This is a genomic window from Burkholderia sp. 9775_39, assembly GCF_015712225.1.
GTDB lineage: Bacteria > Pseudomonadota > Gammaproteobacteria > Burkholderiales > Burkholderiaceae > Burkholderia > Burkholderia cenocepacia.
Map to the genome: position 1 here is coordinate 113,469 of NZ_JACCQC010000006.1, position 203,066 is coordinate 316,534.

190 protein-coding genes, 3 tRNA genes, 1 other RNA gene and 1 riboswitch (1 of these 195 only partly in view) are annotated in these 203,066 nt (G+C 67.7%); of the genes, 97 read left to right on the forward strand and 97 right to left on the reverse strand.

The genetic code is table 11. The annotated features are described in order from the left end of the window. Positions 1-1,007 carry the 5' portion of a lactonase family protein gene (locus H0X90_RS10355; protein WP_085964353.1) on the reverse strand. The gene continues 238 nt to the left of window position 1, outside the view, so 1,007 of the gene's 1,245 nt are visible here — the first part of the coding sequence; it begins with the start codon at positions 1,005-1,007; the stop codon falls past the left edge of the window. A gap of 166 nt (positions 1,008-1,173) precedes the next feature. Here H0X90_RS10355 and H0X90_RS10360 point away from each other — a divergent pair, with 166 nt between their 5' ends. Together H0X90_RS10360 and H0X90_RS10365 are read left to right on the forward strand one after the other, a co-directional pair. Further along, a complete protein-coding gene (locus H0X90_RS10360) occupies positions 1,174-3,003 on the forward strand; it encodes a glycoside hydrolase family 15 protein (protein ID WP_006486779.1) in 1,830 nt (609 codons plus the stop codon). 212 nt (positions 3,004-3,215) lie between these two features. Further along, a complete protein-coding gene (locus H0X90_RS10365; RefSeq protein ID WP_006493406.1) occupies positions 3,216-4,706 on the forward strand; it encodes a polyhydroxyalkanoate depolymerase in 1,491 nt (496 codons plus the stop codon). A 102-nt stretch (positions 4,707-4,808) separates the two neighbouring features. Here H0X90_RS10365 and H0X90_RS10370 read toward each other — a convergent pair whose 3' ends face one another. Continuing rightward, positions 4,809-5,441: a TetR family transcriptional regulator gene (locus tag H0X90_RS10370; RefSeq protein ID WP_006485466.1), complete on the reverse strand. Its 633-nt coding sequence runs from the start codon at positions 5,439-5,441 to the stop codon at positions 4,809-4,811. A 156-nt stretch (positions 5,442-5,597) separates the two neighbouring features. Here H0X90_RS10370 and rsxB point away from each other — a divergent pair, with 156 nt between their 5' ends. Both rsxB and nth read left to right on the forward strand, forming a co-directional pair. Beyond that, positions 5,598-6,605, forward strand: coding sequence for an electron transport complex subunit RsxB (gene rsxB, locus H0X90_RS10375; protein WP_077188894.1), 1,008 nt, complete (start codon positions 5,598-5,600; stop codon positions 6,603-6,605). Next, positions 6,602-7,246 carry an endonuclease III gene (nth, locus tag H0X90_RS10380; RefSeq protein ID WP_006478196.1) on the forward strand — a complete coding sequence of 215 codons (645 nt, stop codon included), beginning with the start codon at positions 6,602-6,604 and terminating at the stop codon, positions 7,244-7,246. The genes rsxB and nth overlap by 4 nt, the downstream gene beginning before the upstream one ends. Positions 7,247-7,304: 58 nt before the next feature. On the opposite strand, the gene H0X90_RS10385 is transcribed toward nth, so the two are convergent. Continuing rightward, entirely contained in the window at positions 7,305-8,234 is a 930-nt protein-coding gene (locus H0X90_RS10385; protein ID WP_034201487.1) for a DMT family transporter, read from the reverse strand. A 207-nt stretch (positions 8,235-8,441) separates the two neighbouring features. On the opposite strand from H0X90_RS10385, the gene H0X90_RS10390 reads away from it, so the two are divergent. Continuing rightward, positions 8,442-8,876 (forward strand): DUF1841 family protein, encoded by a 435-nt coding sequence (locus H0X90_RS10390; RefSeq protein ID WP_006490655.1) that lies wholly within the window; start codon positions 8,442-8,444, stop codon positions 8,874-8,876. A 102-nt stretch (positions 8,877-8,978) separates the two neighbouring features. On the opposite strand, the gene H0X90_RS10395 is transcribed toward H0X90_RS10390, so the two are convergent. Both H0X90_RS10395 and H0X90_RS10400 read right to left on the reverse strand, forming a co-directional pair. Continuing rightward, positions 8,979-9,338, reverse strand: a complete 360-nt coding sequence (locus H0X90_RS10395; RefSeq protein WP_006490657.1) for a cytochrome c — start codon at positions 9,336-9,338, stop codon at positions 8,979-8,981. 40 nt (positions 9,339-9,378) lie between these two features. Next, a complete protein-coding gene (locus tag H0X90_RS10400) occupies positions 9,379-9,738 on the reverse strand; it encodes a cytochrome c (RefSeq protein WP_006478192.1) in 360 nt (119 codons plus the stop codon). A 244-nt stretch (positions 9,739-9,982) separates the two neighbouring features. On the opposite strand from H0X90_RS10400, the gene H0X90_RS10405 reads away from it, so the two are divergent. From H0X90_RS10405 to H0X90_RS10425, 5 genes are all read left to right on the forward strand, one after another. Then, a complete protein-coding gene (locus H0X90_RS10405) occupies positions 9,983-10,825 on the forward strand; it encodes a MoxR family ATPase (protein ID WP_021033334.1) in 843 nt (280 codons plus the stop codon). Positions 10,826-10,850: 25 nt separating this feature from the next. Continuing rightward, positions 10,851-12,026: a VWA domain-containing protein gene (locus H0X90_RS10410; protein WP_006497060.1), complete on the forward strand. Its 1,176-nt coding sequence runs from the start codon at positions 10,851-10,853 to the stop codon at positions 12,024-12,026. Between the two features lie 55 nt (positions 12,027-12,081). Further along, positions 12,082-13,293: a benzoate/H(+) symporter BenE family transporter gene (locus H0X90_RS10415; RefSeq protein WP_077188893.1), complete on the forward strand. Its 1,212-nt coding sequence runs from the start codon at positions 12,082-12,084 to the stop codon at positions 13,291-13,293. 168 nt (positions 13,294-13,461) lie between these two features. Further along, positions 13,462-14,415 (forward strand): transaldolase, encoded by a 954-nt coding sequence (gene tal, locus H0X90_RS10420; RefSeq protein WP_012492750.1) that lies wholly within the window; start codon positions 13,462-13,464, stop codon positions 14,413-14,415. Between the two features lie 241 nt (positions 14,416-14,656). Next, entirely contained in the window at positions 14,657-15,112 is a 456-nt protein-coding gene (locus tag H0X90_RS10425) for a VOC family protein (protein ID WP_077188892.1), read from the forward strand. Between the two features lie 99 nt (positions 15,113-15,211). Here the strand turns inward: H0X90_RS10425 and mctP are convergent, their stop codons facing one another. The 3 genes from mctP to H0X90_RS10440 form a co-directional block, all read right to left on the reverse strand. Then, on the reverse strand, positions 15,212-16,762 hold the full coding sequence (gene mctP, locus H0X90_RS10430) for a monocarboxylate uptake permease MctP (RefSeq protein WP_006490666.1): 1,551 nt from the start codon (positions 16,760-16,762) through the stop codon (positions 15,212-15,214). Further along, positions 16,759-17,001, reverse strand: coding sequence for a DUF3311 domain-containing protein (locus H0X90_RS10435; protein WP_006490660.1), 243 nt, complete (start codon positions 16,999-17,001; stop codon positions 16,759-16,761). The genes mctP and H0X90_RS10435 overlap by 4 nt, the downstream gene beginning before the upstream one ends. 198 nt (positions 17,002-17,199) lie before the next feature. Further along, the gene (locus H0X90_RS10440; protein ID WP_034201486.1) at positions 17,200-18,117 is read right to left on the reverse strand and encodes a spermidine synthase; all 918 of its coding nucleotides are present in this window, start codon (positions 18,115-18,117) and stop codon (positions 17,200-17,202) included. Between the two features lie 145 nt (positions 18,118-18,262). On the opposite strand from H0X90_RS10440, the gene H0X90_RS10445 reads away from it, so the two are divergent. Then, entirely contained in the window at positions 18,263-18,517 is a 255-nt protein-coding gene (locus tag H0X90_RS10445) for a hypothetical protein (RefSeq protein ID WP_077188915.1), read from the forward strand. A gap of 291 nt (positions 18,518-18,808) precedes the next feature. Continuing rightward, complete coding sequence (locus tag H0X90_RS10450) at positions 18,809-20,005, forward strand: glycosyltransferase family 87 protein (RefSeq protein WP_077188891.1); 1,197 nt, start codon at positions 18,809-18,811, stop codon at positions 20,003-20,005. 23 nt (positions 20,006-20,028) lie between these two features. Here H0X90_RS10450 and H0X90_RS10455 read toward each other — a convergent pair whose 3' ends face one another. From H0X90_RS10455 to H0X90_RS10470, 4 genes are all read right to left on the reverse strand, one after another. Next, a complete protein-coding gene (locus H0X90_RS10455; protein ID WP_006490664.1) occupies positions 20,029-20,508 on the reverse strand; it encodes a DNA-deoxyinosine glycosylase in 480 nt (159 codons plus the stop codon). Next, positions 20,508-21,104 (reverse strand): chorismate lyase, encoded by a 597-nt coding sequence (locus H0X90_RS10460; RefSeq protein ID WP_006497067.1) that lies wholly within the window; start codon positions 21,102-21,104, stop codon positions 20,508-20,510. The genes H0X90_RS10455 and H0X90_RS10460 overlap by 1 nt, the downstream gene beginning before the upstream one ends. 8 nt (positions 21,105-21,112) lie before the next feature. Continuing rightward, positions 21,113-23,011: a molecular chaperone HtpG gene (htpG, locus tag H0X90_RS10465; protein ID WP_006497068.1), complete on the reverse strand. Its 1,899-nt coding sequence runs from the start codon at positions 23,009-23,011 to the stop codon at positions 21,113-21,115. Between the two features lie 192 nt (positions 23,012-23,203). Then, the gene (locus H0X90_RS10470; protein ID WP_006483766.1) at positions 23,204-24,664 is read right to left on the reverse strand and encodes a PLP-dependent aminotransferase family protein; all 1,461 of its coding nucleotides are present in this window, start codon (positions 24,662-24,664) and stop codon (positions 23,204-23,206) included. 230 nt (positions 24,665-24,894) lie between these two features. Here H0X90_RS10470 and H0X90_RS10475 point away from each other — a divergent pair, with 230 nt between their 5' ends. The 7 genes from H0X90_RS10475 (at position 24,895) to H0X90_RS10505 (ending at position 33,251) form a co-directional block, all read left to right on the forward strand. Continuing rightward, positions 24,895-25,587 (forward strand): VOC family protein, encoded by a 693-nt coding sequence (locus tag H0X90_RS10475; RefSeq protein ID WP_060266993.1) that lies wholly within the window; start codon positions 24,895-24,897, stop codon positions 25,585-25,587. A 54-nt stretch (positions 25,588-25,641) separates the two neighbouring features. Beyond that, positions 25,642-26,550: a DMT family transporter gene (locus tag H0X90_RS10480; RefSeq protein ID WP_006497072.1), complete on the forward strand. Its 909-nt coding sequence runs from the start codon at positions 25,642-25,644 to the stop codon at positions 26,548-26,550. Between the two features lie 151 nt (positions 26,551-26,701). After that, on the forward strand, positions 26,702-27,883 hold the full coding sequence (locus H0X90_RS10485) for a PLP-dependent aminotransferase family protein (protein ID WP_006497073.1): 1,182 nt from the start codon (positions 26,702-26,704) through the stop codon (positions 27,881-27,883). 42 nt (positions 27,884-27,925) lie between these two features. Continuing rightward, complete coding sequence (locus H0X90_RS10490) at positions 27,926-28,384, forward strand: RidA family protein (RefSeq protein ID WP_006478174.1); 459 nt, start codon at positions 27,926-27,928, stop codon at positions 28,382-28,384. Positions 28,385-28,397: 13 nt separating this feature from the next. Then, positions 28,398-29,282, forward strand: coding sequence for a PhzF family phenazine biosynthesis protein (locus H0X90_RS10495; RefSeq protein WP_077188890.1), 885 nt, complete (start codon positions 28,398-28,400; stop codon positions 29,280-29,282). A 216-nt stretch (positions 29,283-29,498) separates the two neighbouring features. Then, positions 29,499-31,838, forward strand: a complete 2,340-nt coding sequence (locus H0X90_RS10500) for an EAL domain-containing protein (protein ID WP_006487653.1) — start codon at positions 29,499-29,501, stop codon at positions 31,836-31,838. Positions 31,839-32,042: 204 nt separating this feature from the next. Beyond that, complete coding sequence (locus tag H0X90_RS10505) at positions 32,043-33,251, forward strand: chromate transporter (protein ID WP_077188888.1); 1,209 nt, start codon at positions 32,043-32,045, stop codon at positions 33,249-33,251. A 45-nt stretch (positions 33,252-33,296) separates the two neighbouring features. On the opposite strand, the gene H0X90_RS10510 is transcribed toward H0X90_RS10505, so the two are convergent. Continuing rightward, entirely contained in the window at positions 33,297-33,743 is a 447-nt protein-coding gene (locus H0X90_RS10510; RefSeq protein WP_034201481.1) for a multidrug/biocide efflux PACE transporter, read from the reverse strand. Positions 33,744-33,855: 112 nt separating this feature from the next. On the opposite strand from H0X90_RS10510, the gene H0X90_RS10515 reads away from it, so the two are divergent. Beyond that, positions 33,856-34,740: a LysR family transcriptional regulator gene (locus tag H0X90_RS10515; protein WP_006487670.1), complete on the forward strand. Its 885-nt coding sequence runs from the start codon at positions 33,856-33,858 to the stop codon at positions 34,738-34,740. A 53-nt stretch (positions 34,741-34,793) separates the two neighbouring features. Here the strand turns inward: H0X90_RS10515 and H0X90_RS10520 are convergent, their stop codons facing one another. From H0X90_RS10520 to H0X90_RS10540, 5 genes are all read right to left on the reverse strand, one after another. Then, positions 34,794-35,252 (reverse strand): CopD family protein, encoded by a 459-nt coding sequence (locus tag H0X90_RS10520; protein ID WP_006487629.1) that lies wholly within the window; start codon positions 35,250-35,252, stop codon positions 34,794-34,796. A gap of 261 nt (positions 35,253-35,513) precedes the next feature. Then, positions 35,514-37,835 carry a DNA topoisomerase IV subunit A gene (parC, locus tag H0X90_RS10525; protein ID WP_006487625.1) on the reverse strand — a complete coding sequence of 774 codons (2,322 nt, stop codon included), beginning with the start codon at positions 37,833-37,835 and terminating at the stop codon, positions 35,514-35,516. Positions 37,836-37,904: 69 nt separating this feature from the next. Continuing rightward, complete coding sequence (gene parE / locus H0X90_RS10530; protein ID WP_077188887.1) at positions 37,905-39,887, reverse strand: DNA topoisomerase IV subunit B; 1,983 nt, start codon at positions 39,885-39,887, stop codon at positions 37,905-37,907. A gap of 220 nt (positions 39,888-40,107) precedes the next feature. Further along, complete coding sequence (locus H0X90_RS10535) at positions 40,108-42,093, reverse strand: ATP-binding cassette domain-containing protein (RefSeq protein ID WP_171984060.1); 1,986 nt, start codon at positions 42,091-42,093, stop codon at positions 40,108-40,110. Positions 42,094-42,323: 230 nt separating this feature from the next. Continuing rightward, a complete protein-coding gene (locus tag H0X90_RS10540; protein WP_011694346.1) occupies positions 42,324-42,728 on the reverse strand; it encodes a DUF4399 domain-containing protein in 405 nt (134 codons plus the stop codon). Positions 42,729-42,926: 198 nt separating this feature from the next. Between H0X90_RS10540 and H0X90_RS10545 the strand changes: the two genes are divergently transcribed. Further along, the gene (locus H0X90_RS10545) at positions 42,927-43,109 is read left to right on the forward strand and encodes a rubredoxin (RefSeq protein WP_006478164.1); all 183 of its coding nucleotides are present in this window, start codon (positions 42,927-42,929) and stop codon (positions 43,107-43,109) included. Positions 43,110-43,257: 148 nt separating this feature from the next. After that, a tRNA-Arg gene (locus H0X90_RS10550) sits at positions 43,258-43,332 on the forward strand. A 41-nt stretch (positions 43,333-43,373) separates the two neighbouring features. On the opposite strand, the gene H0X90_RS10555 is transcribed toward H0X90_RS10550, so the two are convergent. The 4 genes from H0X90_RS10555 to H0X90_RS10570 form a co-directional block, all read right to left on the reverse strand. After that, positions 43,374-44,090, reverse strand: a complete 717-nt coding sequence (locus H0X90_RS10555) for an O-methyltransferase (RefSeq protein ID WP_034201480.1) — start codon at positions 44,088-44,090, stop codon at positions 43,374-43,376. A gap of 106 nt (positions 44,091-44,196) precedes the next feature. Beyond that, entirely contained in the window at positions 44,197-44,493 is a 297-nt protein-coding gene (locus H0X90_RS10560) for a 4Fe-4S dicluster domain-containing protein (protein WP_006487655.1), read from the reverse strand. Positions 44,494-44,495: 2 nt separating this feature from the next. After that, complete coding sequence (locus H0X90_RS10565; RefSeq protein WP_006487637.1) at positions 44,496-44,804, reverse strand: hypothetical protein; 309 nt, start codon at positions 44,802-44,804, stop codon at positions 44,496-44,498. Positions 44,805-44,816: 12 nt separating this feature from the next. Beyond that, the gene (locus tag H0X90_RS10570; RefSeq protein WP_006487651.1) at positions 44,817-45,398 is read right to left on the reverse strand and encodes an RNA polymerase sigma factor; all 582 of its coding nucleotides are present in this window, start codon (positions 45,396-45,398) and stop codon (positions 44,817-44,819) included. 174 nt (positions 45,399-45,572) lie between these two features. Here H0X90_RS10570 and H0X90_RS10575 point away from each other — a divergent pair. Both H0X90_RS10575 and H0X90_RS10580 read left to right on the forward strand, forming a co-directional pair. Next, a tRNA-Met gene (locus H0X90_RS10575) sits at positions 45,573-45,649 on the forward strand. Between the two features lie 224 nt (positions 45,650-45,873). Next, complete coding sequence (locus H0X90_RS10580) at positions 45,874-46,206, forward strand: hypothetical protein (protein ID WP_077188835.1); 333 nt, start codon at positions 45,874-45,876, stop codon at positions 46,204-46,206. Positions 46,207-46,258: 52 nt separating this feature from the next. Here the strand turns inward: H0X90_RS10580 and H0X90_RS10585 are convergent, their stop codons facing one another. Next, positions 46,259-46,999 (reverse strand): SDR family NAD(P)-dependent oxidoreductase, encoded by a 741-nt coding sequence (locus H0X90_RS10585; RefSeq protein WP_048985630.1) that lies wholly within the window; start codon positions 46,997-46,999, stop codon positions 46,259-46,261. A gap of 115 nt (positions 47,000-47,114) precedes the next feature. Here H0X90_RS10585 and H0X90_RS10590 point away from each other — a divergent pair, with 115 nt between their 5' ends. Beyond that, positions 47,115-47,738, forward strand: a complete 624-nt coding sequence (locus H0X90_RS10590; protein ID WP_006487662.1) for a TetR/AcrR family transcriptional regulator — start codon at positions 47,115-47,117, stop codon at positions 47,736-47,738. Positions 47,739-47,759: 21 nt separating this feature from the next. Here H0X90_RS10590 and eco read toward each other — a convergent pair whose 3' ends face one another. Further along, positions 47,760-48,260, reverse strand: a complete 501-nt coding sequence (gene eco / locus H0X90_RS10595) for a serine protease inhibitor ecotin (protein ID WP_006497142.1) — start codon at positions 48,258-48,260, stop codon at positions 47,760-47,762. Positions 48,261-48,403: 143 nt separating this feature from the next. Here eco and H0X90_RS10600 point away from each other — a divergent pair, with 143 nt between their 5' ends. Further along, the gene (locus H0X90_RS10600) at positions 48,404-48,730 is read left to right on the forward strand and encodes a hypothetical protein (RefSeq protein ID WP_006478153.1); all 327 of its coding nucleotides are present in this window, start codon (positions 48,404-48,406) and stop codon (positions 48,728-48,730) included. Between the two features lie 198 nt (positions 48,731-48,928). Here H0X90_RS10600 and H0X90_RS10605 read toward each other — a convergent pair whose 3' ends face one another. Next, on the reverse strand, positions 48,929-49,333 hold the full coding sequence (locus tag H0X90_RS10605; protein WP_077188834.1) for a hypothetical protein: 405 nt from the start codon (positions 49,331-49,333) through the stop codon (positions 48,929-48,931). Between the two features lie 117 nt (positions 49,334-49,450). Here H0X90_RS10605 and H0X90_RS10610 point away from each other — a divergent pair, with 117 nt between their 5' ends. Next, positions 49,451-49,831: a DUF5594 family protein gene (locus H0X90_RS10610; RefSeq protein WP_006487642.1), complete on the forward strand. Its 381-nt coding sequence runs from the start codon at positions 49,451-49,453 to the stop codon at positions 49,829-49,831. 185 nt (positions 49,832-50,016) lie between these two features. Further along, the gene (locus H0X90_RS10615; protein ID WP_006497144.1) at positions 50,017-51,384 is read left to right on the forward strand and encodes an MFS transporter; all 1,368 of its coding nucleotides are present in this window, start codon (positions 50,017-50,019) and stop codon (positions 51,382-51,384) included. Between the two features lie 30 nt (positions 51,385-51,414). On the opposite strand, the gene H0X90_RS10620 is transcribed toward H0X90_RS10615, so the two are convergent. The 3 genes from H0X90_RS10620 to H0X90_RS10630 all read right to left on the reverse strand — a co-directional run bounded on the left by H0X90_RS10620 (position 51,415) and on the right by H0X90_RS10630 (position 53,770). Beyond that, positions 51,415-52,008, reverse strand: coding sequence for an AAA family ATPase (locus H0X90_RS10620; protein WP_077188833.1), 594 nt, complete (start codon positions 52,006-52,008; stop codon positions 51,415-51,417). Continuing rightward, positions 52,001-53,422, reverse strand: coding sequence for an alpha,alpha-trehalose-phosphate synthase (UDP-forming) (gene otsA / locus H0X90_RS10625; RefSeq protein ID WP_006497145.1), 1,422 nt, complete (start codon positions 53,420-53,422; stop codon positions 52,001-52,003). The genes H0X90_RS10620 and otsA overlap by 8 nt, the downstream gene beginning before the upstream one ends. Before the next feature lie 138 nt (positions 53,423-53,560). After that, positions 53,561-53,770 carry a hypothetical protein gene (locus H0X90_RS10630; protein WP_006487640.1) on the reverse strand — a complete coding sequence of 70 codons (210 nt, stop codon included), beginning with the start codon at positions 53,768-53,770 and terminating at the stop codon, positions 53,561-53,563. 288 nt (positions 53,771-54,058) lie between these two features. Here H0X90_RS10630 and H0X90_RS10635 point away from each other — a divergent pair, with 288 nt between their 5' ends. After that, entirely contained in the window at positions 54,059-54,610 is a 552-nt protein-coding gene (locus H0X90_RS10635) for a hypothetical protein (RefSeq protein ID WP_006497146.1), read from the forward strand. Beyond that, entirely contained in the window at positions 54,607-55,101 is a 495-nt protein-coding gene (locus tag H0X90_RS10640) for a hypothetical protein (RefSeq protein WP_006497148.1), read from the forward strand. The genes H0X90_RS10635 and H0X90_RS10640 overlap by 4 nt, the downstream gene beginning before the upstream one ends. A 64-nt stretch (positions 55,102-55,165) precedes the next feature. Here the strand turns inward: H0X90_RS10640 and H0X90_RS10645 are convergent, their stop codons facing one another. Both H0X90_RS10645 and H0X90_RS10650 read right to left on the reverse strand, forming a co-directional pair. Further along, entirely contained in the window at positions 55,166-56,503 is a 1,338-nt protein-coding gene (locus tag H0X90_RS10645; protein WP_006497149.1) for an AAA-associated domain-containing protein, read from the reverse strand. 22 nt (positions 56,504-56,525) lie between these two features. Further along, positions 56,526-58,283, reverse strand: a complete 1,758-nt coding sequence (locus H0X90_RS10650) for an ABC transporter permease subunit (RefSeq protein ID WP_006497150.1) — start codon at positions 58,281-58,283, stop codon at positions 56,526-56,528. Between the two features lie 502 nt (positions 58,284-58,785). Here H0X90_RS10650 and H0X90_RS10655 point away from each other — a divergent pair. Beyond that, positions 58,786-59,052 (forward strand): hypothetical protein, encoded by a 267-nt coding sequence (locus H0X90_RS10655; protein WP_011545926.1) that lies wholly within the window; start codon positions 58,786-58,788, stop codon positions 59,050-59,052. A 42-nt stretch (positions 59,053-59,094) separates the two neighbouring features. On the opposite strand, the gene H0X90_RS10660 is transcribed toward H0X90_RS10655, so the two are convergent. After that, positions 59,095-60,411, reverse strand: a complete 1,317-nt coding sequence (locus H0X90_RS10660; protein WP_006497151.1) for an ATP-binding protein — start codon at positions 60,409-60,411, stop codon at positions 59,095-59,097. Then, on the reverse strand, positions 60,395-61,120 hold the full coding sequence (locus H0X90_RS10665; protein WP_006493394.1) for a response regulator: 726 nt from the start codon (positions 61,118-61,120) through the stop codon (positions 60,395-60,397). The genes H0X90_RS10660 and H0X90_RS10665 overlap by 17 nt, the downstream gene beginning before the upstream one ends. Positions 61,121-61,344: 224 nt before the next feature. Here H0X90_RS10665 and H0X90_RS10670 point away from each other — a divergent pair, with 224 nt between their 5' ends. Continuing rightward, a complete protein-coding gene (locus H0X90_RS10670) occupies positions 61,345-61,899 on the forward strand; it encodes a periplasmic heavy metal sensor (RefSeq protein ID WP_058901693.1) in 555 nt (184 codons plus the stop codon). A gap of 69 nt (positions 61,900-61,968) precedes the next feature. Here the strand turns inward: H0X90_RS10670 and H0X90_RS10675 are convergent, their stop codons facing one another. Further along, a complete protein-coding gene (locus tag H0X90_RS10675) occupies positions 61,969-62,673 on the reverse strand; it encodes a pirin family protein (RefSeq protein ID WP_012492808.1) in 705 nt (234 codons plus the stop codon). A 366-nt stretch (positions 62,674-63,039) separates the two neighbouring features. Between H0X90_RS10675 and H0X90_RS10680 the strand changes: the two genes are divergently transcribed. From H0X90_RS10680 to H0X90_RS10695, 4 genes are all read left to right on the forward strand, one after another. Beyond that, positions 63,040-63,822: an ABC transporter substrate-binding protein gene (locus tag H0X90_RS10680; protein WP_012492809.1), complete on the forward strand. Its 783-nt coding sequence runs from the start codon at positions 63,040-63,042 to the stop codon at positions 63,820-63,822. A 229-nt stretch (positions 63,823-64,051) separates the two neighbouring features. Beyond that, a complete protein-coding gene (locus H0X90_RS10685) occupies positions 64,052-64,741 on the forward strand; it encodes an ABC transporter permease (protein WP_034201477.1) in 690 nt (229 codons plus the stop codon). Then, positions 64,738-65,451, forward strand: a complete 714-nt coding sequence (locus H0X90_RS10690; RefSeq protein WP_006489646.1) for an ABC transporter permease — start codon at positions 64,738-64,740, stop codon at positions 65,449-65,451. The genes H0X90_RS10685 and H0X90_RS10690 overlap by 4 nt, the downstream gene beginning before the upstream one ends. Positions 65,452-65,469: 18 nt before the next feature. Continuing rightward, positions 65,470-66,249, forward strand: coding sequence for an ABC transporter ATP-binding protein (locus H0X90_RS10695; protein ID WP_006489654.1), 780 nt, complete (start codon positions 65,470-65,472; stop codon positions 66,247-66,249). A 66-nt stretch (positions 66,250-66,315) separates the two neighbouring features. Here H0X90_RS10695 and H0X90_RS10700 read toward each other — a convergent pair whose 3' ends face one another. Beyond that, positions 66,316-66,813, reverse strand: a complete 498-nt coding sequence (locus H0X90_RS10700) for a GNAT family N-acetyltransferase (RefSeq protein WP_077188831.1) — start codon at positions 66,811-66,813, stop codon at positions 66,316-66,318. A 134-nt stretch (positions 66,814-66,947) separates the two neighbouring features. On the opposite strand from H0X90_RS10700, the gene H0X90_RS10705 reads away from it, so the two are divergent. Next, entirely contained in the window at positions 66,948-67,874 is a 927-nt protein-coding gene (locus tag H0X90_RS10705) for a LysR family transcriptional regulator (protein ID WP_012492810.1), read from the forward strand. A gap of 547 nt (positions 67,875-68,421) precedes the next feature. Continuing rightward, positions 68,422-69,498 (forward strand): porin, encoded by a 1,077-nt coding sequence (locus tag H0X90_RS10710; RefSeq protein ID WP_006491862.1) that lies wholly within the window; start codon positions 68,422-68,424, stop codon positions 69,496-69,498. A 145-nt stretch (positions 69,499-69,643) separates the two neighbouring features. On the opposite strand, the gene H0X90_RS10715 is transcribed toward H0X90_RS10710, so the two are convergent. Together H0X90_RS10715 and H0X90_RS10720 are read right to left on the reverse strand one after the other, a co-directional pair. Then, the gene (locus H0X90_RS10715) at positions 69,644-69,982 is read right to left on the reverse strand and encodes a P-II family nitrogen regulator (RefSeq protein WP_006398637.1); all 339 of its coding nucleotides are present in this window, start codon (positions 69,980-69,982) and stop codon (positions 69,644-69,646) included. An 83-nt stretch (positions 69,983-70,065) separates the two neighbouring features. Then, positions 70,066-71,784, reverse strand: a complete 1,719-nt coding sequence (locus H0X90_RS10720; RefSeq protein ID WP_077188830.1) for an NAD+ synthase — start codon at positions 71,782-71,784, stop codon at positions 70,066-70,068. Between the two features lie 109 nt (positions 71,785-71,893). On the opposite strand from H0X90_RS10720, the gene H0X90_RS10725 reads away from it, so the two are divergent. Then, on the forward strand, positions 71,894-73,072 hold the full coding sequence (locus H0X90_RS10725; RefSeq protein ID WP_048985782.1) for a GNAT family N-acetyltransferase: 1,179 nt from the start codon (positions 71,894-71,896) through the stop codon (positions 73,070-73,072). 71 nt (positions 73,073-73,143) lie between these two features. On the opposite strand, the gene H0X90_RS10730 is transcribed toward H0X90_RS10725, so the two are convergent. Further along, positions 73,144-75,390, reverse strand: coding sequence for a glycoside hydrolase family 3 C-terminal domain-containing protein (locus H0X90_RS10730; protein WP_077188829.1), 2,247 nt, complete (start codon positions 75,388-75,390; stop codon positions 73,144-73,146). A gap of 151 nt (positions 75,391-75,541) precedes the next feature. Between H0X90_RS10730 and H0X90_RS10735 the strand changes: the two genes are divergently transcribed. Together H0X90_RS10735 and H0X90_RS10740 are read left to right on the forward strand one after the other, a co-directional pair. Then, on the forward strand, positions 75,542-76,576 hold the full coding sequence (locus H0X90_RS10735) for an AraC family transcriptional regulator (protein ID WP_006497160.1): 1,035 nt from the start codon (positions 75,542-75,544) through the stop codon (positions 76,574-76,576). 49 nt (positions 76,577-76,625) lie between these two features. After that, positions 76,626-77,483 (forward strand): GIY-YIG nuclease family protein, encoded by an 858-nt coding sequence (locus H0X90_RS10740; RefSeq protein ID WP_059721377.1) that lies wholly within the window; start codon positions 76,626-76,628, stop codon positions 77,481-77,483. A 54-nt stretch (positions 77,484-77,537) separates the two neighbouring features. On the opposite strand, the gene ppa is transcribed toward H0X90_RS10740, so the two are convergent. Further along, on the reverse strand, positions 77,538-78,065 hold the full coding sequence (gene ppa / locus H0X90_RS10745) for an inorganic diphosphatase (RefSeq protein ID WP_006489643.1): 528 nt from the start codon (positions 78,063-78,065) through the stop codon (positions 77,538-77,540). A 335-nt stretch (positions 78,066-78,400) separates the two neighbouring features. Between ppa and H0X90_RS10750 the strand changes: the two genes are divergently transcribed. The 5 genes from H0X90_RS10750 to H0X90_RS10770 all read left to right on the forward strand — a co-directional run bounded on the left by H0X90_RS10750 (position 78,401) and on the right by H0X90_RS10770 (position 84,026). Then, entirely contained in the window at positions 78,401-79,840 is a 1,440-nt protein-coding gene (locus tag H0X90_RS10750; RefSeq protein ID WP_006497163.1) for an aldehyde dehydrogenase family protein, read from the forward strand. Positions 79,841-79,925: 85 nt separating this feature from the next. Beyond that, positions 79,926-80,684, forward strand: coding sequence for an SDR family oxidoreductase (locus tag H0X90_RS10755; RefSeq protein WP_048985777.1), 759 nt, complete (start codon positions 79,926-79,928; stop codon positions 80,682-80,684). 145 nt (positions 80,685-80,829) lie between these two features. Further along, positions 80,830-82,134: an MFS transporter gene (locus H0X90_RS10760; protein ID WP_006489648.1), complete on the forward strand. Its 1,305-nt coding sequence runs from the start codon at positions 80,830-80,832 to the stop codon at positions 82,132-82,134. Positions 82,135-82,389: 255 nt separating this feature from the next. Next, positions 82,390-82,803 (forward strand): helix-turn-helix domain-containing protein, encoded by a 414-nt coding sequence (locus H0X90_RS10765; RefSeq protein WP_006489657.1) that lies wholly within the window; start codon positions 82,390-82,392, stop codon positions 82,801-82,803. Continuing rightward, positions 82,800-84,026 (forward strand): alpha/beta fold hydrolase, encoded by a 1,227-nt coding sequence (locus tag H0X90_RS10770; RefSeq protein WP_006497166.1) that lies wholly within the window; start codon positions 82,800-82,802, stop codon positions 84,024-84,026. Before H0X90_RS10765 ends, H0X90_RS10770 begins: the two co-directional genes overlap by 4 nt. Positions 84,027-84,123: 97 nt before the next feature. On the opposite strand, the gene H0X90_RS10775 is transcribed toward H0X90_RS10770, so the two are convergent. From H0X90_RS10775 to hemC, 3 genes are read right to left on the reverse strand one after another with little or no spacing between them, the layout of a single operon-like run. After that, positions 84,124-85,311, reverse strand: a complete 1,188-nt coding sequence (locus tag H0X90_RS10775) for a heme biosynthesis protein HemY (RefSeq protein ID WP_077188828.1) — start codon at positions 85,309-85,311, stop codon at positions 84,124-84,126. A gap of 2 nt (positions 85,312-85,313) precedes the next feature. Continuing rightward, positions 85,314-87,284, reverse strand: a complete 1,971-nt coding sequence (hemDX, locus tag H0X90_RS10780; RefSeq protein ID WP_077188827.1) for a fused uroporphyrinogen-III synthase HemD/membrane protein HemX — start codon at positions 87,282-87,284, stop codon at positions 85,314-85,316. After that, positions 87,284-88,288: a hydroxymethylbilane synthase gene (gene hemC / locus H0X90_RS10785; RefSeq protein ID WP_043205620.1), complete on the reverse strand. Its 1,005-nt coding sequence runs from the start codon at positions 88,286-88,288 to the stop codon at positions 87,284-87,286. The genes hemDX and hemC overlap by 1 nt, the downstream gene beginning before the upstream one ends. A gap of 208 nt (positions 88,289-88,496) precedes the next feature. Here hemC and ppc point away from each other — a divergent pair, with 208 nt between their 5' ends. Next, complete coding sequence (ppc, locus tag H0X90_RS10790; RefSeq protein ID WP_077188826.1) at positions 88,497-91,511, forward strand: phosphoenolpyruvate carboxylase; 3,015 nt, start codon at positions 88,497-88,499, stop codon at positions 91,509-91,511. Positions 91,512-91,634: 123 nt separating this feature from the next. On the opposite strand, the gene H0X90_RS10795 is transcribed toward ppc, so the two are convergent. Then, on the reverse strand, positions 91,635-92,387 hold the full coding sequence (locus tag H0X90_RS10795) for a class I SAM-dependent methyltransferase (protein ID WP_006497169.1): 753 nt from the start codon (positions 92,385-92,387) through the stop codon (positions 91,635-91,637). Positions 92,388-92,605: 218 nt separating this feature from the next. On the opposite strand from H0X90_RS10795, the gene H0X90_RS10800 reads away from it, so the two are divergent. The 3 genes from H0X90_RS10800 (at position 92,606) to H0X90_RS10810 (ending at position 95,711) form a co-directional block, all read left to right on the forward strand. Further along, on the forward strand, positions 92,606-93,415 hold the full coding sequence (locus H0X90_RS10800; RefSeq protein ID WP_006492931.1) for a helix-turn-helix transcriptional regulator: 810 nt from the start codon (positions 92,606-92,608) through the stop codon (positions 93,413-93,415). 106 nt (positions 93,416-93,521) lie between these two features. After that, complete coding sequence (gene argH, locus H0X90_RS10805) at positions 93,522-94,931, forward strand: argininosuccinate lyase (RefSeq protein WP_006484010.1); 1,410 nt, start codon at positions 93,522-93,524, stop codon at positions 94,929-94,931. 96 nt (positions 94,932-95,027) lie between these two features. Then, positions 95,028-95,711, forward strand: a complete 684-nt coding sequence (locus H0X90_RS10810; protein WP_077188825.1) for an HAD family phosphatase — start codon at positions 95,028-95,030, stop codon at positions 95,709-95,711. A gap of 79 nt (positions 95,712-95,790) precedes the next feature. On the opposite strand, the gene H0X90_RS10815 is transcribed toward H0X90_RS10810, so the two are convergent. The 5 genes from H0X90_RS10815 to apbC all read right to left on the reverse strand — a co-directional run bounded on the left by H0X90_RS10815 (position 95,791) and on the right by apbC (position 101,499). Next, positions 95,791-96,612: a lysozyme inhibitor LprI family protein gene (locus H0X90_RS10815; protein WP_077188824.1), complete on the reverse strand. Its 822-nt coding sequence runs from the start codon at positions 96,610-96,612 to the stop codon at positions 95,791-95,793. Further along, entirely contained in the window at positions 96,612-98,891 is a 2,280-nt protein-coding gene (locus H0X90_RS10820) for an arginine/lysine/ornithine decarboxylase (RefSeq protein ID WP_006497175.1), read from the reverse strand. The genes H0X90_RS10815 and H0X90_RS10820 overlap by 1 nt, the downstream gene beginning before the upstream one ends. 81 nt (positions 98,892-98,972) lie before the next feature. Then, positions 98,973-99,542 (reverse strand): dCTP deaminase, encoded by a 570-nt coding sequence (dcd, locus tag H0X90_RS10825; protein WP_006398615.1) that lies wholly within the window; start codon positions 99,540-99,542, stop codon positions 98,973-98,975. Positions 99,543-99,737: 195 nt separating this feature from the next. Continuing rightward, positions 99,738-100,274, reverse strand: a complete 537-nt coding sequence (gene sodC / locus H0X90_RS10830) for a superoxide dismutase [Cu-Zn] (RefSeq protein ID WP_077188823.1) — start codon at positions 100,272-100,274, stop codon at positions 99,738-99,740. 133 nt (positions 100,275-100,407) lie between these two features. After that, complete coding sequence (gene apbC / locus H0X90_RS10835) at positions 100,408-101,499, reverse strand: iron-sulfur cluster carrier protein ApbC (RefSeq protein WP_006485416.1); 1,092 nt, start codon at positions 101,497-101,499, stop codon at positions 100,408-100,410. A gap of 351 nt (positions 101,500-101,850) precedes the next feature. Between apbC and H0X90_RS10840 the strand changes: the two genes are divergently transcribed. Together H0X90_RS10840 and metG are read left to right on the forward strand one after the other, a co-directional pair. Next, a complete protein-coding gene (locus H0X90_RS10840; RefSeq protein WP_006485420.1) occupies positions 101,851-102,498 on the forward strand; it encodes an OmpA family protein in 648 nt (215 codons plus the stop codon). Positions 102,499-102,877: 379 nt separating this feature from the next. Continuing rightward, positions 102,878-105,034, forward strand: a complete 2,157-nt coding sequence (gene metG / locus H0X90_RS10845; RefSeq protein ID WP_006493649.1) for a methionine--tRNA ligase — start codon at positions 102,878-102,880, stop codon at positions 105,032-105,034. A gap of 91 nt (positions 105,035-105,125) precedes the next feature. On the opposite strand, the gene H0X90_RS10850 is transcribed toward metG, so the two are convergent. Both H0X90_RS10850 and H0X90_RS10855 read right to left on the reverse strand, forming a co-directional pair. Continuing rightward, positions 105,126-109,169 (reverse strand): translocation/assembly module TamB domain-containing protein, encoded by a 4,044-nt coding sequence (locus H0X90_RS10850; RefSeq protein WP_077188822.1) that lies wholly within the window; start codon positions 109,167-109,169, stop codon positions 105,126-105,128. Positions 109,170-109,214: 45 nt separating this feature from the next. Continuing rightward, the gene (locus tag H0X90_RS10855; RefSeq protein WP_077188821.1) at positions 109,215-111,029 is read right to left on the reverse strand and encodes an autotransporter assembly complex family protein; all 1,815 of its coding nucleotides are present in this window, start codon (positions 111,027-111,029) and stop codon (positions 109,215-109,217) included. 216 nt (positions 111,030-111,245) lie between these two features. Here H0X90_RS10855 and H0X90_RS10860 point away from each other — a divergent pair, with 216 nt between their 5' ends. The 4 genes from H0X90_RS10860 to panD all read left to right on the forward strand — a co-directional run bounded on the left by H0X90_RS10860 (position 111,246) and on the right by panD (position 113,852). Continuing rightward, complete coding sequence (locus H0X90_RS10860; RefSeq protein WP_006484044.1) at positions 111,246-111,434, forward strand: DUF3460 family protein; 189 nt, start codon at positions 111,246-111,248, stop codon at positions 111,432-111,434. 4 nt (positions 111,435-111,438) lie between these two features. Continuing rightward, positions 111,439-112,311 carry a ScpA family protein gene (locus H0X90_RS10865; protein ID WP_006478106.1) on the forward strand — a complete coding sequence of 291 codons (873 nt, stop codon included), beginning with the start codon at positions 111,439-111,441 and terminating at the stop codon, positions 112,309-112,311. Positions 112,312-112,581: 270 nt separating this feature from the next. Then, a complete protein-coding gene (gene panC, locus H0X90_RS10870) occupies positions 112,582-113,421 on the forward strand; it encodes a pantoate--beta-alanine ligase (RefSeq protein WP_077188820.1) in 840 nt (279 codons plus the stop codon). Positions 113,422-113,465: 44 nt separating this feature from the next. Further along, positions 113,466-113,852 carry an aspartate 1-decarboxylase gene (gene panD, locus H0X90_RS10875; protein ID WP_006484038.1) on the forward strand — a complete coding sequence of 129 codons (387 nt, stop codon included), beginning with the start codon at positions 113,466-113,468 and terminating at the stop codon, positions 113,850-113,852. Between the two features lie 131 nt (positions 113,853-113,983). Here panD and H0X90_RS10880 read toward each other — a convergent pair whose 3' ends face one another. From H0X90_RS10880 to H0X90_RS10890, 3 genes are all read right to left on the reverse strand, one after another. Next, positions 113,984-114,646, reverse strand: coding sequence for a ParA family protein (locus H0X90_RS10880; protein ID WP_058901709.1), 663 nt, complete (start codon positions 114,644-114,646; stop codon positions 113,984-113,986). A gap of 147 nt (positions 114,647-114,793) precedes the next feature. Beyond that, positions 114,794-115,207 carry a DoxX family protein gene (locus H0X90_RS10885; RefSeq protein WP_058901710.1) on the reverse strand — a complete coding sequence of 138 codons (414 nt, stop codon included), beginning with the start codon at positions 115,205-115,207 and terminating at the stop codon, positions 114,794-114,796. 359 nt (positions 115,208-115,566) lie between these two features. After that, a complete protein-coding gene (locus H0X90_RS10890) occupies positions 115,567-117,081 on the reverse strand; it encodes a cobyric acid synthase (protein ID WP_077188819.1) in 1,515 nt (504 codons plus the stop codon). A 75-nt stretch (positions 117,082-117,156) separates the two neighbouring features. Between H0X90_RS10890 and cobU the strand changes: the two genes are divergently transcribed. From cobU to H0X90_RS10910, 4 genes are read left to right on the forward strand one after another with little or no spacing between them, the layout of a single operon-like run. Continuing rightward, complete coding sequence (gene cobU / locus H0X90_RS10895; RefSeq protein ID WP_196438139.1) at positions 117,157-117,723, forward strand: bifunctional adenosylcobinamide kinase/adenosylcobinamide-phosphate guanylyltransferase; 567 nt, start codon at positions 117,157-117,159, stop codon at positions 117,721-117,723. Beyond that, positions 117,717-118,661, forward strand: a complete 945-nt coding sequence (cbiB, locus tag H0X90_RS10900; RefSeq protein WP_077188818.1) for an adenosylcobinamide-phosphate synthase CbiB — start codon at positions 117,717-117,719, stop codon at positions 118,659-118,661. The genes cobU and cbiB overlap by 7 nt, the downstream gene beginning before the upstream one ends. Then, entirely contained in the window at positions 118,654-119,670 is a 1,017-nt protein-coding gene (gene cobD, locus H0X90_RS10905; RefSeq protein WP_077188817.1) for a threonine-phosphate decarboxylase CobD, read from the forward strand. Before cbiB ends, cobD begins: the two co-directional genes overlap by 8 nt. Next, complete coding sequence (locus tag H0X90_RS10910) at positions 119,667-120,584, forward strand: cobalamin-binding protein (RefSeq protein ID WP_077188816.1); 918 nt, start codon at positions 119,667-119,669, stop codon at positions 120,582-120,584. The genes cobD and H0X90_RS10910 overlap by 4 nt, the downstream gene beginning before the upstream one ends. A 104-nt stretch (positions 120,585-120,688) precedes the next feature. Here the strand turns inward: H0X90_RS10910 and cobC are convergent, their stop codons facing one another. The 5 genes from cobC to H0X90_RS10935 all read right to left on the reverse strand — a co-directional run bounded on the left by cobC (position 120,689) and on the right by H0X90_RS10935 (position 124,951). Next, positions 120,689-121,273, reverse strand: a complete 585-nt coding sequence (gene cobC, locus H0X90_RS10915) for an alpha-ribazole phosphatase (protein ID WP_006496110.1) — start codon at positions 121,271-121,273, stop codon at positions 120,689-120,691. Then, a complete protein-coding gene (locus tag H0X90_RS10920; RefSeq protein WP_006496111.1) occupies positions 121,258-122,010 on the reverse strand; it encodes an adenosylcobinamide-GDP ribazoletransferase in 753 nt (250 codons plus the stop codon). Before H0X90_RS10920 ends, cobC begins: the two co-directional genes overlap by 16 nt. 13 nt (positions 122,011-122,023) lie before the next feature. Continuing rightward, a complete protein-coding gene (gene cobT / locus H0X90_RS10925; protein ID WP_077188815.1) occupies positions 122,024-123,079 on the reverse strand; it encodes a nicotinate-nucleotide--dimethylbenzimidazole phosphoribosyltransferase in 1,056 nt (351 codons plus the stop codon). Between the two features lie 61 nt (positions 123,080-123,140). Next, positions 123,141-123,956 carry an ABC transporter ATP-binding protein gene (locus H0X90_RS10930; protein ID WP_077188814.1) on the reverse strand — a complete coding sequence of 272 codons (816 nt, stop codon included), beginning with the start codon at positions 123,954-123,956 and terminating at the stop codon, positions 123,141-123,143. Further along, on the reverse strand, positions 123,953-124,951 hold the full coding sequence (locus tag H0X90_RS10935) for an iron ABC transporter permease (protein ID WP_227739781.1): 999 nt from the start codon (positions 124,949-124,951) through the stop codon (positions 123,953-123,955). Before H0X90_RS10935 ends, H0X90_RS10930 begins: the two co-directional genes overlap by 4 nt. 158 nt (positions 124,952-125,109) lie before the next feature. Further along, positions 125,110-125,359: riboswitch (cobalamin riboswitch) on the reverse strand. Between the two features lie 154 nt (positions 125,360-125,513). Here H0X90_RS10935 and H0X90_RS10940 point away from each other — a divergent pair. The 5 genes from H0X90_RS10940 (at position 125,514) to H0X90_RS10960 (ending at position 128,134) form a co-directional block, all read left to right on the forward strand. Beyond that, a complete protein-coding gene (locus tag H0X90_RS10940; RefSeq protein WP_006478092.1) occupies positions 125,514-125,864 on the forward strand; it encodes an ATPase in 351 nt (116 codons plus the stop codon). Next, positions 125,861-126,175 carry a cell division protein ZapA gene (locus H0X90_RS10945; RefSeq protein WP_006478091.1) on the forward strand — a complete coding sequence of 105 codons (315 nt, stop codon included), beginning with the start codon at positions 125,861-125,863 and terminating at the stop codon, positions 126,173-126,175. Before H0X90_RS10940 ends, H0X90_RS10945 begins: the two co-directional genes overlap by 4 nt. Positions 126,176-126,256: 81 nt before the next feature. Next, positions 126,257-126,438: non-coding RNA, 6S RNA (gene ssrS, locus H0X90_RS10950), on the forward strand. Positions 126,439-126,749: 311 nt separating this feature from the next. After that, positions 126,750-127,211, forward strand: coding sequence for an EVE domain-containing protein (locus H0X90_RS10955; RefSeq protein WP_006478090.1), 462 nt, complete (start codon positions 126,750-126,752; stop codon positions 127,209-127,211). Between the two features lie 182 nt (positions 127,212-127,393). Continuing rightward, positions 127,394-128,134 (forward strand): SIMPL domain-containing protein, encoded by a 741-nt coding sequence (locus H0X90_RS10960; protein ID WP_006484449.1) that lies wholly within the window; start codon positions 127,394-127,396, stop codon positions 128,132-128,134. 123 nt (positions 128,135-128,257) lie between these two features. Here H0X90_RS10960 and lgt read toward each other — a convergent pair whose 3' ends face one another. Both lgt and H0X90_RS10970 read right to left on the reverse strand, forming a co-directional pair. Next, positions 128,258-129,154 carry a prolipoprotein diacylglyceryl transferase gene (gene lgt, locus H0X90_RS10965; protein WP_034201458.1) on the reverse strand — a complete coding sequence of 299 codons (897 nt, stop codon included), beginning with the start codon at positions 129,152-129,154 and terminating at the stop codon, positions 128,258-128,260. A gap of 87 nt (positions 129,155-129,241) precedes the next feature. Continuing rightward, positions 129,242-130,156, reverse strand: a complete 915-nt coding sequence (locus H0X90_RS10970) for a LysR substrate-binding domain-containing protein (protein ID WP_048989039.1) — start codon at positions 130,154-130,156, stop codon at positions 129,242-129,244. A gap of 134 nt (positions 130,157-130,290) precedes the next feature. Between H0X90_RS10970 and ilvD the strand changes: the two genes are divergently transcribed. Continuing rightward, complete coding sequence (ilvD, locus tag H0X90_RS10975; RefSeq protein WP_077188813.1) at positions 130,291-131,964, forward strand: dihydroxy-acid dehydratase; 1,674 nt, start codon at positions 130,291-130,293, stop codon at positions 131,962-131,964. Positions 131,965-132,092: 128 nt separating this feature from the next. After that, positions 132,093-132,419 carry a c-type cytochrome gene (locus tag H0X90_RS10980; protein ID WP_006496118.1) on the forward strand — a complete coding sequence of 109 codons (327 nt, stop codon included), beginning with the start codon at positions 132,093-132,095 and terminating at the stop codon, positions 132,417-132,419. Between the two features lie 126 nt (positions 132,420-132,545). Here the strand turns inward: H0X90_RS10980 and H0X90_RS10985 are convergent, their stop codons facing one another. Genes H0X90_RS10985 through H0X90_RS10995 form a run of 3 tightly spaced genes read right to left on the reverse strand, consistent with a single transcriptional unit; the run spans position 132,546 to position 135,289 of the window. Further along, positions 132,546-133,301 (reverse strand): DUF2486 family protein, encoded by a 756-nt coding sequence (locus H0X90_RS10985; protein WP_077188812.1) that lies wholly within the window; start codon positions 133,299-133,301, stop codon positions 132,546-132,548. Between the two features lie 25 nt (positions 133,302-133,326). Beyond that, on the reverse strand, positions 133,327-133,743 hold the full coding sequence (locus tag H0X90_RS10990; RefSeq protein WP_006496120.1) for a DNA polymerase III subunit chi: 417 nt from the start codon (positions 133,741-133,743) through the stop codon (positions 133,327-133,329). Between the two features lie 34 nt (positions 133,744-133,777). Next, positions 133,778-135,289, reverse strand: a complete 1,512-nt coding sequence (locus H0X90_RS10995) for a leucyl aminopeptidase (RefSeq protein ID WP_006484797.1) — start codon at positions 135,287-135,289, stop codon at positions 133,778-133,780. Between the two features lie 122 nt (positions 135,290-135,411). Here H0X90_RS10995 and lptF point away from each other — a divergent pair, with 122 nt between their 5' ends. The 3 genes from lptF to H0X90_RS11010 are packed head-to-tail and all read left to right on the forward strand — an operon-like array spanning position 135,412 to position 138,069. Continuing rightward, a complete protein-coding gene (gene lptF / locus H0X90_RS11000; protein WP_006484800.1) occupies positions 135,412-136,506 on the forward strand; it encodes an LPS export ABC transporter permease LptF in 1,095 nt (364 codons plus the stop codon). A gap of 3 nt (positions 136,507-136,509) precedes the next feature. After that, positions 136,510-137,658, forward strand: a complete 1,149-nt coding sequence (gene lptG, locus H0X90_RS11005; protein ID WP_006496121.1) for an LPS export ABC transporter permease LptG — start codon at positions 136,510-136,512, stop codon at positions 137,656-137,658. A 27-nt stretch (positions 137,659-137,685) separates the two neighbouring features. Continuing rightward, complete coding sequence (locus tag H0X90_RS11010) at positions 137,686-138,069, forward strand: sirohydrochlorin chelatase (RefSeq protein ID WP_006484798.1); 384 nt, start codon at positions 137,686-137,688, stop codon at positions 138,067-138,069. A gap of 81 nt (positions 138,070-138,150) precedes the next feature. Here the strand turns inward: H0X90_RS11010 and cobA are convergent, their stop codons facing one another. From cobA to H0X90_RS11040, 6 genes are all read right to left on the reverse strand, one after another. Then, on the reverse strand, positions 138,151-138,900 hold the full coding sequence (gene cobA, locus H0X90_RS11015) for a uroporphyrinogen-III C-methyltransferase (protein ID WP_006484807.1): 750 nt from the start codon (positions 138,898-138,900) through the stop codon (positions 138,151-138,153). A gap of 60 nt (positions 138,901-138,960) precedes the next feature. Further along, positions 138,961-140,277 carry a sulfate adenylyltransferase subunit 1 gene (locus H0X90_RS11020; protein WP_006484806.1) on the reverse strand — a complete coding sequence of 439 codons (1,317 nt, stop codon included), beginning with the start codon at positions 140,275-140,277 and terminating at the stop codon, positions 138,961-138,963. A 22-nt stretch (positions 140,278-140,299) separates the two neighbouring features. Beyond that, positions 140,300-141,262, reverse strand: a complete 963-nt coding sequence (cysD, locus tag H0X90_RS11025; RefSeq protein ID WP_006478076.1) for a sulfate adenylyltransferase subunit CysD — start codon at positions 141,260-141,262, stop codon at positions 140,300-140,302. Between the two features lie 75 nt (positions 141,263-141,337). Further along, a complete protein-coding gene (locus tag H0X90_RS11030) occupies positions 141,338-142,090 on the reverse strand; it encodes a phosphoadenylyl-sulfate reductase (RefSeq protein WP_006484803.1) in 753 nt (250 codons plus the stop codon). Next, positions 142,087-142,629, reverse strand: a complete 543-nt coding sequence (locus H0X90_RS11035; protein WP_059721387.1) for a DUF934 domain-containing protein — start codon at positions 142,627-142,629, stop codon at positions 142,087-142,089. The genes H0X90_RS11030 and H0X90_RS11035 overlap by 4 nt, the downstream gene beginning before the upstream one ends. Before the next feature lie 25 nt (positions 142,630-142,654). Continuing rightward, positions 142,655-144,334, reverse strand: a complete 1,680-nt coding sequence (locus H0X90_RS11040) for a nitrite/sulfite reductase (protein ID WP_006484802.1) — start codon at positions 144,332-144,334, stop codon at positions 142,655-142,657. Positions 144,335-144,546: 212 nt separating this feature from the next. Between H0X90_RS11040 and H0X90_RS11045 the strand changes: the two genes are divergently transcribed. From H0X90_RS11045 to H0X90_RS11055, 3 genes are all read left to right on the forward strand, one after another. Beyond that, positions 144,547-145,488, forward strand: a complete 942-nt coding sequence (locus tag H0X90_RS11045; RefSeq protein WP_006478072.1) for a CysB family HTH-type transcriptional regulator — start codon at positions 144,547-144,549, stop codon at positions 145,486-145,488. Between the two features lie 70 nt (positions 145,489-145,558). Then, the gene (locus H0X90_RS11050) at positions 145,559-146,725 is read left to right on the forward strand and encodes an ABC transporter substrate-binding protein (RefSeq protein WP_048989032.1); all 1,167 of its coding nucleotides are present in this window, start codon (positions 145,559-145,561) and stop codon (positions 146,723-146,725) included. Positions 146,726-146,821: 96 nt separating this feature from the next. Then, positions 146,822-146,906 (forward strand) — tRNA-Leu (locus tag H0X90_RS11055). A 138-nt stretch (positions 146,907-147,044) separates the two neighbouring features. On the opposite strand, the gene H0X90_RS11060 is transcribed toward H0X90_RS11055, so the two are convergent. Beyond that, positions 147,045-147,947, reverse strand: coding sequence for a LysR family transcriptional regulator (locus tag H0X90_RS11060; protein ID WP_077188810.1), 903 nt, complete (start codon positions 147,945-147,947; stop codon positions 147,045-147,047). Between the two features lie 121 nt (positions 147,948-148,068). Here H0X90_RS11060 and H0X90_RS11065 point away from each other — a divergent pair, with 121 nt between their 5' ends. Then, positions 148,069-148,806 carry an SDR family oxidoreductase gene (locus tag H0X90_RS11065; protein ID WP_006482981.1) on the forward strand — a complete coding sequence of 246 codons (738 nt, stop codon included), beginning with the start codon at positions 148,069-148,071 and terminating at the stop codon, positions 148,804-148,806. Positions 148,807-148,849: 43 nt separating this feature from the next. Further along, a complete protein-coding gene (locus H0X90_RS11070) occupies positions 148,850-149,749 on the forward strand; it encodes an SDR family oxidoreductase (protein ID WP_077188809.1) in 900 nt (299 codons plus the stop codon). Between the two features lie 30 nt (positions 149,750-149,779). On the opposite strand, the gene H0X90_RS11075 is transcribed toward H0X90_RS11070, so the two are convergent. Beyond that, positions 149,780-150,670: an alpha/beta fold hydrolase gene (locus H0X90_RS11075; RefSeq protein ID WP_034201447.1), complete on the reverse strand. Its 891-nt coding sequence runs from the start codon at positions 150,668-150,670 to the stop codon at positions 149,780-149,782. Positions 150,671-150,776: 106 nt separating this feature from the next. Between H0X90_RS11075 and H0X90_RS11080 the strand changes: the two genes are divergently transcribed. Then, positions 150,777-151,673: a LysR family transcriptional regulator gene (locus H0X90_RS11080; protein WP_034178368.1), complete on the forward strand. Its 897-nt coding sequence runs from the start codon at positions 150,777-150,779 to the stop codon at positions 151,671-151,673. Positions 151,674-151,698: 25 nt separating this feature from the next. On the opposite strand, the gene H0X90_RS11085 is transcribed toward H0X90_RS11080, so the two are convergent. The 4 genes from H0X90_RS11085 to copC all read right to left on the reverse strand — a co-directional run bounded on the left by H0X90_RS11085 (position 151,699) and on the right by copC (position 154,696). Beyond that, positions 151,699-152,634 carry a LysR family transcriptional regulator gene (locus tag H0X90_RS11085; protein WP_006482774.1) on the reverse strand — a complete coding sequence of 312 codons (936 nt, stop codon included), beginning with the start codon at positions 152,632-152,634 and terminating at the stop codon, positions 151,699-151,701. 166 nt (positions 152,635-152,800) lie between these two features. Beyond that, on the reverse strand, positions 152,801-153,574 hold the full coding sequence (locus H0X90_RS11090; RefSeq protein ID WP_006478064.1) for an SDR family oxidoreductase: 774 nt from the start codon (positions 153,572-153,574) through the stop codon (positions 152,801-152,803). 180 nt (positions 153,575-153,754) lie between these two features. Then, positions 153,755-154,255, reverse strand: a complete 501-nt coding sequence (locus H0X90_RS11095; RefSeq protein WP_077188808.1) for a DinB family protein — start codon at positions 154,253-154,255, stop codon at positions 153,755-153,757. Between the two features lie 66 nt (positions 154,256-154,321). After that, entirely contained in the window at positions 154,322-154,696 is a 375-nt protein-coding gene (copC, locus tag H0X90_RS11100) for a copper homeostasis periplasmic binding protein CopC (protein WP_058901744.1), read from the reverse strand. Between the two features lie 115 nt (positions 154,697-154,811). Here copC and H0X90_RS11105 point away from each other — a divergent pair, with 115 nt between their 5' ends. Both H0X90_RS11105 and H0X90_RS11110 read left to right on the forward strand, forming a co-directional pair. Further along, the gene (locus H0X90_RS11105; protein WP_006482773.1) at positions 154,812-155,528 is read left to right on the forward strand and encodes a 16S rRNA pseudouridine(516) synthase; all 717 of its coding nucleotides are present in this window, start codon (positions 154,812-154,814) and stop codon (positions 155,526-155,528) included. A 105-nt stretch (positions 155,529-155,633) separates the two neighbouring features. Then, positions 155,634-155,822 carry a hypothetical protein gene (locus H0X90_RS11110; protein ID WP_006496133.1) on the forward strand — a complete coding sequence of 63 codons (189 nt, stop codon included), beginning with the start codon at positions 155,634-155,636 and terminating at the stop codon, positions 155,820-155,822. On the opposite strand, the gene H0X90_RS11115 is transcribed toward H0X90_RS11110, so the two are convergent. Beyond that, positions 155,805-156,842, reverse strand: a complete 1,038-nt coding sequence (locus tag H0X90_RS11115; RefSeq protein ID WP_060210764.1) for an NAD-dependent epimerase/dehydratase family protein — start codon at positions 156,840-156,842, stop codon at positions 155,805-155,807. The genes H0X90_RS11110 and H0X90_RS11115 overlap by 18 nt on opposite strands. A gap of 107 nt (positions 156,843-156,949) precedes the next feature. Between H0X90_RS11115 and H0X90_RS11120 the strand changes: the two genes are divergently transcribed. The 3 genes from H0X90_RS11120 to H0X90_RS11130 all read left to right on the forward strand — a co-directional run bounded on the left by H0X90_RS11120 (position 156,950) and on the right by H0X90_RS11130 (position 159,927). Continuing rightward, a complete protein-coding gene (locus H0X90_RS11120) occupies positions 156,950-157,981 on the forward strand; it encodes a CDP-6-deoxy-delta-3,4-glucoseen reductase (RefSeq protein WP_006478058.1) in 1,032 nt (343 codons plus the stop codon). A 292-nt stretch (positions 157,982-158,273) separates the two neighbouring features. Next, on the forward strand, positions 158,274-159,458 hold the full coding sequence (locus tag H0X90_RS11125) for an acetylornithine transaminase (protein ID WP_059721393.1): 1,185 nt from the start codon (positions 158,274-158,276) through the stop codon (positions 159,456-159,458). A 13-nt stretch (positions 159,459-159,471) separates the two neighbouring features. Further along, on the forward strand, positions 159,472-159,927 hold the full coding sequence (locus H0X90_RS11130; protein ID WP_006488959.1) for a GNAT family acetyltransferase: 456 nt from the start codon (positions 159,472-159,474) through the stop codon (positions 159,925-159,927). 17 nt (positions 159,928-159,944) lie between these two features. Here H0X90_RS11130 and H0X90_RS11135 read toward each other — a convergent pair whose 3' ends face one another. The 8 genes from H0X90_RS11135 to H0X90_RS11170 form a co-directional block, all read right to left on the reverse strand. Then, on the reverse strand, positions 159,945-160,616 hold the full coding sequence (locus H0X90_RS11135) for a DUF2278 family protein (protein WP_077188807.1): 672 nt from the start codon (positions 160,614-160,616) through the stop codon (positions 159,945-159,947). Positions 160,617-160,862: 246 nt separating this feature from the next. After that, positions 160,863-161,579 carry an ABC transporter ATP-binding protein gene (locus H0X90_RS11140; RefSeq protein WP_012492822.1) on the reverse strand — a complete coding sequence of 239 codons (717 nt, stop codon included), beginning with the start codon at positions 161,577-161,579 and terminating at the stop codon, positions 160,863-160,865. Continuing rightward, positions 161,579-162,355, reverse strand: coding sequence for an ABC transporter ATP-binding protein (locus H0X90_RS11145; protein WP_006478053.1), 777 nt, complete (start codon positions 162,353-162,355; stop codon positions 161,579-161,581). The genes H0X90_RS11140 and H0X90_RS11145 overlap by 1 nt, the downstream gene beginning before the upstream one ends. Before the next feature lie 23 nt (positions 162,356-162,378). Continuing rightward, positions 162,379-163,548, reverse strand: coding sequence for an ABC transporter ATP-binding protein (locus H0X90_RS11150; protein ID WP_006488940.1), 1,170 nt, complete (start codon positions 163,546-163,548; stop codon positions 162,379-162,381). A 19-nt stretch (positions 163,549-163,567) separates the two neighbouring features. Beyond that, complete coding sequence (locus H0X90_RS11155) at positions 163,568-164,518, reverse strand: branched-chain amino acid ABC transporter permease (RefSeq protein WP_006488946.1); 951 nt, start codon at positions 164,516-164,518, stop codon at positions 163,568-163,570. A 211-nt stretch (positions 164,519-164,729) separates the two neighbouring features. After that, positions 164,730-165,440: an amino acid-binding protein gene (locus H0X90_RS11160; protein WP_171984122.1), complete on the reverse strand. Its 711-nt coding sequence runs from the start codon at positions 165,438-165,440 to the stop codon at positions 164,730-164,732. A 204-nt stretch (positions 165,441-165,644) separates the two neighbouring features. Further along, the gene (gene ispH / locus H0X90_RS11165; RefSeq protein ID WP_006488968.1) at positions 165,645-166,625 is read right to left on the reverse strand and encodes a 4-hydroxy-3-methylbut-2-enyl diphosphate reductase; all 981 of its coding nucleotides are present in this window, start codon (positions 166,623-166,625) and stop codon (positions 165,645-165,647) included. Positions 166,626-166,627: 2 nt separating this feature from the next. Next, entirely contained in the window at positions 166,628-167,083 is a 456-nt protein-coding gene (locus H0X90_RS11170) for a peptidylprolyl isomerase (protein WP_006496137.1), read from the reverse strand. 135 nt (positions 167,084-167,218) lie between these two features. On the opposite strand from H0X90_RS11170, the gene radC reads away from it, so the two are divergent. The 4 genes from radC (at position 167,219) to nadB (ending at position 170,404) form a co-directional block, all read left to right on the forward strand. Then, a complete protein-coding gene (gene radC, locus H0X90_RS11175; RefSeq protein ID WP_006496138.1) occupies positions 167,219-167,992 on the forward strand; it encodes a DNA repair protein RadC in 774 nt (257 codons plus the stop codon). Between the two features lie 237 nt (positions 167,993-168,229). Continuing rightward, on the forward strand, positions 168,230-168,463 hold the full coding sequence (gene rpmB / locus H0X90_RS11180) for a 50S ribosomal protein L28 (protein ID WP_004186391.1): 234 nt from the start codon (positions 168,230-168,232) through the stop codon (positions 168,461-168,463). Positions 168,464-168,480: 17 nt separating this feature from the next. Further along, a complete protein-coding gene (gene rpmG, locus H0X90_RS11185; RefSeq protein WP_006478046.1) occupies positions 168,481-168,648 on the forward strand; it encodes a 50S ribosomal protein L33 in 168 nt (55 codons plus the stop codon). Between the two features lie 169 nt (positions 168,649-168,817). Further along, on the forward strand, positions 168,818-170,404 hold the full coding sequence (nadB, locus tag H0X90_RS11190) for an L-aspartate oxidase (protein WP_006488962.1): 1,587 nt from the start codon (positions 168,818-168,820) through the stop codon (positions 170,402-170,404). 95 nt (positions 170,405-170,499) lie between these two features. On the opposite strand, the gene nadC is transcribed toward nadB, so the two are convergent. The 6 genes from nadC to purN form a co-directional block, all read right to left on the reverse strand. Then, a complete protein-coding gene (gene nadC / locus H0X90_RS11195) occupies positions 170,500-171,381 on the reverse strand; it encodes a carboxylating nicotinate-nucleotide diphosphorylase (protein ID WP_077188805.1) in 882 nt (293 codons plus the stop codon). Next, complete coding sequence (gene nadA / locus H0X90_RS11200; RefSeq protein ID WP_077188911.1) at positions 171,378-172,514, reverse strand: quinolinate synthase NadA; 1,137 nt, start codon at positions 172,512-172,514, stop codon at positions 171,378-171,380. Before nadA ends, nadC begins: the two co-directional genes overlap by 4 nt. 254 nt (positions 172,515-172,768) lie before the next feature. Continuing rightward, positions 172,769-173,965 (reverse strand): acyl-CoA desaturase, encoded by a 1,197-nt coding sequence (locus H0X90_RS11205; RefSeq protein ID WP_006491832.1) that lies wholly within the window; start codon positions 173,963-173,965, stop codon positions 172,769-172,771. 215 nt (positions 173,966-174,180) lie between these two features. Then, positions 174,181-175,563 (reverse strand): mechanosensitive ion channel family protein, encoded by a 1,383-nt coding sequence (locus tag H0X90_RS11210; protein ID WP_077188804.1) that lies wholly within the window; start codon positions 175,561-175,563, stop codon positions 174,181-174,183. A 14-nt stretch (positions 175,564-175,577) separates the two neighbouring features. Further along, positions 175,578-176,843 (reverse strand): RsmB/NOP family class I SAM-dependent RNA methyltransferase, encoded by a 1,266-nt coding sequence (locus H0X90_RS11215; RefSeq protein WP_006488956.1) that lies wholly within the window; start codon positions 176,841-176,843, stop codon positions 175,578-175,580. Next, positions 176,840-177,502 carry a phosphoribosylglycinamide formyltransferase gene (gene purN / locus H0X90_RS11220; protein ID WP_006496140.1) on the reverse strand — a complete coding sequence of 221 codons (663 nt, stop codon included), beginning with the start codon at positions 177,500-177,502 and terminating at the stop codon, positions 176,840-176,842. Before purN ends, H0X90_RS11215 begins: the two co-directional genes overlap by 4 nt. A 123-nt stretch (positions 177,503-177,625) precedes the next feature. Here purN and H0X90_RS11225 point away from each other — a divergent pair, with 123 nt between their 5' ends. The 5 genes from H0X90_RS11225 to dut all read left to right on the forward strand — a co-directional run bounded on the left by H0X90_RS11225 (position 177,626) and on the right by dut (position 183,844). Next, positions 177,626-178,618: a bifunctional riboflavin kinase/FAD synthetase gene (locus H0X90_RS11225; RefSeq protein WP_006488971.1), complete on the forward strand. Its 993-nt coding sequence runs from the start codon at positions 177,626-177,628 to the stop codon at positions 178,616-178,618. Positions 178,619-178,722: 104 nt separating this feature from the next. Further along, positions 178,723-181,560, forward strand: a complete 2,838-nt coding sequence (ileS, locus tag H0X90_RS11230) for an isoleucine--tRNA ligase (protein WP_006488953.1) — start codon at positions 178,723-178,725, stop codon at positions 181,558-181,560. Positions 181,561-181,562: 2 nt separating this feature from the next. Further along, complete coding sequence (gene lspA, locus H0X90_RS11235) at positions 181,563-182,063, forward strand: signal peptidase II (RefSeq protein WP_006488949.1); 501 nt, start codon at positions 181,563-181,565, stop codon at positions 182,061-182,063. 67 nt (positions 182,064-182,130) lie between these two features. Next, positions 182,131-183,342: a bifunctional phosphopantothenoylcysteine decarboxylase/phosphopantothenate--cysteine ligase CoaBC gene (gene coaBC, locus H0X90_RS11240; protein WP_048984467.1), complete on the forward strand. Its 1,212-nt coding sequence runs from the start codon at positions 182,131-182,133 to the stop codon at positions 183,340-183,342. Positions 183,343-183,397: 55 nt separating this feature from the next. Next, a complete protein-coding gene (gene dut / locus H0X90_RS11245; RefSeq protein WP_006488961.1) occupies positions 183,398-183,844 on the forward strand; it encodes a dUTP diphosphatase in 447 nt (148 codons plus the stop codon). A gap of 61 nt (positions 183,845-183,905) precedes the next feature. Here the strand turns inward: dut and H0X90_RS11250 are convergent, their stop codons facing one another. The 4 genes from H0X90_RS11250 to clpS form a co-directional block, all read right to left on the reverse strand. Next, positions 183,906-184,676 carry a membrane protein gene (locus tag H0X90_RS11250; protein ID WP_048984465.1) on the reverse strand — a complete coding sequence of 257 codons (771 nt, stop codon included), beginning with the start codon at positions 184,674-184,676 and terminating at the stop codon, positions 183,906-183,908. A gap of 134 nt (positions 184,677-184,810) precedes the next feature. Beyond that, entirely contained in the window at positions 184,811-186,190 is a 1,380-nt protein-coding gene (locus H0X90_RS11255; RefSeq protein WP_077188803.1) for an amino acid permease, read from the reverse strand. Between the two features lie 103 nt (positions 186,191-186,293). Further along, positions 186,294-188,594: an ATP-dependent Clp protease ATP-binding subunit ClpA gene (gene clpA, locus H0X90_RS11260; RefSeq protein WP_006496143.1), complete on the reverse strand. Its 2,301-nt coding sequence runs from the start codon at positions 188,592-188,594 to the stop codon at positions 186,294-186,296. Further along, a complete protein-coding gene (gene clpS, locus H0X90_RS11265) occupies positions 188,591-188,905 on the reverse strand; it encodes an ATP-dependent Clp protease adapter ClpS (protein ID WP_006398529.1) in 315 nt (104 codons plus the stop codon). The genes clpA and clpS overlap by 4 nt, the downstream gene beginning before the upstream one ends. A gap of 545 nt (positions 188,906-189,450) precedes the next feature. Here clpS and H0X90_RS11270 point away from each other — a divergent pair. Further along, positions 189,451-189,654, forward strand: coding sequence for a cold-shock protein (locus H0X90_RS11270; protein WP_006488945.1), 204 nt, complete (start codon positions 189,451-189,453; stop codon positions 189,652-189,654). Between the two features lie 184 nt (positions 189,655-189,838). Here H0X90_RS11270 and H0X90_RS11275 read toward each other — a convergent pair whose 3' ends face one another. Next, positions 189,839-191,437 carry a multicopper oxidase family protein gene (locus H0X90_RS11275; RefSeq protein ID WP_077188802.1) on the reverse strand — a complete coding sequence of 533 codons (1,599 nt, stop codon included), beginning with the start codon at positions 191,435-191,437 and terminating at the stop codon, positions 189,839-189,841. 576 nt (positions 191,438-192,013) lie between these two features. Here H0X90_RS11275 and H0X90_RS11280 point away from each other — a divergent pair. Continuing rightward, positions 192,014-192,238: a hypothetical protein gene (locus H0X90_RS11280; RefSeq protein ID WP_006490888.1), complete on the forward strand. Its 225-nt coding sequence runs from the start codon at positions 192,014-192,016 to the stop codon at positions 192,236-192,238. Between the two features lie 123 nt (positions 192,239-192,361). On the opposite strand, the gene H0X90_RS11285 is transcribed toward H0X90_RS11280, so the two are convergent. Beyond that, on the reverse strand, positions 192,362-194,590 hold the full coding sequence (locus H0X90_RS11285; protein WP_048984425.1) for an NADP-dependent isocitrate dehydrogenase: 2,229 nt from the start codon (positions 194,588-194,590) through the stop codon (positions 192,362-192,364). Positions 194,591-194,872: 282 nt separating this feature from the next. Next, on the reverse strand, positions 194,873-196,129 hold the full coding sequence (icd, locus tag H0X90_RS11290) for an NADP-dependent isocitrate dehydrogenase (RefSeq protein ID WP_006478026.1): 1,257 nt from the start codon (positions 196,127-196,129) through the stop codon (positions 194,873-194,875). 277 nt (positions 196,130-196,406) lie between these two features. On the opposite strand from icd, the gene H0X90_RS11295 reads away from it, so the two are divergent. The 5 genes from H0X90_RS11295 (at position 196,407) to H0X90_RS11315 (ending at position 201,670) form a co-directional block, all read left to right on the forward strand. Continuing rightward, positions 196,407-196,985: a pseudouridine synthase gene (locus H0X90_RS11295; protein WP_006490892.1), complete on the forward strand. Its 579-nt coding sequence runs from the start codon at positions 196,407-196,409 to the stop codon at positions 196,983-196,985. A gap of 281 nt (positions 196,986-197,266) precedes the next feature. Beyond that, positions 197,267-197,482, forward strand: coding sequence for a hypothetical protein (locus tag H0X90_RS11300; RefSeq protein ID WP_011352970.1), 216 nt, complete (start codon positions 197,267-197,269; stop codon positions 197,480-197,482). Positions 197,483-197,642: 160 nt separating this feature from the next. Beyond that, entirely contained in the window at positions 197,643-198,143 is a 501-nt protein-coding gene (locus H0X90_RS11305; RefSeq protein WP_006496146.1) for a DUF192 domain-containing protein, read from the forward strand. A gap of 239 nt (positions 198,144-198,382) precedes the next feature. Beyond that, the gene (gene fusA / locus H0X90_RS11310; protein WP_006496147.1) at positions 198,383-200,494 is read left to right on the forward strand and encodes an elongation factor G; all 2,112 of its coding nucleotides are present in this window, start codon (positions 198,383-198,385) and stop codon (positions 200,492-200,494) included. A gap of 165 nt (positions 200,495-200,659) precedes the next feature. Next, on the forward strand, positions 200,660-201,670 hold the full coding sequence (locus tag H0X90_RS11315; RefSeq protein WP_034201438.1) for a HoxN/HupN/NixA family nickel/cobalt transporter: 1,011 nt from the start codon (positions 200,660-200,662) through the stop codon (positions 201,668-201,670). Between the two features lie 1,064 nt (positions 201,671-202,734). On the opposite strand, the gene H0X90_RS36025 is transcribed toward H0X90_RS11315, so the two are convergent. Continuing rightward, the coding region (locus H0X90_RS36025; RefSeq protein ID WP_196438140.1) for a hypothetical protein at positions 202,735-203,066 on the reverse strand (332 nt) is incomplete at its 5' end.

Here is a 203,066-nt window from a genome sequence, read left to right on the forward strand (position 1 = left end):
ATCACGAGGTCGTTCGCGTCGCCGCGGTTGCTCGCGTACAGGAAGCGGCCGTCCGGCGACAGGTGGATCGCGCCGCCGCCGACCTTGCCCTTGAAGCCCGGCGCCGTCATCGGCAGCGTCTCGATCGGCGTCAGCTTGCCGTCGTGGTAGCCGAATACCTCGACCGATGCGTTCAGCTCGCTCGTCACGTACGCGAACCGGCCGTCGGCGCTGAACACCATGTGGCGCGGGCCCGAGCCGGCCTTCACCGGCGTGTAGCGCGCCTCGGTCGGGCTGATCAGCCCGCGGCTGCCGTCCACCGTGTAGCGGTAGCCGTAGATCTTGTCCGCGCCGAGATCCTGCACGAACAGGTAGCGGCCGTCCGGCGAAAACACCGTCGAATGCACGTGCGCGCCGTCCTGGCGGCCCTTCACGGGCCCGGTGCCTTCGTGGTGAACCGTCAGCACGGCCTGGCCGACCGCGCCGTCGTCGCGCAGCGGGAACACCGCAAAGCTGCCGCCCGGATCGGCCGCGACCGAGTAGTTGGCCGTCACGAGGTACTTGCCGTCCGGCGACAGCGCGAGATAGCAAGGATCGTTCCCTTCGGACGATACGCGGTCGATGAAGCTCAGCGCGCCCGTCTTCGCGTCGAAGCGGAATGCGCTCACGCCGCCGCGCTGCGTCGCCGGGCCGTTGTCGCCGGGCAGTTCGTTGACCGCGTAGACGGTGCGACCGTCGCGGCTCGGCAACAGATACGACGGATTTTCGGTCTTCGCCGACGATACCGGCGCGACGCCGCCGGTCTTGGTATCGAAGCGGTAAACGTAGATCCCGTCGCTGCCGCCGCCCGTATAGGTGCCGACGAGCAGGTTGTAGACGCCGTCGGCCGGGGCGGACGATTGCTGCGCGAACGCGTGGGTCGCGGACAGGGAAAGCACGATCGCGAAACCTTTCATCCAGTGAGCGAGCCTAAGCGGGAACCCTCGTGTCGAAGCGCGTGCGTCATGCTCGCGTAAACGGTTGGGCATTGAATCCTCCTTGCATCGAGTCGCTTCAAGTGTTGAGATAGGACGAAACGCCGGCCGTTCATGCGCTCCGCCGCCCGGCCGAGTATACGGGGCGCGGCGCCCGGGCGTGAAGTCCGGGCCGCCGACGTCCGCATTGTGAACTCGAATACCCAAGGATCGCCTGCCCATGCCCGCCCTGATCGAAGACTACGCCCTCGTCGGCGATGGCCATACGGCCGCGCTGATCGCAAAAGACGGCTCCGTCGACTGGCTGTGCTGGCCCCGCTTCGATTCGGGCGCCTGCTTCGCGGCGCTGCTCGGCACGCCCGAGCACGGCCGCTGGCTGCTTGCTCCGGCCGCCGACGCCGCGATCACGCACACGACCCGCCGCTATCGCGGCGACACGCTGATTCTCGAAACCGATTACGAAAGCGCGGACGGCGCCGTCACCGTGATCGACTTCATGCCGCCCGGCAACGGCTGGTCCGAGCTGGTGCGGATCGTCGTCGGCCGTCACGGCACGATGAAGATGCGCATGGAGCTCGTGTTGCGCTTCGACTACGGTTTCTCGATTCCGTGGGTCACGCAACTGACCCGCGAGGACGGCATGAAGGCCATCGCCGGGCCCGACACCGTCGTACTGCGCACGCCGGTGCCGCTCACCGGCAAGAACCTCCATACGCTCGCGGAATTCACGGTCGGCGCCGACGAGCGCGTGCCGTTCTCGCTCGGCTACGCGGCGTCGCACATGCGGCTGCCGCCCGCGCGCGATCCGCTGTCGATGCTCGCGCGCACCGAGAACTACTGGCTCGAATGGGCGGGCCGCTGCCAGGTGCAGGGCCGCTACGCGGCCGCCGTGCGCCGCTCGCTGATCACGCTGAAGGCGCTCGCGTACGAGCCGACCGGCGGCATCGTCGCCGCGCCGACCACGTCGCTGCCCGAGAAGATCGGCGGCAACCGCAACTGGGATTACCGCTACTGCTGGCTGCGCGACGCGACGATCACGCTGCTCGCGCTGATGCGCGGCGGCTACTACGACGAGGCGCGCGCCTGGCGCACGTGGCTCGGCCGCGTGATGGCCGGCTCGCCCGAGCAGATCCAGATCATGTACGGGATCGCCGGCGAGCGCCGGCTGCCGGAGATGGAACTCGACTGGCTGCCCGGCTACCAGGACTCGCTGCCGGTACGCGTCGGCAACGGCGCCGCGAACCAGCTCCAGCTCGACGTGTTCGGCGAGGTGATGGCCGCGCTGCACCTCGCGCGCGTGGGCGGCCTGCAGGCCGACGACACCGTCTGGTCCGTGCAGTGCGCGCTGCTCGACCATCTGGAAAAGATCTGGCAGGAGCCCGACGAAGGGATCTGGGAAACGCGCGGCGGCCGGCGCCATTTCACGTTCTCGAAGGTGATGGCCTGGGTCGCGTTCGACCGCGCGATCAAGTCGGCGGAAATGTTCCGGCTGCCCGGCTCGCTCGACCGCTGGCGCGCGCTGCGCGAGCGGATCCATGCGGACGTCTGCGCCAATGCGTGGCACGAAGGCAAGCAGGCGTTCGCGCAAAGCTACGGCAGCGACGAGCTCGACGCGAGCGTGCTGCTGCTGCCGCAGCTCGGCTTCCTGCCGCCGGAAGACCCGCGCATCGTCGGCACGGTCGACGCGATCGAACGGGAATTGCTGCACGACGGGCTCGTGATGCGCTACCGCACGACCGAATACGACGACGGCCTGCCGCCGGGCGAAGGCACGTTTCTCGCATGCAGCTTCTGGCTGGTCGACAGCTACGCGCTGCTCGGCCGGATCGACGACGCGCATCGGCTCTTCAGCCGCCTGCTCGCGCTGTCGAACGACCTCGGGCTGCTCGCCGAGGAATACGACCCGGTCGCCGGGCGGCTCGTCGGCAACTTCCCGCAGGCGTTCTCGCACGTGGCGCTCGTGCACACCGCGATGAACCTGATGCACCACGAAGACGCGATGGCGCGCGCGGCCGGCCAGCCCGCGCCGGCCGTGGCCACCGGCCGCTGAACGCTGCCGCCGCGGCCTTGGTCAGAGATCGTCAAATCGCAACACTTTGATGAAAACCCGGGGAAATGTTGCATTGCACCACCGATCGTTGTCCGATATGATCGACGCGATTGTCCGGCTGCAATGCAACATGGCCGGTCGCTGACCCACACGGCACGCCGCGACGCCTCACGCCGCCCTTGCGCACCGTCCCCCACGCGGGAGTAGCCTGCATGCTTTACCAACTGCACGAATTCCAGCGGGCCATGCTGAGCCCCCTCACGGCCTGGGCCCAGGCCGCCTCGAAGTCGTTCGCGAATCCGTCCAGTCCGTTCTCGCTGATGCCCGGCGCCCCGCGGATGGCAGCCGCCTATGAGCTGATGTATCGGCTCGGCAAGGATTACGAAAAGCCGGAATTCAACATTCATCAGATCGTCAAGGACGGCCACAACATTCCGATCGTCGAGCAGACGATCATCGAGAAGCCGTTCTGCCGGCTGCTGCGCTTCAAGCGCTATTCGGACGACGCCGACGCCGTCACGCAACTGAAGGACGAGCCGGTCGTGCTGGTCTGCGCGCCGCTGTCGGGCCACCATTCGACGCTGCTGCGCGACACCGTGCGCACGCTGCTGCAGGATCACAAGGTCTACATCACCGACTGGATCGACGCGCGCATGGTGCCGGTCGAGGTCGGCCCGTTCCACCTGCACGACTACATCGCGTACATCCAGGAATTCATCCGCCACATCGGCGCGCGCAACCTGCACGTGATCTCGGTATGTCAGCCGACGGTGCCGGTGCTCGCGGCGATTTCGCTGATGGCGAGCCGCGGCGAGGACACCCCGCTCACGATGACGATGATGGGCGGCCCGATCGATGCGCGCCGCAGCCCGACTTCCGTGAATTCGCTCGCCACGCAGCACTCGACCGCGTGGTTCGAGAACAACGTGATCCACACGGTGCCCGCGAACTATCCGGGCGAAGGCCGCCAGGTGTATCCGGGCTTCCTGCAGCACACGGGCTTCGTCGCGATGAACCCGGAGCGGCACGCGCAATCGCACTGGGATTTCTACCAGAGCCTGCTGCGCGGCGACGAGGACGATGCCGAAGCGCACCGCCGCTTCTACGACGAGTACAACGCGGTGCTCGACATGGCCGCCGAGTATTACCTCGAAACCATTCGCGTCGTGTTCCAGGAATTCCGGCTGGCGGAAGGCACGTGGGACGTCGAAGGCGAGCGCGTGCGGCCGCAGGACATCAAGCACACCGCGCTGATGACGATCGAAGGCGAACTCGACGACATCTCGGGCAGCGGCCAGACCCACGTCGCGCACGAGCTGTGCACGGGCATTCCGCAAGACGATCGCCGCAGCCTGACCGCCGAGAAATGCGGTCACTACGGGATCTTCTCGGGCCGCCGCTGGCGCACGATCATCTATCCGCAACTGCGCGACTTCATCCGCGAGCATGCGCCGGAGCCGAAGAACGGCGCGACGAAGTTGCCCGCCGATGCGCAGGATGCGACCGCGATCGGCGTCGTGCCGGCCGCCAAACCGGAGCCGGAGACGACGGCGCGCGCCACCGCCGCGAAGCGTACGCGCGCGAAGGCGCCGGCCGTGACGGTCGCGCCCGCGAGGACACCCGCCGCAAAGGCCGCGCCCGCCGCGAAACGCGCGGCAAGCAGCCCGCGCGCAAAACCCGTGCGTGCCCGCAAGGCCGCCTGACACGCCGCCCTCCGACGCAAAAACGCCGCCGTTGCTTGCGCACGGCGGCGTTTTTTCATGCGGCAACGAGCGGGCGGCTCGCCGGCTCGTCCGTTCGTTGCGTCAGCGCCGCAGCAGATACGCGAGCAGCACCTCGGTGTTCATCCGGACCATCTCCGCGCGTTCGTCGGTGTCGGTGAAGTCGCGGCCGAGCGTCGCGGCGAGCGTGAAGCGGTTCGAGACGATGTAGTAGCCGAGCCCCGACAGCGTCACGTAGAAGCGCAGCGGATCGACGTCGTTGCGAAACAGCCCGGCCTTCTGGCCGCGCATCAGCACGTTGCCGAGCTTCGCGACGATCGGCGACATCATCTCGCGGATCCGCGTCGACTTGTGCAGATAGCGGGCTTCGTGCAGGTTCTCGTTGTTGATGAGCCGGAGCAGTTCCGGATGGTCGCGGTAGTAGTCCCAAACGAAATGCGCGAGCCGCGTGACGGCTTCGACCGGCGCGACGCCATCGAGATCGAGCACGCGCTCGGCCTCGGTCAGCGCGGAAAACGCGTGTTCGAGCACCGCCGTGAAGAGCTGCTCCTTGCTGCCGAAGTAGTAATAGAGCATGCGCTCGTTGGTTTCGGCCCGGCGCGCGATCTGATCGACGCGCGCGCCGAACAGCCCTCCATTCGCGAACTCTTCGGCTGCCGCCATCAGGATGCGGCGGCGCGTACCTTCAGGATCTCTTTTGATTTTTGGCTGATTCATGGTGGCGTTTTGCTATGTGAGCCGCTTGATCCGGACCGGCACCCCCACCGCCTCGGCGCCGGCCGCCCTGGAACGGGCGCGCCGCGGACGGCCGCCCTCCTGCTGAGCCCCTGCAAAAAAGCGGTTCGATTATGCGCATAGACGGCGTCCAGCGCAATGCGGGAAATCGGCGATAATCGAGCTTTGGCAAACCTTTCCGGCCGCGCCCGACGCGGCCGAGAGCCATTCGGCGCCGTTGCGCCCGCTGTTACCGTGACCGACTCCAAAACACTCGCGGATCGCATCGAAGATCTGCTGCCCCAGACGCAATGCACGAAGTGCGGCTATAACGGCTGTCGCCCGTACGCCGAGGCGATCGCCGCCGGCGACGCGAACTACAACCAGTGCCCGCCCGGCGGCGCCGAAGGCATCGCGCGCCTCGCGAACCTGCTCGGCAAGCCGGTGATTCCGCTGAACCCGGTCAACGGCACCGAGCATCCGCGCGCGATCGCGTTCATCGACGAAAACCTGTGCATCGGCTGCACGCTGTGCATGCAGGCATGCCCGGTCGACGCGATCGTCGGCGCGCCGAAGCAGATGCACACGATCGTCGCGTCGCTGTGCACGGGCTGCGACCTCTGCGTGCCGCCGTGCCCGGTCGACTGCATCGCAATGCTGCCGGTGACCGGCGATCGCACGGGCTGGGAGGCGTGGTCGCAGGAACAGGCCGACGCCGCACGCGAACGTCACGACCTGCGGCTCGCACGCCAGCGCCGCGAGCGCGAGGCCGCCGAAGCGCGCGCCGCCGCACGCCGCGCGGCCAGCGCCACGAAGCCGGCCGCGGAGCCCACCGCCGCACAGCCCGGCGCGCCAGCCGCCGCACCGGCCGACGACGACGCCGAAGCGAAGAAACGCGCGATCATCGCCGCCGCGCTCGAACGCGCGCGCAAGAAGAAGGAAGAACTGTCCGGGCAAGGCGCCGGGCCGAAGAACACCGAAGGCGTGAGCGCGGCCGTCCAGGCGCAGATCGACGCGGCCGAGGCCCGCCGCAAGCGGCTCGCCGAACAGCAGGCGCAGCGCGACGCCGAAGCGGCATCGGGCAGCAACGACCACGACAACGACAACGACGCAGGCAACGACGATCCGGACGGCCCGTCCGCGCCGCCCGACCAGAACGCTCCATGAACGCCAGCAAACGACGCGCGATCTACGAAACGCTGCAGAGCCTCAATCCGCATCCGACCACCGAGCTCGAATATTCGACGCCGTTCGAGCTGCTGATCGCCGTGATGCTGTCCGCGCAGGCGACCGACGTGTCGGTCAACAAGGCAATGCGGAAAATGTTTCCGGTCGCGAACACCCCGCGACAAATCGTCGCGCTTGGCGAGGAAGGCGTCACCGAGTACATCAAGACGATCGGCCTCTATCGCACCAAGGCGAAGAACGTGGTCGCGACGTGCCGGATCCTGCTCGAGCGTTACGACGGCGAGGTGCCGGCCGATCGCGAAGCGCTCGAAGGCCTGCCGGGCGTCGGCCGCAAGACGGCGAACGTCGTGCTGAACACCGCGTTCGGCCAGCCGACGATCGCGGTCGACACGCATATCTTCCGCGTCGCGAATCGCACCGGGCTCGCGCCGGGCAAGGACGTGCGGGCCGTCGAGGCCGCGCTCGAGAAGTTCACGCCGAAGGAATTCCTGCAGGACGCGCATCACTGGCTGATCCTGCACGGGCGCTACGTGTGCAAGGCACGGCGGCCCGAATGCTGGCACTGCGCGATCGAGCCGCTGTGCGAATTCCGGCCGAAGACGCCGCCGCCCAACGAATAAGTGTCCGGTACGACGGGCCCGCGCCGTGGGCCGTCGCAGTCCCCGCCCCCTTTCCCGACTACGCGTTGGACGTCGCCGTCGCGTCGTCGGCCGCCGCGCCGCCCGCGCGCACGAGCGCCAGCACGGCCGCCAGAATCGCGACGCCGCCCGCCCATTGCAGCGGCGACAATGCCTCCCCGAACAGCAGCGCCGCGAGCGCGACCGTCACGACCGGCTCGAGCGTCGACAGCATCGACGTGCGCGCGGCCCCGAGCCGCGCGAGCCCGGCGAAGAACGCGAGCATCGCCGCGACCGTCGATATCAGCGCGATCGCGAGCATCGACGCCCAGCCGCCGGCCGTCGCCGGCCAGCGCGGCGGCGCGCCGAACGCCGCCGTTCGCACGACGGCGATCGCGACGAGCGTCGCGCTCGCCGACAGGCAGATGATCGCGGTGGTCGCGAGCGGATCGACGCCGCGCGTCGCCTTCGTGCCGCCGACGATGTACAGCGAGTAGATCACCGCGGCAGCCAGCGCGAGCGCGATCCCGAGCGGCTCGCCGTGCCCGCCGCCGACCATCAGCGCCGAACCCGCGACGCACAGCACCAGCGCGACGGCCTTCGCGCGCGTCAGGCGCTCGCCGAGCCACCACGCGGCCAGCAGCGTGACGAACGCCGGATAGAGGTACAGCAGCAGCGCGACGAGGCTCGCCTGCGCGTGCTGCAGCGCGCTGAAATAGCAGAACGACTGCCCGACGTAGCCGAGCGCGCCCATCGTCACCAGCGGCGCGAGCGCGCGCCCGCGCGGCCACGCGACGCGGCGCTGCCGTGCGATCGCGGCGAGCACCGCGCCGCCGATCGCGAAGCGCACGATCAGCAGCCCGAGCACGTCGACGCCGGCCGCATACGCATAGCGGCCGAAAATCGCCATCGCGCCGAACGCGGCGGCGGACAACGCGACGTAGAGCGCGCCCTGCAGGGCCGCGGACGATGGGCGGACGGTGGCGGTCATGACGAAACGGGCGGCAACGCGCCGTGACGGGAATCGTCGGAGTGTAGCGGCGCGGCGGCGGCAAGCCTACCCGCGCTTACCCGTTCCGCGGCGGGCGGGCGCAACACCGCCTCGACCGCTGCCGGGGCCGCCGCCAGCGCCGTGCGCCGCTCCGGCGTACAATGCCCGACGCGGCATGAGCCGCCCGAATCACGACGTTTCCCCACCATGTTCAATCCAAGCCGCGACGACGTGCGTCGCTTTTTCACCGAGACCTGGCGCAAGCAGCGCGCGGGCGAGATCCTGACGCCGCTGGAAGCGATTGCCGCCGACTGGATCGTCGAGCATCCCGAATACCACGACGAACTGGCCGACGCCGACGGCGCGGCGGCGCGCAACTACACGCCCGAGGAAGGCCGGACCAATCCGTTCCTGCACCTGTCGATGCACCTCGCGATCAGCGAACAGTTGTCGATCGACCAGCCGCCCGGCATCCGCGCCGCGCACGACAAGCTGGCCGCGAAGCTCGACTCGACCCACGACGCGCAGCACGCGATCATGGAATGCCTCGGCGAGACGATCTGGGAAGCGCAGCGCACCAACACGCCGCCCGATACCGACGCGTACCTGCAGCGCATCCTGCGCCGCGCGTCGCGCGACTGACGCCCCGAGGCCGGCACGTCGGCCCGCACCGGGCCGCGGACAAAAAAATACCCCGCCGAGGCGGGGCATTCTTGCTGCGTGAGCCCGCGAGGCCCGTCGCGCTTACTTCTTGAACACGAGGTCGGTTTCCTTCAGCGACTCGATGTAGGACGCGATGTCCTTCATGTCGCTGACCGACAGGTTCTGTACCTGCGCCTGCATGATCGCGTTGTTGCGACCGAGCAGCGGGTTCGTCAGCCCCATCTGGTACTGGCGCATCGCCCACACGAGGTAGTCGGCGTGCTGGCCGGCGAGGCGCGGGTACTCCGCGTTGATCGGCTTGTTCAGCTGCGCGCCGTGGCAGGCCGCGCAATTGTGCGACTCGACCAGTTCCTTGCCCTTCGAGATGTCCGCGGCGTGCGCGGTACCGATCGCGAGGCCGGCCGCCAGTGCAACCGCCGCCGTCTTGAATGCGTTGTTCATGAATGCTCCTGTCCCGCCGGAGAGATCGGCGGCGCGCGCTTTACTTGTAGGGATTGTCCTTCGTGTCGGCCTTCTGCGCGGCGTAGTACGCCGACAGATCCGCGATGTCCTGGTCGGTCAGCGAACCGGCGATCGCATTCATCGACGGGAAGTGACGATCCTTCTTGCGGTAGGCCTTCAGCGCGTTCTCGAGGTATTGCTGGTTCTGGCCGCCGAGGACAGGCACCCGGTAGACCTCCGGGTACGCCGCGCGGTAGTCCTGGATGCCGTGGCAACCGATGCACATGGCGGCCTTGCTCGCCCCGTCCTTCGGGTTGCCGACCACACCGGCCGCCTGCGCGCTGCCCGCGAGCGCCACGAGCGCTGCGACAACGACGTGTTTGCCGACGAATTTGTTCATAGCTCTTGTAACCTAGCTTGAGGGGAAACTGGCGCCAAAGCGGCAACGGCCCGCGCCGTTTTGCTTATCGGATCGCCACGCAGGCCAAAAAAACGGCCAGATTGTACCGCGTCGGCGGGGAACGCGTCCATACGGCGCCCCGGTTCGCCCCGCCGCAGCCCCGCAACGATACGCGGGCGCGGCCCAACCGGACAGCCCTTCTGACTTATACTGGGTTTTTTTCCCGATGAAGAAGAGCGCCGCCATGCGTTTCGAAGGGTCCTCGCAGTACGTCGCCACCGACGATCTGAAGCTCGCGGTCAACGCCGCATTGACGCTGCAACGCCCGCTGCTGATCAAGGGCGAGCCCGGCACCGGCAAGACCATGCTCGCCGAGGAAGTGGCCGCCGCGCTCGACATGCCGCTGTTGCAGTGGCACATCAAGTCGACCACCAAGGCGCAGCAGGGCCTGTACGAATACGACGCCGTGTCGCGGCTGCGCGATTCGCAGCTCGGCGACGCGCGCGTGAAGGACATCGCGAACTACATCGTCAAGGGCGTGCTGTGGCAGGCGTTCGACGCCGAGCGCCCGAGCGTGCTGCTGATCGACGAGATCGACAAGGCCGACATCGAATTCCCGAACGACCTGCTGCGCGAGCTCGACCGGATGGAGTTCCACGTGTACGAGACGCGCGAGACGGTGCGCGCGAAGCACCGTCCGCTCGTCATCATCACGTCGAACAACGAGAAGGAGCTGCCCGACGCGTTCCTGCGCCGCTGCTTCTTCCACTACATCCAGTTTCCGGACCCGTCGACGATGCAGAAGATCGTCGCGGTGCACTTCCCCGACATCCGCGAGGAGCTGCTGCGCGCGGCGCTCGAGAGTTTCTTCGAATTGCGCGGCGTGTCGGGCCTGAAGAAGAAGCCGTCGACGTCCGAACTGCTCGACTGGCTGAAGCTGCTGCTCGCCGAGAACATCCCGGCCGACGCGCTGCGCGGCGCGGACGCGAAGCAGATCGTGCCGCCGCTCGCGGGCGCGCTGCTGAAGAACGAGCAGGATCTGAGCCTGCTCGAACGGCTCGTCTACATGAACCGGCACAACCGGTAACTCCCCCACCCCCGAAGGCCCGGCCATGCTGCTCAATTTCTTCTACGCGCTGCGCGCAGCCAAGCTGCCCGTCTCGGTGAAGGAATACCTGACGCTGCTCGAATCGCTGAAGGCCGGGCTGATCTCGCCGTCGATCGACGCGTTCTACTTCCTCGCGCGGATGACGCTCGTCAAGGACGAACAGTACTTCGACAAGTTCGACCAGGCGTTCGGCGCATATTTCCACGGTGTGTCCACGCTGCCGTCCGAGGCGTTCGACATCCCGCTCGACTGGCTCGAGAAGCGCCTCGAGCGCGAGCTGTCGCCGGAGGAGAAGGCGCAGATCGACGCGATGGGCGGGCTCGACAAGCTGATGGAGCGCCTGAAGGCGCTGCTCGACGAGCAGAAGGAACGCCACGAAGGCGGCAACAAATGGATCGGCACGGGCGGCACGTCGCCGTTCGGGCACGGCGGCTACAACCCCGAAGGCGTGCGCATCGGCGGCCCGTCGAACGGCAACCGCACCGCGGTGAAGGTGTGGGAGGCGCGCGCGTACCGCGACTACGACGATTCGGTCGAGATCGGCACGCGCAACATCAAGGTCGCGCTGCGGCGGCTGCGCCGCTTCGCGCGCGAAGGCGCCGCCGAGGAGCTCGACCTGCCCGGCACGATCCGCAGCACGGCCGCGAACGCAGGCTGGCTCGACCTGCGGATGGTGCCCGAGCGCCACAACAACGTGAAGGTGCTGATGCTGCTCGACGTCGGCGGCTCGATGGACGACCACATCAAGCGCACCGAAGAGCTGTTCTCGGCCGCGAAGGCCGAATTCAAGCACCTCGAATTCTTCTACTTCCACAACTGCGTGTACGACCACCTGTGGAAGAACAACCGCCGCCGCCACGCGGAACGCACGGCGACGTGGGACGTGCTGCACAAGTTCACGCCCGACTACAAGCTGATCTTCGTCGGCGACGCGACGATGAGCCCGTACGAAGTGCTGCAGCCCGGCGGCTCGGTCGAATACAACAATCCGGAAGCCGGCGCCGTGTGGCTGCGCCGGCTCGCCGACCAGTTCCCCCATCATGCCTGGCTGAACCCCGAGCCCGAGCGGCTATGGGAGTACCGGCAATCGATCGCGATCATTCGCGACGTGCTCGGCCAGCGCATGTATCCACTGACGCTCGCGGGCCTCGAAACCGCGATGCGCGCACTCAGCAAGTAACGACACCCACCCGCAGATACACAGGCCGCGTCCGAGCGGCCGCCCCGGAGATTGCATGAACCCTTCGCCCACCGCGAGCGCCGGCCGCGCCGGCGGCCGCCGCTTTTTCGCCGATACGTCCGTGTCCGCGCTCGTCGCCGGCTTCGTCGCGATGATGACCGGCTACACGAGTTCGCTCGTGCTGATGTTCCAGGCCGGCCGCGCCGCCCACCTCACCGATGCGCAGATCTCGTCGTGGATCTGGGCGCTGTCGATCAGCATGGCGCTGACGACCATCGGCCTGTCGCTGCGCTATCGCGCGCCCGTCGTGGTCGCGTGGTCGACGCCCGGCGCCGCGCTGCTGATCGCGTCGCTGCCCGGCGTGCCCTACCCCGAGGCGATCGGCGCGTTCGTCGTGTGCGCGCTGCTGCTGACGGCCGTCGGCGTAAGCGGGCTGTTCGACACGCTGATGAAGCGCATTCCGGCCGGCATCGCGGCGGCGCTGCTCGCGGGCATCCTGTTCGAGATCGGCATCGAGATCTTCCGCGCCGCGCAGTTCCAGACCGCGCTGGTGCTCGCGATGTTCTTCACCTACCTGATCGTCAAGCGCCTCGCGCCGCGCTATGCGATTCCGACGACGCTGATCGTCGGCACGGCCGTGGCCGGCGGCCTCGGCCTGCTCGATTTCAGCCGCTTCCACATCGCGCTCGCGCAACCCGTGTTCACGATGCCCGCGTTCTCGATCGCGTCGATCGTCAGCATCGGCATTCCGCTGTTCGTGGTCGCGATGGCGTCGCAGAACGTGCCGGGCATCGCGGTGCTGCGCGCGGACGGCTATCCGACGCCGTCGTCGCCGCTGATCGCGACGACCGGCCTCGCGTCGCTGCTGCTCGCGCCGTTCGGCTCGCACGGCGTGAACCTCGCGGCGATCACGGCCGCGATCTGCACCGGCCCCGAAGCGCACGAGGATCACGCGAAGCGCTACACGGCCGCCGTGTGGTGCGGCACGTTCTACCTGATCGCCGGCATCTTCGGCGCGACGATCGCCGCGCTGTTCGCGGCGCTGCCGAAGGCGCTCGTCGTGTCGGTCGCGGCGCTCGCGCTGTTCGGCTCGATCATGAGCGGGCTCGCGAACGCGATGCAGGACGTGAAGCAGCGCGAAGCGGCGCTCGTCACGTTCATGGTGACCGCGTCGGGCCTCACGCTGCTGTCGATCGGCCCGGCGTTCTGGGGGCTCGTCGCGGGCGTCGTCACGCAGGTGATCCTGAACGCGCGGCGCCCCGCGTGACGCGGCTCGCCGGCCGCCGCGGCGCGCGCCCGGCACGCCAAAACGTGCTCGACACGAATCGGGCCTAAAATGATGGATCGGAGGCGGCGCCCGGCGCCGCTTCGCTTCGCCGCCGCGCTCGCGCGGCCCGTGAGAACCCGGCGCCCCGCGCGCTTCTTTCGAATCGCCATGACTACCGCACTCGACCAGCTGAAGCAGTACACGACCGTCGTCGCCGACACGGGCGACTTCCAGCAGCTTGCGCAATACAAGCCGCAGGACGCGACCACGAATCCGTCGCTGATCCTGAAGGCCGTCCAGAAGGATGCGTACAAGCCGATCCTCGAGAAAACCGTCCGCGATCATCGCAACGAAAGCACCGATTTCATCATCGACCGCCTGCTGATCGCATTCGGCACCGAAATCCTGAAGCTGATCCCGGGCCGCGTATCGACCGAGGTCGACGCGCGCCTGTCGTTCGACACGCAGCGCTCGATCGACAAGGGTCGCGAGCTCATCAAGCTGTACGAAGCAGCCGGCGTCGGCCGCGAACGCATCCTGATCAAGCTTGCGTCGACGTGGGAAGGCATCCGCGCGGCCGAGGTGCTGCAGAAGGAAGGGATCAAGTGCAACATGACCCTGCTTTTCTCGCTCGTGCAGGCCGCCGCGTGCGCGGAAGCCGGCGCGCAGCTGATCTCGCCGTTCGTCGGCCGCATCTACGACTGGTACAAGAAGCAGGCCGGCGCCGACTGGAATGAAGCGCGGGACGGCGGCGCGAACGATCCGGGCGTGCAATCGGTGCGCCGCATCTACACGTACTACAAGACCTTCGGCTACAAGACCGAAGTGATGGGCGCGAGCTTCCGCACGACCAGCCAGATCATCGAGCTCGCCGGCTGCGACCTGCTGACGATCAGTCCCGATTTGCTGCAGAAGCTGCAGGAGAGCAACGACACGGTCGCGCGCAAGCTGTCGCCCGACACGCTGCAGGACAAGCCGGCCGAGCGCGTCGCGATCGACGAGGCGTCGTTCCGCTTCCAGCTGAACGACGAAGCGATGGCCACCGAAAAGCTCGCCGAAGGCATCCGCGTGTTCGCCGCCGACGCGGTGAAGCTCGAGAAGCTGATCGACGCGCTGCGCTGAGCCATGCCGCGCGTCAGCGGCTGTCAGCAAGACTGACAACAGCCGTCAGCACTTGCTGCACACGGTCGCGAACGTGATGTTCGCGGCCGTTTTTATTTTTCATTCCATCGTCAAGCGCGCGCACTACAATCCACGTCACGGGTGCGACGGCCGCCTCCCGATGCACTCTTTCCCCCAGTCAGTCTTGCACGACGCCGTGCCAGCGCCGCCGCGCCGGCGCGGCTCATCCCAGGAGACAACGATGCAAGTTCAACCGTACCTGACGTTCTACGGTCGCGCCGACGAAGCCCTTCAGTTCTACGAAAAGGCACTCGGCGCGAAGACGATGTTCAAGATGCACTTCAAGGACGCCCCGCCGAATCCCGATTACCCGATGTCGCCGGAGATGGCCGACAAGGTCATGCACGCGAGCTTCACGATCGGCGACTCGATGATCATGTGCTCGGACGGCGATTGCAGCCACCCGGCGGGCGCCGCGCACGCCGGCTATTCGCTGTCGCTGAACCCGGCGACGGTCGACGAAGGCCAGAAGCTGTTCAATGCGCTCGCCGACGGCGGCGAAGTGACGATGCCGTTCGGCAAGACGTTCTGGGCGCTCGGCTTCGGGATGGCGAAGGATCGTTTCGGCGTGCACTGGATGGTCAACGTCGAGGACCTGTCGCAGCGCGAGGATCTCGCGAAACGCGCGCAGGGCTGACGCAAAACGAACGCCCGCCACCTTGCGGTGGCGGGCGTTTTCGTTGCCGGGCAGCCACGTAATGCGTCGTGCGCGGCGAGCGGCCGTGCAGCGGCCGTATCAGCCCTCGACGACGTCCAGATAATCCTCCGGCCGCGTGCGATCCTCCGCATGCGCCATGCCCATCACCCGCACCAGCACACTCACCGCCACCGATACCACCAGGTTCACGACCAGCGACCACACGGCCGCATAACCGGGGATCGCGAGACCGAACAGGTGGATCGTGAAGATCGAGCTGGCCAGCTTCAGCGAAATCGCCATCCACGTACCGCACACGATGCCGGCCGCCCAGCCGGCCAGCAAGCCGCGATGGTCGAGCACGCGCGTGTACAGGCCGAGCACGATCGCCGGCAGCGTCTGGATGATCCAGATCCCGCCGAGCAGTTGCAGCTGGATCGCGTAGGTCAGCGGCAGCCCGAGGATGAACGCGACCGCGCCGACCTTCACGATCAGCGACACGAGCTTCGCGACGTGCGTTTCCTGGTCGTGCGACATGTTGCGGTTCACGAATTCGCGGTGGATGTTGCGCGTGTACAGGTTCGCGGCCGCGATCGACATGATCGCCGCCGGCACCAGCGCGCCGATGCCGATCGCCGCGAACGCGACGCCGACGAACCACGACGGGAAATACTCGAGGAACAGCGCGGGCACCGCGAAGTTCGGGCCGAACGCCTTGAAGTACGGCGCGTACTGCGGCATGTCCTTCACGCCGGAGGCGAGCGCCATGTAGCCGAGCAGCGCGAGCAGGCCGAGCACGAACGAGTACGCGGGCAGCATCGCCATGTTGCGGCGGATCGAGTTGCCCGACGACGACGACAGGATCGCCGTGACCGAGTGCGGATACAGGAACAGCGCGAGCGCCGAGCCGATCGCGAGCGTCGCGTACGCGCTGTAGCCGTTCAGGCTCGTCGCGTCCGGCGCCTTCAGCAGCAGCTTCGCGGGCGGCACCGCGGAGAAGATGTGCCCGAAGCCGCCGAGCTTCGCGGGGATCACGATGACCGCGGCCGCGATCGTGACGTAGATCAGCACGTCCTTCACGATCGCGATCATCGCGGGCGCACGCAGCCCCGACGTGTACGTGTACGCGGCGAGGATCGCGAACGCGATGATCAGCGGCAGATCGCCGACGAAGCCGGTCGTGTCGAAGCCGAGCGCGCCGATCACCACCTCGATGCCGACCAGTTGCAGCGCGATGTACGGCATCGTCGCGACGATGCCCGTCACCGCGATCGCAAGCGCCAACATCCGGCTGCCGTAGCGTGCGTTGACGAAATCGGCGGCCGTCACGTAGCCGTGCCGCTTCGCGATGCTCCACAGTTTCGGGAACACGACGAACGCGAACGGATAGATCAGGATCGTGTACGGCAGCGCGAAGAAGCCCATCGCGCCGGCGCCGAATACGAGCGCGGGCACCGCGACGAACGTGTAGGCCGTATAGAGGTCGCCGCCGAGCAGGAACCACGTGACGATCGTGCCGAAGCGGCGTCCGCCGAGGCCCCATTCGTCGAGATGAGCGAGATCGCCGCGCCGCCAGTTCGCGGCCAGGAAACCGATGATCGTGACGCCGATGAACAGCAGGACGAAGACGAAGGTCGCGCCGAGATTCATTGCGCACCTCCTTGCGTGCCGCTCGCCTTCCACGCGTTCTTGGTCTTGAAATACACGAACGCGGTGATCACCGCGCTGATGAAGACCCAAAGCAACTGGTACCAGTAGAAAAACGGAAAACCGAGCCATTGCGGTTCGATCTTGCTGTACGACGGCACCCAGACCATCGCGATCAGCGGCAGTACCAGCAGCCAGAGCCAGCGCTTGGCGGCCCGGTTGGCGTCGGCATCGTGAGCCATGACGTCTCCTCTTGTTTCCCGGTTATCGATCTTGTTGAGCGGGTACGGCACCGAGAGGAGCGGCAAAACGGGTAGGCTGCGGCTCCCCTGGCTTCGCGCCAGTATAGGAGCCGCGAGCACGCGGTCAAGCAGGGGCGAACCCGAGGTGATCCGCCCCTTGTCGCGGGTTGCACCGGCCTGCCGCCGGTGCATCCGGCGTCAGATCGCGAACGCGGTGTCGCGTGCGCCGGTCGTTGCTTTCAAAGCTTTCACCCACTTGCGTGCGGGCAGCTTCAGCGTGTCCTCGATCAGCTTCGCCCGGGCGTCGAGCTGCGCGAACGGCACGTCGAGCGCGGGGCCCGAAAACGCGATCGCGATGCGGTTGCCGTCGTGTACTTCGGGCAGCGCGATCACGCGGTGATCGAACGCCGCGTTCAGGTGCTTCATGTTGCGCACGAAGCTCGGATGATCGCCGAACAGGTTGATCGTCGCGATGCCGGCATCGGCCAGGCAGCCGCGCACCGCGCGGTAGAACGCGACGCTGTCGAGCACGGGGCCGCGCGCGGTCGCATCGTACAGGTCGATCTGGATCGCGCCGGTCGTGCCGCGGTTGGCCGGATCGTTGACGAAGTCCCAGGCGTCGGCTTCGTGCACGACGAGGCGCGCGTCGTCGGGCGGCAGCGCGAACATCGTGCGCGCGGCAACGATCACGGCCGGGTTCAGTTCGACGGCCTCGACCTTCGCGTGCGGCAGGAAACGGTGCGAGAACTTGGTCAGCGCGCCGGTGCCGAGCCCGAGCTGGACGATCCGCTCGGGCGTTTCGAGGAACAGCAGCCACGCCATCATCTGCTGCGCGTATTCAAGCTCGATGTGCAGCGGCTTCGAGATCCGCATCGCGCCCTGCACCCACTCGGTGCCGAAGTGCAGGAAGCGCACGCCGCCTTCTTCGGAGAACGTAACGGGCGCGAAGCGCGGCTTGCGCGGCGCTTCGAGCACCGGCACGTCGTCGTGCTCGTCGATGTCCGGGCGGCGCTTCACGCGCGGCGGCTGGAGTTTTTCGGAGCCGTTGTAGGCGGACGCCTTGCGTTGCTTGAACGCGCGCGCCTCGGCGGACGCGCGCTTGATCAGTCGGGTCATGATGATTGAATCTCGCTGGGTGACGCTGGATGAGCGGACGAGAGGATAGCATTGGTGGGAGACGGAGGCCGCGACGAACGCGCGGCCCTGCGTGACGCCGAATCACGTCGGCGCTACGCTGCACTTGCGGATCACGGGAGCGCGCATGACCTCGAACGACAGGAAGATCTGGTTTCCAGCGAAGCGCTACGGCTGGGGATGGGGATTGCCGGTGGCGTGGCAGGGCTGGGTCGTGCTGCTGCTGTTCGCGTTCGGGATCGTCGCGAGCGCGTGGCTGCTGCCGCCGCAACGCTCGCCGGTCGCGTACGGCGCGTGCATCGTGGTGCTGGTCGCCCCGCTCACCGCGGTGTGCTGGATCAAGGGCGAGAGACCGCGGTGGCGCTGGGGCAACGACGATTGAGCGTCGCCGGCAACGGCGCGCGACGGGCGCCATGCGTGCCTGCGGCCGGTACGTGCCGATGTCCCAGTCCATTCGACTGCTGATACGACGACCGTCGAAATCCACGAACCCGCCAGCCTGATTCGCAGACGTGACCGGTCATTTACTTTCTTGCAATAAAAAGGCCGTTCGGTCGACCGAACCTATGCCAAACTGAAACGGCATTCGGGGAGGCTCATAGCGGCCATGACGCACACTGCGACGGACCACGCATCGCCAGATCGCCGGGGATGGCTCTCCCGAGAGCGGCTCGTGCTGTACAGCGCGGCCATCCTGCTGTTTCAGCTCGCGTTGCTGGGTATCTGGGCATTTTCGTGCTGGGTGCTGCATCTCCCCGGCGTGCCGCCTCCCGGCATCGACTTCCGGGTTTTCTGGAGCGCGTCCTTCGTGTCGCTCCACAGCGGGCCGCTCGCTGCCTTCGACCTTCATCAGATGTTCGCGGCGGAAGCCCGCTTGCTGCCGGATTGGCCGCCCGCGCGGATCGCCGCGCCGTGGGTTTATCCGCCGACCTTCCAGTTGCTGGTGTACCCGCTGGCGTTGCTGCCCTACGCCGCTTCGTACGGCCTGTTCGTCGGCATCGGCATCGCTGTCGCGCTGGCGGCGTGCACGCTCGCGATGAAGGATCGCCCGCTGCCGTGGATCGCGCTCGTCGCGTTCCCCGGCATCTGGGTCGCGACGATCTGCGGCCAGAATTCATTGCTGACCCTGGCGTGCGCCGCCGGCGCGCTGGGATGGCTCGAACGACGTCCGGTCGCCGCCGGCGTATGCGCTGGCCTGCTCGTCATCAAGCCGCAGCTCGCGCTCCTGTTCCCGGTGCTGTTCCTCTGCGGTGGACATGTCCGCGCGGTTGGCGCGATGGCCGTCACGGCCGCGCTGTTCTGCGCAGTCAGCGCGCTGGTGCTCGGCGTGCCGCCGTGGATGCGTTTTTTCGACACGCTGTCGTGGTTCAGCCACTTGATCCTGGCGAACAACGCCGGCGGAATCTGGAACGCGATGCCGACGCCGTTCGCGATGTCGCGACGGTCGGGCGCCAGCCTGCCGACCGCCTTTGCCGTGCAGGCGGCCGTCGCGATACCGGCCGTCGTTGCGACCGCGGGTCTATGGGCGAGGAAGAAGCATGCCGATCTTTGCGCGGCGGCGGCGATCGTTGCGACGCTGCTGACGCAGCCGTACCTCGTCTACTACGATTTTGCGTGGCTGCTGCTCGCGATCATTTACATGTGCAGGTACGACCGGGCAACCCGCGCGCTCGGGCGGGTGGACCATGCGGTCATGACGTTGGCGTGGGTCCTGCCGGGCCTCTCGTTTTTCTTCGTGTTCAAGCCCGCGATGGGACAACCGGGTGCCGTCCTGTTGCCGATTTTGCTGATCCTGATCGTCTACCGCGCCTTGCATCCGCGCGCGGCTGACGCGAGAACCTCGGTTGCCGTACGACAGTCGCCCGGCTAGCGCGGCGACGCTCCGACGCGACGCTATCGAACGGCGATCGCGCGCCACTGCGCGAGCTTCTGCTCGAACGACAGCATCGCATTCGCCGGGCTCGACGACGGCAACACGAGCGTCTCGTATCCGGCCTGGCCGATCACGTCCGCGAACCGCCCCGCCGTCTTGCCGTTGAAGCACACGCGCTTCAGCAACGGCGCATGCTCGCGCAGCGACGCGAAGTCGTTCGGCTTCGCATTGCGAATCGCGGAATCGAGACTGCCCTGACGATGGCACGCATCGAGCACATCCCAGATGCCGATGCCGTGCGACAGCACGCGCGCGAGCCGCGCGTCGTACGGCAGTTCATGCAGCGTCGGCTCGCCGAGCACCGCGCCGAGCAGCCGCCAGAACTGGTTGCGCGGATGCGCGTAGTACTGCGCGGCGTCGAGCGACGCCTCGCCCGGAAAGCTGCCGAGAATCATCGTGTGCGTATGCGGCGCGACGACCGGCGGAAAGCCCTGCAGCATCACGCGCCTCCGTGCGGCCCGACCGACCGCGGCCCGTCGCCGTGCGCGGCGAGATGGCGCCACAGCGCCGGCAGCATGCACTCGGTGACCATCAGCGGCTTGCCGTGACGCTGGAACACCGAGCGGCGCGCGGCAAACGCATGCGGCGCACGCGCGCCCTGCAATGCATGGCTCGCGAGCGCATACAGCGGATGACCGGCGATCACGCGCCGGCTCACGAGCGCCGAGCGCTCGACCTGCGGATCGCTGTACAGCAGCTCCGCGAGCGGCCGCGTGCGCAGCCGCCGCATGGCCTGCCACACGCCCTTGCTGGCCGCGAGCGGCGCAATGCTGTGCGCGGCGACGTACGGCGTGCCGTCGACCGACAGGATCACCTCGCGCACCCACATCGGCGCGCGCGGCGAACTGGCGAGCGCGTCCGGCTCGTCGAACCACGGCGAATCGACGGCCTCGCGCGTCACGCGCACGTTCACGCGGCCGAGCCGCGCAAGATGCGCGGTCAGCGATCCGCCGCGCGTCAGCCAGTCGCGCTGGTCGAGCGTGCAGCCAGGCCGCGGCGTCTCGCGCCAGCCGGCCTGGGCGCCGTCGAATCGCATGCGCGCGTTCACGCGGCGCGCGACAGCAGCAGCGCGTTGGTCCGCTTCACGAAGCTCGCCGGATCGTCGAGCATGCCGCCTTCGGCCAGCAGCGCCTGATCGAACAGCAGATGGCACCAGTCGCCGAAATCGGCGCTGTCGGCGTTCAGTTGCTTCACGAGCGCGTGCTCAGGATTGATCTCGAGGATCGGCTGCATCGCCGGCGCGTTCTGGCCGGCCGCCTTCAGCATCCGCTGCAGATAGCCGCTCATGTCGTTGTCGTCCGCGACGAGGCACGACGGCGAATCGGTCAGGCGGAACGTGACGCGCACTTCCTTCACCTTGTCGCCGAGCGCTTCCTTCATCTTCTCGACGACCGGCTTGATCGCCTCGCCGGCCTGCTCCTGTGCCTTCTTCTCCTCGTCGTTCAGCTCGCCGAGATCGAGATCGCCGCGGGCCACGCTCGCGAGCGGCTTGCCGTCGAATTCGTGCAGGAACGACAGCATCCATTCGTCGACGCGGTCGGTCAGCAGCAGCACCTCGACACCCTTCTTGCGGAACACTTCGAGATGCGGGCTGTTCTTCGCGGCCTGCCAGGTATCGGCGGTCACGTAGTAGATCTTGCTCTGCTCGGGCTTCATGCGCGACACGTAGTCGGCGAGCGACACGTCCTGCGCGTCGGTGTCGCCGTGCGTCGACGCGAAGCGCAGCAGCTTCGCGATGCGCTCGCGGTTCGCGTGATCCTCGCCGAGGCCCTCCTTCAGCACCTGGCCGAACGCGCCCCAGAACGTCTTGTACTTCTCCTTGCCGGCATCCTCTTCCGCGTTCGCGAGTTCCTCGAGCATCGACAGCGCGCGCTTGGTCACGCCCTCGCGGATCGCCTTCACGTCGCGGCTTTCCTGCAGGATTTCACGCGACACGTTCAGCGGCAGGTCGGCCGAATCGACCACGCCCTTCACGAAGCGCAGGTATTGCGGCAGCAGTTGCTCGGCGTCGTCCATGATGAACACGCGCTTCACGTACAGCTTCAGGCCGCCGCGATAGTCGCGGTTCCACAGGTCGAACGGCGCGTGCGCCGGCACGAACAGCAGTTGCGTGTATTCGCTGCGGCCCTCGACGCGGTTGTGCGTCCACGTGAGCGGATCCTGGTGATCGTGCGCGATGTGCTGGTAGAACTGCGTGTACTGCTCGTCGGTGACGTCGCTCTTCGAACGCGTCCACAGCGCGCTCGCCTGGTTGACGGTTTCGTCCTCGTCCTTCAGGACCATTTCGCCCTTTTCCTGATCCCACTCTTCCTTGCGCATCAGGATCGGCAGCGCGATGTGGTCGGAGTACTTCTGGATGATCGACTTCAGGCGGTGCGACGACAGCAGGTCGTCCTCGCCTTCGCGCAGGTGCAGCGTGATCGTCGTGCCGCGTTGCGCGCGCTCGATCGCGTCGATCGTGAAGTCGCCCTCGCCGGCGCTTTCCCAGCGCACGGCCTGGTTCGCCGGCAGGCCCGCGCGGCGCGTCTCGACGGTGATCTTGTCGGCGACGATGAAGCCCGAGTAGAAGCCCACGCCGAACTGGCCGATCAGCGCCGCATCCTTCTGCTGGTCGCCCGACAGCTTCGTGAAGAATTCCTTGGTGCCCGACCGCGCGATCGTGCCGAGGTTCGCGATCGCCTCGTCGCGGCTCATGCCGATACCGTTGTCGTCGATCGTGATCGTGCGCGCGGCCTTGTCGTAGCCGATGCGGATGCGCAGGTTCGGGTCGTTCTCGTACAACGCGTTGTCCGCGAGCCCCTCGAAACGCAGCTTGTCGGCCGCGTCGGACGCGTTCGACACCAGTTCGCGCAGGAAGATTTCCTTGTTGCTGTAGAGCGAATGGATCATCAGGTGGAGGAGTTGCTTGACCTCTGCCTGAAAGCTCATCGTTTCGTGTGCCATGGATGCTGTTTCCTCTTACTTGAACTGAAAAGGGGTGACGCCGGCGCCCGGCGCGCGATGCCAGCGGCCCCGCGAAAGACGGCGCGTCTGGGACGGCCCGTGTGGGACGACCGCCTGGCGCCGGCGGTTTGCGCGCGTATCTGGGGACGGCTCGGACAATTTCAAGAGCCGGCCTTGCCGCGCCGCGCCGCGTCACGACGCGCGCCGCACCGCCGAGTCGATATAGCTCGCCAGCAGCCCCGGCAGCGCCGGATCGCCGCAGTTCGCGACGTTGAAGCGCATCCACGTGGACGGCGACTGCTGCGGCGAGAACAAGCTGCCCGGCGTCAGCAGGAAGCCGGCTTCGTGCGCGACCGCCGCGAGCGCGTCCGAATCGACGCCCGTGTCGGCCCACAGGAACATCCCGGCCGCGGGCATCGTGAAGAGCCCGAGCCCGGTGCGCTCGAGCATCCGCGCGGTCTTGTCGCGCACGCCGTCGAGCCGGGCGCGCAGCCGCTCGACGTGGCGCCGGTAATGCCCTTCGGTCAGGATCTTGTACAACACGCGCTCGTTGAGCTCGGGCGTGGTCATCCCGACCAGCATCTTCTGGTCGGTGATCGCTTTCGCGATCTCCGGCGCGCACGCGACGTAGCCGACCCGCAGGTTCGCCGCGAGCGTCTTCGAATAGCTGCCGAGATAGATCACGCGCTTCAGCTGGTCGAGGCTCGCGAGGCGCGTGGCCGGATAGCTGGGCGGGCACAGGTCGCCGTATATGTCGTCCTCGACGACCAGGAAATCGTAGGCCTCCGCGAGCTTGAGGATCCGGAACGCCTGCGCGGCCGACAGCGACGTGCCGGTCGGGTTCTGCAGCACCGAATTGATCACGAGCATCTTCGGCCGCCACATCTGCACCAGGGTTTCGAGCGCGTCGAGGTCGGGGCCGTCGGGCGTATACGGCATCCCGACGAGCTGCGCGCCCTGCGCCGCGAAACGGCCGAACATCTGGAACCACGCGGGATCGCCGACGATCACCGCATCGCCCGGGCGCATGTAGATCCGCGAGATCAGGTCGATCGCCTGCGTGATGCCCGACACCAGCACGATCTGTTCGGGCTTCGCGCCGATCTCGACTTCGGCGAGACGCGTCTGCAGTTGCTGGCGTAGCGGCAGGAAGCCCTGCGCGGTGCCGAAACCGAGCATCTGCGCGCCCGACTGGCGCCCGAGCGCGCGCAGCGCGCCGGTGATCAGCTCGCCGTCGAGCCAGCGCCCCGGCAGGTAGCCGAGGCCGGGGCCCTTCTCCGGGCTGACGGTATGCAGCATGTTGCGCAGCAGCCAGACGACGTCGATCGTGTTGTGCACGGGCGCGGCCTCGGCCACCCGCGCGACGCTGTCGGCCGGCTGCGGGCCGGCGCCCGTGCGCTCGCGCACGTAGAAGCCGGAGCCGCGCCGCGAGTCGAGGTAACCCTGCGCGACGAGGCGCTCGTAGGCCTCGACGACGGTGAAGCGCGACACGCTCTTGTCGAGCGCGAGCTTGCGGATCGACGGCATGCGCATGCCGGGACGGAACACGCGTTCGTCGATACGCCGCCGCGCCCACTGGACCAGCTGGTCGACGAGCGTGAGCGTGGCCGTGTCGTGCGGCGCGGGAATCTGGGCGAGTGGGACGGTGGACATGGGCGGCAGCTCCAACTGTACCGAAGGCTATCGCGCCGATTGTACCGTTACTGTGCCGGTAGCGACGATTACAGTTGACCGGAATGGCGATCGTGCGGCCGCCGTTGCGGCCCCGCCGCACCCGGCGCTGCGCCCGCCGGCCCGCTTCGCCGCCGGTGCGCCGGCCGGTCCGGCCCCCGCCCGGCCCGCCGTCCGCCTACCATGACACTTTCGCTTCCCGACCGACGCTCATGCCAGCCCGCTCCCTGACACTCGACCATCTCGTGATTGCCGCGCGTACCCTCGACGAAGGCGTGCGCCATGTCGCCGACGCACTCGGCATCGAGCCGGCCGGCGGCGGCCGCCATCCGCTGATGCGGACCCACAATGCGCTGTTCGGCGCGTGGGGCGGGCTCTACCTCGAAGTGATCGCGATCGACCCCGATGCGCCCGCGCCGGACGACGGCGCGAAGCCGCCGCGCGCGCGGCTGTTCGGGCTCGACGATCCGGCGCTCCAGGCGCGGCTCGCGCAGGGCCCGTTTCTCGCGCACTGGGTGGCGCGCGTCGACCGTCCGCGCCAGCTTGCGTTGTGGCAGCGCCAGTACCCGGCGCGCATCGCGCCCGTCGTCGCGATGCGGCGCGGCGACCTGAGCTGGGGCCTCACGGTGCCCGACGACGGCAGCTTCCCCGCATGGCAAGGCGCCGGCGACGGCCTCGTGCCGTCGCTGATCCAGTGGGACAGCCCGCGTCATCCGGCCGAATCGCTGCCGGCCGACGGCGTCGCGCTGAAGGCGCTCAAGGGCGCCCACCCGCACGCGGATACGGTCCGCGAGCAACTCGACTGGCTCGGCGCCGCGCACCTGCTCGACCTCGAATCGACCGACGGTCCGCCGGCGCTGGCCGCCGAATTCGACACGCCGCACGGCGCACGCACGCTGCGCTGACCGCCCCGCCGCTTTCCCGACGACAACGACCTGCACGACGGAGACACCCACGACATGAATTCGCGCGAAACCCGGGGCATGCTGCTCGGCCTCATCGGCGTGATGATCTTCAGCCTGACGCTGCCGATGACGCGCATCGTCGTATCCGAGCTCAATCCGCTGCTCAACGGGCTCGGCCGCGCGCTCGCCGCCGCCGTGCCGGCCGGCCTGCTGCTGTGGTGGCGCCGCGAGCCGCTGCCGAGCCGCGCGCAACTGAAAAGCCTCGCGATCACGTCGGCCGGCGTGATCATCGCGTATCCGGTGTTCTCGGCCTGGGCGATGAAATCGGTGCCCGCCTCGCACGGCGCGGTGGTCAACGGCTTGCAGCCGCTGTTCGTCGCGCTGTATGCGGCCTGGCTGTCGCACGAACGGCCGTCGAAGGCGTTCTGGGCCAGCGCGGTGGCCGGCAGCGCGCTTGTGATCGCGTTCGCGCTGCGCGACGGCGGCGGCACCGTGCAGGCCGGCGACGCGCTGATGCTCGTCGCGGTCGGCATCGGCGCGCTCGGCTATGCGGAAGGCGCGCGCCTCGCGCGCCAGATCGGCGGCTGGCAGGTGATCTGCTGGGCGCTCGTCGTGTCGGCGCCGTTCCTCGTGCTGCCGGTCGGCTGGCTCGCGTGGATGCAGCACGCCGCGCATCCGGGCCCGCTCGCGCTGCGCACGTGGCTCGCGTTCGGCTACGTGACCCTCTTTTCGCAATTCATCGGCTTTTTCGCGTGGTATGCGGGGCTCGCGATGGGCGGCATCGCGCGGGTCGGCCAGGTGCAACTGCTGCAGATTTTCTTCACGATCGCCTTTTCCGCGCTGCTGTTCGGCGAAACGGTCACGTCGTCGACGTGGCTGTTCGCGGCCGCCGTGATCGCGACCGTGGTGCTCGGGCGCCGCTCGGCGGTCGCCACGGCCCCGCGTCCCGCTCGCGCCGGCTGAACAGCTGCGCCATAATGGACGTTTTGCCTGATCGGTTTGCCCACCCGGCCGCGAAGGCTTCATCGCGTTCGCGCTCGCCCACCCGGCGGCGTCGAAGCGATTCGCCCGAACGACCTTTCTTGACTGACCACGATATCCGAACGAGGAGACTATGAATCCGAGCGACCTGCATCCGCCGCACTGGCAGCTTTCCGAACGCGCCCGCAAGCTGACGAGCTCTGCGATCCGCGAGATCCTGAAGGTCACGGAACGCCCCGAGGTCATCTCGTTCGCCGGCGGCCTGCCCGCCCCCGCGACGTTCCCGGCGGAACGCATGCGCGCCGCCGCCGACCGCGTGCTGCGCGACGCGCCGGCCGCCGCGCTCCAGTACAGCGCGACCGAAGGCTACCTGCCGCTGCGCGAATGGATCGCCGAGCGCTACAGCGTGCGCGTGTCGCAGGTGCTGATCACGACCGGCTCGCAGCAAGCGCTCGACCTGCTCGGCAAGGCGCTGATCGACCCGAACAGCCCGATCCTCGTCGAAACGCCGACCTACCTCGGCGCGCTGCAATCGTTCTCGCTGTACGAGCCGCGCTACGTGCAGGTGCCGACCGACGAGCAGGGCCTGCTGCCGGAAGGCCTCACGCCCGGACTCACGCAAGGCGCGCGCCTGCTGTACGCGCAGCCGAACTTCCAGAACCCGACCGGCCGCCGCCTGCCCGTCGAGCGCCGCCGCGCGCTCGCCGCGTTCGCGCAGACGAGCCCGTTCCCGGTGCTGGAGGACGATCCGTACGGCGCGCTGAACTACCAGGGCGAGCCGCTGCCGACGATGCTGTCGATGGCGCCCGACCACGTCGTGCACCTCGGCACGTTCTCGAAGGTGCTCGCGCCGGGCCTGCGGATCGGCTACATCATCGCGCCCGAGGAACTCCACTTCAAGCTCGTGCAGGCCAAGCAGGCCACCGACCTGCACACGCCGACGCTCACGCAGCGCATCGCGCACGAAGTGATCAAGGACGGCTTCCTCGACGAGCACATCCCGACGATCCGCGCGCTCTACAGCGCGCAATGCGACGCGATGCTCGGCGCGCTCGCGCGCCACATGCCGGAAGGCGTCACGTGGAACCGCCCGGAAGGCGGGATGTTCATCTGGGTGAACCTGCCCGCGCAGATCGACAGCATGAAGCTGCTCGCCGCGGCCGTCGACAACCACGTCGCCTTCGTGCCGGGCGCGCCGTTCTTCGCGGAGAACGCGCAGCAGAACACGCTGCGCCTGTCGTTCGTGACGGTGCCGCCCGAGAAGATCGAGGAAGGCGTCGCGCGCCTCGGCAAGCTGCTGCGCGAGCGCCTCTGATCCCCTTTTTCCTGTCACGACTCTCTACGAGGAATCGAACACATGGCTAACGTCTACGACAAACTGAAATCGCTCGGCATCGAACTCCCGACCGCCGGCGCCCCGGCTGCCGCCTACGTGATGAGCGCGCAAAGCGGCAATACGGTCTACCTGTCGGGCCACATCGCGAAGAAGGACGGCAAGGTCTGGGCCGGCAAGCTCGGCGCGGATCTGCAAACGGAAGACGGCAAGGCCGCCGCCCGCTCGATCGCGATCGACCTGCTCGCGACGCTGCACGCGCACACCGGCGACCTGAACAAGGTCACGCGCATCGTCAAGCTGATGAGCCTCGTCAACTCGACGCTCGACTTCACCGAACAGCACGTCGTGACGAACGGCGCGTCGGAGCTGATCGCGGAAGTGTTCGGCGACGCGGGCAAGCATGCGCGCTCGGCATTCGGCGTCGCGCAGATCCCGCTCGGCGCGTGCGTCGAGATCGAACTGATCGCCGAAGTCGCGTAACGGGCGCATCGCGATGTCCGGCCGTCTCGTTCGTTTCAAGCAGGTCGACGTGTTCACGTCGGCGCCGTTCAAGGGCAATCCGCTTGCCGTGGTGTTCGACGCCGATTCGCTCGGCGACGACGCCATGCTCGAGATCGCCCGCTGGACGAACCTGTCGGAAACGACGTTTCTCTGCACGCCCACCGATCCGGAAGCCGACTATCGCGTGCGGATCTTCACGACGGGCGGCGAACTGCCGTTCGCCGGTCACCCGACGCTCGGCACCGCGCATGCGTTCCTCGAAAGCGGCGCGCGGCCGCGCACGCCGGGCCGGCTGATCCAGCAGTGCGGAGTCGGCCGGGTCGCGCTGCGCGAGCAGGCCGACGGCTGGGCGTTCGCCGCGCCGCCGGCACGCGTCACGCCGCTCGACCGTTCGGACTACGCGGTACTGGCCGCGTCGCTGCGCAGCGACGCGCTCGACCTCGATGCCGAGCCGTGCGCGGTCGACAACGGCGCGCCGTGGCTGGTCGTGCGGCTGAAGTCGGCCGATGCGTGCATCGGCCTGTCGCCCGATCTGGCCGCGCTGGCCGCGCTCACCCGGCGTTACGGCGTGGACGGCCTCGCCGCCTACGCGCCGCATGCCGAAGGCGGCCCCGCGACGTTCGAGATCCGCTGCCTGATGACGGGCGGCCAGTTCGGCACGCCCGGCGAGGACCCCGTCACCGGCAGCGCGAACGCCGCGCTGGCCGGACTGCTGACGCGCCAGGCACGCCGCCCCGGCCCGTCGTATACGGCCCGCCAGGGCACGGCGATCGGCCGCGACGGCCGCATCTTCGTCAGCTACGACGAAGACGGCACGACCTGGATCGGCGGCCGCGTCGTCACGGTCGTCGACGGCACGTTTCGGTCACCCGACTGACATTTCGCGATGTGCGATGGCGCCGGCTCGTCCGGCGCCCTACGCTTCACCCAACTATCGCAAAAACGTTCCAGCCAGTAATATCGGGCCTAATCCGTTGTTTCGGAGGTCTGTCCATGGTTGCGCGTCCCGCGAACGAACAGACGTCGGGACAATCCGAACCATAGCCGGCCATCCAGACGGATGGCGCACGCGAGCAGGACGCCGCCCTCTTCGATGAGCTCCGCCCGGTCCAACCACACGCCGCCGAACCGGCCGCTGCGCGCGCCGCGCAAATCGCGCCGGCGTGCGCTGTTTGCCATCCCGCTGCTCGGGATGCTGGCGCTCGCGCTGCTGTGGGCCGTGATCATCGCGCGTCTGTCCGTTGAAAAGGACAGCGCGTACAAGGAAGCGGCGGCCTCCGCGGCGATCCTGTCGTCCGCGCTCGAGCAGCATACGGTCAAGGCGATCCACCAGGTCGACCAGATCACCCGCTTCGTCAAGTTCGAATTCGAGAAATCGCCGGCGCGCTTCAATCTCGCGAGCGCCGTCGAGAAAGGCGTCGTGCCGAGCGACACGCTGATCCAGGTGTCGCTCGTCAACGCGAAGGGCATCCTGTTCGCGAACACCGCCGAACTCCATCCGCAGCCGATCAACCTGTCCGACCGCGAGCACTTCAAGGTCCACCTCGCGCACAACGATGATCGCCTGTTCATCAGCAAGCCGGTGCTCGGCCGCGTGTCGAGCCACTGGACGCTGCAGATGACGCGGCGCCTGAACAACCCGGACGGCAGCTTCGCGGGCATCGTCGTGGTGTCGGAAGACCCGAGCTACTTCACGAACGATTTCTACAACAACGCGGCCATCGGCAAGGAGGGCGTGATCGCGGTCGTGTCCGACACGGGCGCGGTGCTCGCGCGGCGCACGGGGTCGGTCAACAACGCGCCGGGCGCGTTTTCGGCCTCGGGCGTCTACCCGATCGCGGAGCGGGTGACCGGCACGATCATCGATCCGATCGACGGCGTGACGCGCATCGTGTCGTACCGCCACCTCGACGGCTACCCGCTCGCCGTGATGGTCGGGCTGTCGCAGACGGAAGAGTTCGCGGACTACACGCACACGCGCAACGTCTACCTGCTGATGACGAGCTTCATCACGCTCGCGATGCTCGCGTTCTTCGGCGTCGCGACGGGCCTGATCGGCAAGCTGCTCGGCCGCGAGCGCGAAATGACGCAGCTCGCCGAATACGACCTGCTCACCGGCCTCGCGAACCGCTATGCGACGCTGCGCGGGCTGCGCAACGACGTGTCGATGCCCGCGAGCCTGTCGCGGCTCGGCCTGCTGTTCATCGATCTCGACAACTTCAAGACCGTCAACGACACGCTCGGCCACAACGCCGGCGACATCGTGCTGCAGATGACCGCATCGCGCCTCGCCGACGCGGTCGACGACGAAGGCTCGCTCGCGCGCATCGGCGGCGACGAGTTCGTGGTCGTGATGAAGGGCGACGACGTCGAGCGGCGCGCGGTGCGGCTCGCGGAAGCGATCATCCGGATGTTCAGCGAGCCGTTCGACGTACGCGGCAGCTCGTTCGTGCTGCATGCGAGCATCGGCATCGCGCTGCACACCGTCGCGAACGAAAGCGAGATCGACCTGCTGAAAAAGGCCGACCTCGCGATGTACAGCGCGAAGGACGCCGGCAAGAACTGCTACCAGTTCTATGCGCCGCACCTGTCGCACCGCGCCGACCACCTGATGCGCTGGGAGCAGCAGTTGCGCGTCGCGCTCGCCGAGGGGCAGCTGTTCCTCGCGTACCAGCCGAAGATCGACCTCACGCACCGTACGATCACCGGCTTCGAGGCGCTGGCACGCTGGGATCACCCCGAGCACGGCGTCATCTCCGCGAACGAATTCATTTCGATCGCCGAATCGACCGGCCTGATCGTGCCGATCGGCGACTTCGTGATCCGCACCGCGTGCGAGCAGATCGCGCGCTGGCGCGACGAAGGCCACGACACGCTGACGCTCGCGGTCAACATCTCGCCCGTGCAGTTCTGGCGCGGCGACCTGATCGAGACGATCTCGCAGGCGCTGCAGGACACCGGCATCGACGCGAACCGGCTCGAGATCGAGATCACCGAAACCGCGATGATGGAATATCCGGAGCTCGTGTCCGAAAAGATCGTCGCGCTGAAAAAGCTCGGCATCCGGATCGCGCTCGACGATTTCGGCACCGGCTATTCGTCGCTGTCGTACCTGCACCGCTTCTCCGTCGACACGCTGAAGGTCGACCGCTCGTTCGTGCAGGCGATCCCGAACGATCGCAGCGTGTGCGTGATGGTGTCGTCGATCGTGCATCTCGCGCGCTCGCTCGGGCTGACCGTCGTCGTCGAGGGCACGGAGACCGAGGAGCAGATCACGTGGCTGTCCGCGCTCGGCGAAATCGAGGCGCAGGGCTTCCTGTTCTCGCGCCCGGTGCCGGCCGACGCGATTCCCGCGCTGATCGCACGCTTCGGCGTGCGCGGCGATCGTCCGAACGTCGTCGCGCATCGCGCGACCGGCAGCACCGGCGCCTGAACAGCCGCACCGCTGCTGCCGCGGCGCGCGTTGCGCACCGCCGCAATTGTTTCGTGTTCCGATCCGATCGTTTAGTTCATTAACTGGTGTTTTCGCGCATGGCAGTGTCATGATGCGCGGCGGACAATCGGGAGGGCCGACGTGTCGGCGGGCCGCCGGCACGGCCCTACGCGAGAGATCCGGCCCTGCGCCAACCACACAATCATGACAACCGTCGAAGTCGAAGCGACCACGCGTGTCGAAGAGGCACCCGCATCCCTGTGGGCCTTGTTCAAGGTCGTCGCCAGCATTTCGGCCGTCTCGTGGGGCGGGCTTTCGATGATGGCGCAACTCGAACGCCATTACGTGGAGCGGCTGCAGCGCATCGAGCCGCACGTTTTCGGCGATCTCGTCGCGCTCGCGTGGCTCGTACCGGGCCCCGTCGGCTGCAACGTTGCCGTGCAGGTCGGGCAGACGCTGCACGGCCGTGCCGGCGCATGGGTCGCCGGCATGGCGAGCGTGCTGCCGTTCTCGATCCTGATGACGCTGTTCGCGATCTTCTATCAGACGCCGCTCGTGCGCTCGCTTGCCGCGCCGATGCTGATCAATCACTTCGGGATGGTGCTCGCCGCGCTGATCGGCGTCACGTGGGTCAAGCAGTTGCGCTCGCTCGCGCGCACGCGGCTCGAACAGGCGATCGCCGCGCTCTCGACGATTCTGCTCGCTTTCGCGCATAGTCCGGCCGCTTTCGTCGGGATTCTGTTCGCCGCGTTTGCAGCGGGCTGGCTGACGGGGCCGCCGCAACGCGACGCGGTCGATTTCACGCTGTCGAAGCGCGACCGCAGCCTGCTCGTGCTGCTCGGCGTGCTGGTGCTGCTGTTCGCGGTGCCGTTGCCCGGCGATTACCAGGCGCAATTGCTGTGGCCGCGGCTCGCGGGCGCCGGCATGACGCTGTTCGGCGGCGGCTTCTCCGCGCTGCCGGTGCTCAAGACGCTGTTCGTCTCGCCGGCGACCGGCATCTCCGATCACGACTTCACGCTGGCGTTCGCGCTGTCGCCGGTCGCGCCGGGGCCTTTGCTGAACGTGGTGCCGTTTCTCGGCTACCTGACCGACGGCTGGGTCGGCGCGCTGCTCGCCACCGCCGCGCTGTTCATTCCGTCGGGATGCCTCGTCGTGTTCGCGCAGAACCACCTGCTCCGGCTCAAGCGCCATTCGCGCTTCGAGCACGGGATGCGCCTGCTGCGCGCGGCGACGACGGGCTTTCTCGTGGTCGCCGTCGTCAAGATCCTGCATCGCGAACCGGCCGACCCGGTTTACTGGCTGACGGGCGCCTTCGCGACGCTGTGCTTCACGCGCTTCAAGGTGCCCGTTTATGCCGTATACGGCGCGGTCGCCGTGGCCTGCAGCGTGTGGCTGTGGGCCGCCGCGCACTGACGGGCGGCGGCCGTCGCGCTGCCCGGCCGGGTTCGCCTCACCGGCTCAACCGGCCCGCATCGCGACCCGGCGTGCCATCCAGCGGGCGCGCAGCGCGTCGTACGCGAGGTTGAAGCAGAACGTGTAAGGCAGGAAGAACAGCACGATGCCCAGGTCGAGCAGCAGCGCCTCGACGAGGCTCACGTTCAGCCACCACGCGGCCACCGGCACCACCATCGCGACGAGGCCGAGCTCGAACATCACCGCATGCGCGATCCGCATGCCGAGCGTGCGCGACAACCCGGCCCGCCGCTCGAAGCGGTCGAACAGCGCGTTGAAGGTCATGTTCCACGCCATCGCGATCAGCGACACCATCACCGTCAGCACGCCGACGTGCGACACCGGCATGTCGAGCAGCCACGCGCCGATCGGCGCGCACAGCGCGATCGCCACCAGTTCGAACGTCAGCGCGTGCAGCAGGCGCTCCGTCACCGTTTTGTTGATCTGTTTCATGATTCGCTCCAATGCGTTACCTGATCCATGGCGGCCATTTTGATCGGCAATACCGTATGAATCCAGTTTGATATCATCGTTTTTACCGATATATCACCGCCTGGAGCACTGCATGCACCACGCCCCCGAAGCCCTGCTCGCATTCGCCGAAGCGGCGCTGCTCGGCTCGTTCACGGCCGCCGCGCGCAAGCTCGGCAAGCGCCAGTCGACCGTGTCGGAAGCGATTGCGAACCTCGAAATCGATCTGGGCGTGCAGTTGTTCGATCGCTCGACGCGCACGCCGACGCTCACCGACGCCGGCCGCGCGCTGCTGCCGCAGGTGCAGCGCGCGCTCGAGGCCAGCGCGGCGATCGACCGCACGGCCGCCCGGCTCGCCCACGGCGAGGAAGCGCGGCTCACGCTCGTCGTCTCCGATACGTACCAGTCGAAGCGCTACGAAGAGACGCTGATGGCGCTCGAACGGCGCTTTCCGGCGCTCGAGCTCGAATGCCAGATCGCCGAGCACGACGACGTGCTCGACCTGATCCAGCAAGGCCGCGCGCAACTCGGGCTGATGGCCGCGCGCGCGGCCTACCCGGCCGATATCGGCGCGGCGACGGTGGCGGAGGAATCGGAGATCGGACTGTTCGTCGGCCGCACGCACGTGCTTGCCGAATACGGCGACGCCGAGGTGCCGCACGCGGCGCTGCGCGACGTGCGCGAACTGCGCCTCAATACCTACGTGAAGACGGAAGGTCGCGGCACCGACGACCGGATCGTCGTCGGCACGCAGCACTGGCTGGCGCCGAGCTACCTGATGCTGCTGGAGATGGCGGTGCTGGGGTTCGGCTGGGCGGAACTGCCGCGCTGGATGGTCGAGCACTTCGCGCGCGACCGCCTGTGCGAGCTGCGCTCGCGCGGCTGGCCGCGCCGCGTGCGGGTGGATGCGGTGTGGTCGCGCAACCGGCCGCTGGGGCCGGCCGGTTCATGGCTGCTCGACGCGATGCTGGCCGCGTAGCGACGCGTGCCGCCAGGCCCGCGGCGACCCGGCAACGGCCGGACGCCGGCCGGTCAGAAACCGCGCGACAGCACGGCCGCGCCGATCGTGACGACGCCGAGCACGAGATTCACGACGACGAGCAGGCGCACCGCGTTCACCGCGCGCGCGCCGTCCGGCCAGTTCTGCGCCTGCACCGCACGGCGAATGCGCGGGAACAGCGCGAAGCGGATGTGCCCGAAGATCAGCATCATCACGACGCCGAGCCCGGCCATCGCATGCAGCGACCACGTCGCATGTGCGCCGCCGAAGCTCGTCAGCAGGAAACCGCCGGACAGCAGGATCACGATCACGGCCCCCGACACCCAGTTGAAGAAGCGGCCGAACACGCCTTCGATCAGCGGCAACCGCAACTGCGGCGACAGGTCGGACAGCGCCGGGCGCAGGCAGAAGTGCGCGAAGACCATCCCGCCCACCCACACGGCGACGGCCAGCAGGTGAAGAAACAGCGCGACGGCAACGGCGTGGGACATGGCGACGATCCTGTATGAGGGGGGCAGCGAACGGCCGCGTCGCGCGCGGCATCAAGCGACGTTCGACCAGCCAGTCGCGTCGCGGTTCAGACCCTCGGCGCGATTTCACACTATTTTGCAAATTCCGCGTGACAGCGCCACGCTTGCTTACCCGAATCTCCGCGTCAAAAAAGAAAAAGCCGCACGGCCGCCGAAGCGGACGTGCGGCCTTCGATCGCGGCCGAACCGTCGAACCGGACGATCCGGACGCCCCGCGCGGCGTCAGCCGAGCAGCGGGCGCAGCTCGTTGACGACCTTGAGCTTCGTCTCCGGCGTGCGGCCCTTGCGTGCGCGCTTGCCGATGTGCGGCGCGAGCCCGGCGTACGACAGCGTGTCGTCCTGCGCCTTGCCGCCGCGGCCGGTGCCGATCAGCACGACGCCGGCCGGATCGATCGCCAGCGCCTGCACGAGCGTTTCCTTGTCGTCGAGCGCCATCAGGATCACGCCGCGGCCGCCGCCGGACAGCGTCTTCATCTCGTCCATCCCGAACACCAGCAAGCGCCCGCCGCTCGACAGGCACGCGACCTGCGTCGCGTTCGGCAGCACCGGCATCGGCGCGAGCGGCACCGCGCCCGCATCGATCGTCATGAAGGACTTGCCGGCCTTCACGCGGCTCACCATGTCGCCGACCTTCGCGAGGAAGCCGAAGCCGTTGCTCGACGCGAGCAGCAACTGCTGGTCGGCCGGCGCCGCGTAGTAGTGCATCAGGTGCGAGCCCGATTCGAGCTCGATCAGCGACGTGACCGGCACGCCGTCGCCGCGCCCGCCCGGCAGCACCGACACGTCGACCGAATACACGCGACCGCTGCTGCCCCATGCGATCAGGCGATCCGGCGTGCGGCACTGGAACGCCGCGTACAGGTGGTCGCCTGCCTTGAACGTGAAGCCGGCCGGGTCGAGCCCGTGGCCCTTCAGCGCGCGCACCCAGCCCTTCTGCGACACGACGACCGTCACCGGCTCGTCGACCACCTTCGCCTCGAACGTCGCGCGCTTTTCCTGCTGGATCAGCGTGCGGCGATCGTCGCCGTACTGCTTCGCGTCGGCCTCGATCTCCTTGATCATCAGCCGCTTCATCGCGCTGTCGTTGGCGAGCAGCTCCTCGAGCTTCGCCTTCTCATCGCGCAGCGCTTCGAGTTCCTTCTCGATCTTGATCTTCTCGAGCCGCGCGAGCTGGCGCAGGCGGATTTCGAGAATGTCCTCGGCCTGCCGCTCGCTGAGGCCGAACGCGCTCATCAGCGCGGCCTTCGGCTCGTCCGACTCGCGGATGATGCGGATCACCTCGTCGATGTTCAGGAAGACGATCATCCGCCCTTCGAGGATGTGGATGCGGTCGTCGACCTTCGCGAGACGATGGCGGCAACGGCGCGTCATCGTCAGCTGGCGGAACTTCACCCATTCGTCGAGGATCGTCAGCAGGCCCTTCTGACCCGGCCGGCCATCCGCGCCGATCATCACGAGATTCAGCGTCGCGTTCGATTCGAGGCTCGTGTACGCGAGCAGCGTGTTCACGAATTCCGTCTGGTCGATCGTGCGCGACTTCGGCTCGAACACGAGCCGCACCGCCGCTTCCTTGCCCGACTCGTCGCGCACTGCGTCGAGCAGGTCGAGCATCGCCTTCTTCGTGTTGAGCTGCTCGGGCGTCAGCGTCTTCTTGCCGAGCTTGAGCTTCGGGTTGGTCAGTTCCTCGATTTCCTCGAGCACCTTCTGGCCCGACGTGTTCGGCGGCAGTTCGGTCACGACGAGCTGCCACTGGCCGCGCGCGAGATCCTCGATCTTCCACTTCGCGCGCACCTTCAGGCTGCCGCGCCCCGTTTCGTACGCCGCCGAGATTTCGGTGTCGCTCGAGATGATCTGGCCGCCGCCGGGGAAATCCGGGCCGGGAATCAAGCTCATCAGCTCCGCGTGCGTGAGCTTCGGATTGCGGATCAGCGCGACCGCCGCGGCCGCGACTTCGCGCAGGTTGTGCGACGGGATTTCGGTCGCGAGGCCGACCGCGATGCCCGACGCGCCGTTCAGCAGCACGAACGGCATGCGGCTCGGCAGCGTCTTCGGCTCCTCGAACGAGCCGTCGTAGTTCGGCATGAAGTCGACCGTGCCTTGGTCGATCTCGTCGAGCAGCAGCTTCGCGATCGGCGTGAGGCGCGCTTCCGTGTAACGCATCGCCGCCGCGCCGTCGCCGTCACGCGAGCCGAAGTTGCCCTGCCCGTCGATCAGCGGGTAGCGCAGCGAGAAATCCTGCGCGAGCCGCACGAGCGCGTCATACGCCGACTGGTCGCCGTGCGGATGGTATTTACCGAGCACGTCGCCGACCACGCGCGCCGACTTCACCGGCTTCGCGTCCGGGCCAAGACCCATTTCGTTCATCGCGAACAGGATCCGGCGCTGCACCGGCTTCTGGCCGTCGCACACGTCGGGCAGCGCGCGGCTCTTCACGACGCTGACCGCGTAGCTGAGATACGCCTGCTCCGCGTAATTGCCGAGCGTCAGCGCTTCGGCATCCGGTGCATCGGACCCGGCAAAGAGATCGGAAGTATTGTCGTCCATCTGAATTCCGTATTCGTAAGTGGCGTGAGGCCGGGCCGGGCGTCATGCCCGGCCGCGCGGATGCTCCGCTTAAATGTCCGCTTCGACGTCGTTGCCCTTTTCCTCGAGCCAGCCGCGCCGCGCGGCTGCCTCGCCCTTGCCCATCAGCATCGTCATCCGTGCGACGGTCGCCTCGTAGTCGAGCTCGCCGAGCTTCACCGGCATCAGGCGGCGCGTGTCGGGGTTCATCGTCGTGTCCCACAACTGCTCGGCGCTCATTTCGCCGAGGCCCTTGAAGCGGCTGATGCTCCACTGCGTGTCGCGCACGCCGTCCTTGCGCAGCTTGTCGAGGATCGCCTCGAGCTCGCCGTCGTCGAGCGCATAGAGCTTCTGTGCGGGCTTCTTGCCGCGCGCGGGCGCATCGACGCGGAACAGCGGCGGGCGCGCGACGTACACGTGGCCGCGCTCGATCAGCTGCGGGAAATGCTTGAAGAACAGCGTGAGCAGCAGCACCTGGATGTGCGAGCCGTCGACGTCCGCGTCCGACAGGATGCAGATCTTGCCGTAGCGCAGGTTCGACAGGTCGACGCCGTCGTCCGGGCTGTGCGGATCGACGCCGATCGCGACCGAGATGTCGTGCACCTCGTTGTTCGCGAACAGGCGGTCCCGCTCGGTTTCCCACGTGTTCAGCACCTTGCCGCGCAGCGGCAGGATCGCCTGGTATTCCTTGTCGCGGCCCATCTTCGCGGAGCCGCCCGCCGAGTCGCCCTCGACGAGGAACAGTTCGTTGCGCGCGATATCTTCGGTCTCGCAGTCCGTCAGCTTGCCGGGCAGCACCGCGACGCCCGAGCTCTTGCGCTTCTCGACCTTCTGGCCCGCGCGCGTGCGCGCCTGCGCCTGCTTGATCACGAGTTCGGCGAGCTTCTTGCCGTGCTCGACGTGCTGGTTCAGCCACAGTTCGAGCGCCGGACGCGAGAACGACGACACGAGCTTCACCGCGTCGCGGCTGTTCAGCCGCTCCTTGATCTGCCCCTGGAACTGCGGATCGAGCACCTTCGCGGACAGCACGAACGACACGCGCGCGAACACGTCTTCCGCGAGCAGCTTCACGCCCTTCGGCTGCAGGTTGTGCAGCTCGACGAAGCTCTTCACCGCCTGGTAGAGACCGTCGCGCAGGCCCGACTCGTGCGTGCCGCCGGCCGGCGTCGGAATCAGGTTCACGTACGACTCGCGCACGAGCGAACCTTCCTCGCTCCATGCGACGACCCACGACGCGCCTTCGCCCTCGGCGAAGGTTTCGTCGGTCGAACGCGAATCGGCGAAACGCTCGCCTTCGAACAGCGGGATCAGCAGCTCGCTGCCGTTCATTTCGTCGAGCAGGTAGCCGCGCAGGCCGTCTTCGTACTTCCACGTCTGGCGCTCGCCCGTCTTTTCGTTGACGAGCACGACCTCGACGCCCGGCAACAGCACCGCCTTCGAGCGCAGCAGGCGCTGCAGCTCGCCGAGCGGCAGGTTCGGCGAATCGAAGTACTTCGGATTCGGCCACACCTGCACGCGCGTGCCGGATTTCTTCTCGCCGCGGCCCGCGCCTTGCGTGGACAGCGGCTTCACGACGTCGCCGTCGGCGAAGCCGAGTTCGGCGATCTTGCCGTCGCGCCACACCGTCACGTCGAGTCGCGTCGCGAGTGCGTTCGTCACCGATACGCCGACGCCGTGCAGGCCGCCCGAGAACGTATACGCGCCGCCCGCGGCCTTGTCGAACTTGCCGCCCGCATGCAGGCGCGTGAACACGATCTCGACGACCGGCACGCCTTCTTCGGGGTGCATGCCGAACGGGATGCCGCGGCCGTCGTCCTCGACCGAGACCGACTGGTCGGCGTGCAGCGTGACCGTGATCTGCTTGCCGTAGCCGCCGAGCGCCTCGTCGGACGCGTTGTCGATGACTTCCTGGATGATGTGCAGCGGATTCTCGGTACGGGTGTACATGCCGGGCCGCTGCTTGACCGGCTCGAGACCCTTGAGCACCTTGATCGATGCTTCGCTATAGGCCGCGCTGGGTTTCTTCGTTGACATAGGCGCTGAATTTCGTCATTCATCGGGACGTTGTCCACACCTCGTGTGGATAACGTCGTGGACAAAACGTTGAGTTCCGTAAAAAAGCGAATCGAAACAACGGTGTGCTTGGACTGCTCCGAAAGCGGGCGCGCGGCGTGCGCTGCGCGCCCCTGAACGCGCGGTATTTTACTGGTTCCGCGTGGCGCGCCAATCGCGGGATCGGCGCGCGCCGCACGCGTCACACCGGCTTGCGCTTCGCCTCGAGCGTTTCCCACCGTTCGAGCGCGGCGAGCAATTCGTCGTCGATCGCCGCGAACCGCTCGGTCAGGCGCGTGCCTTCCTGCGGGTCCTTCGCGAAAATGGAGCCGTCCTCGAGTTGTGCATTGATCGTCTTCTGCTCGGCTTCGAGCGCGGCGATCTTCTCCGGCAGCGAATCGAGCTCGCGCTGCTCGTTGAACGACAGCTTCACCGTGCGCTGCGCGTTGCGGCCGGCCGCGCTCTTCGCCGGCTCGTCCTTCGCGGGCGCCGCTTCCTTGACCGCGCGCTTCGCCGCTTCCTGCTGCGCGAGCTGCTCCGAGCGCTCGCTCTGGATCTGCCAGTCGGTGAAGCCGCCGACATATTCGCGCCACTTGCCGTCGCCCTCCGCCGCGATCACGGACGTCACGACGTTGTCGAGGAACGCGCGATCGTGGCTGACGAGCAGCACCGTGCCGTCGTAGTCGGCCAGCAGCTCTTCGAGCAGTTCGAGCGTCGGGATGTCGAGGTCGTTGGTCGGTTCGTCGAGCACCAGCACGTTGGCCGGGCGCGCGAACAGGCGCGCGAGCAGCAGCCGGTTGCGCTCGCCGCCGGACAGCGACTTCACCGGCGAACGCGCGCGTTCCGGCGCGAACAGGAAATCGCCGAGATAGCTCATCACGTGCTTGCGCACGCCGCCGATCTCGACCCATTCGCTGCCGGGGCTGATCGTATCCGCGAGGCTCTTCTCCTGGTCGAGCTGCGCGCGCATCTGGTCGAAATACGCGACCTGCAGGTTCGTGCCGGTGCGCACCGTGCCTTCATCGGGCTTCAGGTCGCCGAGGATCAGTTTCAGCAACGTGGTCTTGCCGGCGCCGTTCGGGCCGACGAAGCCGATCTTGTCGCCGCGCATGACCGTCGTCGAGAAGCGGTCGACCACCGTGCGGCCGCCGTAACGCTTCGTCACGTCGGTCAGCTCCGCGACGATCTTGCCGGACTTCTCGCCCTGCGCGACGTCCAGCTTCACGTTGCCCTGCGCATTGCGGCGCTCCGCGCGCTCGTTGCGCATCTGCACGAGCCGTGCGATGCGGCCGACGCTGCGCGTACGGCGCGCTTCGACGCCCTTGCGGATCCACACTTCTTCCTGCGCGAGCAGCTTGTCGAACTTCTCGTTCTCCACGCGCTCGACTTCGAGCTGCTGCGCCTTGCGCGTCTGGTACGCGGAAAAATTGCCCGGGTACGACAGCAGCCGGCCGCGATCGAGCTCGACGATGCGCGTCGCGACGCGGTCGAGGAATGCGCGATCGTGGGTGATGAACAGCAGGCCCGCGCGCTGCGCGACGAGCAGCTCTTCCAGCCAGCGGATGCCGTCGAAGTCGAGGTGGTTGGTCGGCTCGTCGAGCAGCAGCACGTCGGGCTGCAGCACCAGCGCGCGCGCCAGCGCGACGCGCTTCTGCATCCCGCCCGACAGCGCGTCGACGCTTGCGTCGACGTCCTGCAGGCCGATCTGCGCCAGCGTCATCGACACGCGCGTACGCCAGTTCCACGCGTCGTGCGCGTCCAGCGACGACTGCAGCGCGTTCATCCGCGCGAGCAGTGCATCGTGCTCGGCGCCTTCCGGGATCTCCGCGAGGCGGTGCGCGATCGAATCGTATTCTTCGAGCAGTTCGCGCGTATGCGCGAGCCCTGACGCGACCGCGTCGAACACCGTCGCGCCCGGCTCGAATTCGGGCTCCTGCGGCACGTAGACCGTCACGAGCTCCTGCTGGCGCGTGACCAGCCCGTCGTCGGGCTTCGCGAGATCGGCGACGATCTTCAGCAACGACGACTTGCCCGCGCCGTTGCGGCCGATCAGGCCGACCCGCTCGCCAGCTTCCAGCGAGAAATCCGCGTGATCGAGCAACGCGACGTGACCGAACGCGAGCTGCGCGCCGGTAATGGAATAGAGCGACATGGGGAGACGGCGAAGAGAGAAATCGGAAGCGCCCATTGTACCGGGCGCGCGGGCCGGTATCGGCTTGGCTGGATGGACGAGCGCCGCAGGTTGCGCCTGAAGTGCGTCGGCGCGGGGCCGTGAGCGGGTTGCGGGCGGTTTTTCGCTTTGGTGCCAGTCGCCGTTTACGTGCCCGCGTAAACGGCCGAACGCCGGCCGGATGCCCGCGGCCGGCCGATCGGTCGATCCCGTGCGCGGCGCGGCGAGCGCCGGCGCGGGACGTGCGGTTATTTCACGTTGATCGTGATCGTCGAGCTCAGTTCGGGACCGTACGAACGGTGCGCGCCGTCACCGAGCTGCAGCGTCAGCGTGTGCTGGCCAGGCGGCAGCTTCACGTCGGTTTCGGTCTGGGCCTTGCCGAAATGCAGCGAATGGTCGGTCGCCGGGATCACGTCGCCCTTCGGCACCGGCTTGCCGTCGATCAGCAGATGATGATGACCGGTATCCGGGGTCATGTCGCCGGCCGGCTTGAGCGCCATGCCTTCGAGACCGAACTTCACGTGCACGGGGCTCGACACCGTCGCGCCGTCCTGCGGCTCGACGAAGAACACACGCGCTTCGGCGCGCGCGAGCGTCGATACGGCCAGCGCCGCGACACAGACTGCACCCGCGATCCACTTTCTGTTGAGCATCGTTTCCTCCTTCAGATTGACAGGCTCACGAAGCATACACTGCATGCCCGACCGACGCGACGGCGCCGGTTGTTCGCGATGCGTACGTTTAAAACGACGTTGCGCAGGCGTTCGGCGAAATTCCGGTACCATTGCGCCTTTCGTCCGCCGGCCAGGCTGCGGACGGCATCGCCGAATTTTCATTATCCCGAGCGCAACATGAGCGAAGTAACCGAATACCAGAGCTGGGTCTGCCTGATTTGCGGGTGGGTCTACAACGAAGCGGAAGGGCTGCCCGACGAAGGCATTCCGGCCGGCACGCGTTTCGCCGACATTCCGGCGGACTGGCGCTGCCCGCTGTGCGACGTGGGCAAGGAAGATTTCGTCGTCGTCGATTTCTGATTTTCCGTTTCGATCGCGGTTGATTACGCGATACGCGCGTCGCGGGGGCATTCCGCCCCGCCGACGCGCCGCGCGTTTGCTATACTCTGCGCGCTGTCCACACCGCCGTCCGGTTCGCCTTCTTTTGCGCGAATGCCCGGATATGGCTCTCCCCGTAGTTCAATGGATAGAACAAGCGCCTCCTAAGCGCTAGATACAGGTTCGATTCCTGTCGGGGGGACCAGACAAGCTCCATGCCTCCCCGGATTCACAAGAACTCCCCGCTCAAGCAACGACAACCGTAAACTCGACCCCCGACTCAAAATCCAGCGTCGTAGTCGAAAACCGCGGCTCCTCGTCGAGGTATTGCTTGTACGGTCGCACGGCGTCCTCGGCCGTGTACATGTTGTCGGCCAGCACGACCGATCCGGGCCGCAGCAGGCGCTCGATCTGCTTGAACAGCTTCAGATAGGCGTCGGCCCAGACGTCGATAAACACCATGTCGACAGTCCCGTCCAGTCCGGCAACCGTGTCGAACACATCGCCCTCCCGCACGTCGACATAGGCCTCCAGGCCCGCAGTTTCGACGTGGTCGCGCAAACGCGCGCATTTGAGCGCATCGCCTTCGGTCGCGATGACCACACCACGGCCCAACGTCCGCAGCGCGTCGGCGAAATACAGGGTCGACACACCGCAGGAACTGCCGAGTTCGAGAATTCTGGTCGGCCGTTGCGCGAGCACCATGTTGCGCAAGAACCTTCCCGTTTCCGCCGACACGGCCAACGATAGCGCACTGCCCGCCGACGACTCGAAATCTTCGGTGAACAGGCCGAACGTCTCGAGAAAACGCCCCCTCAACCGAGGGGCGAGTGCTTCGTATTCGTCGACGAGCGTCGGAAACGCCTCGTTCGGCCCCTGGAACTGCGCGCGGGCGCGGGCGATGATTTCGCGCTGGCTCTCTTCATGAAGCCGTTGCAAAAGAGCGTGGGTGGTAGAAACCAAGTGCGTTCCTTGATGAGTTTGATCACGTAGACGGCGTATCCAGCGACTGCTATCCGCCATCAGGCCTGCGGCGCTACCGCTCCATCATCGGCGAGCACGGGCGACGCTATGCCCTTCTCGCGAGCGTGATCGCGCGCTCGGGACACGCCGTCACGCAAAGCCCGCATGACCGACAGGCTTGCGCATTCGGCGTGTACGCGACCTTCATTCCATGCACGCGCAGCTTCAAGCGATGCATCAGACCGAGGTCGAGATAATCGGCCTCGTCGATGCGCCGGACCTCGAACACGTTTTCGGGGCAAACGGTGACGCAATCGCCCTTGCCTTCGCAACGCTTCAGATCGACGACCGGCGCAATCACGCCCGCCTTCTGCTTGCAGTCGGCCGCTGATTTCTCGCGCATGGTCACTCCTCGGTGGGCCGCTTGCCGCGCGACCGCCATGCGGCCCGGAACTGCTCGCGCTCTTCCGGCGTCATGGCTTCCCACTTGCGCCAGTGGCGCCGGCCGTGCCAGCCGCGGTGTCCGCGGAATCCGCCGAACAGGATGCGGCTCAACACGAGCAGGCCCAGCGCATGAGCGAAGTCGATCGTCCGGGCGCCAACGAATAGCGCCGGCATCACCCAGTTCCACAACATCATCACGACCCCACCGAGCACGCCGATGGCCACCACCACGAGCAGCGCCTTGCCCGCACATCTGATTCGAAAATTCATCCGTCGACTCCTCTAGATATCCAGTTCGTCGTAAATGGGTTGCAGTCGAGCACGCAGATGCAGGACCGCGTAGCGTTTGCGCGCGAGCAGCGTATTGAGCGTGACACCGCTTTGCGCGGCCATCTCCTTGAAGGACTGTCCTTCCAGCTCGTGCGCGATGAAAACCTCGCGCTGATTCGCCGGCAACTCGTCGAGCGCATCCTGCAACGCCTTGAGCAACAGCGTGCGAGCGTAGAGCGCCTCGGGGCCGGCATCGTGCGCCGGCAGCGCCAGATCCAGGCGATACTCGCTGTCCGCTTCGTCGTCGGCATCGAGCAGATCGGTCAGCGGTTGCTCCTTCTTCTTGCGAAAACGATCGATGATGCGGTTGCGCGCGGTACGGAACAGCCACGCGCTCGCCTGTTCGATTGGCGCGGGAAGTCGATAGGCCTGTACGAATTCGTGAAGCACATCCTGCAGAACGTCCTCGGCATCGTCCGGGTCGCGGATCCGGCGCCGAATGAAATTCCCTAGCCTCGTTCGTTCACGCATCACAGTCGCAGTGATGTCGCGGTCTGGGTCGGTCATCGTTTGCGAAGTGGGTGGCGGTTCCATGCGTCTGAAGACGTTTCAGGCGCGCGAATATTGTGGCGAGCGTGAAAAATTTTCGGTTGTACGCGTCGGCTTCACTGCGCTGCAGTCGTTTCAAGGAACAGGCCCGATATGGCATCAGCCCGTCGTCGCAGGAATCGATTGACTCCCCGCATCAACCCGAAGTACACTTCGCGCCGCGGGGTGGAGCAGTCTGGCAGCTCGTCGGGCTCATAACCCGAAGGTCGTAGGTTCAAATCCTACCCCCGCAACCAAATGCCGAAGCCCGCTTTGCGAAAGCAAGCGGGCTTTTTGCTGTCCGGCGGTCCGGGGATGTGGCTTGCACGTGCAGCGCAACTAAGGCATACGAACGGCGATGCAATCGCGCGTTCACCACGACGTGCGACGCGTAATCGCACCTCGTCCATTCGCCGCAGCCATGCAGCGAACATTGCGTAGAATTCCGAACATTCTTCGGTTCAGCACACGGACTTCTCGAATGATTCGAACGATCGCGGCACTCGCCGCGCTTTCGGCGATGACCGCCATGGCCAACGCCGCCGACACCGGCACGGCCCCCACCAAGCAACGCTACGTCAGCCCGGGCATCGCCAACGTCACTGCCTCGGCAGCCCCGCGCCCGGAAAGCACCGCCTCCGACGCCCGCTGTCGGGAACTGGCCGCCGGCATCGACGCGGTCACGCACTCACCGGACCGCGGCCAGAAGGTCGTGCGCGGGATGGGCCCGGACGGCAAGCCACGCAACGAACTGCGCGCCTACGACAAACGGGCCGATCTGGAAGCCGAGCACCAGCGCCTCGGCTGCCAGTAACGAACAACGCCGCACACACCCCGCCCCTGCCAATCCGCGCCGGGCAGCGGCCTTACGCGTTCGCGCCGCCGTCGATCGTCAATCCGGTCCCGTTGATCGACCGCCCTTCCGGTCCGACGACGAACGCCACGAGCGCGGCCACGTCGTCGGCCTTGCCGTACTGCTGAATCGCCATCCGCGAACGCTGCGCATCGGCATGCGCGCCATCGGCCGGGTTCATGTCGGTATCGGTCGACCCCGGATGCACGATGTTGACCGTGATGCCGCGCGGGCCGAGATCGCGCGCGAGCCCCTGCGTCCAGCCGATCAGCGCGGCCTTGCTCGCCGCATAGAGGCTCATCCCCGCATCGGGCACGCGCGTCGCGAGGCAACTGCCGGTCGACACGATGCGCCCGCCCTCGCCAAGATGCCGCGCCGCAGCCTGCGACGCGACGATCACCGCGCGCACGTTCACGTTCAGCGTCGCGTCGATGTCGTCGAGCGTGAGGTCGTCGAGCGATCCGGCCCGGAAAATCCCCGCGTTGTTGACGAGGATGTCGAGTCCGCCGAATGCCTCCGCGGCACGATCGACCGCGTTGCGCACGGCGACCGGATCGGCGCTGTCGGCCTGGATCGCGATGGCGCGCCGGCCCAGCGCCTCGATGCCGGCGACCACGGCCTGCGCCCGCTCGGCCGATTTTTCATACGTGATCGCGACGTCCGCGCCGTCGGCCGCCAGCCGTTTCGCGATCGCCGCGCCGATGCCGCGGCTGCCGCCCGTGACGAGTGCACGCTTGCCCTGAAGTCGGTTCATGTCGGTTCCTTTCCTCATTTATGTAACGACCGACACAGAATGTGGCAAGTTGCGTCGCACAGTCAATTGATTTATTTTATCGATCGATACAGATATCGACGAAGGAACGGACGCAATGGCTGAACGAGGCCGACCGAGAAGCTTCGACAAGGAAGCGGCGCTGGATCGCGCGATGGAGGTGTTCTGGCGTCTCGGCTACGAAGGAGCGTCGATGACGGACCTGACGACCGCGATGGGCATCGCGTCGCCGAGCCTGTATGCGGCCTTCGGCAGCAAGGAAGCGTTGTTCCGGCAAGCGCTCGAGCATTACGGCGCAACCGAGGGGCGGGAAATCTGGGGGGGCGTCGAACGGGCAGCCAGTGCGCACGACGCCGTGCAGCGCTACCTGATGGATACCGCGCGCGTGTTCACGCGGCGCTCGAAGCCGGCCGGCTGCCTGATCGTGCTGTCGGCGCTGCATCCGGCCGAACGTTCCGATACGGTCCGGCAAACGTTGATCGCGATGCGCGAGCACACGGTCGACGCGCTGCGGGAGCGGCTCGCGCAAGGCGTCGCGACCGGCGAAATATCCGCGCACGCGAATCTCGACGCGATCGCCCGCTACTACGTGACGGTTCAGCAGGGCATGTCGATTCAGGCGCGCGACGGCGCGAGCCGCCGCGATCTGGAGGCCATCGCGCAGGCCGCGCTGGCCGCCTGGCCGGCGCTCGTCGGCACGAGCGGCGCGGCCGGTGCGTAGCGCCAGGACGCCGCCGAAAGGTTACTGCTTCGCAGCTTGCTGCACGTCCTTCGACGCATGCCACACGCGATAGCGCACGTCGAAGCCGTCCGGCACATAGACGACGAGCGGCAGGCGGCTGTTGTAGCGCAGCAGTTGGCCGTCACCGCGCACCTGCACGAAGCGTTGCTGCGGCGCCTGGCCCGGGCATGCCATCAGCGTCGATGCCGGCCCTTTCACGTCGGTGAGCCGGTAATACGTGTAGCCCCAGCCCTTCACGTCCTCGGCGGTCAGCTCGCCGCCGAACCACTGCTGGTTGCAGTCGGTCTGCAGCGTCTTGCCGATCATCAGCTCGACGCGCGCATCGCCCTCGTTCTCGAGCGCGGGCAGCGCGATCACGACGCGCTGCTGGCCGGCCGCGGCCTGCGGGAACATCTTGATCGACTCCGCCGGCACGGCGGGCGCGGAGGCCGGCGCGGCCACGCAGGCGGCGGCCGTCGTCACGCAGAAAGCGGCCAGCGCGGCCCGGATCGCGAATTTCATCGATGTGCTCCTGAAAAACAAATGAGCCCCGGATGCTAACACTTTCGTCGCAAGACCTTACGAGCCTGTAATTTGGCGACACAATTGCAAACAGCCGGCAATCCCCGGGCGCGGTACTTATAGCGCAACCAACGGAGAACATCATGCTGAAGCTCATTGCTGCCGCCGGCGTCGCCACCCTGCTGGCCGGCTGCGTCGTCGCCCCGGACGCCGGATACGGCTACGGGCAGCCCTACTATTCCGATCCCGGCTACGCGTACGCGCCGTCCCCCGTGTACGGCACGGTCAATATCTGGGGCGGTGGCGGCGGACGCGACTGGGATCGCGGCCGGCGTGACTATCATCACTGGGACGGCGATCGCGGCAACCGCGGCAACGGCTGGTGGCGCGGCGGCGGACGCCGCGGCGACTGGAACGAAGGCGGCGGTGGCGGACACGGTCGCGGCGACGGCGGCGGGCATCGCCACTGACGCGCAATTGCAACCGTTTGTATCCACGCACGGCACGCCGATGGCCGGCGGCGCGCCATGCAGGCGTACGGACGACCACACAAAAGACGAAGGCCCTCGCATCGAGCGAGGGCCTTTCGTCGTCCGGCGCGGCGAAACGATCGTCGGTGGGTGCCGGCCGACCGGCACCCACCCCGCGCGCACGCCGCGCGCCGGCGCTTACCAGCCGGCCGGCTGCACGTAGCCACCCTGCTGCACCGGCGCCCCGCAGACGTACGCACGCTGGTAGCGGTCGTAGCAATAGTTCGGACCGTCGTCCTGGTACTGCGCCTGCTGATAGGTCGGGTAGGCCTGCTGCTGGTACGCGGGCGCCTGATAGTACGTCGGCGGCTGATAGGCCGGCACCTGGTACGCGGGTGCCTGATAGGCGACGGGCGGATTCATCGCCGACGTCACGATCGCGCCCAGCACCGCGCCGCCGATCAATGCGCCGATGACGGCGCCGCCGTCGCGGCCATGCGCGGACGCCGGCCCCGCCACCGCGAGCGAACCGGCAAGGACACACACTGCGGCAATCTTTTTCATGATGGACTCCCACGCGAAGTGGTACTGGATGCGAAGCATTGTGGCGGTGCGCGGCCGTAATAGATGCAGCAAGTGGTAACGCGCGATTACCGGTATCGCATCCGCCGAAACGCGGCGTCGCCGTGCTACGATTTTCGGCATACAGGAGACGCCTTCATGCAGCCCGAAACCGCCCGCCGTTTCGATACCGAATTCGCGCCGCGCATCGCGCAGGCGATCGCCGCGTTCTTCGCCGATCACGTGCAGACCGACGTCGTCCCCTACGGCGGGCACGGGCACCCGACGCGCGTGCAGATCCGCAGCGCGCCGCACGAGCACGTGAGCGGCTTCGTGCATCCGTTGAATCTCGAACTGACGTGGGACTCCGACGAGATCGAGCGGCTGATGGAACCCGACGGCCCGCAGCGCTTCGAGCACTACCTGGCCGCACTGCCGAGAAAGCTGGGCGCGTGGCAGGGCGCGCGCGACATCGATCTCGCGTCGCGCACGCAGGCCGACCCGCTCGTGCGGCTCGGCGGTCTCGACTTCGAAGGCTGAATGCGCGCGCCAATCGGCGGGCGCGCGGCTCGGCGTCGCGCGATGCGGCCCGGTGATACACTCGACCGGCCCCGTTCCGGTGCCGCCATGCCGGCCGGGCCGTTCATCGCCGCCTGCGCCCCCGCACATGGTTGCGCACGCAACCGGCAAGCGGGCACGCGGACAACCACGCTCTCGCTCCCGTCATGAACGCCGATACCGGCCTGCCGCTTCCGCAACGCTACTGGGCGATCGTCTGCGTCGCCCTGGGCATCACGCTCGCCGTGCTCGACGGCGCCATCGCGAACGTCGCATTGCCGACCATCGCGCGCGACCTGCACGCATCCGACGCCGCGTCGATCTGGATCGTCAACGCATACCAGCTCGCGGTCACGATCACGCTGCTGCCGCTCGCGTCGCTCGGCGAGCGCATCGGCTACCGCCGCATCTACATCGCCGGGCTCGCGCTGTTCACCGCGGCGTCGCTCGGCTGCGCGCTGGCCGGCTCGCTGCCTATGCTGGCCGTGATGCGCGTGATCCAGGGGTTCGGCGCGGCCGGCATCATGAGCGTCAACGCGGCGCTCGTGCGGATGATCTACCCGTCGTCGTTGCTCGGGCGCGGGCTGTCGATCAACGCGATGGTGGTCGCGCTGTCGTCGGCGATCGGGCCGACGGTCGCGTCCGCGATCCTGTCGTTCGCGTCATGGCCGTGGCTCTTCGCGGTCAACGTGCCGATCGGCATCGCGGCCGTGCTCGGCAGCCTGCGCGCGCTGCCGGCCAATCCGCTGCACGACGCGCCGTACGACTTCCCGAGCGCGCTGATGAACGCGTGCGTGTTCGGCCTGCTGATCACGGCCGTCGACGGGCTCGGTCACGGCGAAGGTCATGCGTACGTCGCGGCTGAACTGGCCGTCGCATTCGTGGTCGGCTACTTCTTCGTGAAGCGTCAGTTGTCGCAGCCGGCGCCGCTCCTGCCGGTCGACCTGATGCGCATCCCGATGTTCGCGCTGTCGGTCTACACGTCGACGGCGTCGTTCACGTCGCAGATGCTCGCGTTCGTCGCGCTGCCGTTCTGGCTGCAGCATTCGCTCGGTTTCTCGCAGGTCGAAACCGGCCTTTACATGACACCGTGGCCACTCGTGATCGTGTTCGCCGCGCCGCTCGCAGGCGTGCTGTCGGACCGCTATTCGGCCGGCATTCTCGGCGGGATCGGGCTTGCACTGTTCGCCGCCGGCCTGCTGTCGCTCGCGACGATCGGCGCGCACCCGGGCACGGTCGACATCGTGTGGCGGATGGCGCTGTGCGGCGCGGGCTTCGGGCTGTTCCAGTCGCCGAACAACCGCGCGATGCTGTCGTCGGCGCCGCGCGAGCGCAGTGGCGGCGCCGGCGGCATGCTGAGCACCGCGCGCCTGACGGGCCAGACGCTCGGCGCCGCGCTCGTCGCGCTGATTTTCGGGCTCGCGCCCGACCGCGGGCCGACGATCGCCCTCTATGTCGCCACGGTGTTCGCGGCGGTGGCCGCGGTCGTCAGCCTGCTGCGCATCGCATCGCCGCGGCCGGACACGGCGGCCTGACACCATCGCGCGCCGTACGCGCGGCGGGCGTCAGGCGGCGTCGAGCGTGTCCATCACGAAGCGCACGCGCGCCTTCACGCTCACACGCGGCAATTCGATCAGCCGATAGCCATACGACGTATAGCAATCGACCATCGCGTCATAGGTCCGCACCGCTTCCGCGAAATCCTGCCGGCGCTCGGTGTCCTGCGCATAGATGTCGGGCCATGGCGGCGCGATGAACACGCGCCGGTGATAGCGGAACCGCCGCGCCGCGGCTTCCGCGTGCGCGGGCACCATCAACCCGGTCAGCTTCAGGTAACCGATCACGTCCGGCACGCCGCGATCGAAGAACACCGGTCCGCGCGCCTGCCGCGCGAGATGGTAGGACCGCATCTCCCAGCTCAGCATCAGCTCCGCGAACGCTGCCGGGTCGCGCCACGGCAGCGCTTGGCCATCGACGGCCATCTGGTCGCGGATCACGCCGCGCCCGGCTTCCTGCGAACGTGCGTAGCCGGCACGTTCGAGCGCATCGAGCAGCGTGCTCTTGCCCGAACCCGGCCCGCCCGTCACGACGAAGAAACGGCCGGCGGGATCGTCGGCCACTTCGTCGTCGCTATCGGCACCGGGCGCGCTCTCACGCATGCGCCACCCGCCGGCCCGCGCGCCGCGTGACCGACGCCGCCGCCGCGACACTGCGCAAATCGGCGACGAACGTGTCGCGCCAGACCGACAGGTCGTTCTCGCGCAGCCGCGCGAGGTTCTCCTCGTGACGCGCCTGCCGCTCCGCGAGCGGCATCGACAGCGCGCGTTCGAGCGCCTCGGCCATCTGCGACAGGTCGTACGGATTGACGAGCAGCGCGCCGGTCAGCTCGGCCGCCGCGCCCGCGAACTCCGACAGTACGAGCACGCCCGGATCGGCCGGATCCTGCGACGCGACGTATTCCTTCGCGACGAGATTCATCCCGTCGCGCAGCGGCGTCACGTAGCCGACCTGCGACATCCGGAAGAACGCCATCAGCAGGTTGCGCTCGTACTTGCGGTTCAGGTACTGGATCGGCGTCCAGTCGAGTTGCGAGAAGCGGCCGTTGATGCGGCCGGCCTCGCCTTCGAGCGTTTCGCGGATGTGCTGATAGGTCTGCACGTCGGAACGTGTCGGCGGCGCGATCTGCAGGAGCGACACGCGCCCCTGCCAGCCCGGTGCATTCGCGAGCATCCGCTCGAACGACTGGAAGCGTTCGACGAGCCCCTTCGAGTAATCGAGGCGATCGACGCTCATTACCAGCTTGCGGTCGCCCAGCGCCTCGCGCAGCATCTTCACCGGCTTGCGCGTGCCATACTGAACGGCCGCCTGCGCGATCGCGTCGGGATGCACGCCGATCGGATAGGCGGCGACCTTCACGACACGGCCATGCGCATGCAGCATCCCGTCGTCGCTCGCCGCGCCGATGCCGCGCCGCTCGATGTAGTCGGTGAAGGCCTGCTTGTCGGCTTCGGTCTGGAAGCCCGCGACGTCGTACGCGCACATGAACTTCACGAGTTCCTCGTGCGGCGGCACGAGGCGCAGCATGTCGGGCGACGGAAACGGGATGTGCAGGAAGAAGCCGATCGGGTTCTTCACGCCGAGCTCGCGCAGGCAGTGCGCGAACGGCAGCAGGTGATAGTCGTGCACCCAGATCAGGTCGTCCGGACGCAGCAGCGCGGCGAGCTGCTTCGCGAGCATCGCGTTCACGCGCAGATAACCGGCGTACTCCTGCCGATCGAAGCGCGCGAGATCGCCGCGGTAGTGGAACACCGGCCACAGCGTCGCGTTCGAGAAGCCGCGGTAGTACTGGTCGTAGTCGCGCCGGGTCAACCCGACCGTCGCATACGTCACGTTGCCGTCCCGCTGGATCGCGGGCTCGGCATCGGGCGCGCCGACGATCTCGCCGTTCCAGCCGAACCAGACGCCGCCCGTTTCCCGCAGCGCGTCCATCACGCCGACAGCCAGGCCGCCCGCGCTCGGGCGCGTATCCTCGCCGGCGGCGACACGATTCGATACCACGATCAATCTGCTCATGCGACTTCCCCTCCTCGATTCGATTGGCTGGCGCGCGACGCACGCCAAAGCAGGCGCGGCGGCCCGAAGGCGGCCGCGCGGCGACTCAGTTCCGAGAATTGCAATGAAATACGGCGGTGGAATGCGGCGACGACCGTATCAAGCGTCCTGCTCCTGACCGAGGTCGCGTTGATAGTCGAGCCCTTCCGGGCGAGCACCACCCTGGTTGTGATCGCCGTCCGACGGCGTCTCGTCCGGCGCGCCCGCGGGCGGTGCCGATGGCGCGTCGGTCTGCGGACGCGAGCGGTCTTCCGGATGGCTGGCCGCCGCGTCAGGCGGCCGGTGTGACAACCGTTTCGAACGGCGCATGGCTGGGTGTCTCATGTGCGGCGCGGCTCGAGGCCGTCGTAGAAACATTCCATAGCAAAACAGTCTAGGTCGCTTCGTCGCACCCAAAGGTAACAATTACCTTCAATTTGTAACGTTTCGACCCTGCTCCGATCATCTATCCGACAATAACGCCGCCCGCGCGCACGCGGCCTGCCGCTCGTCGATTTGTCAAAGCTTTGCAGTTTTCCTATGACAATTGCGAAACAATGACGCGGCATCAGGGCGTGCATGCGTCGCCGCTCACCCAGACAGGACTTGCACTCAGGGATGAACATTCGTTTCGAATCGCCGCGCCGGGCCACGCCGGCGCGCGTCGTGCTGGCCGTGATCGCCACGGCCGCACTGCTGTCCGGCTGCAATTCGTTGTACAGCGAAGGCGCGACAGCCGGCGCCGGTATCGCGGGCGCCGCGATCGCTTCCAAGGTCACCAACAACGCCGCCGTCGCGACCGGCATCGGTCTCGGCGCCGTTGCCGGCGCGCGGGCTGGCGTCCAGTACACGCAACGCGTCGCGCACCGCTACACGCAGGAGCAGATCGCGAAGGCAGCCGGCCCGCTCGACGTCGGCGGCGTCGCGCCGTGGTCGACGCACCATTCGTTCCCGATCGAGGACGACGAGCAGGGCCGCGTGACGGTCAGCCGGATGATCAGCATCGGTCCGCTCGACTGCAAGGAAATCGTGTTCGCGGTCGACACGCCGGCGAAGGCCGACAAGGCCGCGCAATCGGCGTTCTACGTCGCCACCATCTGCCGCGACGGGCCCGTATGGAAATGGGCATCGGCCGAACCGGCGACCGAACGCTGGGGCGCGCTGCAATGAGCGTCGCGATCCGTATCGCGGCGATCGGCGCGCTGTGCGCGGCGACGGTCGCGCTGTCGGGCTGCGGGTCGGTCGGCGCGGCGAGCGGCGCGCTGGCCGGCGCGGCGACGGGCCTCGTCACCGCGAACCCGGCAGTGGGCGTCGGCGTCGGGATCGCCGTGCAGGCGGCGACCGACGAAGCCGTCAACCGCACGATGAAGCAGCTCCATCAGAACCAGCAGGACGCGATCGCGAAGACGGCCGGCAGTCTCGCCGTCGGCGAAGTGAAGCCGTGGAAGGTGAAGAACACGTTGCCGCTGGAGAACGGCGAAGGCGAAGTGCGCGTCACGCGCGCGTACGCGTCGGCGCTCGCGCTGTGCAAGGAATTCGCGTTCTCGGTGAAGGACGGCGACAAGGCCGACTGGTATTTCGCGAATGCGTGCCAGCAAGGCACGCACTGGAAGTGGGCGTCGGCGGAACCGGCCGTTGATCGGTGGGGGAGTTTGCAGTAACGGTGCGGTGCGCCGCGCCCGTGGCGTTCTGCGCCGCGCGGTTATACCGAGCGCCCCACCCGCATCAGGACTCGACGTCCTCGAGGCTGAAGATTTCGGTCTGGTCGTTGTACGAGAAGATCTCGCCGTAACGGCCCCAGTCGATCACCGCGTCGAGCGTTTCCTCGGCCGCGCCGTCCGACAGGAAGTCCTCGAGTTCCTGCTCGAAGCGCACGCGCGGCGCGCGGTGCCCCGGACGCTCGTTCAGCACCTTCTTGATCCGCGCGGCGAGCGGCACGTGCTTCAGCAGGTGATCCGCGAACATCAGCTTGCGCTCCTGCGTACCGAATTCCGCGAACACGCGCCCCGGCGGCGTCAGGAACACGTCACCTTCGCGCACGTCCGCGAAGCCGAGGTACTGCAGCACTTCCGCGATCGGGAACAGGTCGTCGACCTCGAGGTGCAGCGTGCGGGCGATTTCCGGCATGTCGGCGCGACCATGGTACGGCGCCATCGCGAGCGTCTCGATCAGGCCGGCCATCAGGTTGGTCGACACCTGCGGCAGCCAGCTGCCGAGCTCGAGTCCCTTCTTCGTCGCTTCGCCGGTCTGGCGTGCGGTCATCTTCGCGTAGATGTCGTCGACGAGCTTGCGGAACGCGGGGTCCAGACGATTGCGCGGATGCTTGAACGGCACCTTGATTTCGGCGATCACGCGCCCCGGATTCGACGACAGCACGAGAATCCGGTCGCACATGAACACCGCTTCCTCGATGTTGTGCGTGACGATCAGCACCGACTTGATCGGCATCCGGCCTTGCGTCCACAGATCGAGCAGATCGGTACGCAGCGTTTCGGCCGTCAGCACGTCGAGTGCGGAGAACGGCTCGTCCATCAGCAGGATCGTCGGGTCGACGACGAGCGCGCGCGCAAAACCGACGCGCTGGCGCATCCCGCCCGACAGCTCGCGCGGATACGCGTTCTCGAAACCGTCGAGACCGATCAGGTCGATCGCGGCGAGCGCACGCTCGCGCCGCTCGCGTGCACCGACGCCGAGCGCTTCCAGCCCGGCTTCCACGTTCTGCAACACGGTCAGCCACGGGAACAGCGCGAAGGTCTGGAACACCATCGCGACGCCTTCGGCCGGGCCGCGCAGCGGCTGGCCGAGGTAGGTCACTTCGCCGCCGGTCGGCTCGATCAGGCCGGCGATGATGCGCAACAGCGTCGATTTGCCCGAGCCCGAGCGGCCCAGCAGGCCGACGATCTCGCCTTCGCGCAGCGACAGGTTCGCGTCGTCGAGCACGAGCAGCTCGCCCTGCGTCTTGTTGAAGCCGCGGCAGACATGATCGACGCGCAGGATTTCTTCACCGAGGCGCGGGGGCTGGGACGTCTGGACGGGGGCGTTTACAGCATTCGGATTGTGCATCGCGTTTCGCTCTCAATCGGTCTCAGTCGAGCCGCAGCTTCGCTTCGGCGAAGGCATACAGCGGGCGCCACAGCAGGCGGTTGAACAGGGTGACGAACAGGGACATCACGGCGATGCCCAGGATGATCTTCGGAAAATCGCCGGCGGCGGTGGTCTGCGCGATGTAGGCGCCGAGGCCGTGCGCCTCGATCTTGGTGCTGCCCCACTGCACGGCTTCCGACACGATGCTCGCGTTCCACGCGCCGCCCGAGGCGGTGATCGCGCCCGTCACGTAGTACGGGAAGATGCCGGGCAGGATCGCCTGGCGCCACCACTGCCAGCCGCGGATGCGGAAGTTGGTCGCCGCTTCGCGATAGTCGTTCGGGTAGGACGTTGCACCGGCGATCACGTTGAACAGGATATACCACTGCGTGCCGAGCACGATCAGCGGCGACAGCCAGATGTCCGCGTTCAGGTGGAAGCGCGCGATCACGATCACGAACACCGGGAACAGCAGGTTGGCCGGGAACGCGGCGAGGAACTGCGCGAGCGGTTGCAGCTTCTCGGCCAGCTTCGGGCGCAGCCCGACCCACACGCCGATCGGCACCCAGATCACCGACGCGATCGAGATCAGCACGACCACGCGCAGCAGCGTGATGAGGCCGAGCACCAGCACGTGGCCAACCTCGGCCATCGTCACGCCGGTCGCGACGAAGCTGACGACGCGCCACACGATGTAGGCCGTGCCGATCAGCACGAGCCCGGCCCATGCGATGTCGACCGTGCGCGACGCCTTCTTCTCGACTTTCGGCAGCGTGAAACGCATCGCGCCCGACAGCGGCAGGCGCAGCGGGATCCGCGCGGCCTTCGCGAAGAACCAGCCGGCCGGCACGAGCAACTGATGGATCAGCCGCGTGCGGCGCACGAGGTCGAGCAGCCACGACTGCGGCGCATCGCCCGACGCGGTGTTCTCCATCCGGAACTTGTCGGCCCACGCGATGAGCGGGCGGAACAGGAACTGGTCATACGCGAGGATCACGACCGTCATCGTCAGGATCACCCAGCCGATCGCGCCGAAGTTCTTGTCGGAGATGGCCTGCGCGAGATACGCGCCGATGCCCGGCAGCGTGATCGTCTGGTTGCCGACGGTGATCGCCTCCGACGCGACGACGAAGAACCAGCCGCCCGACATCGACATCATCATGTTCCAGATCAGGCCCGGCATCGAAAACGGCACTTCGAGCTTCCAGAAGCGCTGCCAGGACGTCAGGTGGAAGCCGCGCGACACTTCGTCCAGGTCGCGCGGCACCGTGCGCAGCGACTGGTAGAAGCTGAACGTCATGTTCCACGCCTGGCTCGTGAAGATCGCGAAGATCGCGGCCAGCTCGGCGCCGAGCACGCGGCTCGGGAACAGCGCGAGGAAGAACGTGACCGTAAACGAGATGAAGCCGAGCACCGGCACCGACTGCAGGATGTCGAGGATCGGGATCAGCACCATGCCCGCGCGGCGGCTCTTGGCCGCGAGCGTGCCGTAGACGAGCGTGAACGCGAGCGATGCGACCATCGCGGCGAGCATCCGCAGCGTGGTGCGCAGCGCGTATTCGGGCAGGTTCGACGGATCGAGCGAGATCTTCTGCGTCTGCAGCACGCCGATCGGCGCCATCGTTTCGTGAAAGCCGACCACCGCCATCGCGATCAGGCAGATGATCAGCGGAAATGCGATGAAGTCCCACCGGTTCGGCAACACGCGCCACGCGGATGCGTTGGCGGTCCGGTTCGGATTGAAGAATCCGACGTTCATCAGGCGCCCTCCCCGGTAAGGCCGAACGAAGCCGGCAGTCGATGTTGATTCATGGCAAAGCGCACGGGCGCGGTAATTCGATTGACTGGCGATCTCGCGCACGCGGCGCGCCGTGCGCGCATGCGCTGCCGCGGCCGGGCGAGTCGGGCCGCGACGGCACGACACTACACCAACCTGTATTTCAGGTACAACCGTCCGGGGACGGCGCAGGCAGCGCATGGATCGTGCCCGGCGCGTGGGCGGATGGCGGGCGCGCGGTACGGAACAGCCCGGCCGCAGTCCTGCGGCCGGCACGCAGGCCCGAATTATGCCGTGATCCGGCCCGGCCGTGAACCCGCCCGCCGCACGCGGGCACAAACCGTGTCCGGCATCAGCAGCCGGATACGACGAAGCAGGTATGATCGGGGCTAGCCCCCGGGTTCGTGTCGGCGGTGCCGCTGCCATGCGCACGCGCCCTCTGTATACAGGCCCCGGGCATCGACCGACGAGCGGGAGGAAGGGAATGGCAGGAAACTTGGTGATCGTCTGTCGCGATCAGGATGCCGACGCGTTCTATGAACTCATGCAGGAGTACGGGTCGTTCCAGACGCGGCTGTCGTCTACGGCGTGGTACCTGAACATGAACGTCGTGCCGGAATCGCTGCAGGAGGAAATCCTGGAGCGCCTCGGCCGGTATACGACCGTCTATATCTTCGAGGCCACCACGGTGACCTACAACACGATCGACAGCAACGCGGCCGAGACGCTCGGCACGCTGTTCGGCGAATGACGCCGCGCGGCGCCTGCCCGGCCGGGCGGGCGCCGCGGCCGCTCAGGCGGCCTCGGCGTGGGGTTCGTCCTTCGGCACGGCCTCGAACGGAAACGTCATCGATACCCGCAGGCCGCCTTCGGGGCGATTGCCGATGTCGCACGCGCCCCCCAGCCTGAGCACCAGCCGCTCGACGATCGCGAGCCCGAGCCCGCTGTGCCCGTTCCCGCCGCGTGCCGGGTCGAGCCGCACGAACGGCCGCGTGGCGGCCGCGAGGTCGCGCGGTGCGATGCCGCCGCCGCTGTCGCTGACCGACAACACGTAGCCGGTCGGCGCGCGCGCCGTCTCGACGAGCACCGGCGGCGCGCCGTACGCATGCGCGTTGTCCAGCAGGTTCGACAGGATCCGGTCGAGCGTCGCCGTCGGCAGCCGGAAGCCGGGATCGGCCTCCAGCCGCGTCTGGACCGCCGGCGCGTTCGGCGCGACCGCACGATAGCTGCGCGCGATCCGCTCGCACGCCTGGTCGACCGGCACCGGCTCGCTGCGGTCGGCGCCGCCATGCGCAAACACCAGGAACTGGTCGACGATGTGCGACATCGAGTCGACGTCGCGCACGACGCCGTCGCGCAGCCGTGCGTCGTCCATCATTTCCGCGCGCAGGCGCATCCGCGCAAGCGGCGTGCGCAGGTCGTGCGCGACGCCGGCCAGCATCACCGCGCGATCGCTTTCGGCCTGCGACACCTGTTCCACCATCTGGTTGAAGCCGTGCGTGAGCTGGCGCAGCTCGCGCGGGCCGCGTTCGCGCAGCGGCGGCACCGGCTGCCCGCGGCCGAAACGCGCGACCGCACGTGCGAGCGAGCGCAGCGGCTGCTGCAACTGCCAGGCCGCGAACAGCGCGGCGATCACGCCGGCCGAGAAGATCGTGCCGAGCCACAGCAGCATCCGGTCGAGCGAGCGCGGCGGCCGCAGCGGCTGCACCGGCACCACGATCCAGTTGCGGTCGGCCGGCTCCTTCACCCACAGCACCGGCGGATGGCCGGGCGTACCGATCTCGACCTGCGTGCCGGGCGGCATGCGCTCGCTCACGTCGTCGCGGAATCGCTTCAGCGGCGGCGGCAGGCCCGAATCGCCGCCCTTCGGCACATCGGGGCTGTCGGGCGCCACGAGCCGCACGCGCGACGGCAACGGCTGGTCGGGCGTGCGCTCGACGTGCTGGCGCACCGCATCGACGAGGAACGCGGCCTCCTCGACCGCATAACGCGTCTGCATCTGGTTGCGCTCGAGCCGCATCGCGAAGAACCACGCGAAGTGCGACAGGAGCAGGACACCGACGACGAGCAGCGCCAGCCGCCCGAACAGCGAATCAATGGGTTTGCGCATGAGCCTCGCCGTCGGGCACGAACACGTAGCCGCGCCCGCGGACCGTCTGGATGAAGCGCGGCGTCGACGGATCCGTTTCGAGGATGCGGCGCAGGCGCCACACCTGGACGTCGATGCCGCGGTCGGTGCCGTCGTACTCGGGCCCGTGCAGCAGCTCGAGCAGCCGCTCGCGCGTGAGCGTGCGCAGCGCATGGTTCACGAAGATCTTCAGCAGCGCGAATTCGCTGCTCGACAGCGTGGCCGGCTTGCCGTCGACCGACAGCGTGCGCGCCTGGAAGTCGAGCAGGAAGCGGCCGAACGCGAACGGCTCGCGCTGCTCGGGCGCGGCCGCCGACGGCGTCGCGCGGCGGCGGCGCAGCACGGCCTGCACGCGTGCGAGCAACTCGCGCGGGTTGAACGGCTTGCCGAGGTAGTCGTCCGCACCGAGCTCGAGCCCGACGATGCGGTCGACGTCGTCCGCCCGCGCGGTCAGCATGATCACGGGGATGTCGTCGCCGGCCGCGCGCAACTGGCGCAGCGCGGTCAGGCCGTCCACGCCCGGCATCATCAGGTCCAGCACGATCAGGTCGGGCCGCTCGCGCTCGAGGCGCTTCTCGAGCGTCGCCGCGTCGTGCAGCACGGACACTTCCATCCCCTGGCGCACGAGATAGTCGCGCAGCAGGTCTCGGAGTTCTTGGTCGTCGTCGACGATGAGGATCTGGGTAGTCATGGCTCGAAGTTTACCGCGCGAGGGCGGAGTCGAAGAACGAAACAAAGGGACGAAAGGGTTACTGCGGGTTACCGCGCAAGGGAACTGTAATGCTCGGTAACCGGGCCGCCACCCCGCGTAACACCCGCCGGGGCCTGCATCGCTAACCTGCGTCTTACCGGATGCGGCACCCGACTTTCCCGGCGCCGCATCGCCGGACCCTTTGGATACAAGGAGTTTCTGAAATGTATAAGAAGACTTCCCGCGTGGCCATCGCGGCCGCCACCGTGCTCGCTCTCGCATTCGGCACCGCGCATGCCGCGCCGCCCGACGACATGCCGCCGCCGGGCGGCCCCGGCATGCACCGGATGCACGGCGGGCACGAAGGCGGCCCGTTCGGCGCGATCATGAAACTGCACGACCAGCTGAAGCTCAACGCGTCGCAGGAACAGCAGTGGCAGGCGGCCGTCAACACGATGAAGCAGAACCGTGACGCGATGCGCAAGAGCCACGAGCAGATGCGCGAGCAGTTCAAGGCACAGCAGAACCAGCCGATCCTGGACCTGAGCGCGATGCATTCGGCGCGCCAGCAGGCCGAGCAGCAGAACGCGCAACTGCGCGAGCAGACGTCCGCCGCGTGGCTCACGTTCTACAACGGGCTGAACGACTCGCAGAAGACGATGGTCAGCACGGCGCTCAAGCAGCAGTTCGCGAAGATGGAACAGCGCCACGAGAAGATGAAGGAGCGCTGGGAACAGCACCGCGCGGCCGCCAAGGGCGCATCGGCGCCGGCGCAGTAAGCCGGCGGGCCGCTCCCGCAGCGGCCTCGAACGGGGACGCAGGCACCGGCCTGCGTCCCCTTTTTCATTTCAGGCGACGTCGAACAGCAGCACTTCGGCGGCCCGGCCGCGCGCGAACGCCACCGCGTCCACGCCGCCGATCCGCGCGCCGTCGCCGGCGGCCAGCGCGCGGCCGTTGACCTCGACCTCGCCGCGCGCCACGTGCACATAGACGCTGCGCCCGGCCGGCACGTCGAACGCCGCCGTCTCGTCGCCGTCGATCAGCCCCGCGAAGATGCGGGCGTCGGCCCGCATCGACAGCGCGCCGTCGCCGCCGTCGGGCGCCGCGACGAGCCTGAGCCGGCCGCGCTTCTCGTCGTCGGCGAAGCGCCGTTCCTCGTAGCCGGGCCGCCCGCCCGGCTCGGCCGGCTGCAGCCAGATCTGCAGCAGATGCAGCGGCCGGTCGCGCGATGCGTTGGTTTCGCTGTGCTGGAGCCCCGTGCCGGCGCTCATCCGCTGGATGCCGCCGGGCCGGACGATCGCGCCGCAGCCGAGGCTGTCGCGATGCGCGAGCGCGCCATCCAGCACGTACGTGACGATCTCCACGTCGCGGCGCGGCTGCATCCCGAAGCCGCGCGTCGGTGCGATCAGGTCCTCGCTCAACACGCACAGCGCACCAATGGGCGGACGTACCGGCGCATGCTCGGTGTGGCAGGCGGACGAAAAGCTGTGACTCGATTCGAGCCAGCCGTGGCGCGTGCGGCAGCGGTCTTCGGCGCGCAGGATCTGGAACATTGGGGAGGACGCTCGGGGGCGCAGATGTTCTGTTCGGGTTTACCTCCACTGTAGGGGGAGACCGAAAGCGCCACAATCCGCCGCCGGCGCACCGCATCGTTGCACCCGCGCAAACAATTGCCAAAATATTCGTTGCGAATACCACGATTGCCGCAACAGCCGAATCGAGGAATCGGTCGATCGCGCCGGATTGCCGTTTTCCGGATATCGCGTTCGGGTAAAATACCGCCCTTTTGGCGTTCGCCGTTCCGGCGGCCGCCAGCGCCAGAGCGCCGATCGGCGATTTTTGGCCGTCTAGAATACGCCGCGGCGCCCGGTCCGACCGGCCGCGAGCGCCCCCGGAAAGTCAGCAACAGAAGGATGGAAATGAAGAAGGCCGCCCTGTGCGCCGCCCTCGCCCTCGTGGCGGGCAGCGCCTTCGCGAAGGAGTGGAAGACCGTGCGGATCGGCGTCGATGCCAGCTACCCGCCGTTCGAGTCGACCGCACCGAGCGGCGAGATCGTCGGTTTCGACGTGGATCTCACCAAGGAAATCTGCAAGCGGATCAACGTGAAATGCGTGTGGGTGGCGCAGGATCTCGACGGGATCATTCCGGCGCTGAAGGCGAAGAAGTACGACGTCATCGTGTCGTCGCTGACCGTCACGGACAAGCGCCGCGAACAGATCGACTTCTCCGACAAGGTGTACGACGCGCCCGCGCGGATGATCGCGAAGACCGGCTCGCCGCTGCTGCCGACGGTCGCGTCGCTGAAAGGCAAGCGCGTCGGCGTCGAGCAAGGCTCGACGCAGGAGACCTTCGCGAAAGCGTACTGGGAACCGCAGGGCGTGACGATCATTCCTTACCAGAACCAGGACCAGGTCTATGCCGATCTCGGCTCGGGGCGCCTCGACGCGACGCTGCAGGACGAGTTGCAGGCCGACTACGGCTTCCTGCGCACGCCGCGCGGCAAGGGTTTCGCGTTCGCCGGCCCGGAAGTGAAGGATCCGAAGACGATCGGCGACGGCACCGCGATCGGCCTGCGCAAGGAAGATACCGATCTGAAGCTCAAGATCAACCGGGCGCTGGCCGACATGCACAAGGACGGCACGTACGACCGGCTGTCGCACAAGTACTTCTCGTTCAGCGTCTATTCGGCGCCGGCCCGCTGAACGCCGACAACGAGAAGCAGCGGATGCGGGGGCGGCCCCGCGGCCGCGCAGTACAGGCAGTCAACCACGCGCCGCCCGCCCCCTTGCCCGCCGCTCGCGCGACGGGCAGGCCCGGCACCGTTGCCGGGGCGGACGGTCATGATACGTACGGGGCGTTCCGCGCAGCTTGGCGGGCGCGTCTTTCGCGGCGCACTGCGTGCGCCCTCAGGGACCACACCAGGGACCACATATGTTTCTACAAGGTTACGGCCCGCTGATCCTCGCTGGCACCTGGCAAACCGTCAAGCTGGCGGTGCTTTCGCTTGCGCTGTCGTTCCTGCTGGGGCTGCTCGGCGCCGGCGCGAAGCTGTCGCGCAACCGCGTGACGAACGGCGTCGGCACCATCTACACGACGCTGATCCGGGGCGTCCCCGATCTGGTGCTGATGCTGCTGCTGTTCTACAGCCTGCAGATCTGGCTGAACATGGCGACCGATGCACTCGGTTGGGACCAGATCGACATCGACCCGTTCCTCGCCGGCGTGCTCGTGCTCGGCTTCATCTACGGCGCGTACTTCACCGAGACGTTCCGCGGCGCATTCCTGTCCGTGCCGCGCGGCCAGCTCGAGGCCGGCAGCGCGTACGGGATGACGAACTGGCAGGTGTTCACGCGGATCATGTTCCCGCAGATGATGCGCTTCGCGCTGCCGGGCATCGGCAACAACTGGCAGGTGCTCGTGAAGTCGACCGCACTCGTGTCGATCATCGGCCTGGCGGACGTCGTGAAGGCATCGCAGGACGCCGGCAAGGGCACGCTGCGGTTCTTCTTCTTCACGCTGATCGCGGGAGCGGTCTACCTCGCCATCACGACGATCTCGAACTTCGTGCTGATGTGGCTCGAAAAGCGCTACTCGACCGGTGTCCGCAAGGCTGACCTATGATCGAACTCATCCAAGAATACTGGCGCAACTATCTCTACACCGACGGCTATCGCATCACCGGTGTCGCGATCACGCTGTGGCTGCTGGTCGTGTCGATCGGCCTCGGCTTCTGCCTGTCGGTGCCGCTCGCCGTCGCGCGCGTGTCGAAGCGGAAGTGGCTGTCGGGCGCGGTGTGGCTGTACACGTACGTGTTCCGCGGCACGCCGCTCTACGTGCAATTGCTGCTCTGCTACACGGGCCTCTACAGCCTGCAGGCCGTGCGCGGCACGCCGATGCTCGACGCGTTCTTCCGCGACGGGATGCACTGCACGCTGCTCGCGTTCACGCTGAACACCTGCGCGTACACCACCGAAATCTTCGCGGGCGCGATCAAGGCGACGTCGTACGGCGAGATCGAAGCCGCGCGCGCATACGGAATGTCCACGTTCACGATGTATCGCCGCGTGATCCTGCCGTCGGCGCTGCGCCGCGCGCTGCCGCTCTACAGCAACGAAGTGATCCTGATGCTGCACGCGACGACGGTGGCCTTCACCGCGACCGTGCCGGACATCCTGAAGATCGCGCGCGACGTGAACTCGGCGACCTACATGTCGTTCCACGCGTTCGGCATCGCCGCCCTGCTCTACCTCGTGATCTCGTTCACGCTCGTGTGGCTGTTCCGCCAGGCCGAGCGCCGCTGGCTCGCGTATCTGCGCCCGCAAGGCAAGTAAGTTTTCGCAGGACTATTGATGAATTCCCAGACCCAGAAGCTTTTCGTCGACGATCTCCACAAGCGGTACGGCGACAACGAGGTGCTCAAAGGCGTGTCGCTGAAGGCGAACTCGGGCGACGTGATCAGCGTGATCGGCTCGTCCGGCTCCGGCAAGAGCACGATGCTGCGCTGTATCAACTTCCTCGAGCAACCGAACGCGGGCCGCATCTTCGTCGACGGCGAGGAAGTACGCACCGCGCTCGACAAGACGGGCGCGCTGCGCGCGGCCGACTCGAAGCAACTGCAGCGCGTGCGCACCAAGCTGTCGATGGTGTTCCAGCACTTCAATCTCTGGTCGCACATGAACGTGATCGAGAACGTGATGGAAGCCCCGGTGAACGTGCTCGGCATTCCGAAGAAGGAAGCGGAAGACCGTGCGCGCGAGTATCTCGAGAAGGTCGGCCTCGCGCCGCGCGTCGAGAAGCAGTATCCGTCGCATCTGTCGGGCGGCCAGCAGCAGCGCGTGGCGATCGCGCGGGCGCTCGCGATGCATCCGGACGTGATGCTGTTCGACGAACCGACGTCCGCGCTCGATCCGGAGCTCGTCGGCGAAGTGCTGAAGGTGATGCAGAAGCTGGCCGAGGAAGGCCGCACGATGATCGTCGTCACGCACGAGATGGGCTTCGCGCGCAACGTGTCGAATCACGTGATGTTCCTGCACCAGGGCCGCGTCGAGGAAGAAGGCGTGCCGGCCGAGGTGTTCGCCAATCCGAAGAGCGAGCGCCTGCGCGGGTTCCTGTCAGGCAGCCTCAAGTAACGCGTCCGTCACGCACGACGCCCGAACGGGCGCCTCGCGGTTCGCCGCGCGGCGCCCGTTTCGCGTTTACGCGGCGCTCACCGGCGTGCCGTCGGCAAACGCGCGCAGTGCGTCGCCCGCCAGCCGGTAACGCACCCATTCGCTCTGCGGCGCCGCGCCGACGCGCTCGTAGAAGCGGATCGCCGGCTCGTTCCAGTCGAGCACGCTCCATTCGAAACGCCCGCAGCCCGACTCGACCGCGATCCGCGCGAGCGCCTTCAGCAGCCGCAGCCCCGCGCCGGCGCCGCGAAAACGGGGCGACACGTACAGGTCCTCCAGATACAACCCCTGCCGCGCGAGCCACGTCGAATACGAGAAGAAATACACGGCGAAGCCGGCCGGCTCCCCATCGACCTCGCACATCAGCGCACGCGCCGGCGAGCCTTCGCCGAACAGGCTGCGTTCGAGCGATGCGGACGTCGCGACGACTTCGTGCTCGGCCTTCTCGTAGACGGCCAGTTCGGTGATGAAGCGCAGGATCAGCGGCACGTCGGCGACGGTGGCGGAACGGATATCGATTTGCACGGGTTGAGCCCTCCTCCGGCCCGGATATGAAAAGGGAAAGCGGCGCCGCGCACCCGCGCTGGCGCCGTTCGAACCAGCATGCTACGTTCACGTCCTGCCTGCAGGAAGTGCAGTTTCTTCATCCAGACCTGAACATGATGCATCCCGATCTGCGCCGCCTCGACCTGAACCTGCTGCTCGTATTCGACGCGCTGTATCGCCACCGGTCGGTCGCGGCGGCCGCGCACGAGCTCGCGTTGAGCCCGTCGGCGTTGAGCCACGCGCTCGCACGGCTGCGCGACGCGATCGGCGATGCGCTGTTCGTGCGCCTCGGCAACGAGATGCAGCCGACCGTGCGCGCCGACGACATCGCCACGTGGGCCGGCGACGCGCTCGACGCGATGTCGAAGGGGCTCGCCCGCGCACGCCGCTTCGATCCCGCGCAAAGCGACCGGACGTTCGTGTTCGCCGCGACCGACTACACCGCGTTCGCGGTACTGCCGGCGTTCCTGGCCCGCATCCAGCACGTCGCGCCGCGCCTGCGGATCCGCGTCGTGCATTCGGACCGCAAGATTTCCGTCGACGCGCTCGCGGCCGGCCGCATCGACTTCGCGCTCGGCTACCACGAGGAAACGGCCGCCGACGCGCCCGGCATCGAGGATTTCGACTGGTTTTCCGACGACTACGTCGTGATCGCGAGCGCCGCGCATCCGGAGATCCGCCGGCGGCTGACGCTCGACCAGTATCTGGCGGCCCGCCACGTCGTCGTCACGCCGTGGAACGAGTCGCGCGGCGTGGTCGACTACGTGCTCGACCGGCTCGGCCTCGCACGGCACGTGGCCGTGCAGTTGCCGACCGTGCTGGCCGCGCCGTTCGTGATCGCGGAGTCGGCACTCCTGATGACCGTGCCGAACCGCGCCGCGCAGGCGCTGCGGCATGCAGCGCCGATCCGCATCTTCCCCGCACCATTCGAGATCCCGCGCTACACGGTGAAAATCTACTCGCACGCGAAGCATGCGCGCACCGATGCGCACCGCTGGATTCGCGCGCAGCTGCTCGACGCGCGGCCGAGCCCCGACTAAGCGCGGCGCGTGGCGGGACGGGCATCGCCAGCGTCGATCGGCGCTGACGGCAATCGCCCGAATCATTACGAAATACTTACCAATTTCGCGACTTTCGCGCCTACGCCGGCGCCTTTGGAACGTCAATAGTGGCAATCCTTGACCCACGCCCGCGGAATCCATGTCTCCCTTGTGGCACAAGGGTTTTCCGGTAATCGGGAACCCTTGGGTCCGCTGTCGCGCACCGTGTTGCATGGCAATTTGGCGACAGCGGTTAGTCAAACAACGATTTCCATCGCCACAAAATTGTATTTTTGCTAAATTAGTAACCAAAGTAGCAAAACGAAGTTCGTGAAATGTAGTTTAGCTTCACGACACTACAAGGAGACCCGCAGGCCGACCCGGCTGCGCGGGACCGCTCAACGGGTTTTCCGTCCGCTTGCCCGCGTGCCGCGCTTACCGGCCCTGCACGAGGTCTCCCTGGTTATCCCGCTTTTGCCCGGTGCGTGCCGCGCCGGGCATCTCGTGCAGTTCTGGGTTGACTTTTTGACAGGGTATGGAGGAGACGATGAAGAAAGCTTTGGTCGCGGCCGCGCTGATGGCTGCTGGGGTGGTGACGGCGCACGCACAGAGCAGCGTCACGCTGTATGGCCGCCTGGACGCAGGCCTTGAGTACCTGAACGGCCTGCAAAACGGCCACCAAGTGCGCGCGGAAAGCGGCGACTGGGGCACGAGCCTGTGGGGCTTGAAGGGCAGCGAAGACATCGGCGGCGGCAACAAGATCCTGTTCCACCTCGAAGGTGCGTTCAACACGATGAACGGCGGCTTCAGCGGCTCGATCTGGGATCGTTTCGCGACCGTCGGTATCTCGAACGACCGCTACGGTACGCTGCTGTTGGGTCGCGAGCTCGCGATCGCCAACGGCGTGTGGGACTTCGACCCGTTCGGCCAGTCGGCCTGGTCGACGGCCTCGCTGGTGCGCGGCCGCAACTGGAACAAGACCAGCAACAACGTGTCGTACCAGTCGCCGTCGCTGTACGGCCTCGACTTCTACGGCCAGTTCTCGTTCTCGAACTCGACCAGCTTCAACGGCAACACGACGGCCGGCCAACCGGGCCGTGCAATGGGCGGTCAGGTTACCTACACGAATTCGCTGTTCCAGTTGCGCGGTATCTATGACGAAACGCGCGACAGCAACGGCCGCTTCTCGGACGTGTTCAACTACTCGCGTGAATACTTCGCGGGCGTGAACGTGTTCCTCGGCCAGTTCAAGGTCCAGGCGGCCTACCAGGCATCGCGCGCCGACGGCAGCGGCGGCCCCGCAGTGAACGCCGGCGTGACGGGTACGCAACAGGTCTGGGGCGGCGTGACGTGGCAGGCCACGCCGGCGGCGGCGCTGATCGCAGCCGTGTATCACGTGAACGCGAACCATGGCGGCGGCAACGCGAACATCTACACGGTCGGCGGCTCGTACAACATCTCGAAGCGCACGCTGTTCGACGTCCAGGTCGCGACGGTGCGCAACAGCTCGACGGCCAACTTCGGCCTGAACGCGAACGGCGCCGGTACGGCCGTGTCGACCGGCAACCCGCATCCGGGCGGCAGCCAGACCGGCGTCTACGCCGGTATCCAGCACCTGTTCTGATCAGGCGCCGTCAAAGAACGATTCGACAACACTTTCCACGCTGCTGCGAGAGGCGCGTATCGGTGCGGTACCCAGACGGGTATCCGCACCGTTTTTTCTTGGCGGGCCGGCTCGGGCCTGCCGCGCCGATCGACGAATGCGGCGCTCAGACGGCCGCTTCGTTCTCTTCGCCGGTGCGAATGCGGATCACGCGCTCGACGTCCGACACGAAGATCTTGCCGTCGCCGATCTTGCCGGTGCGCGCCGCCCCGATCACCGCGTCGATCACCTGATCGACCTGCGCTTCCGCGACGACCACCTCGATCTTCATCTTCGGCAGGAAGTCGACGACGTATTCGGCGCCGCGATACAGCTCGGTATGGCCCTTCTGGCGGCCGAAGCCCTTCACTTCCGTCACGGTCAGGCCCGTGAGACCCACTTCGGCGAGCGCTTCGCGGACTTCGTCCAGCTTGAACGGCTTGATGATGGCGGTGATGCGTTTCATGATGGTTGTCCCTCAATGCTCGTTTGGATGAAAAATCGCGATCCCGATTGTAAGCCGGCGGGCCGCATCCGGCCCAGCACCGCTCAATCGAGCCGTTCGGTGAAGCGTGACGTGATCGGGTAGCGCCAGTCGCGCCCGAATGCGCGATGCGTGACGCGGATGCCGATCGGCGCCTGGCGGCGCTTGTATTCGTTGATCTTGATGAGCCGCGTCACACGCTCGACGTCGGCCTGCGCGTAACCGGCCGCGACGATCTCGGCGAGCGGCCGGTCTTCTTCCATGTACATCCGCATGATCGCGTCGAGCACGTCGTACGGCGGCAGGCTGTCCTGGTCGGTCTGGTTCTCGCGCAGCTCGGCCGACGGCGCGCGCGTCAGGATCCGCTCGGGAATCACGTCGCGCAGCCCGTAGTCGGCCGTTGCGTTGCGATAGCGGCACAGCCGGTACACGAGCGTCTTCGCGATGTCCTTGATCACCGCGAAACCGCCGGCCATGTCGCCGTACAGCGTGCAGTAGCCGACCGCCATCTCGCTCTTGTTGCCGGTCGTCAGCACGATCGAGCCGAACTTGTTCGACAGCGCCATCAGCAGCGTGCCGCGGATGCGCGCCTGGATGTTCTCCTCCGTCGCGTCTTCCGCGCGGCCCGCGAATTCGCCGGCGAGCGCGGCGCGGAACGCATCGAACATCGGCGCGATCGCGATCTCGTCGTAGCGCACGCCGACGCGCCGCGCCATCTCCGCCGCGTCCGTCGTCGAGATGTCGGCCGTGAAGCGCGACGGCATCATCACCGCGCGCACGCGCTCGGGCCCGAGCGCATCGCACGCGACGGCCAGCACCAGCGCCGAATCGACGCCGCCCGACAGCCCGATCAGCACGCCGGGAAAACCGTTCTTGCCGATGTAGTCGCGCACGCCGGTCACCAGCGCGCGATACACCTGCGCGTCCGTCGACAGCTCGGGCGCGATCGCGCCGGGCAGCGGCCGCGCGCCGTCGAATTCGACGATCGCGTGCCCTTCGTCGAACTGCGGCATCTTCGCGACGAGCCTGCCCGCGCCGTCGAGCACGAACGACCCGCCGTCGAACACGAGCTCGTCCTGGCCGCCGACGAGGTTCACGTACACCATCGGCAAGCCGGTCTCGCGAATCCGCGCGCGCAGGATGTCGATGCGCACCGCCTCCTTGTTCAGGTGATACGGCGAGCCGTTCGGGATCAGCAGCACCTGCGCGCCGGCCGCCTTCGCGATCTGCGCGGCCGACGCATGCCACGCGTCCTCGCAGATGATCACGCCGTATTTCACGCCGTTCAGCTCGAACACGAGCGGCTCGGTGTCGGTCGCGAAGTAGCGCTTCTCGTCGAACACCTCGGCGTTCGGCAGGTCCTGCTTGCGGTAGGTGCCGACGATCTCGCCGCCGACGATCAGCGACACCGCGTTAAAGGTGTCGGTGGGCGGCACGCCGCGCTCGATCGGGCGGTTTGCATTACCATCGACGGCTGACGCGCCCGGACCGCTGCCCGCACCGCTGCCCGCACCGCGCAACGGATGGCCGACCAGCACCGCGAGCCCGTCGAACGCCTTCAGCGCGTCGGCGAGCGCGTCGAGCGCGGCGGCGGCGGCCGCGTAGAACGCGGGCCGCAGCAGCAGGTCTTCGGGCGGATAGCCGGACAGCGCGAGTTCGGGGGCGACCATCAGTTGCGCACCATCGTTGTGCGCGGCGCGTGCGGCCGCGACGATCCGCGCGACGTTGCCGGCGAAATCGCCGACGGTGACGTTGATCTGGGCGAGAGCGAGTCGGGTCTTCATGGCGGGAGCGGCGCAACCCGGCGGCGCGCCTTGAACGGCTGACGAAATCGATCCGGGCGCGGGCCATGGCGGCCCGCATCCGGCAACATCCAACGGTACGGATTCACGCTTGAAACACGAACGCATCGATTATCGCACGGGCATCCTGTCGTCCCCCGCCGAGGTGCCGGCCGACGAATGGAACGCGCTGCTCGCGCGCGACGCGCAGCCCACGCCGTTCCTGCGCCACGAATTCCTCGACGCGCTGCACGTCGCGCGCTGCGCGGTGGACGACACCGGCTGGTCGCCGCACTTCGTCACGCTGACCGACGCGGGCACCGGCCGCCTCGCGGCCGCCGCGCCCGTCTACGCGAAACAGCATTCGTACGGCGAATACGTGTTCGACTGGGCGTGGGCCGACGCGTACCAGCGCAACGACCTGCCCTATTACCCGAAGCTGCTGTGCGCGGTGCCGTTCACGCCGGTGCAGGGCACGCGGCTGCTCGCGGCCGACGACGACGCGCGCCGCCGACTCGCGGCCACGCTGCTCGCGTTCGCCGAGCAGAGCGACGTGTCGTCGTTGCATGTGCTGTTCCCGACCGGCGACGAAGCGCGGCTGCTCGAATCGATGGGGATGATGCTGCGCGAGGGCGTGCAATTCCACTGGCTCAACGACGGCTACCGGCACTTCGATGATTTCCTCGGCACGCTCGAGCAGAAGAAGCGCAAGAACATCCGCGCGGAGCGGCGCAAGGTGCACGACGCGGGCGTGACCTTCCGGCGGCTCACCGGCGACCGCATCACCGACGCCGACTGGCGCTTCTTCTCGCGCTGCTACCGGCAGACCTACCGCGAACATTATTCGAGCCCGTACCTGAACCTCGACTTCTTCCGCACGATCGGCGCGACGATGCCCGAGAACCTGCTGCTCGTGATCGCGGAAGCCGACGGCCAGCCGATCGCGAGCGCGCTTGCCGTGTATCGGCGCGGCCAACACGGCGGCGGCACGCTGTACGGACGCTACTGGGGCGCGATCGAGCACGTGCCCTGCCTGCATTTCGAAACGGCCTATTACCAGTTGCTCGAATTCTGCATCGAGGCCGGGCTCGACACGTTCGAAGGCGGCGCGCAGGGCGAGCACAAGCTTGCGCGCGGTTTCCTGCCGACCGTCACGCATTCCGCGCACTGGCTCGCGCATCCGGCGTTTTCCGACGCGGTCGCGCGCTTTCTCGAACGCGAGACCGCGCATATCCACGCATACGTCGACGAACTGCGCGAACACGATCCGTTCCGGCGCAGCACCGGCTAGCGCGATCCGGCGCGCCGGCATGCGGCGAAGCCACGCATGGCCTCGCCGCATACGGCACGATCGTCGCCGGTTCAGTGCGCGGCGAGCGTCACCGTCTGCGACAGCGCCTGCGGGTCACGCGACGACGCGGCCGCCGACAGCCCATACGTGCCCGCGCCGATCCGCCATGCGTGCGCGCTCGCATCCCACACCGCGAAGCGCTGCGCCGGCACCGCGATGCTGACCGTGCGCGCCTCGCCCGGCTGCAGCGCGACCTTGGTCCAGCCGACGAGCCGCTTCGGCGGCTCGCCGAGCGACGCGGGCAGCGCCGCGTAGATCTGCACCGTTTGCGTACCGGCGCGCGCGCCCGTGTTCGTCGCCGTCACGCCGACCGTCACGTTGCCCGCTGCGTCGGCCTGCGCGGACATCGCCGACAACGCATACGTCGTGTACGACAGCCCGTAGCCGAACGGGAACAGCGGCTCGATCGCCTTCGCGTCGAACCAGCGATAGCCGTACGCGAGCCCTTCCGCATAGACGTTCCGCAGGTTCGACGGATCGATCGTCGGCTGCGGCAGGTCGGCCTCCTGCTTCGGGAACGTCAGCGGCAGCCGGCCCGACGGGTTCGCGTCGCCGAACAGCAGGTCGGCGATCGCCTGGCCACCCTGCGCGCCCGGATACCACGCGTCCAGCACGCCGTGCACGTTCGCGAGCCACGGCATCAGCACCGGGCTGCCGTTCTCGAGCACGACGATCACGCGCTTGGCCTTCGCGGCGACCGCGGCGATCAGCGCGTTCTGGTCGTATTGCTGGTTGGACGGGTCCGCCTTCGCATCGGGCAGCGACAGGCTCGCGAGGTCGAGCCCCTCAGTCTGCCACTGCGTGGCGAACACGATCGCGACATCGGCCAGCGCGGCCGCGCTGGCCGCGGCGTTCGCGTCGGTGCCGTCGAGATAGCTGACCGATGCATTCGGCGCCTTCGCGCGGATCGCCGCGAGCGGCGCGGACTTGTACCAGGTCGCGCACCCGCCGAACAGCGTGTCGGCCGGTTGCTGGCAGGTCGTCACCGCGTTGCCGTCGATCGCCGGCACCGCACCCGAGCCGCCGCCCGACAGCACGCCCGCGTCCGCATGCCCGCCGATCACGACGACCGACTTGAGCGTGCCGGCGGCCAGCGGCAGCACCGGCTGCGTGTCACCCGGCGCGGCCGCGTTCTTCAGCAGCACCGCCGCTTGCCGCGCGATCGCGAGCGCGTCGGCATTGCCGGCAGCCTCGTCGATCGCGCCGCCCGGCTTCGGCGGCGCATCCATCACGCCGATGCGGATCAGCGTGCGCAGCTTGCGCTGCACCATGTCGTTCAGCCGCGCGACCGACACGCTGCCGGCCTGCAGCGCCGCGCGCAGCTTCGAATTGAAATACGAGCCGAGCGGCGCGTTGCCGTCGTCGGCCGCGCCCGGCTGCTCCTCGTCGAGCCCGGCCTGCACGGCCGCGACCGTCGAATGCGTCGCGCCCCAGTCCGACTGCACGACGCCCTTGAAGCCCCACTCGTTCTTCAGCACCGTCGTCAGCAAATACGGGTTCTCGCAAGCATACACGCCGTTCAGCTTGTTGTACGCGCACATCACGTTGCCCGGCTGGCCGTCCTTCACGCCGATCTCGAACGCGAGGAGTTCGGCCTCGCGCATGGTCCGCTCGTCGACGACCGAATCGACCGTCATCCGGTTGGTTTCCTGGTCGTTGAACGCGAAATGCTTGATCGTCGCGATCACCTTCTGCGCCTGCGTGGCCTGCGTGCGCGCGGCGCTCAGCGTGCCCGCGAGCACCGGGTCCTCGCCCATGTATTCGAAGGTGCGGCCGTTGCGCGGCTCGCGCGCGAGGTTCACGCCGCCGCCGAGCCCTTCCGCGAAACCGAGCGCGCGCAGTTCGAGCGCGATGCGCGTGCCGTAGGTGCCCGCGAGCGCCGGGTCCCACGTCGCCGCGAGCGCGACGGGCGCGGGCAGCGCGGTCACGCGCGCATTCTTCACGTTCACGCCACCTGCCGAATCGGCGCTGCTGACGGCCGGAATGCCGAGCCGCGGCACGCCCGGGATGTAGCTCGCGCCGTTCAGCGCGTCGGCCGGAAACGGGCCGCCCAGGCTGAGCGCGGGCATGCCGGTGCCATGCACGAGCTGCAGTTTCTCGTCGGTCGTCAGTTGCGCGACGAGCGCGGCCGCGCGCTGGTCGGCTGCCGCGTCGGGGTCGGTCGGCGCATGGATGTCGTCGCCACCGCACGACGCGAGCAGGACCGTGAGCGCGCACGCGGACGCAATCGTCGAACACCGGAACAGCGAAGTTTTCATTGATCCTCCAGAATCGTTCTGTTGTACTTGTCGCCTCACTCCAGCGTCCGAGTCTAAAAATCAACCGGTCACCACGCTTGACCGGCAGGAGCATGCGTTGACCTCTCGCAGCGGGGACAAACCCGAACGGCATGACGACAGGGAGACAGACATGGAGTTGCAACAGAAATCGGTATCGGTCCGGATCTACCGCTGGCTGTGCGAAGACGCGCGTGCGAACGGCATCGATCCCGCACCGCTTTACGAGACGCTCGGCATCGGGCCGGCCGAACTCGCCGACGACACGCGCCGCATCGCGGGCGACCGGCACGTGGCCGCGATGCAGTTGACGAGCGGCTGGCCGCTGTCGTGGCATCGCCCGCCGCCGGAGGTCGTGCCGTGGCTCGTGCCGTTTCCCGAGCTCGCCGGCATCACCTGCAACGCGGCGACGCTGCGCGACGCGTTGCACGGCTACCTGCGCTATCGCGAGCTGATCGGCAACGTCGACTGGGTCTTCGCGCACGAGAACGGCGACGCGATCGCGATCGACTACGTGAACGAAGGAGACGGCCGGCACGCGGGCAGCGCGTTCGCGAACCTCGCGATCCTCGCGGCGCTCGCGCGCCTGTACGACCCGCAGGTGCGCATCGACGACGCCGAATTCGCCGGCCGCGCGTTCGCGCCCGTTGCCGCGCTGCGCGACATGCTCGGTGCGCCGGTCTCGTTCGATGCCGCGCACAACCGCATCGTGCTGCGCTCCGCGCACATCGACACGCCGTTCGAGCGCTACAACGCACCGCTGGCCGGCATCCAGCGCCATGCCGCCGATGCCGCGCGCGAGCGCGTGCGCGCCCGCTCGACGTTCGGCTCGTCGGTCGAGCAATGCGTGCGCGACTGGCTGCGCACCGCCGACGACGCCGACGTGCCGACCGATACGCTGATGCAGCACGTGTGCACGCGCTTCGCGATGTCGCGCTGGACGCTGCGCCGGCGGCTGCATCGCGAAGCCGTCGGCTTCCATGCGCTCGTCGCGCAGGCGCGGCTCGGCGAGGCACGCGACCTGCTGCTCAATACGCGGTTGCCGATCGGCGAGATCGGCGTGCGCGTCGGCTTCCGTTCGACGAGCGCGTTCACGCGCTTCTTCACGCGCGAACTCGGCGCGGCGCCAAGCCGCTTTCGCGACGGGCACGGCGACCGGTGGCGTTGACGCCGGTTTTTTCTGAGACACTGGCGGCTTCGCATCCCGCCGCTCCGCCATGTCCTGGTTTCTGTATCTGATCGAATGCGCCGACGACAGCGTCTACACGGGCATCACGACCGATGTCGCCGCGCGCTTCGACGAACACGCGTCCGGCAAGGGCGCGCGCTACACGCGCTCGCGCAAGCCGCGCGCGGTGCTCGCGTCGTTTCCGCTGCCCGACCGGTCGAGCGCATCGCGCGCCGAATACTGGGTGAAGCGGCTCACGCCCGCGAAAAAGCGCGAGCTGGCGGCGGGTTTGCGTACGCTGGAATCGGTGTTGCCGGCGGCGGTCGCGCTCGACGAGCGCGGAGATACGGCCGGGACGAAGGCCACGGCGCGCGGGCGGAAGAAAGAGCCGACGGAAAACACCGGCGATGCGGCGAAGGCTGCGGCAACGGAACAGGTCGCCGGGAAAAAGCCGAAGGCCGGGAAAGTTGCCGGGTCTGCAACGGCCGCGAAGACGGCGAAGCCCGCAAAGGGCACACCAGCGTCGAAGTCGAAGTCGAAGTCGACGCAATCAAATCAAGCCGCACCGGACGCGAAACGTGCAAAAGCCGACGGCAACGCTGCTGCAAAAAAGACCTCGTCGCGTGGCGCACCGGTAAAGAAAACCGGCTCGCCCTCTTCCGCGTCGTCGAAAAGGAAGGTACCGGCCACTGCCGGCAAGCCGACCGCGAGCGTACGCGACGAGGCCGCTTCCGCACCGGCCCGGCGCCGTCCAGCGGCCAAGAAAGCCGCCGCTGCGACCGCTCCGTCCGTTGCCCCGCCGCGCGCGAAACGCGCGAAGAATGCACCGGTCACCCCGCCCCTGCCTGCGTCCCCGCCGGCCCGCCGGAAAACCGCACGCGCAAAACAAAACCGCGCGGCCTCCTGAGGAGACGCGCGCGGTTTGCGTTCCGTACGAACCGGCCGTCGGCCGGCACGCCGCTTACTTCTTGTAGTTCGCGGCGCCGTCGGTGATTTCCTTGTGCGCGGCTTCGATGCCGGCCCAACCTTCGACCTTCACCCACTTGCCCTTCTCGAGCGCCTTGTATTGCTCGAAGAAGTGCTTGATCTGGTCCTTCAGGTATTCGGGCACGTCGTCGATCGTCTTCAGGTTCGCCGTCATCGGGCAGATCTTGTCGTGCGGCACCGCGACCAGCTTCGCGTCGACGCCCGACTCGTCGGTCATCTGCAGCATGCCAAGCACGCGCGAACGCACGATCGAGCCGGCCAGCAGCGGGAACGGCGTGATCACCAGCACGTCGACCGGATCGCCGTCGCCCGACAGCGTCTGCGGGATGTAGCCGTAGTTCACCGGGTAGCGCATGCCCGTGCCGATGAAGCGGTCGACGACGAGGAGGCCCAGTTCCTTGTCCGCCTCGTACTTCACCGGATCGCTTTGCGCGGGAATCTCGATGATCACGTTGAAATCTTGCGGCAGGTCCTTGCCGGCCGGAACATGATTGAAGCTCATGAGCACTCTCTGTAGGTCGATGGGAATTCGGGACAGGGCGCCGCGGCCGATGCCGCCGCGGGCGTCCCCCAAAAGGAATGCGCCATTATAGCCAATCGACCGGTGGCGTCCGGATGACGATCGGCGCGATAATCGTTCCGGATGTCCGGGCGTCGGGCCGGCTGCGTTGCACGTCAATCACAAGGTATGGAACCCGAGCAAGCGCTGAAGCGCTAACCTGGGTCGACCGCGATGCATGGGACCCGAGTAACCGCTGAAGCGCTAACTCGGGTCGACCGCGATGCATGGGACCCGAGTAACCGCTGAAGCGCTAACTCGGGTCGACAGGAGGAGACATGGAAGAAGCGAAGCACTTCATCGCGGGCGAATGGACGTTGCCCGCGCAACTGGAAACCATCCCGGTCGTCGATCCGTCCGACGGCCAGCCGTTCGCGACGATCGCGCGCGGCACCGCGCCCGACATCGAGCGCGCGGTCGCCGCGGCCCGCGACGCATTCGCAGGCCCATGGGGCGCCGCGAGCGCCGCCGAGCGCGGCCGCGTGCTGATGCGGCTGTCGGCGCGCGTGACCGATTCGATCGAGGAACTCGCCGCGATCGAGGCGCGCGATACCGGCAAGCCGCTGAAGCAGGCGCGCGCCGATGCAGCCGCGCTCGCACGCTACTTCGAGTTCTACGCGGGCGCGGCCGACAAGCTGCACGGCGAAACCCTCCCCTACCAGGCCGGCTACACGGTGCTGACGGTGCGCGAACCGCACGGCGTCACGGGCCACATCGTGCCGTGGAACTACCCGATGCAGATCTTCGGGCGCAGCGTCGGCGCGGCGCTCGCGGCCGGCAACGCGTGCGTGGTCAAGCCGGCCGAGGACGCGTGCCTGTCCGTGCTGCGCGTCGCCGAACTCGCCGTCGAGGCCGGGCTGCCGGCCGGCGCGCTCAACATCGTCACCGGCTACGGCCATGAAGCGGGCGCCGCGCTCGCCCGCCATCCGGGCATCGACCACATCTCGTTTACGGGTTCGCCGGCCACCGGCAAGCTGGTCACGCAGATGGCCGCCGAGAACCACGTGCCGGTCACGCTCGAACTCGGTGGCAAGTCGCCGCAAATCGTGTTCGCCGATGCCGACCTCGACGCCGCGCTGCCCGTGCTCGTGTCCGCGATCGTGCAGAACGGCGGGCAGACTTGCTCGGCCGGCAGCCGCGTGCTGATCGAGCGCGCGGTGTACGAGCCGCTCGTCGAGCGTCTCGCCACCGCGTTCAACGGGCTGCGCGTCGGCCCGAGCCGCGCCGATCTCGATTGCGGCCCGCTGATCAACGCGAAGCAGCAGCAACGCGTGTGGGATTTCCTGTCCGACGCGCAGCACGACGGCATTCCGATGGCCGCGCACGGGCAGGTCGTCGCCGATGCGCCCGAAAGCGGCTTCTATCAGGCGCCCGCGCTGTTGCGCGACGTGCCGCCGTCGCACCGGCTCGCGCAGGAGGAAGTGTTCGGCCCGGTGCTCGCGGCGATGCGTTTCGTCGACGAGGACGAAGCCGTCGCGCTCGCGAACGGCACGCCGTACGGCCTCGTCGCGGGCATCTGGACGCGCGACGGCGCGCGCCAGATGCGTCTTGCGCGGCGCCTGCGCGCGGGCCAGGTGTTCATCAACAACTATGGCGCGGGCGGCGGCGTCGAGCTGCCGTTCGGCGGCGTCGGCCATTCGGGCCATGGCCGCGAGAAAGGCTTCGAGGCGCTGTACGGCTTCACCGCGCTGAAGACGATCGCGATCCGGCACGGCTGAACGCACGACACGCGACGGGCGGCCGCTAGCACCCGGCCGCCCGCCGACACACGACGACTCGCACTACCTGCACAGGAGACACACCATGCGGTTGACCGGCAAGACGGCCATCGTCACGGGCGGCGGCTCGGGGTTCGGCGAAGGCATCGCGAAGACATACGCGCGCGAAGGCGCGAACGTCGTCGTCAACGACCTGAACGGCGCGGCGGCCGAGCGCGTCGCGAGCGAGATCGCGCTCGCGGGCGGCAAGGCGATCGCGGTGGCCGGCGACGTGTCGAAAGAGGACGACTGGCGCACGCTGCTGCAGGCCGCGCTCGACGACTTCCACGCGGTGCAGATCGTCGTGAACAACGCCGGTACCACGCACCGCAACAAGCCCGTGCTCGACGTGACGGAGGCCGAATTCGACCGCGTGTACGCGGTCAACATGAAAAGCCTGTTCTGGTGTGTGCAGACCTTCGTCCCGTATTTCCGCGCCCAGGGCGGCGGCGTGTTCGTGAACGTCGCGTCGACGGCCGGCGTGCGGCCGCGCCCGGGCCTCGTCTGGTACAACAGCACGAAGGGTGCGATGATCACCGCGAGCAAATCGCTCGCGGCCGAGCTCGGCGCCGACCGCATCCGCGTGAACTGCATCAACCCGGTGCTCGGCGAAACCGCGCTGATGACCGAGTTCATGGGCTGCGAGGACACCCCGGACAATCGCCGCCGCTTCCTCGCGACGATCCCGCTCGGCCGCTTCTCGACGCCGCAGGACATCGCGAACGCCGCGCTTTACCTGGCATCCGACGAAGCGGAATTCATCACCGGCGTCTGCCTCGAAGTCGACGGCGGACGCTGCATCTAGTCGTACCCGGCCGCACGATCGCCCCGTATTGCTTCGCACGAAACCGGATCGGGCATCACCGCGCCCGATCCGGCCACTACAAGGACAGCGGTGCATCCGATCCAGGCAATCGCGCAAGCGCTCACCCGGATCGACAGGAGACAACATGGCAACATCGACGCAGTCGCTGCCGGGCTCGTCCGGCGCATTCGAGGAAGCAACCTACCGCAAGGTGTCGTGGCGGCTCGTGCCGCTCCTGCTGCTGTGCTACGTGGTCGCGTATCTCGATCGCGTGAACGTCGGGTTCGCGAAGCTGCAGATGGCGAGCGACCTGCACCTGAGCGATACCGTGTACGGGCTCGGCGCGGGGATCTTCTTCTTCGGCTATTTCCTGTTCGAGGTGCCGAGCAACATCATCCTGCACCGGGTGGGCGCCCGCGTGTGGATCGCCCGCATCATGGCGACGTGGGGCGTGATCTCGATCCTGACGATGTTCGTCACGACGCCCGCGATGTTCTACGTGATGCGCTTCCTGCTCGGCGTCGCCGAAGCGGGCTTCTTCCCCGGCGTGATCCTCTATCTCACCTACTGGTATCCCGCGCACCGGCGCGGCCGGATGACGACGTTCTTCATGACGGCCGTCGCGCTGTCCGGCGTGATCGGCGGGCCGATCTCGGGCTTCATCCTGAAGGCGTTCGACGGCGTCAGCGGCTGGCACGGCTGGCAATGGCTGTTCCTGCTCGAAGGCATCCCGTCGGTGCTCGCCGGCGTGCTCGTGTTCTTCACGCTCGACGAGCGGATCGCGAAGGCGACGTGGCTGACCGACGAAGAAAAGGCGCTGCTCGCCCGCAACGTCGACGCGGAGGAAGCCACCAAGGAGGACCTGCCGCTCGGCGCCGTGATGTCGAGCCCGCGCGTGTGGCTGATGGCGTTGATCTATTTCTCGTTCGTGATGGGGCTGTACGGCGTCGGCTTCTGGTTGCCGACGATCATCAAGGCGACGGGCGTGACCGACACGTTCATGATCGGCCTGCTGTCCGCGATTCCGTATGCGGCCGCGGTGGTCGCGATGATCCTGATCGCGCGCAGCGCGGACAAGCACCGCGAACGCCGCTGGCACCTCGCGATTCCGGCCGCGATCGGCGCGATCGGCCTCGTGCTGTCGGTGATCTGGGCGCACCAGACGGCGCTCGCGATGCTCGGCCTCACGCTCGCGACGATCGGCATCCTGACGACGCTACCGCTGTTCTGGAGCCTGCCGACCGCGTTCCTCGGCGGCGCGGCGGCCGCCGCCGGCATCGCGATGATCAACTCGATCGGCAACCTCGCCGGCTTCCTGAGTCCGTACCTGATGGGCTGGCTCAAGCAGGTGACGGGCGCCAACGATGCGGGCATGTACATGCTGGCCGGGTTCCTCGTGCTCGGCGGGCTGCTGGCGCTGTCGGTGCCGAAACGGCTCGTCGACAAGTGACGACGCGCGGCGCGTAAACGCGCGCCCGGATCGATCGAACATGCCGGCCGATTTCCGGCCCGTTTTTCCCCGATACGCCCCGCCGTCCGGCATTGCCGGTCGCCGGGGCGTTTTCGATTCCGGACAGGCACACCCCGGATCGGCTGAACGTCTCGCCCATCCGGCGACATCCCATTAATGACAAAATTGTTCCCTTATAGTCCTTTTTATATGGAACAATAAAGACAGTCAAAGGAATCTCCTGCCCTACAATTCATGTTCCACACCGTCGAAGACACCGCCGCCCGCCTGCGCGTCCATCCGAAGACCGTCCTGCGGTTCATTCGCGACGGCAAGCTGCGCGCGACGCGGGTCGGCCGTGCATACCGCATCCTCGACGCGGACCTCGCCGCGTTCGCCCGGACGGAGCCGGCCTCGCCCGCGCCGCGTGCGGTGCGTGTCACCAGCATCGTCGACATTCCCGATGCGTCGCAGTCGCTGCACCAGTACCTGTCGCGGTCGCTGCACGCAATGGCGTCAGGCCGCGCATCGTACGTCGACCCCGTGCGAATCGACGTCACGTTCGATCCCGCCTCGAGCGTGGTCAAGATCATCGTGACCGCGACACCGGCGGACACGGCCGCGCTGATGTCGTCGCTCGACATGCTGCTCCAGCAAAGCGGGACATGAGCGCAATCTTCAAGTCGCCCCGCCATGCCCGTGCGATTCGCGCCGCGTACGCGGCCGCGCTGTCGCACTGGCCGGCCGGGCATCGGCGCGTCACCGTGCAAACGCGTCATGGCGCGACGCACGTCATCGTCTGCGGCCCCGAACACGCGCCGCCGGTCGTGCTGATCCACGGCGCACAGACGACGGCGGCAAGCTGGCAGCATCACGCGGCCGACTGGTCGACGCACTTCCGGCTCTACGCGATCGACGTGATCGGCGAAGCGGGACCGAGCGCGCCGGCGCGGCCGCCGCTCGCAGGCGACGCCTATGCGCAGTGGCTCGACGACGTGCTCGACGGCCTGCAGGTGTCGCGCGCCGCGTTCGTCGGCATCTCGCTCGGTGCGCGAACGGCGCTCGACTTCGCGTTGCGGCGGCCGCCGCGCGTCACCCGGCTCGCGCTGCTCTGCCCGTCCGGCATCGGCAGGCAGAAGCCGTTTCTGTGGTGGGCGCTGCCGCTGTTGCTGCTCGGCGATGCCGGGCGTGCATGCGTGCGGCGGTGCGTGCTGGGTCGCCTGCCACCCGCATCGACGCCGGCCGAACGGGACGCGCTCGCCCTGATGCGCGCCATCGATCGCGGCTTTCGGCCGCGCATCGAGCCGGTTCCGGTATTCGACGACACCATGCTCCGCACGTTGTCGATGCCCGTGCTGGCGATCGTCGGAGGCCGCGACGTGATGCTCGATTCCCGCGACACGCGGGATCGCCTGACGCGCCTCGTGCCGCACGCGCAGGTGCGGTTTCTTCCCGAACAGCCTCACTTCATCCGCGGGCAACGCGACACCCTGCGCACTTTTCTCTCATCGACGGACACGCTCGACATGCCCCATCGAATCGTTCAGGCCGCCGGCAGCCGCGTGCTGGTCCGCGATCCTTCCGCCGGCCTCGTGCAACGGGAAAGCGACGCGCTCGATCTCGTCGCGCTCGCGCACGAGCATGAAGCCGACTGGATCGCGGTCGCCGCGGACATGCTGCACGACGACTTCTACCGGCTCGACAGCGGGCTGGCCGGCGCCGTGCTGCAAAAGCTGACCAACTACGGCGTCCGGCTCGGCGTGGTCGGCGACATCGACCGCCGGCTCGCGCGCAGCGAAGCGCTGCGCGCGCTCGTTCGCGAGTGCAATCGCGGGAAATCGGTCTGGTTCGTCCCGAGCGAGGACGACCTGCTGCGCAGGCTCGGCGCGTAACGCGCCGCGGGCCGCCCGCGCCTCGCTACGGGCAAAAAAAAGCCCCGAAGGCCGATCGGCGTTCGGGGCTTTTTACGCTGCGCGGCGCAGCGCCGCGTCACACCACGGTGATCGCGAGCGCGCTTTCGCGGTAGTGCTTCGCGGCCTTGTCGGTTTCGCCGAGATGCTCGAACAGACGGGCGAGCGCACGATGCGCCCGCACCTTCAGCGCCTCGTTGTCGGCCAGCTTCAGCGCCGATTCGAGGAACGACTGCGCCTTGCCCCACAGCTGCTGCTGCTGGCAGAGGCGGCCGAGCGCGAACAGCAGGTCGGCATCTTCCGGATGATCCTTCTTCCAGCCTTCGGCCTTCTGGATCAGCGGCAGCGCATCGGCGCCGGCCGTGTCCGGGTAACGGCGCAGCAGGCGTGCATCCCAGTTGTGCGCGAGCGCGTCCTCGACGATGCGGCGCGCTTCGTTGCGGCGCTCGAGCGGCACGAGCAGTTCGGCCGCGAGATCGACCAGACGCGGCGACTGGCGCTCGACCGGCGACAGCGACTGCCACACTTCGAGCAGCGCGTCCGGATCGTGCCGGCGTTCGCGCAGCAGGTTTTCCGCCGCCTGCTGGCGCAGCCGCACGGCCGCGGCCGGATGCAGCGCCTCGCGCTTTTCGAGCGCCTTCGCGAGCTTCAGCACCTCGGCCCAGTTCTTCAGTTGCTGCTGCGCCCGCAGCGCGACCTGCTGCGCATGAATGCGCTTGCCGCCGGCCTGCATGTCGGCCAGCGCGGCGAGCGCACCGTCGGCGTCGCGGGCGTCCGCGCGCATGTCGGCGGCGGCGAGCAGCCGCGCATCCTGCCATTCGGGCGCGTCGACCTTCGACAGCCAGTCGTCGCGGCGCGTGTACTCGTGCATCCGGTGCGCGGCGGTGGCCGCGACGAGACTCGCGGCGCCCAGGTTCGCGTCGACGGTCAGCGCTTCACGCGCGGCCTTCTCCGCACGCGAGAAGCGGCCCGCGTACAGGTTCGCGATCGCATCGCGCAGCGATGCCTGCGCCTTCTCGTTGCGCGCACGCGCCCGATACGCGGCGACCCGCTGCGGCATGCGCCAGATATTGCGCACGATGCGCAGCAGTGCGTACACGACGATGAACAGCACGACGATGGCGATCACGAACAGGTTCAGCGACACGTCGATCCGGTACGGCGGATAGACGAGCAGCACCTGCCCCGCGTCGAAACGGCCGACGGTGGCGAGCGCCGCGGCGATCGCGAACAGGACCGCGAGCCAGACGATTCCTCGAAGCGTCATCGTTACCCCCGGCTCTTGAACTGCTGAACGGCGTTCAGGCTCGTGTTCAGGTTCGGCACCGCGACCGTCAGCGACGCGCCGTCAACCTGCTTGAGCAGATCCTCGACGGTCTGCGTGTCCTTCGATGCCTGATCGAAATACTTGCCGAGCGATGCCTGTGCGGCGTGCAGGTCGGCCTTCATCGCGCTGTCGTTGCGCGCCAGCAGCGACAGCCGTGCGGTGAGCAGGCGCAGCTTCACGTTCTCGCGCACGAAGTAGCCCTGGTCGGGCGACGCGAGCATCGCGTCCGCGTTGTCGATCCGGCGCACCTGCACGAGCCCCTTCAGTTGCTGGCCGAGGCCGGCCGAGAAGTCGTGCCACCACACCTTCCAGCGCGGCTCGCCGGCGGCGATCGGCGACGCGGCGTCGGCCGGCGCGGCCTTCGGCGCCGCGTGCGGCACGATCGCCTCGCCGGACAGCGGCAGCGCGTCGATCTTCGCGATCGCGTCGTCGAGCTTGATCGCGAGGCCGGTGAGATCGGCTGCCGGCGCGGCCTTCAGCTTCTCGATGTCCTGCGCGAGCGCCTTGCGCACCGTGACGGCCTGCGCGCTCTGCGACGTCGCGAGACGCGCGTCGGCGTTCTGCAGCGCGATCAGCGCGAGCTGCGTGTTGCCGGTCAGCTGAAGCTGCTGGCTCGCGCTCGACAGCATCTGGTCGACTTCCTCGAGCATCCACGCATCGCGGTTGCGCGACAGGTCCTGGTATTGCTGCTGCAGCGCCTGCTGCGCGCTCTGCGCATCGGCCAGCTTGCCGTCGAGCTGCGCGAGCTGCGTGTCGACCTGGTGCGTGCTGGCGAGCGCCTGCTCGGTCTTCATCCGCGTTTCGGCCGTCTGCGCGTCGAGCGCCTTCTGGCGCGCGACGAACGTACCGTCGAGCCGGTCGATCTTGCGGTTCAGCGCGTAGCCGCCGACCCCTGCCGCGCAGCCGAGCACGACGACGACGAACCACAGCACCGCGCTGCCGCCGCGGCGCGCGGGCGGCTCGGGCGCGAGATAAGGGGGGCTGGTCGGCGGTGCGGATGCAGCGGCCGGCTGGGAAGCGACGCTTTTGGAATCGTTGGTATCTGTCATGCGTTTAGTCACCGGTGCGGCTGTCGCCGGTTGGACGGCCTCGTCGGCCATCGTTCGAAACGCGCGGACGATGCGCTCATCGCCCGCGCCGGTCAGCGTAATCCTATCAAAACCCAATGCGCGCGCGGACTGCTCGATCCGCGGGTGCGGCGTCACGAGCGGCGCATGCTTCAATGCGTCGATCTCGGCATCGTTCAGGTGGGTCCGCGCGAGCTCGTGCAGGTTGCGCACGCCTTCCGAGCTCGTGACGAGCCACGCGTGCGGCTGGCCGTCGAGCAGCGCGTGCACGCGCTCCCACGCGCCGACACGCGGCTCCGGCACGACGCGCCGGTACGCGGCGACGAGCGTGACGTCGGCCCCGGCCTCGCGCAGCCGCTCGGCGAGCCATTCGCGCCCGCCGTCGCCGCGCACGATCAGCACGCGCTTGCCCGCCAGCGCCGGCGCGCCGCCGAACGCGGCCTCGATGCTCGCGAACAGGCTTTCCGAATCGTAATGAGGCACGCCGCCGTCGGCCGGCGCCTGCGGCGCGATCACGCGATGCGCGGGCGCCGCGATGCCGTGACGCTCGAGCGCCGCGACGCTGCCGGGCCCGACCACGCCGACCGGCAGCGCATTCGGCCAGATCGCGCCGTACCGCGCGAGCGCGCGGTCGATCGCGTTCGGCGACACGAAGATCACCAGCGCGTAGTCGGCCAGCGCCGCGAACGCGGCGTCGAGCGGCGCCGGATCGTCGACCGGCGCGATGTCGATCAGCGGGAATTCGAGCACGTCGCAACCGGCATCGGCCAGTTGCGCCGCAAGCGCGTCGGACTGGCCGTCCGGACGCGTCAGGACAGCGGTGAACGCGCGCGCGCCGCCCGCCATCAGGCGTCGCCCTTGCCGGCGGCCTGCGAGCCCGCGAGCAGCGCCTGGACGATGTCGAGCGCGCCTTGCGCCTCGAGCTCGTCGGACACCGCGCGGCCGAGCGCGAGCGCATCGGCGACGGTCACGACCGCGCCGCACTCCTCGGCCGTCAGCACGCGCTTGCCGTCGGTGGTCGACACGCGGCCCGTCAGGTACAGCTCGCCCGCGCGCCACACCGCATGCGCGGCAAGCGGCACCTCGCAGCTGCCGCCGAGCGCGCGCGACACCATCCGCTCGGCCTCGACCGCGAGCGCGGTCCGCGGGTCGTGCAGCGGCGCGAGCCACGCGGCGACGTCGTCGCGGTGCGCGGCGATCTCGATGCCGAGCGCGCCCTGGCCCGCTGCCGGCGGACTGGCTTCGACGTCGAGCAGCGCGCGGATCCGCGCTTCGAGGCCGAGGCGTTTCAGGCCGGCGGCCGCGAGGATGATCGCCGCGTAGTCGCCGCGGTCGAGCTTGGCCAGACGCGTGTCGAGGTTGCCGCGCAGCGGCAGCACCTCGAGATGCGGGTAACGCGAACGCAGCATCGCTTCGCGGCGCAGGCTCGACGTGCCGACGACCGCGCCGGCCGGCAGCGCGTCGAGCGACGCGTAGTCGTTCGACACGAACGCATCGCGCGGGTCTTCGCGCTCCATGATCGCGGCGAGCGCGAAGCCGTCGGGCAGCGCCATCGGCACGTCCTTCAGCGAATGCACGGCGAGATCGGCGCGACCGTCGGCCAGCGCGGCCTCGAGTTCCTTCACGAACAGGCCCTTGCCGCCGACCTTCGACAGCGTGCGATCGAGAATCTGATCGCCGCGCGTCGTCATCCCGAGGATTTTCACGTCACAAGCTGGATATAATTTGCGCAGCGCATCACGCACATGTTCGGCTTGCCACATCGCCAGGCGGCTCTCGCGCGAAGCAATCGTCAACGTCGCGGGCGGCTGTGCCTGTTGCGGCCCGGCCGCGGGGGTCTCGGAATTCATTGCTGGAACATCGAAGGACGGGATTGAAGATCGAACAATGGTAGCACGCACGCCCCAGCCCGCCCGGGCCCGGAGCCTGCGCCCGGCCTGCCTCCGTGAGGGTCGCGGCGCCGTTGTGCGGATGTGCCGCACGTAGCTGGTTGCTTGACCGCAGTTCCCGCAGTTTCCGCAGTTCCTTTTGACTCGAGCTTTCCCAAGGAAACCCATCGTGAAGTCTTCCGGATCGGCGCGTACGGCGCGCCGCAATGCTGCCTTGCCCTCCCCCGACGCCCCGACGGGCACCCTCGCCACCGCCGCGAACGGCCGTGCGAAGACGGCAACGAAACCGAAAGACCCGATACGTCAGACAAAACCCGTGACGAAAGCCGCCGGCGCCCCCGCCCGCAAGGCCGTCGCACCGAAGGCCGGCACCCGCACGCGCGACGACAAGGACGGCCCGCTGTTCGAGGACATCCGCTTCCTCGGCCGCCTGCTCGGCGACGTCGTGCGCGAACAGGAAGGCGATACGGTGTTCGACGTGGTCGAGACGATCCGCCAGACCGCGGTCAAGTTCCGCCGCGAGGACGACAGCGAAGCCGCGCAGACGCTCGAGAAGAAGCTGCGCAAGCTGACGCCGGAGCAGACGGTGAGCGTCGTGCGCGCGTTCAGCTATTTCTCGCATCTCGCGAACATCGCGGAAGACCGCCACCACAACCGCCGCCGCCGCATCCACGCGCTGGCCGGGTCCGCGCCGCAGCCCGGCACGGTCGCGTACGCGCTCGACCAGCTGAAAACCACCGGCAACGCGTCGAAGCGCCTGCTGCAGCGCTTCTTCGACGATGCGCTGATCGTGCCGGTGCTGACCGCGCACCCGACCGAAGTGCAGCGCAAGAGCATCCTCGATGCGCAGCACGACATCGCGCGCCTGCTCGCGGAGCGCGACCAGGAGCTGACCGCGCGCGAACGCCAGTACAACGAAGCGATGCTGCGCGCGCGCGTGACCGCGCTGTGGCAGACGCGGATGCTGCGCGACTCGCGCCTGACGGTCGGCGACGAGATCGAGAACGCGCTGTCGTACTACCGCGCGACGTTCCTCGACGAACTGCCCGCGCTGTACGGCGACATCGAGGCCGCGCTCGCCGAGCATGGCCTGTCGGCCCGCGTGCCCGCGTTCTTCCAGATGGGCAGCTGGATCGGCGGCGATCGCGACGGCAACCCGAACGTGACCGCGGCGACGCTCGACGAGGCGATCAACCGCCAGGCCGCGGTGATCCTCGAACATTATCTGGAACAGGTGCACAAGCTGGGCGCCGAGCTGTCGGTGTCGAACCTGCTGGTCGGCGCGAACGACGCGGTGAAGGCGCTCGCGGCCGCATCGCCCGACCAGTCGCCGCACCGCGTCGACGAACCGTATCGCCGCGCGCTGATCGGCATCTACACGCGGCTCGCCGCGAGCGCGCGCGTACGTCTCGGCGAAGGCACGGTGCCGGTGCGCAGCGCGGGCCGCGGCGCGCCGCCCGTGCGTGCGATTCCATACGAGGACTCCGAAGCGTTCGTCGCCGATCTCAAGGTGCTGACCGCGTCGCTCGACGAGCACCACGGCGCGTCGCTCGCCGCGCCGCGCCTCGCGCCGCTCGTGCGCGCGGCCGAAGTGTTCGGCTTCCATCTCGCGAGCATCGACCTGCGCCAGAGTTCCGACATCCACGAGGCGGTGGTCGCCGAACTGTTCGCGCGCGCCGGCGTCGAGGCCGACTATGCGGCGCTCGCCGAGGAAGACAAGCTGCGCGTGCTGCTCGCCGCGCTCGCCGATCCGCGCCCGCTGCGCTCGCCGTACCTCGAATACTCGGCGCTCGCGCAGAGCGAGCTGGGCGTGTTCGAGAAGGCGCGCGAGGTCCGCACGCAGTTCGGTGCGCGCGCGGTGCGCAACTACATCATTTCGCATACGGAAACCGTCAGCGACCTCGTCGAGGTGCTGCTGCTGCAGAAGGAGACGGGCCTGCTCGAAGGCACGCTCGGCGTGCCGGGCCGCGACGCGAAGAACAGCCTGATGGTGATCCCGCTGTTCGAGACGATCCCCGACCTGCGCGACGCGTCGCGCATCATGCGCGACTACTTCGCGCTGCCGGGCATCGACGCGTTGATCGCGCACCAGGGCGCCGAACAGGAAGTGATGCTCGGCTACTCGGACAGCAACAAGGACGGCGGCTTCCTCACGTCGAACTGGGAGCTGTATCGCGCGGAACTCGCGCTCGTCGACCTGTTCCGCGAGCGCAAGATCACGCTGCGGCTGTTCCATGGCCGCGGCGGCACGGTCGGCCGCGGGGGCGGCCCGACCTACCAGGCGATCCTGTCGCAGCCGCCGGGCACCGTGAACGGCCAGATCCGCCTGACCGAACAGGGCGAGGTGATCGCGAGCAAGTTCTCGAACCCGTCGATCGGCCGGCGCAACCTCGAGACGGTCGTCGCCGCGACGCTCGAGGCGTCGCTGCTGCCGCAGTCGAACGCACCGGCGCAATTGCCCGCGTTCGAGGCCGCGATGCAGACGCTGTCCGACTCGGCGATGGCCGCGTACCGCGCGCTCGTCTATGAAACCCCGGGCTTCACCGACTACTTCTTCTCGTCGACGCCGATCACCGAGATCGCCGAGCTGAACATCGGCAGCCGGCCGGCGTCGCGCAAGCTGCAGGACCCGAAGCAGCGCAAGATCGAGGATCTGCGCGCGATTCCGTGGGGCTTCTCGTGGGGCCAGTGCCGGCTGCTGCTGACCGGCTGGTACGGCTTCGGCAGCGCGGTGAGCGCGTATCTCGACGGCGCGCCGGACGCCGCCGAACGCACGAAGCGCGTCACGCTGCTGAAGAAGATGAACAAGACCTGGCCGTTCTTCTCGAACCTGCTGTCGAACATGGACATGGTGCTCGCGAAGACCGATCTCGCGGTCGCGTCGCGTTATGCGCAACTCGTGTCCGACCGCAAGCTGCGCAAGCACGTGTTCGAACGGATCGTCGCGGAATGGGAACGCACGTCGCAGGCGCTCGCGGAAATCACCGGGCACGAAGGCCGCCTCGCGACCAACCCGCTGCTCGCGCGCTCGATCAAGAACCGCTTCCCGTATCTCGATCCGCTGAATCACCTGCAGGTCGAGCTGATCAAGCGTCACCGCGCGGGCGACACGAACGCGCGGCTGCGCCGCGGGATTCACCTGACGATCAACGGGATCGCGGCCGGCCTGCGCAACACCGGCTGATCCGCGGGCGGCGCGGGCACGCTCCGCGCCGGCCAGGATAACGAAAGCCGCGATACGCGTCGATGCGTATCGCGGCTTTTTTCATGCGACGACAAACGGCGCAGCGTGCGCCGCGCCGCACGCTCAGTGCGCGTCGATCAGCAATGCGTCGTGCTCGAACGAGCCGTCGGCCTGCACCGCGTAGTAGCCGCGCACCTCGTCCGGTGCATGCGCCCACAACGCGCGAATGCCGGCGACGCTGTCGGCCGGCGTGCGAATGCGCGCGACCCACGTGTCGAAATCGATCGGCAGCCGCCAGCGGCTGTGCACCTGCGCGTCGAAACCGGCTGCGCGGAACATCGCGAGCCATTCGTCCGCGCGGTAGTCGCGCACGTGCGACGCGTCGCGCAGCACTTCCGCGGCCTGCAGGTACGTATCGAGGAGCGGATGATCGTTGCCCGCGATGTCGATCATCAGCACGCGGCCGCCCGGCTTCAGCACGCGACGCACCTCGGCCAGCGCCGCATGCATGTCGTGCCAGTGGTGCGCGCTCATCCGGCTCACGACCCAGTCGAACGTCGCGGTGTCGAACGGCAGCCGCTCGGCCGGCCCCTGCTGCGTGCGGACGTTCGCGAGCCCGCGCTCGCGCGCGGCCGCGTCGACGGTCGCGAGCATCGGCGCGGCGAGATCGTACGCGACCACGTCGCGCACGTGCGGCGCGACCGCGAAGCTCGCGTGACCGGCGCCGCAGCCCAGATCGAGCACCGCGGCGTCGGGCGTCGCGCTCACCGCGTCGGCGAGCGTCTGCAGGTCGGCGCCCGTCGCATGAACCGTGCTCGTCAGATAGGCGGCGGCCGTCGTGCCGAAGGCGTCGGCGACCTGGTCGTGGTGTTTCATCGTTCGCTCCTTTCCTTGATGCAGTCGGCCGGCCCCGGCGCTTCAACGCCCGATCCGGCCCCGTGCATCGCATTGTGGGGGACGCCCGCTGCCCTGCCAGCGCGCGAGCCGCTACAATAGGCCTGCGTGTGTACCAGTACAAGTTAAGCAGTTATTCTGGTATTTGATCCACCTGTCTGATCGTTGCCGCGTTTTCGCCTTCACTTCGCCGTTTCCGCATGAACCAGCCGTCCTCCGCCTCCGTCCCGCCACTCGACGCCACGCCCGCCCGCGCGCTCGGCGAATTCATCCGCGCCCACCGCGAGCGGCTGTCGCCGCAGGCCGTCGGCCTGCCTCCCGGCCCGCGCCGCCGCACGCCGGGGCTGCGGCGCGAGGAAGTCGCGCAACTGTGCGGCGTCAGCCCGACCTGGTACACGTGGATCGAACAGGGCCGACCCGTGTCGGCGTCGGCCGACGCGCTCGCGCGGATCGCCGTCGCGCTGCAACTGTCGAAGGCCGAGCGCGCATACCTGTTCGAGCTGGCCGCGCAGCGCGACCCGGCCGAGCCCGACGTCGCGGGCGGCGACCTGCCGCCGACGCTCGCCGCGACCGTCGCGGCGATCGCGACGCCCGCCTACGTGCTCGACCGCCAATGGAACGCGCTCGCATGGAATGCGCCGGCCGCCGCGCTCTTTTCCGGCTGGCTCGATGGCGAGCACGACCGCAACCTGCTGCGCTTCACGTTCATGGCGCCGGCCGCCCGCACGCTGATCGTCGACTGGGAAACCCGCGCGCGGCGGCTCGCGGCCGAATTCCGCGCCGATGCGATCCGCCACCTGACCGACGCGCCGACGCGCGCGCTGATCGACGCGCTGACGGCCGGCAGCGACGCGTTCGCGCAGTACTGGGCGTCGCAGGACGTGTTCGAGCGCGAAGGCGGGCTGCGTGAATTCGACCATCCGGCCGACGGCCGTCTCGTGTACCAGCAGATCACGCTGAAGCCCGCGCACCGCGAGGACCTGAAGCTGGTCGTACTGGTGCGCGACTGAGCGGGCCGCCCCCCGCGCCGGCCGCGGCCGGCCGGCGCGCGAATGTTAGAATCGCAAGATTCCCTCGGCGGCGCCCAGCCGCCCAACTCCCCTTCGAAGAATCGCCATGACGTCCCAACTGCACAAAAAGGGCGAGGCCTGGTCGGCCCGCTTCTCGGAACCGATGTCGGAGCTGGTCAAGCGCTACACGTCGTCGGTGTTTTTCGACAAGCGCCTCGCGCTCGTCGACATCGCCGGCTCGCTCGCGCACGCGAACATGCTCGCCGCGCAGAAGATCATCAGCGCCGACGACCTGGCCGCGATCGAACGCGGGATGGCGCAGATCAAGGGCGAGATCGAGCGTGGCGAATTCGAATGGCAGCTCGACCTGGAAGACGTCCACCTGAACATCGAGGCGCGCCTGACCGCGCTGATCGGCGATGCCGGCAAGCGCCTGCACACGGGCCGTTCGCGCAACGACCAGGTCGCGACCGACATCCGCCTGTGGCTGCGCGGCGAAATCGACCGCATCGGCGGCCTGCTGAACGACCTGCGCGGCGCGCTGATCGATCTCGCGGAACAGAACGCCGACACGATCATGCCGGGCTTCACGCACCTGCAGGTCGCGCAGCCCGTCACGTTCGGCCACCACCTGCTCGCGTACGTCGAGATGTTCACGCGCGACGCGGAACGCATGCGCGACTGCCGCACCCGCGTGAACCGCCTGCCGCTCGGCGCGGCCGCGCTCGCGGGCACGAGCTACCCGATCGACCGTCACGCGGTCGCGAAAACGCTCGGCTTCGACGGCATCTGCGCGAACTCGCTCGACGCGGTGTCCGATCGCGACTTCGCGATCGAATTCACGGCCGCGTCCGCGCTCGTGATGACGCACGTGTCGCGCTTCTCCGAGGAACTCGTGCTGTGGATGAGCCCGCGCGTCGGCTTCATCGACATCGCCGACCGCTTCTGCACCGGCAGCTCGATCATGCCGCAGAAGAAGAACCCGGACGTGCCCGAGCTCGCACGCGGCAAGACCGGCCGCGTGAACGGCCACCTGATGGCGCTCCTCACGCTGATGAAGGGCCAGCCGCTCGCGTACAACAAGGACAACCAGGAAGACAAGGAACCGCTGTTCGATACGGTCGATACCGTCGCCGACACGCTGCGGATCTTCGCCGAGATGGTCGCCGGCATCACCGTGAAGCCGGACGCGATGCGCGCGGCCGCGCTGCAGGGCTTCTCGACCGCCACCGACCTCGCCGACTACCTCGTGAAGCGCGGCCTGCCGTTCCGCGACGCGCACGAAGCGGTCGCGCACGCGGTGAAGATCTGCGACGACCGCGGCATCGACCTCGCCGACCTGACGCTCGACGAAATGAAGCAGGAACTGCCGAACGTCGCGCACCTGATCGGCGACGACGTCTTCGGCTACCTGACGCTCGAGGGTTCGGTCGCGAGCCGCAACCATCCGGGCGGCACCGCGCCCGACCAGGTGCGTGCGGCCGTCAAGGCGGCCCGCGCCGCGCTCGGCAAGTAACGGCTTGCGGTTCCGGACGGACGCCTTCGGCGTCCGTTTTTCATTCGGGCGGCCAGCGCGCCGCCCGTCGCCCTCCCCGCTTCACGGACGCCCCCGATGACCTTCTCCGCCGCGCTCTTCGACATGGACGGCCTGCTCGTCGATTCCGAGCGGACCATCATGAACACGTGGATCGACGTGTCGAATGCGCACGGCGTCGTGCTGACCGAGATCGACTACCTGCAGATCGTCGGCCGCTCGTTCGCCGAAGGCCAGGTGATCCTCGCGCGGCTGATCGGCGACCCCGCTACGTTCGACGCGGTGCGCATCCGCGTGCGCGAACAGCTCGCCGCGCCCGAGCCGCATCCGAAGTTTCCGCTGAAACCCGGCGCATTCGCGCTGCTCGACGCGCTCGCGCAGGCCGGCATTCCGTGCGCGGTCGCGTCGTCGTCCGCAGGCGACGTGATCCGCGCGCGGCTCGGCGCGGTCGGCGTGCTGCCGTTCTTCCGCGCGATCGCGGGCGGCGACGAGGTCCCGCGCGGCAAGCCCGACCCGGCCGTCTACCGGCTCGCGGCCGAGCGCCTCGGCGTGCCGGCCCACGCGTGCGTCGCGTTCGAGGACAGCGACTTCGGCGCGCAGTCGGCTGCCGGCGCCGGCGCGGCGGTCGTCACCGTGCCCGACCTGAAGGCGCCGACGCCCGAGATCGTCGCGCTGAGCCTGCACGTGCTCGCGTCGCTCGACGATGCGGTCGCGCTCGTGCCGTCGTGGTTCGGGCTGCAGGGCACGTCGCAGATCGCGTAGGCAATACGCCGCGCCATGCAAAACGGGCACCCGAGGGTGCCCGTTTCGTCGTGTCGCCCACTCGAAAGCGGCGCGTCCTTTATCGGTTGCCGGCCGTCTCCGACAGCCGCTTCATCGTCGCGATGCGCGCACCGATCAGGTCGACGCGTCCGTCCTCGCCGACGAGCGGCGCCGTCGCATCGCGGAACGCCACCCACGCGCGCTGCGCGCGCACGAGCGTCCCGGCCGAATGCGCGGGCATCTTGCGGCGCAGCTTCTGGTAATAGCGGTTCAGGTCGAACAGCGCATGCTCGCACGCGGCATCCTGCACGCACGGTCGCACGCGGCGCACCGCCGGCTCGCGCGGCGCGTTCGCCGGCTTCGTACCGGCCGGCGCGGCCGCCGCAGCCACACCGCCCTGCGCACCGCTCGTCGCCGCAACCGGCACGGCGGCCGGCGGCGGCGCATAGCGATCGGCCGCCCCGCGCAACGCCAGCGCGCGATCGCGCACCGGCTGCAACTGCAGGTCGGCGCTCGACATCGCATACGCGGTGCCGCGCGTCGTGTCGTACACGGCCTTCAGCAGCAGCACTTCGTCCTTGCGCCACGTGAGCCAGCGGCGCTGGCTGTCCTGCCAGCCGCGCTTCGCGTCGGCCGGCGCGTCCTTCAACAGGCGCTGGTACGCGCCGTCCATCACTGTCTGCCACTGCTGCTGCGCTTCGCCCATGCACTGGATCTGGCCGGCCGGCGACGACCGGTCGCGCCGCGCGAGACATTGCCGCATCGCGACGTCGATCGGGTCGGCCGCCGCGACTTCCGCATGGGCGACGCCCGCGCCCGCGAGCCCCGCCAATCCTGCCGTCCAGACGACGAGCGCGGCCAGCGCCGCGCGCATCGCCCGGAGTCGTCCGTGCGTCGCCATCAGTCGCGCACGCAGTCGACGAAGTACTCGACGCGGCCGTTCACCTCTTCGGCGACGAGGCCGTGGATGTCGGTGTGGAAGCCCGGGAAGCGCTCGTTGAAGTCGCGCGCGAACCGCAGGTAGTTCACGATCGTCTTGTTGAAGCGCTCGCCCGGAATCAGCAGCGGAATACCCGGCGGGTACGGCGTGAGCAGGATGCTCGTCACGCGGCCTTCGAGCTCGTCGAGCGGCACGCGGTCGATCTTGCGGTGCGCGAGCTTCGCGAACGCGTCCGACGGCTTCATCGCCGGCTCCATGTCCGACAGGTACATCTCCGTCGTCAGGCGGGCGATGTCGTTCGCGCGGTACACGTCGTGGATCTGCGTGCACAGGTCGCGCAGGCCGACGCGCTCGTAGCGCGGATGCTGCGCGACGAATTCCGGCAGCACGCGCCACAGCGGCTGGTTGTTGTCGTAGTCGTCCTTGAACTGCTGCAACTCGGTCACCATCGAGTTCCAGCGGCCCTTCGTGATGCCGATCGTGAACATGATGAAGAACGAGTACAGGCCGGTCTTCTCGACGATGATCCCGTGCTCGGCCAGGTACTTCGTGACGATCGCGGCCGGAATGCCGGTCTCGCCGAACTCGCCGTCGACGTCGAGCCCCGGCGTGATGATCGTCGCCTTGATCGGGTCGAGCATGTTGAAGCCTTCCGCGAGCGGCCCGAAGCCGTGCCAGTGGTCGTTCGGCTTCAGCATCCAGTCCTCGCGCGAACCGATGCCTTCCTCGGACAGGTTGTCCGGGCCCCACACGCTGAAGAACCAGTCGTCGCCGTACTCGGCGTCGACCTTGCGCATCGCGCGGCGGAAGTCGATCGCCTCGGCGATCGATTCCTCGACGAGCGCGGTGCCGCCCGGCGGCTCCATCATCGCGGCCGCGACGTCGCACGATGCGATGATCGCGTACTGCGGGCTCGTCGACGTGTGCATCAGGTACGCCTCGTTGAAGCGGTGCTTGTCGAACGTGCGGTTCTCCGAATCCTGCACGACGATCTGCGACGCCTGCGAGATGCCCGCGAGCAGCTTGTGCGTCGAGTGCGTCGCGAACACGAGCGCGCCCGTGCGCGGCCGGCCGTCGCCGATCGCGTGCATGTCGCGGTAGAAATCGTGGAACGTCGCGTGCGGCAGCCACGCTTCGTCGAAGTGCAGCGTGTCGAGCAGGTCGCCGAGCAGGTCCTTGATCATCTCGACGTTGTAGACCACGCCGTCGTACGTGCTTTGCGTGATCGTCAGGATGCGCGGCTTCATGTCCGGGTTCTCGCGCAGCGCCTCGCGCGCGAACGGGTTCGCCTCGATCTTCTTGCGGATGTTCTCCGGCTTGAATTCGTCGCGCGGGATCGGCCCGATGATGCCGAAATGGTTGCGCGTCGGCGTCAGGAACACGGGGATCGCGCCCGTCATCGTGATCGCGTGCAGGATCGACTTGTGGCAGTTGCGGTCGACCAGCACGATGTCGCCGGGCGCGACCGTCGCATGCCAGACGATCTTGTTCGACGTCGACGTGCCGTTGGTCACGAAGAACAGGTGGTCGGCGCTGAAGATGCGCGCCGCATTGCGCTCGGACGCCGCCACCGGGCCGGTGTGGTCGAGCAGCTGGCCGAGTTCGTCCACCGCGTTGCAGACGTCCGCGCGCAGCATGTTCTCGCCGAAGAACTGGTGGAACATCTGGCCGAGCGGGTTCTTCAGGAACGCGACGCCGCCCGAGTGGCCCGGGCAGTGCCACGAGTACGAGCCTTCGTCCGCGTACTTGACGAGCTCCTTGAAGAACGGCGGCGCGAGCGAATCGAGATAGACCTTCGCTTCACGGATGATGTGGCGCGCGACGAATTCCGGCGTGTCCTCGAACATGTGGATGAAGCCGTGCAGTTCGCGCAGGATGTCGTTCGGCAGATGGCGCGACGTGCGCGTCTCGCCGTACAGGAAGATCGGGATGTCCGCGTTGCGGCGGCGCACTTCGGTGACGAACGCGCGCAGCTCGATGATCGCGGTCGCGAGCTCGGGCAGCTCGCCGTCCGGGCCGGTTTCGCCGAGCATGAGTTCGTCGTCGTCGATCGACAGGATGAAGCACGACGCGCGGCTCGATTGCTGCGCGAACGACGTCAGATCGCCGTAGCTCGTGAGGCCGAGGACTTCGACGCCCTCCTTCTCGATCGCTTCGGCCAACGCCCGGATGCCGGAGCCCGAGATGTTCTCGGAGCGGAAATCTTCGTCGATGATGACGACGGGGAAACGAAACTTCATGGGCGATTCTCCAAAAAGAACGACCGCGGCGCGTCACGCGCAGCGGTCACCCGGAAACTGGTGAGACGTTATGCAACCAGATCAGGTTTTCGGCAGCGTGACACCGCGCTGCCCCTGATACTTGCCGCCGCGATCGGCGTACGACACGTCGCACACCTCGTCGCTTTCGAAGAAGAGCACCTGCGCGACGCCTTCGTTCGCGTAGATCTTCGCGGGCAACGGCGTGGTGTTCGAGAATTCCAGCGTGACGTAGCCTTCCCACTCGGGTTCGAACGGCGTCACGTTGACGATGATCCCGCAGCGCGCGTAGGTCGACTTGCCGAGGCAGACGGTGAGCACGGTGCGCGGGATGCGGAAATATTCGACGGTGCGGGCCAGCGCGAACGAGTTCGGCGGGATGATGCACACGTCGCCCTTGAAATCGACAAACGAACCCTCGTCGAAGTTCTTCGGATCGACGATCGTCGAGTTGATGTTCGTGAAGATCTTGAATTCGTCCGCGCAGCGGATGTCGTAGCCGTAGCTCGACGTGCCGTAGCTGACGATCCGGCGGCCGTCCTCGGACGCGCGGACCTGATCGGGCACGAACGGCTCGATCATCTTGTGCTCTTCGGCCATGCGCCGAATCCATTTGTCGGACTTGATGCTCATGCCAGCCTCCGCAGGGCCGTCCCGAGGAGGCTGGCCGTCCCCTCGGGGGACAGCGAACGAAGTGAGCGTTGGGGTCGTTTCATATCAGGGCGCCTGGAAACGCTGCGTGACGGTCAGGGAGGGCCGCTCGCGCAAGGCGGCGGCCGGGAAAGGCGGACATTTTACGCGATCATCGGCTCGCGCACGCGGCGGCCGTCAACGGATCACGCCGCAGGCCAGCGCGGGCCCCGCGCCATGCTGCGCAAACGCCGGGTCGCTCGCGTCGCGATGCACCAGCGCCGCGCGGTTCATCGCCGAGCGCACGCCATCGAGGGCCAGATCGGGTGCGACGATGAAGCCGGCCGCGACGCCGTTCGCATCCGCATGGATGTTGCCGAGATCGCCGGCGACGCGCGCGCCGGCGCGCAGCCGGTCGGCGGCCGGCGCGAACACCTGGCCGGCGCTCGAGCCGTCGCCCGCGTTGCAGTCGCCGCGTTCGTGCACCTGCAGCGCGTGATCGCTGTTCGGCGGCAGGCCGACCAGGTTGTAGGTGACCTGCACGCCGTCCGGGCGCTCGACGAACGTCACCGCGCCGCGCGCCTGCGAGCCGACCGTCGGCTGCAGCTGGGCGTCGGCCCGTTTTTCGTGCGACGAGGAAAAGGAGGTACAGCCGGCCAGCAGGCCCAGCGCGACGGCGGCCAGCAGCGCGCGCTGCGCGCGGCCGGCGCGCACGCCGTGATGTCGTTGTTTCATTCGATCCTCATGCCGGCTGACGGCCGTTTGACACGGCGGCCGCGCCGGGCGGGTAAAGGGACCCGGGAAAAGTCGCCATGATACCGCGCCTCGCGGCGCCGTAAACAGCGTGAGGCCCCGCCCCGCAAGGGTTTTACGTATTTTGAACAACGATCGACGGGAACTTCGACGTCATGTCGCGCGATCGCTCGGCAATCGCCAGCGCCACCCCGCGCGCGATGTCGCGGTAACGACGCGCGAGCGCGCCGTCCGGCTCGGCCGCGACCGTCGGCGTGCCGCTGTCGGCGCGCTCGCGGATCGCGATGTCGAGCGGGAGGCTGCCGAGCACGTTCACGCCGTAATCCTGCGCCATCCGCTCCGCCCCGCCCGCGCCGAAGATGTGCTCTTCGTGGCCGCAGTTCGAGCAGATGTGGATGCTCATGTTCTCGACGATGCCGAGGATCGGAATCCCGACCTTCTCGAACATCTTCAGCCCCTTCTTCGCATCCAGCAGCGCGATGTCCTGCGGCGTCGTGACGATCACCGCGCCGGTGACGGGCACGCGCTGCGCGAGCGTGAGCTGGATGTCGCCCGTGCCGGGCGGCATGTCGACGATCAGGTAGTCGAGCTCGCGCCAGTTGGTCTGGCGCAGCAGCTGCTCGAGTGCCGACGTCGCCATCGGGCCGCGCCACACCATCGGGTTGTCTTCCTCGATCAGGAAGCCGATCGAGTTCGCCTGCAGCCCGTGGCCGACCAGCGGGTTCATCGACTGGTTGTCGGGCGACTCGGGGCGCTGGCCGTGGATGCCCAGCATCGTCGGCAGCGACGGGCCGTAGATGTCGGCGTCGAGAATGCCGACCGACGCGCCTTCCGCGGCCAGCGCCAGCGCGAGGTTCACGGCCGTCGTGCTCTTGCCGACGCCGCCCTTGCCCGACGCGACCGCGACGATGTTCTTCACATTCGGCAACAGCTTCACGCCGCGCTGCACCGTATGCGCGACGATCTCCTGCGACACGGCGACGCGCGCGTCGCGCACGCCCGGCACGGCCTGGAGCGCCGCGGCGACGCGTGCACGCACGTCGTCGTGCTGGCTGCGCGCCGGATAACCGAGCACCACGTCGAGCGCCACGACATCGCCGTCGATCGCGACGTTGCGCACGCCCTTGTTCGCCGCGTACGGGCGGCCGGTATTGGGGTCGACGACTGCCGCCAGCGCGGCGTCGACTTGTGCCCGGTCAATGCTCATCGAAACTCCGTGAAAACGTTTTTCTCGCGCGCAAACGTCAAAAAATATCAAATTACGCTGCGAAAATCGGGAAAAGTGAAAGAATCTGTTGCACGCCATTGCGCGAACGCGCGACCCGGCGCACTCTTCGCGTGCGGCACGCTATAGGGCCAAATCGGCCACTAACCGCCTATATTGTAGAGGCTGACGCGTCGCGCTGTCCGAACAGCCACGCTGACGGACAGGGCATGCGCCGCCTCGGCGGCTGCCGCGAGCGCAGGCCGGCCTTCCTTTTTCGGACGGCCCGCGCAGGGAGCCGTAACTGTTGTTTGTCGTCGTTGTCGACTCGTTCAACCAAGAGAGGAATCCAAGATGAACATGAAAATCGCGACTCGCCTGTCCGTATTCGCACTCGCCGGCGCACTGCTGGCAGGCTGCGCCACGCAGCAAGGCAACAATACGGCCGTCGGCACCGGCACGGGTGCGGCGCTGGGCGCAGGGATCGGCGCGCTGGCCGGTGGCGGCAAGGGCGCGGCGATCGGCGCGGGCGTCGGCGCACTGGTCGGTGGCGTGACGGGTTACAACTGGCAAGCGATCAAGAACAAGCTCGCACCGTCGGCAGCGCAGACGGGCACGCAGGTGACCGAGCAGCCGGACGGCTCGCTGAAGCTGAACGTGCCGAGCTCGGTCACGTTCGCGACGAACCAGTACGCGATCACGCCGGCGTTCACGCCGCTGCTGAACGACCTCGCGACGACGCTGAACCAGAACCCGCAAGTGACGGCATCGATCGTCGGCTACACGGACAGCACGGGCTCGGCCCAGCTGAACCAGACGCTGTCGCAGAATCGCGCGCAAAGCGTCGTGAACGCGCTCGTGCAGCGCGGCGTGAACGGCGGCCGCCTGTCGGCGCAAGGCATGGGCGCATCGAACCCGATCGCGGACAACGCGACCGAAGCCGGCCGCGCACAGAACCGCCGCGTCGAGATCTACCTGCGCGCACCGCAACAGCATCAGTAAGCGCGACCACGAGAGGAATCGTGCGGGCAGCCTGCCCGCACAGCCCCGCCTGGCAAGGCTTTGGGCGGGGCCGGTAACAAATCGAAAAAATTTTCGAACTTCTGTCGCAGGCCGTGGTCAGTATTTACGGTACGCGGCTGGTGTTGCCGGCGCGTCACCATTCTCCTCTTGTCGTTGTTGCTCCGGGGCCGTATCCGCCCCGGTTTTTTTTGCCCGGAGAATTCGTGCTGCGCTGCAGCACAACGTCGCCGGGCATGCCGCGTGTGCGGCCTCGTCCCTTCCGCCGCCCGGTCCGCGGCGCCGGCCCGCCGCGCTGGCCCGCGCCCCTGCTAGAATCGCAGTTTCCCGTCGTTTTTCCCGCTGTTCTTCTCCAGACCCTATGTCCGCATCCGACCTCACTTCCGTGCAGGCTGCGGCGCCGCAAGGCAGCCGCCAGATCCTCGTTACGTCCGCACTGCCCTATGCCAACGGGCAGATCCACATCGGCCACCTGGTCGAGTACATCCAGACCGACATCTGGGTGCGGGCGCTGCGAATGCATGGCCATGAGGTCTACTACATCGGCGCCGACGATACGCACGGCACGCCGATCATGCTGCGCGCGGAGAAGGAAGGCCTGACCCCGAAGCAGCTGATCGACCGCGTGTGGACCGAGCACAAGCGCGACTTCGACAGCTTCGGCGTGTCGTTCGACAACTTCTACTCGACCGATTCGGACGAGAACCGCGTGCTGAGCGAGAAGATCTATCTCGCGCTGCAGGAGGCCGGCCTGATCGCCGAGCGCGAAATCGAGCAGGCGTACGATCCGGTCAAGGAAATGTTCCTGCCGGACCGCTTCATCAAGGGCGAGTGTCCGAAGTGCCACGCGAAGGACCAGTACGGCGACAACTGCGAAGTGTGCGGCTCGACCTACCTGCCGACCGAACTGCTGAACCCGTATTCGGTCGTGTCCGGCGCGACGCCGGTGCGCAAGACCTCGAAGCACTACTTCTTCCGCCTGTCCGACCCGCGCTGCGAATCGTTCCTGCGCGAATGGGTGAGCGGCCTCGCGCAGCCCGAAGCGACCAACAAGATGCGCGAATGGCTCGGCGACGCGGGCGAAGCCAAGCTCGCCGACTGGGACATCTCGCGTGACGCGCCGTACTTCGGCTTCGAGATTCCGGGCGCGCCCGGCAAGTATTTCTACGTGTGGCTCGATGCGCCGGTCGGCTACTACGCGAGCTTCAAGAACCTGTGCGAGCGCAACGGCATCGATTTCGATGCGTGGATCCGTCCCGGCTCGAAGGCCGAGCAGTACCACTTCATCGGCAAGGACATCCTGTACTTCCACACGCTGTTCTGGCCCGCGATGCTCGAGTTCTCGGGCCACCGCACGCCGACCAACGTGTTCGCGCACGGCTTCCTGACCGTCGACGGCGCGAAGATGTCGAAATCGCGCGGCACGTTCATCACCGCGCAGAGCTACATCGACACCGGCCTGAACCCGGAGTGGCTGCGCTACTACTTCGCCGCGAAGCTGAACGCGACGATGGAAGACATCGACCTGAACCTCGACGACTTCCAGGCGCGCGTGAACAGCGATCTCGTCGGCAAGTACGTGAACATCGCGAGCCGCGCGGCCGGCTTCCTGATCAAGCGTTTCGACGGCCGCGTGCAGGACAGCGCGATGAATCATCCGCTCGTCGCGAAGCTGCGCGATGCGATTCCGCAGATCGCCGCGAGCTACGAAGCGCGCGAATACGGCCGCGCGCTGCGCCACACGATGGAGCTCGCGGACGAAGTGAACGCATACGTCGACGGCGCGAAGCCGTGGGATCTCGCGAAGGATCCGGCCAACGCGGTCGCGCTGCACGAAACCTGCAGCGTGAGCCTCGAGGCCTTCCGCCTGCTGTCGCTCGCGCTGAAGCCGGTGATGCCGCGCGTCGCCGCAGCGGTCGAGGCGTTCTTCGGGATCGCGCCGCTCGCGTGGGCCGATGCCGCGAAGCCGCTGTCGTCGGCGCAGCCGATCAAGGCGTACCAGCACCTGATGACGCGCGTCGATGCGAAGCAGATCGAAGCGCTGCTCGCCGCGAACCGCGATTCGCTGCAGGCCGATGCAGCCGGCGCGGCCGCCGGCGGCGCCAATGCTGCGAAGGACGCGAAGAGCAACGCCAAGGCGAACGCGAAGCCGGCCGTCGTGAACGGCGCCGACGACGCGCCGATCTCGATCGACGATTTCGCGAAGATCGACCTGCGCATCGCGAAGATCGTCGCGTGCCAGGCGGTCGAAGGGTCGGACAAGCTGCTGCAGCTCACGCTCGACGTCGGCGAGGAAAAGACCCGCAACGTGTTCTCGGGCATCAAGTCCGCGTACCAGCCCGAGCAGCTCGTCGGCAAGCTGACCGTGATGGTCGCGAATCTCGCGCCGCGCAAGATGAAGTTCGGCCTGTCCGAAGGGATGGTGCTCGCCGCGTCGGCCACCGACGAGAAGGCGGAACCGGGCCTCTACATCCTCGAACCGCACAGCGGCGCGAAGCCCGGCATGCGCGTGAAGTAAGCACAACGCGCGCTGCCGGCGCAAAAAAGCCCCGCACGATGTCGAATCGTGCGGGGCTTTTTTATCGCTGCCCGGTAAGCCGCGTCCGCCGTCACCGCTGCCCGAACCAGCGATCGAAGCGCCGCGTGTAGTTCAGGTCGACGCCCTGGAACGTGCCGCCGTACGCGGACACCGACCAGAAGCGCGTCAGGTTGATCGTCGCCTTGAACGCGTTGCTCGCCGATTGCAGCCCCTGCTCGAAGCCGAGCACGAACCGCTCGTTGATCGCCTTCGACACCAGCACGACCTGCGGATCGGTCAGGCCGACTTCGCTGCGGCCGACCGACACCTCGTCGAGGCCGAAGGTCTGCGCGACGCGCTTGCCGGTCACGCTGCCGAGCAGCCCGAGCGCCGCCGTCATCGCGCCCTGCTGGCCGACGTTGTTGCCCTGGTCGGTGCCGTGCCCGAACAGCAGCCACGACAGCTTTTCGTTGTCGGTGACGTTCGGCTCCGACACGAGCTTGACGGTCGGCGACTGGATCGTGCCCGTCACCTGCACGCCGGCCTCGACCTCCTGGTTGCGCCGCATCGCGAGGATGTTGACGCCCGGGTTCGATACCGGGCCGTTGAACGTGAAGAAGCCGTTCTCGATCGCGAGCTTGCGGCCGAACGTCGTGTACGTCGAACCTTCGGTCACACGCACGTTGCCGACCGCGCGCAGCGGCACGCCCGGCGCGCTCATCACGGTGATCGTGCCGCGCAGCCCCAGATCCGCGCCGTGCCCCTTGAAGCGGAAGTTGTTGCCGAGCCCGACGTCGATGTTCGCGCGCGGCGCGAGCGATGGCGCCGGCTTGTCCTCGACCGCCTTCGGCTTCGCGACCGCGGTGCCGGTCGGCGTCTCGCCGCGCACCGTGCCGTCCGGCTGCACGATCACGACGTCGTCCGACAGGTGCGGCGCCGATTGCTCGGGCAGGTCGAACAGCGCGCGGTCGACCACGAACTTGCCGTCGATCGACAGCGCGCCGCGCGGCCCGTCGTTCGCGACGGTGGCCTTGCCCGACAGCGACAGCTTGCGATCGGGCGCCGCGAACAGTTCGAGCTTGTCCGCGACGATGCTCGCGGTCAGGTCCGGCGCCTCGCCGTCGAGGCGCACGCGGCCGAGCGCGCGCAGCGTGCCGTCGCCGCCGTGAAATTCGACCTGCTGGAATTCGACGAGGTTGTCCGACAGCTTCACGCGCACGATGCCGTCCTTCAGCTGCACGCCCTGGTCGATCAGCGTCGCGGACAGCTCGTCGCCCGTCAGCGTCCCCGACAGGTTCGGTTTCACCGGCGTGCCGGAAACCGTCAGCTTCAGCGCCGCGCGCCCGCCGAGCAGGTAGCTCGGCCCGAACAGGTTGCCGGTGGTCTTCAGCGCCGGGATGTCGGCATCGATGCGGCCCGACAGCGGACCGTCGTCGACGATGCCGAACACGCCGTCGCGCAACGCGAACGGCACCGTGACGTTCGCGTCGAGCGTGCCGATCCGGCTCGCCTTCGCGAGCGCCGTCACGTTGAGCCGGTTGCCGGGCGCGAAGCTCGCCCGGGCGGACAGATCGGTCAGGCCGAGCGACGCGATGCCGCGCCCGCTCTCGATCGTCACGTCGCCGCCGCGGCGCTTCACCTGCACGTGGCCCGTCGCGTTCGCACCGAGCGAGAAATCCCAGTCGGCATCGAGCACGACGTCGGTCCGCACCGGCGGCCGCTGGCCGGTCAGCGCCTGGCGCACCTCGAGGAAACGCGCGACCGATGCGCCGGTCACGGTGCCCGCCGAGCGCATCTGGCCGCGATCGAACACGAACGATTTCAGGTCGATCGCCGCGCCTTCGAGCGTGAGCCGCGTCGCGCCGAGCGTCACGCGACCGGCGCCGGCCGATATCGTCAGCGGCGCCTGCAGCGCGAGCGCCGGCGTGCCGCGATTCGCGAGACGCGTGACGGTGCCGTCCCAGCGCATGCCGTCGCGGCTCTCGACCACGCCGCCGTTCGCCGCGAGCGTCAGGTCGATCACGCGGCCGCTGGCCATCCCGAGCGCCGACGCGTCGAGCGTGTGCTTCGCGCGCGTGCCGTCGAGGTTCGCGCGCAACGACTTCAGCTTGAACGAGCCGAGCGCGATGTCGGCCGCGTCGGCCGTGAACACGAGCGCGCCGTGCGCGCCGTCGCGGATGTCCGCGCGGCCCTGGGCGGTGCCGATCCGGTTCGAGCCGACGACGACGTGCTCGGCCTTGTAGGTCGCCGTCACGTTCGGATGCGCGAAGCTGCCGGTCAGGTCGCCCTGCGCCTGCACGAGCCCTTCGATGCCGAAGCCGAGGCGGTCGAGCTGCGGCGCGTCGACGACGAAGCGCAGCCGGTCGCCGGGTGCGCCGAAGCTGCCGCGCAGGTCGACGTGGTTGCCGGCGATCGACAGGTTCGCGTTGCCCGGCAGGATGCGCGAGCCGGCGAGCTGCACGACGCCGGCGCCGGTCAGCGGCACGCCGTCGTACAGGCTGTCGGCGAGCTTGAAGGTCGCCTTCGTCGACACCTGCGGCGCGAACGCGCCCGACGCGGTCAGCGTGCCCGACACGCGCGTTTCGCCGCGCTTGGCCGGGGCCCTGGCGGCCTTCGCCGGCGCCTTGCCGCCGCCCGCCTTCGGCGCGCTCGTCGCGGCGAGCAGCAGCGGATCGAACGCGGTCAGCGTCGCCTTCGCGTCGTAGCTCGAGTGCGCGTCGTGGCGGAACACGCCCGTCAGGTCGATGCGCCCCTTGGCCGCAGTCACGCGCATATCGGTCAGCACGGTCTGCTGCTGCGTGAGCGCGACCTTGGCGCGCGCGCCCAGCGCGAGCTTCGGATCGTTCAGGTTGAAATCGACGGTCGTCACGTCGCCCGCGAGCGTCACGCCGAGCGGGCCGCCGAGGCGCATCGGCCGCAGTTCGGCGACGAACGCGTTCAGGTCGAGGTTCGCGACCTTCAGGTCGAAGCGGCCCTTGCCGCCCGTGAGCGTGCCGCCGCCCGTCACGCTGCCGTCGCGGATCAGCTTCAGCGCGAGGCCGTCGATCCGTTGCGCGTGCGCGTCGAGATGCACGGTCGCATGCGCGTCGATCACCGGCAGCAGATGGTCGCCGAGCGTACCGGGTTTCGCGTTGACGATCGACACCGGGCCCGTCACCGCGAAGCCCTTCGCGGGCGCCGAGCCTGCCGGCGCGGTCACTGGTGCGAGTTCGGCGCGCACCGCGAGATCGGCTGCCGGCGCGCCGGGCGACAGTGCCTGCGGATTCACGTGGTCGAACGCGAGCGACGCACGCGTGAGCGGCACCGTGCCGAATGGCGCAGCCTCGACGTGCGCGCGCCCGTTCAGCTTCATCCCGCTCGCGTCGACCTCGGCGACGAGCGCCTCCAGCGAGCCCGACACACGGGCCCGCGCGTCGACCGCTTCGTCGGACAGCTTGCCTGCGTAGGTGGCTTCGCCCGTCAGCGCGAACGGCTTCACCCCGTCGAGCTTCGCGCGCGCGGTCAGCGCGCCGTACGGCGTATCGACGCCGTCGAGCACGAGTTCATGGTGACGGCCGTCGCTGCGGCCGTTCAGCGCGAGATGGTCGAGCTGCGTCGTCGAGCCGCCTTCGTGAATCGCGAGGCGATCGACGCGCAGGTCGTCGATCCGCACCTGCAGCGGCAGGCTCAGGTCCTGCGGCGTCGTACTCGGCGTCGACGGCCCCGGCGCGATCCGCACGTCGATCGTGCCGGCGCGCAGATAGGCGATGGACAGCCGCCACGGCGCACGCGTCAGTGCCCAGCGGCCGTCGAGCCGGTCGATGCGGACCTCGGTGCCGGTGCCGTCGGGGCTGGTCCACGCGAACCCGCGCAACCGCACGCCGGTCGCGAGCGAGCCGCCTTCGAGCGTGCCCGCGAGCCGTGTCCCGAGCACCTTGCCGGCCACCTGCCACGCGAGTCGCGTCCCGCGCTCGGTCGTCACAGCGCCGGCCACGAGCCCCACTACCAGCACGACGAGCAGCACGACCGTCGCAAGCGTCCACGCGACGACACGCCACGCACGGCCACGGCGCGGCGCGCGCGGCGGCGTGTCGGGCGCACCGTCGGGCGAATCCGGATCGTGAGGCGGCGGCGTGTCGTGCGGGTCCTTCGTCATGCGGTTCGTCGTGCGGGTCGTCAGGTCGTCAATAGGGCGGCAGGTTCAGAAAGCGATGCCGAGCGTCAAATACGGGCGCACGCTGTGGTTGCGCAGGCCGTACGCGACGTCGACGTTGATCGGGCCGACCGGGCTGCGCCAGCGCGCACCGACGCCCACGCCCGGGTAAAACACGCGCTCGCCCCACGCATCGGTCGCGGTGCCGATGTCGAAGAACGTCGCGGCGCCCCAGTCGCGGTTGAACCAGTGCTGGTATTCGGCCGTACCCGTCATCAGGTACTTGGTCGGCAAAACGGAGCCGTCGACGCTGTTGCCGATGCTCTGGTAGCCGTAGCCGCGCACCGAGTTCGAGCCGCCGGCGCGGAACAGCAGCGACGCCGGCACGCCGGTCGAGCTGCCGCTCGTAAACACGCCGCCGAGCTCCGCGCGGAACACGAACAGGTCGCGCTTGCCGATCGGCAGGTATTGCTGCCCGCGCGCGTAGCCGCGGATGAAGCTCTCGTCGGCCAGCACGCCCTTGACCGCGAAGCCGGCCTCCGCATGAATCAGGTTGCCCGAGCGCGGAAACAGCGGATCGTCGACGTTGCGGCGCGTCCACGCCCATTGCGGCACGAGCGCGCGGCTCGTGGTCGGCCCCGCGCCGTTCTGGTCGAGCCGATCCTGGTAGTACATCAGCGAATACGAATAGTCGATGAACTGCCCGGTGCGCGTACGCTGCACGCCGACCCGCGCGCTGTAGATGCGGGTGTCCGACACGTTGGTGTTCGTGTACGACGCGAGCACGCTGTTGGTCCAGCCCTTCTCGCCCGGCGGCATCGACAGCTGGACCTGCCCGTACTGCTGGATCTGGTCGAGCCGGCCCGAGACGGTCAGCGGCCACGCGGCGCCGAACGTGTCGAGATACGTATAGGAGCCTTGTACGTGCGGCCCCGTATCGGTGGCGAAGCCGACGCCGCCGCGGATGTTGTTGTACGGGAACTCGCTGACCTTCACGTGCACGGGCGTGCGCTCGGGCTTCGACGTATCGTCGCCGACGTCGATCGCGACGCTCGCGTAGTACGGCGTGTTCTGCAGCTGCCGCTGCAATTCCGCGATCCGCTGCACGTCGTAGATCTCGCCTTCCGACAACGGATTGACGTTCGTGACGATCTTTTCCGGATAACGACGCACGCCGTCGACATCAACCTTGCCGATCGTGAACGTCGGGCCGCTGTCGAACGTGACCGCGAGTGTCGCACGCTGCGTGCGCGGATCGATGCGCGCCTCGGACGACGCGATCTTCGCGCCGAGATAGCGGCGCGCCTGCAGTTGCCGCAGCGCCGCGTCCTTCGCGCTGTCCCAGTCGGACTGCGTGAACGGGTCGCCCGGCTTCATCGAGAACGCGAAACGGGTGGCGGTCTCCTGCTTCGGATCCTCGGTCTCGACCGGCCCCTTGAACGTCAGGTCGACCGTCGACACGACGGTCTGCTTGCCCGGGTCGACGGCGATGCGCACGTCGCGCTTGCCGTCGCGCGTGCGCACGTCGGTGCGCACGACCGGCGAGAAATAGCCGGCCGTCGCGGCCAGGTCGCGCACCTGCTGCGGCGTGGCGGTCACGAGGAAGTCGAACTGGTCGTCGCTGATGTCGTCGCGCTTCGCGAAGCGCGCGATGTCGAGATGGGTCTTGAGGAGCTTGCGGATCGAGCGCGGCGCGTCGATGTCGACGTCGTACTTCGCGTGGGCCGGCACCGCGAAGCACGCGGCCAGGCAACCCGCGAGGGCCGCCCGCGCGACGCGGGCCGCGGCGCCGGCGCGAGCGCGTGCCGCGCGCGGGCCCGCGTCATGCGCCGTGTGTGCTTGCTGGTTCGACTGCCCCGCCAAATATGACCTCGCCGTCCTGGATTGTCACGGTTTCGTGGAAAACCCTGTATTTGACCACAGGGCGCGGGCGTCACAGCCAAACGATTGTGAAAGAGTGCTAGGCACCGGCCCGCGGTTTCGACGCGCGATTGGCGCCGGCTGTTCCCCGTGATGCGGTAAAATCCCGCCATCGCGAATCCGGCGCGTCGTGCGCCGCCCGAAACGGAAGATCCAGCCATGCCGTACCAGTCCGACGTCACGCAGTTCCTGAACCAGCTCAAGCAGCAGAAGCCGACGCTCGAAGAAGAGCAGCGCAAGGGCCGTTCCCTGCTGTGGGACAAGCAGCCGATCGATCTCGAAGAGCGCGCCGAGCAGCAGGAATCGCGCGTGAAGCAAACGCCGTACGTCTACTACCAGAACTTCTGACGACGTGAGCGCCGCCGACGAGGCCAGCGCCGCCCGGCAGGACGACGCGATCGCCGCGCCCGCGGGCGCCGATTCGACGCCCGACACGGTCGACGGTGTCGCGGCGTTCGCACGCCTGTACGGCGAGCCGCTCTTCAAGCTGCCGCAGGACCTCTACATCCCGCCCGATGCGCTCGAGGTGTTCCTCGAGACGTTCGAAGGCCCGCTCGACCTGCTGCTGTACCTGATCCGCAAGCAGAACTTCAACGTGCTCGACATCCCGATGGCGCAGGTCACCGCGCAATACCTTGGCTACGTCGACCAGATCCGCGCGTCGAACCTCGAGCTCGCGGCCGAGTACCTGCTGATGGCCGCGATGCTGATCGAGATCAAGTCGCGGATGCTGCTGCCGGTCAAGAAGGCCGACACCGGCGAGGAAGCCGAGGATCCGCGCGCCGAACTCGTGCGCCGGCTGCTGGAGTACGAGCAGATGAAGCTCGCCGCGCAGCGGCTCGACCAGCTGCCGCAGCTCGGCCGCGATTTCCTGCGCGCCGAGGTGTACATCGAGCAAAGCGTCACGCCACGCTTTCCCGACGTGAATTCGGACGACCTGCGCGCCGCGTGGGCCGACGTGCTCAAGCGCGCGAAGCTCGTCCAGCACCACAAGATTTCCCGCGAGGAGCTGTCGGTGCGCGAACACATGAGCCTGATCCTGCGCCGGCTGCAGAACGCGCGCTTCATGGAGTTCGCCGACCTGTTCGACACGTCGCGCGGCGTGCCGGTCGTCGTCGTGAACTTCATCGCGATGCTCGAACTCGCGCGCGAATCGCTGCTCGAGATCACGCAGGCCGAGCCGTTCGCGCCGATCTACGTGCGTCTCGCGTACCTGCCCGCATAAGGGCCGCCCCCGTCGCCTCCCGTTCCCGGTTCGCTCCGACGCTCGCCGCTTCGCCGCGGCGGGTGGCCGTCCGGCGCGTATCCGACACGTATCCGGCAAGCCTCGATAAAAAGTGAACGATCGTTCTTTTATCGATGCGTCGCGCGGCCAAATCCTCTACAATCCGCCGACGCCCGATGCGCCGCCCGCGCGCCGGCGTTCTCCGCTTCGACCCCGACGCCGCTGCTGCGGCGCCAACGCGCGCCTGCGCGAGGAACCCGCTACCCGATCATGAAAGTCATCAGCTCGATCCAGGAACTGCGCGACCAGCTGCGCGGACAGAACCGCACGGCGTTCGTGCCGACCATGGGCAACCTGCACGAAGGGCACCTGTCGCTGATGCGCCTCGCGCGCCAGCACGGCGACCCGGTCGTGGCGAGCATCTTCGTCAACCGGCTGCAATTCGGCCCGAACGAGGATTTCGACAAGTACCCGCGCACGCTCCAGGACGATATCGAGAAGCTGCAGCAGGAAAACGTGTACGTGCTGTTCGCGCCGACCGAGCGCGACATGTACCCTGAGCCGCAGGAATACCGCGTGCTGCCGCCGGACGATCTCGGCGGGATTCTCGAAGGCGAGTTCCGGCCCGGCTTCTTCGCCGGCGTGTGCACGGTCGTCACGAAACTGATGTCCTGCGTGCAGCCGCGCGTCGCCGTGTTCGGCAAGAAGGATTACCAGCAGTTGATGATCGTGCGCCGCATGTGCCAGCAGCTCGCGCTGCCGGTCGAGATCATCGCGGCCGAGACCGTGCGGGACAAGGACGGCCTCGCGCTGTCGTCGCGCAACCGCTACCTGACGCCCGACGAGCGCAGGGAAGCGCCCGAGCTGGCGAAAACGCTGCAGCGCGTGCGCGACAGCGTGCTCGGCGGCGAGCGCGACCTCGGCAAGCTCGAGCAGCACGCGCACACGCACCTGGCCGAACGCGGCTGGGCGCCCGACTACATCGCGATCCGCCGCCGCGCGAACCTGGTCGCACCGAGCGCCGCCGAACTCGAAGCCGGCGAGCCGCTCGTCGTGCTTGCGGCCGCGAAGCTCGGCGCGACGCGCCTCATCGACAACCTGGAAATCTGACGGGCGGCCCGCCCGCGCCTCTCACGACGCATCACGGAGACACCATGCAGCGCCACATGCTCAAATCGAAGATCCACCGCGCGGCGGTCACGCACTGCGAACTGCACTACGAAGGTTCGTGCGCGATCGACGAAGACCTGCTCGAAGCGGCGGGCCTCATCGAAAACGAACGGATCGACATCTGGAACATCAACAACGGCGAGCGTTTCTCGACGTACGCGATCAAGGGCGAGCGCGGCAGCGGGATGATCTCGCTGAACGGCTCGGCCGCGCGCCGCGCGCAGCTCGGCGACCTCGTGATCATCGCGGCGTTCGCGATGGTCGACGAGGCCGAACTGCAGGCCGGCTGGAAGCCGAAGCTCGTGTTCATCGACGAAGGCAACAAGATCAAGGGCCACCGCGATCATGTGCCGACGCAGAACTGGACGTGACCTGAGCGGCATGCCCGCGTGCCGTGGCGCGCGGTGCAGCGATGCCGCTGGCGACCGAAGGGCCGGATACCGTGCGCGACGGGATCCGGCCCTTTCTCATTGGAGGTCGCATCGGCCGGACGGCCGGGCGTTCAGGACGCTGCCTTGGCGGCCTTCTCGGCCTTCGGCGCGCGGCGTTCGGCCCATTCGACGATCGGCCGCCACTGTTCGAGATCCTTCTCGACGCGGCTTTTCGCGACGTCCCACAGCGTCAGGCCGTGCGCGGCGATCTGCACGTAGTTCTGCGTGTCGCGCACGTAGCCGAGCACCGGCAGGCCGAGCCCCTCGACGAACCGGTGCAGCTGGTCGGACGAGCGCGTGCGCGCGTCGACCCGCATCCCGACGATCCCGACCTCGACGCTGCCCTTGCGCACGGCCTTCTCGCCGGCGAGGCGCTCCAGAAACTGCTGGGTCGCGAGAATATCGAACATCGACGGCTGCAGCGGCACGATCACCTTGTCGGCCAGTTGCAGCGCGACGTTGAGCCGCGTGCCGTGCAGGCCGGCCGGCGTATCGATCACCGCATATTCCAGCCCGCGCGGCGGCTTCGACGGCGCCTCCGGATCGAGTTCCCACGCCTCGATCGCCGGCAAGCCAGCCGGCCGCAGGTCGAGCCACGCATGCGCGGACTGCTGCCGGTCCAGGTCGGCCAGCGCGACCCATGCGCCTTGCGCCGCGAAATAGCCGGCTAGATTGGTGGACAGCGTGCTCTTGCCCACGCCGCCCTTCGGATTCGCCACCACGATGACCGTCATGAATTCCCCCGAAAAAGCCGCGCGGCGCCGGCCGTATGGCAGGCGCCGCTCGATTGCGGATACAGGGAGCGATGATATCGGCAAACGGGGTGTCACCGGAACCGGTCACGCCGAACCGCGTGCCGGTTTCGTCGGCTTTCCGTCAGGTCATGCGCGCTGGAGCGCGGCCTCCCGCGTGCCGAGCGCGAACGCGCCGCCGCCCAGCAGGGCCTGCACGGCCAGCGTGACGGCCCAGAACGCCGGATATTCCCAGCCGCCGTGCGGCGATGCGAAGCTCCAGCCGTTCGGCAGATGCGCGGCGACCGCGCCGAGCATGAACGGCAGCAGCACCAGCGCGGCGATGCGCACGCGGACCCCCGCGAGCAGCGCCAGGCCGCCCGCCAGTTCGACGAACGTGGTCAGGTAGGCGAGCCAGCCCGGCAGGCCGATCGACGCGAAGAACTGCACGGTGCCGGGCAACGTGAAAACAAAGACCTTCTGTGCGACGTGCGCGAGGTACAGCACGCCGAGGGCGACGCGCAGCAGCGTCGCGGCGAAATCGTTCAGGCGGTTGGCGTTCATGACGGATTCCTTCGTGAGTGGATGGGAGTGAATCGCACTCTATTCGAATCGATTCAGCCGATAAACACGCAATCTCGCTTAAATTGATTCCATTTAAGAACGAATTGAATCGCAAAAAAGAGCATGACCGATCATGCCCCGCATCCCGCTCAGTAACCGCTCTTGCCTTGCGTGGCGTCGCCGCCGGACTGGCCACCGCCCGGCGCATACGAATCGCACGCCTGCGCCACCGCCGACACGCCCAGCAGCACCGCGAGCAGGACGCCCCACCACCGTCGAGCCCTCTCGTCGCCCTCCTTCGGGCGGACCTCCGCCCTCCTCTGTTGTACGCGATCGAGCGGAAAAAGCGAGGGCCGGCCTCAACGAAACTCGGCGTACAGCGCGTCGAGGTCGAGGTGCGCGGCGAACGTGTCGGCCAGCCGTTCCAGCGAAGCCTCGCGCAGCGCCGGGTAGTCGATGCGGGCCGCGCCGTCGAGCCCCGCCCACGCGAGCAGCGCCGCGCAGGCGTCGGGCGCGTCGAACAGCCCGTGCACGTAGGTCGCGAGAATCTGGCCGTCGGCCGACAGCGCGCCGTCGGGACGCACGCCCTCCCGCACGCCGTCCCGCGCGGCATCGGCGGCCAGCATCAGCGCGGGCGTCTCGAGCGCCGGCCCGCGCGTGTCGCCCATGTGAATCTCGTAGCCGCGCACGGCGGCCGCGCCCGGCAGCGCGAGTTGCCCGGTCACGTTCTTCAGCGTCTTGTCGGGTTGCAGCGTCGTGTCGAAATCGAGCAGCCCGAGCCCCGGCACGCTGCCGGGTGCGCCTTCGAGGCCGAGCGGATCGTCGAGCGTGCGGCCGAGCATCTGCATGCCGCCGCAGATGCCGATCACCTTGCCGCCGTAGCGCAGATGGCGCCGGATCAGCGCGTCCCAGCCCGCGTCGCGCAGCCACGCGAGGTCGCGCTGCACGCTCTTCGAACCGGGCAGGATCAGCAGGTCGGCGTCGGGCACGGGGCCGCTCTTCCAGTACGTGAATTCGACCTGCGGATGCGCGCGTAGCGGATCGAAATCGGTGTGGTTGCTGATGCGCGGCAGCGCGGGCACCACCACGCGCAGCACGCCGGCATCGCCCCGTGCGGCGGCGCTGCGCGCCTGCGCGGGCAGCATGTCCTCCGCGTCGAGCAGCAGCCCGTGCAGATACGGCAGCACGCCGAACACCGGCTTGCCCGTCCGCGCGCGCAGCCAGTCGAGCCCTGGTTCGAGCAGCTTGAGGTCGCCGCGGAAGCGGTTGATCACGAAGCCGCGCACACGTGCGCGCTCGCTGTCCGACAGACATGCGAGCGTGCCGACCAGATGCGCGAACACGCCGCCGCGATCGATGTCGGCGACGAGCACGACCGGGCAGTCGACCCGCTCGGCAAACCCCATGTTCGCGATGTCGCCATCGCGCAGGTTGATCTCGGCCGGACTGCCGGCGCCTTCGACGATCACCGTGTCGTAACCGGCGCGCAGGCGCGCGTACGATTCGAGCACCGCATCGAACGCGACCGGCTTGTAGTCGTGATACGCCCGCGCGTCGAGGTTCATGCGCGCCTTGCCGTGAATGATCACCTGCGCGCCGCGGTCGCTCGTCGGTTTCAGCAGCACCGGATTGAAATCCGTATGCGGCGCAACGTCGGCGGCCAGCGCCTGCAGCGCCTGCGCACGGCCGATCTCGCCGCCATCGGCCGTCACCGCGCTGTTGAGCGCCATGTTCTGCGGCTTGAACGGGGCCACGCGCGCGCCGCCGCGGCGCGCGAGGCGGCACAGGCCCGCGACGAGCGTGCTCTTGCCCGCGTCGGACGTCGTGCCCTGGATCATCAGCGTGCCGCGCGGCCGCGGCTCGGGTGCATTCATCGTGTCAAAGGTCGTCGCGAAGCAAAGGCGGCATTATCGCCCGCGCCGGGTCGTGCGCGCCGTTACAATCACGCGATGATTCCGCACGACCTCACCTTCGTCCTCGGCGGCGCGCGCTCGGGCAAGAGCGCGCATGCCGAGCGGCTCGCCGCCGACAGCGGCCGCCCCGTTACCTACATCGCGACCGCCACCGCCACCGCCGCCGATGCCGATGCCGAATTCGCGCAGCGCATCGCGCATCACCGCGCGCGCCGGCCGGCCGAATGGGGGTTCGCCGACGCGCCCATCGATCTCGCGGGCACGCTCGCGCGGCTCGACGATCCGCACGCGTGCCTGCTCGTCGACTGCCTGACGCTGTGGCTCACGAACCTGCTGTGCCCCGCCGACGGCGAACCGCTCGACGATGCGCACTACGCGGCGCAGGTCGAGCGGCTCGAGCACGCGTTGCGCGGCGCACGCGCGAAGGTGATCGTCGTCAGCAACGAGATCGGGCTCGGCGTCGTGCCGCTCGGGTCGGTCACGCGCCGCTACGTCGACGAGCTCGGGCGCCTGAACCAGCGCGTCGCCGCGCTCGCGACGCGCGTCACGCTGCTGGTTGCCGGGCTGCCGCTCGACCTCAAGGCGGGAGCCCGGTCATGCTGATGCTGTCGCTGCCGGTCGTCGCGATGCTCGCGGTCGCGGCCGCGATCGTCGACCGCGCCATCGGCGAGCCGGCCGGCTGGCATCCGCTCGTCGCGTTCGGCCGCCTCGCCGCGCGCATCGAAGCCGCGTTGAACACGGGCCGGCGCGGCCGTGTGATCGGCGTCGCCGCGTGGCTCGCGGCGGTCGTGCCGCCGGTGGCCGTCGCGGCATGGCTCGTCGCCGTGCTGCCCTGGCCGTTCGCCGCTGCGCTGCACGTCGCGCTGCTGTGGTTCGCGCTCGGCGCGAAGAGCCTCGCCGAACACGTCGCGCCGATCGCCGCCGCGCTGCTGCGGCGCGACCTCGAAGCGGCACGCGCGCTGACCGCGCGCATCGTGTCGCGCGACACCAGCAACGCGGACAAAGGTGCGCTGTCGCGCGCGGCCGTCGAATCGGCGCTCGAAAACGGCAACGACGCGATCTTCGGCGCGCTCTTCTGGTTCGTCGTCGCGGGCGGGCCCGGCGCATTGCTGTTCCGGCTCGCGAACACGCTCGACGCAATGTGGGGCTACCGCACGCCGCGCTTCCTGACCTTCGGCTGGGCCGCCGCGCGCCTCGACGACGCGCTGAACTGGATGCCCGCGCGGCTCACCGCCGCGAGCTACGCGCTGCTCGGTGACACGGCCGCCGCATGGCGCTGCTGGCGCACGCAGGCGCGCCACTGGGACAGCCCGAACGCGGGCCCCGTGATGGCCGCGGGCGCCGGTAGCCTGAACGTGCAACTCGGCGGCCCGGCCGTCTATCACGGCGAAATCGAGGATCGCCCGGTGCTCGGCACCGGGGCCACGGCCACCGCCCTTCACATCGTCGCCGCGCTGTCGCTCGTCACGCGCACGCTCGCGCTGTGGCTCGCGCTGCTGGTCGCGAGCGGCGCACTCGTCATGGCCACCCATCATGTCTGATTCATCCATCGCGCACGGCGGCAACCTGCATGAAGCCGCCCGCCGCCACGGCATTCCGTACGACGCGTGGCTCGATCTGTCGACCGGCATCAATCCGGTCGGCTACCCGGTGCCCCCCGTGCCGGCCAACGCCTGGCGCCGGCTGCCCGACGACGGCGACGGCCTCGCGGCCTGCGCCGCGCAGTACTACCACGCGCCCGATCCCGCGCACGTGCTGCCGGTCGCCGGCAGCCAGGCCGCGATCCGCGCGTTGCCGGCGTTGCTGCCGGCCGGCGACGCCGGCGTCGCGGCGCTCGCGTACGGCGAATACGCACCCGCGTTCGCGCGCCACGGCCATCGCGTCGTCGCGCTCGACATCCACGCGGATACGCTGCCCGCGACGCTGCGTCACGTCATCGTCGGGAATCCGAACAATCCGACCGCCGAATTCGTGCCGACCGCGCGCCTGCTCGGCTGGCATGCGCAACTGGCGGCACGCGGCGGTACGCTGATCGTCGACGAAGCGTTCGCCGACACGGGCGCCGCCCCATCGCTCGCGCCGCACGCCGATCGTCCGGGGCTCGTCGTGCTGCGCTCGGTCGGCAAGTTCTTCGGGCTCGCCGGGATTCGCGCGGGCTTTGTGCTCGCGTGTCCCGCGCTGATCGCCGCGCTGCGCGACACGCTAGGCGCGTGGACGGTCGGCGGCCCCGCGCGCCACGCGGTCGCCGCGGCGTTCGCCGATCGCGCATGGCAAGCTGCCGCCCGCGAGCGGCTCGCGGCCAACGGCGAACGTTTGGCCGCACTGCTGCGCGCGCACGGCTTCGCGGTTCGCGCGACGCCGCTCTTCAGCTGGAGCGACGACCCGCGCGCCTCCGTGCTGCATGCCGCGCTTGCGGCACACGGAATCTGGACGCGGCACTTCCCGGCGCCGTCGAGCGTACGCATCGGCCTGCCGGCGAGCGAAGCCGAATGGCAGCGCCTCGGCGACGCGCTCGCGCAGTGCGTACCCCTGCTGCAGGCGTCCGCATGAGTCCGCGCATGTTCCGTCGGCTCGCGCCGGCCGCGCTGCTGACCGCGCTCGTTCATGCACCGCTCGTCCACGCCGACGTCTCGACGCGCGACGACGCCGGCAATACGGTCACGTTACCCGCGCCTGCCCAACGCGTGATCAGTCTCGCCCCGCACACGACCGAACTCGTCTACGCGGCCGGCGGCGGTGCGAAGCTCGTCGGCACCGTCACGTACAGCGACTATCCGCCCGCCGCGCAAGCGGTGCCGCGCGTCGGCGACAACAAGGCGCTCGACCTCGAACGCATCGCCGCGCTAAAGCCCGACCTGATCGTCGTCTGGCGGCACGGCAACGCCGAGCGGCAGACCGAAGCGCTGCGCGCGCTGCACATTCCGCTGTTCTTCAGTGAACCGAAGCATCTCGACGACGTATCGTCGTCGCTGCGCCGGCTCGGCACGCTGCTCGGCACGCAACCGACCGCCGATGCCGCCGCGGCCGCCTTCATGCGCGACATCGCGGCCCTGCGCGCACGCTACGCGGCACGCCCGCCCGTCTCGATGTTCTTCCAGGTGTGGGACCGCCCGCTGACGACGCTCAACGGCACGCACCTGATCAACGAAGTGTTCGAACTCTGCGGCGGCCGCAACGTATTTGCGTCGCTCAAGCCGCTCGCGCCGACCGTGACCGACGAAGCCGTGCTCGCGGCGAATCCGGAAGCGATCGTGACAACGAGCGCCGGGGCGACCCGTTCGAACGAACCGCTGCCGAGCCTCGCGCGCTGGCGTGCGTGGCCCGCGCTGACGGCCGTGGCGCGCAACAACCTGTTCGCGATCGACGGCGATCTGCTGACGCGGCCGTCGCCGCGCATCGCGCAGGGCGCGGCCGCGCTGTGCGAGGACCTGGATGCCGCGCGTGCGCGGCGGCCGGCGCGCTGATGTCCGGCGGCGGGCGGGTGCATCGCGCATCGATATCGGATGCGCCGGGTGAGCGCGACGGATCGGTCCTGCGCGGCGTCGGTCATCTGCAGACGCAACCGCGCCTACGCGTCCCAGTGCACGACTTCCGCTGCTTGTGCGTCGTCGTCCGCGCGCAGCCAGACGGCCCCGCCCGTCGGCACCGGCCGCGACAGCAGCGTATCGAGCGGCACACGCAATAGATGCGACGCGAACGCGCGGATCACGCCCGCATGCGTGACGACCCATTGCGGGCCGTCGAGCTTCGCCATCGCATCGGCCTGCCGCGCAATCCGCGCGACGAATCGCGCCACGCTTTCGCCGCCGTGCGCGCACGCATGCATCAGGTCGGCCGCCCATGCATCGAGTGCCGCGCGGTCGATATCGTCCCAGCGCTGCATTTCCCACGCGCCGAAATCCATTTCCTGCCAGTCGGCATCGCGCCGCAGCGGCACGTCGAGTGCCCGCGCGAGCCGTTCGGCAATCGACGCGCAGCGCGTCAGCGGGCTCGTCCAGACCTGTTCGGGCAACGGCGCGCCGAGTGTCGACAGATGCGCACACACGGCCTGCGCGCCGCCATCGGCCGATTCGGCGAGCGGCACGTCGCTGCGCCCGTAGCAGATGCCCGGCTCGATGCCGACGGCCGGATGGCGGATCAGGACGATGTCCATCCGAGCACCACGAGATAGATGGCCAATTCGCCCAATTGCTGCGCGAAACCGAGACAGTCGCCCGTATAACCGCCGATCCGCTTCACGAAGTAGCGGGCCAGCCACGCGCGCACCAGGACGAGCGCCACGCATGCGGCAACGCCCATGCGCCAGTCCGGCCAGAACAGCCACGGCAGTCCGAACACCGCCGCGACGCACGCCGCGCGTGCGCCCATCCGTTGCGCGACCGGCTTCGCCTTGCCTTCGGGCCGCACGTAGTCGAGCGTCATCAGCAGGCTCACGGCCATCGCGCGGCTCGCCGCATGCGCGGCGATCATCGTCCATGCGGCGCGCAGCGGCAGCATCGACGTCAGCGCCTGCCATTTCAGCCCGAGCGCGATCACGAGCGCGACCGCACCGAACGTGCCGATCCGCGAATCGTGCATGATGCGCAGCACGTCGTCGCGCGTGTAGCCGCCGCCGAACGCGTCGCAACTGTCGGCGAGGCCGTCTTCGTGGAAGGCGCCGGTCGCGAGCAGCGTCGCGGCCATCGACAGCCCGACCGCGATCGACGGTGGCAGCGCGCGCAGCGCGACGAGATAGACCAGCGCGCCCCATGCGCCGACGCAAGCGCCGACGAGCGGGAAATAGCGCGCGGCCTGGTCGAGATCGCCGGCCGCATAGCCGATCGAGCGCGGCACGGGCACGCGCGTGAAATAGCCGAGCGCGACGAAGAAGTAGCGCAGTTCGGCCCGCATGCCGCGCGCGCGCTCAGGCGTCACGATTGTCGACACCGGCGGATTCGAAACTCGCCATCTCGCTCAGGAACGCGGCCGCCGCGCGCACCAGCGGCAGCGCGAGCGCGGCGCCCGTGCCTTCGCCGAGCCGCAGGTCGAGCGCGAGCAGCGGCTTCGCGCCGAAATGCTCGAGCATGCGCCGATGGCCGGCCTCGTGCGACGTATGCGAGAACACGCAGTAGTCGCGCACGCCGGGCGCGATGCGCTCGGCGACGAGCAGCGCGGCGGTCGCGATGAAGCCGTCGACGAGGATCGTCATCCGCTCGCTCGCGGCCGCGAGGTACGCGCCCGTCATCATCGCGATCTCGAAGCCGCCGAACGTCGCGAGCACGTCGAGCGGCGCGATCGCATGCGAATGCTTGACGAGCGCGCGGCCGAGCACCGCGCGCTTGTGCGCGAGGCCCTGATCGTCGAGCCCCGTGCCGCGGCCGACGCATGCGTCGATCGGCACGTCGAGCAGACGGCTCATCAGGCACGCGGCCGACGACGTGTTCGCGATCCCCATCTCGCCGAAGCCGATCACGTTCGTGCCGAGCGACGCGTGCAGGCGAACGCGCGCCGCGCCGGCGGCCAGCGCGGCCATCGCCTCGTCGCGCGTCATCGCCGGCTGCGCCGCGAAGTTGCGCGTGCCGCGCGCGACCGGCAGCGACACCAGCCGGTCCGACAGCGGCAGCGGCGACGCGACGCCCGCATCGACGATCTCGAGCGTGCTCTGCGCGACACCCGAAAACGCGTTGATCGCCGCACCGCCGGCCAGGAAGTTCGCGACCATCTGCGCGGTCACCGCCTGCGGATAAGGACTGACGCCCTCGGCCGCGATCCCGTGGTCGCCCGCGAACACGATCGTCGCGGGCCGCTGCACGACCGGCCGCTCGGTGTGCTGGATCAGGCCGATCTGCAGCGCGACCGCCTCGAGCTGACCGAGGCTGCCGGGTGGCTTGGTCTTGTGGTCGATCACATGTTGGAGGCGCTTGCGCAGTGCGTCGTCGAGCGGCGCGATCGCGGGCGGGAATTGGGTCGGAGTCATCATCGAGGAGCCGTGTCGTGCGCGCGGCATGCGCCGCGCATCGGAAAAATCGGAACGGGAAACGTCATTGTCGCGCAGGCCATGCGGGCAGCAGCGCATCGCGGCCGTTCTCGCGGATCAGCACGAGCGGATAGCCGAACGCGTCGCTCGCGCGCTCGGGCGTCAGCACGTCGTGCACGCGGCCGGCCCACGCTTGGCCGCGGCCGTCGAGCAGCAGCGCATGCGTCGCGAAACGCCGCGCGAGATTCAGGTCGTGACACGAAAACACCACCGTGCGCGGGCCTGCCGCGAGCCACGCGGCGAGCGCGGTCAGGCAGTCGATCTGGTGATGCAGGTCGAGATGCGCGAGCGGTTCGTCGAGCAGCATCAGCGGCGCATCCTGGCACAGCGTCGCGGCCAGCGCGACCCGCTGCCGCTCGCCGCCCGACAGCGACATCACGTCGCGCGCCGCGAGCGAGCTCAGGTCGAACGTCGCCAGCGCATCGCGCGCGGCCGCGCGGTCGCCGTCGCGCTCCCAGCCCCAGCCGCCGAGATACGGAAAGCGGTTGAGCAGCACCGTGTCGAACACCGTCGCGCTGAACGCATCGTGCAATTGCTGCGGCATCAGCGCGCGGCGCTGCGCGAGGTGCTCGGGACGCCACGCGGCAAGCGGCCGGCCGTCGATCTCGACGTGTCCGCCGGCGGGCGGCTGCAATCCCGCGAGCGTGGCGAGCAGCGTCGTCTTGCCCGCGCCGTTCGGCCCGGCGACGCACCAGATCTCGCCGGGGCGGAACGCGTGCGTGAAGCGATCGAGCAGCGTGCGCGCGCCGGCCTTCAATGTCAGGTCGACGGCCCTGTAGTGCATGTCGCCGGCGGCGACGTACGGTGTGGCGCCCGTCATCGCATCGGCCTCCTCAGCAACATCCACAGGAACACCGGCACGCCGATCAACGCGGTCATCACGCCGACCGGCAGTTGCGCGGGCGCGATCGCGGTGCGCGCGAGCAGGTCGGCCGCCATCACGCCGCCACCGCCCGCGAGCATCGCGGCCGGCAGCAGCATCCGCTGGTCGTTGCCGAACGCGAGCCGCAGCGCATGCGGCACGACGAGCCCGACGAAGCCGATCGTGCCGGCCGTCGTCACGGCAGCGGCCGCGGCCAGCGACGCGACGAGATAGATCCGCACGCGCAGCCGCGCGACCGGTACGCCGAGCGCCTGCGCGGTCGCGTCGCCGCGCAGCAGCACGTTCAGTTGCGGCGCGGCCGGCAGCGCGACGCACGCGCTCAGCAACAGCGCGCCCCACGCGAACCACGGCGCCGTCGCGCCGTTCAGGTCGCCCGTCAGCCAGAAGATGATGCCGCGCAGCCGCGCATCGGGCGCGAGCGACAGCAACAGCGTGACGAGCGCGCCCCATCCCGCCGCGATCACGACGCCGGTGAGCAGCAGCCGCGGCGATGCGTCGCGCGATTCGCCGCGCCACAGCTCGCGTCTGGCGAGACCGAGCACGAGCGCGACCGAGACGAGCGAACCGGCGAACGCGGATGCGTCGACGAGCCACCACGCGCCGCCCGCGATCATCGCGACGAGCGCGAAGCCGGCCGCGCCGCCGGACACGCCCAGCACGTACGGCTCCGCGAGCGGATTGCGCAGCAGCACTTGCAACAACGCGCCGGCTAGCGCGAGCAGCGCGCCGCACGCGAAACCCGCGAGCGCGCGCGGCAGGCGCAGCGTGCGGACGATATCGGCAAACAGGGTATCGCCGCCGTGCGGCACGAGCGAAGCGAGTGCCTGCCACGGCGACATCGGCACGCTGCCGATCGACAGCGACGCGACGAACAGCAATGCGACCACGGCGGCCAGCGCGGCCCAGATGACAGTGGCGCGTGCGGCGCTCATGCGGCGCACGGCCGCGCGCCCGACGCACGGCGCATCCGCTTGCAGGGGCCGGCCGGGCGCGACGGGGGCGCGTGGCGGACGATTGGGGTCGGCATCGAAGAACGTTCCGTGAAGCATTGCGCGCCCCGCTTCCCCGCAGGCCGCGCGTCATGGAGCCCGTGCGGGCTCCCCGTCTCGGCCGGTATCCGGGCTGGCGGCGGTCCGGCTCGCCTTCCCGCGCGATGACGCGCAGTGGCCCGCGCCCGCGTGCGACCTGCACGCGAAACGCGCCCGAGCCGGCCTGCGTCATGCGACGCGGCCGCTTACCGTTGCGGGGGCAGCGCAGGTTGACGCGCTCGCGGAGCCCGCACCCTGCTTCCCGTTTAACCGCGCGTCCTGCGCGCGAGCACCGAGGCGGCGCCAGTTTAGGAGCCGGTCGCGCGAGCGTCAAGGAAGCGTCCGGAGACACGCGGGACGCGCCTATTCGCGGCAAGAAGCAGGGGTGTTACGACTGGAAACGTTACAGATGTCGGATTGCGCGTTATTCCGCGCTAAAATGCTGGGTCTTTAGAGGACGCAGCAAATGCTCAACGAACTCGAAACCCTATCTCAAAATATTGGCCGTCTGATTTCGCTGAACAAGCGCTATCACTCGGAACGGCTCGCGCTCGAGGAGCAGGTCGCGCAATTGCGCGCGGAAGCGGACACGGTCCGCGCGGAACTCGCGCAGCTGCGCGACGAACGCAATGCGCTCGCGGCCGAGCGCGACACGCTGTCGGCGAAGATCGACGACGCCCAGGTGAAACTGAACGCGATTCTCGAAAAGCTGCCGCGCTCGAAGAGCGCGGAGCAAGCCGACAACCAGCTCGACCTGCTGGATGCGCAGGCGCGCACGGATGGCGATGACGCGGCCAGCCACGGAGAACATGCATGAGCACCAAGCAGATCGAAGTCTCGATTCTCGGTCAGCCCTATCGGCTCGCCTGTTCGGCCGAGACCGAAGCGGCGCTGCTCGAAGCGGTCGCGCGCGTCGACGCCGAAATGTCGAAAATCCGCTCGAACAGCTCGGTACGCGGCACCGATCGCATCGCGGTGATGGCGGCGCTGTCGCTCGCATCGGAATTGCTGCGGCTGCAAACGAGCGTGCGGCATGGTGAAGCATTTCCGGCGGAGGAAATCCGTCGTACAATGCACCAGATGAACGAACAACTCGGTGCGGTGCTCGCACAGCACGAGACGCAGTAACGTTTCAAACGATGCGTCGATTCCGCTTGATCTCGACGGTCAACGGTGGTCAAATTGGCGCATCGAATCACAGTTCAGTCAGCTTCCCTGCCTGGTTCGCCAAGGTCATATATTCCTTGAACCAATGCCATGTGCACGGTTGCGGAAATTTGTAGCACGGGCGCGCGCGTCACTCTGTCTGATGTACCCGAAGTGCTGCTAACTGCGACCAATTCTGAACCTCAGGTTCAGGATGCCGGCCTAGCGGCCAAGGCGGGGGCCTATCCAACGGCATCGGGAATTTCCGATGCCGTTTCCTTTTGAGGGTCTGTTTGCATGCGGAACGCGCATGCGAATGCCCGAAATCGCTCGTCCCCCGAGGGGACGTCCTTGCGGGGCGCAGGCAAGAAGCGAGGAGCGCCGTGTGGCCGAGCCAGGCAAGTGACGAGCGACGCCGCCATACGGGCGATTTCGGGCATTCCCGTGGATTGAATTTTTAGTTTGGGTTGCCACGAGAACGGCCGTCCTCGTGGCAACGCATGCGCGTTCCGCATGCAAACAGACCCTCATGCCCATTCTGCGTCGATTACGATCCATGCAATACTGGCTGATGAAGTCCGAACCGGACGAAGCAAGCATCGACGATCTCGCCAACGCACCGCAGCGCTCGCTGCCGTGGACCGGCGTGCGCAACTATCAGGCGCGCAATTTCATGCGCGACACGATGAAGATCGGCGACGGCGTGCTGTTCTATCACTCGAGCTGCCCCGAGCCGGGCATCGCGGGCCTCGCCGAAGTATCGTCGACGCCCTACCCCGATCCGACGCAGTTCGATCCGAAAAGCCCCTATTACGATCCGAAATCGACGCAGGAAGCGCCACGCTGGCTGCTCGTCGACGTGCGCTTCGTGAAGAAGTCGCCGCTCGTGCCGCTCGCCGCGCTGCGCGAGCACGACGAGCTGGCCGACATGCGCGTGCTCGCCCGCGGCAACCGGCTGTCGATCACGCCGGTCACGCGGGCGGAATGGCGCTTCATCACCGAAAAGTTGATGAAGTAGGCCGCGCGCCAAAGGTCAAATCTGGTCAGTACACGCCGCCGCGACGGAACTCGCGGCCGGTTCGCACGGCCTAAGCAACCGCTGTCGGCCGATCGGGCCGGCTGTCGTTTTTTTCGTCGCGCGGTACGCCCGCGTCGTGCACGCGTGATCCGCGTGCGCGCCCTCGCACAAGGAGTCCAACAATGACCAAGAAATCCGCACTCGCGCTGTCGCTCGCCCTTGCCGCCGCCGTTCCCGTCGCGCTGACGCTCGCGTCGCCCGCCGCGCACGCCCAGACGGCGAACCCGCACTTTCCGGAGCCGGCGGGCGTGCTGTCGCTTTCGTCGCAGGCCAGTGCCGACGTGCCGCAGGACATCATTCATATCACGCTGTTCTACGAGCAGCAGGCCAAGGATCCGGGCAGCCTCACCGCGCAGCTGAACCAGCGCGCGGACGCGGCGCTGTCGCAGGCGAAGGGCGTGTCGGGCGTCACCGCGCATACGGGTGCGTTCTCCGTGTATCCGAGCACCGATCGCGACGGCAAGATCTCCGCATGGCGCGGCCGCACCGAGGTCGCGCTCGAATCGCGCGATTTCGCCGCGGCGTCGAAGCTGGCAGGCCAGTTGTCGAACCTGATGCAGGTCGCGAACGTCGAGTTCTCGTTGTCGCCGGAAGCGCAGCGCGCGGCCGAGCAAAAGCTCACGACGGAAGCGATCAAGTCGTTCCGCGCCCGCGCGGACGAAGCCGCGAAGGCGTTCGGCTACAGCAGCTACACGATCCGCGACGTGAACGTCGGCAGCGGCCGCAACGTGCAGCCGTACACGCGCATGATGGCGATGGCCGCGGCGCCGATGGACAGCGCGAAGATGAGCGCGCCGATCGCGGTCGAAGGCGGCAAGGCCACCGTGTCGGTCACCGTCAACGGCTCCGTGCAGATGAAGTAACGCGCGTCGCGCAGTTGTCGGAAACGAAAACGCCGGCCCGAGGGCCGGCGTTTTTCATGTACATCCGCGCAGCCGATGCACGCGCCGATCACGCGTGCATCGATACCGCGTCACGTAATCACTTCATGCAGCCGCATTCGCGTTCGCCGCGCGGCGGCGATACGCCCAGACCATCATCGCGATCCCCGCGACGATCATCGGCAGCGACAGCCACTGCCCCATCGACAGGCCGAGCGCCAGCAGACCGAGGAAGTCGTCGGGTTCGCGCGCGAACTCGACCGTGAAGCGCGCGAGGCCATAACCGATCAGGAACAGTGCCGATATCGCGCCCATCGGCCGCGGCTTGCGCGCGAACAGGAACAGCACGAAGAACAGTGCGATACCTTCGAGCGCGATTTCATAGAGCTGCGAAGGATGGCGCGGCAGCATCTGGTATTGCATGAACACGTCGGCGAGATGCCACTTCTCGACGAGTGCCGGATGCTTCGGCAGCCATGCCGCATCGTCGCGCATCGCGCCCGGGAACAGCATCGCCCACGGCGCCGTCGGATCGGTCACGCGGCCCCACAGTTCGCCGTTGATGAAGTTGCCGAGCCGCCCCGCCGCGAGCCCGGTCGGCACCATCGGCGCGACGAAATCGGTGACCTGCAGCCAGTGCCGCTTGCGCTGCCACGCGAACAGCATCATCGCGAGCGTCACGCCGAGGAAGCCGCCGTGAAACGACATGCCGCCTTCCCACACCTTGAACACGTCGAGCGGGTGCGAAAAGTAGAAATCGGCCTTGTAGAACAGCACGTAGCCGAGCCGGCCGCCGAGCACGGTGCCCAGCACGCCGTAGAACATCATGTCGTCGATGTCCTTCGCGGTCCAGCCCTGCGCCGCGACGTACGGCAGCTTCAGGCGGATCCGGCCGACGACGATCGCCGCGATGAAGCCGACGAGATACATGAGGCCGTACCAGCGCACGGCCAGCGGCCCGAGATGGATCGCAACGGGGTCGAAATTCGGGTGAATGATCATGGGTTAGCGAAGAAGTTTTCGAATACGGTACGGCCGTCGCACGCGCAGCACCGCGCGTTGGACGGCGCCCGCGCGCCATCGTTCACGTCACGCGGCAAGACCTTGTGCGCGCACGACGTCGATGAAGCCGGCGAGCACGGGGCTCACGTCGCCGGTGCGCCACACGAGCCCCGTCTCGACGACCGGCGCAGAGCCGGCGAGCGGCCGGTAGACCACGCCGGTGCGCCGCAGGTTACGCAGCGATTGCGGCACCAGTGCGACGCCCATGCCGGCCGACACGAGGCTGACGATCGTCTGCATCTGGATCGCCTCCTGGCCGATGCGCGGGGTTGCCCCCGCCGCGCCGTAGCAGCCCGTAATGATGTCATAAAAGCCGGGCGCCAAACGGCGCGGAAAGATCACGAGCGGCAACGCGGCGACATCGGCAAGCTGCACGGGCACGTCCTCGGGCGCATCGGACGCCCCGGCCGGCATCGCGACCACCAGCGGCTCGCGCACGACCGGCAGGTACGACAGCCCGGCCGCGTGACGCGGCGGCACGGGCGGAATGACGAGCCCGGCGTCGATGCGCCCGGCGACGAGTTCGTCGATCTGCACGTCGCTCGTCGCTTCGGCGAGCTGCAACCGCACCTGCGGGTAGCGCGCGCCGAACGCACGCAGCAAAGACGGCAACAGCCCGTAATCGGCGGTCGACACGAATGCGAGCGACAGCGAGCCGGCCTCCCCGCGTGCGAGCCGTCGCGCGAGCGGCGGCAGTGCATCGGCCGACGCCAGCAGCCGGTGCACGTCCGGCAACAACGCCGCGCCGACCGCCGTCAGCGCCACCGAGCGCTTGGTGCGCACGAACAGCGCGACGCCCAACGCGTCCTCGAGCGCGCGGATCGCCTGCGACAGCGGCGGCTGCGTCATCGACAGGCGCTCGGCCGCGCGACCGAAGTGGCGCTCGTCGGCGACGGTCGCGAAATAGCGCCACTGGCGCAGGTCGGGGATCGGATCGGCCATGTTCAACTCATTCGAAAAACGACTTAATAGGCGACAAATAATATATTGGACATCCCAATCGGGAAACTCCATGCTTGTTCGATCCGAACCGGCGCGCCCTTCAGGGTGACGCCCATACAACGATGGAGTCCCCCATGTCGTACAACCGCCGCTCGAAGCACATCACGCAAGGCGTGGCCCGTTCGCCGAACCGCTCGATGTATTACGCCCTCGGCTACCAGAAGGACGATTTCGACAAACCGATGGTCGGCATCGCGAACGGCCACTCGACGATCACGCCGTGCAATTCCGGCCTGCAGCGCCTGTCGGACGCGGCCGTGGATGCCGTGAAGGCGGCCGGCGCGAATCCGCAGATCTTCGGCACGCCGACGATTTCGGACGGCATGTCGATGGGCACCGAAGGGATGAAGTATTCGCTCGTGTCGCGCGAAGTGATCGCCGACTGCATCGAGACCTGCGTGCAGGGCCAGTGGATGGACGGCGTGGTGGTGGTCGGCGGCTGCGACAAGAACATGCCGGGCGGCATGATCGCGCTCGCGCGCCTGAACGTGCCGGGCATCTACGTGTACGGCGGCACGATCCGCCCGGGCAACTGGAAAGGCCGCGACCTGACGATCGTGTCGTCGTTCGAGGCCGTCGGCGAATTCACCGCGGGCCGGATGTCGCAGGAGGATTTCGAAGGCGTCGAGAAGAACGCGTGCCCGACGTCGGGTTCGTGCGGCGGCATGTACACCGCGAACACGATGAGCTCGTCGTTCGAGGCGCTCGGGATGTCGCTGCTGTATTCGTCGACGATGGCGAACCCCGACCAGGAGAAAGTCGATTCGGCCGCCGAATCGGCGCGCGTGCTAGTCGAGGCGGTGAAGCGCGACCTGAAGCCGCGCGACATCATCACGAAGGAATCGATCGAGAACGCGGTGTCGCTGATCATGGCCACCGGCGGCTCGACCAACGCGGTGCTGCACTATCTCGCGATCGCGCACGCGGCCGAGGTCGACTGGACGATCGACGACTTCGAGCGCATCCGCAAGCGCGTGCCGGTGATCTGCGACCTGAAGCCGTCCGGAAAGTACGTCGCGACCGACCTGCACCGGGCCGGCGGGATTCCGCAGGTGCTGAAGATCCTGCTCGATGCGGGGCTGCTGCACGGCGACTGCATGACGATCACCGGCCGCACGATCGCCGACGAGCTGAAGGACGTGCCGAGCGTGCCGCGCGCGGATCAGCACGTGATCTTCCCGATCGACCGCGCGCTGTACAAGGAAGGCCACCTGGCGATCCTGAAGGGCAATCTCGCGGAAGACGGTGCGGTCGCGAAAATCACCGGCCTGAAGAACCCGGTGATCACGGGCCCGGCGCGCGTGTTCGACGACGAGCAGAGCGCGATGGACGCGATCCTCGGCGACCGGATCCGCGCGGGCGACATCCTCGTGCTGCGCTACCTCGGCCCGCAGGGCGGCCCCGGCATGCCGGAAATGCTCGCGCCGACTTCCGTGATCATCGGCAAGGGGCTCGGCGAATCGGTCGGCTTCATCACGGACGGCCGCTTCTCGGGCGGCACCTGGGGCATGGTGGTCGGCCACGTCGCGCCGGAGGCGTTCGTCGGCGGCACGATCGCGCTGGTGCAGGAAGGCGATTCGATCACGATCGACGCGCACCGGCTGCTGCTGCAACTGAACGTCGACGAGGCGGAACTCGCACGCCGCCGCGCCGCGTGGCGGCAACCGGCGCCGCGCTATACGCGCGGGGTGCTCGCCAAATTCGCGGCGCTCGCGCGGCCGGCGAACCAGGGGGCGGTCACGGGCTGAGGCAGGGACACCATCGCATGCGGCCCCGATAAACGGGGGCCGCCTGGGGAACGCGCAAAACCTGCTTCCCCTTTGCTTCTATAATGCGCGGACCATGAAGCCGGCCGTCCCCGCCGGCGGAGAACCGCATGAAACAGACGATATTGCGCGTGCTGCTCGCGACGCTGCTGACCGGCAGCGCGGCGGCGGCGCGTGCCGACCAGGCCGACGGACTCGCCCTGGCGCAGCGCAGGAACTGCATGGCCTGCCATGCGATCGGCAAGCCGCTGATGGGCCCGGCGTTTCGCGACATCGCCGGCAAGTACGCGGCGCGTGGCGATGCGGTCGATTACCTCGCGCAATCGATCGTGAAAGGCAGCGTCGGCGTGTGGGGCAGCGTGCCGATGCCCGCCAATACGCAACTGACGAGCACCGAAGCGCACACGCTCGCGCAGTGGGTGCTGTCGGTACGCTGAACCGGATAGCGGCGCGGCGCCCCCCGTCGGGTGCAGGGCGCCGCAAGAAGGCAGCCCTGTAACGACCGGCCGGCGGCTTCACAGGCGCTTACCGCACCTGCTCCCCGTTCGCGAACGATGGCCCGTTCAGCCGGAATGACCGGCGCGACGACGGGCGATCTCTTCATCGACCGCATCGCGCACCCAGTCCATCACCTCGGTTTCCAGCGCGAGCGCGACTTCGCGCGTGACTTGGCCGACCAGCCAGGCCGAATGCTCGTGCAGCGCATCGCGACAACGCGCTTCGATGGCCTCGCGCCCGGCCCCGGTCAGATAATTCGTCAGGCGATTGCGCAGCCGTTCGGCGACGTGCTGTGCATCTTCCGGCGTCAGCCCGTCCGCGGCCTGCGCATCCGGCTGCGGCGCTGCGCTCGGCAGGACCGCCTCCGGCATCGCCGTATCGGGCGCGTGCCCGGCCGCTTCGTGCACCATCGCGGCGAACGTGGGCTGCGGCAGGTCGTCATTGACCAGCGACGAGCGCAGCGGCGCCATCGTCGCCCCGGCCTCTTCGGCGACCACGCGCTCCGCGGCGCCGGGTTCGGCCGGCGCATCGGTCTCGCCCGCGGCGGCCGGCGTCGCCACGTCGCCCGGCAGCTCGACGGCCGGCACGTGCGGCGTCGGGACGCGTTCGACCACGACGGAATCGGGGTCGGCTTCGGTTTGACGGGAATCGGCCGGCGCGGCAGCGGCGGCGCCCGGTGCGATCACGTCGGTGAGCACCGGAATCGCCGCGCGGTCGTGCGGCGCGGCGGCGGCGGACGCGGACGAACGCGCCGACGCCGGCTTGCCCGGCACCAGCACGTCGGTCAGTGTCGGGATCGAGGATGAATCGGCTTCTGTCACGGGAACACTCCGTCGACGGTTGCGGCTAGCCGCCCTGCTTGTAATTGTTCAGCGCGTAGCCGCGGTCGCGGTAGAACCGGTAGCGGGCGCGGCCCGCGGCCAGCTCGTCCGGCGCGTTGCCGACCACTTCGAGCAGGCGCTCGAAGCGGGCGAACTGCGCGGGCACGGTCGCGCCGAGGTTCAGCAGCACGTGATGATGCGGCGCGCGATCGAGATCGGCGGCCAGCACGATCGGCGTGCCGGCTGCATGCTCGCTGTCGACGCCGCAATGCGGGATGAAATCGAGCGGCGAGAACGTCCAGAGCCGCTCGTCGAGCGCGCGCAGGCGCGCGGGCTCCGCGAGCACGACGACCGGCTGCCCGGCCTGATAGGCCTTGCGCAGCAGCCGGCACGCGTACGCGAGCGAATCGCCGACGTTCGAGTGGAAATCGATCCGCGTCATGGCCCGCGCACCCGCAGCGTCGTCAGCCCCGCCATCACTGGCCGGCGCGGTCGATCAGGAACTGCGCGAGCAACGGCACCGGACGGCCCGTCGCGCCCTTCGCGGCACCGCCCTTCCACGCGGTGCCCGCGATGTCGAGGTGGGCCCACGGGTAGCTCTCGGTGAAGCGCGACAGGAAGCACGCGGCCGTCACGGCGCCGGCCGGGCGCCCGCCGATGTTCGCGAGATCCGCGAAATTCGACTTCAGCTGATCCTGGTACTCGTCGTCGAGCGGCATGCGCCATGCCGGGTCGTTCGCCTCGCGCGACGCGTCGAGCAGTTCGCCCGCGAGCGCGTCGTTCGTCGAGAACAGCCCGCTGTTGTGGCCGCCCAGCGCGATCACGCAGGCGCCCGTCAGCGTCGCGACGTCGATCACGGCGGCCGGCTTGAAACGCTCGGCGTACGTGAGTGCGTCGCACAGGATCAGGCGGCCTTCGGCGTCGGTGTTCAGCACCTCGATCGTCAGCCCCTTCATGCTGGTGACGATGTCGCCCGGCTTCGTCGCATTGCCGCCCGGCATGTTCTCGCAGGTCGGCACGATCGCGACGACGTTGATCTTCAGGCCCATCTCGGCGACCGCGCGAATCGTGCCGAGCACCGAGCCCGCGCCGCACATGTCGTACTTCATCTCGTCCATGCCCTCGCCCGGCTTCAGCGAGATGCCGCCCGTATCGAACGTGATGCCCTTGCCGACCAGCACGACCGGCGCGGCCTTCGCGGCGGCGCCCTGGTAGTGCAGCACGATGAACTGCGGCGGCTCGACCGACGCGCGCGCGACCGACAGGAACGACCCCATCTTCAGCGCCTGGATCTGCTTGAGCCCGAGGACTTCGGCCTTCAGGCCCCAATCCTTCGCGATCTTCTTCGCGGTGTTGCCGAGATAGGTCGGCGTGCAGACGTTGCCCGGCAGGTTGCCGAGGTCGCGGGTGAGATCCATCCCGTTCGCAAGCGCGACGGCCTGCTTGACCGCGACCTTCGCGGCCTTTTCGTCCGCCGGGTCGACGCTGAACACGACGCGCTTGAGCGTGTGCGACGCCGGTTCCGGCTTGCTCTTCATCTGCGTGAAGCGGTAGGTCTCGTTGCGCAGCGCGAGGATCGCGGCGCGCACGCCCCAGTCGGAGCTGCGCTCGTCGACCGGCAGTTGCGCGAGCGAGAACGTGACCTGGACGACCTTGGTCGCCAGCAGCGCGCGCCAGGCGGCCGTCACCGCATCGTTATAGGCTTTCTGATTGAAAGCATCCTGCTTGCCGAGCCCGACCAGCAGCACGCGCGACGCGCCGATGCCCGACACTTCGTGCAGGAACAGCGTCTTGCCGCGCTTGCCGTCCATGTCGCCGGCCTTCACCACGCGCGAGATCAGTCCCTTGGTGGCCGTGTCGATGTCGAGCGCCGCGCCCGACAGGGTCTGCGCCTCGAAGATGCCGAGCACGATGCAGTCGGACTTCCCGGTCAGGAACCCCTTGGCCTCGCCTTTGCTCCAATCACAGCCTTTTATGCTAAAGTCCATCGCGCTTGTCCTCGGATAAAATCTGGGCTAAGGATGAAAGCCGCAATTATCCGCTATTTTTCCCGTGGCGGCGCGAGCGCTCCACCACGCGTGCGCAGCCTCCCGCCCTCTTCTCATCAAGAATGATCTTCGAACGCTCCCTCCAGCGCGAGCTTGCGTATACGGCTGGCGCCGTGTTCATGGTGCTGCTCACGATCATGCTCACGACGATGATGATTCGCATCGTCGGCTACGCCGCGTCCGGCGAAATCGATCCGCGGGACGTGCTCGTGCTGATCGGCCTGACCGTGATCGGCTATCTCGCCGTGATGCTCGTCGTCACGCTGTTCGTGTCGATCCTGTTCGTGCTGACCCGGTGGTACCGGGACTCCGAAATGGTGGTGTGGCTCGCGTCCGGCGTGAGCCTCACGCGCCTCATCAAACCGATCGGCGTGTTCGCCGCGCCGATCATCCTGCTGATCACCTTCTTCGCGTTCGTCGGCTGGCCGTGGTCGAACCAGCAGAGCAAGATGATCAAGGCGCGCTTCCAGCAGCGCGACGAAATCTCGCTGCTCGCGCCGGGCCAGTTCCGCGAATCGGCCGCGAACCATCGCGTGTTCTTCATCGAGAAGATGTCGCCGGACCAGAGCAAGGTCCAGAACGTGTTCGTCACGTCGACGGAAAACGGCAAGGTCAACGTGGTCGTGTCGCAGACGGGCCATACGGAAACCTCGAAGGACGGCGATCGCTTCGTCGTCCTCGAGGACGGCCGCCGCTACGACGGCACGCCCGGCCAGCCGAACTTCAAGATCATGGAGTTCGAGCGCTACGGCGTGAAGATCACGAGCAAGCCCGTCACCAACGTGCAGACCACCAACAGCACGCCCACGCCCGACCTGTTGCGCAACCCGACGCGCGACAACCTCGCGGAATTCGCGTGGCGCGCGGGGCTGCCGCTGATCGCGATCAACCTGATGGTGCTCGGCATCCCGCTCTCGTACCAGAACCCGCGCCGCAGCCGCACGATCAACCTCGTGATGGCCGTGCTGATCTACCTCACGTACTCGAACCTGCTGAACGTCGTGCAGGCGCAGATCGAGCAGGGCAAGATGTCGTTCGGCGTCGGGCTCGTCGGGCTGCACGTCATCGTCGCGGCGATCGTCGCGTTCATTTTCTGGTTGCGCGTGCGCAATCGTCCGTTGTTGACACGCGCGCTGTTCGGCCGCTCGGGAGCATGATCGATGCGGCTCTATGAAAAGTACTTCGCGCGACAGATCTACATCACGTTCATCTTCATCCTGTTCGCGTTCTCGGGTCTGTTCTTCTTCTTCGACCTGATCAGCGAGCTGAACTCGGTCGGGCACGGCAACTACAAGTTCGGTTACGCGGTGCTGCGCGTCGCGCTGCAGACGCCGTCGCGCTTCTACGAGATCATCCCGGTCGCCGCGCTGATCAGCGCGATCTACGTGTTCGCGCAGATGGCCGCGAACTCGGAATTCACGATCTTCCGCGTGTCGGGCCTCGCGACCAACCAGGCGCTGCGCTCGCTGCTGAAGATCGGCGTGCCGCTCGTGATCGTCACCTACCTGATCGGCGAATTCGTCGGCCCGTACGCCGACCAGTTGTCCGAACGCGTGCGGCTGCAGGCGCTCGGCGCATCGGTGTCGTCGAACTTCCAGTCGGGCGTGTGGGTGAAGGACACGCTCGCGGCCCGCGAGAACGGCGAGCAGGTCACGCGCTTCGTCAACGTCGGCAGCCTGTCGCCCGACTCGACGATCAGCAACGTGCGCATCTACGAATTCGACTCGAAATTCCAGCTGCGGAACGTGCGCATCGCGCAGACGGGCCGCTACGAGCCGCCCGGCCACTGGCTGCTGAAGGGCGTCACCGAGACGGAGCTGACGCCGATCAAGCCGATCAGCGGCCAGCCGGCCGATGCGCTGAACCCCGTGTACCGGTCGCAGCAGGTGTCGCTGCCCGAATACCGGCTGCGCTCCGACCTGACGCCGCAGATCCTGTCGGTGCTGCTCGTGTCGCCGGAGCGCATGTCGATCATCAACCTGTTCCGCTACATCCAGCACTTGCGCGAGAACCAGCAGGACACGCAGCGCTACGACATCGCACTGTGGCGCAAGCTGCTGTATCCGTTCGCGGTGTTCGTGATGCTCGTGCTGTCGCTGCCGTTCGCGTACCTGCATACGCGCGCCGGCGTGGTCGGCGTGAAGGTGTTCGGCGGCATCATGCTCGGCATGAGCTTCCAGCTGCTCAACACGCTGTTCTCGCACATCGGCACGCTGAATACGTGGCCCGCGCCGCTCACCGCGGCGACGCCGGGCCTCATCTATCTCGCGCTCGGCCTGTTCGCGCTCAAGTGGGTCGACCGGCACTGAGCGCCGCGTCGCGACGGAGGCTTCGACATGCATTCGCACGGTATCGTCCTGTTCGGCCACGGCGCCCGCGACCCGCGCTGGGCCGAGCCGTTCGAGCGGCTGGCCGCGCGGCTGCGCGGCGCCGGCTCCCCTGCCGCGCAGGTGTCGCTCGCCTTCCTCGAACTGATGACGCCGTCGCTCGGTGACGCCGTGGCCGCGCAAGTCGCGGCCGGCTGCACGCGCATCACCGTGGTGCCCGTATTCTTCGGCCAGGGCGGCCATGTCCGCCGCGACCTGCCGCAGCTCGTCGACGCATGCCGCGCCGCGCATCCGGGCGTCGAGATCCGCTGCGCGACGGCCGTCGGCGAAGACGACGGCGTGCTCGACGCGGTCGCGCGCTATTGCGTCGGGCAACTCGGCGGCGACGCGTAGGCCGCGCTTTCCGCGCAGCCAAAGAAAAAGCGCTGGCGGTTGCCAGCGCTTTTTTCGTTTCGGACCGCGTTCGAGCCGCGCTCAGGCGGCATTGCGCACCGGAGCACCCGCCTGCGCCAGCCGTGCGCGTTCGGCGAATGCATCGCCGATCATCAGCAGGCTCGGTTCCGCCGGATCGAGCCACGCCTGCGCGTCGCCGGCCGCCATCTGCGCGAGCGTGAGCGTCAGCGTGCGTTCGCGCGCGGTGCTGCAGGCCTCGACGATCGCCACCGGCGTCGCGGGCGCACGGCCGGCGTCGATCAGTTCCTGCGCGATGCCGGGCGCGCTGTCGCGGCCCATGTAGTAGACGATCGAATCGGCACGCGCGGCTTCGCGGATCTCGTCGCTGCCCGGCGCGCGGCTGTGCGTCGCGAACGCGACGCTGCGCGACACGCCGCGCAACGTGAGCGAACGCTTGAGCGTCGCCGCGCCGGCCAGCGCCGCGGTGATGCCCGGCACGACCTCGTAGTCGATGCCGGCCGCCTCGAGCGCGCGCATTTCCTCTTCGGCGCGGCCGAACAGCATCGGATCGCCACCCTTCAGCCGCACGACGCACGCGTGCTCGCGCGCCGCGTCGACGATCTGCTTGTTGATGAAATGCTGCGCGGTCGAGCGCTGCCCGCAGCGCTTGCCGACCGCGATCTTGCGCGCGTTCGGCGCATAGTCGAGCATCGCGGGCTCGACGAGCGCGTCGTGCAGCACGACGTCGGCCTGCTCGAGCAGCCGCATGCCGCGCACCGTGATGAGGTCCGCGGCGCCCGGCCCTGCTCCGATCAGATACACCTTGCCCATGTTTGTCGCTTCGTTAGGGTCCTGCCGCGGCGGCCGGTTCGCCGCCGCGCCGATTGACGATTACGCCGAGAACGCGCGGATCATGCCCGCGGCGACCGTGTGGTGGGTCGCCTCGTCGATCAGCACGAACGCGCCCGTACCGGGATGCGCATCGTAGGTGTCGCAGACGATCGGCTTCTGCAGCGTCAGCGCCACGCGGCCGATGTCGTTCATCTTCAGTTCCTGACGGTCGGTCGCGTGCGACAGCGTATGCACGTCGAGCACCTGCTTGACCGCGCCGATCTTCGCGAACACCGTGCTGGTGGTCTGCTTCAGCAGGTACTTGCGCTGCGGCGACAGCGGCGCCTCGTCGAACCAGCACAGGTCGGCCTCGAGCTTCTTGGCCGGCTCGACCGGCTCGGCGGTCGTGACGAGCATGTCGCCGCGCGACACGTCGACATCCTGTTCGAGACGGATCGTCACGGTCTGGCCCGCGAACGCGTGCGCAACCGCCGCGGTGCCGCCGGGCACCGGCGCGACGATCTCGGCCACCGTCGCGGTGCGGTTCGACGGCAGCACGACGATCTCGTCGCCGACCTTCACTTCGCCCGACTCGATCCGGCCCATGTAGCCGCGGAAATCGTCGGCCGAGCTGCCGTCCTGGCGCGCGACCCACTGCACCGGGAAGCGCAGCGCGTCATGCGCCTGCGTCTCGACCGGCAGCGATTCGAGCACGTCGAGGAGCGGCTCGCCCGCGTACCACGGCATGCGCTCGCTCGCGCCGACGATGTTGTCGCCCTTGAGCGCCGACACCGGCACGAAGCGCACGTCGGTCAGGCCGAGTTGCTTCGCGAGCGCGACGTACGCGTCGCGGATCTCGTTGAAGCGCGCCTCGCTGTAGTCGACGAGGTCCATCTTGTTGATCGCGACGATCACGTGCTGCAACCCGAGCAGCTTGACGATCGCGCTGTGGCGCTTGGTCTGCGGCAGGAGTTGCACGACGCCGTTCTCGACCGTGATGCGCGTCGCGTCGACCAGGATGATCGCCGCGTGCGCGGTCGACGCGCCCGTCACCATGTTGCGCGTGTACTGCTCGTGGCCCGGCGTGTCGGCGATGATGAACTTGCGCTTCGCGGTCGCGAAGTAGCGGTACGCGACGTCGATCGTGATGCCCTGCTCGCGCTCGGCTTCCAGACCGTCCGTCAGCAGCGCGAGGTCCAGTTCGTCGCCGACCGTGCGCTTGTTCTTCGCGCGCGACAGCGCGGACAGCTGATCGGACAGCACGGCCTTGCTGTCGTACAGCAGGCGGCCGATCAGCGTGCTCTTGCCGTCGTCGACGCTGCCCGCGGTGATGAAGCGCAACACGCCGAGGTCTTCGGTGTTCTCGATGATGCTCATGATGTGAATGTCCTCGTGTGCTTCAGAAATAACCTTGCTTCTTGCGCTGTTCCATCGCGGCTTCGGAGGCCTGATCGTCCATCCGGGTCGCGCCGCGCTCGGTGATCTCGGTCACCGCCGTCTCGGCGATGATCTTCTCGACGTCGTCCGCGTCGCTCTCGACCGGGCACGTGCAGCTGATGTCGCCGACCGTGCGGAAGCGCACCTGCGCCAGCTCGCTCGTCTCGCCGTCACGCATCGGCGTGAGCGGCGTGACCGGCACGAGCAGCCCGTTGCGGCGCACGATCTCGCGCTGGTGCGCGTAGTAGATCGACGGCAATTCGAGGTTTTCGCGCGCGATGTACTGCCACACGTCGAGCTCGGTCCAGTTCGAGATCGGGAACACGCGCAGGTGCTCGCCCTTGTGCAGGCGGGCGTTGTACAGGCTCCACAGCTCCGGGCGCTGCGCCTTCGGGTCCCACTGGCCAAATTCGTCACGGAACGAGAAGATGCGCTCCTTCGCGCGCGCCTTCTCTTCGTCGCGGCGCGCGCCGCCGATCAGCGCCGTGTAACCGTGCTGCTCGATCGTTTCCAGCAGCGTGACGGCCTGCGCGGCGTTGCGCGAATCGGTTTCGCGGCGCAGCACGACCGTGCCGCGCTTGATCGAATCCTCGACGTGGCCGACCACCAGCTCGGCGCCGAGCTCTTGCGCACGGCGGTCGCGGAAGTCGATCACTTCCTCGTAGTTGTGGCCCGTGTCGATGTGCACGAGCGGGAACGGCAGCGTCGTCTTGCGGTTCGCGCCGAGGCCGAACGCCTTCAGCGCGAGGTGCAGCACGACGACCGAGTCCTTGCCGCCCGAGAACAGCAGTGCCGGCTTGCTGCATTCGGCAACCAGTTCGCGCAGGATGTGGATCGACTCGGCTTCGAGCCAGTCGAGGTGGCCCATGCGGCTGTCGGCGCCGGTGGGCGGGGCAAAGGCGGATTGCTCGAGCGTCGTGCTCATGATTTCAGTCCTTCTCTTCTGGGTTCGTGCCGCCCGCTGTCGCGGGCGACGCAATATTCAGTTTCTTGTCGGCTTTCAGTGCGCGGCGCCGGCTTCGGCATTCGCGGGAATCGGCGTGATCGTCGTGATGTGCAGCCCGCATTCCTTCGTGTCGCGCGACTCCCACCACCAGCGGCCCGCGCGGCTGTCCTCGCCGGGGCGGATCGCACGCGTACACGGCTCGCAGCCGATGCTCGGGTAGCCGCGCGCATGCAGCGGATTGACCGGCACGTCAAACGCCTTAAGGTACGCCCACACGTCGGCTTCCGTCCAGTCGGCGAGCGGGTTGTACTTCGCGATCCCGCGCGCTTCGTCCTGTTCTTCCTCGTGCAGCTCCGCGCGCGTGACCGACTGCTCGCGGCGCTGGCCCGTCACCCACGCGCCGACGTCGGCCAGCGCACGGTTCAGCGGCTCGACCTTGCGGATGTGGCAGCACGACTTGCGCAGCTCGACGCTCTCGTAGAACGCATTCAGGCCGTGCTCGGCAACGTACCGGTCGACCGCGTCCTGCTGCGGATGGAACTGCTCGATCTCGTAGCCGTAGCGCTCGCGCACCCGGTCGATCATGCCGAGCGTTTCCGCGTGCAGGCGGCCCGTGTTCAGCGAGAAGATGCCGATCGGCACGCCCTTCGACAGGATCGCGTGCGTGAGCAGCATGTCTTCCGCGGCGAGGCTGCTCGCGAACTTCACCTTGTCGTGACGCTCGCCGATCTGCGCGAGCAGCGCGTCGAGGCGCTCGACCTTCGCGGCGAGTTCCGGCGTCAGCGCGGTGGCGGTCGCGGTGCTCATGCGCTCACCTTGGCGTCGGACGCGGCCTCGCGGCGGCGGAACAGCGGCGCCGGCTCGTCGAATGCGCCCTGGTAACGCTGCGTGAATTCGGTGAACGCATTCAGCGCGTCGTGGATGTCCTTGTCGGCACGCACCGCGAACGCGTCGAAGCCGCAACGCGACATGTACAGCAACTGGTCGCGCAGCACGTCGCCGATCGCGCGCAGCTCGCCGGTCCAGCCATGACGCTCGCGCAGCAGGCGCGCGATGCTGTAGCCGCGGCCGTCCGCGAAGCGCGGGAAGTCGACGGCGATCAGCGAGATCGCGCCGAAGTCGGCCACGAGATCGGCCGGCTCGCTGTCCGGCGCGAGCCACACGCCGAGTTCGTCCTTCGTCTTCGCGGCGACGAGCGCCGCACGCTCGGCCTGCCACAACGCGAACGGCACCAGCACCTTGCCGGCCGGCAACGCGTCGACCGCGGGCAGCGCACCGTCTTCCGCCGCGCGCACGACCTGCCATGCATCGTCGATCACTGCGCGGTTCTTGATAATCGAAGCCATCTGCAAATTCCTTCTACCCGGTTGGTTACGCGTTCACTGCCTGGCGCGCCGCATACACGCGCTCCTTGAACGGCGCGATGCCGATGCGGTCGTACGTGTCGACGAAGCGCTCGCCGTCGAGGCGCGCCTCGACGAACGTATCGATCAGCTTCGCGATCACGTCGGGCACTTCCTCGGCCGAGAACGACGGCCCGATCACGCGGCCGAGGCGCGCGCCGTTCTGGCCCGTGCCCTGCTCGCCGCCGAGCGACACCTGGTACCACTCGGCGCCGTCCTTGTCGACGCCGAGGATGCCGATGTTGCCGACGTGGTGGTGACCGCACGAGTTCATGCAACCGGAAATGTTCAGCGACAGTTCGCCGAGGTCGTACACGTAGTCGAGATCGTCGAAACGCTGCTGGATCGCCAGCGCGATCGGGATCGACTTCGCGTTCGCGAGCGAGCAGAAGTCGCCGCCCGGGCACGCGATGATGTCGGTCAGCAGGCCGATGTTCGGCGTCGCGAAACCGGCCGCCTTCGCCTTTTCCCACAGCGCGAACAGGTCGCGCTTCTTCACGTTCGCGAGAATCAGGTTCTGCTCGTGCGACACGCGCAGCTCGCCGTACGAGTACGCGTCGGCCCAGTCGGCGACCAGATCCATCTGCGCGTCGGTCGCATCGCCCGGCGCCACGCGGTGATCCTTCAGCGACAGCGTGACGGCTGCGTAACCGGGCACCTTGTGCGGCGCGACGTTACGCTCGACCCAGCGCGCGAACGCCTTGTTCTCGAGCAGGTGCTGTTCGAACGACGCGTCGGTGTCGGCCAGCTTCTCGTAGACCGGCGGCTTGAAGTACTGCGACACGCGATCGAGCTCGGCCTGCGTGAGCGTCGACGGGCCGTCCTTCAGGTGCTGCCATTCTTCCTCGACCTGCTGCGCGAACTTCGCCGGCGACAGCGCCTTCACGAGGATCTTGATCCGCGCCTTGTACAGGTTGTCGCGGCGGCCGTAACGGTTGTACACGCGCAACACGGCTTCGCAGTACGTGAGCAGGTGCTGCCACGGCAGGTCTTCCTTGATCACCGCGCCGATGATCGGCGTACGGCCGAGGCCGCCGCCCGCGAGGATGCTCGCGACCACTTCGCCCTGCGCGTTCTTCTTCAGGTACACGCCGAGGTCGTGGATCTGCACGGCCGCACGGTCACGCTTCGAGCCCGACACCGCGATCTTGAACTTGCGCGGCAGCCACGCGAATTCGGGGTGGAACGTCGACCACTGGCGCAGGATCTCGGCCCACGGGCGCGGATCGATCTCTTCGTCCTGCGCGACGCCGGCGAACTGGTCGGCCGTGATGTTGCGGATGCAGTTGCCCGACGTCTGGATCGCGTGCATCTGCACCGACGCGAGCTTCGCGAGGATCTCGGGCGTCTCTTCGAGCTGCACCCAGTTGAACTGGATGTTCGAGCGCGTCGAGAAATGGCCGTAGCCGCGGTCGTGTTCGCGGGCGATGCGCGCCAGCATCCGGAGCTGGTCGCTGCGCAGGTTGCCGTACGGAATCGCGATGCGGTGCATGTACGCGTGGCGCTGCATGTACAGGCCGTTCTGCAGACGCAGCGGACGGAATTCGTCTTCGCTCAACTCGCCCGACAGCCGGCGGCGCACCTGATCGCGGTACTGCGCGACTCGCTCGTCGACGATCGTCTGGTCGTATTGGTCGTACTGATACATTCGGGGACCCCAGGGTTTTCGTGGTGACTGCGCGACGTCCTAGCCACGTCGCGCCCGAATCTCCGTTCCGCCGCACCGCCGCATCCGCTGCCGGCTGGATTGCTAATGACGAAAACAGATATCCATATTTGAAAAACTCCGGTGAATCGTAATAAACTCGCCTTATATTTCAAACGACTAAAAAATTCTGTTGATATGCGGAAGGGTTATAAATGAACCTGCACCAATTTCGCTTCGTGCGCGAGGCCGTCCGGCAGAATTTCAACCTCACCGAGGCCGCCAAGGCGCTCTACACGTCGCAACCGGGGGTATCGAAGGCGATCATCGAGCTCGAGGACGAGCTGGGCGTCGAGATCTTCACGCGGCACGGCAAGCGCGTGCGCTCGCTCACCGAGCCGGGCCGGATCATCCTCGCGTCGGTCGAGCGGATTCTTCAGGAGGTTGAGAGCCTCAAAAGGGTCGGGAAGGATTATGCGGCGCAGGACCAGGGCAACCTGACCATCGCCGCGACCCACACGCAGGCCCGCTACTCGCTGCCGGCCGCGATCGCCGAGTTCAAGAAGCGCTTCCCGAAGGTGCACCTGTCGATCCTGCAAGGCAGCCCGACGCAGGTGGCCGAGATGGTGATCCACGACCAGGCCGATCTCGCGATCGCGACCGAGGCGATCTCCGACTACAAGGAACTCGTGTCGCTGCCCTGCTTCCAGTGGCACCACGCGGCCGTCGTGCCGGCCGACCACCCGCTGCTCGAACGCAAGCCGGTCACGCTGGACGATCTCGCGCAGTACCCGCTGATCACGTACGACGACGCGTTCGCTGGCCGCAAGAAGATCAACCATGCGTTCGCGCTGCGCGGGCTGTCGCCGGACATCGTGCTCGAGGCGATCGACGCCGACGTGATCAAGACCTATGTCGAGCTCGGCCTCGGCGTCGGCATCATGGCCGACATCGCGTTCAACCCCGAGCGCGACCGCGGCCTGCGGCTGATTCCGGTCGGCCACCTGTTCGGCAGCAACGTGACGCGCGTCGCGCTCAAGCAGGGCGCCTACCTGCGCAGCTATGTGTATACGCTCGTCGAACTGCTGTCGCCGACGCTGAACCGCAAGCTGATCGAGCAGGCGCTCAAGGGCGAAGCCGAATCGTACGAGCTTTGACGGACAGGTATGAACACGGGGGCGCGCATTGCGCCCCTTTTCGTTGCCCGACGGAGATGGAGATTCCCGCATGACGCTTCCCGCCCTGTTGCGCCGCACCCGCCAGGCCGCCGGCGCCGCCCTCGTGCTGGCCTGCGCGGCCGCGCATGCCGACCTGAAGGTCGGCGTCGACCTGTCGTCGACCGGCCCGGCCGCCGCGATCGGCATCACGAGCAAGAACGCGATCCTGATGTGGCCGAAGACGATTGCCGGACAGCCCGTGCAGGTCACGGTGCTCGACGACGCATCCGACCCGGGCGCCGCGGTGCGCAACATCCGCAAGCTGGTCGACGAGGATCACGTCGACGTCGTGGTCGGCCCGAACATCACGCCGGCCGCGCTCGCGGCGCTCGACGCGGTGGCCGCCGCGCAGACGCCGATGATCACGCTGGTCGGCTCCGGCTCGATCGTCGAGCCGCAGGAAGGCGCGCGGACCTGGGCGTTCAAGATGGCGCAGAGCGACCGCGCGATGGCCGACGTGATGACGCGCTACATGGCCAACCACGGCGTGAAGACGGTCGGCTTCATCGGCTTCGCGGACAGCTACGGCGACAGCTGGCTCAACGAATTCACGCGCTTCGCGGACCTGCGCAAGATCCGCGTGATCGCGACCGAGCGCTTCAACCGCACCGACGCGAGCGTCACGGGCCAGGCGCTGAAGCTGATCGCGGCGAAGCCCGACGCGATCCTGATCGCCGGCGCGGGCACGCCGACCGTGCTGCCGCAGCGCACGCTGATCGAGCGCGGCTACAAAGGGCCGATCTACCAGACGCACGGGATCGCGACGCCGGAATTCATCAAGCTCGGCGGCAAGGACGTCGACGGGACGCTGTTCCCGACCCAGCCGGTGGTCGTCGCGCGCACGCTGCCGGCCGACCACCCGGCCCGCCAGGCCGCGCTCGCGTTCGTCGATGCGTACGAGGCGAAGTACGGCGCCGGCACCGTCACGCAGTTCGCGGGCGATGCGGCGGGCGTGTACCCGCGCCTCGCCGACGCGGTCGGCCGCGCACTGAAAGCCGCGCAGCCCGGCACGCCGGCGTTTCGCGCGGCGCTGCGCCGCGAGCTGGAACGCGCGCATGAACTGGTCGTGCCGAACGGTGTCGTCAATACCAGCGACAAGGATCATGTGGGGCTCGATCAGCGCGCGAGCGTGATGGGGATCGTGAAACAGGGCCGGTTCGTGTACCTGAGCCAGTAATGTGCGTGCCGGGCATCGGCACAGCTTGCCCGGCATCCGGATTTCCGCCATAATCCGCGTTTCGCCGCGCACCACCGCATGCGCGGCCAGGATCAAGCCCAGGTGGTGAAATTGGTAGACGCAGGGGACTCAAAATCCCCCGCCGCAAGGCGTGCCGGTTCGATTCCGGCCCTGGGCACCAGTATTTCGCAGCGTCACGCGCTGCATCTGTCGAAACCCGCGCAAGCTGCCGCTTCGCGGGTTTTTTATTTTTGCCGCGCGTTCCGCCCCGCACCGCGACCGACGGTGGCCTGCCGCCGATCTCCCTCCCCCGATACGCTCAGACCGTCAACTCGCGGACGAAGTCGAGAAACACCCGCACCTTCGCGGCCACGAGGTTCGACGCGTGGTGATACGCGTAGAGCGGAAATGTCTCGTCCGTCCACTCCGGCAGCAGCAGGACCAGTTTCCCGTCGGCAACGATGTCCCGCGCGTAGAGTTCCAGCAATTGCGCGATGCCCGCGCCACCGACGCATGCGCCGAGCAGGCCGCCCGTATCGTTGACCATCAATCGTCCACCGGCATCGAACGGCACCACTTCCTTGCCCCGATGAAATTCCCATTCGTACGGCCGCCCCGTTACCGGGTCGCGGATCAGCACGCAACGATGCCCGTGCGCGAGATCGCGCGGATGACGCGGTTCGCCGTGACGCTCGACATAGGCCGCCGACGCGCAGGTCAGCACGCGCGTCTCGAGCAGTAGCCGCGCACGGTATGACGACGGCTCGGGCACGCCGAAGCGCACGGCCACGTCGAATCCGTCGGCGACGAGGTCACCCATCCGGTCGCGCACACTGATCTCGACGGACAGGTCGGGAAAGCGGTCGAGAAACTCCGCCATCCTCGGCGCCAGCACGTAGTGGCCGAACGTGCCGTCCACGTTGACCCGCAGCCGCCCCCTGACGCGTGCCTTCGATCGGCCGGCGTTGATCGCCGCGTCCTCGATGCCGGCCAGCAGCGGCGCGACCGCCTCGTAGAAGCGCCGCCCTTCGTCGGTCAACGTGATCGCGCGCGCCGTCCGGTTGAAGATCCGGATGCCAACCCGCTCTTCCAGCCGCGCGACGGCACGGCTCACCGCCGGCTGCGTCAGGCCCATCGCCTCCCCGGCGCGCGCGAAGGTGCCCGCCTCGATCACCGCCGAGAGCACGCCGATTCCGCTCAGAAGCCTGCTGTCGAATGCCATAAGACATACTTTCAGTCATGTATTAACTGAGCATTATTCATTATTTTTATTGATCGCAGAAGCCTACATTTGTCCCTGTCGCCGGATCGAACGGCATTCATCCATCCACCAGGAGCAGGACATGAACACATCGGAACAGGTCGCCCTCGTCACGGGTTCGTCGCGCGGCATCGGCGCGGAAATCGCCCGCCAACTCGCCCGGGACGGCTTCCGGGTCGTCGTCAACTATGCCGGCAGCGCCGGCCCGGCCCGCGAAGTGGTCGACGCGATCGTCGCCGACGGCGGCCATGCCGTCGCGGTGCAGGCGAACGTCGCCGACCCGGCGGCCGTGGCCGCGCTGTTCGACGCCGCCCGCGACGCATTCGGCGGTCTGGATGTGGTGGTCAATTCCGCGGGCGTGATGAAGCTCGCGACCATCGCCGACTGCGACGATGCGCTCTTCGACGAAACGTTCGCCATCAACGTGAAGGGCACCTTCAACGTCTGCCGCGAAGCGGCAAAGCGGGTGCGCGACGGCGGACGCATCATCAACCTGTCGACCAGCGTGATCGGCATGCGCATGCCGACTTACGGCGTGTACGTCGCCAGCAAGGCAGCGGTCGAAAGCCTCACGCAAGTGCTCGCGCAGGAAATGCGCGGGCGCGGCGTCCGCGTGAATGCCGTCGCGCCGGGACCGGTCGCGACCGAGTTGTTCCTGCAGGGCAAGAGCCCGGAACTCGTCGACCGGCTCGCGAAGCTGAACCCGCTCGAGCGGCTCGGCCAGCCCGACGACATCGCGCGCGTCGTCGCGTTCCTCGCCGGCCCGGACGGTGCGTGGATCAACGGCCAGATCCTGCGCGCCAACGGCGGCATGTGCTGACGGCCGCTCGCTGCCACCCTATCTTTCCGCCAGGAGATCGCTCATGAAGGAAGTCGTCCTCGTCACCGGCGCGTCCAGCGGCTTCGGCTTGCTGACGGCCCAGGCGCTCGCCCGCGCCGGTCACACGGTCTACGCGTCGATGCGCGACAGCGCCGGGCGCAATGCGCCGCGCGCCGCCGCCGTCGCGGCCTATGCGCGAGAACACGGCGTCGACCTGCGCAGCCTCGAACTCGACGTCGGCGACGATGCGTCGGTCGACGCCGCCATCGAGCGCGTGATCGCCGACCACGGCCGTCTGGACGTCGTCGTCCACAACGCCGGCCACATGGTGTTCGGGCCGGCCGAAGCGTTCACGCCCGAACAGCTTGCGCAGCTTTACGACGTCAACGTCGTGTCGACCCAGCGCGTAAACCGCGCGGCGCTGCCGCACCTGCGCGGCCAGCGCCGCGGCCTGCTCGTCTGGGTATCGTCCTCGTCGGCGCGCGGCGGCACCCCGCCGTTCCTCGCGCCCTACTTCGCCGCAAAGGCCGCGATGGATTCGCTCGCCGTGTCCTACGCCGCCGAACTCGCCCGCTGGGGCATCGAAACGTCGATCGTCGTGCCGGGCGCGTTCACCCGGGGCACGAATCACTTCCTGCATGCGGGCAAGCCGGCCGATACCGCCGTGCAGGCCGCCTACGACAGCGGGCCGTATGCGGGGGTCGCCGATCAGGCGTTGCGGGGCCTCGCCGCGCTCGAACCGGCGGACGCCGACGCGGGCGCCGTCGCCACGGCGATTGCCGAGCTCGTCGCGGCGCCGGCCGGCAAGCGCCCCTACCGCGTGTTCGTCGATCCGTCGCAGGACGGCGCCGAGGAAGTGTTCCGCGTCGGCGATCGCATCCGCCGCGAAATGTTCAGGAACATCGGGCTCGCCGACCTGCTCGCGCCGCGCGCCGGCGGTTGATCCTTCGCGCGCCGGGCCGGCCGGCGCGCGTCACCCGCGCCCGCAGAACCGGAGAATCGCGTCCGCGACCGCCGCCGCGGATTCACGCTGCGGGAAGTGCCCGATTCCGTCGAGCACCTGCCGCTCGTAGCGCCCGGAGAAGAACCGCTCGCGCCCGGCCGAGCTGTCCGGATGATTGCAGGTGTCCGCGCCGCCGTGCAGCACGAGCGTCGGCACCGCCAGCACGGGCGCCGGGTTCAGCCGCGCGTCGTCGTCGGCATAGGCCGGCGTGCCCGGCGCGAAGCCCCAGCGCTGCCGGTACGAATGCAGCACGACGTCGATCCAGTCGGGTCCGTCGAACGCAACGGCCGCCGCGTCGAAATCGCCGTCGCGATACCAGCCCGGCGGCGACCACGTATCCCACATCAGGCGCGCGAACGCACGGCGGTCGTCGCGCAGCGCCTGCTCGCCGCGCGGCGTCGCCATGAACCAGTGATACCAGTAGTTGCGCGCCTGCTGCAGCGACAGCGGCTGAGCGGGATCGTTGGTGCCGTACCCGACCGACAGCATCACGAGCTGCGACGCGACACCGTCGCGCAACCCGCACGCGTTCGCGGCCGCGCGGGCGCCCCAGTCGTGCCCGACCAGCAGCGGCCGCTCGATGCCGAGCGCATCGACGAATTCGAGCAGGTCGCGCCCGAGCGCCGCGAGCTGGCCGCTGCGCGGCACGGACGCGTCGCGAAAGCGCGTCGGCGCGAAGCCGCGCAACGCGGGCGCGAGCACGCGGTAGCCGCGTGCGGCGAGCGCCGCGGCCACCGCTTCCCAGCCGACCGGGCTGTCCGGCCAGCCGTGCAGCAGCACGGCCGCGCGTTCGCCGCGCGGGTTCCATTCCAGATAGGCAATATCGAGCGACGCGGTGGCCGCATGCGCATAGGTCGTCATCGTGTACTCCGTGAGGTCAGCCTGAACCTACGATGGTAGGCCGGTCTTTCATCACGATTCACGGAGTATCATGATTCATTCCTCATATTTCGCGTCGAATCGATCCATGGAACCGCCGACCGATCCCGCGTCGACCGCGCTCGACATCGCACTGCTGCGCACCTTTCTCGAAGTCGTCGACCGCCGCGGGTTCGCGCCGGCCGCGGAGCGCCTCGCGCTGACGCCGTCCGCCGTCAGCGGCCACATCAAGCGGCTCGAACAGGCCGCCGGCACCGTGCTGCTGGCGCGCACGACGCGCCGTATCGCGCTCACGCCGGCCGGCGACACGCTGTACGCCTACGCGCGCAACATCGTCGACATGGAGCGGGAGGTGCGCGCGCGGCTGCGCGGCGCGCCGGCGCACGGACCGTTGCGGGTGGGCGCGTCGGAGGACTTCGCCGGCGCGTGGCTGCCGCACGTGTTGCGCACGTTCCGCGACCGCCACCCGCACACGTCGATCGAGCTGAAGGTCGGGATCACCGCGTCGCTGCTGCGCGAGCAGATGCTCGGCCGGCTCGACGTCGTATTCGGCAAGCAGTGCCGGCAGGTCGACGCGCCGGGCGAGCTGCTGTGGGAAGAGCCGCTCGTGTGGGCGTTCGCAGCGGACCGCCCGCTCGACGCAGGCGGCGAAGTGCCGCTCGCGCTGTTTCCGCAGCCGTGCGTCTATCGGGAAGCCGCCGTCGCGGCGCTCGCCGCCGCGCTGCGGCCGTTTCGCGTACTGTTCGAAAGCGGCAGCATGGCCGGTTGCGTGTCGGCCGCGCTCGCCGGCTTCGCGGTCACCGCGCTGGCGCGCAGCCAGCTGCGCGACGGCTTGCGCGAATGCGGGCCGCAGGACGGCTTGCCGGCGCTGCCGGCCGCGCGCTTCCATGCGTTCGCGGCGAAACCGGACGGCCCCGGCGCGGCGTTGATCGAGGCCGTGCGGGACATCGGGCGCGACCGGCGGTTCGCCACGCAGCCCGACTGAAGAGCCGCGCGCGCCGGCCTGCCGGTCAGTCGCCGTCCGAACTCGCTGCTTCGCCGGTCCCCGTCAGCGCATCGGCCATCAGTTCCCCGAACCATTCGATGAACGCATTGAGCCGCCTCGACCGGTGCCGGCGGTGCGGATACACGGCCGACACGTCCATCGGCTCGGCGCGATGGCCGGGCATCACGTCGACGAGCGCGCCGCTTGCCAGCAGATGCTCGACGTCGAAGCGCGGAATCTGGATCAGCCCCATGCCCGCGATGCAGCTGGCGATATAGGTTTCGGCGTTGTTGACGATCACGCGGCTCGGCAGCGTCAGCACGCGCCGCTGCCCGTCCGCGCAGTATTCCCAGCCGAGTTCGCGCCCCGTCGTCGGCGACGCATAGCCGATCGCCCAGTGCCCGTGCGCGAGCGCGTCCGGATGCTCGGGCACGCCGCACTCGCGCAGGTAGTCGGGGCTCGCGCAGTTGATCAGCGTGAACTGCCCGAGCGGCCGCACGACGAGGCTGCTGTCCGCGAGCCGCCCGACGCGAATCGCGCAATCGACGCCCTCCTGCACGAGGTCGATCGAGCGGTCCGTGGAGCCGAGCGACAGCTGCAGCTTCGGATAGCGGCGAAACAGCGACGGCAGCGCGGGCGCCACGACGCGCCGCGCGATCCGGCTCGGCACGTCGACGTTCAGCCGCCCGACCACGTCGTGGTCGCGGCGCCGAAACAGGCGGTCGAGTTCATCGGCCTCCGCGAGCAGGCGCCGACCGCGCTCCAGCAGCAGCGCGCCGTCGGCAGTCAATTGCACCTGGCGCGTCGTACGGTGCAACAGACGCGTGCCGAGCGCCGTCTCCAGTTGCTGGACGGCCGCCGACACGGTCGCGCGCGGCGCGTCGAGCGCATGCGCGGCCTTGATGAAGCTGCCCATCTCGGCAACCTGCAGGAAGATCCTGACCTGATCCAGCTTGTCCATCGGCGGGAAACCCGGGTTCGAACGACGGTCACCGCCGGCCGCCGCGCATCGCGACCGGCTTCGGCGGCACAGAGAAAACGGGCGCGCGGCCTCGTGGCTGCGCGCCCGTCCATTGTCCACGCAAACGCGCCAGTGCGGTGCGCCGCGCGGCCCGCGAGCGGCCCGGTTACTTGGTCGTGTAGCCGCCGTTGATCAGGATCGTCTGGCCGGTGATCCACCAGCCGTCGGTCACCAGATGGCGGATGAACGGGACGACGTCCTCGATGTCGGTCAGCCCCGTCTTGCTGAACGGCGACAGCGCGGCGGCCGTCTTGTGATACGCGACCGCGTCGGCGCCTTCGGCCGGATAGAAGAACGGCGTGTCCATCGGGCCCGGCCCGACGGCCGTCACCGAGATCCCGCGCGCGCCGTACTCCTTCGACGCCGCGCGCGTGAAGTGCTCGACCGGCGCCTTCGACCCTTCGTACGCCGCGTAGAACGGCGTGAACGCGCCGAGCAGCGACGTCACGAGCGTGACGAGCTTGCCGTGATCCTCGAGATGCCGGCCTGCTTCCTTGATGAAGAAGAACGCCGACTTGCTGTTGACCGCGAACATCTCGTCGTACTCGGCCTCGCTGATCTCGGTGAACGGCTTCTTCAGCACCTTGCCGACCGTGTTGATCGCGATGTCGATCTTGCCGAAGCGCTGCTTCGCGTCGTCGAACAACTTCTCGACCGCGGCGGCCGTCGTCAGGTCCGCCTGGAACGTCGCGGCTTCCGCGCCGGCCGCACGGACCGCCGCGGCGGTCTCCTCGGCCTGCGCCTGCGATGCCGCGCTGTTGTAGTGAATCGCCACCGCCTTCGCGCCGTGGCCCGCCAGGTCCCGGGCGATCAGGCCACCGAGATTCTTTGCCCCGCCTGCGATCAGGACGACCTTGTCTGCGAGCGTATGAGTTGCCACGGTTGACTCCTTTTTTCGTTGGACGAAGCTAGGAGTGTAGGCATCCGCGCCCGGTCGATCAGCCGGCTGCGGCTGGATGGATTATCCAGAAAACCGATCCAATCCGAGCCGCGCAATGTGGCGTGCCGCACCGACGGCGGCGCCGGATTCCGGCATGCCAATGCGCGAGCGCCGGCCGACTCAGCGCGCGTACAGCGCCGCGTCGATCTTGCCGAGCAGCCACTGTATGCCGGCCAGGTGCTGCTGATCGTGGCTGCACAGGTAATGGACCAGCCCGCGCACGGTCAGCGAACCGTAGCCGTCGAACTCGCCGGTACGCGCGAACTGTTCGGGCGTGAGACGCGACAGCAGCGCCAGCGTCTCGCGTCGTGCGTCGCGAATCGCCGCGAGCACGTCGGACGCATACGCGTCGTCGTAGCGCCGCTCGATCGCGAGTGCGTCGCCGTCGAGCGAGACCAGCAGCGGCCGGTCTTCGTCGAGCATGCGTCGCAGCCGTACGTGATAGCCGTCGATCTCGATGTCGCGCACATGGCAGAGTTGCCCGAGCGGCGAGAAATGCTCGCTCGGCATGCCGGACCAGTCGTCGGGGGTCCAGCGCGCATAGCCGTCGGGCACGGCTGCGAAATGCGCTTCGAGCTGACGGGGAAAATCGGCGAGTGCGTCGAGCGTCGTCGGATTCATGCGGGAGACTCCCTGTCGGATGAAGGCGGGCGGCAACCCTGGCACGGGCCTGCCGCCGCCGTTGCGTCACTTCACGCTGAAGCCGTACGCGCCCTGCGTGCGATGCCCGTCGGTCGCGACGGCCACCCACTTCACCGTGTACGCGCCCGTACCGGGCGCCGCGAGCGGCACCGTCATCCGCTTGCGGTTCGACGCGTCGATGCGTGCGCGGCCGTCCGACACCGTCTTGCCGGCGCCGTCGACGACGACGATCGAGCTGAATGCCGGCTCCAGCGGCTCGGTGAAGTCGATCGTGACGGCGGCCGGTGCGGCAGCCAGCGCCGCGCCCGCCACCGGGTCGCTGTGCGCGAGATGCGCGTGCGCGAACGCGGCCGACGAAACGGTCGCGGCCACGATGACGGCGGCAACGTGTCGGCCGACCGGGAACGAATCGAAAGGCATGGACTTTCCGTGAAGAATGAACGGGGCGCCGCGCACCGCGCAGCGTTCCGGCAGCTTACCAGCGCACGCGCGTTCATGCCGGTCGGGCGCCGGTGCTTGATAGAATGCGCGCGCTATGGATCTCGAAAGCATTCTCTACACCCAGGGCTTCGGCTCGCGTCGCCAGTGCCGCGGCCTGATCGAAGCCGGCCGCGTCGCCGTCGCGGGCGCCGCCGCGACCGACCCGGACGCCGCGTTCGACACCGACGGCCTCGTGTTCTCGGTCGACGATGCGGCATGGCCGTTCCATGCGCGTGCGTATCTCGCGCTCAACAAGCCGGCCGGCTACGAGTGTTCGCGCGATCCGCAGCACCATGCGAGCGTGTTCAGCCTGCTGCCCGCGCCGCTCGTCGCGCGCGGCGTGCAGTGCGTCGGCCGGCTCGACCAGGACACGACCGGCCTGCTGCTGCTGTCCGACGACGGCCAGTTCGTGCACGCGTACACGTCGCCGAAGCGCAAGGTGCCGAAGACCTACGTCGCGACCGTGCGCCACCCGCTCGATGACACGCAACTGCACGCGCTGCGCACCGGCGTGCAACTGCACGGCGAGCCGAAGCCGATCGCGGCCGTCGCGGCCGACGCCCGCGCCCCGCACGCGCTCGCGCTGACCGTCCTCGAAGGCAAGTACCACCAGGTCAAGCGGATGGTCGCCGCGGCGAGCAACCGCGTCGAATTGCTGCATCGCGAAAGCATCGGCGGCTTCACGCTGCCGGCCGACCTCGCGCCCGGCGCATGGCGCTGGCTCGACGAAGCCGACCTTGCCGCACTGCGCAATCCCGTCAAAACCCTGTAAGGGAAAATCCGCACGACCGTTCGGTGTCCGGCCGCCTCTTTGCCGCAGGTTCCCCCGCTATACTGAAATCACAAGCTGCAAGAGCAGCGATGCAGGGGAGACATCATGAACATCGACCATTCTTTCGAACTGTCGTCCGTGATGATCGCGTTCGCGGTCATCGGCGTCATCGTGATCGGCGGCCTGCTGGCCGCGATGCATCTGAAGCACAAATATCACCCGAACCTGATCGGCGCGCTGATCGGTGCGCTGCTGTGCTTCCTGCTGATCGAGGCGTTACCGGCGCTCACCTGACGCGCTGCCCGGCGCGAGCGTTTGAAGGAAATCGTCTACGGTCGGATAGCGCAACGTCACGCACAATTCGGCCTTGAGCCGTGCGTTGGACAGGCGCCGCGACTCGCGCATGAACGACAGCAGCGTCGGCTCGAGCAGACGCTCGGCGTCCGCGCGACTGACGCGCGGCGGCCTCGGCAGGCCGAGCACCTGCGCGACCCGGTCGAAATACTCTCCCATCCGCAGTTCCGTGTCGTCCGACGCGTGCACGACGCGCGCCGGCTTGCCGCGCACGGCCGCACGACGCAGGATCGCCGCGAGATCGTCCGCGTGGATGTGGTTCGTGTACACGTCGTCGGCCGGCTCGAGCGCCGGCGTGCCGCGCTCGAGCCGCGCGACCGGCAGGCGGTTCGCCGCGTAGATGCCGGGGATGCGCACGATGCGCGCGGACAGCACGCCGCGCACCGTCGCCGCACGCAGTTGCCGCTCGGCCGACACGCGCCGGAACGCGCGCGGATTCGCCGGGCGCAGCGGCTGCGTTTCGTCGATGCGCGCGCCGCCGCAGTCGCCGTAGACGCCCGTCGTACTGGCGTAGACGAGCGTCGGCGCGCGAAGACCGTCGGGTACAATACGCGCTGCCCGAACGGGCGCGCCGGCCTGTCGGGCCGCGGTGCGCAGCGTTCGGAGCCGGCCGACCGCCGGGGCCGGCGGTGCCGCCGGCCGACGCGCGGGCATGGACGTTGCGGCGATCAGCGCACGCGTGCGCCGGTCGTCGCGGCCGTCGGATGGCGGCGGGGCGAGATGCAGGATCGTGCGGGCGAGGCCCGCGAGACGGCCGAGCGTCGCCGGGCGATCGAGGTCGCCGACGATCGGCGTCGCGCCCGCGGCGCGCAGTTCGTCGCGGCGGGCCGGGTGGCTCGTCAGCGCGAGGATGCGCAGATTGCGGCGCGCGTCACGCCATTGCGCGACGCAGCGCATGCCGACGTCGCCGCAGCCGACGATCAGTACGCGCGGCCGGCGCAGGATTCGTGTCGCGATCATGTTGGTTGCGAAATCAGTAGCCGCCGTTGCGCGACGCGCAGCGGTTTTGCATTGTAGCTGCCGTGCGCGACATGCACGGTCCCCCCATTTTGTTCTAGTTTGGTTCTATGGCATTCAACGTCACTCTCAAGCAAAGCGGCCGGCAATTCCAGGTCGAGTCGGACGAAACCGTGCTGGCGGCCGCGCTGCGCCAGAACGTCCATCTGCCGTACGGCTGCAAGAACGGCGCGTGCGGCTCCTGCAAGGGCCAGATCGTGTCGGGCCAGATCGAACAGGGCCCGCACGCCGCGTCGGCGCTGTCCAACGACGAACGCACGCGCGGCCTGGCGCTGCTGTGCTGCTCGAAGGCGCAATGCGACCTCGAGATCGACGTGCGCGAGATCGCCGGCGTCGACGGCGTGCAGGTCAAGAAGCTGCCGTGCCGGATCGCCGCGCTCGAACGCAAGGCGGACGACGTGATGGTCGTGAAGCTGCAGTTGCCCGCCAACGAACGCCTGCAGTACCTCGCGGGCCAGTACGTCGAATTCATCCTGAAGGACGGCTCGCGCCGCAGCTACTCGATGGCGAACGCGCCGCACGAGGAAGGCCCGATCGAGCTGCACATCCGCCACATGCCGGGCGGCAAGTTCACCGACCACGTGTTCGGTGCGATGAAGGAGCGCGACATCCTGCGCTTCGAAGGCCCGCTCGGCACGTTCTTCCTGCGCGAAGACTCCGACAAGCCGATCGTGCTGCTCGCGTCGGGCACCGGCTTCGCGCCGATCAAGGCGATCATCGAGCATGTGAAGCATTCGGGCATCACGCGCCCGATGACGCTCTACTGGGGCGCGCGCCGCAAGAAGGACATCTACCTCGCCGAGCTCGCCGAGCAGTGGGCGCGCGAGATCCCGAACTTCAAGTACGTGCCGGTGCTTTCCGAGCCGGACGACGCCGACCAGTGGACGGGCCGCACCGGCTTCGTCCATCGCGCGGTGATCGAGGATCTGCCCGACCTGTCCGGCCACCAGGTGTACGCGTGCGGCGCGCCGGTGATGGTCGAATCCGCGCAGCGCGACTTCACGCAGCACCACGCGCTGCCGGCCGACGAGTTCTACGCGGACTCGTTCACGAGCGCCGCCGATCTCGCGCATCCGGTCTGAGCACCGGGCGCGACCGCACCCCGCCGCGCGCCGCCGTGTCACATCCGTGGCATCGCGGCGGTTTACAGTGGGGCGCGGGATGCCTTATGCTTGCGCACATGAACCGCTTCCTGTCCGCTCTCCGACGTCGCCGCTCGCCGCTCCGCCCGGATGCCGCCGGCTCGTCACGGACTCGCGCGTAACCCTCCTCCGCTTCACCGGTTACGCACAAGCTGTTCGACCCACCAGCCACGGCCTTCCGTGGCTTTTTTATTGCCCGTTTCCCTTTCAACGCCCGCTGGAGTCTGCTGCCATGCCCCTGAACGATTATCCGATCGACTCGCTGATGTACATCACGAACCGCCCCGACATCGTGTTTACGCACGGCAAGGGTTCGTGGCTCTACGATCACACGGGCAAGCGCTATCTGGACTTCATCCAGGGCTGGGCCGTCAACAGCCTCGGCCACTGCAACGACGGCATCGTCGAGGCGCTGAAGACGCAGGCCGACAAGCTGCTGAACCCGTCGCCCGCGTTCTACAACGAGCCGATGGCGAAGCTCGCGGGCCTGCTCACGCAGCACAGCGTGTTCGACAAGGTGTTCTTCACGAACAGCGGCGCGGAAGCGAACGAAGGCGCGATCAAGCTCGCGCGCAAGTGGGGCCGCAAGTTCAAGAACGGCGCATACGAGATCATCACGTTCGACCACAGCTTCCACGGCCGCACGCTCGCGACGATGTCGGCCAGCGGCAAGCCGGGCTGGGACACGATCTACGCACCGCAGGTGCCGGGCTTCCCGAAGGCCGAGCTGAACAACATCGCGTCGGTCGAGAAGCTGATCACCGACAAGACCGTCGCCGTGATGCTCGAACCGATCCAGGGCGAAGGCGGCGTGATTCCGGCGACGCGCGAATTCATGCAGGCGCTGCGCGCGCTGACGAAGCAGCACAACCTGCTGCTGATCGTCGACGAAGTGCAGAGCGGCTGCGGCCGCGCGGGCACGCTGTTCGCGTACGAGCTGTCCGGCATCGAGCCGGACGTCATGACGCTCGCGAAGGGCATCGGCGGCGGCGCACCGCTCGGCGCGCTGCTGTCGAAGGCGGACGTCGCGGTGTTCGAGGCCGGCGACCAGGGCGGTACGTACAACGGCAACCCGCTGATGACGGCGGTCGGCTATTCGGTGATCTCGCAGCTCGTCGCGCCCGGCTTCCTCGAAGGCGTGCGTGCGCGCAGCGAATACCTGAAGCGCAAGCTGCTCGAACTGTCGGAGGAGCGCGGCTTCGAGGGCGAACGCGGTGAAGGCCTGCTGCGCGCGCTGCTGCTGGGCAAGGACATCGGCCCGCAGATCGTCGAGAAGGCGCGCGACATGCAGCCTGACGGCCTGCTGCTGAACGCCGCACGCCCGAACCTGCTGCGCTTCATGCCCGCGCTGAACGTGACGACCGACGAAATCGACCAGATGATGGCGATGCTGCGGTCGATCCTCGACACGCTGTAAGGAGACCGCCGCGATGGATGCCGCCGCCGATGCTGTCGCTATCCGCCCGTTCGAACGCGCCGACACCGATGCCGTGCTCGCGGTATGGCGCGACGCGTTCCCGCACTACGACGAAGCCGGTGCGCCGCCGCACCGCGATCCGCTGCGATCGATCGAGCTGAAGCTCGCGACCCAGCCGGAACTGTTCTTCGTCGCGACCAGCGGCGCGCGGGTCGTCGGCACGCTGATGGCCGGTTTCGACGGACATCGCGGCTGGCTCTACTCGTTCGGCGTCGCGAACGACGCGCGCCGGCTCGGCGTCGGCCGCGCGCTGATCGCGCATGCGGAAAGCGCGCTCGCCGCGCGCGGCTGCCTGAAGATCAACCTGCAGGTGCTGCCCGGCAACGACGACGCATGCCGCTTCTATGCGGCGCTCGGCTATCGCGTCGAGGAACGCATCTCGTTCGGCAAGACGCTGCCGGCCGCGTAAGACCGCCGCCGGCCGATTCAGCGCGTGATCGGCCCCGCGCCCGGCAGCGGATTGCCGAGCACGTCGGTCGGCACGGCCTGCTGCTCGAACGCCGCGAAATACGCGGCCCACTGCGATTCGCTCACGCGCACCAGCAGCGCGCCGTCCTGCCACACGTCGTTGTGGTCGTTGTGGTCGTCGCCCGCGCGATGCAGGTAGTGCGGGCCCGTCGAGCCCTGGTTCATGTGCGTGTCGTGGATGCCGTTGCCTTGCGCATAGGTGCGTCCGAACACGACGACGTCGAGGCCCTGCGACTGCGCGGCGCTCACCAGCCGCAGCAGCGACGGGATCGGCTCCGGATGCTCGGTGCCGTCCATCACCGCGCTCGCGCGCCACGCGCCCGTCTCGTTCAGGATGTCGCTGCGCAGGTAGTCGAGCGCGGGCAGCGCGGGCAGCGCCGTCAGATCGGTATAGCCTTCGGCCGCGGCGGCGAGCGTCTGCGTGACCGGATGGTGGAAATCGTAGACGAGCTTGTAGTTCAGCAGGTCGTCCGCGTCGTTGGTGCCGACGTTGATCGCGACATCCCAGTCGCCCGCCGGCAGCGCCAGCGTCAGGTGAACGTGATACTGGATCTCGCTGCCGTGCGGCGAGCCCTTCAGCTTCGCCACCGACGTCACCTTCGCCTTCACGAAACCGTAGTCCAGACTCATGCGTGTTCTCCGTGTCCCGATGGGTCATCGATGCTACGCAGCCCGTGTGTCGGTTTGCCGACGGCCGGCCGCGGTGTCGCCGGCACGCGATGCAGCCTGCGCAGTGCAACAGTCGAATGGAGTCGCCTTTGCGCGCACAGTTCGACGCGAATCGTGCACGACGAAAAAAAGCCGTCACGGTTTCCCGTGACGGCTTTTCGACAGCCCGGATGCGCCATGCGCAACCGGGCCCGCGCGTTCGATCGCTTACTCGCCCAGATACGCGGCGCGCACCTTCGGATCGTCGAGCATCTGCTTCGCGTCGCCTTCCATCGTGACCGTGCCCGAATCCATCACGTAGCCGCGGTCGGCCGCCTGCAGCGCGAGGCGTGCGTTCTGCTCGACCAGCAGCACCGTGATGCCCTCCTTCGAGATCTCGCGCACCACTTCGAAGATCTTCTCGACCATGATCGGCGACAGGCCCATCGACGGCTCGTCGAGCAGCAGCAGCTTCGGCTTGGAGAGGATCGCGCGCGACATCGCCAGCATCTGCTGCTCGCCGCCCGACAACGTGCCCGCGAGCTGCGTCGCCCGCTCCTTCAGGCGCGGGAAGAAGCCGAACATCCGGTCGACGTCCTTCTTGATCTGCTCGTTGTCGTTGCGCAGGTACGCGCCCATCTGCATGTTCTCGATGATCGACATCCGCGCGAAGATCCCGCGGCCTTCCGGCACCATCGCGAGGCCGCGCTTGAGCAGTTCGTGCGGCGGGATGCCCTTGATCGACTTGCCGTCGTACTCGATGTCGCCCGCCGAGTACGGCTTCAGGCCGGTGATCGCCTTCATCGTCGTGGTCTTGCCGGCGCCGTTCGCACCGATCAGCGTCACGAGCTCGCCCTGACGGACTTCCATGTCAACGCCCTTGACGGCCTGAATGCCGCCGTAGTTGACCTGCAAGCCCTTGATTTTCAACATTGCCGCTGCCATCAGTGCACCCCTGCGCCGAGATATGCCTCAATCACCTTCGGATTCTTCTGCACGTCCTGCGGCAGACCCTCGGCGATCACCTTGCCGTAATCGAGCACCGTCATCCGGTTGCACAACCCCATCACGAGCTTCACGTCGTGCTCGATCAGGAGAATCGTGCGGCCGTCCGAGCGGATCTTGTCGAGCAGGCGCGTGAGTTCGACCTTCTCGGTCGCGTTCATCCCGGCCGCCGGCTCGTCGAGCGCGAGCAGCTTCGGGTCGGTCGCGAGCGCGCGGGCGATTTCCAGACGACGCTGGTGACCGTACGACAGGTTGCGCGACGTGTAGTCCGCGTACTGCAGCACGCCGACGTATTCGAGCAGCTCGATCGCGCGCTCCTTGATCTCGCGCTCTTCCTGGCGTTCGGCCGGCGTCTGGAACACCGCGCCCAGCAGACCGTGCTTGGTGCGCACGTGGCGGCCCACCATCACGTTCTCGAGCGCCGTCATCCCGCCGAACAGGCGGATGTTCTGGAACGTGCGCGCGATGCCGGCCTTGGCCACCTGGTGCACGGCCGTCGGCGTGTAGTTCGTGCCGTCCAGCTTGAAGTCGCCGGAGTCGGGCGTGTAGAGGCCCGTGATCACGTTGAAGAACGTCGTCTTGCCGGCCCCGTTCGGGCCGATCAGACCGTAGATCTCGCCTTCGCGGATCTGCAGGCCGACGTCGGACAGTGCCTGCAGCCCGCCGAAGCGCTTGTTCACGCCCGAGACGGACAGTCGGATTTGCTTGTCGCTCATGTGTGTATCCCCTTGTCCGTAGGTTAAGCGCGCACCGGCTTCTTGCTGTTGCGCTTCGCCAGTTTCGCGATCTTGTCCTCATGCTTCGGCGCGGGCCACAGGCCTTCCGAGCGGTACAGCATGATGATCACCATCGCGAGGCCGTACAGCGCCTGACGGATCACTTCGGTATCGACGATGTCGTGACCGAACAGCGCGTGCTGCAGCGGGCTCATCGTCGAGCGCAGGAATTCCGGGAAGATCGCGAGCAGCACCGCGCCCAGGATCACGCCCGGGATGTGGCCCATGCCGCCGAGCACCACGCAGGCGAGCACGACGATCGATTCCCAGAACGTGAACGACTCGGGCGACACGAAGCCCTGGAACGCGCCGAACATCGAGCCCGACAGGCCGCCGAACGAAGCGCCCATCGCGAACGCGAGCAGCTTCACGTTACGGGTGTTGATGCCCATCGCCTTCGCGGCGATTTCGTCTTCGCGGATCGCGGCCCACGCGCGGCCGATACGCGAGTGCTGCAGACGCGTACACACCCAGATCACCAGCAGCGAGCAGAGCACGAACAGGTAGTAGTACATGTACACCGACGGCAGCTGGAAGCCGAACAGCGTATGCGTCTGCGACAGGTTGAAGCCGCCGACGTGCACCGGATCGATGCCCGTGATCCCCTTCGGGCCGTTGGTGATGTTCACCGGACGGTCGAGGTTGTTCATGAAGATCCGGACGATTTCACCGAAGCCGAGCGTGACGATCGCCAGGTAGTCGCCGCGCAGGCGCAGCGTCGGCGCGCCGAGCAGGATCCCGAAGGTCGCCGCCAGCGCCATCGCGATCGGCACGATCAGCAGGAACGGCACGTGCAGGCCGTTCGGCGCGAGCGCCGCGATCCACTCGAACTGCGAGGTCAGGTGCGGCGAGCTCAGCAGCGCCGCCGTGTAGGCGCCCACCGCGTAGAACGCGATGTAGCCCAGGTCGAGCAGGCCGGCGAAGCCGACCACCACGTTCAGGCCCAGCGCGAGCATCACGTACAGCATCGCGAAGTCGAGCACGCGGACCCAGTAGTTGCCGCCGGCCGAGCCGATCACGATCGGCGCGGCGATCACGAGGACAGCAGTGAGGAGGCCGATGACGACGGTCTTGGCGGTGTTGCGCTCTTCGACCAGCGACGTCGACGATTCGATCGGTTGAATGGATGTCATGTTGTTTGCTCCCCTTCCGTTACGCGCGGTCCGCGACACGTTCGCCCAGCAGGCCCGACGGACGGAACACCAGCACGATGATCAGCACGATGAAGGCGAACACGTCCTGGTAGTTGCTGCCGAATACGCCACCCGTGAGGTTGCCGATGTAGCCGGCCCCGAGCTGCTCGATCAGGCCGAGCAGCACGCCGCCGACCATCGCGCCGCCGAGGTTGCCGATCCCGCCGAGCACCGCCGCGGTAAACGCCTTCATGCCGGGGATGAAGCCCATGTAGAAGTGCACGTTGCCGTATTCGGACGCGATCATCACGCCGGCCAGCGCGGCGAGCGCGGAGCCGATCATGAACGTCGCCGAGATCACGAAGTTCGGGTTCACGCCCATCAGGCTTGCCGTATTCGGGCTTTCGGCGATCGCGCGCATCGCGCGGCCGAGCTTGGTCTTGTGCACGAGCAGCAGCAGGCCGCCCATCACGATGAACGCGACCGCGATGATCACGATTTCCGTGACCGAGATCACGGCGCCGGGCGTCGTGTCGGTCGCCTTGATCACGTTGATCGGGTCGGTCGGCAGCAATTGCGGGAACGGCAGCGGGTTGCGCGACCAGATGATCATCGCAGCCGTCTGCAGCAGGATCGACACGCCGATCGCGGTGATCAGCGGCGCGAGACGCGGCGCGCGGCGCAGCGGCCGGTACGCGACGCGTTCGATCGTGAAGCCGACGAACGCACAGACGACCGCGGCGATGCCCAGGCCGATCGTCAGCGTCGCGACGTTGCCGAGTCCGGGAAAGTGGTTCTGCAGCACGGTGATGGCCGACAGCGCGACCATCGCGCCGATCATCAGCACGTCGCCGTGCGCGAAGTTGATGATGCCGAGAATGCCGTACACCATCGTGTATCCCAACGCGATGATGGCGTACACACTGCCGAGCACCAGCCCGTTGAGAACCTGCTGGACGAAAATATCCATTTAAAGCTCCTTGGCCCGTGCTGCCGGAGGACGTTGCGCCCCGCGGGTAAGCGAGGAATCGCGCCTTCTCGGCGACACTGCGGGTACTAGTCGATACCGGTAAGGGTGGATCGTCCCGGCGCGCGCCGCCCGGCCTGTACAGCCGGACCTGCCGCCGGAGCGGATACAAAAACGGCACCGCACTGTTCCGGTGCCGTCATGAGTCCCGTCGCTAAATCGTCACGACATCGAGGACGGTGTTCGTGGCCTCCTTGAAGTCGTGGGGCAGCATGCCGAGACGGCCGTCGTCCGGTTTCCCGGCATCCGTGCCTTGGCCCGTCCGGCGCCGCGCAAGCAGCGCGCCCGGACGGATCGGATTCCGCGCCGCGTCGCCCGGCAGGGCGTTGCGGCAGTCGCGCCCGACTTTCGTCAGGACTGCATCGGAATCCATCGTACGAACCAGACTGCGCGTCACGACACGGTCGGTCGCGGCGGCGCGCTGTTTCGTCGAATCGAATTGAAGGGGGGACAGTGGCTTCGGCACGCTGCCGGCAACGCCGCGATCGTCCGGCATCCGTCGACCGGCGGCTCGCCGCGACGCAGTCTGCATGCCCGCTGCCCGGCCCGTCGTCAGGCCAAGCGCGTTGATGTCCTCGATCGTCAAACCTGCCCCGTTTTCCTTGTCCCTGCCCAGTTGCGCGATACGGCGCGCCGATGGCGCCGCACGTCCGGCTCCGGCGACGCGCACGCCGCTGGCCGATGATGCCGCGATTACCGCAGCGTCCCTGCCCGCCCCGTCGTCGCTCTTTTTGCTGCAGCCGGCAAGCATTGCAACCGGCGCGGCGACGGACACGGCGTAAGCCAACTTCACATGCATTGAATGGTCTCCCGCGCCTTGCCAAAACCCGATTTCAAAGCCATTCCGGCTTGAAAACGGGCGCATTGTAACTCCATTTATAGGACGCCAATAATCCTGATTCGATGGGGTTTTCCTGCATTGCAACCAATTTTGAGAAACGATTGGATGAGGCGGGAGCAACCGGGTTGCACCATGATTGGGAATAATGGTTGCGACTACAATTTCGAGACACCAAAAAAAAGCGCGCCGGGAGGCGCGCTTCGGTGTTCCGCGGGTGCGATGCGGCAATCAGGCGGCGGGCGGCAGGTTCAACCCGCGCGGCAGCGGAAACGACACGTTTTCCTCGATGCCGTCGAGTGCGCGGACGTTGCGCACGCCGAGCTCGCGCAGCCGCGCGATCACGGCCTGGGCGAGCACCTCGGGCGCCGACGCACCGGCCGTCACGCCGATGCGGCGCTTGCCTGCGACCCACGCCGGATCGATCTGGTCCGGTGCATCGACCATGTACGCGGCCACGCCGCGCTTCTCGGCCACTTCGCGCAGCCGGCTCGAGTTCGAGCTGTTCGGACTACCGACCACGATCACGACATCGCATTGCGGCGCCATGAACTTCACCGCGTCCTGGCGGTTCTGCGTCGCGTAGCAGATGTCCTGCTTCTTCGGCTCGCGGATCTTCGGATACTTTGCCTTCAGCGCGCCGATGATCTCGGCCGCGTCGTCAACGGACAGCGTCGTCTGCGTGACGAGCGCGATGCGCTCGGGATCGGCGAGCTCGAGCTTCTGCACGTCCTCGACACTTTCGACGAGGTGCATGCCGCGCTCGACCTGGCCCATCGTGCCTTCGACTTCGGGATGGCCCTTGTGGCCGATCATCACGATGTCGACGCCGTCCTGGCGCATCTTCGCCACTTCGACGTGCACCTTCGTGACGAGCGGGCAGGTAGCGTCGTAAATGCGCAGCCCGCGCACGTCGGCCTCGTCGCGCACGGCCTTCGACACGCCATGCGCACTGAAGATCACGGTGTTGCCGGCCGGCACTTCCTCGAGTTCCTCGACGAAGATCGCGCCCTTCTTTTTCAGATCCTCGACCACGTACTTGTTGTGGACGATTTCGTGACGCACGTAGATCGGCGCACCGTGCATCGCGATGGCGCGCTCGACGATCTCGATCGCGCGATCGACACCCGCGCAGAAACCGCGCGGCTGGGCCAGCAGGATTTCGGCGTCGGCGGCGACGGTCTGCCCGGACAGCGTATCGGTGGTACTCATGATTACAGGATTCCGATGATTTTCACTTCGAACGTGAGCGCCTGGCCCGCGAGCGGATGATTGAAGTCGAACAGCGCCGAGGTCTCGCTGACTTCCTTCAGCACCCCCGCGTAGCGACCGCCATCCGGTGCGTTGAACTCGATGAGTTCGCCCGGCGTGAAATCGTCGCCGACCATCCCGTTCTCGCGCAGCGTCGCCAGCGTCACGCGCTGGAGCATGTCGGGATTGCGGGGGCCGAACCCCTGATCGGGGGCTAGCTGAAAAGTCGAATGGTCACCGACCCGGAGCCCGAGCAGAATCTGTTCCAGCGACGGCGCCAGCTGCCCCGCGCCCAGCAACAGCGTGGCCGGCTTGTCCGAGAAGGTGTTGACGATGTCGGCGCCGTCGGCCAGTGCCAGCCGGTAATGCAACGTGACGTGGGAACCGGGCTTCACTTCGGATAGATCGATGAGGCTCATGAATTACTCGTTCAGTCGGCGCCCGCTACGGCCGAATGGCCCGGCGCAAAGCCAATATTGTAAGTCACCTGAGCGTGCAAGGCGGAAAGTGCGACGACGTTGCGCACGCCGCCCGCCGCCAATGGAGTTCCGACCATGCTGTCACCCTGCCTCATCGTGCCGCCGGCCGAATGCCGCGACACCGCCGACACGCCGGCCGATCCGCCCGGCCGCGTGATCCCGATCAACCGGCGCAGGCGCCGCCCGGGCGACTGGCGGCCCGAGCGGCCACGCGAGCGATTGCTGGAGCGCGGGCCGGCCGCGCTGACCGACGACGAGCTGATCGCGCTGCTGCTCGGCACCGGCAAGCCCGGTCACGACGTCTTCGTCACCGCCCGCGCACTGGTCGAGCAGTTCGGCACGTTGCGCGGGCTGCTCGAAGCGAGCGCCGACGATTTCGAGGCGTACCCCGGCATCGGCCCCGCACGCTCCGCGCGGCTCGTCGCGGTCACCGAGATCGCGCGGCGCATGCTGGTGGAGAAAGCGGAAGAACGGATGCCGATCGACTCGCCCGGCGCGGTCGAGGATTGCTTGCGACTGAAGATCGGCACGCGCCAGTACGAAGTGTTCATCGCGGTCTATCTGGATGCGCGCAACCGTCTGATCGACATGGAGGAAATCGCGCGCGGCTCGCTCACCCGCATGGCCGTCTATCCGCGCGAGATCGTGCGCCGCGCGATGAAGCACAACGCCGCGGCGCTGATCGTCGCGCACAATCATCCGTCGGGCGCGGTACAGCCGAGCGCGGAAGACCGCCGCCTGACCCGCGTGCTGAAAGACGCGCTCGAGCTCGTCGACGTGCGGCTGCTCGATCACGTCGTCGTCGGGGTCAGCGATACTTTCTCGTTCGCGCGGGCCGGTTGGCTGTAGACTGTGGCGCGGCGGCCCGTCCCAGGGCGCCGCAACGACGAAGCGAAATTGGGTTTGATTTTTCTGAACTTTTTCTGCTAGAATCGTCGTCTGTCTTTTTTCCAACCAGTTCTAGCCATCGAAGGGCCTTGTCTGTAAGGGCTACGGCGTTCTGAGTGCAGCCATGGATCACGTGGCGGTGCGATGGAACCTTCACCGGCGATCGAACCCCGAATTTAGCGTATTAGGAGTGCTCTCATGGCACGCGTATGCCAAGTAACTGGGAAAGCGCCGATGAGCGGCAACAACGTTTCCCACGCCAACAACAAGACGAAGCGTCGCTTCCTCCCGAACCTGCAGAACCGCCGGTTCTGGGTTGAGAGCGAAAACCGCTGGGTGCGCCTGCGCGTCTCGAACGCCGGCCTGCGCCTGATCGACAAGAACGGCATCGATTCCGTGCTCGCTGACCTGCGCGCACGCGGCGAAGCCTAAGCCCAAGGAGCACAATCATGGCAAAAGGCGCCCGCGACAAGATCAAGCTCGAGTCGACCGCTGGTACGGGTCACTTCTACACGACCACGAAGAACAAGCGCAACATGCCGGAAAAGATGGCGATCAAGAAGTTCGATCCCGTCGTCCGCAAGCACGTTGAATACAAAGAAACCAAGATCAAGTAATCTCCGGTTTCTGCCAGCCTGACGGCGACCGAAAAGCCCCGCACATGCGGGGCTTTTTGTTTTGCGCGGTTTTTGCGCGCACGCGTGAGCCCGACGCGGTATGCTCTCCCCTTTCCGCGGCCGCGGTCGACGGAACGCAAGATCAAAAGCGTAACGATGGAGATGCAGCATGAAATTCGACGTGGCGATCGTCGGCAGCGGCCTGGCAGGGCTGTCGGTCGCACTCAATCTGGCCAGCACGCGACGTGTCGCGCTGATCGCGAAACGTTCGATGATGGAGGGGGCGAGCGATAACGCGCAGGGCGGCATCGCGGCGGTCCTCGACTCGGCGGACAGCATCGAGAACCACGTCGACGACACGCTGGTCGCCGGGGGCGGCCTCTGCGACGAAGGCGCGACGCGCTACATCGTCGAGCACGGCCGCGAAGCCATCGAATGGCTGATCTCGCAAGGCGTGCCGTTCACGAAGGACGACGCGGCCGAACTCGGCTTTCACCTGACGCGCGAAGGCGGCCACAGCCATCGCCGGATCATCCATGCGGCCGATGCGACCGGCCATGCGGTGCTCGCGACGCTGTCGGCGCGCGCGCGCCAGCATCCGAACATCACGTTCTTCGAAAATCATCACGCGATCGACCTGATCACGTCGGATCGGCTCGGCCTGCCCGGCCGCCGCTGCCACGGCCTGTATGCACTCGACGTCGACAACGACCGCACGATCACGATCGAGGCGCCGCACACGGTGCTCGCCACCGGCGGCGCCGGCAAGGTCTACCTGTACACGACGAACCCCGACACCGCGACCGGCGACGGCATCGCGATGGCGTGGCGTGCCGGCTGCCGCGTGTCGAACATGGAATTCATCCAGTTCCACCCGACCTGCCTGTTCCATCCGTACGCGAAATCGTTCCTGATTTCGGAAGCCGTGCGCGGCGAAGGCGGCCTGCTGAAGCTGCCTGACGGCACGCGCTTCATGCCGTCGCACGATCCGCGCGCCGAACTCGCGCCGCGCGACATCGTCGCGCGCGCGATCGACTTCGAGATCAAGAAGCGCGGGATCGACTGCGTGTATCTCGACATCAGCCATCAGCCGGAAGCGTTCCTGCGCGAACATTTCCCGACGATCCATGCGCGCTGCCTCGAATTCGGCATCGACATCGCGAAAGAACCGATCCCGGTCGTGCCGGCCGCGCACTATACGTGCGGCGGGGTCGTCACCGATCTCGCCGGACGCACCGACCTCGCCGGCCTGTACGCGGTCGGCGAAACCTCGTACACGGGGCTGCACGGCGCGAACCGGCTCGCGAGCAACTCGCTGCTCGAATGTCTGGTGATCGGCCGCGCGGCAGCCGAGGCGATCGAGGCGGCCGGCTTCGACGCCGACACGCCGGCCGCGCTGCCCGCGTGGGACGAAAGCCGCGTGTCGGACGCGGACGAGGAAGTCGTCGTGGCCCACAACTGGGACGAACTGCGCCGCCTGATGTGGAACTACGTCGGCATCGTGCGCACCGACAAGCGCCTCGAGCGCGCGAAACATCGCCTGTCGCTGCTGCGCGACGAGATCCACGAGTACTACGCGAACTTCCGCGTGACGCGCGATCTGCTCGAACTGCGCAACCTCGTCGACGTGGCAACGCTGATCGTGAAAAGCGCGCACTCGCGCCGCGAAAGCCGCGGGCTGCACTACAGCCGCGACTGGCCGCATACGCTGCCGAAAGCATTGCCGAGCGTGCTCACGCCGCGCGTGCGCCGCTGAGCAGCGCGCCGCCCTTCCGCGGCCGCAGCAGCACAAGAAAAAAGCCGTTGGCGCCTGCGCGCCAACGGCTTTTTGTCTGATCGGATGATGTTCGGTCAGTCGACGATCCGCATCGAATAATCGGTCGCCCGCACATCCTTCGTCAGCGCGCCGATCGAGATGCGATCGACGCCCGTCTCCGCGAACGTGCGCACCGTCTCGAAATTGACGCCGCCCGAGACTTCGAGCACGGCCTTGCCATCCGCCACGCGCACCGCTTCGCGCATCATGTCGAGCGTGAAGTTGTCGAGCAGCACCGACTGCGCGCCGTGCGCGAGCGCCGTGTCGAGCTGCGCGAGCGTCTCGACTTCGACCTGCACCGGCACGCCCGATTCCAGCGCGAACGCCGCATCGAGCGCCTCGCCGACACCGCCTGCCGCCGCGATGTGGTTCTCCTTGATCAGGATGCCGTCGTACAGCGCGAGACGCTGGTTCTCGCCGCCGCCGACCCGGACCGCGTACTTCTGCGCGAGCCGCAGCCCCGGCAACGTCTTGCGCGTATCGAGGATCTTCGCGCGCGTGCCTTCGACGCGATCGACGTAACGGCGCGTCGCCGTCGCGACGCCCGACAGCAACTGCAGGAAGTTCAGCCCGTTGCGCTCGGCCGTCAGCAGCGCGCGTGCCGGCCCTTCGAGTTCGCAGACGGTCGAATCGGCCGTCATCCGGTCGCCTTCGCGATAGCGCCATTGCACGACGATCGACGGATCGATCCGTGCGATCACGGCCTCGAACCACGGTACGCCGCACAGCACGGCTTCCTCGCGCACGATGATCCGCGCGCGGCGGTGCTCGCCGGCCGGCACGAGCCGCCCGGTCTGGTCGCCGGCACCGACGTCTTCGGCGATCGCATCGGCCACGTTGCGCGCGATCGCTTCGTCGAATGCCGCGCCATACTGCGCGCGGACGGCTTGGAACAGCGGGGATACGGCGTTGCTCATGCGGCCCCCACGTTCGCGAACAATTGCTGGTCGCGCTGCAAGTCGCCGCTCGCCTGCACGCGCTTCTTGTGCGCAGCCGCGAATTCGAGCATCCGGTTGATCGGCAAACGCGCGCGCTCGCCGATCGCGGGATCGACGAAGATCTCGTTGTGACCGCGTTCGAGCACGTCGGCGAGGTTCGCGAGGCCGTTCATCGCCATCCACGGGCAATGCGCGCAGCTCTTGCAGGTCGCGCTGTTGCCGGCCGTCGGCGCGGCGATGAAGGTCTTGCCGGGCGCGGCAAGCTGCATCTTGTGCAGGATGCCGAGATCGGTCGCGACGATGAAGCGGGTCGCGTCGAACTTGACGGCCGCGTCGATCAGCTGCGTGGTCGAGCCGACGACATCGGCCTGCGCCACGACGTTTTCCGGCGACTCGGGATGGACGAGCACCTTCGCGTCCGGATATTCGGCGCGCAGCAGGTCGAGCTCGATGCCCTTGAACTCGTCGTGGACGAGGCACGAGCCCTGCCACAGCAGCATGTCCGCGCCGGTTTTCTTCTGGATGTAGCTGCCGAGATGGCGGTCCGGCGCCCAGATGATCTTTTCGCCGCGCGCGTGCAGGTCGGCCACGATCTCGAGGCCGATCGACGACGTGACCATCCAGTCCGCGCGCGCCTTCACGGCCGCGCTGGTGTTCGCGTAGACGACGACGGTACGGTCGGGATGCGCATCGCAGAACGCCGAGAATTCGTCGACCGGGCAACCGAGGTCGAGCGAGCAGGTCGCGTCGAGATCGGGCATCAGGATCCGTTTGTTCGGGCTCAGGATCTTCGCGGTTTCGCCCATGAAGCGCACGCCGGCGACGACCAGCGTCTGCGCGTCGTGATCGCGGCCGAAGCGGGCCATTTCGAGCGAATCCGCCACGCAGCCGCCCGTTTCGTCGGCCAGTTCCTGCAGTTCGGCGTCCACGTAGTAGTGGGCGACCAGCACGGCCTTTTCACGGGCGAGCAACGCCTTGATGCGTGCTTTCAGCGCAGCGCGCTCCTCGGCGGACGGCGCATCGGGCACCTTGGCCCATGCCTGCCCCACGCCGCACACGGTCCCGGCTGCGACGGGCCGGTCGTACTCGACGGGTTTGATCGTCGATTGCATCTCCATATCTCCTGTCGATCAGCGTTGGCGCTTGAGCGCTTACCCTGATCCCATGCTACGCGGTCGATCGGCGTTGGCGCGTTCGCGCCTGCCCCGATCCCATCCCTTTCATTCGCCCCGGGACACCACCCGCCACGGCCCCAAGCGTCAGACAAATCCCGGCCCGCCGACGCGCGTCAAAAACCGGCGGCCCAAATGAAAAAACCCCGCCAACGCGGGGTTTGTGACGTCCTGAGATTCTAATCGATTTCGAATCAGGCGTAGCGACGCAGGCGCGTCGCGAATTCCTGCAGCGCCTTGATGCCGCTTTGTTCTGCGCGATGACACCAATCCTGCAATTGCGCGAGAAGCTGTTCGCGCGACGCGGTCGAACGATCCCAGATCGCGGCCAGATCCTGGCGCAGCTGGAAGTACGTATGCAGCTTCTGGCTGTTCGCGAAGATTTCCGGCAGCAGCTTCTTCTGCGGCTCGTCGAGACCGTCGGCGTCCTTGTGGAACCACTTGCGGGCACCGCGCATCAACTGGTACTTCTCGCTCGAACCGAGTTCCTTCAGGTGCGCGAGCTCCTGGCGGTACGCACGCTTCACGGCCTTGCCGTAGCTCGCCATCACTTCGTAGCGGTTCGACAGCACGGCCTGCAGCGTTTCCTGATCGAGCACCGTCTTCGGCTTGTTCAGGCGCGGCGTCGGCGCCACCTTCTTCACCTTCGCGAGACCGAAGGCCGACATGATGCGGATGTACATCCAGCCGATGTCGAACTCGTACCACTTGTTCGACAGCTTCGCCGACGTCGCGAACGTGTGGTGGTTGTTGTGCAGCTCTTCGCCGCCGATCACGATGCCCCACGGGAACAGGTTCGTGCTCGCGTCGGCCGAGTTGAAGTTGCGATAGCCCCAGAAGTGACCGAAGCCGTTGACGACACCAGCCGCCCAGAACGGGATCCACACCATCTGCACGGCCCAGACGGTCAGGCCGAGCACGCCGAACAGCGCGACGTCGATCACCATCATCAGGCTCACGCCGAGGATCGGGTACTTCGAGTAGAGGTTGCGTTCGATCCAGTCGTTCGGCGTGCCGTGGCTGAACTTGCGCATCGTCTCTTCGTTCTTCGCTTCCGCGCGATACAGCTCGGCGCCCTCGAGGAACACCTTCCAGATGCCGCGCGTCTGCGGGCTGTGCGGATCTTCCTCGGTCTCGCACTTCGCATGGTGCTTGCGGTGAATCGCGGCCCACTGGCCGGTCAGCATGCCGGTGGTCATCCACAGCCAGAGACGGAAGAAGTGGCTCGCGATCGGATGCAGCTCCAGCGCGCGGTGCGCCTGGCAGCGATGCAGGTAGACCGTCACACCGATGATCGTGACGTGCGTGACGGCGAGCGCGAACAGCGCGACCTGCCACCACGAAAAATGCAGGAGCCCGTGGGAAAGAAAATCGAGCAGGGAATTCAACAAGGCAGTTACCTGTGATGAGAGCGACGCCGCACCGGCGTCAGAAGAATGAAAGCATACCGCGTGTAGACCAGAATTTTACTTCAACCGTTCCAAGTCTTTGTAAAAAATGAATATTTTCTTGCCCTGACGCAATCCGCGCGGTCCACGGCCGGACTCGGAAAGGCCCGCGATCCGGTTCCGACCGCGGAATCGGTACGATTGACCGCCCGCACCCGCTACGCGGCCGGCGCGCGCTCGTCCAGCGCACCGTTGGCGGCGGCCGAATCGTGCCCGGCCGCCACGCCGGCCGCGGCGAAACCGTCCGGCAACCCGACCACGCGCACTTCGCGCTGCGGAAACGGAATCGAAATCCCGTGCTCGCTGAAGAGCCGCCAGATGTTGCGGTTCACGCTCGAACGCACGCCCGACGTGCCCTTCGCCGAATCCTCGATCCAGAAGCCGAGCTCCAGGTCGATCCCGTCCGCGCCGAAACTCACGAGGTACGGGGTGGGCGCCGGCTCGGCCAGCACGCGCGGCACGTCCTTCGCCGCGTCGGCGAGCAACGCGAGCGCCTGCTCGACGTCGCTCGTGTACGCCACCTGCACCGCCACCTTCGCATAGCCGCGCGTCAGGTACGACGACTGGTTTTGCACAACGTCGGTGATCAGCTTCTCGTTCGGGATCAGCGTCTCGTTGCCGTCGAGGCCGCGCACGACCGTGTAGCGCGTGCGGATCTGGGTGACCACGCCCTGCAGCCCGCCGACGCTGATCGCATCGCCGAGCCGCAGCGAGCGGTCGAGCAGGATGATGAAGCCCGACACGTAGTTGCTGGCGATCTTCTGCAGCCCGAACCCGAGGCCGACGCCGACCGCGCCGCCGAACACGCCGAGCACCGTCACGTCGATGCCGACGAGCGACAGCCCGATCAGGATCGCCGCGAACACGAGCAGCGCGCGGCCGACCCGCGACAGCACGACCTTCAGGTTCGCGTCGAGCGTGCTCGCGCGCGACAGGCGATCCTCGAGCACCGAGCCGAGCCACATCGCGACCATCAGCGTCACGCACACCCACAGCGCGCCGGAAATCACCGACAGCAGCGTGAGGTGCGCGGTCGCGACGCGGAACTGCACGCTGTCGAGCCAGCCGAGCACGTCGCGCTGGATGCCGAGCACGGTCATCACCATCGCGGCCCACACGACGGTCGACACGATCTTCTCGACGATCGACAGCCATGCGTGCGTGTGGCCGTCACGCGCGAACACGCGCCGCGCGAAGAAGAACAGCACGTAGATCAGCCCGATGCCGAACAGCGGCACGAGCGCGAGCGACAGCAGCGACGTCGACATGAACGGGTCGAACGCGAGCTGCGCACCGCCGACGAACACGCTGCCGAACAGCGGAAACAACGCGCGCTTGAGGCTTTGCGCGCCCGCGCCCGGCGCGCGTCCGGCCGCCCGGCGCCGCGCATCGATCCGGCCGTGCACGAAGCGCGCGGCGACCCACGCGAAACACAGCGCACCGACGAGGATCGCCGCCTGCCAGATCATCACCGGCTGGTGGAAATCGCGAATCACCGAGGCCAGCCGGTGCGACAGCAGGCGGCTCTGCAGGTTCTCCATCGTCCGGGCGGTCGTTACTGCGCCGCGCGGCGCTCGAGCACCGCGGCGAAGAAGCCGTCGGTCGCGTGACGGTGCGGCCACAGCGACAGATAGTCGCCCGTCTCGAGCTCGATGCGCTGGTCGGCCAGCACCTTCTGCGCCGGCACCAGCACGAAGTCCGGATGGTCGGCCAGGAACTGTTCGACGATGCGCTCGTTCTCGGCATCCAGCACGCTGCAGGTCGCGTAGACGAGCCGGCCGCCCTTCTTCACGAGCCGCGCGGCGCTCGCGAGGATCGACGCCTGCTTCGGCGTCAGCTCGTCGATCGCGGTGCGCGTCTGGCGCCATTTGAGGTCCGGATTGCGACGCAGCGTGCCGAGGCCGCTGCACGGCGCGTCGACCAGCACGCGGTCGATCTTGCCGGCGAGGCGCTTGATCTTCGCGTCGTGCTCGCTGTCGATCAGCACCGGGTTCACGTTCGACAGCCCGCTGCGTGCGAGGCGCGGCTTCAGCTTCGCGAGACGCTTCTCCGACACGTCGAACGCATAGAGGCGCCCGGTCGAGCGCATCATCGCGCCGAGGGCGAGCGTCTTGCCGCCCGCGCCCGCGCAGAAATCGACGACCATCTCGCCGCGGCGCGGCGCGACCAGCGAGCACAGCAGCTGGCTGCCTTCGTCCTGGACCTCGATCGCGCCCTCCTCGAACAACTTGAGGCGCGTCAGCGCCGGCTTGCCGACCACGCGCACGCCGAACGGCGCGAACGGCGTCGCGCCCGCATCGATGCCGCTCACGCGCAGCGCTTCGATCACCTGGTCGCGGCTTGCCTTCTGCGCGTTGGCACGCAGGTCGAGCGGCGCCGGGTAGTTCAGCGCGGCGGCGAGCTGCGCGAGCTCCTCGGCATCGAAACGCTCCGACAGCGCCTGGTGAATCCAGTCGGGCAGGTTGGTGCGAATGCGCACCGGCAGGCTCGCCGGATCGATCTTCGACACGTGCTCGAGCCACGCGGACTCGGTGTCGGACAGGAACGGCTTCAGCGCATTGCGGCCGACCGTCTGCATCAGGCCGAGCAGCGTGAGGCGTCGCGCAGGCGTGCCGGTGCCGCTCTCGGCCAGGTGCGAAAACTCCATCTTCCGGCGCAGCACCGCGAACACGGCCTCGGCGATCACGCCGCGCTCCGCATGCCCGAGCTTCGGGTGCGCGCGGAAGAACCGGCTCGTCGTCGCGTCGGCGGGGCCGGCGAACTTCAGCACCTCGGCCAGCAAAGTCTCGGTCTGGCCGATCAGGAATCCGTGCAGCTTCATACGCCCTCACTCGTTTCGGTTTGCGGTTGGTCCGCGAAAATCCAGCGCGCCTCTTCGGGCGCCACCACTGCGCGGCCGTTCTCGAGGCGCAACCGCCCGTCGACGAACCAGCGCACCGCACGCGGATACAGCACGTGCTCGACCGCCAGCACGCGCTGCGCGAGCGCGGCCGCGTCGTCGCCGGCGCGCACGGGCACCGCGCCCTGCGCGACGATCGCCCCGCTGTCGAGCTCGGGAATCACGAAATGCACGCTCGCGCCATGCAGCGCGACCCCGGCGTCGAGCGCCTGCTGGTGCGTGTGGATGCCCTTGAAGCTCGGCAGCAGCGACGGATGGATGTTCAGCAGCCGGCCCTCGTATCGTCTGACGAATGCGGGCGTGAGGATGCGCATGAAGCCGGCGAGGACGACGAGATCGGGCGAGAAGCGGTCGATCTCGGCGGCGAGCGCCGCGTCGAAGCTGTCGCGGCCGTCGAACGACCGGTGGTCGACCACCGCCGTCGCCACCCCGTGCGACGCGGCAAAAGCCAGTCCGGCCGCATCGGGCCGGTTGGCGATCACGGCGGCAATCTCGGCCGGCCAGCGTTCCTGCGCGCACGCGCGGACGATGGCCTCCATGTTGCTGCCGCGACCGGAAATCAGGATCACGAGTTTTTTCATCCGCGAATTTTACCATTCGCCCCCGCGTTTCCCGCCTTCTCGGCCGCCGGCCCGCCCGAACGTTTATAATCTTCTGCTTTGCGGCATCCCACCGCCCATTCCCCCGACGCTGCATCCGCTATCGTGAAAGTCTTCCGCGGCCTGCCCAACGCCGAGAGCCGCGCCCCGTGCGCGCTGACGATCGGCAACTTCGACGGTGTCCATCGCGGCCACCAGGCCCTGCTCGCGCGCGTGCGCGCGGCAGCGGACGCGCGCGGCCTGCCCGTGTGCGTGATGACGTTCGAGCCGCACCCGCGCGAATTCTTCAATCCGGCCGGCGCGCCGCCGCGCATCGCGATGCTGCGCGACAAGCTCGAGGCGCTGCGCGATCACGGTGTCGACCGCGTCGTCGTCGAGCACTTCAACCACACCTTCGCGAGCCAGTCGCCGCAGGCGTTCGTCGAGCGCACGCTGGTGAACGGGCTGCATACGCGCTGGATGATGGTCGGCGACGATTTCTGCTACGGCGCGAAGCGCGCGGGCACCTTCGACACGCTGAAGGCGGCCGGCGAGCAGCACGGCTTCGAGGTCGAGCAGATGGGCACGGTGGCCGGCAGCGACGGCACGCGCATTTCCAGCTCCGGCGTGCGCGCGGCGCTCGCCGCGGGCGATCTCGACGCGGCCGCTCAGGCGCTCGGCCACGGCTACGCGATCAGCGGCCACGTCGCGCACGGGCTGAAGCTCGGCCGCGATCTCGGCTTCCCGACGCTGAACCTGCCGATCGCGCACAAGCGGCCGGCGCTCGCGGGCATCTTCGTCGTGCAGGTGCACGGCCTCGGCCCCGAGCCGCTGCCGGGCGTCGCGAGCCTCGGGCTGCGCCCGACCGTCGACGATTCGGGCCGCGTGCTGCTCGAAGTTCACCTGCTCGACTGGCACGGCGATGCGTACGGCAAGCTGATCCGTGTCGAATTCCTGAAGAAGCTGCGCGACGAGGCGAAGTTCGACGATCTCGAGGCGCTGTCGCGCGCGATCGCGCTGGACGTCGCGAATGCGCGCGCGTACTTCATCGAACGCGACCGTGCGCCGGGCAGCCGCGCGACGGGCTTCGCGACGTCGGCTACCGACCGAATTAGCTGATCCGGACGGCGGCGCGCGGGCGCCGCCCCCCTCGCGCCGCCCTCTCGCGCGCATCCCCGATTCACGACGCCCGAGCGTCCCCCGATTGAGATAGCGATCCCATCATGAGCAACAAGAAAGCCGATTCGAAACCGCAGGCCAAGTATCCGGTCAACCTGCTCGACACGCCGTTCCCGATGCGTGGCGACCTGCCCAAGCGCGAGCCGCAGTGGGTCAAGGAGTGGGAAGAGCGCGGCATCTACGACAAGATCCGCGCGGCCAGCCAGGGCCGGCCGAAGTTCATCCTGCACGACGGCCCGCCGTATGCGAACGGCGACATCCACCTCGGCCATGCGGTCAACAAGATCCTGAAGGACATCGTCGTCAAGTCGCGCAACATGGCCGGCTTCGACGCGCCGTACGTGCCGGGCTGGGATTGCCACGGGATGCCGATCGAGATCCAGATCGAGAAGCAGTTCGGCAAGTCGCTGCCGGCGGCCGAAGTGATGAGCAAGGCGCGCGCATACGCGACCGAGCAGATCGAGAAGCAGAAGGTCGGCTTCAAGCGCCTCGGCGTGCTCGGCGACTGGGCGAATCCGTACAAGACGATGAACTTCGTGAACGAGGCGGAAGAAATCCGCGCGCTCGGCAAGATCATCGAGAAGGGCTACGTGTACCGCGGGCTGAAGCCGGTGAACTGGTGCTTCGACTGCGGCTCGGCGCTCGCGGAAGCGGAAGTCGAGTACAAGGACCGCACCGATCCGACGATCGACGTGATGTTCGCGTTCGCGGAACCGGAAAAGACCGCGCAGGCGTTCGGCCTGCCGGCGCTGCCGCGCGCCGACGGCGGCATCGTGATCTGGACCACCACGCCGTGGACGATTCCCGCCAACCAGGCGCTGAACCTCCATCCGGAAATCGTCTACGCGCTGGTCGACACCGAGCGCGGGCTGCTGATCATCGCGGAAGAGCGCGTCGAAGCCTGCATGAGCGACTTCAAGCTGACGGGCCGCATCATCGCGACCACACCCGGCGTGAAGCTCGCGAACCTACGCTTCCACCACCCGCTCGCATCGGCCCACCCCGGCTACAAGCGCACCGCGCCCGTCTACCTCGGCGACTACGTGACGACCGACACCGGTACCGGCGTCGTGCACTCGTCGCCCGCGTACGGTATCGAGGACTTCATGTCGTGCAAGGCGCACGGGATGACCGATTCCGACTTCATCAACCCGGTGATGGGCGACGGCCGCTATATCGAATCGCTGCCGCTGTTCGGCGGCCTGTCGATCTGGGATGCGAACCCGAAGATCGTCGACGCGCTGAACGCGGCCGGCTCGCTGCTGCGCAGCGAGAAGTACACGCACAGCTACATGCACTGCTGGCGCCACAAGACGCCGATCATCTACCGCGCGACGTCGCAATGGTTCGCCGGCATGGACGTGACGCCGCGAGACGGCGGCAAGACGCTGCGCGAAACGGCGCTCGAAGGCGTCGACGCGACCGCGTTCTACCCGTCGTGGGGCAAGCAGCGCCTGTTCAGCATGATCGCGAACCGTCCGGACTGGACGCTGTCGCGCCAGCGCCAGTGGGGCGTGCCGATGGCGTTCTTCGTGCACAAGGAAACCGGCGAGCTGCACCCGCGCACGCTCGAGCTGCTCGAGGAAGTCGCGAAGCGCGTCGAGCAGTCGGGTATCGAGGCGTGGCAATCGCTCGACCCGCGCGAGCTGATCGGCGACGACGCGAACCTGTACGAAAAGAACCGCGACACACTCGACGTGTGGTTCGACTCGGGCACGACGCACTGGCACGTGCTGCGCGGCTCGCACAAGGATCAGCTGCAGTTCCCGGCCGACTTGTACCTCGAAGGCTCGGACCAGCATCGCGGCTGGTTCCACTCGTCGCTGCTGACGGCCTCGATGATCGATGGCCGCGCGCCGTACAAGGGCCTGCTCACGCACGGCTTCACGGTCGACGGCGAAGGCCGCAAGATGAGCAAGTCGCTCGGCAACGGCATCGACCCGCATGAAGTCGCGAACCGCCTCGGCGCGGAAATCATCCGCCTGTGGATCGCGTCGACCGACTACTCGGGCGAGCTCGCGATTTCCGAGGAAATCCTGAAGCGCGTGACCGAAGGCTATCGCCGCATCCGCAACACGCTGCGCTTCCTGCTCGCGAACCTGTCGGACTTCGACTTCGCGCAGCACGCGGTGCCGGTCGACGAATGGCTCGAGATCGACCGCTATGCGGTCGCGTTCTCGCAGCAACTGCAGACGGAACTGCTCGGCCACTACGAGAAGTACGAATTCCACCCGGTCGTCGCGAAGCTGCAGACGTACTGCTCGGAAGACCTCGGCGGCTTCTACCTCGACGTGCTGAAGGATCGCCTGTACACGAGCGCCGCCGATTCGCGCGCGCGCCGCTCCGCGCAGACCGCGCTGTACCACCTGACGCACGGCTTGCTGCGCGTGCTCGCGCCGTTCCTGTCGTTCACGGCGGAAGAAGCGTGGAAGGTGTTCCAGCCGGCGAGCGACACGATCTTCACGGAGACCTACTATGCGTATCCGGAAGTCGCCGGCTCGGCCGCGCTGATCGACAAGTGGGCGCTGCTGCGCGACGTGCGCGGCAACGTGACGAAGGCGCTCGAGGAAGCGCGCACCGCGAACCGCATCGGTTCGTCGCTGCAGGCCGAAGTCACCGTCCATGCGAGCGGCGCGCGCTACGACGCGCTGACGAGCCTCGGCGACGACCTGAAGTTCGTGCTGATCACGTCGGCCGCGACGGTCGTCAAGGTCGACGACGAAGCGCAGGAAAGCGTCGACGTGGCCGCGTCGAAGTACCAGAAGTGCGAGCGCTGCTGGCACTACCGCGAAGATGTCGGCGCGCACGCCGAGCATCCGACGCTGTGCGGCCGCTGCTTCTCGAACCTGTTTGAAAACGGCGAAATCCGGAGCGCTGCGTAAATATGGCGAAGACCCTGTCGAAACCGGCCAGCGGCGCGCTCGCGCCCTGGCTCGGCATTTCGCTGATCGTGATCCTGTTCGACCAGCTGTCGAAGATCGCGATCCTGAAAACGTTCGCGTACGGCGCGCAGCATGCGCTGACGTCGTTCTTCAACCTCGTGCTGGTGTACAACCGCGGCGCCGCGTTCGGCTTCCTGTCGACCGCGAGCGGCTGGCAGCGCTGGGCGTTCACCGCGCTCGGCGTCGGCGCGACGCTCGTGATCTGCTTCCTGCTGAAGCGCCACGGCCACCAGCGGCTGTTCAGCGTGTCGCTCGCGCTGATCCTCGGCGGCGCGCTCGGCAACGTGATCGACCGGCTGGTCTACGGTCACGTGATCGACTTCCTCGATTTCCATCTCGGCGCGTGGCACTTCCCGGCGTTCAACCTTGCCGATTCCGCGATCACGATCGGCGCGGTGCTGCTGATCTACGACGAGCTGCGGCGCGTGCGCGGTTCGCGCTGAGCGCGCATACTCCGTGTCGACGGCCGGCTTCGCGCCGGCCGTTCCGTTTGACCCCAGGAGGCCTGAGTTGGCACACGCAGAACTCGCAGGAAAACACCTCGTTCTCGGCCTGACGGGCGGCATCGCCTGCTACAAGATCGCCGAGCTCACGCGGCTGCTCGTGAAGGCCGGCGCGACCGTGCAGGTCGCGATGACCGACGCCGCCACCCAGTTCATCACGCCCGTCACGATGCAGGCGCTGTCGGGCCGGCCCGTCTATACGAGCCAGTGGGACGCGCGCATCGACAACAACATGGCGCACATCGACCTGTCGCGCGAAGCCGACGCGATCGTGATCGCGCCCGCGTCGACGGATTTCCTCGCGAAGCTCGCGCACGGGTTCGCGGACGATCTGCTGTCGACGCTGTGCGTCGCGCGCGACTGTCCGCTGCTGGTCGTCCCCGCGATGAACCGCCAGATGTGGCAGAACCCGGCCACGCAACGCAACGCCGCGCAACTGCGCGCGGACGGCGTGTCGGTGCTCGGCCCGGATTCGGGCGCGCAGGCGTGCGGCGAAGTCGGCGACGGCCGCATGCTCGAGCCCGAGGCGATCTATGAGGCGATCGTCGCGCACTTCGCGCCGAAGGTGCTCGCGCACCGGCGCGTGCTGATCACGGCCGGCCCGACGTTCGAACCGCTCGATCCGGTGCGCGGCCTGACGAACCGCTCCAGCGGCAAGATGGGTTTCGCGCTCGCGCGCGCCGCGCAACAGGCCGGCGCCGACGTCCATCTGGTCGCCGGGCCGGTCGCGCTCGACACGCCGTGGGGCGTGTACCGCCAGGACGTGCAGACCGCGCAGCAGATGTACGACGCGGTGATGCATGCGGTCGCCGATGCCGACATCTTCATCGCGGTGGCCGCGGTCGCCGACTGGCGCGTCGACCAGCCGGCCGAGCAGAAGATGAAGAAGACGGCCGACCGCAAGATGCCGGCGCTCGCGTTCGTCGAGAATCCCGACATCCTCGCGTCGGTCGCGGCGCTGCCCGATGCGCCGTTCTGCGTCGGCTTCGCGGCCGAAAGCGGCGACCTCGACGTGCACGGCGACGAGAAGCGCAAGCGCAAGAACGTGCCGCTGCTCGTCGGCAACCTCGGCCCGCTGACGTTCGGCCGCGACGACAACGAAGTCGTGCTGTTCGAGGCCGCCGGCCTCACGCGCCTGCCCCGCGCGCCCAAAGACGAACTCGCGCATGCGCTCGTCGCGGAAATCGCGAAGCGCCTGCCCGACAACCGCCTGATCTGATCACCCGCGCGGCGGCGCGTGCCGCTGCGCCCTTCCCGACCGATTCGACGACCGCATGAAACTCGACCTGAAGATCCTCGACGCGCGCATGCGCGACTACCTGCCCGCCTACGCGACCACCGGCAGCGCGGGCCTCGACCTGCGCGCGTGCCTCGACGCACCGGTCACGCTGCAGCCGGGCGAGACCACGCTCGTGCCGACGGGCCTCGCGATCCACCTTGCGGACCCCGGCTATGCGGCGCTGATCCTGCCGCGCTCGGGCCTCGGCCACAAGCACGGGATCGTGCTCGGCAACCTCGTCGGCCTGATCGACTCCGACTACCAGGGCCAGTTGATGGTCTCGACATGGAACCGCGGTCAGACCGAGTTCGTGCTGAACCCGTTCGAACGCCTCGCGCAGCTCGTGATCGTGCCGGTCGTGCAGGCGCAGTTCAATATCGTCGACGAATTCACCGAGAGCGATCGCGGCGAAGGCGGCTTCGGCAGCACCGGCCGCCACTGAACCTGAGCCACGCAGCACGAAAAAAGGGGCCTCGCGGCCCCTTTTCTTTGGCACGCACCCGTCACTTGCCGGCTGGTTGCGCGATCCGCGCGGGCACCGGTTCGCGACGCCGCGCCTGCGTGATGCTCGCATAGGCGACCATCGCGACCAGCACGCCCGACAGCACCACCGACGAGCCGACCGTGCCGAGCGCGAGGCCGCCCTTCGCGACCGGCTTCGTCAGCAGGTCGCCGACCGTCGCGCCGAACGGCCGCGTGAGCACGAACGCGGCCCAGAACAGCAGCACGCCGGAGAGGTGCGTGAAGTAGTGCGCGAGCACGATCGCCGCGAGCAGGCCGCCGATCAGCAATGCGCCGCCGCCGAAGCCGAGCCCCGAGCTGTCCGCGAGGAAGTCGCCGAGCGCGGTACCGAGCGTGTTTGAGAACAGGATCGCGATCCAGTAGAGCAGCTCGACCTTGCGTGTACGGATCCGGTCGACCGACAGCGATTCACCGCTGACGCGCCAGACCGCGAAGATCGCCAGCAGGATCGCGACGAGGATCGACGAGCCGGCCGCATAGCCGAGGCCGAGCGTGCGATCCATGAAATCGGACATCGTCGTGCCGGCCGTGCTCGTCGCGACGATCACCGCCCAGTAGATCGCCGGGCGATAGCGCGTCGTCCTGAGCTGGGCGCCCAGCGTCACGAGAAAGAAACCGAACAGCAGGATCGAGCTGACCGCGTAGCCGACGTTCAGCGTCATCGACAGCAGATCGCCGCCGGTCTCGCCGAGCGTCGTCGCACAGATCTTCATGATCCAGAACGCGAGCGTGATTTCGGGAAGTTTGTTCATTCGAACCCCTTTTTGCAGGAAGCGGCGTGCCGGTGCGGACCGGCACGCATTGCAGACAGGATCGAATGTAGTCGCCGCTCGCTTAACGGAACCTTAGCGACTGGAGAACCGCGTGGGCGGCCGCACCGGCGCGGTCAGCGCGCGTGCTGGTGCCGGTAATGCAGTGCGTAGGCGAGCGTCAGCAGCACGACGAACACGACGCCGACCACCATCGTCATCCGGAATTCGCGCGTGAAGGCGGTCGTCAGCAGGATCGCCGCGACGAGCCCCGCGCCGAGCAGGCTGCCGAACGGGTGCCCCCACATCCGGAATGCGAGTGCGGGGCCGCGATACTGCGAGCGGAACCGCAAGTGCGTGACGAAGATCATCAGCCACGTGAACAGCGCGCCGAACATCGCGATCGCCATCATCACGGTGAACGCGGTGTCGGGCGCCACCGCGACCAGCACGGCCGCCACCGCGACGCCGCTCGTCGAGATCCACAGCGCCGCGCGCGGCACGCCGTTCGCGCCGAGCCGGCCGAACACCGCGGGCGCGAGGCGCGCGCGCGACAGGCTGAACATCATCCGCGTCGTCACGTAGAGCTGGCTGTTCATCGCCGACAGCGCCGCGATCAGCAGCACGAAATTGATCACGCCGGCCGCATACGGCACGTGCGTCGCGGCCATCACCTTCACGAACGGGCTTTCGTCGGTACCGGCCTGCGTCCACGGGACGATCGCGAGCATCAGCGACAGCGTCAGCAGGTAGAACAGCACGAGCCGGAACACGGTCGAGCGGAATGCGCGCGTGACCGCGTGCTGCGGATCGCGCGCTTCGCCGGCCGCGATCGCGACGGCTTCGATGCTCATGTAGCTGAAGATCGCGACGATCGCCGCGACCCAGGTGCCCCACGGTCCCTTCGGCATGAAGCCGCCGTGCGCGGTGTAGTTCGCGAAACCGATGCCCGACGCGGCCGGCGCCGCCCACACGAGATAGGCGCCGAGCACGATGAACACGACGATCGCCGCGATCTTCAGCAGCGAGAACGCGTATTCGACCGTGCCGTACAGCGTGACGCTCGCGAGGTTCACCGCGATCAGCAGCGCGGAGAAGCCGATCACCCAGTACCAGCCGGGCACCGCCGGGAACCAGTACTTCATGAACACGGCGATCGCGCTGATCTCGGTGCCGATCGCGAACACGACCGCGAACCAGTACGCATAGCGCACCAGGAAGCCCGCGAGCGGGCCGACGTAATGCTCGGCATACGCGCCGAACGAGCCGGCCGTCGGATGCGCGACGGTCATTTCCGCGAGCGCGCCCATCAGCAGCAGCGCGATCAGCGCGCCGATCGCATAGGAAACCAGCACGCTCGGGCCGGCGAGCCCGATCGCGAACCCGCTGCCGAGGAACAGCCCCGTGCCGATCGCGCCGCCGATCGCGATCATCGCCATCTGCCCCGACGTCAGCGCGTGGCGCAACCCTTGTTCGCGCGCGACGATAGCGTCGAACGACCGTTGTTGTTGTGTCACTGCGTTACCACTCCCCTGCACCACCATCGCGCCGCCGGCGCCGGATAAAACGAAACGGCGCGGAGACCTTCCCGCGCCGTTCGCATGAACAACGAATTATCGCTTACTCGACTTCGACCGTCTCTTCGTTCGGCTTGTGCGGCGGATTCGCCAGCTTGTCGAACGACAACTGCACCTTGTCGCTTTCGTCGACGTCGACCGTCACGTGGCCGCCGTTGAGGAGCTTGCCGAACAGCAGTTCGTCGGCCAGCGCACGCCGGATCGTGTCCTGGATCAGCCGCTGCATCGGCCGCGCGCCCATCAGCGGGTCGAAGCCGTGCTTCGCGAGATGCTTGCGCAACGCGTCGGTGAAGAGCGCGTCGACCTTCTTCTCGTGCAGCTGTTCCTCGAGCTGGATCAGGAACTTGTCGACCACGCGCATGATGATCTCCTCATCGAGCGAGCGGAAGCTGATGATCGCATCCAGGCGGTTGCGGAACTCCGGCGTGAACAGGCGCTTGATGTCGGTCATCTCGTCGCCCGTTTCGCGGCGCGTCGTGAAACCGATCGTCGCCTTCTGCATCGACTCGGCGCCCGCGTTCGTCGTCATGATGATGATGACGTTGCGGAAATCCGCCTTGCGGCCGTTGTTGTCCGTCAGCGTGCCGTGGTCCATCACCTGCAGCAGCACGTTGAAGATGTCCGGATGCGCCTTCTCGATTTCGTCGAGCAGCAGCACGCAATGCGGCTTCTTCGTGACGGCTTCGGTCAGCAGGCCGCCCTGGTCGAACCCGACGTAGCCCGGCGGCGCGCCGATCAACCGGCTCACCGCGTGACGCTCCATGTATTCCGACATGTCGAAGCGGATCAGCTCGATGCCGAGCGTGAACGCGAGCTGGCGCGCCACTTCGGTCTTGCCGACGCCCGTCGGGCCGGAGAACAGGAACGCGCCGATCGGCTTGTCCATCTTGCCGAGACCCGCACGCGCCATCTTGATCGAGGCCGCGAGCGCGTCGATCGCCGGATCCTGGCCGAACACGACGCTCTTCAGGTCGCGGTCGAGCGTCTGCAGCTTGCTGCGATCGTCCTGCGACACGCTTTGCGCCGGCACGCGCGCGATCTTCGAGATGATTTCCTCGATCTCGCTCTTGCCGATCGTCTTCTTCTGCTTCGACTTCGGCAGGATGCGCTGCGCGGCGCCCGCCTCGTCGATCACGTCGATCGCCTTGTCCGGCAGGTGACGGTCGGTGATGAAGCGTGCCGACAGCTCGGCCGCGGCCGACAGGGCGCCCGACGAATACTTGACGCCGTGATGCTCCTCGAAGCGCGACTTCAGCCCGCGCAGGATCGCGACCGTCTGCTCGACGCTCGGCTCCGTCACGTCGACCTTCTGGAAGCGCCGCGACAGCGCCGCATCCTTTTCGAAGATGCCGCGATATTCGGTGAACGTCGTCGCGCCGATGCACTTGAGCGTGCCCGACGACAACGCCGGCTTCAGCAGGTTCGACGCATCGAGCGTGCCGCCCGACGCGGCGCCCGCGCCGATCAGCGTATGGATTTCGTCGATGAACAGGATCGCGTGCGGGCGCTCCTTCAGCTCTTTGAGCACCGTCTTCAGGCGCTGCTCGAAATCGCCGCGATACTTGGTGCCCGCGAGCAGCGCGCCCATGTCGAGCGAGTACACCTGCGCGTTCGCGAGGATGTCCGGCACTTCGCCGCGCGTGATCCGATACGCGAGCCCTTCGGCGATCGCGGTCTTGCCGACGCCGGCTTCGCCGACGAGCAGCGGGTTGTTCTTGCGGCGACGGCACAGCACCTGCACGACGCGCTCGACCTCGGGCTCGCGACCGATCAGCGGATCGATGCGGCCGTCCTTCGCCATCTGGTTCAGGTTCTGCGTGAACTGCGCGAGCGGCGTTTCCTTCTGCGCATTCGCGTCTTCGCTTTCCGCGTTCGCGTCGGTCGACTTCGCGGCTTCGCCGTTGTTCGTCTTCGCGATGCCGTGCGAAATGAAGTTCACCACGTCGAGGCGCGTGACGCCCTGCTGCTGCAGGTAGTACACGGCGTGCGAATCCTTCTCGCCGAAGATCGCGACCAGCACGTTCGCGCCGGTGACTTCCTTCTTGCCGTTCGACGTCGACTGGACGTGCATGATCGCGCGCTGGATCACACGCTGGAAACCGAGCGTCGGCTGGGTATCGACATCGTCGGTGCCCGGGACGGTAGGTGTGTTGTCGTGGATGAAATTGCGCAGGTTCTGACGCAGGTCCTCGATGTTGGCCGCGCACGCGCGCAACACCTCGGCTGCCGTCGGATTATCCAGCAGGGCCAGCAGCAGATGCTCGACCGTAATGAACTCATGGCGCGCCTGGCGTGCTTCCATGAACGCCATGTGCAGGCTGACTTCCAATTCCTGGGCAATCATGCTTCCTCCATCACGCACTGCAGCGGATGCCCTGCCTGCCGCGCATGGGTAACGACTTGCTCAACCTTGGTCGACGCGATGTCCCGCGTATAGACCCCACAAACCCCTCGCCCTTCGCGATGGACCTTCAGCATGATCTGCGTGGCCGTCTCGCGATCCTTCTTGAAATACTCCTGGACCACCATCACGACGAACTCCATCGGCGTGAAGTCGTCGTTGAGCAGCACCACCTTGTACATCGAAGGCGGCTTGAGCTTCTGCTGCTTGCGTTCCAGGACGGTACTGTCCTGCTTGTCCGGGATAATCGCCATACACCCATTCTAAACAACTCGGACAGGCCCGCAATCCTGCCATTACCCGACCGACCGGCCGGCGCCCTCCCCGGTATCCCGGAACACGCGCTCGTCTTCGCGCCATACGAAAGCCGGCTGCGGTGCCGGCTTTCACGCATGGCGCGGAACACGAACCGTCAGGGGGAATCGCACCGGAACGTCGTGTCCGCATCCAGTATCCCACAAGCCGGGACGACTCGAACGCGTGTCACTCGAGCCTGGTATATGAGCCGATTATGCGGCTTTTCAAGCCCCCGCGCTTGGCCGCATGCTGCAAAGCAAAGCCGGAAAAACCCTGAAAATGGGTTCTTTACAACGACCCTCTAAACGTCTAAAAATTCCACTTGACACTCCAATAAAGAGCGCCAACAATCAAGCTGGCACTTTTTTCAATTTGCCGGTTGGCGAAACGAAAGAGGCCGAGGTGAGCTTGTGAGGGGGGAACGGCTGCATTTTCCGGTCGTTTAGCTTTTCGAGCGTGCTCGTGGTAAGTAGCAGCGACTGTGTGACAGGGGAAGTAGGAAATGGCAACTGGTATCGTTAAGTGGTTCAACGACGCGAAGGGCTTCGGTTTCATCACTCCCGATGAGGGCGGTGAGGATCTGTTTGCGCACTTCTCGGCTATCACCATGAATGGCTTCAAGACGCTGAAGGAAGGCCAGAAGGTGAGCTTTGACGTCGTCCAAGGGCCGAAGGGCAAGCAAGCGTCGAACATCCAGGCCGTATAAGGCATCGGATATCTGACGAAGAAACCCGGCGCATTTGCGCCGGGTTTCTTTTTTTTTTGTGGCCGGCCAATCGATAATCGATTGGCCGGCCTTTTCGTTCAATCCCGATAATTGAACACACATTGTCTTGCCACGCATGCAGATCGGATATCGAATCCGCACGTGAAACAGTTTCGCGGCTTCGTTACACGACCTTCAGCGTCCCCATCATCCCGAGATCCTCGTGTTCGAGAATGTGGCAGTGAAACATGCGCTCGCCGGGCATGTCTTGGGTGACCAGAATCGACACGGTTTCACCGCTGCGCACGTTCACGGTATCGCGCCACGCGCGGAACGGTTCGCTCGTGCGCGAACCGGCCGACGCCCGCTCGATCACCTGGAACTGCGTGCCGTGCAGATGGAACGGATGGTCCATGTCCGTCGTATTGCGGATCTCCCAGCGCTCGACGTCGCCGCGCCGGCTCGTCAGCGTCGCACGGTGCGGCGCGTAGGTGTCGCCGTTGATCGTGAAGCGCATGCCCGCCGGCCGGCCGTGCGCCGCGCCCTTCATCATCGCGTCCATGTCCATTTCCTCGCCGAACGCGACCGTCTTGTGCGCCACCGGTTCGCCCAGCGGCGCCACCGCGCGCAACGTGGGAGGCAGCGCGCGGGCCTCGGCGGGCGCGAACGCGACATCGGCCAGCGCCAGCGCCGGATCGGGCGGCAGGCTGCCGTGGCCGGCGTCGTGCGACATCGCCATCTTGTGGCGGTCGTACTCGGCCGCCTGCAGCACCGCGCGCGACGCGCGGTCGCCGGCACGCACCAGCAGTTCCGCACGCTCGCCCGGCGCGATCAGCAGCGACGTCACGCGCCGCGGCGCGTCGAACAACCCGCCGTCGGTGCCCACGTGCTCGAACGCGCGGCCGTCGTCGAACGCGATGCGCAGGTAGCGCGCGCTGCACGCGTTCCAGACCCGCCAGCGTTCGTCACCCGCGACGTCGATGCGCGGCCGGCGCGCGCCGTTGACCAGCACGAACTGGCCTTCACGGCCGTTCATCCAGTCCATCATGTCGTTCGGCGCAATCGTGCCGTCGCGTGCAAGCTTCAGGTCCGACACGAACAAGTGGCGCTCGGGCCAGCCGGCAAGCGGATCGTCCGCGGCGCGCACGACGAACGGGCCCGCCAGCCCGCGGAACACCTGCTCGGCGGTCATCATGTGCGGATGCGGGTGGTACCAATAGGTACCGGCGCTGCCCTTCGGCAGCGTGAAGCGATACACGCGCGACCCGCCGGGCGCGACGGGATCGGACGGATTGCCGTCCTGGTCGGGCGGCACAGGCAGGCCGTGCCAGTGAATCGTCGACGGCTGCGGCAGCTTGTTGACGAACCTGATCTCGACCGTATCGCCCTCGCGCACGTCGATCAGGGGGCCGACGACGGGGCCTTGCGTGCCCGCGCCGAACTGCCAGAACAAGGTCGGCCGCGCGCCGTGCAGCAGCGGTCGCGCCACCGGTTGAGCAACCAGCGTGGCCCGGAACGTGCCGGGCTCGCGGCTTTCGTTGGCCAGCGTGCGCAACGTCGCGAGCGGCGCGCCGGCCGGCAGCGCGTCGGCGGCCGCCAGCGCGGCCGGCGCGGGCTGGCCGTGCTGCGCGTGCGCCGACATCCCCGACATGCCCGGCATGTCGTCCATCGCATCCATGCCGGCCATGCCCGCGTGACCGGCATGCTGCGCCCACGCGGTGCGCGCGAACAGCGATGCGGCCGCGACACCGACGGCACGCGACAGGAAAGTTCTCCGTCTCATCAATCGATCCTCGTTGTTCATGCAGCGCCGCGCGACAGCCGCGGCGGTCGCGTCATCATAACCGCAGGGCCGGATCGGAAAACGCCGTCGCCGGGCGGGCGGCGATACGCCGCAGCGAGCATCGCCACCGTGCCGGATGCGGCGCCACGCTTGGCATCGCCGAGCGGCGGTCGCTCCTCGTCCGCCGTCCCATGCGCGTTGCGCCCGCCCCCACGTTTCCACCCGCTGCATCGACGATCCGCAAACCCGTTAATTTTTCACGATGCGGAACAAGTCACTGCGTTATAAAAATTCGTGGTGCAGGGCACAAATTTCCCGTTTCGCGATGCCGAAAAACGTTCCGCAATACAAAACGCTCGAAATAATTATTTGTTTTTAAAAGAGAATTTTTGTTTCGAGAAGCCGTTCTACATGCACCATCCGGGCGGGTCGCGGACGTAGACTTTGTTCCATGCACTGACGCTTCGCCACGACGGTCCGACACGGAACGCGGCGCAGGCAGCCAGTCGGGCCACAGCCGGCCGAGCCGGCAGGCGGCATAACAGAATTGCTCGTCATCAGAAAGGGAGAACGGAAATGAAGGGATTTCGCTTTGGTTCAGCGCTCGGGTCGTTCTACATCCTGCCGGGTAACGGCGGCTGGGAAGCGACGTTCGGCAACGCCCTGCTCGGCGCATTCTCGTGCCCCGAAGTGGCGGCCGACCACATCTCCCGCGGCGACTGCGAGCAACTGTCCGAACTCGACACCGCGACGCTCGAAGTGCCGCACGAAATCGCCGAATGGGAAATCGTCCACGTCTGAATGGCACGCCTGCAACGAAAAACGCCCCGGGCGACCGGGGCGTTTTCATTGGATGTCGGGCGGCGAACGGCTGACCGCGCCGCGTCGACACGCGCATCGGCTCGCGCGAGTGCGCGCCCGGCGTCAGGCGACCGCGTCGACGATGCCGTTCAGCGTCGCGCTCGGGCGCATGGCCTGGCTCGTCAGGTCGACGTTCGGACGGTAGTAGCCGCCGATCGCCTGCGGCTTGCCCTGCGCGGCCGCCAGTTCCTCCAGGATGCGCGCTTCGTTGTCGGACAGCGCCTTCGCCACGCCCTCGAACTGCGCCTTCAGCGCGGCGTCCTCGGTCTGCTCGGCCAATGCCTGCGCCCAGTACAGGCACAGGTAGAAGTGGCTGCCGCGGTTGTCGAGGCCGCCGACCTTGCGCGCCGGCGACTTGTTCTCGTCCAGGAACTTGCCGGTTGCCTGGTCGAGCGTCTTCGCGAGCACGAGCGCCTTCGGGTTCTGGTACGCGTTGCCGAGGTGCTCGAGCGACGCGGCCAGCGCGAGGAATTCGCCGAGCGAATCCCAGCGCAGGAAGCCTTCCTCGACGAACTGCTGCACGTGCTTCGGCGCGGAGCCGCCCGCCCCCGTTTCGAACATCCCGCCGCCGGCCATCAGCGGCACGATCGACAGCATCTTCGCGCTGGTGCCGAGTTCCATGATCGGGAACAGGTCGGTCAGGTAATCGCGCAGCACGTTGCCGGTGACCGAGATCGTGTCCTTGCCCGCGCGGATGCGCTCGAGCGAGAAACGCGTGGCGTCGACCGGCGTCATGATCCGGATGTCGAGGCCGTTCGTGTCGTGATCCTTCAGGTAGCGTTCGACCTTCGCGATGATCTGCGCATCGTGCGCGCGCGCCGGATCGAGCCAGAACACGGCCGGGGCGCCGGTCGCGCGGGCGCGGTTGACCGCGAGCTTGACCCAGTCCTGCACCGGTGCGTCCTTCGTCTGGCACATGCGCCAGATGTCGCCCGCCTCGACCGCGTGCTCGAGCAGCACGTTGCCGGCTTCGTCGGTGACGCGCACGACGCCGTCCGCCGGGATCTGGAACGTCTTGTCGTGCGAACCGTATTCTTCGGCCGCCTGCGCCATCAGGCCGACGTTCGGCACGCTGCCCATCGTGACCGGATCGAACGCGCCGTGCTGCTTGCAGTCCTCGATCACGGCCTGGTACACGCCTGCGTAGCAGCGGTCCGGAATCACGGCCTTCGCGTCGTACAGTTGACCGTCCGGGCCCCACATGCCGCCCGAATCGCGGATCATCGCCGGCATCGATGCATCGACGATCACGTCGCTCGGCACGTGCAGGTTCGTGATGCCCTTGTCCGAGTTGACCATCGCGAGGCGCGGGCGCACCGCGTACTCGGCCTTGACGTCGGCCTCGATCGCTTCGCGCGTGTCGGCCGGCAGGTCCTTCAGGCGCGCGTACAGGTCGCCGATCCCGTTGTTCGGATTGAAGCCGGCCTTCGCCAGCACGTCCGCGTGCTTCGTGAGCGCGTCGCGGTAGAACACCGACACGAAGTGACCGAACAGGATCGGGTCCGAGACCTTCATCATGGTCGCCTTCAGGTGCACCGAGAACAGCACGTCCTGCGCCTTCGCGTCGGCGATCTGCGCTTCGATGAAGCTGCGCAGCGCGTTGCGGCTCATCACCGATGCGTCGATCACTTCACCGGCCTTCACGGCCGTCTTTTCCTTCAGCACCTTCTTCGCGCCGTCGGTCGTCGTGAGTTCGATCTTCACGCTGCCGGCCTCGGCGATCAGCGCCGACTTCTCGCTGCCGTAGAAGTCGCCTTCGCTCATGTGCGCGACGTGGGCCTTCGACGTGGACTTCCACGCGCCCATCTTGTGCGGATGCTTGCGTGCATAGTTCTTGACCGACAGCGGCGCGCGGCGGTCGGAGTTGCCTTCGCGCAGCACCGGGTTCACCGCGCTGCCCTTGATCTTGTCGTAGCGCGCCTTGACGGCCTTCTCTTCGTCCGTCGACGGATCTTCCGGATAGGCCGGCAGCGCGTAGCCCTGCGCCTGCAATTCGGCGATCGCGGCCTTCAGCTGCGGCACCGATGCGCTGATGTTCGGCAGCTTGATGATGTTCGCTTCCGGCTTCAGCGTGAGCTGGCCCAGCTCGGCCAGATCGTCGGAACCCTTCTGCTCCGACGGCAGGACGTCTGCGAATGCCGCGATGATGCGGCCGGCGAGCGAGATGTCGCGCGTTTCGACGGCGACGCCGGACGAACGCGTGAAGGCCTTGACGATCGGCAGCAGCGAATAGGTCGCGAGCGCCGGCGCTTCGTCGGTGAGGGTGTAGATGATCTTGGGCGAAGTGGACATGGTGGTCAAAGCATTGCTACGTAATGGTGGGACTGAAGAGCGCCGGCGGTAACCGGCGGGGAGCGACCGGGTCGATCGCGAAAGGGGCGCGCCGGCTCAGCCGGGCGGAGGTGTTGCGAGGGCCGTCATGTTCTACCTTGCAGGGCATGCGGGCCGCATCGCGGCGCCGCGGCCCGCATGCCGGACCGCCCTGCCAACAAACCTGCCATCCACGAAACGCTCCGGCGCCGGCAGTCAGCGCCGGGGCGGCCGGCAACGTGCCGGCCCACCCCGGAAGGGGTCTTACATGTTCTCGATCAGCACTTCGCCGAAGCCGGAGCACGACACCTGCGTCGCGCCTTCCATCAGGCGCGCGAAGTCGTACGTGACGCGCTTCTGCAGGATCGACTTCTCCATCGCGGCGATGATCGTGTCGGCTGCTTCCGTCCAGCCGAGGTGGCGCAGCATCATTTCCGCCGACAGGATCTCGGAACCCGGGTTCACGTAATCCTTGCCCGCGTACTTCGGCGCCGTGCCGTGCGTCGCCTCGAACATCGCGACCGAATCCGACAGGTTCGCGCCCGGCGCGATCCCGATGCCGCCGACCTGCGCGGCCAGCGCATCGGAGATGTAGTCGCCGTTCAGGTTCAGCGTCGCGATCACGTCGTATTCGGCCGGGCGCAGCAGGATCTGCTGCAGGAACGCGTCGGCGATCGAATCCTTGATCACGATCTCGTTACCCGTCTTCGGGTTCTTCACGCGCATCCACGGGCCGCCGTCGATCAGCTCGCCGCCGAATTCCTTCTGCGCGAGCGCGTAGCCGGCGTCACGGAACAGGCCTTCCGTGAACTTCATGATGTTGCCCTTGTGCACCAGCGTGACCGACTTGCGATCGTTGTCGATCGCGTACTGGATCGCCTTGCGCACGAGCCGCTCGGTGCCTTCCGTCGACACGGGCTTCACGCCGATCCCGGAGGTTTCCGGGAAACGGATCTTCTTCACGCCCATCTCGTCCTGCAGGAACTTGATCACCTTCTTCGCCTGCTCGGAGCCCGCGGCCCATTCGATGCCCGCGTAGATGTCTTCCGAGTTCTCGCGGAAGATCACCATGTCGATCTTCTGCGGTTCGCGCACCGGCGACGGCACGCCCTTGAAGTACTGGACGGGGCGCAGGCACACGTAGAGATCGAGCTCTTGGCGCAGCGCGACGTTCAGCGAACGGATGCCGCCGCCGACCGGGGTCGTGAGCGGCCCCTTGATCGACACCACGTATTCCTTCAGGACCTGCAGCGTTTCGTCCGGCAGCCACACGTCCGGACCGTACACCTTGGTCGCCTTCTCGCCCGCGAAGATCTCCATCCAGTGGATCTTGCGCTTGCCCTTGTACGCGTGCGCGACCGCCGCGTCGACGACCTTGATCATGACCGGCGTGATATCGAAGCCCGTACCGTCGCCTTCGATATAGGGAATGATCGGCTGATCGGAAACGTTGAGCGAGAAGTCCTTGTTGACGGTGATCTTGTCACCGCCCTCCGGAACCTTGATGTGCTGATACGGCATGATCGACTCCAGTGACGTGGCTGAGCAGGTGATGCTGGTCGAAGCTGCGCGCGCGGCGGGGGCGCGGCATGGCCACCCCGTGACGGCAACAGCGAGCCGCTATTCTAGCGCCCCAACCGGGCACTTCGGCGTGAACCGCGGCACTGCGTATCAAGACCTCACTTATGTCTTATATAAGACAGAGGACTTGCCGTTCCGTATTATGCATTAAGATTCCGCCATTTGCCATAGACCGCCCGCTCCCGTCTCCCGCGGTGCGCCGGGCGGGCGCCCTGCCATGAACCTCATCGCCCTCAACAAGCCGTTCGGCACGATTTGCCAGTTTTCCGCGCACGAGACGCGGCCCTCGCTCGGCGACTGGGTCAAAACGCCCGGCGTGTACGCAGCCGGCCGGCTCGACGCGGACAGCGAGGGGCTGCTGCTGCTCACCGACGACGGCGCGCTGCAGGCGCGCATCGCGGAGCCGCGCCACAAACTGGTGAAGCGCTACTGGGCGCAGGTCGACGGCGCACCCGGGCCGGCCGACCTGAAGGCGCTCGCCCGCGGCGTCGACCTCGGCGACTACGTGACCCGCCCGTGCCGCGCCGAATTCATCGAGCCGCCCGACACGCTGTGGCCGCGCAACCCGCCGATCCGCTACCGCGCCGCGATTCCGACCACGTGGATCGAGCTGGCGATCACCGAGGGCAAGAACCGGCAGGTGCGCCGGATGACGGCAGCCGTCGGGTTTCCGACGTTGCGCCTGGTGCGCGTCGGCATCGGCGCACTCGATATATTCGCGCTCGGCATTGCGCCAGGCGAAACAATTGCCCTGCCGCCGCGCGCGCCATGGGACGGTTTCGCGCCCGCCGGATGACGCATCCGGGACGCGCGAATTTTTCGTCATCTTTTTCGTCAACCGCCTGCGGAGATCGTGCGTTAAACCACGCAGATGCCAACCTTAGCTATCCGGCATTGGCAGCCGAACCCGTGTTTGCGTCACGAAAGCGACGTTTTATTCGAATACGATTCGGCGCCCGCAGCGCAAAGAGAAATTTCTCGAAGCGTCTGTCAACCGAAAGGTGGATGGCACCGTTAGACGACATGACTCCTATTGCCGGGTCATTTGGTTAATTAACTAAAGCTGAGGAACACAACATGAACAAACTGATCGCCGCTCTGGTCGCTGGCCTCTTCGCAACGGCTGCTTTCGCACAAGCTTCGGCTCCGGAAGCTGCTCCGGCAGCAGCAGAAGCTGCTTCGGCACCGGCTAAGCACGCTGCCAAGAAGCACCACGCTGCCAAGAAGCACCACAAGGCATCGAAGAAGGCTGCAGCAAGCGACGCAGCAGCACCGGCAGCTGCTTCGAACTAAGTAAGCAAGCTGTAATAACGCAGTCAAGAACACGCAGTCTTGCCGTTCTTACGGCGTTGAAAGGCAGATCACCGCAAGGCGATCTGCCTTTTTCTTTTTTGTGCCCGCCGGCGCGCATCGCGTACCATGCGGGTCTTGTTTTCCAGACAGGAGCCATGCTGTGCACTTCTCCCTGCGCCCGTCGCTCGGCCGCCTTGCGCGTGCCGCCGTGTTTCCCGCCGCGCTCGCCGTCCTCGCGCTCGGCATGCAGGCCGCCGGCGCGCAAGTGCCGTCCGGTGCCAAGCAGCCGAGCGAGTTCCCGCGCGTGAAGCTGCGCGCCGGCATGTACGTGATCGACGCGGCCGTCGCCGCGAACGACGCCGACCGCGAACAGGGGCTGATGTACCGTTCGCAGCTCGCGCCGAACGAAGGCATGCTGTTCGTCTTCAACGAGAACGCCGTGCACTGCTTCTGGATGAAGAACACGCTGATTCCGCTGTCGATCGCGTTCATCCGTGCCGACGGCACGATCACCGACATCGACGAGATGCGCGCGGAAACCACCGACAACCACTGCCCGCGCAACAACGGCGTCTATGCGCTCGAAATGAGCAAGGGCTGGTTCGCCGCGAAGGGCATCAAGCCCGGCATGAAGCTCGACGGCCTGCCGCGGGCCCAGTAACCGCCCCGGCGCGCGCGGCGGCACCGCGCCGCGCACCGACCGAAAGCCGGCCGCCCGTCATTTGTCGTCGGGCGCCGGTTTTTTTTCGCCCGCCGGCGGCGCCCGCCTTGATTCGGCACCCGCTGCCCGCATCTGCAAAAGCCACGGACAAGCGCTATCCTTTAAATCTCGCTAGTTCCAGCCCGGGCCGGCACCCAATCAGACGGCCCGCTTACGATCCGAACCACCAGGAGGTTCACGTGCCCCGCAAAACCCCCATCGAGCGCTATCGAAATATCGGGATCAGCGCTCACATCGATGCCGGCAAGACCACGACGACCGAGCGCATCCTGTTTTACACCGGCGTGAGCCACAAGATCGGTGAAGTGCACGACGGCGCGGCCACGATGGACTGGATGGAGCAGGAGCAGGAACGCGGCATCACGATCACGTCGGCGGCGACCACCGCCTTCTGGAAGGGCATGGCCGGCAACTATCCGGAACACCGGATCAACATCATCGATACGCCCGGGCACGTCGACTTCACGATCGAGGTCGAGCGCTCGATGCGCGTGCTCGACGGTGCGTGCATGGTCTACGACTCGGTCGGCGGCGTGCAGCCGCAATCGGAAACCGTGTGGCGCCAGGCGAACAAGTACAAGGTGCCGCGCATCGCGTTCGTCAACAAGATGGACCGGATCGGCGCCGACTTCTTCCGCGTGCAGAAGCAGATCGGCGAGCGGCTGAAAGGCGTCGCCGTGCCGATCCAGATTCCGATCGGCGCGGAAGACCATTTCCAGGGCGTCGTCGATCTCGTGAAGATGAAGGCGATCGTGTGGGACGACGAAAGCCAGGGCGTGAAGTTCACCTACGAGGACATCCCCGCGAACCTCGTCGAGCTCGCGCACGAATGGCGCGAGAAGATGGTCGAGGCCGCGGCCGAAGCGAGCGAGGAACTGCTCGAGAAGTATCTGCACGACCATGAATCGCTGACCGAGGACGAGATCAAGGCCGCGCTGCGCAAGCGCACGATCGCGAACGAGATCGTGCCGATGCTGTGCGGCAGCGCGTTCAAGAACAAGGGCGTGCAGGCGATGCTCGACGCGGTGATCGACTACCTGCCGTCGCCGGTCGACGTGCCCGCGATCCTCGGCCACGACTTCGCCGATCCGGAAAAGCCGGCGGAACGTCATCCGAGCGATGACGAGCCGTTCTCGTCGCTCGCGTTCAAGATCATGACCGACCCGTTCGTCGGCCAGCTGATCTTCTTCCGCGTGTATTCGGGCGTCGTCGAGTCGGGCGACACGGTGCTCAACGCGACGAAGGACAAGAAGGAGCGGCTCGGCCGGATCCTGCAGATGCACGCGAACGAGCGCAAGGAAATCAAGGAAGTGCGCGCGGGCGACATCGCGGCGGCCGTCGGTCTGAAGGAAGCGACCACCGGCGACACGCTGTGCGATCCGGCCAAGCCGATCATCCTGGAAAAGATGGAATTCCCGGAACCGGTGATCTCGCAGGCCGTCGAGCCGAAGACGAAGGCCGACCAGGAAAAGATGGGCCTCGCGCTGAACCGTCTCGCGCAGGAAGATCCGTCGTTCCGCGTGCAGACCGACGAAGAGTCCGGCCAGACGATCATTTCGGGGATGGGCGAGCTCCACCTCGAAATCCTGGTCGACCGGATGAAGCGCGAGTTCGGCGTCGAGGCGACGGTCGGCAAGCCGCAGGTCGCGTATCGCGAAACGGTGCGCACGACGGCGGCCGACGTCGAAGGCAAGTTCGTCAAGCAGTCGGGCGGGCGCGGCCAGTACGGTCATGCGGTGATCACGCTCGAGCCGAACCCGGGCAAGGGCTACGAGTTCCTCGACGAGATCAAGGGCGGCGTGATTCCGCGCGAGTTCATCCCGGCCGTCGACAAGGGCATCACCGAGACGCTGAAGAGCGGCGTGCTCGCGGGCTACCCGGTCGTCGACGTGAAGGTGCACCTGACGTTCGGTTCGTACCACGACGTCGACTCGAACGAAAATGCGTTCCGGATGGCCGGCTCGATGGCGTTCAAGGAAGCGATGCGCAAGGCGAAGCCGGTGCTGCTCGAGCCGATGATGGCCGTCGAGGTCGAGACGCCCGAGGAGTTCATGGGCAACGTGATGGGCGACCTGTCCAGCCGGCGCGGCATCGTGCAGGGGATGGAGGACATCGCGGGCGGCGGCGGCAAGCTCGTGCGCGCCGAAGTGCCGCTCGCGGAGATGTTCGGCTATTCGACGTCGCTGCGCTCGGCCACGCAGGGCCGCGCGACGTACACGATGGAGTTCAAGCAGTACGCGGAAACGCCGGCCAACGTATCGGAAGGCGTGATCAGCGCGAAGACGAAGTAAGCGCCGTTCGCCCGCGCGCTGTCGCAGGCACGCAAGGCCCGTCCGGTTCCGGACGGGCTTTTTTTCATCCGGCGCACCACGGCGTGCGCGGCTTTTTGATCGGCACGCCGGACATTTTTTTCGCGTGCCACAATGGATCGCGATTCGTCCGATGGAACCCGCCCGATGCCGCCCACCCCTGCCCTGCGCCGCCTGCTGACTCTCTATGCCGGCCTGATCGCCGCGAACGTCGCCGTCTGGCTGTGGGCGCTCGCGGTGCTGCGCGATCATCCGCTGCTGCTCGGCACCGCGGCGATCGCGTACGGGCTCGGGCTACGTCACGCGGTCGACGCGGATCACATCGCCGCGATCGACGTCGCGACGCGCAAGCTGATGCAGGACGGCCAGCGTCCGGTGAGCGTCGGCCTGTTCTTCTCGCTCGGCCATTCGACGATCGTGATCGCCGCGACGCTCGGCATCGCGCTGACTGCGTTCGCGCTGCGCGACCGGTTCGATGCGTTCCGCGATATCGGCGGCACGATCGGCACGGCGGTATCGGCCACGTTCCTGCTGGTGCTCGCGTGCGTGAACCTGATGATCCTGCGCGACGTGTGGCGACGCTATCGCGGCGTATCCGCGCCCGCGCACGACGGCGCGCATGATCATCGCCCCGCCGGCCTCGTATCGCGGCTGCTGCGCCCGCTGTTCCGGTTCGTGTCGAAGAGCTGGCACATGTACCCGGTCGGCGTGCTGTTCGGGCTCGGTTTCGATACTGCAACCGAAATCGGCCTGCTCGCGATTGCCGCCGCGCAGGCGAGCCAGGGGCTGCCGATCTATACGGTCATGCTGTTTCCCGCGCTGTTCACGGCCGGCATGACGCTGATCGACTCGACCGACAACGTGCTGATGATTCACGCATACGGCTGGGCGATGGACGATCCGCAGCGCAAGCTGCTCTACAACGCGAGCATCACGTTCGTGTCGGCGGCCGTCGCGCTGGCGATCGGCGGGATCGAGGCAGCCGGACTGCTGGCCGACAAGCTGTCGCTGACGGGCCCCGTGCGCGACACGCTCGATGCGCTCGGCGAACGCTTCGGCTCGATCGGCTACGGCATCGTCGCGCTGTTCCTCGTCTGCTGGATCGCGTCGATCCTGTTTCACCGCTGGCAGCGCGCGGCCGACGCGCCGGCGCGCTGAACGACGCCCCGACGTTTCATTCCGGAAACAAAACCCTCCCCAACGACGTTGCATGCGTGGTCACGCGACTGCGCCCGCCTTGCGCCACGGCCCCGCGCGGCCGATGGCACGAATCTCGCAGAGTGGGATGCGCACGGCGGGCCCGCGTGCCGATCCGCGTTCGCGGCTAGCGTCAAGCGCTGGCCAGGAGGTCATCGGCTGACGATAGGACAACGAATCTTTTAAGCCCCCCTGCACCACACGTGAATAGTCGCGCGGCAACGAGGCATCGCGCGCATGGGGAGGCCATGATGCATAAGACGAAACAACCGTTCCGCGCGGCGGGACGGCGCCCTCGTGCAACCTTGCTGGCCGCGGCCGCGTTTGCGTGCTGCTGCTCGTATGCCGTCGCACAAAACACCACGCCCGACACCGCGTCCGCCGCGAACGCCAGCGCGGACACCATCATGACGCTGGTCGAGAATGCCTCGCCGTGCGCCGCCAATCCGGCCGCGTGCGCGGTGCACGTTTATGCCGGTCGGGGCGTCGGCAACAGCGGGGCCGGTGCGAGCGGCAGCGGCAATGGGAATGGAAGCGGCAGCGGCAGCGGTAATGGCAGTGGCAACGGGACCGGTAGCGGCGGAAATAACGGGAACGGGGCCGTCGGACCGGCCGGTGTCGGTGGAACGACAGGTGGAACTTCAGGCAGTACGAGCGGCACCGGCCGCGGAGGCAATGCGTCGGGTAACGGTGGTTCGGGTGGCGGCACTTCCGGTGGTGGTACTTCCGGTGGCGGCACCTCAGGTGGCGGCACCTCGGGCGGAGGCACTTCGGGTGGCGGCACTTCGGGCGGCGGCACTTCCGGTGGAGGCACCTCAGGTGGCGGCACTTCGGGCGGTGGCACTTCAGGCGGCGGCACCTCAGGTGGCGGCACCTCGGGCGGAGGCACTTCGGGTGGCGGCACTTCGGGCGGCGGCACTTCGGGCGGCGGCACTTCGGGCGGCGGCACTTCCGGTGGAGGCACCTCAGGTGGCGGCACTTCGGGCGGTGGCACTTCAGGCGGTGGCACTTCAGGTGGCGGCACCTCAGGTGGCGGTGGGCACGGTGGTGGCGGCGATGGTGATGGCGGTGGTCACGGCCATGGTGGCGGCGATGGTGATGGCGGTGGTCACGGCCATGGTGGCGGCCACGGCGATGGCGACGGTGACGGCGGTGGTCATGGCCATGGTGGCGGCCACGGCGATGGCGACGGTGATGGCGGCGGTCACGGCCACGGTGGTGGCCATGGTGACGGTGGTCACGGCAACGGCGGCGGCCATGGTGACGGCGGCGGTCACGGCAATGGCGGCGGCCATGGTAACGGCGGTGGCGGTGGCGGTGGCAACGGCGGCGGCAACGGCGGCAACGGCAACGGCGG

Coding starts and splice junctions, on each gene's coding strand:
- H0X90_RS10485 (WP_006497073.1), top strand. CDS start 26,702: ATGAATCCGAGCGACCTGCATCCGCCGCACTGGCAGCTTTCCGAACGC.
- argH (WP_006484010.1), top strand. CDS start 93,522: ATGACGTCCCAACTGCACAAAAAGGGCGAGGCCTGGTCGGCCCGCTTC.
- H0X90_RS10455 (WP_006490664.1), bottom strand. CDS start 20,508: ATGCTGCAGGGCTTTCCGCCGGTCGTCGCGCCGCATACGCACACGATG.
- H0X90_RS11135 (WP_077188807.1), bottom strand. CDS start 160,616: ATGAGTCTGGACTACGGTTTCGTGAAGGCGAAGGTGACGTCGGTGGCG.
- H0X90_RS10385 (WP_034201487.1), bottom strand. CDS start 8,234: ATGACCGCCACCGTCCGCCCATCGTCCGCGGCCCTGCAGGGCGCGCTC.
- H0X90_RS10940 (WP_006478092.1), top strand. CDS start 125,514: ATGCTCAACGAACTCGAAACCCTATCTCAAAATATTGGCCGTCTGATT.
- icd (WP_006478026.1), bottom strand. CDS start 196,129: ATGCCGTATCAGCACATCAAGGTTCCGGAGGGCGGTGACAAGATCACC.
- H0X90_RS10630 (WP_006487640.1), bottom strand. CDS start 53,770: ATGCGCCGTTCGAAACGGTTGTCACACCGGCCGCCTGACGCGGCGGCC.
- hemC (WP_043205620.1), bottom strand. CDS start 88,288: ATGAATTCCGAGACCCCCGCGGCCGGGCCGCAACAGGCACAGCCGCCC.
- H0X90_RS10480 (WP_006497072.1), top strand. CDS start 25,642: ATGAATTCGCGCGAAACCCGGGGCATGCTGCTCGGCCTCATCGGCGTG.
- nadC (WP_077188805.1), bottom strand. CDS start 171,381: ATGAGCAACGCCGTATCCCCGCTGTTCCAAGCCGTCCGCGCGCAGTAT.
- cysD (WP_006478076.1), bottom strand. CDS start 141,262: ATGAGCACGACGCTCGAGCAATCCGCCTTTGCCCCGCCCACCGGCGCC.
- H0X90_RS10720 (WP_077188830.1), bottom strand. CDS start 71,784: ATGAAGACCCGACTCGCTCTCGCCCAGATCAACGTCACCGTCGGCGAT.
- H0X90_RS10515 (WP_006487670.1), top strand. CDS start 33,856: ATGCACCACGCCCCCGAAGCCCTGCTCGCATTCGCCGAAGCGGCGCTG.
- cobD (WP_077188817.1), top strand. CDS start 118,654: ATGTCTGATTCATCCATCGCGCACGGCGGCAACCTGCATGAAGCCGCC.
- H0X90_RS10600 (WP_006478153.1), top strand. CDS start 48,404: ATGCTGAAGCTCATTGCTGCCGCCGGCGTCGCCACCCTGCTGGCCGGC.
- metG (WP_006493649.1), top strand. CDS start 102,878: ATGTCCGCATCCGACCTCACTTCCGTGCAGGCTGCGGCGCCGCAAGGC.
- H0X90_RS11050 (WP_048989032.1), top strand. CDS start 145,559: ATGACGCTTCCCGCCCTGTTGCGCCGCACCCGCCAGGCCGCCGGCGCC.
- lgt (WP_034201458.1), bottom strand. CDS start 129,154: ATGATCATTCACCCGAATTTCGACCCCGTTGCGATCCATCTCGGGCCG.
- dcd (WP_006398615.1), bottom strand. CDS start 99,542: ATGAGCATCAAGTCCGACAAATGGATTCGGCGCATGGCCGAAGAGCAC.
- mctP (WP_006490666.1), bottom strand. CDS start 16,762: ATGAATCTCGGCGCGACCTTCGTCTTCGTCCTGCTGTTCATCGGCGTC.
- H0X90_RS10650 (WP_006497150.1), bottom strand. CDS start 58,283: ATGAACGTCGGATTCTTCAATCCGAACCGGACCGCCAACGCATCCGCG.
- H0X90_RS10750 (WP_006497163.1), top strand. CDS start 78,401: ATGGAAGAAGCGAAGCACTTCATCGCGGGCGAATGGACGTTGCCCGCG.
- ileS (WP_006488953.1), top strand. CDS start 178,723: ATGAGCAACAAGAAAGCCGATTCGAAACCGCAGGCCAAGTATCCGGTC.
- cobU (WP_196438139.1), top strand. CDS start 117,157: ATGATTCCGCACGACCTCACCTTCGTCCTCGGCGGCGCGCGCTCGGGC.
- lptG (WP_006496121.1), top strand. CDS start 136,510: ATGCGGCTCTATGAAAAGTACTTCGCGCGACAGATCTACATCACGTTC.
- H0X90_RS10955 (WP_006478090.1), top strand. CDS start 126,750: ATGCAATACTGGCTGATGAAGTCCGAACCGGACGAAGCAAGCATCGAC.
- H0X90_RS10655 (WP_011545926.1), top strand. CDS start 58,786: ATGGCAGGAAACTTGGTGATCGTCTGTCGCGATCAGGATGCCGACGCG.
- H0X90_RS10795 (WP_006497169.1), bottom strand. CDS start 92,387: ATGAAACACCACGACCAGGTCGCCGACGCCTTCGGCACGACGGCCGCC.
- sodC (WP_077188823.1), bottom strand. CDS start 100,274: ATGAAACAACGACATCACGGCGTGCGCGCCGGCCGCGCGCAGCGCGCG.
- rsxB (WP_077188894.1), top strand. CDS start 5,598: ATGCGGGAAATCGGCGATAATCGAGCTTTGGCAAACCTTTCCGGCCGC.
- H0X90_RS11070 (WP_077188809.1), top strand. CDS start 148,850: ATGAAGGAAGTCGTCCTCGTCACCGGCGCGTCCAGCGGCTTCGGCTTG.
- H0X90_RS10715 (WP_006398637.1), bottom strand. CDS start 69,982: ATGAAACGCATCACCGCCATCATCAAGCCGTTCAAGCTGGACGAAGTC.
- nadA (WP_077188911.1), bottom strand. CDS start 172,514: ATGCAATCGACGATCAAACCCGTCGAGTACGACCGGCCCGTCGCAGCC.
- H0X90_RS11155 (WP_006488946.1), bottom strand. CDS start 164,518: ATGGATATTTTCGTCCAGCAGGTTCTCAACGGGCTGGTGCTCGGCAGT.
- H0X90_RS11250 (WP_048984465.1), bottom strand. CDS start 184,676: ATGAACAAACTTCCCGAAATCACGCTCGCGTTCTGGATCATGAAGATC.
- lspA (WP_006488949.1), top strand. CDS start 181,563: ATGGCGAAGACCCTGTCGAAACCGGCCAGCGGCGCGCTCGCGCCCTGG.
- H0X90_RS11215 (WP_006488956.1), bottom strand. CDS start 176,843: ATGAAGCTGCACGGATTCCTGATCGGCCAGACCGAGACTTTGCTGGCC.
- H0X90_RS10585 (WP_048985630.1), bottom strand. CDS start 46,999: ATGAACCGACTTCAGGGCAAGCGTGCACTCGTCACGGGCGGCAGCCGC.
- H0X90_RS11060 (WP_077188810.1), bottom strand. CDS start 147,947: ATGGCATTCGACAGCAGGCTTCTGAGCGGAATCGGCGTGCTCTCGGCG.
- H0X90_RS11065 (WP_006482981.1), top strand. CDS start 148,069: ATGAACACATCGGAACAGGTCGCCCTCGTCACGGGTTCGTCGCGCGGC.
- H0X90_RS11160 (WP_171984122.1), bottom strand. CDS start 165,440: ATGCGCCCGTTTTCAAGCCGGAATGGCTTTGAAATCGGGTTTTGGCAA.
- H0X90_RS11030 (WP_006484803.1), bottom strand. CDS start 142,090: ATGAGCACCGCGACCGCCACCGCGCTGACGCCGGAACTCGCCGCGAAG.
- H0X90_RS10440 (WP_034201486.1), bottom strand. CDS start 18,117: ATGACCCGACTGATCAAGCGCGCGTCCGCCGAGGCGCGCGCGTTCAAG.
- parE (WP_077188887.1), bottom strand. CDS start 39,887: ATGTCAACGAAGAAACCCAGCGCGGCCTATAGCGAAGCATCGATCAAG.
- rpmG (WP_006478046.1), top strand. CDS start 168,481: ATGGCAAAAGGCGCCCGCGACAAGATCAAGCTCGAGTCGACCGCTGGT.
- H0X90_RS11095 (WP_077188808.1), bottom strand. CDS start 154,255: ATGAATCCGACGACGCTCGACGCACTCGCCGATTTTCCCCGTCAGCTC.
- H0X90_RS10760 (WP_006489648.1), top strand. CDS start 80,830: ATGGCAACATCGACGCAGTCGCTGCCGGGCTCGTCCGGCGCATTCGAG.
- cbiB (WP_077188818.1), top strand. CDS start 117,717: ATGCTGATGCTGTCGCTGCCGGTCGTCGCGATGCTCGCGGTCGCGGCC.
- H0X90_RS10360 (WP_006486779.1), top strand. CDS start 1,174: ATGCCCGCCCTGATCGAAGACTACGCCCTCGTCGGCGATGGCCATACG.
- H0X90_RS10935 (WP_227739781.1), bottom strand. CDS start 124,951: ATGAGCGCCGCACGCGCCACTGTCATCTGGGCCGCGCTGGCCGCCGTG.
- H0X90_RS11210 (WP_077188804.1), bottom strand. CDS start 175,563: ATGGAGAACCTGCAGAGCCGCCTGCTGTCGCACCGGCTGGCCTCGGTG.
- H0X90_RS10635 (WP_006497146.1), top strand. CDS start 54,059: ATGAACATTCGTTTCGAATCGCCGCGCCGGGCCACGCCGGCGCGCGTC.
- clpS (WP_006398529.1), bottom strand. CDS start 188,905: ATGGCGATTATCCCGGACAAGCAGGACAGTACCGTCCTGGAACGCAAG.
- H0X90_RS11010 (WP_006484798.1), top strand. CDS start 137,686: ATGCATTCGCACGGTATCGTCCTGTTCGGCCACGGCGCCCGCGACCCG.
- H0X90_RS10390 (WP_006490655.1), top strand. CDS start 8,442: ATGTTCAATCCAAGCCGCGACGACGTGCGTCGCTTTTTCACCGAGACC.
- H0X90_RS11120 (WP_006478058.1), top strand. CDS start 156,950: ATGGCATTCAACGTCACTCTCAAGCAAAGCGGCCGGCAATTCCAGGTC.
- H0X90_RS10410 (WP_006497060.1), top strand. CDS start 10,851: ATGCTGCTCAATTTCTTCTACGCGCTGCGCGCAGCCAAGCTGCCCGTC.
- H0X90_RS10520 (WP_006487629.1), bottom strand. CDS start 35,252: ATGTCCCACGCCGTTGCCGTCGCGCTGTTTCTTCACCTGCTGGCCGTC.
- H0X90_RS10610 (WP_006487642.1), top strand. CDS start 49,451: ATGCAGCCCGAAACCGCCCGCCGTTTCGATACCGAATTCGCGCCGCGC.
- H0X90_RS10910 (WP_077188816.1), top strand. CDS start 119,667: ATGAGTCCGCGCATGTTCCGTCGGCTCGCGCCGGCCGCGCTGCTGACC.
- H0X90_RS10920 (WP_006496111.1), bottom strand. CDS start 122,010: ATGCGGGCCGAACTGCGCTACTTCTTCGTCGCGCTCGGCTATTTCACG.
- H0X90_RS11040 (WP_006484802.1), bottom strand. CDS start 144,334: ATGTATCAGTACGACCAATACGACCAGACGATCGTCGACGAGCGAGTC.
- H0X90_RS10880 (WP_058901709.1), bottom strand. CDS start 114,646: ATGACGGTCATCGTGGTGGCGAATCCGAAGGGCGGCGTGGGCAAGAGC.
- H0X90_RS10400 (WP_006478192.1), bottom strand. CDS start 9,738: ATGAACAAATTCGTCGGCAAACACGTCGTTGTCGCAGCGCTCGTGGCG.
- cobT (WP_077188815.1), bottom strand. CDS start 123,079: ATGATGACTCCGACCCAATTCCCGCCCGCGATCGCGCCGCTCGACGAC.
- parC (WP_006487625.1), bottom strand. CDS start 37,835: ATGGACGACAATACTTCCGATCTCTTTGCCGGGTCCGATGCACCGGAT.
- H0X90_RS10800 (WP_006492931.1), top strand. CDS start 92,606: ATGAACCAGCCGTCCTCCGCCTCCGTCCCGCCACTCGACGCCACGCCC.
- H0X90_RS10995 (WP_006484797.1), bottom strand. CDS start 135,289: ATGGACTTTAGCATAAAAGGCTGTGATTGGAGCAAAGGCGAGGCCAAG.
- H0X90_RS10645 (WP_006497149.1), bottom strand. CDS start 56,503: ATGCACAATCCGAATGCTGTAAACGCCCCCGTCCAGACGTCCCAGCCC.
- H0X90_RS10820 (WP_006497175.1), bottom strand. CDS start 98,891: ATGAAGTTTCGTTTCCCCGTCGTCATCATCGACGAAGATTTCCGCTCC.
- H0X90_RS10545 (WP_006478164.1), top strand. CDS start 42,927: ATGAGCGAAGTAACCGAATACCAGAGCTGGGTCTGCCTGATTTGCGGG.
- H0X90_RS11075 (WP_034201447.1), bottom strand. CDS start 150,670: ATGACGACCTATGCGCATGCGGCCACCGCGTCGCTCGATATTGCCTAT.
- H0X90_RS11295 (WP_006490892.1), top strand. CDS start 196,407: ATGAACCTCATCGCCCTCAACAAGCCGTTCGGCACGATTTGCCAGTTT.
- H0X90_RS10740 (WP_059721377.1), top strand. CDS start 76,626: ATGTCCTGGTTTCTGTATCTGATCGAATGCGCCGACGACAGCGTCTAC.
- H0X90_RS11020 (WP_006484806.1), bottom strand. CDS start 140,277: ATGAGCATCATCGAGAACACCGAAGACCTCGGCGTGTTGCGCTTCATC.
- dut (WP_006488961.1), top strand. CDS start 183,398: ATGAAACTCGACCTGAAGATCCTCGACGCGCGCATGCGCGACTACCTG.
- panC (WP_077188820.1), top strand. CDS start 112,582: ATGAAAGTCATCAGCTCGATCCAGGAACTGCGCGACCAGCTGCGCGGA.
- cobA (WP_006484807.1), bottom strand. CDS start 138,900: ATGGGCAAGGTGTATCTGATCGGAGCAGGGCCGGGCGCCGCGGACCTC.
- H0X90_RS10425 (WP_077188892.1), top strand. CDS start 14,657: ATGCAAGTTCAACCGTACCTGACGTTCTACGGTCGCGCCGACGAAGCC.
- H0X90_RS10620 (WP_077188833.1), bottom strand. CDS start 52,008: ATGCGTGAGAGCGCGCCCGGTGCCGATAGCGACGACGAAGTGGCCGAC.
- H0X90_RS10510 (WP_034201481.1), bottom strand. CDS start 33,743: ATGAAACAGATCAACAAAACGGTGACGGAGCGCCTGCTGCACGCGCTG.
- H0X90_RS11285 (WP_048984425.1), bottom strand. CDS start 194,590: ATGTCCACTTCGCCCAAGATCATCTACACCCTCACCGACGAAGCGCCG.
- H0X90_RS10615 (WP_006497144.1), top strand. CDS start 50,017: ATGAACGCCGATACCGGCCTGCCGCTTCCGCAACGCTACTGGGCGATC.
- H0X90_RS10395 (WP_006490657.1), bottom strand. CDS start 9,338: ATGAACAACGCATTCAAGACGGCGGCGGTTGCACTGGCGGCCGGCCTC.
- H0X90_RS10670 (WP_058901693.1), top strand. CDS start 61,345: ATGTATAAGAAGACTTCCCGCGTGGCCATCGCGGCCGCCACCGTGCTC.
- H0X90_RS11275 (WP_077188802.1), bottom strand. CDS start 191,437: ATGAGACGGAGAACTTTCCTGTCGCGTGCCGTCGGTGTCGCGGCCGCA.
- H0X90_RS10695 (WP_006489654.1), top strand. CDS start 65,470: ATGAATTCCCAGACCCAGAAGCTTTTCGTCGACGATCTCCACAAGCGG.
- purN (WP_006496140.1), bottom strand. CDS start 177,502: ATGAAAAAACTCGTGATCCTGATTTCCGGTCGCGGCAGCAACATGGAG.
- H0X90_RS10890 (WP_077188819.1), bottom strand. CDS start 117,081: ATGAATGCACCCGAGCCGCGGCCGCGCGGCACGCTGATGATCCAGGGC.
- H0X90_RS10770 (WP_006497166.1), top strand. CDS start 82,800: ATGAGCGCAATCTTCAAGTCGCCCCGCCATGCCCGTGCGATTCGCGCC.
- htpG (WP_006497068.1), bottom strand. CDS start 23,011: ATGGCACACGAAACGATGAGCTTTCAGGCAGAGGTCAAGCAACTCCTC.
- H0X90_RS10735 (WP_006497160.1), top strand. CDS start 75,542: ATGGAGTTGCAACAGAAATCGGTATCGGTCCGGATCTACCGCTGGCTG.
- H0X90_RS10970 (WP_048989039.1), bottom strand. CDS start 130,156: ATGGCCGATCCGATCCCCGACCTGCGCCAGTGGCGCTATTTCGCGACC.
- H0X90_RS11280 (WP_006490888.1), top strand. CDS start 192,014: ATGAAGGGATTTCGCTTTGGTTCAGCGCTCGGGTCGTTCTACATCCTG.
- H0X90_RS10565 (WP_006487637.1), bottom strand. CDS start 44,804: ATGAATTTTCGAATCAGATGTGCGGGCAAGGCGCTGCTCGTGGTGGTG.
- H0X90_RS10495 (WP_077188890.1), top strand. CDS start 28,398: ATGTCCGGCCGTCTCGTTCGTTTCAAGCAGGTCGACGTGTTCACGTCG.
- nadB (WP_006488962.1), top strand. CDS start 168,818: ATGAAATTCGACGTGGCGATCGTCGGCAGCGGCCTGGCAGGGCTGTCG.
- otsA (WP_006497145.1), bottom strand. CDS start 53,422: ATGAGCAGATTGATCGTGGTATCGAATCGTGTCGCCGCCGGCGAGGAT.
- H0X90_RS10930 (WP_077188814.1), bottom strand. CDS start 123,956: ATGACGGGCGCCACACCGTACGTCGCCGCCGGCGACATGCACTACAGG.
- H0X90_RS11270 (WP_006488945.1), top strand. CDS start 189,451: ATGGCAACTGGTATCGTTAAGTGGTTCAACGACGCGAAGGGCTTCGGT.
- H0X90_RS10405 (WP_021033334.1), top strand. CDS start 9,983: ATGCGTTTCGAAGGGTCCTCGCAGTACGTCGCCACCGACGATCTGAAG.
- H0X90_RS10765 (WP_006489657.1), top strand. CDS start 82,390: ATGTTCCACACCGTCGAAGACACCGCCGCCCGCCTGCGCGTCCATCCG.
- H0X90_RS10505 (WP_077188888.1), top strand. CDS start 32,043: ATGACAACCGTCGAAGTCGAAGCGACCACGCGTGTCGAAGAGGCACCC.
- H0X90_RS10990 (WP_006496120.1), bottom strand. CDS start 133,743: ATGACGCGGATCGATTTCCACTCGAACGTCGGCGATTCGCTCGCGTAC.
- H0X90_RS10685 (WP_034201477.1), top strand. CDS start 64,052: ATGTTTCTACAAGGTTACGGCCCGCTGATCCTCGCTGGCACCTGGCAA.
- H0X90_RS10675 (WP_012492808.1), bottom strand. CDS start 62,673: ATGTTCCAGATCCTGCGCGCCGAAGACCGCTGCCGCACGCGCCACGGC.
- H0X90_RS10460 (WP_006497067.1), bottom strand. CDS start 21,104: ATGCGATTCGACGGCGCCCAGGCCGGCTGGCGCGAGACGCCGCGGCCT.
- H0X90_RS10605 (WP_077188834.1), bottom strand. CDS start 49,333: ATGCTTCGCATCCAGTACCACTTCGCGTGGGAGTCCATCATGAAAAAG.
- apbC (WP_006485416.1), bottom strand. CDS start 101,499: ATGAGCATTGACCGGGCACAAGTCGACGCCGCGCTGGCGGCAGTCGTC.
- lptF (WP_006484800.1), top strand. CDS start 135,412: ATGATCTTCGAACGCTCCCTCCAGCGCGAGCTTGCGTATACGGCTGGC.
- H0X90_RS10665 (WP_006493394.1), bottom strand. CDS start 61,120: ATGACTACCCAGATCCTCATCGTCGACGACGACCAAGAACTCCGAGAC.
- H0X90_RS11145 (WP_006478053.1), bottom strand. CDS start 162,355: ATGAGCGACAAGCAAATCCGACTGTCCGTCTCGGGCGTGAACAAGCGC.
- H0X90_RS11315 (WP_034201438.1), top strand. CDS start 200,660: ATGCCGCCCACCCCTGCCCTGCGCCGCCTGCTGACTCTCTATGCCGGC.
- H0X90_RS11045 (WP_006478072.1), top strand. CDS start 144,547: ATGAACCTGCACCAATTTCGCTTCGTGCGCGAGGCCGTCCGGCAGAAT.
- H0X90_RS10580 (WP_077188835.1), top strand. CDS start 45,874: ATGATTCGAACGATCGCGGCACTCGCCGCGCTTTCGGCGATGACCGCC.
- H0X90_RS10840 (WP_006485420.1), top strand. CDS start 101,851: ATGAACATGAAAATCGCGACTCGCCTGTCCGTATTCGCACTCGCCGGC.
- H0X90_RS10705 (WP_012492810.1), top strand. CDS start 66,948: ATGATGCATCCCGATCTGCGCCGCCTCGACCTGAACCTGCTGCTCGTA.
- H0X90_RS10370 (WP_006485466.1), bottom strand. CDS start 5,441: ATGAATCAGCCAAAAATCAAAAGAGATCCTGAAGGTACGCGCCGCCGC.
- eco (WP_006497142.1), bottom strand. CDS start 48,260: ATGAAATTCGCGATCCGGGCCGCGCTGGCCGCTTTCTGCGTGACGACG.
- H0X90_RS10590 (WP_006487662.1), top strand. CDS start 47,115: ATGGCTGAACGAGGCCGACCGAGAAGCTTCGACAAGGAAGCGGCGCTG.
- H0X90_RS11300 (WP_011352970.1), top strand. CDS start 197,267: ATGAACAAACTGATCGCCGCTCTGGTCGCTGGCCTCTTCGCAACGGCT.
- H0X90_RS10850 (WP_077188822.1), bottom strand. CDS start 109,169: ATGACGAAGGACCCGCACGACACGCCGCCGCCTCACGATCCGGATTCG.
- H0X90_RS10535 (WP_171984060.1), bottom strand. CDS start 42,093: ATGGGCGCTTCCGATTTCTCTCTTCGCCGTCTCCCCATGTCGCTCTAT.
- H0X90_RS11140 (WP_012492822.1), bottom strand. CDS start 161,579: ATGGCAGCGGCAATGTTGAAAATCAAGGGCTTGCAGGTCAACTACGGC.
- H0X90_RS10640 (WP_006497148.1), top strand. CDS start 54,607: ATGAGCGTCGCGATCCGTATCGCGGCGATCGGCGCGCTGTGCGCGGCG.
- H0X90_RS10960 (WP_006484449.1), top strand. CDS start 127,394: ATGACCAAGAAATCCGCACTCGCGCTGTCGCTCGCCCTTGCCGCCGCC.
- H0X90_RS11085 (WP_006482774.1), bottom strand. CDS start 152,634: ATGGACAAGCTGGATCAGGTCAGGATCTTCCTGCAGGTTGCCGAGATG.
- H0X90_RS10680 (WP_012492809.1), top strand. CDS start 63,040: ATGAAGAAGGCCGCCCTGTGCGCCGCCCTCGCCCTCGTGGCGGGCAGC.
- clpA (WP_006496143.1), bottom strand. CDS start 188,594: ATGATTGCCCAGGAATTGGAAGTCAGCCTGCACATGGCGTTCATGGAA.
- H0X90_RS10690 (WP_006489646.1), top strand. CDS start 64,738: ATGATCGAACTCATCCAAGAATACTGGCGCAACTATCTCTACACCGAC.
- H0X90_RS11035 (WP_059721387.1), bottom strand. CDS start 142,629: ATGGCTTCGATTATCAAGAACCGCGCAGTGATCGACGATGCATGGCAG.
- H0X90_RS10660 (WP_006497151.1), bottom strand. CDS start 60,411: ATGCGCAAACCCATTGATTCGCTGTTCGGGCGGCTGGCGCTGCTCGTC.
- hemDX (WP_077188827.1), bottom strand. CDS start 87,284: ATGGCGGGCGGCGCGCGCGCGTTCACCGCTGTCCTGACGCGTCCGGAC.
- radC (WP_006496138.1), top strand. CDS start 167,219: ATGCTGTCACCCTGCCTCATCGTGCCGCCGGCCGAATGCCGCGACACC.
- nth (WP_006478196.1), top strand. CDS start 6,602: ATGAACGCCAGCAAACGACGCGCGATCTACGAAACGCTGCAGAGCCTC.
- H0X90_RS10860 (WP_006484044.1), top strand. CDS start 111,246: ATGCCGTACCAGTCCGACGTCACGCAGTTCCTGAACCAGCTCAAGCAG.
- copC (WP_058901744.1), bottom strand. CDS start 154,696: ATGCCTTTCGATTCGTTCCCGGTCGGCCGACACGTTGCCGCCGTCATC.
- H0X90_RS10490 (WP_006478174.1), top strand. CDS start 27,926: ATGGCTAACGTCTACGACAAACTGAAATCGCTCGGCATCGAACTCCCG.
- H0X90_RS11115 (WP_060210764.1), bottom strand. CDS start 156,842: ATGATCGCGACACGAATCCTGCGCCGGCCGCGCGTACTGATCGTCGGC.
- ppa (WP_006489643.1), bottom strand. CDS start 78,065: ATGAGCTTCAATCATGTTCCGGCCGGCAAGGACCTGCCGCAAGATTTC.
- H0X90_RS10775 (WP_077188828.1), bottom strand. CDS start 85,311: ATGACGCTTCGAGGAATCGTCTGGCTCGCGGTCCTGTTCGCGATCGCC.
- tal (WP_012492750.1), top strand. CDS start 13,462: ATGACTACCGCACTCGACCAGCTGAAGCAGTACACGACCGTCGTCGCC.
- H0X90_RS10730 (WP_077188829.1), bottom strand. CDS start 75,390: ATGAAAACTTCGCTGTTCCGGTGTTCGACGATTGCGTCCGCGTGCGCG.
- H0X90_RS10475 (WP_060266993.1), top strand. CDS start 24,895: ATGCCAGCCCGCTCCCTGACACTCGACCATCTCGTGATTGCCGCGCGT.
- H0X90_RS11170 (WP_006496137.1), bottom strand. CDS start 167,083: ATGAGCCTCATCGATCTATCCGAAGTGAAGCCCGGTTCCCACGTCACG.
- H0X90_RS10980 (WP_006496118.1), top strand. CDS start 132,093: ATGAAACAGACGATATTGCGCGTGCTGCTCGCGACGCTGCTGACCGGC.
- H0X90_RS10815 (WP_077188824.1), bottom strand. CDS start 96,612: ATGGCGACGCACGGACGACTCCGGGCGATGCGCGCGGCGCTGGCCGCG.
- H0X90_RS10810 (WP_077188825.1), top strand. CDS start 95,028: ATGACCTTCTCCGCCGCGCTCTTCGACATGGACGGCCTGCTCGTCGAT.
- H0X90_RS11150 (WP_006488940.1), bottom strand. CDS start 163,548: ATGACATCCATTCAACCGATCGAATCGTCGACGTCGCTGGTCGAAGAG.
- ilvD (WP_077188813.1), top strand. CDS start 130,291: ATGTCGTACAACCGCCGCTCGAAGCACATCACGCAAGGCGTGGCCCGT.
- H0X90_RS10445 (WP_077188915.1), top strand. CDS start 18,263: ATGACCTCGAACGACAGGAAGATCTGGTTTCCAGCGAAGCGCTACGGC.
- H0X90_RS11125 (WP_059721393.1), top strand. CDS start 158,274: ATGCCCCTGAACGATTATCCGATCGACTCGCTGATGTACATCACGAAC.
- H0X90_RS11105 (WP_006482773.1), top strand. CDS start 154,812: ATGGATCTCGAAAGCATTCTCTACACCCAGGGCTTCGGCTCGCGTCGC.
- H0X90_RS10570 (WP_006487651.1), bottom strand. CDS start 45,398: ATGGAACCGCCACCCACTTCGCAAACGATGACCGACCCAGACCGCGAC.
- H0X90_RS10435 (WP_006490660.1), bottom strand. CDS start 17,001: ATGGCTCACGATGCCGACGCCAACCGGGCCGCCAAGCGCTGGCTCTGG.
- ispH (WP_006488968.1), bottom strand. CDS start 166,625: ATGAGTACCACCGATACGCTGTCCGGGCAGACCGTCGCCGCCGACGCC.
- H0X90_RS10365 (WP_006493406.1), top strand. CDS start 3,216: ATGCTTTACCAACTGCACGAATTCCAGCGGGCCATGCTGAGCCCCCTC.
- H0X90_RS10710 (WP_006491862.1), top strand. CDS start 68,422: ATGAAGAAAGCTTTGGTCGCGGCCGCGCTGATGGCTGCTGGGGTGGTG.
- cobC (WP_006496110.1), bottom strand. CDS start 121,273: ATGGACATCGTCCTGATCCGCCATCCGGCCGTCGGCATCGAGCCGGGC.
- panD (WP_006484038.1), top strand. CDS start 113,466: ATGCAGCGCCACATGCTCAAATCGAAGATCCACCGCGCGGCGGTCACG.
- H0X90_RS10755 (WP_048985777.1), top strand. CDS start 79,926: ATGCGGTTGACCGGCAAGACGGCCATCGTCACGGGCGGCGGCTCGGGG.
- H0X90_RS10540 (WP_011694346.1), bottom strand. CDS start 42,728: ATGCTCAACAGAAAGTGGATCGCGGGTGCAGTCTGTGTCGCGGCGCTG.
- H0X90_RS11130 (WP_006488959.1), top strand. CDS start 159,472: ATGGATGCCGCCGCCGATGCTGTCGCTATCCGCCCGTTCGAACGCGCC.
- H0X90_RS10945 (WP_006478091.1), top strand. CDS start 125,861: ATGAGCACCAAGCAGATCGAAGTCTCGATTCTCGGTCAGCCCTATCGG.
- H0X90_RS10500 (WP_006487653.1), top strand. CDS start 29,499: ATGAGCTCCGCCCGGTCCAACCACACGCCGCCGAACCGGCCGCTGCGC.
- H0X90_RS10885 (WP_058901710.1), bottom strand. CDS start 115,207: ATGAACGCCAACCGCCTGAACGATTTCGCCGCGACGCTGCTGCGCGTC.
- H0X90_RS10560 (WP_006487655.1), bottom strand. CDS start 44,493: ATGCGCGAGAAATCAGCGGCCGACTGCAAGCAGAAGGCGGGCGTGATT.
- H0X90_RS11080 (WP_034178368.1), top strand. CDS start 150,777: ATGGAACCGCCGACCGATCCCGCGTCGACCGCGCTCGACATCGCACTG.
- H0X90_RS10470 (WP_006483766.1), bottom strand. CDS start 24,664: ATGTCCACCGTCCCACTCGCCCAGATTCCCGCGCCGCACGACACGGCC.
- rpmB (WP_004186391.1), top strand. CDS start 168,230: ATGGCACGCGTATGCCAAGTAACTGGGAAAGCGCCGATGAGCGGCAAC.
- H0X90_RS10415 (WP_077188893.1), top strand. CDS start 12,082: ATGAACCCTTCGCCCACCGCGAGCGCCGGCCGCGCCGGCGGCCGCCGC.
- H0X90_RS11110 (WP_006496133.1), top strand. CDS start 155,634: ATGAACATCGACCATTCTTTCGAACTGTCGTCCGTGATGATCGCGTTC.